Genomic DNA, 230,686 nt, shown 5'->3' on the forward strand with positions numbered 1-230,686 from the left:
CCGTATGCGTCGACGCAAAGCGCACCAGCTTCGCAATACGCTCGCGATTGGCGAAGTCTTCGCCCACGCCTTCCTTCAGCACCTGACCGAATTCCTTCCAGAAGCCGGCGTACTTTTCCTTGTCGGCGTCGTTCTCGGAGTTGGCCAATTCTTCCAGCATGGACAGCGAACGCTTGGTCACGCCTTCGCGGATCGCCTTCACGTCACGGCTTTCCTGCAGGATTTCGCGCGACACGTTGAGCGGCAGATCCGCCGAATCGACCACGCCCTTCACGAAACGCAGATACACGGGCAGCAGTTGCTCCGCGTCGTCCATGATGAACACGCGCTTGACGTACAGCTTCAGGCCGCCACGATGATCGCGGTTGAACAGGTCGAACGGCGCGTGAGCCGGCACGTACAGCAGTTGCGTATATTCGCTGCGGCCTTCTACGCGGTTATGCGTCCACGTGAGCGGGTCCTGATGATCGTGCGAAAGATGCTGGTAGAACTGCTTGTATTGCTCGTCGGTAATGTCGTTCTTCGAGCGGGTCCAGAGCGCGCTGGCCTGATTGACGGTCTCGTCTTCGTCCTTCGTGACCATCTCGCCTTTCTCGGCGTCCCACTCTTCCTTCGCCATCAGGATCGGCAACGCCACGTGATCCGAGTACTTCTGGATGATGGCTTTCAGACGTTGCGCCGACAGCAGATCGTCTTCGTCCGCGCGCAGATGCAGCGTGATGGTCGTGCCACGCGCGGCGCGCTCGATCGTCTCGACCGCGAAATCGCCTTCGCCCGCGCTTTCCCAGCGCACGCCTTCCGACGCCGGCAGACCGGCGCGGCGCGTTTCGACCGTGATTCTGTCAGCGACGATGAAGCCGGAATAGAAGCCCACGCCGAACTGGCCGATCAGCGCGGCATCTTTCTGCTGGTCGCCGGAGAGCTTGCCGAAGAATTCCTTGGTGCCCGAACGCGCGATCGTGCCGAGGTTGGAGACCGCTTCGTCACGGCTCATGCCGATGCCGTTGTCGTCGAGCGTGATGGTGCGCGCGGCTTTGTCGAACGACACACGAATGCGCAGATTCGGATCGTTTTCGTACAGCGCGCTGTTTTCGATGGCTTCGAAGCGCAGCTTGTCGGCCGCGTCGGACGCGTTCGAAATCAGCTCGCGCAGAAAAATTTCCTTGTTGCTGTACAGCGAGTGAATCATCAGGTGCAGAAGCTGTTTCACTTCTGCCTGAAAGCTCATGGTTTCTTGTGCCATGGTCAGACTTCCTCTTTCGTTGCGAATGTATTGCGAATGGGATTCAGGCCGGGCGCGGCACGACTGCGAATCAGCCAGCACGCCCACGCACGCGGCCGGCGAGACCGCGGATCGTCAATTTACATTGGGACGATGCGGCCCGGTTTCAAGAGGCGCGCCGCTCGACGCTGTCCAGATAGCGGCACAGAAAGCTCGCCAGTTCCGGATCGCCGCAATTGGTGATGTTAAAGCGCATCCACGTCGTGGGCGACTGCTGCGGCGAAAACAGGCTGCCCGGCGTCAGCAGAAAACCGTCCTCGTGACCGGCGGCGGCCAGCGCGTCGGCGTCGACGCCGGTGTCGGCCCACAGGAACATGCCGGCGGCGGGCGTCAGGAACAGCTTCATGCCGGTCTTCTCCAGCATCCGCACGGACTTTTCGCGCACGCCGTCCAGACGCGCGCGCAGCCGCTCGACATGCCGCCGGTAGTGACCTTCGGTGAGAATCTTGTAGAGCACGCGCTCGTTCAGTTCAGGGCTGGTCATGCCGACCAGCATCTTCTGGTCGGCTACCGCCGTGGCCACTTCCGGTGCGCAGGCAATGAAGCCGACGCGCAGATTCGGCGCGAGCGTCTTTGAAAAGCTGCCGAGGTAAATCACGCGGCGCAACTGGTCGAGGCTCGCGAGCCGCGTGCCGGGATAGCTCGGCGGGCACAGATCGCCGTAAATATCGTCTTCGACGACGATGAAATCGTAGGCCTCCGCCAGCCGCAGAATACGGAACGCCTGGGCGGCCGTGAGCGAGGTGCCGGTGGGGTTTTGCAGCACCGAGTTGATCACCAGCATTTTCGGGCGCCAGGTTTGCACGAGCGATTCGAGCGCGTCGAGATCGGGCCCGTCGGGCGTATAAGGCATGCCGACCAGCCGCGCGCCCTGCGAAGCGAAGCGTCCGAACATCTGGAACCAGGCCGGGTCGCCCACGATCACCGCGTCACCCGGCTTCACGTAGATGCGCGAAATCAGGTCGATTGCCTGCGTGATGCCGGAGACCATCACGATCTGATCGGGCGCGACGCCAATCTCCAGTTCCTCCAGGCGCGTTTGCAACTGCTGGCGCAGCGGCAGAAAACCCTGCGGCGAGCCGATTCCCAGCATCTGCGCGCCGGATTGCCGGCCGAGCGTACGCAACGCGTTGGTGATGAGGTCGCCGTCGAGCCAGCGCGCCGGCAGATAGCCCAAACCCGGGCTGCGTTCGGGACGCGCGCCAGTATGCAGCATGTTGCGCAGCAGCCAGACCACGTCGATGGTGGCCGGCGCGGGCGCGGCGGCCACGGCCGGATTTGCCTCCACAGGCGCGGCGCCCGCCAGCCGTTCGCGCACATAAAAACCCGAGCCGCGCCGCGATTCGAGAAAGCCTTGCGCCACCAGCCGCTCGTACGCTTCGACCACCGTGAAACGCGACACGCCTTTGTCGAGCGCGAGCTTGCGGATCGACGGCATGCGCATGCCGGGCCGGAACACGCGCTCTTCGATACGCCGCCGCGCCCATTGAACGAGCTGCTCCACCAGCGTCAGCGACGCGGTGTCGTGCGGGGCGGGAATCTGGGCAAGCGTGACTGACATAAGCGGCTCCAACTGTACCGAACAGTATCGAAACGATTGTACCGTTACTGTGCAGGTCGGCGTCGTTACATTTGAGTCATATCCGAGATAAGCAAGGACTGAAAAAGGCGCGGCGGCAAGCGTGGCGCGGCTTGCCGGAGCCAGCACGAAACCGCGCGGCGGCGGGCACGTTGTGCACCGGTCCTCGCCCGCCGGTCCGGCAAACGGTTATGCTTATGGCCCCGGCAGCGCGGCCGCCTGGCGAACACCTGTTTTTCCGGATTCGCACCGGCCGCCGCAGCAACCGTCTTTCCGATCCGCCATGACCGCCCAATCGCTTCGTCTCGATCACCTGGTAGTGTCCGCCCGCACGCTCGACGAGGGCACGCAGTACGTCGCCGACACGCTCGGCGTGGCGCCGGCGGGCGGTGGCGCGCATCCGCTGATGCGCACGCACAACCGTTTGCTGAATTTGTGGGACGGCGTGTACCTGGAGGTCATCGCGATCGATCCACAGGCCGCCGACGTAGCGGACGGCGCAGCCGAAGGCGCAACGCCCCGCGCCCGCCTGTTCGCGCTGGACGACCCGGCCACGCAGGCGCGTCTGGAAAAAGGCCCGTTTCTGTCGCACTGGGTCGCGCGGGTCGAGCGCCCGAAGCGCCTCACGGTCTGGCAAGCGCAGTATCCGCAGCGCATTGCGCCGATCGTGCCGATGACGCGCGGCGAATTGACGTGGGGATTGTCGGTGCCCGAAAACGGTGCCTTCCCCGCGTGGCAAGGTGTTGGCGACGGTGTGCTGCCTTCGCTGATCCAATGGGACTCGGCGCGGCATCCGTCGGCAATGTTGCCGGAAACCGGCATCGCGCTGAAAGCCTTGAAAGCCGCGCATCCGCAAGCGGACATCGTGCAGGCGCAATTGCAGTGGCTGGGCGCGGCGCATCTGATCCAGCTGCAGTCCGCGGAAGACACGCCGGCGCTGGTCGCCGAATTCGAAACACCCGACGGTCTACGGACCCTCAAATAAGCAGCGCGCGCGGGTCGCCGACTCGCGCGATAATCGAAGTTTTGACCTGTTCCAGTGATACCAGCCGAGGAGACCATGGACCAAAGCGACTTGAAAGCCCCTACGTGGCAATTGTCCGAACGCGCACGCAAGCTCACGAGCTCGGCGATTCGCGAGATTCTGAAGGTCACGGAGCGGCCTGAAGTCATTTCGTTCGCGGGCGGCCTGCCCTCGCCGGCCACTTTCCCGGCCGAGCGCATGCGCGAAGCCGCCGACCGCATCCTGCGCGACTCGCCGGCCGCCGCCCTGCAATACAGCGCGACCGAAGGCTATCTGCCGTTGCGCGAATGGATCGCGAAGCGCTATTCCGTCAACGGCGCGACGATTCGCCCGAGCCAGGTGCTCATCACCACCGGTTCGCAGCAGGCGCTCGACCTGCTCGGCAAGGTGCTGGTGTGCCCGGACAGCCCCGTGCTGGTGGAAACGCCGACCTACCTCGGTGCGTTGCAGTCGTTCTCGATGTACGAGCCGAAGTACGTGCAGGTGCCCACCGACGAGCAAGGCCTGATTCCCGAAGCGCTCACGCCCGAACTGACGGCCGGCGCGCGTCTGCTGTACGCACAGCCGAACTTCCAGAATCCGACCGGCCGCCGCCTGCCGCTGGAGCGCCGCCGCAAGCTGGCCGAATTCGCGAAGACCGCGCCGTTCCCGGTGATCGAAGACGATCCGTACGGCGCGCTCGACTACGCGGGCGAGCCGCTGCCCACCATGCTCTCCATGGCGCCGGACCACATCGTCCATCTCGGCTCGTTCTCGAAGGTGCTGGCGCCGGGTCTGCGGGTCGGCTACATCATCGCGCCCGAAGAGTTGATCTTCAAACTGGTGCAGGCCAAGCAGGCCACCGACCTGCACACGCCGAGCTTCACGCAGCGCATCGTCTACGAAGTGATCAAGGACGGCTTCCTCGACACGCACGTGCCGACCATCCGCGAGCTGTATCGCGATCAGTGCGCGGCCATGCTGGCGTCGCTCGAAAGCTATATGCCGGAAGGCGTGAGCTGGAATCGTCCGGAAGGCGGCATGTTCGTGTGGGTCGATCTGCCCGCGCAGATCGACAGCATGAAGCTGCTCGAAGAAGCCGTCGCGCAGAACGTCGCGTTCGTGCCGGGCGGTCCGTTCTTCGCGAACGAAGCGCAGCACAACACGCTGCGTCTGTCGTTCGTCACGGTGCCGCCGGCCCAGATCGACGAAGGCGTGGCGCGCCTCGCGGCGCTGATCCGCGCGAAGATCTGAAGCGGCGGCAGTCGCCGGATCGAGTGGCCGGATGAAGCTGGCGTCACGCCACGTCATCCGGCCAGCCCGTCACCGTATTCCACTACTCAAGCAAGGACACGACATGTCTCAAACCAATGTGTACGACAAGCTGAAGGAACTGGGCATCGAATTGCCGAGCGCGGGTGCGCCGGCAGCGGCCTACGTGATGAGCGCGCAAAGCGGCAACACGGTGTTCCTCTCGGGTCACATCGCGAAGAAAGACGGCAAGGTGTGGGTCGGCAAGCTCGGCGCCACGCTCAGCACGGAAGAAGGCAAGGCCGCGGCCCGTTCGATCGCGATCGACCTGATCGCCACCCTGCACGCGCACGTGGGCGATCTGAACCGCGTCACGCGCATCGTCAAGCTGATGAGCCTCGTGAACTCGACGTTCGAATTCACGGAACAGCATCTGGTCACGAACGGCGCGTCCGAGCTGATCGCCGACGTGTTCGGCGAGCGCGGTAAACATGCGCGTTCGGCGTTCGGCGTGGCGCAGATTCCGCTCGGCGCCTGCGTCGAGATCGAGCTGATCGCCGAAGTCGAGTAAGCGCTGCGCGGGCTTTGCCCGCAAGCCGCATCGACGCGCCGCGAGTGTCCATCACTCGCGGCGCGTTTTGCTTTGTGCAGAGGTAGATCGTTCCCGCATCCCCAGGTAGAATCCGCGCACACACATTCTGCAGGACTCGCCGGAGCGCGCCTGATGTCCGCCAACTTTGTTCGTTTCAAACAGGTCGATGTGTTCACATCGGTACCGTTCAAAGGCAATCCGCTGGCGGTCGTGTTCGACGCCGACGCGCTCGACGCGGATCAGATGCAATCCATCGCGCACTGGACGAATCTCTCCGAAACGATCTTCGTGCTCCCGCCCACCGATCCGGCTGCAGACTATCGCATACGCATTTTCACGACGCACGGCGAGTTGCCGTTTGCCGGGCATCCCACGCTCGGCGCTGCGCACGCGTTGCTTGAGAGCGGCTATCGACCCAAAACGCCTGGCATGCTGGTCCAGCAATGCGGCGTGGGTCTGGTCGAACTGCAAAGTCTTCCCGGCGCCGATGGCTGGGCGTTCGCCGCGCCGCCTGCCCGCATGACCCCGCTACCCGCCGATCGCTATGCGGCATTGGCTACGGCTTTGCGTAGCGACGCCGTAGATTTCAGCGCGCCGCCTTGCGCGGTCGACAACGGTGCGCCATGGCTCGTGGTCCGCGTCGATTCGGCGCAGGACTGTCTCGCCCTCGCCCCCGACGAAGCCGCGCTCGCCGACATCGTCAATTCGATGGAGACGCATGGTCTGGCCGTCTACGGTCCGCATGACGCCGATGGCCCGGCTACGTTCGAGATTCGCTGCCTGATGGTGGGCGGTCGCTTCGGCCTGGGTGAAGACCCCGTGACCGGCAGCGCCAACGCCGCGCTCGCGGGCTTGCTGAGCGCGCAACAACGACGCCCCGGCTCGCACTACACGACACGTCAGGGCACGGCGCTCGGTCGCGCGGGCAATGTGTCGGTGCGCTATGACGACGCAGCTGTTAAAACCTGGATCGGCGGACAGTCGGTGACGATTGTCGACGGCACGTTCAGGATGCCATGAGGGGCACCGACGCGGGTTCACGACATGCAAGGCGCGTCGCGCCGTCCCCGACTGCCGGACACTGCAGCGTTTGCATAACTGTTGCGCATGGCAAGCCGCATACCGCGACCATGCGATGCACGACGCATGGCGCGCCACATGATGGTGTCGAACGAGTACGGCAAAGGCCTGGCAGACCTGAATACCCGACTGCGGGAATACCCGCTGATGGCACGACGATCCGGCATTGCCGGCCGGCGAGCCAGGCACGGATTCCGACGAATCACTCGAAAACGATTGCGTGGCCGCAGCGCCGCGACTGGCCTCGTGGTCTGCGCACCAAGGCGATGCGAGCCGATTGCTGCGCCCGCGTATACCCGATGCATCGACACTTCCTTAATCCAGTGGCATTAAGTAATATCGAATCGTATCCGATGACCGGCGGATGCCTACACACGACACCACGCCCTATTCCCTGCGCAGCAGTTCCGGCACCTTGGTCTCCATGCAGCCATACATGAAATCAGCGCAGTCGATCCTCGCGCAGTTGCAATCGGACAGCGCCGGCGCCCGGGCCGCCCGATGAGTCAGCCGCGTTTTTCCGACCAGCGCGAAGCCAAACCCCGCCGCGATCCCGCTGTGTCGCGCCGGCGCGCCCTGCTCGCCATTCCGGCACTCGGTGTGCTCGTGCTCGTCCTGCTCTGGACCGTGATCTTCGCGCGTCTGTCGGTCGAGAAAGACGCCACCTATCGCGAGGCCATGGCCTCTGCTGCAATCCTCTCCGCGGCGCTCGAACAGCATACGGTCAAGGCTATCCACCAGGTCGACCAGATCACGCGTTTCGTCAAATACGAGTTCGAGAAAACCCCGAATCGCTTCGATCTGGCGAGCACGGTCGAGAAAGGCGTCGTGCAAAGCGAAACACTGGTTCAGGTTTCGCTCATCGACGAACACGGCAAGCTGATTGCCAATACGGCCGAACTCAATCCAAAACACATCGACCTGTCCGACCGCGAACACTTCAAGGTCCACGAACACGAAAACGACGACCAGTTGTTCATCAGCAAGCCGGTGCTCGGCCGCGTCTCGGGCCACTGGACCTTGCAGATGACGCGGCGTCTGAATCATCCGGACGGCTCGTTCGCGGGTGTCGTGGTGGTGTCGGAAGATCCGAGCTATTTCACCAGCGACTTCTACAACAACGCGGCCATCGGCCGTGAAGGCGTGATCGCGGTGATCTCCGATAACGGCACCGTGCTCGCACGCCGCACCGGCAGCGCCGACAGCGTCAACGGCACGTTTTCCGCGAGCGGTTCGTATCCGACCTCCGAACACGTGTCGGGCACCTATGTCGATTCGATCGACAACGTGACGCGCATCGTCTCGTACCGTCATATCGACGGCTATCCGCTCGGCGTGCTGGTCGGCCTCTCGCAAGCCGAAGAATTCGCCGACTACAACCACACGCGCAACGTCTATCTGCTGATGGCCGGCTTCATCTCGCTCGCCATGCTGAGTTTCTTCGCGGTGGCCACGGGCCTGATCGGCAAATTGCTCGGCCGCGAGCGCGAGATGACGCATCTGGTCGAATACGATCTGCTCACCGGCTTGCGCAATCGTTACGCAACCTTGCAGACCCTGCGGCACGATGTTGCGCAGCCGGCCAATCTCGGGCGCCTCGCGATTCTCTTCATCGACCTCGACAACTTCAAGACGGTCAATGACACACTTGGCCACAATGCCGGCGATATCGTGCTGCAAATGACGGCCTCGCGCCTCGCCACCGCGGTCAGCGACGGCGGCGCGTTGAGCCGCATCGGCGGCGACGAGTTCGTCGTGGTGATCAAGGGCGATGATGTCGAGAAGCGCGCCGTGACGATTGCCGAGGCGGCGCTGGAAGCGTTCGCCAAGCCGTTCGAAGTACGCGGCAGTTCGTTCGTGCTGCATGCGAGCATCGGCATCGCGCTCTATTCCGTCGTCAACGAAAGCGAGATCGACCTGCTGAAGAAGGCCGACCTCGCCATGTACAGCGCGAAAGACGCGGGCAAGAACTGCTACCAGTTCTTCTCGCCGCAACTCTCGCATCGCGCCGACCATTTGATGAAATGGGAACAGCAGTTGCGCGTCGCGCTTGCCGAAGGGCAACTGTTCCTCGCCTATCAGCCGAAGATCGATCTGACACGGCGCTGCATTACCGGCTTCGAAGCGCTGGTGCGCTGGAATCATCCGCAACACGGCCTGATTCCGGCCAACGAATTCATTCCGGTTGCCGAGTCCACCGGACTGATCGTGCCGATCGGCGACTTCGTGATCGAAACCGCTTGCCGGCAACTGGCGATCTGGCAGCAGCAAGGTTATGACACACTTTCGCTGGCGGTGAATATTTCCGCGGTGCAGTTCTGGCGCGGCGATCTGTACGAGACGGTCTCGCATGCCATCGAGGAAACCGGCATTTCCGCGCGCCGCCTCGAACTGGAAATCACCGAGACGGCGATGATGGAATATCCCGAACTCGTCTCCGAAAAGATCTTCGCGCTGAAGCGGCTCGGCGTGCGTATCGCGCTCGACGATTTCGGCACCGGCTATTCGTCGCTGTCGTATCTGAACCGCTTCTCGGTCGATACACTGAAGGTCGACCGCTCCTTCATCCAAGCCATTCCGGGCGACCGCAGCGTGTGCGTGATGGTCACGGCCATCGTCAATCTGGCGCGCTCGCTCGGGCTTACCGTAGTGGTGGAAGGCACCGAGACCGAGGAGCAGATTGCGTGGCTCGCCGCGCTCGGTCACATCGAGGCGCAGGGTTTCCTGTTCTCGCGTCCGGTTCCCGTCGACGCCATTCCGGCCCTGCTGGAACGCTTCGGCGTATGCGGCATCGCAGAGCGGCGCACCGAGCAGGTTGCCGCAACCATCACCGGCGTCAATTCGGATCGCTGAGCGGCGCGCCGGGTTGCGGTCGCGCAACCGCTTTGTTTCGAAGCCACCGCGCCGCTACAAAACCGGCTACATTTCACGCTGTACCGCGTGAATGTGCGTGCATGCAGGTGATTGCACGTCAGTCCACGACCCTGCGCGGCACCGGCGACCGGCCGCACCAATCCAATACGACGATGATCCCGGAGGACGGGCGCCTGCTTGCACGGCGCTCGTGACGCCATGCAGACGATCACCAGCCAGAACGCAGCAAGACGAGGAGAACGGGAACGGCTATGGACGCTCTTCCGGGTGGTGTGCGGCCTGTCGGCGCTGTCGTGGGGCGGTCTCGCGCTGATGGCGCAACTCGAAAACCATTACGTCGAACGCGAAGGACGACTCTCGCGCGTCGCGTTTTCCGACCTGATCGCGCTGGCGTGGATGGTGCCCGGTCCGGTGGGATGCAACGTGGCCGTGCAACTCGGGCATGCACTGCGCGGACGTGCCGGCGCGTGGGTGGCCGGCATCGCGAGTGTGCTGCCCTTTTTCGTGCTGATGACGGCCTTCGCGATCTTCTATCGCACGCCGCTCGTGCGCGCCGCCGCTTCGCAAACCCTGCTGAATCACTTCAGCGTGGTACTCGCGACATTGATCGCCATCACCTGGTACAAACAGACGCGCGCGCTGGTGCGCGGCAAGCTCGAATGGTTTGCCACGGTGTTCGGCTGCGTGGCGCTGTTCTATGCACGCAGCCCCGCAGCCTACGTGCTGATGCTCGGCGCCGCGTTCGGCAGCGGCTGGCTCGTGAGCCCGGTGCGCAACGCGCGGATCGTCGTGTCGATCGGACGCAGCGACTGGCAGTTGCTCGCCGGCCTGTGCGTGCTGCTGATGCTGTTCGCGCTGCCCTTGCCGCATCGCTACGAACTGCCGCTTTTGTGGCCGCGCCTCGCGGGCGCCGGCATGACCCTGTTCGGCGGCGGCTTCTCCGCACTGCCGGTGCTCAAGACACTATTCGTGACGCCGGCGGTGGGCGTGTCGGACAACGACTTCACGCTGGCGTTTTCGTTGTCGCCGTTGTCGCCGGGGCCTCTGCTGAATGTCGTGCCGTTCTTCGGCTATCTGGTGGACGGCTGGGTCGGCGCGCTGATCGCGACGCTCGCGCTGTTCGTGCCGTCGGGATGTCTCGTGATACTCGCGCAGCGCCATCTGCACCAGTTGAAAGCCAATCCGCGCTTCGAACACGGCATGCGGATTCTGCGCGCCGTCACCACCGCGTTCCTCGCGGTCGCCGTCTTGCGGATTGCCGCGCGCGTGCCGTTTCAACCGGCGTATCTGCTCACCGCGCTGTTTTCCGGCATGTGCTTCGCGAAGCTCAAGCTGCCGGTGTACGTGGTGTACGGAACGGTAGCCGTGGCCTGCGGACTATGGCTCGTGTACGGGGCGACGCACTAAACCGCGTCGCTTCCCGCTTCATTTCCATTGAGCCAGATTCAGAAGCCGCGCGACAGCACCGCGACACCGATCGTCACGACGCCCAGCACGATATTGACCAGCACCAGGCGCCGGATCGTGCCGACCGCGCGTGCGCCGTCCGGCCACTTTTGCGCCTGCACGGCGCGGCGAATACGCGGAAACACGGCGAAGCGGATGTGCCCGAAGATCAGCATCATGACGATGCCCAGACCCGCCATAGCATGCAACGGCCACGTGGCGTGACCGCCGCCGAATTGCATCAGCAGAAAGCCGCCCGTGAGCAGGATCACCAGCACGGCGGCGGCGACCCAGTTGAAAAAGCGGCTGAACACAGATTCCCACAAGGGCAGCCGCAATTGCGGCGAAAGATCGGCAATGGCCGGGCGCAGGCAGAAATGCGCGAAGATCATCCCACCCACCCACACCGCGACGGCGAGCAGGTGCAGAAAGAGTGCGAGTTCGATAGCTTTGTTCATGTTGTTTTCCTCTCCCGACGACACCACGCCGCTTATGACGAATGATATTTGCAGCGGCTATTGAGCGCATTCGACCACACGTTATACGCGCAGTTCCACACGTTCGCAGTGTCTTGACGATCTTTGTAGTTGTTATTGCGGCAGCAACCGATACGTTGGCGACGCCACACCCCGATTTTCGACGACTCACGACGCGCGCTTCATCTGCGAATGAAGGCGCGCGCCGCGTTGCTGCTTTCCTGCCTGGTGACCGATATCGCGCGGGTAATGCGCTGATATCGCGCCGATATCGCGCGTCGGCGCTGCGCCTTAACCCGCCAGCACCGGACGCATGCTGTCGAGCTTCATCTTGCTCTCCGGCGCACGGCCCTTGCGCGCGCGCTTGCCGACATGCGGCGTGAGCGCGGCGCCGCTCAGTTTCTCTTCGTCCACACGGCCGCCACGACGCGTGCCGATCAGCATGAGACCCGCCTGGTTGATCGAGAGCGCCTGAACCAGTGTTTCGTTTTCGTCGAGCGCCATGAGCGTGACGCCGCGACCGCCACCCGACAACGTCTTCATTTCGTCGAGACCGAACACCAGCAGACGGCCGCCCGACGACAGACACGCGATATGCGTGGCGTCCGGCAGCATCGGCATCGGTGCGAGCGGTGCCGCGCCGGCGTCGATGGTCATGAACGACTTGCCGGCCTTCACGCGGCTCACCATATCGCCGACCTTCGCGACGAAGCCGAAGCCGTTGCTCGACGCGAGCAGCAACGCCTGATCGGCGGACGCCGCGTAGTAATGCATCAGATGGCTGCCCGACTCGAGTTCGATCAGCGAAGTGACCGGCACGCCGTCGCCACGACCGCCCGGCAGCATGGCCACCGCCACCGAATACACGCGGCCGTTGCTGCCCCACGCCACCAGCGTATCCGGCGTGCGGCACTGGAACGCCGCATAGAGACCGTCGCCGGCCTTGAAGGTGAAGCCCGCCGTGTCGAGCCCGTGGCCCTTGAGCGCGCGCACCCAGCCGCGCTGCGACACCACCACCGTCACCGGTTCGTCCACCACGCGTGCTTCGAACGTGGCGCGCTTTTCCTGCTGGATCAGCGTGCGACGCTCGTCGCCGTATTGCTTCGCGTCGCCCTCGATTTCCTTGATGAGCAGACGCTTCATGGCCGACTCGCTGCCGAGCAGTTCTTCAAGCTTGGCCTTCTCGTCGCGCAACTCCGACAGTTCCTTCTCGATCTTGATCTTTTCGAGCCGCGCCAACTGACGCAAGCGAATTTCGAGAATGTCTTCGGCCTGACGGTCGGACAAACCGAATGCCGCCATCAGCGCGACCTTCGGTTCATCGGACTCGCGAATGATGCGGATGACTTCGTCGATATTCAGGAAGACGATCATCCGGCCTTCGAGAATATGGATGCGGTCGTCGACCTTGGTCAGACGATGACGCGTGCGGCGCGTCACGGTGGCGAAGCGGAACGCGATCCACTCGTGCAGGATTTCGCTCAAGCCCTTCTGACGCGGACGACCGTCGCCGCCCACCATCACCATGTTCAGCGACGCGTTCGATTCGAGGCTCGTATGCGCGAGCAGCGTATTGACGAAGTCGGTCTGGTCGATGCGGCTCGACTTCGGTTCGAACACGAGACGCACCGGCGCATCGCGGCCCGATTCGTCGCGCACGGCGTCGAGCAACGCCAGCATGGTCTGCTTGGTCTGCAATTGCTCGGGCGTGAGCGCCTTCTTGCCGAGCTTGATCTTCGGATTGGTCTGCTCTTCGATTTCTTCGAGCACCTTCTGCGCAGCCGTGTTCGGCGGCAGTTCGGTGATGACCAGTTGCCACTGGCCGCGCGCGAGTTCCTCGATCTTCCAGCGCGCCCGGACCTTCAGGCTGCCGCGACCGCTTTCGTAGGCCGCGGAGATTTCGGCGTCGCTCGAAATGATCTGGCCACCGCCCGGGAAATCCGGCCCGGCGATGTGCTGCATCAATTCCGCGTGTTCGATCTTCGGATTGCGGATCATCGCGACGGTCGCGGCCGCGACTTCGCGCAGGTTGTGGGACGGAATTTCCGTCGCCAGACCCACGGCAATGCCCGATGCGCCGTTCAGCAGCACGAACGGCAGACGCGCCGGCAGCAGCCTCGGCTCTTCGGACGAACCGTCGTAGTTCGGCATGAAGTCGACCGTGCCCTGGTCGATCTCTTCGAGCAGCAGCTTGGCGATCGGCGTGAGACGCGCTTCGGTGTATCGCATGGCCGCGGCGCCGTCGCCGTCTCGCGAACCGAAGTTGCCCTGACCGTCGATCAGCGGATAGCGCATCGAAAAATCTTGCGCGAGACGCACGAGCGCGTCGTACGCCGACTGGTCGCCGTGCGGGTGATACTTACCCAGCACGTCGCCGACCACCCGCGCCGACTTGACCGGCTTGGCGTTGTCGGACAGACCCATGTCGTTCATCGCGAACAGGATGCGGCGCTGCACCGGCTTCTGGCCGTCGCACACATCCGGCAGCGCGCGTCCCTTCACCACGCTCACCGCGTAGTCGAGATACGCGCGTTCCGCGTAGTTGCCGAGCGTCAGGAAATCGCCCTCGGGAGGCGGCGGCTCGTTGAAAAGGTCGAGAGTGTTGTCGTCGTCCATCTAGATTCCGTATCCGTGTTTGGCGTGAAGTGTGGTGCGAAAGCGGCGCGCTGCAACGAGCGCGCTCAGATATCCGCTTCGACTTCGTTGCCCTTTTCTTCCAGCCAGCTGCGGCGCGACGCCGCTTCGCCCTTGCCCATCAGCATGGTCATGCGCGCGACCGTGGCGTCGTAGTCGAGTTCGCCGAGCGCGACCGGCGTGAGACGCCGCGTGTCCGGGTTCATCGTGGTGTCCCACAACTGCTCCGCGCTCATTTCGCCGAGACCCTTGAAGCGGCTGATCGACCATTGCGTATCGCGCACGCCGTCCTTGCGCAGCTTGTCGAGGATCGCTTCGAGTTCGCCGTCGTCCAGCGCGTAGAGCTTCTGCGCCGGCTTCTTGCCGCGCGCCGGTGCGTCGACCCGGAACAGCGGCGGACGCGCCACGCACACATGGCCGCGCTCGATCAGTTGCGGAAAGTGCTTGAAGAACAGCGTGAGCAACAGCACCTGAATGTGCGAGCCGTCGACGTCCGCGTCCGACAGGATGCAGATCTTGCCGTAACGCAGATTGGACAGATCCACCTTGTCGTCCGGGCTGTGCGGATCGACGCCGATCGCCACCGAGATGTCGTGCACTTCGTTGTTGGCGAACAGGCGGTCGCGCTCGGTTTCCCACGTGTTCAACACTTTGCCGCGCAACGGCAAGATCGCCTGGTATTCCTTATCGCGGCCCATCTTCGCCGAACCGCCGGCCGAGTCGCCCTCGACGAGGAACAGTTCGTTGCGGCCGATTTCCGTCGACTCGCAATCGGTCAGCTTGCCGGGCAGCACGGCGACGCCCGAACTCTTGCGCTTCTCGACCTTCTGGCCTGCGCGCGTGCGCGCCTGCGCCTGCTTGATGACGAGGTCCGCGAGCTTCTTGCCGTGCTCGACGTGCTGGTTCAGCCACAATTCGAGCGCCGGTCGCGCGAACGACGACACCAGCTTCACCGCGTCGCGGCTATTCAGGCGCTCCTTGATTTGCCCCTGGAACTGCGGATCGAGCACCTTCGCCGACAGCACGAACGAAACGCGCGCGAACACGTCTTCCGCGAGCAGCTTCACGCCCTTGGGCTGCAGATTGTGCAGTTCCACGAAACTCCTCACGGCCTGGAAAAGGCCGTCGCGCAAACCGGATTCGTGCGTGCCGCCCGCGGGTGTCGGAATCAGGTTGACGTAGGACTCGCGCATCAGCGGACCTTCCTCGCTCCAGGCGACGACCCACGCCGCGCCCTCGCCTTCCGCGAAGGTCTCTTCGCTCGCACGCGAGTTTTCGGCGTAGCGCTCACCTTCGAACAGCGGAATCAGCAGATCGCTGCCGTTCATGCCTTCGAGCAGATAGCCGCGCAAACCGTCTTCGTATTTCCAGCTTTGCTGCTCACCGGTTTTCTCGTTGACGAGCGTGACTTCCACGCCCGGCAGCAGCACCGCTTTCGAGCGCAGCAGACGTTGCAATTCGCCGAGCGGCAGGTTCGGCGAGTCGAAATATTTCGGATTGGCCCACGCGGTGACGCGCGTGCCCGACTTCTTTTCGCCCTTGGCCGCGGCGCGCACTTCGAGTTCTTTGGCGACGTCGCCATTGGCGAAACTGAGCGAGGCGACCTTGTTGTCGCGCCAGACGGTGACGTCGAGGCGCGTGGACAGCGCGTTGGTGACCGACACGCCGACGCCGTGCAGGCCGCCCGAGAACGTGTAGGCGCCGCCCGCGGCCTTGTCGAACTTGCCGCCGGCATGCAGGCGCGTGAAAACGATCTCGACGACCGGCACGCCTTCTTCCGGATGCAGGCCGAACGGAATGCCGCGGCCGTCGTCTTCGACCGAGACCGAATGGTCCGCGTGCAGCGTGACCGTGATTTGCCGGCCGTAGCCGCCGAGGGCTTCGTCCGACGCGTTGTCGATGACTTCCTGAATGATGTGCAGCGGATTCTCGGTGCGGGTGTACATGCCGGGTCGTTGCTTGACCGGCTCCAGGCCCTTCAACACCTTGATCGACGCTTCGCTATACGCGGCGTTTGGCTTTTTCGTAGACATGGTTGACTCGGGTCCGTCGGTTCATCGTTGTCCACAGCTCCTGTGGACAGGTCCGTGGACAATGCGTTGAGTTTTCAAAAAAAGCGAAACGAAACAACGGGGTTAGGAGGAGTGCCCGCACGGCGGGCAAACTGTTTTCGACGCCTCGCTTCCCTTTGGCGCGCTCGACGGCGGTTCGATGCCGGCTCGACTATAGCCGCACCGCGCGCTCACCGGTAATGCTGCCGGGGGAAGCCTGTTCGCGGGGTATTTTACTGATTTCGATACAGGCGGCAATTCACGGTGCGCTGGATTAGCCGTTTGGATAAGGGACGGCGCCCTGTTCCGATCAATTTTGAGATCGAAATGGCGCGCGGCGCAAACTCGCCGCGCGCCATGGAGACGGTGAGCGCGACGGCAAAACCCGCCGCGCCCGCATCTTATTTACGCTTGTTTTCCAGCTCGTCCCAGCGTTCCAGCGCGATCAGCAATTCTTCTTCGATCGCGGCGTAGCGGGCGGTCAGGCGCGTGCCTTCCGCGGCGTCTCTGGCAAACACCGACCCGTCTTCGAGTTGCGCGCCGATGGTTTTCTGCTCGGCCTCGAGTTCGGCGATTTTGGCCGGCAATGCTTCGAGTTCGCGCTGGTCCTTGAACGACAGCTTGGCCGCGCGTTGCGGCGCACGGCTCGCGCCGGTGTCTTTCGGCGCCGCTTCCTTGACGGTTTCTTTTTGCGCGTCCTGCGCCATCTGCTGCGAGCGGTCGCGCTGAATCTGCCAGTCGGTGAAGCCGCCCACGTATTCGCGCCACTTGCCGCCGCCTTCCGATGCGATCACCGAGGTCGCGACGTTGTCGAGAAACGCGCGGTCGTGGCTGACCAGCAGGACCGTGCCGTCGTATTCGGTGAGCAGTTCTTCGAGCAGTTCGAGCGTCGGGATGTCGAGGTCGTTGGTCGGTTCGTCGAGCACCAGCACGTTGGCCGGACGGGCGAACAGACGCGCCAGCAGCAGCCGGTTGCGCTCGCCGCCCGAGAGCGACTTGACCGGCGAACGCGCGCGTTCCGGCGCGAACAGGAAGTCGCCGAGATAGCTCATCACGTGCTTCTTCTGGCCATTCACTTCGACCCATTCGCTGCCTGGGCTGATCGTGTCGGCGAGGCTCTTTTCCAGATCGAGTTGCGCGCGCATCTGGTCGAAATACGCGACCTGCAGGTTGGTGCCGACGCGCACCGTGCCTTCGTCCGGCGGCAATTCGCCGAGGATCATCTTCAGCAGCGTGGTTTTGCCCGCGCCGTTCGGACCGACGAAGCCGATCTTGTCGCCGCGCATGACCGTGGCCGTGAAATTGTCGACCACCGTGCGCGAACCATAGCGCTTGGTGACGTCGGTCAGTTCGGCGACAATCTTGCCCGACTTCTCGCCCTGGCCCACGTCGAGTTTGACGTTGCCCTGCACGTTGCGGCGCTCGGCGCGCTCGTTGCGCATTTCCACGAGACGCGCGATCCGGCCGACACTACGCGTGCGGCGCGCTTCCACGCCTTTGCGAATCCACACTTCTTCCTGCGCGAGCAGTTTGTCGAACTTGGCCGCTTCCACCTGTTCGATTTCGAGTTGCTGCGCCTTGCGCGTCTGGTACGCCGAGAAATTGCCCGGATACGACAGCAGACGCCCGCGATCCAATTCGACGATGCGCGTGGCGACGCGATCGAGGAACGCGCGATCGTGGGTGATGAACAGCAGACCCGCGCGCAGCGACACCAGTAGTTCTTCGAGCCAGCGGATGCCGTCGAAATCGAGGTGGTTGGTCGGCTCGTCGAGCAGCAGCACGTCCGGTTGCACGACCAGCGCGCGCGCCAGCGCGACGCGCTTCTGCATCCCGCCCGACAGCGAACCGACACGCGCCTCGCCGTTCAGACCGATCTGCTGGAGCGTGGTGGCCACTCGCGTGCTCCAGTTCCATGCGTCGGAGTGGTCGAGTTCCGATTGCAGCGTGTTCATGCGCGACATCAGGTCGTCGTGCGCCGGGCCTTCGGGCTCGTCGGCAAGCTGGTTGGCGACCGCGTCGTATTCGTCCAGCAACGCGCGGGCGCGCGTCAGGCCGGCGGCGACCGCTTCGAACACCGTGTCGTCCGTATCGAACTCCGGTTCCTGCGGCACGTAGACCGAAGTCAGGCCCTGCTGGCGCGTGATCAGGCCGTCGTCCGGCTTGCTCAGATCGGCGACGATCTTCAGCAGCGACGACTTGCCCGCGCCGTTACGGCCGATCAGCCCGACGCGTTCGCCCGCTTCGAGGGAGAAATCCGCGTGATCGAGCAACGCGACGTGACCGAAAGCCAGTTGGGCTCCGGTAATGGTGTAAAGCGACATGGAGAATTGGAGAAAACAGCGATGAGTCGGAACTGCCCATTGTACCGGGCGCAGCAGCGGGTGCCTGTCTGGCGGAAGAGATAGATCGAATGGCCGGCTTGTCGTCCGTGGGGCCGGGATGCAGCCTGCCCGGCGGACGGTGCTGCGATTGGCAGCGGCGGCAACGGCGGGCCGGATCTTCGGATCGCCGCCGGACGCGTCGCCCGCTTGCTGCGGCGCGTCCGGCGGCGTTCGGCGCTTATTTCACGTGGACGGTGATCGTCTTGCTCATTTCCGGACCATAGGAGCGGTGCATGCCGTCGCCGAATTGCAGCGTCAGCGTATGGTCGCCGGGCGGCAAGGTCAGGTCGGTTTCGGTCTGGCCCTTGCCGAAGTGCAGCGACTTGTCGGTTGCGGGAATGACTTCGCCCTTCGCGAGCGGCTTGCCGTCGATCAACAGATGATGATGGCCCGTGCCATCCGTCATCGTGCCGGCGGGCGCGATTTTCATGCCGTCGACGCCGAATACGACGTGGACCGGATTGCTCACCGTCGCGCCGTCTTTCGGCTCGACGAACGAGACGCTCGCCGCCTGCGCCAGCCCCGACACCGCCAGCGATCCGACCAGCACCACGCCGGCCAACCAGTTGTTCCTGAACATCGTTCTTCTCCTTTTTGGGAAAACGCAAACGTGCGCGGACCGTTGCGCGGCGCGGACGACACCGGCCGACTGAGGCCGATCGTCGCAATGCATGCCGACTCGACCGCGCGGCGGTCCAACAAACTAGCTGCGGATCAGAGCATACACGCTGTCCATGATGATTTCCGCCGCACGAGCCCGCCCAGGGCGCAGTCGCTTTGCGGCGCTGCGACATCGGTAAAAACGGCCCAACTGACAAATTCCGGTAATATTGCGGGTCGCCGCCGTGCCCAAAAAAGGGGCAGACTGAGCGGATCATTGCATCGAACCAAAGAAGAGTACGTCGTGAGCGAAGTAATTGAAGTGACTGAATACAAGAGCTGGGTCTGCCTGATTTGCGGCTGGATCTACAACGAAGAAGAAGGCCTGCCTGAAGAAGGTATCGCCCCGGGCACGCGCTTCGCCGCGATTCCGGACGACTGGCGCTGTCCGCTGTGCGACGTGGGCAAGGCCGAGTTCGCGGTGGTCGAATTCTGATGGCAACGGCTTGAATCGATACGAATCGCGACCAGCGGGCCGTTAGAACGGTCTGGCGGTTTGCGCGGCCCGGCGGAGTGATTTCCGTCGGGCCGTTTGTTTTTTAGGGCGGCGGGCGACCGGTGAAACGCCGCGATTGCATCGACGCCGCGCGCCGCTCGTACGCCTTACCGCGCGCCGCCAACGCTGTTCCCGCGCCCGGCGCGTTTGATATACTCTGCGCTCGCTGGCGATTTTGCACTCGCCCTTTCCTCGCAGACACCGTCCGCAGCAGGATCGACGCGATGATTCTGGTCCTCTCCCTGTAGTTCAATGGATAGAACAAGTGCCTCCTAAGCGCTAGATACAGGTTCGATTCCTGTCAGGGGGACCAATCAGATTTTCGGCCTCGTTCGACGTGCATTTCCCCGCACCGACCCGGCCCATGCATCTCCAAAGACATTGCGTAACCGCCAGCCAACCGCGCTATTGCGCCAGCCGCGTCCCACGAGCGACTCCTTGCGCCTAACCGGTCGTCGCTCACACCCGTAGCGAATCGATCCATCACGGCTTGAACATATCCGGCGAATTCGCCAACATCACACCCAATCTTCAGATCTGAGACTCAATTTGATGGACATTACTTCGGGGAATGTGCGGCCGCATCAGGGCGGCATTCAGGCATTGCGAGCGCTCGCCTGCGCACTGGTGCTGTTCCAGCACGTTACGTTCTTCGTGGCCTACGCGAAGGGCCTCGACTACCACCCCTATCTCCTCATCAATTTCGGGCGGATGGGCGTGAGCCTGTTCTTCGTGATCTCCGGCTTCGTGATGGGCGGATGCCTTCACCAAGGCAAAGCATTTCTGTGGAATCGGGTGGCCCGCATCTTCCCGGCTTTCTGGATCGCGGTGGCGTTGAGCTTCTTCATCCTGCTGAAGGCGGACACGGCCTGGCATCTGGACTGGACGTCGCTTCTCCTGCTGCCCACCACGGCAGTCAATAACTCGTACCGCATTCCTTACTGGACGCTGTGTTACGAGTTCGCGTTTTACTGCGCAACCTACGTCATGATCCTGTGCCGCCTGTCGCGCACGCAAATACTGACCGTTTGCATTGTCTGGTTGCTTGCCATCGTCGTGATAGACGCCTATCGGCCGATCGGCGATATCGACGGCGCGGCATTCGCCATCGTGGCGCAGCCCGGCAAGTGGATTCTGCTGACGCCTTATCCGATTTTCTTCATTGTCGGCCTGTTTGCGTCGGTCGCCGGAACCGCCTGGGCGGCCAGAATCAACCCGCCCTATCTCTTCCTGTTTGCGGTGTGCGTGTGGGGCGTGTCGAACGGCGTGTCGTTTCCGTCGCCGGCGCCGCTCTTCATCATGCAAGCCGTGGCATTTGCCGCGTTCCTGATCGCCATTCAGAACATGCGCTTCGCGCGCCTGATCGAGCGCTTCGGCGACGTCTCGTACGGCGTGTATCTGATCCACATGTCGATCATCGTTGCCATTGTGCAGGCGCTCAAGCCGCACGCCGACCACATCCGGTTCTCGGTGCTGTGGCTGATCCTGATCGTGGCGTCGGTCATTGGGGGTGTCCTGTTCGGCTGGTTCGAATACCGCCTGCATAACCGCGTCTTCAAGCGCATGTTCCGGAAGCGGACCGTCACCGCCTAGCATCGAGCCATGTCGCCCCGCATACCACGCCCCGCCTGTCCTGCACAGCGGGGCGTTTTTTATCCGCGGCACCCTCCCCAAACGAAAAAGCCCAGCACGAGGGCTGGGCAAAGTCACCGCATCGACGGCGACGGAGGATTTCCGATCTTCATTTACGCGGACCCGCTTCCACTTACAGCCGATCCGCCAGATGTCCTCTCAACCGGTGCAAACGCAATCAAAAATTTGCGCTGCCGGCTTCAATCAATGATGGATGTTCACCACCGGCACCGAGTACGAGCTCAGCGTCGACTCGCGGCTGCCCGATTGCGATGAACCGTTGGTTGCGGAACCGTAACCGCTCGATTGAGCGACGCCGTTCTGCGCAGCGACGCGCGCTTCGGCGGCCTGGATGTCGGTCGGGTAGTACGGGTCACGGCCGGCGCCCGGCGTGTACCCGGCTTTTTCGAGTTGAACCAGTTCGGCACGAACCTGAGCGCGCGTCACGGGGCCGTTCGATTGTGCGAACGATGCAACCGGAGCGGCGAGAACGAGTGCAACTGCAACTGCCTTGATGAGCGATTTCATGATAACTACCTCCAGAGATTGTTTTTTCGAAGCTGCGAACCTTGTTGTTTGCAGCCGTTGAATACAGTCTATGAGTCGGTAGCCCTAGGGGAAACCCCTAAAACCTGAAATCAATGTTGTCGCAAAAGAGACAATGCGCGCGGCGTGTCCGGGCACGTCACGTCGACGGTTCTAAAGTTTCCTCAGCGCTCGCCGAAATTCAGGCATGGAAAACGACGACCACCTCCGCCCGGGCCATCCTCTTTACGAAGAAGCGATGGCTCTCGAACTCACCGTACGCACGCTGCGGCACGCACAAGGCAAGAAGAATCCGGAAGACGTGCTCTACGGCTCGGCCGAGTGGGACGTCATCAGCGAAGATTTCGTGCGCGATCTTTATCGCGCGATGGGCGGCAATCCGGACAACTTACCCTGAGCGGATCGGCGTAGAAAGAAACCAGAACGGCAAGGACGATTCACGAAGCCGGCGCGATGTGGCGACGCACTCGCCACCGGCTACACACGACGAGCGCTCGAACGTCGAACGTCGAACGCAATTGATTCGACGTCGAAGCGAAAAGCGTCCCGCGCAAAACGCTCAAGCGGGACGCTTCGGAATATCTAGTCCCTTCACCACCGCCGGACGCGCGACGAAAGCGGCCAGTGCGCGCTGCACGTTGGGGAAGTTCTGGATGCCGACCAGTTCACCCGCTTCGTAGAAACCCACCAGGTTGCGCACCCACGGAAACGTGGCGATATCGGCGATCGAGTAGGCGTCGCCGAGAATCCAGTCGCGGCCTTCGAGTCGCGCTTCCAGCACACCGAGCAGACGCTTCGATTCGGCGACGTAGCGATCGCGAGGCCGCTTGTCTTCGTAATCCTTGCCGGCGAACTTGTTGAAGAATCCGAGCTGTCCGAACATCGGTCCGATGCCGCCCATCTGGAACATCACCCATTGAATCGCTTCGTAGCGGCCCGCGGCATCTTGCGGAATGAACCGGCCGCTCTTGTCCGCGAGATAGAGCAGGATCGCGCCGGACTCGAACAGCGGCAACGGCTTTCCATCGGGGCCATTCGGATCGATGATCGCCGGAATCTTGTTGTTCGGATTCAGCGAGACGAACTCCGGCGACATCTGATCGTTGGTATCGAAACGCACCAGATGCGGCTCGTACGCGAGGCCGGTTTCTTCGAGCATGATCGACACTTTCACGCCGTTCGGAGTGGGCAGCGAATAAAGCTGGATACGATCGGGATGCGCGGCGGGCCACTTCTTCGTGATCGGAAAACTGGAAAGACTCGTCATGTGCGGGTGTGATCCTTGTAGGAGATTCTGCGGATTCTGCCGATCGTGCAATGGGGAAGCCGGCCGAAAAATCGGTCGTCATCGAGCCCGAATAGTGAGGCCCGAAAGCGAGACCGTGAAATATAAACCGGCTCGCCTGAATGCGTGCGGCACCGCTGCATGTCTTGCCGTGTTCGCGCCGGGATACATCGGGTCACGTCAAGCGCGCGACGCTCGCGAATTCACCAAAGGTCTTTCGTCGACGTGCTCGCGCGCAGGTTATATCCCTCGCGCCACAGCGCCGAGCCGACGCTCGTCAGCATGACTTTCTGATTGCCGTCGAGTTGCTCCCAGCTACTCGCGAGCCACGCCGCAAAACTCGCGCACGTGTCCTCCAGATCGACGGGGACTTTGCCCTCGAGGTATTGCCGCTCGAACATCGAAAGAATTTTCTCGGGTGTCATGGCGCGCCTCCTTTTCTTGGAATGCGCCAAGTCTAAAGGCTGCGTCGAAGGCGTGGAACGTCAGCCAAGCGTAATCCGGGTTACTCCTGGGCTGAACGCCAACGTACGCCAAAGCCTGGGCGAAACCCGAGCGAAACTGTCTTCCGCGTAAAAAAGAAAAAGGCGCCAAAGCGCCTTTTTCCATCGAACATAACGACAAGCTCGCGACTTACGGCGCGTTACGCTTGGCATTGTCCTTGGCGTCTTCCTTCGCGTCGCCGTAAGCCTTCTGGACCTTGCCCGCGCCTTGTTGCAGGTCGCCCTTCAGTTCCTTGCCGGGGTTGTTGGTCACCTTGCCGACTGCTTCGTTGACCTTACCCTTGATCTGCTCGCCTACGCCTTTCACCTGGTCTTTATTCATGATCGGCTCCACTGTATTTGAATGCCAGCGCGACATTACGCCAGTACTCCAACTCAGCAACGGGTGTGCCCGATGCGCCGTCCTGCCCGCCGCAGGCACCGCGCGACGGTAAAAATATTTTCAAGAAAACCTAAAGTCCCGCTCCAGCCTGCCGTAAAGGTGCCAAGGAGGAGCCATGGAACGGACACTCATCACGCTTACGGGGTCATCCCACGCGGCATTGATCGACCAGGACATCGCGCACATCGGACGCGTGATGCGGCCTTCTTTACACGGCGACCTCGGCGGTTCGATTCTGCCGGCCAGCTACTGGCGCAAGCGTCTGCACACCTTGCTCGACACCGGCAACCTCTCCCACGCGCAGCTCTGCGCGGTGGACAGCCTGCTGCTCCAGCTCGACGAATTCGTCGCGTCGCCCGATTCGCCCTTCGCGACAGCGGCATCCGCGACGCCCGAACCGGCGTGGGAAGAACTCGCGCCGGCCGCTCAGGCTCAAGCGCAGGCGCAATTCGCCAAGAGCGCCGGCAGCCGCCTCTGACACACCGCTGCACCGCCACCCGCCACATCGCCAGTCCGACGGGCCGAACGTCTGCAACATCCGGCGTGCAGCGCCCGTCCATCTCTCGTGAATAAAAAAAGGCCGCGAACCAGGCGCGGCCTCAACACGTCGCAACGCGGGGAATCGCGTCACGTGAGCAGCCTACACGCTGAACTGTGACACCTGCATTTCGATGCGAAACAGATTTTCGTAGTCGGAAATATTCTGCCCGCGGCTTGCGAAAATAGGGAAAAAGGGACGACCTTAGGTCATAATGTCCGCAAAAATTCCCAGCAAGGACGCCCGTGACCCTCGCCGCACCGCTCGCACTGCTCAAACAGGCGCGCGCCCGCTTCACCCAACGCGAAATCGCCGCGCATGTCGGCAAAGACATCAAGACGGTGCGGCGCTGGGAAAAAGGCGACACGCCCTGCCCGGCCATGCTCGAACCGGCGCTGCGCGATCTGCTTCACAGTAGCGCGCGTGCGGCGTCCGGCGCGACGAATGGCGCCACCCAGTTCCGCTTCGTCGATCTGTTCGCCGGCATCGGCGGGATTCGCATGGGTTTCGAAGCGCACGGCGGCGAATGCGTGTTCACGAGCGAGTGGAACGAGTTTTCCACGCGAACCTATCGCGAGAACTATCCGGCAGGCGCGGATCACGCGCTGATCGGCGATATCGTCTCCTTTCCCGCCGAAGACGTGCCGAGCCACGACGTCCTGCTCGGCGGCTTCCCGTGCCAGCCGTTTTCGATCGCCGGTGTCAGCAAGAAAAACGCGCTGGGACGGCCGCACGGTTTCGAGTGCACGACGCAGGGCACGCTGTTTTTCGACGTGGCGCGCATCATCGCCGCGAAGCGCCCCGCCGCGTTTCTGCTGGAGAACGTGAAGAATCTGCTTTCGCACGACAAAGGCCGCACCTTCGACGTGATTCTGCAAACCCTGCGCGACGAACTCGGCTACGAAGTGCATTACCGCGTGCTCGACGGGCAGCATTTCACGCCGCAGCACCGCGAGCGCATCATCATCGTCGGCTTTCGCGGCAAGACATCGTTCTCGTGGGACGACCTCGTGCTGCCGGAAAACGGTCCGCGCCTCGGTTCGATCCTGCATCGAACGGACGGTAGCGAACCGGTGCTGCCGTGGGACCACGACCGTTTCTTCGACCACGCCAGGCGCTGCGTTCAACCGAAGTACACCCTCACGCCGAACCTCTGGACCTATCTGCAGAACTACGCGGAAAAGCATCGCGCGGCGGGCAACGGTTTCGGCTTCGGCATGGCTTATCCGCAGAGCGTCACGCGCACGCTGTCGGCGCGTTATCACAAGGACGGCTCGGAAATCCTGGTCTATCAAGGCGAGCAACTACGCCCGCGCCGTCTCACGCCGCGCGAATGCGCGCGCCTGATGGGCTTTCCCGACACGTTCCGCATTCCGGTCAGCGACACCCAGGCTTACCGGCAGTTCGGCAACAGCGTGGTGATGCCGGTGATGCGCGAGGTGGCGCGCATCATGCTGCCGCATGTGCAAGCCCTGCTCGCCGAGGAGTCTCCGCGTGGTTCCAGGCAAAAACTTTCGCTATACGCCTGACCGTCGACGCGGCCGACTCCAGAGGGACGCCGCGTAATGGTCGATATCGTCGATAGCGCGACGCGCAGCCGGATGATGTCCGGCATTCGCGGACGCAATACGAAACCGGAAATCCTGATCCGCAGCCTGCTGCATCGTCGCGGCTTTCGCTTCCGTCTCGACGTGCGCGATCTGCCGGGCCGTCCGGACATCGTGCTGCCGCGTTATCGCGCCGCGATACTCGTGCACGGATGTTTCTGGCACGGTCACGATTGCCATCTGTTCAAGTGGCCACAGACACGTCCGGAGTTCTGGCGCGAGAAGATCGGCCGCAATCGCACGAACGACGACAAGGTTCGCGAAGCGCTTCTGGCGACAGGCTGGCGCGTCGGCGTGGTGTGGGAATGCGCGTTGCGCGGCGCCAATCGCGATATCGAAGGTGTCCTGCAACGGCTCGCCGACTGGTTGCACAGCGACGCGCCGAGCTTCGAAGAACGCGGATGACCTCCCGCTTCGACGCTGGCTGCGGAACCTGCTTCAATGCCCGCTGAACGCTCTTTGTATCCTGCGTGACGGGCCAATCCGCGGCGGGCAGCAGTGATACACTCGATTGGCTAACTCGGGCGCGTTGGGCTCATCGCGTTGAACGATGTTCGTATCGTCGCGTAGAAGAATGTCAGGCAAAACGGCGCGTCCCGATCATCCCGAAACGATCCTACAAGGGAGGCACACCATGGCAGATTTCCGTCTCTGGTCCGACGAGTTCCCCACCAACGGCTTCATGCCGAAAGCCCAGGAATACAACGACAAAGCGTTCGGCGTCGACGGCGAAAACATTTCGCCCGCGTTGCAATGGGAAGGAGCACCGCCCGACACGCAGAGTTTCGCTCTCACCGTCCACGATCCCGACGCGCCAACCGGCAGCGGTTTCTGGCATTGGGTCGTGGTGAATATTCCGGCGGACGCCCGCTCGTTGCCGCGCAACGCCGGCAAGCCCGACGGTTCGCTGCTGCCGCAAGGCGCGCTGCAGGTTCGCAACGACTACGGCACGGTCGGCTTCGGCGGTGCGGCGCCGCCGCGCGGCGACAAGGCCCATCGCTACATCTTTCGACTGCACGCCCTGAAGGTGGCGCATCTGCCGATCAACGCGGAAACCACCAACGCGGTCGCGCGCTTCATGACGCATCTGAACGAACTCGACTCGACCACGCATACCGGTTTGTACGAGCTCAAATAACGCATCGGCGCGGCTTCTGCCAGTTGTTGCCGGTCAGCGCAACGAGTCGCGCGCGCGGCTCGCTGCGTGATGCATGACACGTGGCGCTGACCGTAGCACTGGGACGCTCATCTCCAATCACAAGAACGATGCACGCACAATCATCGCGAAACGACGGGACCCACCCGTCGTCCGACACCGGGACACCCACCGTCAGCATGCCGCTCGACCACAACACCGAACAAGGTCTGCCGCTTCCGCAACGTTACTGGGCGATGCTGGTCATCGCCCTCGCGCTGACGCTCGCGGTCCTCGACAGCGCGATCGCCAACGTGGCGCTGCCGACCATCGCCCGCAATCTGCACGCGAGCGCCGCCGGCTCGATCTGGGTCGTCAACGCGTATCAACTCGCCATCACCATTTCGCTGTTGCCGCTCGCCTCGCTCGGCGACCGCATCGGTTATCGGCGCATCTATCTGGCGGGCCTGATCCTGTTCACGGTCGCGTCGTTCGGCTGCGCGCTGTCCGGCTCGCTGACCACGCTCGCACTCGCCCGCGTGGTGCAGGGCTTCGGCGCGGCCGGCATCATGAGCGTCAACACGGCGCTGGTACGCATGATCTATCCGCCCACGCAACTCGGACGCGGCGTGGCGATCAACGCGATGGTCGTGGCGGTGTCATCCGCGGTCGGGCCGACGGTCGCCTCTGCCGTGCTCGCCGTCGCGTCGTGGCCGTGGCTGTTCGCGATCAATGTGCCGATCGGCATCGCGGCGATTGTCGGCGGCTTCAAGGCGCTCCCGCTGAACGCCGGTCACGAATCGCCGTACGACTATCTGAGCGCGGTGATGAACGCGTTCGTGTTCGGCCTGCTGATCTTCGCCGTCGACGGTCTCGGCCACGGCGAGCGGCTCGGCTGGGTCGCGGTGGAAGCGCTCGGCGCCGTCGTGATCGGCTACTTCTTCGTGCGCCGGCAACTCACACGGCCTGCGCCGCTCCTGCCGATCGACCTGCTGCGCATCCCCGTGTTCGCGCTCTCGATCGGCACCTCGGTATGTTCGTTCTGTGCGCAGATGCTGGCGTTCGTGTCGCTGCCATTTCTGTTGCAGGACACCCTGGGGTTGTCGCAGGTCGAAACCGGTTTGCTGATGACGCCGTGGCCCGCGGTCATCATCGTCGCGGCGCCGATTGCCGGCATGCTCTCCGACAAGGTGTCGTCGGGATGGCTCGGCGGCGTGGGGCTCGCCGCCATGACGGTCGGACTGCTGCTGCTCGCCACGCTCGGCGCGCATCCTGAGCCGCTGCAGATTGCCTGGCGCATGGCGCTGTGCGGCGCGGGCTTCGGTATTTTTCAGTCGCCGAACAATCGCACGATGTTGTCCGCCGCGCCGCGCGATCGCAGCGGCGGCGCGAGCGGCATGCTCGGCACCGCGCGCCTGACCGGACAGACACTCGGCGCGGCGCTCGTCGCCTTGATCTTCGGCGTCGCTCCCGTCCACGGGCCGATCGTGGCGCTCTACGTCGCGGCAGGATTCTCGGCGGTGGCCGCCGTGGTCAGCACCATGCGCGTCATGCAGCGCGTGAACGTGCAGGCCGCCTGACGCAACGCCACGCCACGCCGCGAGCGCAGGTCCGCAGCATGAGCGCAAAACGAAGGGCGCGAATCCCGTACCGCGATTCGCGCCCTTCTTCAATGTGCTTCTGCCCTGCCGCTTGCTACTCGTAACTCGTTACTTGCGAGGACGTGATCGGCGCGCGCAATTCGATCTATCGAACCGCGCAACCGCGCTATGACTAGGAAGCCGTCACGTCAGCGAGCTTTACCGCCTTGGCCGTCACCTTCGATGCCGTTGCGACATTGCGCAGATCCGACAGGAACGTATCGCGCCAGACCGACAGATTGTTCTCGCGCATCGGCGCCATCATGTCGGCGTGACGCGCCTGACGTTCGGCGAGCGGCATCGACAACGCGCGCTCCAGTGCTTCGGCCATCTGCGAAAGATCGAACGGATTGACCACCAGCGCACCCGGCAACTGCTCGGCCGCGCCGGCAAATTGCGACAACACCAGCACACCCGGATCCGCCGGGTCCTGCGACGCCACGTATTCCTTCGCCACCAGGTTCATGCCGTCGCGCAACGGCGTGACGTAACCCACTTGCGACTGACGGAACAGCGCCATCAGCAGATTGCGCTCGTACTTGCGATTCAGATACTGGATCGGCGTCCAGTCGAGTTGCGCAAAACGTCCGTTGATACGGCCTGCCTCGCCTTCAAGCGTCTGGCGAATGCGCTGATAGGTGGTGACGTCGGCGCGCGTCGGCGGCGCAATCTGCACCAGCGAAACGCGACCGTGCCAACCCGGTGCGTTCAGCAACAGCCGCTCGAACGCCTGGAAGCGTTCGACCAGACCCTTCGAATAATCCAGACGGTCGACGCTCATGATGAGCTTGCGGCCGCGCATGCCGTCGCGCAGGCTGCGCACCGGCTTGCGGTCCGTGAACTGTTCGGCGGCCTTCGCAATCGCATCCGGATAGATGCCGATCGGATACGCGGCCACTTTCAGGAAGCGGTTGTAGGCGTGCACCATGCCGTCTTCGCTCGACGTACCGTGCTGGCCGCGCTCGATAAAGTCGACGAACGACTGGCGGTCCGCTTCGGTCTGGAAACCGACCACGTCGTAACTGCACATGGCCTTGACGAGTTCTTCGTGCGGCGGAATGGTGCGCAAAACTTCCGGAACCGGAAACGGAATGTGCAGGAAAAAGCCGATCGGATTCTTCACGCCCAGCTCGCGCAGGCATCGCGCGAACGGCAGCAGGTGATAGTCGTGAACCCAGATGATGTCGTCGGGTTTGAGCAGCTCTTTGAGCTGCTTCGCGAGCGTCGCATTCACGCGCTGATAGCCCGCGTATTCCTGGCGGTCATAGCGCGACAGGTCGTTGCGGTAGTGGAAAGTCGGCCACAGCGTCGCGTTCGAAAAGCCGCGATAGTACTGGTCGTAATCGCGCTTGGTGAGACCCACCGTCGCGTACGTCACATTGCCCTGCTTTTCGATCACGGGTGCCGACGGCTCGCTCACCGTTTCGCCGCTCCAGCCGAACCAGACGCCGCCGGTTTCTTTCAGCGCATCCAGCACGCCGATGGCCAGGCCGCCCGCTGCGGGCCGGCCTTCCTGCGTCGGCGCGACACGATTCGATACCACGATCAGTCTGCTCATTGGTGCTCTACCTCAGTCAGTTGTTTCGTTGCATACGGATATGTGCCAAAGAAGTGCATGCAAGTCGCGTGCCGTTTTTCGCATCGTTGGAAATAAAAATGTATGCAAATGTGACGGACGAGCAAATCCACGCGATGGCCCAACATCGCGAAGAAATTTCTTCTGTTTTGTACGATTTAAGCGGAAACCTTCTTACCGAACGGCAGAAGCTCAGGCGTCCTGCTCGGAGCCCAGATCGCGTTGGTATTCCAGCCCTTCCGGCCGTACGCCGCCCTGGTTGTGCTCGCCGTCTGGCGGGGCATCGGGGGCAACCCGGTTCTGCGCGGACGGGTCCGGCGACGCCGGCGGTCCGCTCTTGCCGCCGGGTCGTGAGTCGCGCTTCGAATGGCGCGCGGAACGCCGCAGTGCGGGATGTCTCATGATCGCTGCCTCCAGGGAAGCCGGCCGCCGCGGAAGGCGGCACCAGTACAGTCTAGAAGTCGCGGCGGTAAATTGCCGGTAAAAGCTGCGTCGACTTTGTAACAAGTACATAAATCTACCGCGCCAGTGTGCGGCGCGGCGGCTTGCCCGTGTCAGAGTTGCATCGCTTGCGGCGGACGGGGACTGGCTTGTGGCGCCTGCGACGGTTCTGGCGGCGGATCGCCGATGGGCGGCGCTACTGGTTCGATCGGATTGGGCGTCGGGTCGGGAATGGTGTCGGGCTCACCCGGCGAGGGCGGCGCGGCCGGTGGCGGCGTCATGGGCGGCGGCGAAGGCGGCTCGATCGGCTCGGGACGATGGGCGTGCAGCGGAAGGGGAAGCGCAGGAGCAGCAGCGTATTCCGGCATGTCAGTTTTCCTCGTCTTTGCGTTAGGAGAAACTGAGCAAGGGATGTGCCGTTGGGTGACAGGCGGACTGGGCGAAGCCGGATGAGAAGACGTGGCGCCGCGTCGGCCGTGCTTCGAGACTTGCAGAGGAAAAATCCGGCGCGGCCGACTGACTCCGTCGAGCCGCGCCTTGCAGCGTCAGGCGTCCGCGCCGCGCAGTGCGCGCGCTTCGTCGGCGTCCGCGTCGTCGCGGGCGTCGTTGCCGTATTCGACCAGCCGGTTATACAGCGTCTTCAGGCTGATGCCGAGAATCTCCGCGGCACGTGTCTTCACGCCACCGCATTGTTCGAGCGTGGCCAGAATCAGCTGACGGTCGGCCTCGGCGAGCGAAGTGCCGAACGGAATCGTGATCGCCGTGCCGGCCGCCGGCTTGGACAGCGTGATCTGCAACGGCACGGTTGCCGTGCTGTCCGAGTCGGTGCCCGACATGATGTGCGCGCGCTGAACGTAGTTCTTCAACTCGCGCACGTTGCCCGGCCACGGATACGACATCAGCATTTCCTTCACGGCGGCCGGGAAATGCTTCTTCGTGCTGTGACGTTCGTTGAGTTCGTCGAGGAACGCCTGCGCCAGCAATTCGACGTCTTTGCCGCGATCGCGCAACGGCGGCAGGCTGATCGGGAACACGTTCAAACGGTGATACAGGTCGAGACGCAGTTTGCCTTCCAGCACCGCCTGCTCGGGGTCGCGGTTGGTGGCCGCTATCAGGCGCACGTCGGTTTCGATTTCCTTCGTGGTGCCCACGCGCATGAACATGCCGGTTTCGAGCACACGCAGCAGTTTCACCTGCAACTCGATCGGCATTTCGGTGATTTCGTCGAGGAACAGCGTGCCGCCGTTCGCGCGCTCGAAATACCCCTTGTGTTGACGGTCTGCGCCGGTGAACGAGCCGCGCTCGTGGCCGAACATTTCCGACTCGATCAGGTTCGGCGAGATCGCGCCGCAGTTCACCGCGAGAAACGCGTGCTTGCGACGCAGGCTGAGTTCGTGAAGCGTCTGCGCGGCGACTTCCTTACCCGTGCCGGACTCGCCCACCAGCATGACCGACGCTGCCGTTGGCGCGACTCGGCCGATCTGGTCGTAGACCTCCTGCATGGCCGGCGAATTGCCGAGCATCAGGCCGAAGCGGCCCATGCGGCGCAACTCACCGCGCAAGGTGCCGATTTCCGCCTTCAGATCGCCCGCACGCGGCAAGCGCGACAGGATCGCCTTGACGCGCTGCATGTTGATCGGCTTGACGAGGTAGTCGGTGGCGCCCATTTTGAGCGCGTTGACCGCCGATTCCACGGTGGCGTGACCGGTAATCACGATCACCTCGACGCCCGAGCGCGGATCGAGATCTTCGAAGAGATCCACCCCGCTGCCGTCCGGCAGTTTCAGGTCGGTGAAAACGACATCCGGCATTTGCCGGACCAGCTGGATGCGTGCCTCGCGCAGGTCGCCTGCGGTGGCGGTGGTCAACCCGTCTTCCCCGATGATGGCGGAAAGCGCCTCGCGGGTACTCGCGTCGTCGTCGACAATCAGTACGTGTGGCATCGCGTCTCGAAAGCCCGAAAGCGTGAATAAGGAGACATGCCGAATGACATGCCATAACAAGCCGTAGCCAGTTTTTCCGCCCGGCGGCAGCGCGATTCGCGCCGCGCCATCAACTACTATATGGCAAAAAATACCGAATTTGAGACTTAATTCAATTTCGCAACAATATGCGGAAAAACTGACTGCTTTTTCCTGTCATTGTTGTCGTTTTGCCCATTATACGGTGTTATCGCGATAAATTTGCAACGCATATCCGCCATAGCGCACCGCGTGGCGCCCTATGCGGACATGCGTCGGTGCGCGTTCGGATCAGCTGCGCGGGAACGGCCAGGCACCGCCATTGCCGTTATGATGCGCGGCGCCGTTGGCGCCATTCGAGCCGCTAGTGATGCTGGCCGCCGGGGTGGCGGGTGCGTCGACATTGCCGCCTTCGTTCTCCCAGCGGCTCAGTTCGCGCGCCACCGGCAGGTGGGTCGCACGGTTGCGATGCTGCACGTAGCGCACCGCCAGAAAACCGCCGAGTGCCATCAACGCGCCGAACAGGCCAATTTTGGGTCGTGCCATCGTCAACTCCTTGTAGTCGTGATGCATGTCGTGATCGGGACGCCTGAGGGGACGCCTGAGCGCGCAGCCTCAGCGCGTGCTCAGCACACCCAGCAGAAAACCGACGCTCGCGGCAATGCCGATCGAGCGCCATGGGTTGCGCCGCACGTAGCGCTCGGTGTTCACCGTGGCGGCACGGTAGCGACGCTGCGCATTCTGCTGCGCGTCGCCCAGCGCCGATTGCAAGGTTTCCACATGCGTGCCGAGACGTTCGCGCAGCGCCTCGACGCCTTCGCCGGGCACATTGGACGCGAGCCGCAGCATTTCTTCCGAATCCGTCAGCAGCACGCGCAGATCCTCGACGATTTTCTGCCCGCCTAACGCGAGCTGTTGCGTGGTGTCGGTCATCATTCACTCCTAAGTCTGAGGTCGGCGTACGCGTGCCTTCTGGGTGACCGGCGCTGCGTTCGTGACCGCGCCCGGCGATTCGCAACGGGCGACGGCAAAACGCTCGATCGGCGGCCCAAAAGCGCACGCGTGTCGGTTGAAAGGTGCAATCCACGTACCCGGTAAATCTGCCACTTCACGTTTCGCGGACCATCATTTCAGGCACTTTCGACCGACATCCCGGCGATCTGATGCGCAAGCCGATAGTTCGTTTGGCGTAAGCCTCAGCAAAGTGGTTAAATCGATGTTTGTGAGATAGTGGCCTCGCGGTCTGTCTCTTTCCAGGCCTGCACGCCGCTACACAACATTCATTTGCACAGGATTCCCCGTTTATGGCGTCAATCGATCTGGACTCGCCCACCGTCTCCGCCGGCGGCAATACATCGGCACAGGCGAAGCAGCGCGTCGCGGACGGCATCGCGGGACTGAAATCGTACGGGCTGCTGTACGGCTCGTCGCCGATCATGCTCGATCTGTACGAACAGATCGAACGCGTTGCCGGCACCGACGCCACCGCGCTGATCATCGGTGAATCCGGCACCGGCAAGGAACTGATTGCCCGCACGATTCACGATCAGAGTACCCGCAAGGAAGCACCGTTCGTCGCGGTCAACTGCGGCGCGATCCCCGACGAACTGATCGAAGCCGAACTGTTCGGCCACGAAAAAGGCAGCTTCACCGGAGCGGTTCAGGGCCGCGTCGGCTATTTCGAGCACGCGAACGGCGGCACGCTGTTCCTGGACGAAATCACCGAAATGGCCCCCGTGCGCCAGGTGAAATTGCTGCGGGCGCTGGAAACCGGTACGTTCTTTCGGGTCGGCGGTAACGAACTGATTCGCGGCGACGTGCGTGTGATTGCCGCGACCAACCGCGACCCGGCCGTGGCCGTCAAGGAAAACGGTTTGCGCGAGGATTTGATGTATCGGCTCGCGGTTTTTCCGTTGCGCGCGCCGCCGCTGCGCGAACGCGAAAACGACCGCGAACTGCTCGCCCAACATTTTCTCGCCCTGCTCAATCAGCAGGAAGGCACGAGTAAGAGTTTCAGCAAACGCTCGATCGAAACGCTGCGCACCTGGTCGTGGCCGGGCAATGTGCGTGAATTGAAGAACGCGGTTTATCGCGCCTTTATTCTCGCGGAGAAGACGGTCGAGCTGCCGCATCCGCATCTCGCTTCGCGGGTCAAAAAACCCGTCACGCAAGGTGACGCAATGAGCGTGTGGATCGGCACGCCACTCGCCGACGCGCAGAAGCAGATCATTCTCGGCACGCTCAAATACTGCGGCGGCGACAAGCGGCGCGCAGCGAAAGCACTCGGCGTCAGCCTCAAAACGCTCTATAACCGCCTGAGCGCATACGGCGGCGACGAAGCCGGCGAAGAAGAAGTCGAGCAATAATCCGGCACCGCACGCTCGCGCGATTCAATCAAATCACGGGAGCGTGCTTCGAATAACGGCGCCCTCCGACGCATCGCAATCCCTTCGCACCACCAATCAAAATCGGCTCGGTCAAAACAGAAACCGATTTAGTCCGCACGCTCTTTTGCAATTGCTTGCACTTTCCCACTGCCAATTACAAAACGCATCCTGCAAAATGCGGCTGCGCGCGTAAAGACGCCAGATCGATGTGCTTTTCGTTTACACACTTTGATTTTCGACGTGACGAAAGGTACTTGCAGGAGTAGGGACAGCGAAATGCAAAAAAGTACTGTGTGGGGCGAACGGGTCAATACGGCGACCGAATCGAATATCAAGTCAACGGTCGAAAGCGGCGCACGCCGCGCGGACAAACCGGGACACCGCGGCGTCCTGGCGTTCGTCACGCTGGCCGTCGCGTGCAGCGCGGCATTGAGCGGCTGTAGCTCGCTCTACTCCGAAGGCGCCACGGCCGGCGCCGGTATCGCGGGCGCAGCGCTCGCGGCCAAAGTCACCAGCAACGCAGCCGTCGCAACCGGCATCGGCCTCGGCGCCGTCGCCGCGGCGCGTGCCGGCGTGCAGTATTCCGAGCGCGTGGTCCACACCAATACGCAGGACGGCATCGCGAAGATTGCCGGGCCGCTCGACGTCGGCGCCATCGCGCCGTGGAGCGTCACGCACTCCATGCCGATCGAAGACGACGAACACGGCCGCGTAACCGTCAGCCGCACGATCAGCAGCGGCGCACTCGATTGCAAGGAAATCGTCTTCTCTGTCGACCGTGCCGCGAACAAGAACGTGCCGGCCAGCAGCGCGTTCTACGTGGCGTCAATCTGCCGCGACGGCGACAACTGGAAATGGGCGTCGGCCGAGCCCGCCACCGAACGTTGGGGTGCGCTGCAATGACGGCGCGCCTGTTTTCAAACACGGCTTCGATGGCCGGATCGGCTATCGGCGCGGTGCGCGCCGCGGCCGGCCAACGCGGTGTCGGCTTGCGGCTCGTGCTGGCCGGCGCGCTCGTCGTCGGCGCAAGCCTGATGACAAGCGGCTGCTCGTCGGTCGGCGCCGCGAGCGGCGCGGCAGCCGGCGTCGCCTCGGGTCTGGTCACGTCGAACCCCGCCATCGGCATCGGCGTCGGTATCGCGGTGCAAGCCGCCACCGACGAAGCCGTCGGCCGCTACATGCGCTCCATGCACACCGACCAGCAGGATCTGATCGCCGCGCTCGCGGGCGCGATGCCGGTCGGCGAAACGCGGCCGTGGCAAATCAAGCACACGCTGCCGATCGAGAACGGTCATGGCGAGGTTCGCGTCACGCGCGCATTCGGCTCGGCGCTGGCCTTGTGCAAGGAGTTCGTGTTCTCGGTGCAGGACGGCGACGGCCCGAACGCGCACGAAGCCTGGTACACAGGCAGCGCGTGTCAGCAGGATAAAGGCTGGAAGTGGGCGTCTGCCGAGCCGGCAGTCGAGCGCTGGGGCACGCTGCAATAAGGCGCCCGATAATCAGGCTGTGAATCGGCCCGTGAAGCAGGCTGTCAAGCAGCCTGAAAATGAAAAAAGCGGCAGGGTCTCCCCTGCCGCTTTTTTATCTGGGCAAGCCGGTCGCGATGACCGCGCTCAGGACTCCACGTCTTCCAGACTGAAGATTTCCGTCTGGTCGTTGTACGAGAAGATCTCGCCATAACGGCCCCAGTTGATGACCGCGTCGAGCGTCTCTTCCGCCGCGCTGTCCGACAGAAAGTCTTCCAGTTCCTGCTCGAAACGCACGCGCGGCGCGCGATGTCCCGGACGCTCGTTCAGCACCTTCTTGATTCGCGCCGCGAGCGGCACGTGCTTGAGCAGATGGTCGGCGAACATCAGCTTACGTTCCTGCGTGCCGAATTCCGAGAACACGCGCGCCGGCGGCGTCAGGAAAATGTCGCCTTCGCGCACGTCGGCGAAACCGAGGTGTTGCAGCACTTCGGCAACCGGGAACAGATCGTCCACTTCCAGATGCAGGGAGCGGGCAATTTCCGGCATGTCGGCACGGCCATGGTACGGCGCGGCGGCCAGCGTTTCGATCAGACCGGCCATCAGGTTGGTCGACACGTGCGGCAGCCAGCTGTGCAGCTCCAGCCCCTTCTTGGTCTTCTCGTCGGTCTGACGCGCGGTCATCTTGGCGTAGATTTCGTCGACCAGACGGCGGAACGCCGGATCGAGACGATTACGCGGATGCTTGAACGGCACCTTGATCTCGGCGATCACGCGCCCCGGATTGGACGACAGCACCAGGATCCGGTCGCACATGAACACGGCTTCTTCGATGTTGTGCGTGACGATCAGCACGGCCTTGATCGGCATGCGGCCTTGCGTCCACAGATCGAGCAGGTCGGTACGCAGCGTTTCGGCAGTCAGCACGTCGAGCGCGGAGAACGGCTCGTCCATCAGCAGCAGCGTGGGATCGACCACCAGCGCGCGCGCAAAGCCGACGCGCTGACGCATGCCGCCCGACAACTCGCGCGGATACGCGTTTTCAAAACCGTCCAGACCGATCAGGTCGATCGCGGCCAACGCGCGCGTGCGCCGTTCGCTTGCGCCGACGCCTTGCGCTTCCAGGCCGGCTTCCACGTTCTGCAGCACGGTCAGCCACGGGAACAGCGCGAAGGTCTGGAACACCATCGCGACGCCCTTGGCGGGACCGTTGAGCGGCTTGCCCATATAGGTGACTTCGCCGTCGGTCGGTTCGATCAGACCGGCGATGATGCGCAGCAAGGTCGACTTGCCGGAGCCCGAGCGGCCCAGCAGACCGACGATCTCGCCTTCGCGCAGCGAGAGGTTTGCGTCGTCGAGAACGAGCAGTTCGCCCTGCGACTTGTTGAAACCGCGGCACACGTCCTTGACGCGCAGGATCTCTTCGCCGAGGCGCGGCGGCTTCGGCGGCGTCTGGATCGGCGCGGCGGTCATAGCAGCTTTAGGATTTTGCATCGCGTTTAGCCTTCAAATCTCAAGAAAACGCCGGGCCGCTCCGGGTATGCGCCCTCGGAAACGGGCTCGGAGCGGCGGGTTCGGGGGCGCTCAATCCAGCCGGAGCTTGCCTTCGGCGTAGGCGTACATCGGACGCCACAGCAGACGGTTGAACAAGGTGACGAACAGGGACATCACGGCGATGCCCACGATGATCTTCGGATAGTCGCCCGCCGCCGTGGACTGCGCGATGTAGGCGCCCAGACCGTGCGCGGCCACCTTGGTGTCGCCCCACTGGACGAACTCCGCCACGATGCTCGCATTCCACGCGCCGCCCGACGCGGTGATGGCGCCGGTCACGTAGTACGGGAAAATGCCCGGCAGCATGGCCTGGCGCCACCATTGCCAGCCCGTGATATGGAAGTTCTTGGCGGCCTCGCGGTAGTCGTTCGGATACGAACTCGCGCCCGCAATCACGTTGAACAGGATATACCACTGCGTACCCAGCACGATCAGCGGCGACAGCCAGATGTCCGGGTTCAGGTGAAAGCGCACGATGGCGATCACGAACACCGGGAACAGCAGGTTGGCCGGGAACGCGGCGAGGAACTGCGCGAGCGGCTGGATCTTTTCGGAGAGCGCCGGACGAAGACCGATCAGCACGCCGACCGGCACCCACACCACGGACGCCAGCGCGATCAGCAGCACCACGCGCAGCAGCGTGATGAGCCCGAGCACGAACACATGACCGACTTCTTCGAGCGAGACGCCGGTACGCACGTAGATGAACACGCGGTACACCACGTACACCGTGGCGATCAGCACCAGCGCCGCCCACAGCAGGTCGCCGACGCGCGAACTCTTCTGGTTCTGCGGAATCTGGAAGCGCGGCCCCTGATAGCTCGGCAAGCGGAACGGCACGCGCGCGGCCTTGGCGAACATCCAGCCGAGCGGCACCAGCAGACGGTGAATCAGCCGGGTGCGGCGGATCAGGTCGAGCAGCCAGGACTCCGGCGCGTCGCCGGAACTGGTGTTCTCCATGCGGAACTTGTCGGCCCACGCCACGAGCGGGCGGAACAGGAACTGGTCGTAGGCGAGAATCACGACCGTCATCGCCAGGATGACCCAGCCGATCGCGTGCAGGTTCTTCACCGCGATGGCCTGCGCGAGATACGCGCCGATCCCCGGCAGCGTGATGGTGTTGTTACCCACGGTGATCGCTTCGGATGCCACCACGAAGAACCAGCCGCCGGACATCGACATCATCATGTTCCAGATGAGGCCCGGCATCGAGAACGGCACTTCCAGCTTCCAGAAGCGCTGCCACGACGTCAGATGAAAGCCGCGCGAGACTTCGTCCAGATCGCGCGGCACTGTGCGCAGCGACTGGTAGAAGCTGAAGGTCATGTTCCACGCCTGGCTCGTGAAGATCGCGAAGATCGCCGCGAGTTCGGCGCCGAGCACCCGGCCGGGGAACAGCGCGAGGAAGAACGTGACCGTAAACGAAATGTAGCCGAGCACTGGCACCGACTGCAGGATGTCCAGAATCGGCACGAGCACGAGGCCCGCGCGACGGCTCTTGGCAGCCAACGTGCCGTAGACCAGCGTGAAGATCAGCGAGGCGACCATGGCCAACAGCATGCGCAGAGTGGTGCGCATTGCGTATTCCGGCAGATTGGCCGGGTCTAGCGAGATCGTCTGGGTCTTGAGCGTGGACATCGGCGCCAGCGTCTCGTGAAAGCCGATGGCCGCCATGGCAATCACGCAGATGATCAGCGGAAAGGCGACGAAGTCCCAGCGATTGGGCAGAACCCGCCATGCCGACGCATTGGCGGTGCGCTTCAGGTTGAAGCTGAAATCCATCAGACAGTCTCCCGGTTCATACAGGCATAACAACGCGCAAAGGAGGCCGCGGCTTCGGCACGGCGGTCTGAAGATCGGTCCGGAAAGCGGAAATCATGCATGGCAAAACGCGTGTGCGCGGTAAATCGTTAGCGTTGGAGACACGTGGTCCGGTAGGGACGTGTCGGCGGGCAAGCCGCCCGGACCGATCCGTCGAACCGGACTTCTGTCGCCGCGGGCGCCGCCCGGAGGCCGGCGAGCTTTCCTTGTTTTGGACTAGCGCGACACTACACCATCCTATGTTTCAGGCACAACCTTTAGCGGCAAATAGCGGCCCGGAAACCAACGGCAGACAGCGCTCTGTTCGCATTCGTAGGCGGCCTGTCAGTTTGGGACCTCTGGGCGTCGCGCGGCAGCCACACCCGTGCTGCCCTTCACTTCTGCCGCCGTGTCCCCAACCACCCTGAAAAACCCCTAACACCATTCAGAATCCGCATGCGCTGCCGATAAGAATCCGATGGGCGCAAGGGTTGCACTTCGCATTCCAGCAATAACGGTGGCGCCGGGCTCCGCGACGGTTAAAATCAGGATAGGCACGCTGTTTGACGGCCTGCCCGATACCCTATCCCGGGCCGCAGCGTCGGCGCAGCGCCGAACGTTTCCACAGGGGCACAGCGCCAGGGCGCTGCCACGAATGAGCTAGTTGCATGTCACAGCCAGACGGATCAGAGAGTCGATGAACAGGACAACCTTGCGCCAGATAACCGGTCCGCTCAGCTTCGTGCTGGTCGTGCTGGTTTGCTGGTTCGTGGCCGGCATGGTCGCGGACCGGATGGTACAGCAAGAGCTGGACGCGGCCCTGCGCGCGCAACGGCAGATGTCCACGTCGATCGTCGACAACATGGCCGAGGTGATCGCCAGCGATCTCGCCATGTCTCGCGCCATCCCCGCGACCATGGCCGAAATGGACGTGGTCCAGCACGCGCTGGTGCAATCCCAGAATTATGCCGCGAACGGCGAGGCGACGGAACCCGCCCTGCACGCCGCGTTGATAAAAGATCAGAAGATGACGGCCGTCAGCAACTTCCTGCACGACGCCCAAGGCTTCTCCGGTCTCGACCAGATCTGGCTCGTCAATGCCAACGGCATCTGCGTGGCATCGAGCTTCGCCATCGACACACCGAAGGCCGCCGCGCGCTCGTTTGTCGGCGTGGACATGCGCACGCGCGGTTATCTGACCAGCGCCCTGCTCGGCGCCTTCACCGAGGCCTACGGTGTCGGCCGCGTGAGCGGCGATCCGGGCATCTTCATCGCCGCACCGGTCTACTCGGACGGTCTGCTGGTCGGCGTGGTGGTGGCCAAGGTGGGGATCGCGCGTTTGCGCCACTGGGTTGCGCACGCCGGCACCTTCGTCAGCGACGAAAACGGCGTCATCATCATGGCCCACAACAGCGCGCTCGAAGGCCACGCGCTGCCCAACTCGCGCGTACAGCAGATGAGCGATGCCGAACGCATGGTCATCTACCGTCGCGAGACCTTTCCCGACATGCGCATCCAGATCGATCCGCAGGTGCGCGAGCAGGCGCCGTGGGTGCCGGGTGGGATCGCGCAGCAACTGTTCGGCATGGCCGAGCGGCCCGAGCCTTCGCTTTATCAGGCGCGCGGCGGCCTGAACTCGGGGCTGTCCGCCCATCTGGTCGATCCGCTCGCCTCCTGGCCGGAACTGCTGCGCAATCACAAGCGCGATCATCTGCTGGTGTTTCTGACGCTTGCCGGAACGGTCGCGCTCGCGTGGGTGATCACCGTTTCGTATGTGCGCGAGCGGCGCCATCACCGCGCCACGCGCGATCTCGCCGAACAGCTGCAATCGGCCAATACGCTGCTGTCGGCCGAAGCGCGGCACGACGCGCTGACCGGTGCGTTGTCGCGCCGCTATTTCCTCGACCTGCTGCGCCATGAGATCGAACGCGCGCATGCCGGCAACGAGCCGCTGTGCATGGCGATCGCCGACCTCGACCATTTCAAGCAGATCAACGACCGCTTCGGCCATGCCGCCGGCGACCGCGCGCTCGAACATTTCGTCGACACCTGCCGCGCCGAACTACGCGGCGCCGACGCGATCGGCCGGCTCGGCGGCGAGGAATTCGGCCTGCTGCTGCCGGCCACGAGTCTCGCCGACGGCCGCGAAGTCGTCGAACGTCTGCGGCTGCGTCTGAAAGCGATTCCTTCGCCGAAGCTGCCCGCATCGGTGGGCCTGAGCGTGAGCATCGGCATCACCGAACTCTCGGCGGACGATCTGCCCGAGCGCATCATGAGCCGCGCCGACACCGCCCTCTACGCCGCCAAGAGCGGCGGACGCGATCGCATCGAAGCGCTGCCGCCCGACGACACCGCGCCGCCCGCGCGAACCGTCGCCAACGCCTGGTAGTTGTCCGCCAATCACTGACGCAGCGCAAAACCCACTCGCAGCGACTCCCCGCCAAGCAGGTATGATCGACCTTGAACTCGAGGTTGCCGCTACTGCTTTAACGGGAGATTCGCATGAAGGGAAATTTGGTGATCGTGTGTCGCGATCAGGATGCCGACGCGTTCGACCATCTGCTGGCGGAATATGGCGCATTTCAGACACGCCTGTCGTCCACGGCGTGGTATCTGAAACTGGCCGTCGCGCCGGAATTGATTCAGGAAGAAATACTCGCGCGGCTCGGCAAGTACACCACCCACTATATTTTCGAAGCCGAAACGGTGACGTGGAATACCGTGGATGGTGACGCGGCGAATGCGCTGAACACGCTGTTTTCGGATTAGCCCGGCAACGCGGGCGTCGTGCTTGCGGCGCGCCCGCTGTTGACGGTGCGGCGTGGATGAATCAGGCGGGGCCGGGCATGCGATGCCGGCCCCGCTGCCGTTTCCGGCCTGCCTTGTATTGCGGATCAACGCGGACGAAGCGGCCTGCGGATTCTCACCACACGCTTTCGGACGCCGCCGTGACGCGCGGCACGACCTCGAACGGGAAGCTCATCAGAATGCGCAAGCCACGGCCGTCGTGGTTGCCGAGTTCCCATTCGCCGCCGGCCCGCCGCACCAGCCGTTCGACGATCGCGAGCCCGAGGCCGCTATGACCGTTGCCGCCGCGCGCCGGGTCGAGCCGCACGAACGGCCGGCTTGCGTTGATCAGGTCCTGCGCGGCGATGCCGCTGCCGTTGTCGCGCACCGACAGCGTGTAACCGTGCTGCGTGCGCGCCGTCGCGACGATGATCGGCGGTGCGCCGTAGGCATGCGCGTTGTCCAGCAGGTTCGAGAGAATGCGGTCGAGCGTGGCGGCCGGCAGCAGGAAACCCGGCCCCGCGTTCAACTCTGTTTGCACGGTGGGCGTACCTTGCGCCACCGCGCGGTAGCTGCGCACCACGCGCTCGCATTGCGCGTCGACCTCGACCGCTTCGCTGCGATCGGCACCGTCGTGAGCGAACACCAGGAACTGCTCGACGATGTGCGTCATCGAGTCGACGTCGCGCACGACGCCGTCACGCATCTTCACCTCGTCCATCATTTCGGCGCGCAGGCGCAGCCGCGCCAGCGGCGTTTTCAGATCGTGCGCGACGCCCGCCAGCATCACCGCGCGGTCGTTCTCGGTGCGCGCCACTTCCTGCACCATCTGGTTGAAGCCGTGCGTGAGCTGACGCAATTCGCGCGGCCCGCGCTCCGGCACCGGCGGCACCGGCAATCCGCGGCCGAAGCGCGCCACCGCCTGGGCGAGCGAGCGCAGCGGCTGCTGCAGCGCCCACGCCGCGAACAACGCGGCCATGACGGCGAACGAGAAAATGATGGCGAGCCACAGCACCGTGCGGTCGAGCGAGCGCGGCGTGCGCAGGGGCTGCACCGGCACCACGATCCACGCGCTGTCCGAATTGCCGCGCACCCACAAGGCGGGCGGACGGCCCGGCGGACCGACGCGCACCTGCGTGCCCGAGGGCATGCGATCGCGCACGTCTTCGATGAAGCGCTCCAGCGGCGGCGGCACGTCCGCGTTTTCCGGCGGCACGTCGGGGCTCGCCGGATCGACCAGCCTGACGCGCGACGGCAACGGCTGGTCCGGCGTACGGGCGACGTGCTGGCGCACCGCGTCCACGAGAAACACGGATTCTTCTACGGCATAGCGGGTCTGCAACTGCGTGCGCTCGAGGCGCATGAGCGCGAACCAGGCGAAATGCGACAGCAGCAGCACCGCGACGACCAGTACCGCCAGCCGCCCGAACAGAGAATCAATGGGCCGGCGCATGCTGTTCGCCGTCTGGCACGAACACGTAGCCGCGCCCGCGCACAGTCTGAATGAAGCGCGGTGTGGACGGATCGGTTTCGAGAATGCGGCGCAGGCGCCACACCTGCACGTCGATGCCGCGGTCGGTGCCGTCGTATTCCGGACCGTGCAGCAATTCGAGCAGGCGCTCACGCGTGAGCGTGCGCATGGGGTGATTGACGAAGATCTTCAGGAGCGCGAATTCGCTGCCCGACAGCGTGAGCGGCTTGTCTTCCAGATGCAGCGTGCGCGACTGGAAATCGAGCGTGAAGCGGCCGAAGTTGAACGGCTCGCGCTGCTCGGGCGCCGCCGCCGACGGCAGCGTGCGGCGACGGCGCAGCACCGCCTGCACGCGCGCCAGCAGTTCGCGCGGATTGAACGGCTTGCCGAGGTAGTCGTCGGCACCGAGTTCGAGACCGACGATACGGTCGACATCGTCTGCGCGGGCAGTGAGCATGATGACGGGAATGTCGTCGCCCGACGCGCGCAACTTGCGCAGCGCCGTGAGCCCATCCACGCCCGGCATCATCAGATCGAGCACGATCAGATCGGGACGCTCGCGTTCGAGCCTGCGTTCGAGCGAGCCCGCGTCGTGCAGCACCGACACTTCGATGCCCTGACGGGCCAGATAGTCGCGCAGCAGATCGCGCAATTCGACGTCGTCGTCGACAACCAGTATTTGAGTAGCCATGGATCGAAGTTTAACGCGCAGCAGGATGGGTGTTGGATTTCAGACGGGCCTCAAGGGTTACCGGGTGTTACGGTGAAAGGCGCCCGTAATGGCCCGTAATAGCCGCTTCCGGCCACGTAACACAGCGAAGCGCGCAGTTCTCTACGCTGTGTCTTACCGAATGCAGGCCGCCCTTTCCAGAACCGGTCGCATCGTCGGCTATTCCATTACAAGGAGCCTTATATGTCCACCAAAAAGATGTCGCGCGTTCTCGCCGTTGCCGCCACCGCCCTCGCCATCGGCGCGGGTGCCGCCTATGCCGCACAACCCGCTCCGCACGGCGGCCCCGGCGGCTGGCATGGCCACTTCATGAAGGAACTGAGCCAGCTGCACGATCAGCTCAAGCTGAACGCGGATCAGGAAAAGCAATGGCAGGCCGCGCTCGACACCATGAAGCAGAACCATGAAGCCATGCGCGCCAACCACGAGCAGATGAAGGACCAGTTCAAGGCCGCGCAGCAGCAGCCCATCCTGGACCTGAACGCCATGGCCGCCGCGCATCAGCAGATCGAGCAGAAAGACGCGCAGTTGCGTCAACAAACCTCGGACGCCTGGCTCAAGTTCTACAACGGCCTGAACGACCAGCAGAAAACCACCGTCAGCACGGCGCTGAAGCAGCGTTTTGCGAAAATGGAAGCGCGTCACGAGAAGATGCGTGATCGCTGGCAGCATCACAAGGGCGCGGGCGCGGCTTCGGCGCCGGCTGCCAATCAGTAAGCAGGGTTGCATGAGCGGAAGGCGGCGCACATGGCCGTCCTCCGCCCGTCGACAACCACATAAGGCATCGCGCAAAAAAAAGCGCCACGGAAACCTCCCGTGGCGCTTTTTCTTTTACCGCAATTTCTTTTACCGCTGAATCGAAGCCGTTGCAGCCTCAACCATTCAGCTGTCCGAGATCGAACAGCAGCACTTCGGCCTGCTCGCCGTTTTCGAGCGTCACGGTGTCGGTGTCGCTCAGCTTGGCTGCGTCGCCGGCCTTGAGCGCCTCGCCGTTCACCGTCAGCGCGCCGCGCGCGACGTGCACATACGCCTGGCGTCCTGTCGGCAAAGCGAAGGTGGCCTGCTCGGCGCCGTCGATCAACGCCGCGTAGATCGATGCGTCCGCGTGGATCGTCACGGAGCCGTCGCGGCCATCCGGCGATGCCACCACGCGCAGACGGCCGCGCTTGTCGGCGTCGTCGAAACGCTTTTCTTCGTAGCCCGGCTGATCGCCCGCGCGTTGCGGGATCACCCAGATCTGCAGCAGATGCGCTTCATCGGTTTGCGACGCGTTGAACTCGCTATGCATCACGCCCGTACCGGCGCTCATGCGCTGCACGTCGCCGGGACGGATGGTCGAGCCGTTGCCCATGCTGTCGCGATGCGCGAGCGCGCCTTCGAGCACGTACGTGACGATCTCCATGTCGCGATGACCATGCGTGCCGAAGCCCTGGCCGCCGGCAATGCGGTCCTCGTTGATGACGCGCAGCGGACCGAAGTGGACATGCTGCGGGTCGCGGTAATCGGCAAACGAGAAGCTGTGATACGAGTCGAGCCAGCCGTGGTTGGCGTGGCCGCGCTCGGCGGAACGGCGAATCTCGATCATGGGATGCTCCGGTGAATAATTAGCGATGCCCAGAATGTATGGGCATCGCCCGCGCTAAACAATCGGCATGAGCGCACCGGATCGTTCCATAAATCCGTGCAATCGCCTGACGGGCGTCGCGCACGCGCAACGCCGGACGATCCGCAGAAGCCGTCCGGGCGTCGATCCGGATGCGCGAAGCCAACCCGCACTGGCGCGCCCGTCCTGTTCGGGTAAAATACCGCGCTTTTCGAGATGCATGGGCGCCGAAGGCGCGCCAGCCGCGCCGGCAAAGGCCCGCGCCGGGCTGTCCGCCACCGCCTGCGGGCCGCCGCGGAGTCGCTCCCGCCGCCCGCCGCGCATCGAAAGACGCCACGGGACCCAACCGGATTCCCCACGCGGCGCAACAATTTTGACCGCCTAGAATAGCGACGGCCGGCCACGAGCCGGCGGTCGTCGAGATCGGACTACGCGACGATCAGTTTGACCCTGGAGAAGTATGAAGAAGCTCGCACTGTGCGTAGCGCTCGTCCTGGCGGCCACCGGCGCCATGGCAAAAGAATGGAAAACCGTGCGTATCGGGGTGGACGCCAGCTACCCGCCGTTCGAATCGAAGGCGGCCAGCGGGCAAGTGGTGGGCTTCGACGTCGATCTGACCCGCGCCCTGTGCGCGCGGATGAACGTCAAGTGCGTGTGGGTCGAGCAGGATCTGGACGGGATCATCCCCGCCCTGAAGGGCAAGAAGTTCGACGCGATCGTGTCGTCGCTGACGGTGACCGACAAGCGCCGCGAGCAGATCGACTTCTCCGACAAGCTGTTCGACGCGCCGTCGCGCATGATCGCGAAGGCCGGCTCGCCGCTGCTGCCCACCACCGATTCGCTGAAGGGCAAGCACGTCGGCGTCGAACAGGGCTCGACGCAGGAAGCGTACGCCAAGGCTTACTGGGAGCCCAGGGGCGTAACCGTGGTGTCTTATCAGAATCAGGATCAGGTCTACGCCGACATCGCTTCGGGCCGCCTCGACGCCGCCTTGCAGGACGAAGTGCAGGCCGACGCCGGCTTTCTGAAGACGCCGCGCGGCAAAGGCTTCGGCTGGGCCGGTCCGGAAGTGAAAGACCCGAAGACTTTGGGTGACGGCACGGCCATCGGCCTGCGCAAGAGCGACGCCGATCTGAAGGCGATGTTCAATCAGGCGCTGGCGCAGGTTCATCAGGACGGCACCTTCAGGAAGCTCGAAAAGCAGTACTTCGACTTCGACCTCTATTCGGGGCACTGAGCGCGGCAGCCGTTCACCCGGGCTCGCCCGCATGGGCTTTCTCAGGGCTTCGTAATACAGTCGGTAGCTGGTCGAAAAGAAGATTCAAAACAGTTTCAAAGCAGTTCTAAAGCAGCATCAAAGAGACTCGAAACGCGCGCTGCGAGGCCGGCAACGGTCATGCAGTCATGATTTGCACAGCGGCACGCTGTGCGCCGCAGGTAACGCGAGGCCCGCTTCGCGAGACAGGCGGCGTGCAACGAACCGCGTCTTTCGCGGTGCGTCACGCACGCATCGTCAAGGACCCTCTATGTTCCTTCAAGGCTACGGCCCGCTGCTTCTCAACGGCACCTGGCAAACCGTCAAACTGGCGGTGTTGTCGCTGGCGTTCGCTTTCGTGCTGGGCTTGCTCGGCGCGGCGGCGAAACTGTCCAAGAACCGTCTTTCCTACGGTATCGGCACCGTCTACACGACGCTCGTGCGCGGCGTGCCCGACCTCGTGCTGATGCTGCTGCTGTTCTACAGCATCCAGATCTGGCTGAACAACCTGACCGACCTTCTCGGCTGGGATCAGATCGACATCGATCCGTTCGTGGCCGGCGTCGCGGTGCTCGGCTTCATCTACGGCGCGTACTTCACCGAAACCTTCCGCGGCGCGTTCCTCGCCGTGCCGCGCGGCCAGCTCGAAGCGGGCGCCGCCTACGGCATGACAGGCTGGCAGGTGTTCTCGCGGATCATGTTCCCGCAGATGATGCGCTTCGCCCTGCCCGGCATCGGCAACAACTGGCAGGTGATGGTGAAGGCCACGGCGCTGGTGTCGATCATCGGTCTCGCTGATGTCGTGAAGGCCTCGCAGGACGCCGGCAAAGGCACGTTGCGGTTCTTCTTCTTCACCCTGCTCGCAGGGGCGATCTATCTCGTCATCACCACAGTGTCGAACTTCGTGCTGATGTACCTCGAAAAGCGTTACTCGACCGGCGTGCGAAAGGCGGATCTATGATCGAGATCATTCAGGAATACTGGCGCAACTATCTGTACACGGACGGCTACCGTTTCACCGGTCTCGTCATCACGTTGTGGCTGCTGGTCGTGTCGATCGGGCTCGGCTTCTGCCTGTCCATTCCGCTTGCGGTGGCGCGCGTCTCGAAGAAGAAATGGCTCTCGGGTCTGGTGTGGCTGTATACGTATGTGTTCCGCGGCACGCCGCTCTACGTGCAATTGCTGCTCTGCTACACCGGTCTGTACAGCCTGGAGATCATCCGCAATCACGATCTGACCAACGCGTTCTTCCGCGACGGCATGCACTGCACGCTGCTCGCGTTCACGCTGAATACCTGCGCATACACCACCGAGATTTTCGCCGGCGCCATCAAGGCCACGCCTTACGGTGAAATCGAAGCGGCGCGCGCGTACGGCATGTCGTCGTTCACGCTGTACCGGCGCGTGATTCTGCCGTCGGCGCTGCGCCGCGCGTTGCCGTACTACAGCAACGAAGTGATCCTGATGCTGCACGCCACCACCGTCGCCTTCACCGCGACCGTGCCGGACATCCTCAAGATCGCCCGCGACGTGAACTCCGCGACCTATCAGTCGTTCAATGCGTTCGGTATCGCCGCCCTGCTCTATCTGTGCGTTTCTTTTGCGCTGGTGTGGCTGTTCCGCCGCGCCGAGCGTCGCTGGCTCGCTTATCTGCGGCCGCAAGGCAAATAACCACGGGCCGTCATAACTGTCACGCCCACGCCCGAAGCCTCAAGCAAGGCCGCCAAGGATCACGATGAACACCAAGAAGCAAAAGCTCTTCGTCGACGAGCTTCACAAACAGTACGGCGATAACGAAGTTCTCAAAGGCGTATCGCTCAAAGCCAATGCCGGCGACGTGATCAGCGTGATCGGCTCGTCCGGTTCGGGCAAGAGCACGATGCTCCGCTGCATCAACTTCCTCGAACAGCCGAACTCGGGCCGCATTTTCGTGGACGGCGAGGAAGTGCGTACGCAGATCGGCAAGAACGGCGCGCTGCGCGTGTCGGACACGAAGCAGTTGCAGCGCGTGCGCACCAAACTCTCGATGGTGTTCCAGCACTTCAACCTGTGGGCGCATATGAATGTGCTCGAGAACATCATCGAAGCGCCGATCAACGTACTCGGACTCAAGCGCAAGGAAGCCGAAGAGCGCGCCCGCGAATACCTGGAGAAAGTGGGTCTCGCGCCGCGTCTGGAGAAGCAGTATCCGTCGCATCTGTCGGGCGGCCAGCAGCAACGCGTGGCCATTGCACGGGCGCTCGCCATGCATCCGGACGTGATGCTGTTCGACGAACCCACTTCCGCGCTCGACCCCGAACTGGTGGGCGAAGTGCTGAAGGTCATGCAGACGCTCGCCGAAGAAGGCCGCACGATGATCGTCGTGACGCACGAAATGGCGTTCGCGCGCAACGTCTCGAATCACGTGATGTTCCTGCATCAGGGACGCGTCGAGGAAGAAGGTCATCCGGACGAAGTATTCAGGAACACGAAGAGCGAACGACTCAAGCAGTTCCTCTCGGGCAGCCTCAAATAAAGCATTCACGCAGCCCGCTATCCGGGCTGTAGTCAAAGTAGTATTACAAGGCGCTTTCGAGCGCCTTTTTTGTTTCGCTCACCTGCCTATTCCGGCCATTCTGGCCTCGAAAACCCACTTGCTGGGCGTCTAAACGCTTCGCTTCCGCCTTACTCTGCCGCTTTCAAGGCGTCAATAGTGGCAATCCTTGACGTGGCCCGTCAGGATCCGTGATTCCCTTGTCACATAAGGCTTTCAGCATATTTCGAAGGTGCTGGAACGGGTTGTTGCGCACATTCCTATTGCAATTTGGCGACACCGGTCGAGGCGGGTACTAATTTCTTCTCCCATTGAAGTGTATTTTTGATAAATTAGTAACCAAAGTAGCAAAACAAAGTTCATTAAAAGTAGTTTCACTTCAAAGCACAGAGGAGAACCGGTCGGCGAGGGATCGGCATGGCGACCAGATAGCCTCAAGGCTACACGTCACGGCAGGAGACCCAATCCACCCGCTAATCTCCCTGGTACCACCGATTTCTGTTCGGCGCTGCTGGCGTCCGAACACCATTCGCAGTACTGGGTTTCACTTTTTGACAGGGTATGGAGGAGAAGATGAAGAAAGCTTTGCTCGCCGCTGCGCTGATGTCAGCCGGCGTTGTTGCACACGCCCAAAGCAGCGTGACGTTGTACGGCCGTCTGGATGCCGGTATCGAGTACATGTCGGGCGTTCCGCAAGGCTCGGGTGCAGCTGGTCAGGCAACGGGCAGCACGAGCCGCTGGCGCGCAGAAAGCGGCGACTGGGGCACCAGCCTGTGGGGCATGAAGGGCGTTGAGGACATCGGTGGCGGCAACAAGGTGCTGTTCCAGTTGGAAGGTTCCTTCAACACCATGACCGGTGCAGGCCCTGGTGGCGGCGGTCTCTTCAATCGCTGGGCAACTGTCGGTCTGTCGAACGACCAGTACGGTACGTTCACGATGGGCCGCATGCTCTTCATCTCGAACGGCGACTGGGACTTCGACCCGTTCGGTCAATCCAACTGGTCGTCGGCATCGCTGGTGCGTGGCCGCAACTGGCCGCAATCGAGCAACAACTTCGCGTACCAATCGCCGAAGATCGCCGGCTTTGACTTCTACGGTCAATACGCGCTGTCGAACGCAACGAGCTTCAACGGTAACGGCACGACGCCGCAAGGCCGCGAAGCTGGCGCGCAAGTCACCTACACGAACTCGCTGTTCCAGGTTCGCGGTATGTACGACGAAATCCGCAACCCGGCTAACGGCGGTCTGTACGGCCCGAACGTCGGCGCGGTCAACACGGCTAACGCCGGCGGCGGCGTGTTCGCGGCATCGCGCGAATACTCGGCGTTCGTGAACGTGTTCCTCGGCCAGTTCAAGATTCAGGGTGCCTACCAGGCTATCCGTTCGGCAGGTGCAACGGGCGTTCTGCCGGGCCAGCCGACTACCCTCGATCACGAATGGGGCGGTGTGACGTGGCAAGCAACGCCGGCAGCGGCGCTGATTGCAGCGGTCTACCACGTGAACGGCAACAACGGCGCGGGTAACGCGAACATCTTCACGGTTGGCGGCTCGTACAACCTGTCCAAGCGCACGCTGCTGGACTTCCAGGTTGCACAAACGCGTAACAGCAAGACGGCTAACTACGGCCTGAACGCTAACAACCCGGGTACGGCTACGTCGACGGACAACCCGTTGGTCGGTCATCAACAGACCGGCGTGTACGCAGGTATTCAACACTCGTTCTAATCGAACGGTGGGCGCCGGGAGAAATTCTTCCGGCGCCGCAAGACAAGATCTTCAAGAGAATCTTTTTCACGCTGCTGCGAGAGGCGCGTATCGGTGCGATGTCCGCAAGGGTATCGCACCGTTTTTTATTTCAGCGCACGATATGACTCGTGTTGTCACGCACCGGAGCGGTGCGCGTTGCCTTCATTGGGCCTGACACTCAAGCACTTCAAACAGCCGCTTCGTTTTCCTCGCCGGTACGGATGCGGATCACGCGCTCCACGTCGGCCACGAAAATCTTGCCGTCGCCAATCTTGCCCGTGCGCGCCGCGCCGATGATCGCGTCGATCACCTGGTCGCATTGATTGTCCGCCACCACCACTTCGATTTTGACCTTGGGCAGAAAGTCGACCACGTACTCTGCACCACGATAGAGCTCGGTGTGACCTTTCTGCCGGCCGAAGCCTTTGACTTCGGTAACGGTCAGCCCCGTGAGGCCGACTTCAGCGAGCGCCTCGCGCACTTCGTCGAGTTTGAACGGTTTGATGACTGCGGTGATGCGCTTCATGGCGAACCTCGTCTCGTGATAGGAAGAGTGAAAGGGAATTGGATGATTTTTATTCTACGCCGCGCCGGATGCATTGCGGCAATCCGGCGCGTGCCGATGCTCTGCCGCGAGCGAATGCGCACACTCGCCCGCCCGACGATCACTCCACCGGTTCGGTGTAGCGCGACGTGATCGGATAACGCCAGTCGCGTCCGAACGCGCGATGTGTCACGCGAATGCCGATCGGCGCCTGACGACGTTTGTACTCGTTGATCTTGATGAGGCGCGTGACGCGCTTCACGTCGTCGACCGCGTAGCCCGCCGCGATGATCTCCGCGAGCGAACGGTCTTCTTCCATGTACATGCGCATGATCGCGTCGAGCACATCGTATTCGGGCAGGCTGTCCTGGTCGGTCTGGTTCTCGCGCAACTCGGCCGACGGCGCGCGCGTCAGAATGCGCTCCGGAATCACGTTCGACGTGCCGAACGTGGTGGCCTGATTGCGGTAATGACACAGCTTGTAGACCAGCGTCTTGGCGATGTCTTTAATGACGGCGAAGCCGCCAGCCATGTCGCCGTAAAGCGTGCAGTAACCCACCGCCATTTCGCTCTTGTTGCCGGTGGTCAGCACGATCGAGCCGAACTTGTTCGACAGCGCCATCAGCAAGGTGCCGCGAATGCGCGCCTGGATGTTTTCCTCGGTGGCGTCTTCGGCGCGGCCGGCGAATTCTTCGGCCAGCGAGCCGCGGAACGCGTCGAACATCGGCGCAATCGCGATCTCGTCGTAGCGCACGCCGACCCGGCGCGCCATCTCGGCGGCGTCGGTGGTCGAGATATCCGCCGTGTAGCGCGAGGGCATCATCACCGCGCGCACGCGATCGGCGCCCAGCGCGTCGACCGCCACGGCCAGCACCAGCGCCGAATCCACGCCGCCCGACAAGCCGATCAGGGCGCCGGGGAAACCGTTCTTGTTGATGTAGTCGCGCACGCCCATGACGAGCGCCGCATACACCTGCGCTTCGAGCGACAGCTCGGGCGCGATGGCGCCGCGCAGCGGCTTGCCGTTTTCGAACTCGACGATGGCATTGCCTTCCTCGAACTGCGGCATCTTCGCGAACAGTTCGCCGGTTTCGTCGAGCACGAACGAGCCGCCGTCGAACACCAGTTCGTCCTGGGCACCGACCATGTTCACGTAGACCATCGGCAAACCGGTCTCGCGAATCCGCGCGCGCAGGATGTCGAAACGCACGACTTCCTTGTTCAGATGGTAAGGCGAGCCGTTCGGGATCAGCAGCACCTGAGCGCCCGCGGCCTTCGCCATCTGCGCGGCGCTGGCGTGCCACGCGTCTTCGCAGATCACCACGCCGTACTTCACGCCGTCGAGTTCGAACACGAACGGCTTCGGGTCGGACGCGAAGTAGCGCTTCTCGTCGAACACCTCGGTATTGGGCAGATCCTGCTTGAGATACGTGCCGGTCACTTCGCCGTTCACGATCAGCGAGGCCGCGTTGAAGGTGTCGACCGGAGGCACGCCGCGCTCGATCGGCGCGTTTGCATTACCATGGCCGTGCGCCGCGTTGTACGAAGTGTCGCGCAGCGGATGACCGACGATCACATGCAGGCCGGTGAACGGCTTGAGTTGCGTGGCGAGGTCGGCCAGCGCGGCCGCGCTCGCGGTGTAGAAGGCGGGACGCAGCAGCAGATCTTCGGGCGGGTAGCCCGACAGCGCGAGTTCAGGCGCGATCAGCAGCTTCGCACCATCGTTGTGCGCGGCGCGTGCGGCAGCGACAATCTTCGCAACGTTGCCGGCGAAGTCGCCGACGGTGACATTGATTTGAGCAAGAGCGATTCGGGTCTTCATGGCAGGATCGACAGGCAAGCCAAAACGGCTTACGAGTACCGCGGCTGGATAGCTCGACGGAACGGACAAATCGGATAAACGAACGACGCATCGCTCACTGCGCTGCGCCGCTCATCGGAAACAGTCACACAGATTGAACCAGGAACGCTTTGATTATCGCACGGGCATTCTGGCGTCGCCCTCCGAGGTAGACGCCGCCGAATGGAACGCCCTGCTCGCGCAACAGACCCAGCCCACGCCGTTTTTGCGGCACGAGTTTCTGAGCGCGCTGCACGCGACCCGCTGCGCGGTCGCGGACACCGGCTGGGCGCCGCAATTCGTCACGCTCACGGACCCGCGCACCGGCAAGCTCGCCGCTGCCGCGCCGGTGTACCTGAAAGGACACTCGTACGGCGAATACGTGTTCGATTGGGCCTGGGCCGACGCCTACAAACGCAACGGCCTCGACTACTACCCGAAGCTGCTGTGCGCCGTACCGTTCACGCCCGTGCAGGGCAACCGCCTGCTTTCGGCGGACCCGCACGCGCTCCGGCATCTCTCGGCCACGCTGATGGCGTTCGCCGAGCAGGCCGACGTCTCGTCGCTGCATGTACTGTTTCCGACCGAAACGGAAGCCGAATCGCTCACCGGCATGGGCATGATGCAACGCGAAGGCGTGCAGTTTCACTGGCTCAACGACGGCTATCGCGACTTCGACGACTTCCTCTCCACGCTGGAGCAGAAGAAGCGCAAGAACATTCGCGCGGAACGCCGCAAGGTTCAGGAAGCGGGCGTGACGATGCGCCGGATTCGCGGCGAAGATATCCAGGACGCCGACTGGCGTTTCTTCAGCAAGTGTTATCGGCAGACCTACCGCGAGCATTTTTCGAGTCCGTATCTGAACCTCGATTTCTTCCGCATGATCGGCGCGTCGATGCCGGAAAATCTGCTGCTGGTGATTGCCGAATACGAAGGCAAGCCGATCGCGAGTTCGCTGGTGGTCTATCAGCGCGACGAAAAAACCGGCGGCACCTTGTACGGGCGCTACTGGGGCGCGCTGGAACATGTGCCCTGCCTGCACTTCGAAACCGCCTACTATCAGCCGCTCGAATTCTGCATCGAAGAAAAGCTCGGGACTTTCGAAGGCGGCGCTCAGGGCGAGCACAAGATGGCGCGCGGCTTTCTGCCCACCGTCACGCGTTCGGCGCACTGGCTCGCGCACCCCGCTTTCTCGGATGCCGTCGGCCATTTCCTCGACAACGAAAAGAACAGCATCCACGCTTACGTGGACGAACTGCGCGATCACAATCCGTTCAAAGGCTGAGAGCGCATATCTATGGCGTGGTTCGTCTATCTGCTCGAATGCTCGGATGGCAGCGTCTACACCGGCATTGCCACCGACGTCGCGGCGCGCTTCGAAAAACATCTGAGCGGCGCGGGCGCGCGCTATACGCGTTCGCGCAAACCCGTGCGCGTGCTGGCCTCGTTCGAACTCGCAGACCGTTCGAGCGCGTCGAGCGCGGAGTACTGGGTGAAGCGTTTGCCGGCGTCCGAAAAACGCGCGCTCGCCGCGGGTTTGCGCACGCTCGAGTCGGTGTTGCCGCCGGTTCTCATCGAGCCTGAAGTCGAGCCTGAGATTGACCCTGACGCCGAACCGCACAGCGCTTCTGACGGCACACCGAACGCCGAAGCCGCGACGCTCTAGCCGCGCGCTTCGCGCATACGCTCGGTGAGCAGCCGATGCATCAGCGCGATCTCGCCCACGGCATCCGCCTCCAAGGACGACAACTTCTCCCGCTCCGGAAAATCACGCCGGATGGGCCGCAGATTGCGGTTCAAGGCGGCGTCGATGTCCGTGCTCGCGGCGGCGATCCACGCGGCGAGTTCGTCGTGCATATGACGCCGGTTGGCACTCAGACGCAGCTGCGTCGCGGTGCCCGCCATTTTGCGCAGCAGACTCAGCACAGTAAGCGTCACCGTGTCGATCATCGAGTCTTCGAGTTTCTCGAGACGGATGCGCCCGATCGCTTCTTCCGCGTTGTTGCTGCCGAGACCGGCGGCACGGCGCAACTGCTCCATTTCCTTGCTGCTGCGTACCGAGTGCTCCAACGCGGCGCGCAGATACGCGAGATTGGCCCGCACGGCTTCCGTGAGATACGCGCGGTAGTCGATCTTTTCGCGCGTCGGCCACAGATAGAAAGTGGCGAGTAGCGCGAGGACGCAGCCGAGCACGTTGTTGCCGAGCCGCGTGACGGCGTACGCGAATTCGTTCGCGCCCGGCGTGGCGAAGTCGGCGACGAGCACGAACGTGGGTGTCAGGAACAGCACGAAAAGACTGTAGCTGACCGGCCGCAGCGCCATGGTCGCCACCACCAACGGAAACACCGCAATCGAAATGCCGATGGGTGAATGGATGGCGTAGCCGATGGCCGCCGCCAGCACGCCGCCGACAATGCTGCCCGCCGCGCGTTCGATGCTGCGCGGCCAGGTCGCGCCGATGGACGGCTGCAGAATCAGCAGCGTCGCCATGGTGGCCCAGTAGCCGAACGGCAGACCCAACGCGCGGATCACCAGAAAGCCCGCCGTCGTGGTCACGCCGACGCGCGCCGCGTGACGCAAGCCGACCGACTCCGTCGAGAGATTCGCCTTGAAGGTCGACCACGTGCGCGTCAGGAAATTTTTTGCGCCGATCTGCCAGCTCGTGCTCTGCTCGAAGCCGGGCGCGAAGTCGACCAGTTCGAAGCCGTCGTCGAGTTTCACCGGCTCCATCAGCGCCGGTTCGAGTCGCGCGGCGAGGCGGCGCAGCCGCTGTTGCAACTCGGCCAGACGCGTCCACTGATTGTCGTTGGCGGCGGCGCCGATGCTGCGCAATACGTTGCCGATGCCGATAAGCAGACGCACCGCGCGCCGCGCGCGACGCTCGTCGTCGGGGGCTTTCTCGGCGGCGGCCGAAACCGCGATCAGCCAGGCGAACAGCGCTTCGCTTTCCGTCAGCAGACCGAGCAGCCAGTCGTAGGTTTCGCGGCCGCCCGCTCGCGAGACCGGCACCTTCGCCAGCGTCTTGCGCGCGCGTTCGACGCCGGCGCGGGCATCGGCGCGAAACTTCGCGGCATGCGTCGCCCAGTCGCGATGCGACGCGCGCTGCTCCAGCAGACGGGCGCTGTCGAAAGCGATGTCGGCGAGACGCAGATACGCGGCGCGCAACGCGGCGCGGCTCGTGCCAAAAGGATGGATGCGCCAGATGGTCAGACTCAAGGCCACCGCGAACAGACAGCCGACCAGATAGACGGCGAGAAACGCCACACCCTTCTGAAGATCGTGAATGGGCCGATCGACCATCACCACGCAGGCGGTCGCGGCCAGAATCGTGACCTGCGAAGTGGCCGCGCCCCAGATCCGCCCGAATGCGCCGAGCGTGGTGAAGGCCAGGATGGCGAGCGCCGCGTAAAACGCGCCGACGCCGGAGAGATAGGCGGTCAGGCCGCCGCAGAGCGTGGAGAGCACCGCGAAGCTCATCATCGAAGCGAAGCGGGCGCGGTTCGAGCCGCCAGCGTCGGCGAGACAGGTCCAGAAGGCGCCGATGGCGGCCCACGCAAAGCTCGGATCGTGCAGCACGTTGCCCAACACCAGCATGGCCGTGGACGCGCACGCGGCGCGCAAGCCTTCGGAGAGGCTCGCCTCGCTCGTCGAGAACGAGACCATCCACACCGGACGTTTGCGGTAGATCGTGTTGGCGACGGCGAGCAGCCGGTTCGACAGGCGGTGTGCCGATGGATTGGCCTTGCGATTCAGCATCCGGATAGCGGGCTCCAGCAAACGCACACGAAGGCCATGTCATGGCGCGACGACGCCGACAGGCAGGGAGAACGGCAACCGCTCAACAATAGCAGCGGCACAATAATAAGGGTTAATACCTAAGCCGGGAAATGGCTTCGGTTCATCCGGCTCATGCAATGCGTCTATGCGCCGCCCTCGTACGGTGAAAACATCGCATGGCTATGAGGAGCTTAGGCAATCGAACTCGAGCCGTGCAGGCGCGCCGCAATAAAAAAACCGCGCGGCCTTGTCAGGCTCGCGCGGTTTTTGCGGACGTCTTCGCCCGAGAGCGAAAACTGGCGAAGCGGATTTACTTCTTGAAGTTCGCCACGCCTTCCGTGATTTCCTTGTGAGCGGCTTCGATGCCTGCCCAGCCTTCGACCTTCACCCACTTGCCCTTTTCCAGCGCCTTGTATTGCTCGAAGAAGTGCTTGATCTGGTCTTTCAGGTACGCCGGAACGTCGTCGATCGACTTGAGGTCGGCGGTCATCGGGCAGACCTTGTCGTGCGCGACGGCGACGAGCTTCGCGTCCACGCCCGATTCGTCGGTCATTTGCAGCATGCCGAGTGCACGTGCGCGAACCACGGAGCCTGCCAGCAGCGGAAACGGCGTGATCACCAGCACGTCGACCGGGTCGCCGTCGCCCGACAGCGTTTGCGGAATGTAACCGTAGTTCGCCGGATAGCGCATGCCGGTACCAATGAAACGGTCGACGTGAAGCAGGCCCGTTTCCTTGTCAGCTTCGTACTTCACCGGATCGCTCTGCGCCGGGATTTCGATGATGACGTTGAAATCTTGCGGAAGGTCTTTGCCTGCGGGGACGTGATTGAAGCTCATGAGCGCTCTCTGATCAGGATGGAATTCGGAACACGGCGCGCAGCTTGGGTGCTGCGGCCGGACAGTGCGGAATGCGCCATTATAGCTAATCAGCCGGTGGCATCCCCGATGGTCAGCCATGACGGATCGGCGCGATAATCGTCTGGCGTGTTTCGCTGATGCTGCGGCGATGGCTGAATCTGCGCCTGCCGCTGGTGTGTTCGTTTGTGCCTGCTTGTGCCCTCGTTTGTGAACATCGCGCCGCGGCCCCGCCGTGCGCGACACCTCAAGGAGTCTGCATGGAAGAAGCTCGACACTTCATCAACGGCGAATGGACTGGCGCCTCGGGCGGCGAGACGATCGCCGTGCTCGATCCGTCCGACGGACAGCCGTTCACCCAGCTGGCGCGCGGCACCGCCGCGGATATCGACCACGCCGTGCAGGCCGCCCGCCGCGCCTTCGAAGGCGCGTGGGGCGCGGCGAGCGCCGCCGAACGCGGCCGCGTGCTGTACCGCCTGTCGATGCTGGTCGCCGCGCGTCAGGAAGAACTGGCGCAACTCGAAGCCCGCGACACCGGCAAACCCCTCAAGCAGGCCCGCGCCGACTCCGCCGCGCTGGCCCGCTACTTCGAGTTCTACGCGGGCGCCGCCGACAAACTGCACGGCGAGACCCTGCCCTATCAAAGCGGCTACACCGTCCTGACGATTCGCGAGCCGCATGGCGTGACCGGCCACATCGTGCCGTGGAATTACCCCATGCAGATTTTCGGACGCAGCGTCGGCGCGGCGCTCGCCACCGGCAACGCGTGCGTGGTCAAACCGGCCGAGGACGCCTGCCTGTCCGTGCTGCGCGTCGCCGAACTCGCGGCCGAGGCCGGTTTGCCGGCCGGCGCGCTGAACATCGTCACGGGATTCGGACACGAAGCCGGCGCCGCGCTCGCGCGTCATCCGGGCATCGATCACATCTCGTTCACCGGCTCGCCGGACACCGGCAAACTCGTCGCGCAGATGGCCGCAGAAAACCACGTCCCCGTCACGCTGGAACTCGGCGGCAAGTCGCCGCAAATCGTCTTCGCGGACGCCGATCTCGACGCCGCGCTGCCCGTGCTGGTGTCGGCCATCGTGCAGAACGCCGGACAAACCTGCTCGGCGGGCAGCCGCGTGCTGATCGACCGCGCCATCTACGAACCCTTGCTCGACCGCCTGAGCGGCGCGTTTCACGCGTTGCGGGTCGGGCCGTCGCAGGCCGATCTCGACTGCGGTCCGCTGATCAACGCGAAACAGCAGCGGCGCGTGTGGGACTTTCTCTCCGACGCGCAGCACGACGGCATTCCGATGGCCGCGCAAGGCGAAGTGATTCACGAAGCGCCGGAAAGCGGCTTCTATCAGGCGCCCACCTTGTTGCGCGACGTGCCGCCGAGCCACCGTCTGGCGCGCGACGAAGTGTTCGGCCCGGTACTGGCCGCCATGCCGTTCGCCGACGAAGACGAAGCGCTCGCGCTCGCCAACGGCACGCAATACGGACTGGTGGCCGGCATCTGGACCCGCGACGGCGCGCGTCAGATGCGCCTCGCGCGGCGCGTGCGTTCCGGCCAGGTGTTCATCAACAACTATGGTGCGGGCGGCGGCGTCGAGTTGCCGTTCGGCGGCGTCCGACATTCCGGCCACGGACGCGAAAAAGGTTTCGAAGCGCTGTACGGCTTCACCGTGCTCAAGACCATCGCGATCCGTCACGGCTAGGCCATGCAGTAGCAACGCCCCTCATCCACAACGGACAACGAACAACGGATAACGGAGACAACATGCGGTTGACAGGTAAAACAGCCATCGTCACGGGTGGCGGCTCGGGCTTCGGCGAAGGCATCGCGCGGACCTATGCGCGCGAAGGCGCCAATGTGGTCGTCAACGATCTGAACGGCGCGGCGGCCGAACGCGTGGCGAGCGACATCGCGCTGGCCGGCGGCAAGGCCATCGCGGTGGCGGGCAACGTCGCCGTGCGCGAAGACTGGCAGAAACTGCGCGAAGCCGCGCTCGACGACTTCGGCAGCGTGCAGATCGTCGTCAACAATGCCGGCACCACGCACCGCAACAAGCCCGTGATGGACGTGACCGAAGCCGAGTTCGATCGCGTCTACGCGGTGAACGTCAAAAGCATCTACTGGAGCGTGCAGGAGTTCGTGCCGTATTTCCGCTCGCAGGGCGGCGGCAGCTTCATCAACATTGCGTCGACGGCAGGCGTGCGGCCAAGGCCCGGACTCGTCTGGTACAACGGCAGCAAGGGCGCGGTGATCATCGCGAGTAAATCGCTGGCCGTCGAACTCGGCCCCGACCGCATTCGCGTGAACTGCGTGAATCCGGTGATCGGCGAAACCGCCCTGCTCTCCGAATTCATGGGCGTGGAAGACACCCCGGAAAACCGCCAGCGCTTTCTCGCCGGCATTCCGCTCGGCCGCTTCTCGACGCCGCAGGACATCGCCAACGCCGCGCTGTATCTCGCCTCGGACGAAGCCGAGTTCATCACTGGCGTGTGCCTCGAAGTGGACGGCGGCCGCTGCGTGTAGCGATGTGCGTGGTGAGTGTTTGAGCGGGAGTCGCCTGGGCGCGGCTTCCGCTGAAGTCAGTGTTTTCCCCGGGTATCGATTCGTCATCCAAAGCACCTGACGCGGCTAGAATCGATCGACGGCGGTTCGTCATCCAAAAGAAAGTAACCATCATGCTTGGACGGGGTCGGCGCACACACGCGCGCACTCCGATCGACAGAGGAGACACCATGGCTAGTCCCGCAAATCCGCTCCACCATCCCGGCGCGGGAGCGCCTCCCTCCACCTTCGAAGAGGCGACCTATCGCAAGGTCACCTGGCGGCTCGCGCCGCTGCTGATGCTCTGTTACGTGGTGGCGTATCTCGACCGCGTGAACGTCGGCTTCGCCAAACTTCAGATGACCACCGACCTCGGTCTGAGCGACGCCGTGTACGGCTTCGGCGCGGGGATTTTCTTCGTCGGCTATTTCATCTTCGAAATTCCGAGCAACGTGATTCTGCACAAGGTGGGTGCGCGCGTGTGGATCGCGCGGATCATGGTGTCGTGGGGCATCATTTCGATGGCGACGATGTTCGTCACCACGCCCACCATGTTCTACGTGATGCGCTTCCTGCTCGGTCTCGCCGAAGCGGGCTTCTTCCCCGGCATCATTCTGTATCTCACCTACTGGTATCCGGCGCACCGGCGCGGCCGCATGACCACCTGGTTCATGACGGCGATTGCGCTGTCCGGCGTGGTGGGCGGTCCGATCTCGGGCTACATCCTGAAGACCTTCAACGGCGCAAACGGCTGGCATGGCTGGCAGTGGCTGTTTCTGCTCGAAGGGATTCCTTCGGTGATCGTCGGGATCATGGTGTTCGTGATGCTGGACGACCGCATTTCCAAAGCGAAGTGGCTGACGCGAGAAGAGCAGCAGTTGCTCGAAACGCAGGTCTCCGCCGAGGAAGCCACCAAGCACGACATGCCGATCCGCGAGGTGCTGACGAGCGGCCGCGTGCTGATGCTGAGCCTGACCTACTTTTCGTTCGTGATGGGTTTGTACGGCGTGAGCTTCTGGCTGCCGACCATCATCAAGGCGACCGGCGTGACCGACGCGTTCATGATCGGCATGCTGTCCGCGATTCCGTTCGCGGGCGCCGTGGTGGCGATGGTGTTGGTGTCGCGCAGCGCCGACCGCAAACGCGAGCGACGCTGGCACATCGCCTTGCCGGCGTTCGCGGGCGCGGTGGGGCTGGTGCTGTCCGTCGTGTGGGCGCACAACACGGTGCTGGCGATGGCTTCGTTGACGCTGGCGACGATGGGCATTCTCACGACCCTGCCGCTGTTCTGGAGTTTGCCGACGGCGATTCTGGCGGGGACGGGCGCGGCTGCGGGGATTGCGATGATTAATTCGATTGGCAATCTGGCCGGGTTTTTGAGTCCGTATGCGGTTGGGTGGTTGAAGCAGGCGACGGCGGCGAATGATTCGGGGATGTATATGCTGGCCGCGTTTATGGTGCTGGGTGGGTTGCTGGCGGTTAGTGTGCCGGCGAGGATGGTTAATCGGTGAGGGGGTGGGGCTTAACGGTTGAGGGGTGCTGGGGCCTCTGTTAAGTGCAGTTATCAATTTGCGCCGACTACTGCCGACGGTGTATGGCGGCAGTCGGCCAAGAAGCGTCATTCGTCTACACCGTTTCCCAGAGATTCACGCGTCCGATCCATCCAACATGCAACCACTCAATTCGCTCGGACGAGGGTTGGTTCTTGATAAGTTGCGGCAGATATGATGAACAGATCTACCAGCGGAACATCCGCCGCTCACTTGATTTAGTCGATCAACAGCTGGCTGCGACACGTTCAGACAGGTTCAGCACCTGAACATTTCGTGTATTTATCGCCCACACGAAACCTAAAGGTCGGACACCTCGGAATGGAGGTCTACAGCGCACCTGATGACGGGCCGGCCGTTAAGCCAAGGTGGGCCGGAAGGCAATCGGTCACTATTCGCGTCGCTGTGCACGTTCGTCGCTCAGCATTGCCTGCGTTGGAGAATGTCTTGTGAGCTGAAGCGCGCTGAGCGCCCTTCGTTACAACTCCCGTGATCTTGATATGATGACGAAGTAAAGAGAACAACGGCGTGTTCGCCATTGAACCAACTAACATCGGATACAAAGAAAATGGCGCTGTTCAAAAACGGCCAGTTGCTCCAGCAATCTAGTGACCCGGCTTTTGATGCGAGGCATCATCCCGGGACACCTGCGCCGTACCCAGGCATCTACAAATGCACCTCTTGCGGCGACGAAATCGCGATCGCTGGCGGTCACGTGTTGCCTCCGCAAAACCACAGACAGCACAATCCTTTGCAGGGTCCCATACTCTGGCAACTGCTTGTCTATCCAGTCACAAAAATTTAATATAATTACTATGTTGCGACTTCAGCGGTTGAAAATAGTCGGCTTCAAAGATTCAAAAAAAACTGTTAGCGTTGATTTTTCCCCCGCATCTATATCCGTCATCTATGGAGATAACGGAAGCGGGAAAACTACCTTCCTCAAAGTTATTTCGGCGTTTCTCTCTCAAAACGATTCCGCGCTTGCGGCGTTAGGCGTGCGGGCAATTGAGTGCTCATATATTTACAATGGCGCTACAAGCACTATTACGGTGAAGCGCGCAGAGATAAGCTATGACTGGTCAGAGTTGGTAGGCTCGCCGCTTAAAGACGCCCGGTCTATCTCGCTAGGCGTCGAACGCGGCATAAGTACGCAATCCTTGCGGATCGAGTCCGCTGTGATATACGAGTTCTTCAGGCGATCGCCTCGAACGAGGTATCTTTTCGACAAAGACGCAGAAATTAGTCCTCGAGAATTAGCCGAGGATTTGACAATGCATATACGTAGACGTCAGAACGCGCTGCGCGGGCGCGCCGATGAGATAGACGAAACCCGTGCCCATCAAAATCTCGAAAACATAAAGCTTGAAAATATTGAGAGACTGCTTCTTAGTCACTATCGCAGGGCGAGATACGCCGCCAACTTGAAAATACAAAGCGCGCTGTTCAACACGCTATCTGATGCAATCAATGGTGCCGAATCGCAGGCGTTTAGCGTCCCTTTTGACATCTATCCAAGTATTATAGAATATCGTAGTCGCCTTATCGAAGCATTAACGGACGAAGACGCCACCGAGGGCAATCAGTTCAAGGCGACAATTGTCAAAATTTTGGGCTCACTAACAGAAAGTAATTTTCCGAGTGAAATTGAGAACAAGCCTCTGCTCGGAGCACTTTTTGTCAATATGATCGAAGAGCTTGAAAAAGAAAAATTGGCTCTTGGGGCAATAAATCTGCTGGTTGACACGTTTAACAAATATCTGATCGATAATAAAAAATTAGTCGTTTCGGGGACCGAGATTTATGTCAGCATTGGGGATGCACAGCATTCCATCCATGATCTTTCGAGCGGGGAAAGACACATACTTACTTTTTTGTCATTGGTTCTTTTTCAAGGTCAAGACCGAGACTTCCTGATCATCGATGAACCAGAGATATCGCTCAACATAACGTGGCAAAGGCAATTACTGGAACTATTCGCCAACCTTGTGCCGCGAACGCAGATAATTGTGGCGTCCCATAGCCCGGTTCTATCAAAGCGTCACCCAGAGTTTTTGACGCCCCTTCGCGCATACTCGGAGCCACAACTATGAGCGATGTCATGAAAATGACCATCGACGAAGTGCTAAACGAAGCGATTATGTCATCCACACCCGCAATAATCGTCGAAGGAATTGATGATCTAAAAACATATGTCTCAATTGCGAATCAAGCCTTGGACCGGTTTGAGGTTTACGCAATTGAGACAATTGCCGGGCATACCGGAGGGTGTGACGCTGTTGTTGATGCAATTCGGACCCTTTATGCGCTGAATGATGCAAGCCATCCCGTTGAGAACTTTGTACTTGGAATAATTGACAGGGATACGCGGGAGTACAGGGGGGAGCTTCCTGCTGAGAATGCGATCCTCACTCTAAATTATTATTCCTTAGAGTCTCACTTTGTTTGTGAAGAGGTACTGTCGGCAGCTCTCAGTCAATATGCCCGAGTACATTCGGACGGTCTCGGACCGAATTTCTCGTTAAGCCTGTTCGAAAGCATAGAACATGATATTTTGGACTTGTATTATTTCTCTCTTGAAGCCTTGCAGTGTGCAATAGATGAAAATTACGCGACGGAGTTCAAATATTCATATTCAATAAACAGGCGAAAACAAGAACCAACAAATTCTAATGTTCGCGCAAAGGCGCCACAGCTAGATCAACTTGCTGCTCAGCTTGGTTTGCAGCGCAATCTCGATTCTTTGAAAAAAATTTCGAGCGGAAAATGGTTACTTTTAACTTTTTGTGAAATCATGTATTCGACCCTCGGCGATCTAGCGAATTACTGCGGAAAGTTTGGGTCGGAAAAATGTCAATTTTGTCGCGCAGCGATTACTGGCAAATGCACGTACCGCATGAAGGAAGGGGTAAGCAACAAGACACTTTATTCGACAGCATCTGAGAATTATCATCTGCCATCTTTAGGCTATATCAAACAGCGGATGTCGCAGATTTCTTTGCAGACTGCATCTGTGAATGACCTGTCATCATAGGCGCGTTGCTCGGTGCCAGCGCATTCATGGCACCGGGCATTAACAGCCATGATCTTATCTGCCACTCGGTCGAACCATTTTTAAATTCAACCAATGGTACTGCATGACCGTTTCGCTCCAATACTTGCTTTTGGAGGGACAACGGCTCGATTGGCAGCAACAAGGCGATGTCGGACGTCCGCCACTCCCAACTCCTTAGACACGGTATGCGACTCCGTTGCTACAGGCCGTCTGATTGCCAAAAATTGCAATGCGATCTTCAACGCGCTGACTGTTCGTCCCCACTTCAACGAGTGCGAAATATTTAGCGCCCCAACCTAAATCCAAGATAGACCCCGCCCCCTATAATTACCACGTCGCCGGGAAACACCCAGCGATCAGGTTTGACAGCCTGACGTTCCAACCGCACACCCGCCCAGGCGGGTCGTGCGTCTACTGCTGCACGTCTATATTCTTCAATGGGCGGGCGGTGGTGAGGGAGCCGCGAGGCTCGCCGGAATGTTGGAACGCCGGTCTGTCAACCTCACTACATGCCCGCTCACCCTCCCCAACGAGCCGTGTCCGGACGCCCTTCGAAGTAACAGGGAGATCGCCCCATGCCCACCCCCATCAAAAAACAATCCCCGTCACGTCCGCCAGTCGACGCCCTCCAGTACGAAAAACTCGCCCTCTCCACCTTCCACCTCTGCGACCGGCAGCTATCGCAACTGGACACACTGATCACACTCGCGTCCTCGATAGTTAGATATCCTGCGCTTACACGCGACGAAAGAAAGCATCGTCAAACGCTGCTCGAATTGCTAGTCGACACCGCCGAGCAATATCAGCAGGAACTCGAAGGCGACCGCGAGTTGTTCCAGGTGATCGCACTCGACGCAAAAGGCGTCCCGCACAGCCGCATCACCGCGCGGCATGCAGCGAACCTGCTGGCCGAAGCCGCCCAGCAAGCACAAGCGCCCGCCGAAAAAATCAGCGCCGCGCACTAACCAACTCAACCGAAAAACACCCACCACCGGCAACGAGGCAAAAAAAATGGCCGCAGCAACCGCTGCGGCCATTCACGTCTCTACGACGACGTCGCGCTCACACGATATTCATCGCCAACGCACTCTCACGATAATGCTGGCTCGCCTTGTCGCTATCGCCAAGCTGCTCGTGCAAGCGCGCCAACGCACGATGCGAGCGAATCCTCAGCGTCTCGTTGTCCGCGAGTTTCAACGCGCGTTCGAGGAACGACTGCGCCTTGCCCCACAACTGCTGATGCAGGCACAAGCGGCCCAACGCGAACATCAGGTCCGCATCTTCCGGCCGGTCCTTCTGCCAGCCTTCCGCCTTCTGGATCAGCGGCAACGCGTCGCCGCCCGTGGTGTCCGGATAACGGCGCAGCAGGCGCGCGTCCCAATTCTGCGCGAGCGCTTCCTCGACAATCTTGCGCGCTTCCTGCGGACGATTCAGCGCCACCAGCAATTCGGCGGCGAGGTCGGCGAGACGCGGTGAATGACGCTCAGTGGCCGACAGCGAATTCCACAACTCCAGCAACGCGTCCGCGTTATGACGACGGTCGCGCAACAGGTTTTCCGCCGCCAGTTGACGCAGACGCACCGCCACCGCCGGATGAATCGCCTCGCGCTTTTCCAGCGTCTTGACGAGCTTGAGCACTTCGCCCCAGTTCTTCAATTGCTGCTGCGCGCGCAACATGATCTGCTGCGCGTGAATGCGCCGCGCGCCCTGCGATTGCATTTCGGTCAGCGCCGTGAGCGCGCCATCGGCGTCGCGGCCGTCGGCGCGCATGTCGGCGGTGGCCATCAGACGCGCGTCCTGCCAGTCGGCTTCGTCGATCTTCGCGAGCCATTCGTCGCGGCGCGCATATTCATGCATGCGATGCGCCGCCGTGGCCGCGATCAAACCGGCCGCGCCCTTGTTGTCGCCGTTCGCGAGCGCATCTTTCGCGGCTTTCTCGGCACGCGAAAAACGGCCGGCGTACAGATTGCCGATGGCGTCACGCAGCGCGGCATGCGCCTTCGCCACGCGCGAGCGCGCACGGTAAGCGGCCACACGCTGCGGCATGCGCCAGATGTTGCGCACGATGCGCAGCAGCGCATACAGCAGGATGAACAGCACCACCAGCCCGACGACGAACAGATTCAGCGAAATGTCGACGCGATACGGCGGGTAAATGAGCAGCACCTGCCCCATGTCGAAGCGCCCGACCACCGCCAGCACCACGGCGATGACGAACAGCAGCGCGAGCCATAGAAGTCCCCGGATTGCCATGATTAACCTCGGCTCCGGTATTGATTGACGGCCTGCAGGCTGTTGTTCAGATTCGGCACGTCTACCGCCGCCGAGCCTGCGTCGACTTGCCGGACCAGATCGAGCACGGTCTGCGTTTTCTTCGACGTGTTGTCGAAGTAGCGAGTGAGCGCGGCGTCTGCGGCGTGCAGGTCGGACTTCAGCGTGGTCTGGTTGCGCGAGAGCAGCGCGAGTCGCGCGGACAGCAAACGCATCTTCAGGTTTTCGCGCACGAAATAGCCCTGATCGGGCGTGACGAGCATGGCGTCGGCGTTGTCGATGCGGCGCACCTGCACGAGGCTGGTGAGTTGCTGGCCGATGCCGGCGGTCACTTCATGCCACCACACTTTCCAGCGCGGCTGACCGGTGGCGGCCGCGATCTTTTCCGTGTCCTGCCAGCTGGCGGCCTGCGGCGTGGCGTGCGCAATCGGCGCTTCGCCGGAAAGCGGCAAGGCGTCGATCTGATCGATCGCGTTGTCGAGCTTGATGGCGAGACCCGTCAAATCCGTGGACGGCGCGGCCTTCAGCTTGTCGATATCTTGCGCGATGGCCTTGCGCACGGCGACGACCTGCGAGCTGTCCGACGCGGCGAGCCGCGTGTCGGCGCTTTGCAGCGCAAACAGCGCGAGCTGCGTGTTGCCGGTGAGCTGCAACTGCTGGCTCGCGGCCGACAGCATCTGCCCTACTTCGGCGAGCGTCCAGTCGTCGCGATTGCGGGCGAGGTCGGCGTATTGCTGCTGCAAAGCCTGTTGCGCGGTTTGCGAATCGGCGAGCTTGCCTTCGAGTTGCGCGACCTGCGAATCCGATTGATGCACCGTGGCCAGCGCCTGATCGGTCTTGATGCGCAGTTCGTTGGTCTGCGTGTCGTTGGCCTGCTGGCGTTGCGCGATCTGCTGCTCGGTGCGCTCCACCTTGCGATTGAGCGCATAGCCACCCACGCCCGCCGCGCAGGCGATGATCACGACGACAAACCACAGCAGCGGTCCGCTCGCACTGCGGCGCGCGGGCTGCGCTTCGTAGGGCGTGAAGGGTTGATTCGGCGGCAACGCAGAGGTCGCGGCCGGCTGGGGTGAAGCGTTCGTGGATGCGTTCGTTTCAGTCATGCGTGATTTAGCCGGTGAATGAGCCGGGTTGGACGGTACCGGTTGAACTACGGTCGGAACGGCGGCAAGCAAGGCGCGAGCAATACGGTCGTCGCCTGCGCCGGACACCGTAATGCTATCAAAACCCAATGCCCGCGCGGTCTGCGCGATACGGGGATGCGGCGTGACGAGCGCGGCGTGCTTGAGTTGGCCGATTTCGCCGGCGGTGAGATGTTCGAGCGCCAGTTCGTGCAGATTGCGCACGCCTTCGGAACTGGTCAGCAGCCATGCGTGCGGTTCGCCGGCCAGCAGATCGTGGACGCGCGCCCAGCCGCCGATGGACGGATCGGGCACGAGGCGCCGGTATGCGGCCACGGTCTCGACTTCGGCGCCTGCTTCGCGCAGACGGTCGGCGAGCCATTCGCGGCCGCCGTCGCCGCGCACGATCAGCACGCGCTTGCCTTCCAGCGACGCCGCGCCGAGCGCAGAGTCGATCGCGGCGAACAGGCCTTCGGAATCGAAGCGCGCGGTGTCGTCGTCGGTGGAGGTGGTCGGGCTGATGACCTGATAGGCGGGCGCCGCCACGCCGTGACGCACCAGCGCCTGCACGCTGCCAGGACCGACCACGCCGATCGGCAACGCATGCGGCCAGATCGCGCCGCTCTGCGCGAAGGCGTGATCGATCGCGTTCGGCGACACGAACACGACCAGCGCATAGCGTTCCAGCGAAGCAAGCGCGGCGCGCAACGGCGCTTCGTCGGTGACGGGAGCGATGTCGATCAACGGAAATTCGAACGACTCGACACCGCCGGCCGCGAGACGCGCAATCAATTCTTTCGACTGACCGGCCGGTCGTGTAATCACGACCGTGAACGCCGCGCGTGCGGCGGATGACGATGCGTGGGAGGAAGTGTCGGCCGTCATCACTCGCCGGTCGCCGCGCTGTCGGCGGCGCTTGCGTTCTGGTTCGCTGCCGCGTGACCGCTCGCGGTGCTCAGCGCGCGCACGATGTCCATCGCGCCCTGCTGTTCGAGTTCGCTCGCCACCTGCTCGCCGAGCGCCATCGCGCGTTCGACGTTCGGTGCGGGCGCCGAGGCCTGCGCGCTCAGCACGCGCTGACCGTCCGGCGTGGCGACGATGCCGCGCAGATGCAGCGCGCCGTCGTGCCACATGGCGTATGCCGCCAGCGGGACTTCGCAACTGCCGCCGAGCCTGCGCGACACCATGCGCTCCGCTTCGACGGCCGCCGCCGTGTGTTCGTGGTGCAACGGCGCGAGCCAGGCCGCGAGGTCGGCACGGTCGGCGCGAATCTCGATGCCGAGCGCGCCCTGGCCCGCTGCGGGCAAGCTGTCTTCCGGATCGAGCAGCGCACGGATGCGCTCGCCGAGACCCAGACGCTTCAAACCGGCCGCGGCCAGGATGATTGCCGCGTAATCGCCGCGATCGAGCTTGGACAGACGCGTGTCGAGATTGCCGCGCAACGGCTTCACGACGAGATGCGGATAGCGCGTGCGCAGCATGGCTTCGCGGCGCAGGCTGGAGGTGCCCACCACCGCGCCTTCGGGCAGCGCAGCAAGCGTGGCGTAGTCGTTCGAGACGAACGCGTCACGCGGATCTTCGCGCTCCATGATGGTGGACAGCGCGAAGCCTTCGGGCAATTCCATCGGCACGTCTTTGAGCGAATGCACGGCGAGATCGGCGCGGCCATCGGCCAGCGCGGCTTCCAGTTCCTTGACGAACAGCCCCTTGCCGCCCACCTTCGACAACGTGCGATCGAGAATTTGATCGCCACGTGTCGTCATTCCAAGGATTTTTACGTCACAAGATGGATATAATTTGTGCAGCGCACATCGCACATGCTCCGCCTGCCACATGGCAAGGCGGCTTTCTCGCGACGCAATCACAAGCGTGTGGGGTGGCGTAGAAAACGTCTCGTTGTTCATTAGCTTGCTGATCGAATGACGGGAGGTAATAACAAACAATGTTAGCACGCGCCCCAGCGTCCACAGGCACGCCGGAGCGCCGTGTCAACACGGTATCGATGGAGGAGACGGGCCTCGCGCAGCGCGCGCCTGCCCCATCCCGGTCTGTCCACACGCGGTCGTTCGCGCACCGGGCCCCGGCATGCGGGATGATGCAATGCGGCGCGGCGTTGCCGTGCACGTCCGCGTGCGGCTTCGTGCCACTCTTCCTCCAGCGCCTGAGCGCTTCGCATCGGCGCATACCGTTTCGCGCAGTTCACGTTGCAAATCACGTTGCAGTTCCAGTGCAGTTCCGCAGTAGCAGTTCATCACTCAACAGACCCTGGCTTCCCTGAGGAAACCCATCGTGACGTCTTCCGGATCGGCGCGCCCTGCCCGCCGCAACACTGCATCGCTCAACGCTCAAGCGGCCGACGCCGCTGCGGCGCCCGCCGTCTCTCCCGCTGTCGAGACAGCGGCACCGTCCACGCCGGCCAAACGCACCGGCAAACCGGCCAGCACCGCTCAGGCCGCCAAGGCCGCTAAGTCCGAAAAGGCCGTCAAGGCTTTGGTCGAGGTCAAGCCGGCTGGCAAGCCTGCCAAACAGGACAAGGCATTGAAGGAACCGAAGGCCTCGAAGGTCGCTAAGGTCGCGAAGGCCGAGAAAGCGGCGAAGGCGGACAAGACCGCCGCCGCCCCGCAAACCGCGAAGGCGGCGAAGGCCGCTAAAGACGTGACAAAGGCCGACGTGGCAAAAGCGGACGCCGCAAAGGCGCCGAAGCTGCAAGCGGTGTCGAACGACACCGGCGCATCGGCTACCGCTGCCGCCGCACCGAAGACCAACGGCCGCACGCGCGAAGACAAGGATCACCCGCTGTTCCAGGACATCCGTTATCTGGGACGCCTGCTCGGCGACGTGCTGCGCGAACAGGAAGGCGACGCCGTGTTCGACGTGGTCGAAACGATTCGTCAGACCGCCGTGCGCTTTCGCCGTGAAGACGACAACGCCGCCGCGCAAACGCTCGACAAGAAACTGCGCTCGCTGAGTCCCGAACAAACCGTGAGCGTGGTGCGCGCGTTCAGCTATTTCTCGCATCTCGCGAACATTGCCGAAGACCGCCACCGCAATCGCCGTCACCGCATTCACGCGCTCGCCGGCTCGACTTCGCAACCGGGCACGATCGCGCATTCGCTCGAACGTCTGGTCGAAGCGGGCGCCGCCGCCACGCCCGTGCTGCAGCAGTTCTTCAACGACGCGCTGATCGTGCCGGTACTGACCGCGCATCCCACCGAAGTGCAGCGCAAGAGCATTCTCGACGCGCAGCACGACGTGGCGCGTCTGCTCGCCGAGCGCGACCAGCAATTGACCGACCGCGAGCGCGCCCACAACGAAGCGATGCTGCGTGCGCGCGTCACCTCGCTGTGGCAAACGCGCATGTTGCGCGACTCGCGTCTCTCGGTCGCCGACGAAATCGAAAACGCGCTGTCGTATTACCGCGCGACATTCCTCGAAGAGATCCCCGCGCTCTACGCCGATATCGAAGAAGCGCTCAAGGAGCACGGTCTCGAAGCGCGTCTGCCGCCGTTCTTCCAGATGGGCAGCTGGATCGGCGGCGACCGCGACGGCAATCCGAACGTCACGGCCGAAACGCTCGAAAACGCCATCACCCGCCAGGCGGCGGTGATCTTCGAGCACTATATGGAGCAGGTCCACAAGCTCGGCGCCGAGTTGTCGGTGTCGAACCTGCTGGCGGGCGCGAGCGACGCGCTCAAGGAACTCGCGGACATCTCGCCCGACCAGTCGCCGCACCGCACCGACGAACCGTATCGCCGCGCGTTGATCGGCATGTACACGCGGCTCGCGGCCAGCGCGCGTGTGCGTCTGGGCGAAGGCAGCGTGCCGGTGCGTAGCGCGGGTCGCGGCGCAGCGCCGGTGCGCGCCAAACCGTATGCCGACTCCGCCGAATTCGCGCGCGATCTGCATGTGCTGATCGATTCGCTCGCCGAGCATCATGGCGCGCCGCTGGCTGCGCCGCGTTTGTCGCCGCTCGCGCGCGCCGCCGAAGTGTTCGGCTTCCACCTCGCCAGCATCGACTTGCGCCAGAGTTCGGACATCCACGAAGCAGTGATCGCCGAACTGCTCAAGCGCGCCGGTGTGGAAGACGACTACGCGTCGCTCTCCGAAGAAGACAAGCTCAAGCTGCTGCTCGCCGAACTGGCGCAGCCGCGTCCGCTGCGTCTGCCGTACGTGGAGTATTCCGATCTCGTGAAGAGCGAACTCGGCGTGCTCGAAGAAGCTCGCACGACGCGCGAAAAGTTCGGCGCGCGCGCGGTGCGCAACTACATCATTTCGCACACGGAAACCGTGAGCGATCTGGTGGAAGTGATGCTGCTGCAAAAAGAAACCGGCCTGCTGCGCGGCCGTCTCGGCGACGCCAACGATCCGGCGAAAGCGGGCTTGATGGTGATCCCGCTGTTCGAGACGATCCCCGACTTGCGCAACGCGCCGCACATCATGCGCGACCTGATCGCGCTGCCGGGTGTCGACGCTTTGATCGAGCATCAGGGCAACGAGCAGGAAGTGATGCTCGGCTATTCGGACAGCAATAAAGACGGCGGCTTCCTGACCTCGAACTGGGAGCTGTACCGTGCGGAACTCGCCTTGGTGTCGCTCTTCAACGACCGCGGCATCACCCTGCGCCTGTTCCACGGACGCGGAGGCACCGTGGGCCGCGGCGGCGGTCCGACCTATCAGGCCATCCTGTCGCAGCCGCCGGGCACGGTGGACGGCCAGATCCGTCTGACGGAGCAAGGCGAAGTGATCGCCAGCAAGTTCGGCAACCCGGACATCGGCCGACGCAACCTGGAAACGGTCGTGGCCGCGACGCTCGAAGCGTCGCTGCTGCCGCACGGCATCGCGCCCGCGCAATTGCCGGCGTTCGAGGAAACCATGCAGCAGTTGTCCGATGCGGCCATGGCGTCGTATCGCGCGCTGGTCTACGAAACGCCCGGCTTCAAGGAATATTTCTTCGAGTCCACGCCGATCGCGGAGATTGCCGAACTGAACATCGGCAGCCGTCCGGCCTCGCGCAAATTGCAGGACCCGAAGCAGCGCAAGATCGAAGATCTGCGCGCGATTCCGTGGGGCTTCTCGTGGGGCCAATGCCGTTTGCTGCTCACCGGCTGGTACGGTTTCGGCAGCGCGGTGGCCGCGCATCTGGACAGCGCGCCGTCCGACGCCGAGCGCGCGCGCCGTCTTGCGCTGCTCAAGAAAATGCACAAGACGTGGCCGTTCTTCGCGAACCTGCTGTCGAACATGGACATGGTGCTGGCCAAGACCGATCTGGCCGTGGCCTCGCGCTATGCCGCGCTCGTGTCCGACAAGAAGCTGCGCAAGCACGTGTTCGAGCGGATCGTTGCCGAGTGGGAGCGTACGTCGAAGGTGCTGTCGGAGATCACCGGAAAGAGCGAGCGGCTCGCCGAAAATCCGCTGCTCGCGCGTTCGATCAAGAACCGCTTCCCGTATCTCGATCCGCTGAACCACCTGCAAGTGGAACTGCTCAAGCGTCACCGCGCGGGCGACACCAACGCGCGCGTGCGTCGCGGGATTCATTTGAGCATCAACGGGATTGCGGCGGGTCTGCGCAACACGGGCTAACGTAGCCAGACACACGGCGTAGTCACGCGCAGTGACTTGCCGTGATGTGCAAGAACGGCGGGATGTCGGTATCGGCATCCCGCCGTTTTTCTATTGCACCGCGCTTCATCAGGCCGGCACGCCGGGCGTCCTTTCGGCCGCATCAGCCGTTACAATGGAGCCGGCCGTGTACCAGTACAAGTCAAGCAATTATTCTGGTATCGAAACCTCCCCCTCACTACTACGCTTCACGCCGCCCGACCGGAATGACCACGCCGTCCTCACTCGACCAACCGCCGCCGCTCGACGCCACACCGGCCCGCGCGCTCGGCGACTTCATCCGCGCGCACCGTGAACGGCTCTCGCCGCAAGCGGTCGGCCTGCCGCCCGGCCCGCGCCGCCGCACGCCCGGTCTGCGGCGCGAAGAGGTCGCGCAACTGTGCGGCGTGAGCCCGACCTGGTACACGTGGATCGAACAGGGGCGGCCGGTGTCGGCGTCGGCGGATGCGCTGGCGCGCATTGCCGTCGCGCTGCAACTGTCGCGCGCCGAGCGCGCCTATCTGTTCGAACTGGCCGCCCAGCGCGATCCCGCCGAGCCCGATCCGGCCGCCGCCGACGCGCCCGCCACCCTGCTCGAAACCGTGCAACTAGTGAACGCGCCGGCCTACGTGCTGGACCGGCAGTGGAACGCGCTCGCCTGGAACGGGCGCGCGGCCGATCTGTTCGTCGGCTGGCTGGATGGCACGCACGACCGCAATCTGCTGCGCTATACCTTCACCGAGCCCGCCGGGCGCGAACTGATCGTCGACTGGGAAATCCGCGCGCGGCGTCTCGCCGCCGAATTCCGCGCCGACTCGATCCGTCACCTGAACGACGCGCCCACACGCGCCCTGATCGACTCGCTCACCGCCGCCAGCGACGAGTTCGCGCGCTTCTGGGCCTCGCAGGACGTCGGTGGCCGCGAAGGCGGCCGGCGCGAATTCAACCATCCGCGCGAAGGCCGCGTGGTGTACGACCAGATCACCTTCAAACCCGCGCATCGCGAAGATCTCAAGCTGGTCGTGCTGGTGCGCGAGTAGCCGATCGCGGCGGGTTCGCTGCCCGCCGGTGTTAAAATCGCTGTCTTTCCTTGCCTCGCCGGCGTTGCCCCGCACCACTGCACGCCGCGAATGCCGTCCGCCTTTTCACGCTCAACTGCCCAACACCATGACGTCCCAACTGCACAAAAAAGGCGAAGCCTGGTCGGCTCGCTTCTCGGAGCCGATGTCGGAGCTCGTCAAACGCTACACGTCGTCGGTTTTCTTCGACAAGCGTCTGGCGCTCGTCGATATCGAAGGGTCGCTCGCGCACGCCTCGATGCTGGCCGCGCAGAAGATCATCGCCGCCGACGACCTCGCCGCCATCCAGCGCGGCATGGCGCAGATCAAGGGTGAAATCGAGCGCGGCGAGTTCGAGTGGCAACTCGATCTGGAAGACGTGCACCTGAACATCGAAGCGCGCCTCACGGCCCTGATCGGCGACGCCGGCAAACGCCTGCACACCGGCCGCTCGCGCAACGACCAGGTCGCGACCGACATCCGTCTGTGGCTGCGCGGCGAAATCGACCGGATCGGCGGTTTGCTGAAAGATCTGCGCACGGCGCTGATCGACATCGCCGAACAGAACGCGTCGACCATCATGCCGGGCTTCACGCACCTGCAAGTGGCACAGCCGGTCACGTTCGGTCATCACCTGATGGCTTACGTCGAAATGTTCTCGCGCGACAGCGAACGCATGATCGACTGCCGCAAGCGCGTGAACCGTCTGCCGCTCGGCGCGGCCGCGCTCGCCGGCACCAGCTATCCGATCGACCGCCTCGCCGTGGCGAAAACGCTGGGCTTCGACGGCGTGTGCGCGAATTCGCTCGACGCCGTGTCCGACCGCGACTTCGCGATCGAATTCACGGCAGCGGCAGCGCTCGTCATGACGCACGTGTCGCGCTTCTCGGAAGAACTCGTGTTGTGGATGAGCCCGCGCGTCGGCTTCATCGATCTGGCGGACCGCTTCTGCACCGGCTCGTCGATCATGCCGCAGAAGAAAAACCCGGACGTGCCCGAACTCGCGCGCGGCAAGACCGGTCGCGTGAATGGTCATCTGATCGCCCTGCTCACGCTGATGAAAGGCCAGCCGCTCGCGTACAACAAAGACAATCAGGAAGACAAGGAGCCGCTGTTCGACACCGTGGATACGGTGGCGGACACGCTGCGCATCTTCGCTGAAATGGTCGCCGGTATTTCGGTCAAGCCGGACGCCATGCGCGCAGCGGCGCTGCAGGGTTTCTCCACGGCAACCGATCTCGCCGACTACCTGGTCAAGCGCGGCCTGCCGTTCCGCGACGCGCACGAAGCCGTGGCGCTGGCGGTGCGTGTCTGCGCCGACCGCGGTTGCGATCTGGCGGACCTGACGCTCGACGAAATGCGCGCGGAACTGCCGAACGTCGCGCATCTGATCGGCGAAGACGTGTTCTCGTATCTGACGCTCGAAGGTTCGGTGGCAAGCCGCAATCACGTGGGCGGCACGGCACCCGAACAGGTTCTGCTGGCCATCAAGGCCGCGCGCGAAGCGCTGAAGTAATCCGCGAAAAACGGCACGCGGCACGCGTTTCGTGCCGCAAAGAAAAGGCGAATCCGGTGACGGCTTCGCCTTTTTTCATTCTGCTTTCCGCAAGCTCACAGAAACGCCGCGCAAAAAAAGAAAGCCCGCAAAAAAGCGGGCTAAATGAAAGACTTCCACCGATGCCTCCCGAAAGAGGCGATCCAAGTGTAGGCGCGTTTTCGCCACGAAGAAATCCGCTCATATTTCCGGCTATTACAGGCCGCGCCCGTGTGCCGGAAACGTGACGACAGCGACCCGCACGCGGGGCAACGCCAATTGCATCCTGGCGTAATTTGACTACCATCGAATCACACGATTCGTAGCTTGCTCAAAGACGATGCTCACTTGCGTGCGTCACCTCCGCGGTCTTCGTAGTCTGTCTGGGCGCACGGCTTCAGGCATCAGCGGCGCGTTCGCGCTGGCCGTGATCGTGAGCGGCTGCACCATCACGCCGCCGCCGAGCGCGCTCGTGCCCACACCGCCCGCCGCGGTCAGCAGCGTGACGCTCGACCAGTACCGCAGCGCCGTGGCTAAACGCATCATCGACCGCAATCCGTCGTACGTGCTGCGCGGCACGCCGCAAGCCATGCTGCGCTCGCTGGTGGTGGTGTCGTTCACGGTGGACCGCAACGGGCAGGTGCTGGAGTCGTCGGTGTATCGCACCAATGGCGACGACGAAGCGGAAAGCACCGCGCTCGCCACCCTGCGGCGCGCCTCGCCGCTGCCGCAACCGCCCGGCAAACTGCTCAATGGTCGCGGTCAGCTCGAACTCTTCGAAGACTGGCTGTTCAACGACAACGGCAAGTTCCAGTTGCGCGAGTTCGCCTCGCCGCAAGCGCAAACCATCGACTGACGCTGCCGGCATGCGCCGCGCCGCCTTGCTGCACGGCGCTCCCGCTCGTTATAATTTTCGGATTCCTTCCGCCGGCTTCAACCGGCACGGCTTTCGCCGCCCACGCACCCGTTGGCGTGGCGAATTGCCCGATTGCAGCGCCCGCGCTATCCCCACGCGGCCCCTGCTTGATGCCCGATGCATGACGGTCAGCGTATGACGCCCGACCGGCACCGTTCGCGCGCGTCACGCTCCCACCTGGTTATTCCCCTGGTACAGCCGCTTTCGCGTACGACCGTCGCCGGCCGCCGTTGTAAGCTGTCATGTCGTCGCCCGCGCTGTGCAAGGCCTGCCCGCCTGCCCAGCGCGTGAAGCGCACGAACTTAAACAATGATGCCGCCAGAGCCGGGCGCCCGAAGACGAGGCACGGCACGCGACGGCATCGCGACCCGGAGACCCTGCATGTCCACTTCGCCGATTTCCGCGGCCCAGCCCAACGCGGCCGGGCAAAACAGCAGCGCGCGGATCATCTTCGCGAGCTTCATCGGCACCGCGATCGAGTTCTACGATTTCTACGTCTATGCGACCGCCGCGGCGCTCGTCATCGGACCGGTGTTTTTCCCGCATGGCTCGGCCACGGCGCAAGCGCTGTCGGCGTTCGTCACGTTCGGCATCGCGTTCGTCGCGCGACCGATCGGCTCGTTCCTGTTCGGTCACTTCGGCGACCGGATCGGCCGTAAATCGACGCTGGTCGCCTCGCTGCTGGTGATGGGCCTGTCGACCACGCTGATCGGCTTCGTGCCGGGTTACGACTCGATCGGCAGCCTCGCGCCGATCCTGCTGTGCATCCTGCGCTTCGGCCAGGGTATCGGCCTGGGCGGCGAATGGGGCGGCGCCGCGCTGCTCGCCACGGAGAACGCACCCGCCGGCAAGCGCGGCTGGTTCGGCATGTTCCCGCAACTCGGGCCGTCGATCGGCTTCCTCGCGTCGAACGGCCTGTTCTTCGCGCTGGCGCTGTCCTTGTCCGAAGAGCAGTTCCGCAGCTGGGGCTGGCGCGTGCCGTTTCTCGTCAGCGCGGTGCTGGTCGCGCTCGGCCTGTACGTGCGCCTGAAAATCGCCGAGACGCCCGCATTTCAGGCCGCGATCGAACGCAAGGAACGCGTGAAGGTGCCGATCGCCACGCTGCTTTCGCAACACTGGATTCCGACCGTGCTCGGCGCGCTCGCGATGGTGGTCTGCTACACGCTGTTCTATAACGCCACCACCTTCTCGCTCTCGTACGGCGTCTCGGTGCTGCACATTCCGCGGCCGACGTTCCTCGGCCTGCTGTGCATCGCCGTGGTGTTCATGGCGCTCGCGACGCCGCTGTCGGCGTGGGCCAGCGACCGCTACGGCCGCAAGCCGGTGCTGATCGTCGGCATCATCGCGGCCATTCTGTCGGGCTTCACGATGGCGCCGTTGCTCGGCAGCGGACAAACGCCGCTCGTGCTGCTGTTCCTCGTGATCGAACTGTTCCTGATGGGCGTGACCTTCGCGCCGATGGGCGCCTTGCTGCCGGAACTGTTCCCGACCAACGTGCGCTATACCGGCGCGGGCGTGGCGTACAACCTCGGCGGGATTCTCGGCGCATCGGTTGCGCCGTATATCGCCTCGGTGCTGGCTGCGCACGGCGGCTTGCCGTCGGTCGGCGCGTATGTGTCGATTGCCGCGGCGGTCAGCATGATTGGCGTGCTGTGCATGCGTGAAACCCGCGACGCACGTCTGATGTAACACAGTCCAACGCTTGAGAAGCGCTCGCGTGGATGACGCGGGCGCTTCTCCAGTTTCCTGCGCGGCGACTCCGCTGCGTACGCTTCCCGCCGCGTCGTCTTCCTGAGTAAATTCCCTGCCTTGCGCGTCTTTTTGGCTTGCCTATACTCGACTCAAATAACCCTAAGGCAAGCAGGGAGGCTCTGATGAATGTCCATCTCCACAACGCAGACATCGTGATGATCATCGCGCTAGCGTTGCTATGTTCGCTGCTGCTTGCATTACGCTTTCGCCCGGCGACATGGAAAGGCATCGTGGTCGAAGCGATTGCAGCCAATGCGGCGGCGATTACCGCCGTGGTCGCCTTTGAAATGCTGATTGCATAAAAGCCTGCTTCTCTGCTGATTCAACCAGACCGGCGCACGACCTTTTGCGGGTCCGTGCGCCGCGCCCATTTCCCCCGTTAGCGATAGTAGTAACCGCCGTGGTGGTAGTAGCCGCCACCGCCGTAGTAGTAGCCCGGCGCCGGCGCGACGATACAGCCACCCAGGGCGGTTGCCAGCAACGTGCCTGCGATCAGAGTCAGGATCAAGCGTTTCATTTTGTTCTCCCTTCGAGTCAGATTCATTCGAGCCAAACCCCGAATGACTCGATTGAACACGACGGCGACCCGCGCGGGCGTTGCCAGATGTAAGGGAAAATCACCGAGGTGTTACAGCGTTGCAGGGTGTAACCGCACCGCGCCGTGCGGACCCACAAACGGTTCACATCTGATGAAAACACCGCCTATACTGGTTTGGACGCGTTGCCCAGATGAAGGCCCGGCTAGCGGGCGTTGCGCGGCAGCAAGCGCGCCGGCGGAGCAACCCGACGCGGCAAACAGATGTTCGAAAGAGGCTTGCGTCACGAGACGAACGGCTTGCTTGAGCGAGTAGTTACTCAACGAAAAGCGACAGATTTAACAGGCTTGTAATGCACGGCCGTCGAGCGACGCCGGATGCATTCGCCGGCAACCGGACGGTCGAAACAACGACTCTCCAGCGCATCACCGAACTATCGATCACCGTGATTCCTTTTCGTCCGCTGTTCCCCGACACGGACGATTTTTGGGGGCGTCTCGTGGCAGCGTCTTTCTGATTGGACGGCTGCGCGGTGCGCCTCTTTTCTTTTGCGCCGACGCTCGCGGATCGCGCCGCGCGTAAACGACAAACCGCCCGGCACAGCTGGAAAAAATCCAGCCGTACCGGGCGGCTTTGCCCGAGACTCCAGCGTCCGGCGCTTACGCCAGATGCTCAAGCCACGTCAGGCCAAATCAGGCCAAGATCAAGCCCAGTGACCCGCGACCCAGCGATAGTTCGGGCCGTGTTCGACCCAGTGTCCCGGCACCCAGTGATAGCCGACACGCTCGGCTTGCCAGTGACCGCCAATCCACACATAACGACCATGATCCCAGCGCCAGTGACCGCGATCCCACACGTAGCCGACGCGCGCCGGCGGCACGGCCTCGAAGCGCTCGGCAGGCGGCGCGGACGGTGCAATCACGACGACTTCAGCGGCCGAAGCCGATGCCACGGCGCCAACGCTGGCAGCGATCAGAACGGTGTTGGCAATCAGCAAACGAAAGGTCTTGTTCATGTTTTCTCCCTCTTTGGATAGACACCGCGTACGGCGTTATCCGTTTAATGCGCGAGGGTGCGAATACGCTGACCGTCGGCGTGTAACGACACAGCCTGACTTGCAACAGATTATTTCGTTGCGGGCGCCGACAGAGGAAACGAAGAACAACGCGACGGCGCACACGCGCTTCGCGGAGTCACGTCGGAACGACGACGGACGACACGAAGCGCGCGGCGCGTAGAAGATGCGAGCCGTACGCAAACGGCTGCAACGACAGACCCTGGACGATCAGGCCTGCGGTATTTCGATCTTGACCTCGAGCACTTCGAGATCGTCCTGGCGTTCGAGGCTCACGCGAATATCGTCATCGGAAATCTTCACGTACTTCGAAATCACGGCTACCAGTTCGCGTTGCAACGCAGGCAGATAATCGGCGGGAGCATGACCGCCGGCGCGCTCGTGCGCGATGATCAACTGCAAACGTTCCTTCGCTACCGACGCGGACTTCTTTTTCTCGCCCAGCAAAAACGAAAGAATCGACATGACGTGCGCTCTCCTTACTTGGTGCCGAAGAGGCGCTGCAGCAGGCCTGGCTTCTGGTAATCGGTAAAGCGAAGCGACTTTTGCTCGCCGAGGAAACGCGACACGACATCTTTATAGGCTTCGGCGACGTCGGTGCCGTCCAGGTGCACGGCCGGCAAGCCCTGGTTCGACGCGTGCAGCACCGCTTCCGATTCCGGAATCACGCCGATCAGATCGATGCGCAGAATTTCCTGGATATCGGTCAGCGAGAGCATTTCGCCTTCGCTCACACGCTTCGGGTTGTAGCGCGTGATCAGCAGGTGTTCCTTGATCGGCTCCTTGCCTTCGATCGCGCGCTTGGTCTTCGACGACAGAATGCCGAGGATGCGGTCCGAGTCGCGCACCGACGACACTTCCGGGTTCGTCACGATCAGCGCTTCGTCGGCGAAGTGCATGGCGAGCAGCGCGCCCGATTCGATACCCGCCGGCGAATCGCAGACGATGTATTCGAAGTCCATCGCGATCAGATCGTTGATGATCTTCTCGACGCCTTCCAGCGTGAGCGCGTCTTTGTCGCGCGTTTGCGAGGCCGGCAGGATGAACAGGTTCTCGCACTTCTTGTCTTTGATCAGCGCCTGGTTGAGGTTGGCTTCGCCCTGGATCACGTTGATCAGGTCATACACCACACGGCGCTCGCAGCCCATGATGAGGTCGAGGTTACGCAGGCCGACGTCGAAGTCGATCACGGCGGTCTTGCTGCCCCGCAACGCGAGGGCCGATGCAAAACTCGCGCTCGTGGTCGTCTTGCCCACGCCACCCTTGCCCGAAGTCACCACAATGATTTTTGCCATTACCCTTACCTTGTGTTCGTCAAATTCGTCAATTATGCGCGGCCGCATTAACCGTATTGGCCGTGAGATGCCGCGTGTCCTGTACGTTCAGGACGACGCGCGCCTCACGTCGTTCAGGTGAGCCGCAGCGGTTCGATCATCAGCTTTTCTTCTTCGAGCCAGATCTGCACCGGCTTGCCGAGCACGTCGGCAGGCAGCGGGTTCTCGGTCGTTCGATAGATGCCCGCGATCGAGATGAGTTCCGGCTCGAGACACGTGCAGAAAATGCGCGCGTCGTGATTGCCCTGCACGCCGGCCAATGCCCGGCCGCGCAGCGGCGCGTAAATATGGATGTTGCCTTCCGCGATGACTTCCGCGCCGTAGCTCACCAGACCGAGCACGACGAGATCGCCCTTGGCATAGATGCGCTGACCCGAACGCAACGGCTTGTCGACCACCATGGTTTGCGACGAGGTAGCGAGCCGCACCGGCTCGGGTTCGGGCGCGGCCGTGGTCTGCGCGCCGCCGTCGGTGGACGTGGTCACGTCGGCGAACAGATCGTCGGGCGGCGTGGCCGTGGCGGCGGTGGCGGCCGGCGGCGTAGCGACGGCGTTGGGCGCGCCGGCGCTGTCTTCGTCGGCGGATTTGGCGGCGCCGCGCCGGTCGCGCGCTTCGAGCAGCGGCAGCGCGGATTCAGCGGCCCAGCTCTGGCTCGCATTCGCGACCACGCCAACCGGACGCATGCGCACGCTCTCGAGCAGTTGCGCAATCTCGGCGAGCGGCACGCGTTCGTTCTCGGCGAGACGGCGCACGTCGAGCGCGACGACGTCGTTAGCGAAAAATTCGGGGGTCGCCTCGAAGCGCCGGGTCAGTTCGGCACGCATGGCGTCGAGGTCGGTTGTCTTGACCACGAACAGGAGCGTGTCGACAGAGCCGCTGCGGAGTTCGAAAAAGGGCGATTTCTTGGGCGACATAGCGTTCGGCAAAAAATTTTGCGTATTTTACAGGCGTCACAGCGGGCGGCGAGCTTTTTTGCCGGGATAACGCGCCGCCGCGGCTGATTCTTCAGCCGCGAACGCTGGAGCGACGGGGACGAGGATCGAGCGGCAGGTTGCTGCGCCGCTCGGGAGGTCACTGCTGGAATGCCTGCGAGGTAGTCGGCACGTGACGCACCAGCAGACTTTCGGCCTGCTCGGGCGCACGCACGACCCGCCGGTGTTCGCCGGTCGGACCGAAGCCGAGCGCTTCGTAAAAGCGCATGGCGTTGCGGTTGGCGTCCGCGACCCATGCGTAGATCTCGGTGGCGCCCTCGCCCGCGAGCCAGGCGCTGGCGGTGTCCACCAGCAGTTCGCCGCCCCGCAGATGACGCACGGCCGGCGCCACCCACAGTTCGCCGACGAACGCGCGCGGTTCCGCGCTTTCGTCGAAGTGCGCTTCGATCAGGCCGGCAGGATGGCCTTCGGTGTACAGGATGAAGCTCGTGGCGGTGACGGACGCCGCGTGCGCGGTGGCCGTGGCGTCGAAAGTGGCCGCGTCGGCGGACAAAGCGTCCTCCAGCGTCTCGCCGAAGGCGTATGGCGCCTCCCGCAAAGACGCGGTACGGAGTTCGCGAAAAACAGCGCCCTGATCAGCGGCGATACGGCGAACGGTCAGTGACGGACTCATGCAGACGGAAACCCCTTGAAACCCTAAGGCGTAGCTTTAACCGAACCGGCGCGCGAGTCAAATCCTAATTACAGGATCTGTTCGACGCGCCGCGCCCAAATGAAGAAGCCCGGCGCCATATGCACCCTGGTCGGCACGCGTGCCTCGAACACGACCGGCGTGCGCGAGGCGAACGCGGCGGCGTTCAGGGCGCTTCGTACTCGCCCGTGCCGTCCGGCCAGGGCGTGAGCAGTTCGTAACCGTCGTCGGTCACGGCAATCATGTGTTCCCATTGCGCGGACAGCGAGCGGTCTTTGGTGACCACCGTCCAGCCGTCGCGCAGCACCGTGGTGCCGGCGCGGCCCGCGTTGATCATCGGCTCGATGGTGAAGACCATGCCCGGCTTCAGACGCACGCCCTGCCCCGGCTGCCCGTAATGCAGCACTTGCGGGTCTTCGTGATAGACCTTGCCGATGCCGTGGCCGCAGTAGTCGCGCACGATCGAGAAGCCGTCGCGCTGCGCGACCTTCTGGATCGCATAGCCGACGTCGCCGAGCGTGGCGCCCGGTTTCACTTCGCGGATGCCGGCAAGCATGGCTTCGTACGTGGTGTCGATCAGTTGACGCGCCACCGTGCTCGGCTGGCCGACGCAATACATGCGGCTCGTGTCGCCGAAATAGCCGTCCTTGATGATCGCGACGTCGATGTTGATGATGTCGCCGTCTTTCAGGACTTCAGTGCGATCCGGAATGCCGTGGCACACCACCGAGTTGACCGAGGTGCACACCGTCTTGGGAAATCCCAGATACCCGACATTTGCCGGGATCGTCTTTTGCGTATTGACAATGTAGTCGTTACACAATGCGTCGAGTTGCTCGGTGGTGACACCCGCCTTGACGTGTTCGCCGATCATCGCCAGCACGTCGGCCGCGAGGCGGCCGGAAATGCGCAGCTTGGCGATGTCGTCGGGGGACTTGTAGGTAATGGCCATTGAATTCGGTTGAGTCGGTGTTCGAGGTTGCGCGACGTTGCCAGAGCTCACGCGAGCTTGCCCGTTGGCGCAACCGGTTGCAGGTGATCGATCGGGCAATTGTACAGAGGATCGACGCGAAACCTTCGCGATTCGGGCGATCTTGCGCAACGGGCGAATTTCCGCCCGCTTCTTTGCTCGATGCTGCAAGCGCACATAGAAATCTTTTGTGAGCTTTGCATCTGGCGGCAGGTTCCCTCCGTAAGAGCCGGTGAGGACTCCAACTTCCCGCTGCAACGATCGGTTCTTCCCGGAAGAACGGGGCCTCATTGCGTCCGCGATCGACGTGACGTGCATGGCGTGATCGGTAGTTTGTTCGCGTATGGACGTCGCAAGGTCGTGGCATCGGCAGCAAATTACTGAGGAGCACGGCCATGTCGGAAGCGAGCAATAAATCAGCAGAACTTATTGATGTATTCGATCGTCGCGTCGAGCGGCGTCTGCAACGCAGGCAGTTCTTCCGCAACGCCGGTGGACTCAGTCTCGGCCTCGTCGGCGGCACGCTGATCAGCGCCTGTGGCGGCGGCTCCGGTTCGAGTCTGTCGGCTGCCACCGCGCCGACCGATGCGGAAATTCTCAACTTCGCACTTAATCTGGAGTACCTGGAATCGCAGTTCTACACTTACGCGACGACAGGCGCGGGGCTTGCTGCGAGCATGACAGCAGGCGTCGGCACCATGGGCACGGTGATTCCCGGACAGCAGGTGCCTTTCCAGGACCCGGTCGTCAAAGCCTACGCCAACGAGATCGCCAACGACGAACGCGAGCACGTCAACTTCCTGCGCACCGCGTTGGGCAGCGCGGCGGTGGCGATGCCGTCCATCGATATCGGCGGCACCAATCCGAATGGCGCATTCTCGAATGCGGCACGCGCGGCGGGGCTCGTGCCCGCAGGCACCGCGTTCAATCCCTACGCGGACGACAACAGCTTCCTGCTCGGTGCGTTTATCTTCGAAGACGTCGGCGTAACCGCCTATAAGGGCGCGTCGCCGCTCATCACCAACAAGACCTTTCTCGAAGCCGCCGCCGGCATTCTCGCCGCCGAGGCCTATCACGCAGGGCTGGTACGCACGGTGCTCTACTCCAAAGGCATCAACACCACGAGTCTCGTGTCCGCGGCCAACGCCATTTCGGCCGCGCGCGCGAGTATCGACAACAACGGTCACGACGACCAGGGCATCACCGGCACGAGCGCAGGCACCTCGAACATCGTGCCGCTCGACAGCAACGGTCTCGCCTTCAGCCGTGGCTATGGCAACGTGCTCAACATCGTCTATCTGACGAGTTCGATCGCGACCAAAGGCGGTTTCTTCCCGAACGGTGTGAACGGTACGCTCAACATGAGCGCCTGACGCACCGCATGAAGTACCGTTGAAGCACGCTTTCTGCTGGATGAGCCGCACCGGCAACGGATAACCGCCATCGCCCGAACTGTGCGATCGCGTCGATCCGTTGGCGGCCGTTCAGATGTCTTCGAAAGTTTTGCCAGACCGCCTGACGACGTACAGGAACAGCCATGAACGAAGCGATGAGCCCCGCCGTGCCGTCCACCCTCACCGAGCAGACCTGCTTCGACATGCGCGAGACGCTCGCCGGACGGCGGCGCGGCCTGCGCGCCGTGCTGCCCTTCGCCGGGCCGGCCGTGGTGGCGTCGATCGCGTACATGGACCCCGGCAACTTCGCCACCAACATCCAGGCGGGCGCGGGCTACGGTTATTCGCTGCTGTGGGTGGTGGCGGTGGCGAATCTCGTCGCCATGCTGTTCCAGTCGCTCTCCGCGAAACTCGGGCTCGTGACCGGCCGCAATCTCGCCGAGCTATGCCGCGCGGCGCTGCCGCAGCGCTACGTCTACGTCATGTGGGGCGTCAGCGAAATCGCGGCCATGGCCACGGATCTCGCGGAATTCGTCGGCGGATCGATTGGCGTGTCCCTGCTCACGCATCTGCCCATGATGCCGAGCATGGTCATCACCGCCGTGATTACCTACGGACTGTTGCAGTTCGAAAAACACGGCTTTCGCCCGCTCGAACTCGCGATTGCCGCCTTGATCGGCGTGATCGGGCTGTCGTATCTCGCGGAATTGCTGATTGCTCCGGTGCAATGGGGAGCGGTCGCCAGACACACGTTTTCGCCGGGCATGCCGGATAGCAATGCGCTGACCATTTCCGTCGGCATCATCGGCGCAACAGTCATGCCTCACGTGCTGTTTTTGCACTCGGGCCTGACGCAGAATCGGGTGCGCGCCCGCAACGAAACCGAGCGCGCCAAATTGCTGCGCTTTTCGAACATCGAAGTGGTGGTTGCGCTCAGTGTCGCGGGGCTCATCAACATGGCGATGGTCATCATGGCGGCCGGTGCATTTCATGCGGGTCACGCGGAAATCGCCAGCATCGAAACCGCGTGGCGCACGCTGACGCCGCTACTCGGCAGCGCTGCCGCCGGGCTGTTCCTGGCCGCGCTGATCGCGTCCGGCGTGTCGAGTTCGGTGGTCGGCACGATGGCTGGGCAGATGATCATGCAGGGCTTCGTCGGCTTTCACATTCCGGTCTGGTTGCGCCGGCTGATCACGATGGCGCCGGCTTTCGCGGTGGTGGCGTGCGGCGTCGACGCGACGCGTGCGCTCGTGCTGAGCCAGGTCGTGCTGAGCATCGCCTTGCCCGTGCCGATGATCGCGCTCGTGTGGTTCACCTCGCGCGGCGATCTGATGGGACGCTACCGGAACCGTCGCGCCACCACGCTTGCCGCACTCGCCGGGACCGTCGTGGTGCTGGCGCTGAATCTCGTTCTGCTGCTGCAGATCGCGGGCATGTCGCCGTGGCCGCCGTTTCACGCGGCTTGAGCGACCGCTGCGGGGTTGCCCGGATGCATCCGTTATGACGTCGTGCGCGTACATTGTTCGGACGACACCCTTCGAACGGACACGACTTTCATGCCACGACGCCTGTTCACCCTGACCGCCGCGCTCGCACTCGCCGCCCTCGGCGGCTGCAGCGCGACCGGCGTACTCAACGCAACCGTCTCGCACAAGAGCTTTCAGGCCGAAGACGGCTTCGCGTACGGCAACGCGCAGCGCCAGAAACTCGACGTCTACCTGCCCGCCGCGAGCGCGGCGCCGCTCGGCTCGCACGGCCGCCCGGTGGTCGTGTTCTTCTATGGCGGCAGCTGGCAGAACGGCTCGCGCGCAAGCTATCTGTTCGTCGGCGCGGCGCTCGCTTCGCGCGGCTTCGTCGCCGTGGTGCCGGACTATCGCACATGGCCGGAAACGGCATTTCCCGGTTTCGTCGACGACGCCGCCGCCGCGGTGCGCTGGGCGCGCGATCACGCCGCCGAGTTTGGCGGCGACCCGTCGCGCGTCTTTCTGATGGGACACTCGGCCGGCGCGCATATCGCCATGCTGCTCGCCACCGACGGCCGCTATCTCGCCGCGCAGCACATGAGCAAGCAGGACATCAGCGGCATGATCGGGCTGGCCGGCCCGTACGACTTCCTGCCGCTGCACGACGCGACGCTGGAAGAAATTTTCCCGCCCGCCCTGCGCGCCGCGAGTCAGCCGATCAATTTCGTCACCGGTGACGAGCCGCCGATGTTTCTCGCCGTTGGCCAACGCGACAAGACCGTCGACCCCGGCAATACCGACCGCCTCGCGGCAAAGCTGCGTGCCGTCGGCGACGCGGACGTGGAAGTGAAGCACTATCCGCGCGTCGGACACGCGCTGCTGGTCGGCGCGATTGCGGGACCGTTGCGCGGACTCGCGCCGGTGCTCGACGACGCGAGCGAGTTCATCGTGACGCGCACGAACACGCCAACGCGGCGCAATCTTGCCGATGACGACACGTCCGGCAATTCCGACACATCGGGCAACGTGTTCCAGATGCGCGGCCGGCGTACGAAAGCTGCCGTTGCGCCCGCAACATCGCCCGCGATGTCAACACCGGCATCGGCGGCAAATGCGGATCATCAGGAGCAGAGCAAGCTGGGCAGCAGCGAGTAGCGACACCTCGCACACTAAAGCAAAAACAGTTATTTCGTCATGCCAAGTAATTGTTTGCGCAAAACAGGCGCACGTGTCGACGGATCGAGCCAGATGCCGAAGAAGGCGCGCGCGAATTCGGGATCGTCGAACTCACCGGTCATGCGCTCGCCCGCATAGAAACGCACGCCCTTGCCGGGCAGATTCACCGCGCTCAGCTGGTCGCCGGGACCGACATCGACGAACGCCTGCATCATGTCCGCTCGCCAGCGCTCCAGCGTTTCCTGCGGAATCGGCGCGGCGGCGAGCCGTTTCATCTCGCCGATCCCCACGTCCGTCAGCCGTTCGCGCCGGATGCCGCGAGCGTAGACGATATGCAGGGCGAAGCGCTCGTCGTAATCGACCGGCAGACGTTCGCTCCACATTTGCGCGCGATACAGCCTGAAACCGAGCACGCTGAAGTCGCCTTCGCCGACCAGTTTCGCCGTCTCCACGTCGCCGCGCCAATCGGCAAAGGCCGCGCTCGCCCAGACGAGCAGAACGATGGCGGTCAGCGCGCGCATCTCAGTCGCCTTTGCTCAGCACGAACTGCATGACATCGGTGCGGCCTTCGTCGAAACCCGCTTCACAGTAGGCGAGATAAAGACGCCATGTGCGCACGAAAACTTCGTCGAAGCCTTGTGTGCGGATGGCGTCGAGTCGCTGTTCGAACGCATTACGCCAACGACGCAGTGTCTCGGCGTAATCGCGGCCGAAACTCAGCGACGTATGGGCCGCGAGTCCGCCACGCTGCGCCACGTCGATGAACCGCTGCGGGCTCGGCAGCATGCCGCCCGGAAAAATAAACTCGCGGATGAAATCGCTGGTGGCGCGATAGGCCGCGAAGTGCGGTTCGTCGATCGTGATGGTTTGCACCAGCGCACGCGCTTCCGGCCGCAAACGTTCACGCAGAATATCGAAGTAGTCCGGCCAAAATTTCTCGCCCACGGCTTCGAACATTTCGATCGACACGATGCCGTCGTACTGCCCGGTCAAGGTGCGATAGTCGCGCAGTTCGAGTTGCACGAATTCGCTCAGCCTCGATTCCTGCACGCGAGTCTGCGCGAATTCGAGTTGCGCGAGCGAGATAGTCACGCCGTGCACATGAATGCCCTGACGTGCCGCGTGCATCGCAAAACCGCCCCACCCGCAGCCGATTTCGAGAACGTGCATGCCGGCGCGCAGACCCAGCGTGTCGATGATGCGTTGATACTTCGCGTGCTGCGCGTCTTCGAGCGTCTGCTGAAAATTGCCGTCGAATACCGCGCTCGAGTACGTAAAACTCGGATCGAGCCATTGCGCGTAGAACGCGTTGCCGATGTCGTAATGCGCGTGGATATTGCGCCGGCTGCCGGTGCGCGTGTTCGGCCGCAGTTTGTGACGCAAGCCATACCAGAGTTGCGCGAGCCAGCCGCCATAAACGGTGCGTTGCAGTGCGCGCTCGTTGCGGATCGCCACGCGCAGCAGCGCGGCCAGGTCGGGTGTATCGACCCAGAACGAACGCCATGCGTCCGCGAAACCGATGTCGCCTTTGCGCAGGATCGCGCCGCACGCGCGCCAGTCGCGCAACTCGAGCCGCGCGCCGGGCGCCGCGTGCGGATCGCCGAACACGCGTTGCTGACCGTCGGGCGTAATCAGCACGAGATGGCCCTCCTGAATCCGTTCGAGCAAAGAAAGAAACAGGCGGCCCGATGCGGGCGCGGTCTGGTGCCCGCTCAGGGTTCTCGAAAGCGCCATAGCTGCAACTCCTCAATCGGACGAAATAGGTCTCGCAGCGGCGGACGGCTGGCCGGCTGCGATGGGATCGGTGGACGCGTCGGCGCTGCGAGCCGGTGCGGGATGTTTGCCGTAGAACGGCGCTTTTTTCAGCGCGAGCCGCGCGGCCTGCCAGTGGATTCTCGCCACCACGGCCACGCTCAGTAGCGGCTGACGCAGCAGCGCGGCGAGCGCCGTGGTGCGCGTCATGGGTGTCAGGCGTCCGCCGAGCGCCGTGCGAATCAGCAGGCCCTCGGCGTCTTCGTAATCGATCGCGACGGATGCGCTCGTCGGCGCTTCATTGACGCGAAACGCGTAGCCGCCCTCGACGCGGCAAAACGGCGAGACGTGCAGCACTTTTCGACAGGTCAACGGGGTGTCCCGCGTGATCGGCGCGTGGTTCGGCGCGCTCAGCAGATAGCTGTGGCGATCGCCGAAGGTGTTGCGCACTTCGGCCAGCAGCGCGCGCAGGCGGCCGTCGCGGTCGTGGCAATACCAGAAACTAATCGGGTTGAAGGCGTAGCCGAACACGCGCGGAAAGGCTTGCAGCCAGATTCGTCCGTCCGCTTGCGTGATGCCGGCCGCCGCCAGTTGCGCGCGCATCCAGGCCGCGAGATCGCTGCCGTCGCGTGGACCGTGATCGCGCCGGTAAAGACTCAGCGGACGCCAGCGGTCGACGCCGAACCAGCCGCTGTCGAGCGAATCGAGACGGTCCAGATCGCAACGCACGTAGAACACCGGGTACGTGAAACGATGATGCTTCGGCCGCAGCCGTTCGTGCATCACCTTGCCGTTCAGCAGCCACGCAGGCGGATCGCGATCGGTGTTCGGCGTCACGGGGACGCGCGCCGGATTCATAGCGACGCCCACAACGGCGACGCGCCGAAATCCGCCGCGACGCGCAACGCCGACTTCAGGCCGTCCTCGTGAAAACCGTAGCCGGTCCACGCGCCCGCGAACCACGTGCGGCGTGTGCCCTGAAGCGACGGCAGGCGCTGCTGCGCGTCGATGGCGGCCAGATCGAACAGCGGATGGTCGTAGACGAAGCGGCGCAACTCGGTGCCCGGCGCCGGCTGCGTCACCGGATTCAGCGTGACCACGAGCGGTGTCTTGAACGGCAGCGGCTGCAACTGATTCACGAGATAACTGACGCACACCGGATGCGTGCCGTCGACGCTCCGGCTGCCCAGATAATTCCACGCCGACCAGACCCGCTGACGACGCGGCAGCAGCTTCGTATCCGTATGCAGCACGGCGACGTTCGGTTGATAGCGCACCGCGCTCAGCACGCTGCGCTCGTCGGCATCCGCGTCGACGAGCAGTTTCAGCGTGGTCGGCGCGTGCGTGGCGAGCACGAGCGCGTCGAAGCGTTCGGTGCCGCCGTCCGTCATCACGTCGACGCCCTGCCCGTCGCGACGCACACCGCGCACGGCCGTGCCGATGCGCACGTCGTCGAGCGTGTTCGTAATGCGTCTCACATATTCACGCCCGCCGCCGACCACCGTCTTCCATTGCGGACGGCGATTGACCTGCAGCAGCGCGTGATTCAGGCAGAAGCGCAGGAAGGTCGTGGCCGGGAACGCGAGAATGTCGGCGGTGGCGCTCGACCAGATCGCGGCGGCCATCGGCAGCAGATAGTGCCGCTGGAACGCGCCGCCGTATCCGCCGGCGGTCAGCAATTCACCCATCGACGCGCGCGTCTGCGTGGCAATTTCCAGGTTGCGCTGGGCGCTGCCGTTGAAGCGCACGATGTCGCGCAGCATGCCGATGAAGATCGGCGAGAACACGTTGCGGCGTTGCGCGAACACCGTGTTCAAACTGGTGCCGGCCCATTCGAGGCGGCCTTCGTCGAGCGAAACCGAGAAGGTCATTTCGCTCGGATGCGACTGCACGCCCAACTCCGCGAAAAGCGCGATCAGGTTCGGGTAGGTGCGATCGTTGAAAACGAGAAAGCCGGTATCGACCGGATGCGTATGCCCTTCAAGCGTGACGTCGACCGTGTTGGTATGACCACCCGCGTAACCCGCCGATTCGAACAGCGTGACCTGATGGTTGCGCGACAGCAGATACGCGCTTGCGAGTCCCGAAATGCCGGCGCCGATAACCGCGACCCGCGAGCCGCGCGGAAGCTGGGGTGTCGGTGCGGAATGAGGCATGGGCGCGTCTCCTTGGTCCAGGGCGCGCGCGATGTTTAGTTAGATAGGTTTCGTAGCGAGGTTGCGCGTCCTTGAGTGGATTTACGCAGCGGGAACGGGAATGGATGCAGGGAAGAAAATTTGAAGCAGCGAAGCTGCGTTGCCGGGACCGACGCCAGGCGCAGGAAGGTCACCAATCAGACCGCCGCAACCGAGCATCAAAACACGCGGACAAAAGCAAAACCCCCGCAGAACTTTCGTTTTGCGGGGGTTTTAAATTTGGCGGAAAGGGTGAGATTCGAACTCACGGTACCCCTAAAGGTACACTGGATTTCGAGTCCAGCGCATTCGACCACTCTGCCACCTTTCCGGGTCTTCCGACTCACAGCGATGAAGCTGCTTCGTCAGATCCAAGCGGGTCGTTGCTTGGGAGAGAAAGATTATAGAACAGCTAAATCCGATTTCCAAGCCCCTCACCAAAAAAATTTGAGAGAGACTTGGCAGGAGACAGCCGACGCCAATCAGGCCGCCGGCACTTCCAGACGTTCGACGCCACCCAGATACGGGCGCAGTGCCGCCGGCACCGTGACCGAGCCGTCGGCGTTCTGGAAATTCTCCAGCACGGCGACGAGCGTGCGGCCCACGGCCAGACCCGAACCGTTCAACGTATGAACCAGTTCCGGCTTGCCTTGCGCATTGCGGAAACGCGCCTGCATCCGGCGAGCCTGGAAGGCTTCGGTGTTCGAGCAGCTCGAAATCTCGCGATACGTGTTTTGCGCCGGCACCCACACTTCGAGGTCGTACGTCTTGGTGGCCGAAAAGCCCATGTCGCCGGTACACAGCGTGATCACGCGATACGGCAGTTCGAGCTTCTGCAGGATCGTCTCCGCATGCACGACCATTTGCTCCAGCGCATCGTACGACGTGTCCGGCGCCACGATCTGCACCATTTCGACTTTGTCGAACTGATGCTGACGGATCAGACCGCGTGTGTCGCGGCCATACGAACCGGCTTCCGAACGGAAGCACGGCGAATGCGCCGTCAGCTTGATCGGCAACGTATCCGCTTCGACGATGCTGTCGCGCACCGTGTTCGTGAGCGAAATCTCCGACGTCGAAATCAGATACTGCGTGACCGTGTTTTCATCGCCGCCCTTCTCGACGCGGAACATGTCGTCCGCGAATTTGGGCAACTGGCCCGTGCCGTACAGAATTTCCGGATTCACGATGTACGGCGTGTACACCTCGGTATAGCCGTGGTGCTGCGTGTGCGTGTCGATCATGAACTGCGCGAGCGCACGATGCAGCCGCGCGATCTGGCCGCGCAGCAGCGTGAAGCGCGCGCCCGACAGCTTCGCGCCGGTCTCGAAGTCGAGGCCGAGCGGCGTGCCGACGTCGACGTGATCCTTCACTTCGAATTCGAACTGACGCGGCGTGCCCCAGCGGCGCACTTCCACGTTGCCGCTTTCGTCCTTGCCGGCCGGCACGCTTTCGTGCGGCAGGTTCGGCACGCCGAGCATGAGGTCGGACAAACGCTTCTGGATATCGTCCAGCCTGGCCGCCGACGCCTTCATCTCGTCGCCGATGCCGCCCACTTCGGCCATCAGCGCCGTGGTGTCCTCGCCACGCCCTTTCATGCCGCCGATCTGCTTCGACAGACTGTTGCGCCGCGCCTGCATTTCTTCGGTACGGGTCTGGGTGTCGCGGCGTTCCGCTTCGAGCGCGGTGAATGCCGCCACGTCGAGGGTGTAGCCGCGGTCGGCGAGTCGTTTGGCGACGCCGTCGAGGTCTTTGCGCAGCAGCTGGATGTCGAGCATGGGATGGGGCGGGTGTTCGTTGTATGAAAGTACGATTTTAGCGCACCGGCACGATGCCTCAGCCCTTCTTGGGCTTGTTTTCGTTGCGCCACTGCGCATCGAGCTCGGCCAGCCGCGCCATCTTGTCGCCGATCTTGCCTTCGAGGCCGCGCGGCGTCGGCTCGTACCAGTGCGGATCGCGCATGTTGTCGGGCAGATAGGTCTCGCCGGCGGCGTAGGCATCCGGTTCGTCGTGCGCGTAGCGATACTCGTGGCCGTAGCCGAGTTCCTTCATCAGTTTGGTCGGCGCGTTTCGCAGATGCACCGGCACGCCGCGCGACTGGTCCTTGCCGACGAACCGGCGCGCTTCGTTATACGCGTTGTATCCGGCGTTCGACTTCGGCGCCACCGCCAGATAGATGATGGCCTGCGCCAGCGCCAGTTCGCCCTCGGGCGTGCCGAGCCGCTCGTAGGTTTCGGCGGCGTCGAGGGCGATGCGGGCCGCGCGCGGGTCGGCGAGACCGATGTCTTCCCACGCCATGCGCACGATGCGCCGCGCCAGATAACGCGGATCGGCGCCGCCGTCGAGCATGCGGCAGAACCAGTACAACGCGCCGTCCGGACTGCTGCCGCGCACCGATTTATGCAGCGCGCTGATCTGATCGTAGAATGCGTCGCCGCCTTTGTCGAAGCGGCGCAGATTCTCCGCCAGCGCACTGCCGAGCAGGGCGCCGTCGATCTCCGTGGTCTTTTGCTGCGAGGCCGCGCGCGCCACGATCTCCAGGTTGTTGAGCAGCTTGCGTCCGTCGCCGTCGGCCGAGCCGATCAGGGCGTCGCGCGCTTCGTCGGTAAACTTGAGGCCGCCGAGTTCCTTCTGCGCGCGATCGAGCAATTCGCGCTGCTCGTCGTCGGTGAGACTCTTCAGCACGTACACGGCGGCACGCGAGAGCAACGCGCTATTCACTTCGAACGACGGATTTTCGGTGGTCGCGCCGACGAACACGAATAGCCCCGACTCGACGTGCGGCAAGAACGCATCCTGCTGGCTCTTGTTGAAGCGATGCACTTCGTCGACGAACACCAGCGTCTGATGTCCGTTCGCGCGATGAATCTGCGCGGTCTCGACGGCTTCGCGGATATCCTTCACGCCCGAAAGCACCGCGGACAACGCGATGAACTCGGCATGAAACGCGTCGGCCATGAGCCGCGCGAGCGTGGTCTTGCCGACGCCGGGCGGTCCCCACAGGATCATCGAATGGGCTTCGCCGGATTCGAAAGCGACCCGCAGCGGTTTGTTCGGACCGAGCAGGTGCTTCTGGCCGATCACTTCGTCGATATTGCGGGGCCGCAGGCGTTCGGCGAGCGGAACATTGGCACGGGTTTCTTCAAACATGACGTTTTGGGGATAATCTCGGCTTTTCCGGACGCGGTCCGTTTGAAGGCGGCGTGCTGCCGGTGAGCCGCGCCGCCGCACGAGAACGGAGGCAACGTCCTGCATTATGACAGTGACGGCGCCCGAACATGCCCTGGCCGAATGGCCAACGCGCGTTCATCCGCCGGTTTGGCGGGCAAAATTAGATAACATCGCAACATCAACAGGGACAAGATCAGATGGCACAAGATCCAATCGCCGGCGACGCCGGTTCCACCTACGCACCGCTCACGCCGGTGCCCGACGCGCGTCGCGCGTTCCGCACCGGCGACGCCTTCGCGCTGTGGTTCTCGCTCGGCATCGGATTGCTGGTGGCTCAGGCGGGCGCGCTGCTCGTGCCGGGGCTGTCGCTGCCGCACGCCTTGCTGGCCATCGTCATCGGCAGCGTGATCGGTGTTGTTCTGCTGGCGCTCGCCGGCGTGATCGGCACGGACACGGGCCTCGCCGCCATGTCGTCGCTGCGGCCCACGCTGGGCGTGCGCGGCGCGTCGGTGCCGGCGGTGCTGAACGCCGTGCAACTGGTCGGCTGGGGCTCGTTCGAGGTCATCGTGATGCGCGATTCCGCCGACGCGCTCGCCAAACAGTCCTTCGGCCTTTCCATGCCGCTCATCTGGACGGTGGTCTTCGGCCTGCTCGCCACGCTGCTGGCCATCAGCGGCCCGCTCTCCTTCGTGCGGCGCTTTCTGCGCACGTGGGGCATCTGGCTGCTGCTGGCCGGCGCCGCGTGGCTCACGTGGAATCTGCTCGCCAAACACGATCTCGCTGAACTGATGCGCCGTGCGGGCACGGGTGAGATGTCGTTCGGCGGCGCAATCGATCTGGTGGTCGCCATGCCGCTTTCGTGGCTGCCGCTGATCGCCGACTACACCCGCTTCGGCCGACGCCCCGGCGAAACCTTCCGCGGTACGTTGCTCGGCTACGGCATCGCCAATCTGTGGTTCTACGCGCTGGGCGCGATCTACGGCCTGGCGGCCGGCGGCGGCGACGCCCTGCTGACCGGCGCGCTGGCGCAAGCCGGCGGCGGCCTCGCGCTGCTGCTGATCCTGATCGACGAAGTGGACAACGCATTCGCCGACATCCATTCGGCCGCCGTCTCGACCGGCACGTTCTGGACGCGCGGCAGCGTACCGCTGCTCTCCGCCGCATTCGGCGCGCTGTGCACGCTGATCGCGCTGCTGGTGCCGATGGCGAAGTACCAGAACTTCCTGCTGCTGATCGGCTCGGTATTCGCGCCGCTGTTCGGCGTGGTGCTGGTGGATCACTTCATCGTGCGCAAACGCCGTATCGAAGCCGCCGCGCTCGCGGATCTGCAAGGCCGCTACGCCTTCTCGGGCGGCTGGCATCTGAGCGCGTTCGTCGCGTGGGCGATCGGCATCGCCGCTTACCAGGCCATCAACCAGTGGCTGCCGAATCTCGGCGCGACGTTGCCGGCGCTGGTGATCGGCGCGGTGTGCTACCTGCTGTTCGTGTCGGCGAGAAAGACGGCTTACGCCTGATGCGCTCGATCTCATAGCGTCAGCTGAAAAACGAAAAAGGCCCGCAAACGCGGGCCTTTTCTTCATGCAGCAATGTTTCGCGCGAGCTTAGCGCGTGGCTGCCCGATACTCGACGCCAGGCAACACGCACAGCAATTCGAACGCGAGGTTCGCGCCGAGCAGGGCCGTGGTGCCGAACGGATCGTACGGCGGCGCGACTTCCACGAGATCGCAGCCCACGATGTTCAAGCCGTGCGAGCCACGAATGATTTCCAGCGCTTGCGGCACCGTCAGTCCGGCGATTTCCGGCGTGCCCGTGCCCGGCGCGAATGCCGGATCGATTCCGTCGATGTCGAAGGTGATGTACACCGGGCCGTCGCCCATGCGCTCGCGCACACGTGCCATCAGCGGCACGAGCGACTGGTTCCAGCAGGCTTCGGCCTGCACGACTTCGAAGCCCTGATCGCGGCACCAGTCGAAATCTTCGGCAGCGTAGCCCGTGCCGCGCAGACCGATTTGCACGACGCGATCGCAGTCCAGCAAGCCCTCTTCCACCGCGCGGCGAAACGGCGTGCCGTGCGCGATCTTCTCGCCCATCATCGTGTCGTTGACGTCGGCGTGGGCGTCGACGTGAATCAGCCCGACCTTGCCGTGCTTGCGATGAATCGCGCGCAGGATCGGCAGCGCGATCGTGTGGTCGCCGCCCAGCGTGATCGGCTTGCAATCGTGCTGAAGAATTTCGTCGTACGCGGTTTCGATGCGCTTGATGGAGTCGTGCAGGTTATACGGATTGATGGCGACGTCGCCGAGATCGGCCACGCGCAGCGAATCGAACGGCGCCGCGCGCGTCGCCATGTTGTACGGGCGCAGCAGCACCGACTCGCTGCGGATCTGACGCGGACCAAAACGCGCGCCGGTACGGTTCGACGTGCCGAGGTCGAACGGCACGCCGACGAAGCAGGCGTCGAAACCTTCTGCGGAGCCGACGTTCGGCAGGCGCATCATGGTCGCGATGCCGCCGCTGCGCGGCATGGCGTTACCGGACAGCGGTTGCGGCCGTTCACCGGCGTCGGGGGAAATGAAGGAAGAGGTATTCATCGTGTCTCGGCAATGAAAACGGGCGCTAGCCCAATGGGGTGCAACCGGCTGAGGGCATAGGCAGAAAAACGCGCCTTGCCGGGCGAATCTCGATTCTTGAGCAGTTTGCTGGAAGTTAAAATACGAACCGAATAAACTTAACATCGATCCTCAACGATGTATCCTGCCGCATGTTCTCCCAACTCACCGATCTCGATCTGCGCCTGATCCGCGTTTTCCTCGCCATCGTGGACGCTGGCGGCGTCTCGCCGGCCCAGGCGACGCTGAACGTCGGCCAGTCCACCATCAGCACGCAACTCGCCACGCTGGAGACGCGTCTCGGCTACCGGCTGTGCGAGCGCGGCCGTGGCGGCTTCAGCCTGACCGCGCGCGGCGAGCAGTTCATCGACGCCGCGCGCGCCCTGCTCGCCGCCGTGGACACCTTCGGCATGCAGGCACGCAACGTCGGCCGCAAGCTGGTCGGCACGCTGGATATCGGCATGATCGGGCACACGCCGGTATCGGCCAGCGCGCGCATCAGCGACGCCATCGGCCGGTTTCGCGCGCGCGATCAGTCGGTGCGGTTCTCGATTCTGGTGCGCTCGCCGGGCGAGCTGGAGGAATTGCTGCTGAACGGGCGAATCCAGATCGGCATCGGCTATTTCTGGCATCGCGTGCCGTCGCTCGAATACACGGAAGTGTTTGCCGAAGACCAGTTCGCTTACTGCGCCAAGGGTCATTCGCTGTTTGCGTCGGCGGGCAGCGTGTCGCCGGCCGAGGCCGCGAGCCACGAGTGGGCGTGGCGCAGCTATCCGCTACCCGAAGCCGAAAGCTCGACCACGCCGCAGAACGTCACTGCCGTGGCCGACAACATGGAGGCGGTCGCGATGCTGGTGCTGTCGGGTCATCATCTCGGCTACCTGCCGGGACACTTTGCGGCGCCGTTCGTCAAACAGGGGCTGCTGGCCGCGCTAAACCCCGCGCAGATGCGCTATCGCGTCGCGTTTCATATGGTGACGCGAGCGCGCCAGCACCGCACTGATATCGTCGAGGCGTTTATCGACGACATGAAAGCCGCTCATCCCACGGAAATCATCGAGTCGGACGAGCCGTAAATTTTCAGTGGTCCATGAGCCAAAACGAAAAAAGCCGCGCTTGAAGCGCGGCTTTTTCACGTCGATCTGCAGGAACGATCAACCGTTGATCACGTCCGCGCCTTTAGGCACCGTGAACTTGAACGCGTCTGCCGGCAGCGGCGGGTTCTTCTGGATATTCGAGAACGTCAGCAGCGTGACGTTGCCGAACACGTCGTGCAGTTCCATGGCTTCGAGGTTGCCATCCTTGAAGCCGATGCCCACCCGTTGGAACTGCGTGTCTTTCGCCTTCGGTGTGAGTTCGAGCCAGTCGATACCGGCCTTCACACCGGCGTCGCGCAAGGTGAAGTTCTTGTCCAGATCGTTGCTGCCGAACAGGATGGCCGCGGGACTCGCACCGAGCGCGCCGCCGAGGCTGCGCACCGTGACCTGGTTCAGATCCTTGTCGTACACGTAGAGCTTGTCGCCGTCGGCCTGGAGCAGTTGAGCGTACGGCTTTTCGTATTGCCAGATGAACTTGCCGGGACGCGCGAAGGTGAACGTGCCGCTCGACGTGCCGGTCTTGCTGCCACCGGTGGTGGTCAACGCGCCGCTCGCGGCCTGCGCCTTGCTCGGCGCACGCACTTCCTGCTGCACGAAGGTGCCGCGCGCCGAATGCACCTGCGCGACGAACGCCTTCAATTGCTCGGTGCCGCTCGCGAATGCCTGCGATGCCACCAGCACCGACGCACCGATCGCCACGCCGGCGATGCCATGCGTGAGTTTGCGGGCAAGTGCGCCGAAGCGGCTGGATTTCGCACTCTGTCGAGCGTGCTGCTGCGCGAAAAGCTGCATAGTGTTTTCTCTCCCTTGATTGAATTCGTTTGAGCGGTCGCGGCGGCATGCGTGGCGCCGCGACGCCGCCGGTTATGTCGTCGCTGACGGGCGGCGGCCCGGCGTGTGTCTGATCAGGTTAAGCGCCAAGCCTTAAACGACGCTTAGGACCGTGCACCGCCAACCTGCACGGCCGCGCGCTTATTCCGCTTCGCGTGCCGGCGCGAGAATCTCGCGATTGCCGTTGGACGACATGGCCGACACCACGCCCGAGTTTTCCATCTGCTCGAGCAGACGCGCGGCGCGGTTGTAGCCGATGCGCAAGTGCCGCTGCACCAGCGAGATCGACGCGCGGCGGTTCTTCAGCACCACGTCGACGGCCTGGTCGTACAGCGGGTCGGACTCGCCGTCGGCGGAGCCCGTTCCGCCCGCGCCCGCCGAGCCTTCGTCGCCCTCGCCGGTCACGCCGCCTTCGAGAATGCCCTCGATGTAGTTCGGCTCGCCCTGTTCCTTGAGTTTGTCGACGACGCGATGCACTTCTTCGTCCGAGACGAACGCGCCGTGCACACGCACCGGCAAGCCGCTACCCGGCGGCAGATACAGCATGTCGCCCATACCGAGCAGCGATTCCGCGCCCTGCTGGTCGAGAATCGTGCGCGAGTCGATTTTCGACGACACCTGGAACGCCATGCGCGTCGGGACATTGGCCTTGATCAGGCCGGTAATCACATCCACCGACGGACGCTGCGTGGCCAGAATCAGGTGGATGCCTGCCGCGCGCGCCTTCTGCGCAATGCGCGCGATCAGTTCTTCGACCTTCTTGCCGACCACCATCATCAGGTCGGCCAGTTCGTCGATCACGATCACGATGTTCGGCAGACGCGAGAGCGGTTCCGGATCGTCCGGCGTGAGGCTGAACGGATTCGGCAGCTTTTCTTCGCGCTTGGTGGCTTCGTCGATCTTGTTGTTGTAGCCGGCGAGGTTTCGCACGCCCAGCTTGCTCATCAGCTTGTAGCGGCGCTCCATCTCGGCCACCGCCCAGTTCAGCGCGTGACCGGCCTGGCGCATATCGGTCACGACCGGACACAGCAGATGCGGAATGCCTTCGTAGACGCTCATTTCGAGCATCTTCGGATCGATCAGGATCATGCGGACCTGGTCGGCGCTCGCCTTGTAGAGCAGCGACAGGATCATCGCGTTGATACCGACGGACTTGCCCGAACCGGTCGTACCGGCCACCAGCAGGTGCGGCATTTTTGCGAGGTCGGCGCAAACCGGCTTGCCGCCGATATCCTTGCCGAGGCCCATGGTGAGCGGCGACGCGGCGTCGGCATACACGGCCGAGCCGAGAATCTCCGAGAGACTCACCGTCTGGCGGCGCTGGTTCGGCAACTCCAGCGCCATGAAATTCTTGCCCGGAATGGTTTCGACCACGCGGATCGACACGAGCGACAGCGAGCGCGCCAGGTCTTTCGCCAGACCCACGATCTGGCTGCCCTTCACGCCGGTAGCCGGCTCGATCTCGTAACGCGTGACGACCGGCCCCGGATAGGCGGCGACCACGCTCACCTCGACGCCGAAGTCCTTGAGCTTCTTCTCGATCAGACGCGAAGTGAATTCGAGCGTATCCGCCGAGATGGTTTCCTGCGCGGCCGGCGCTGCGTCGAGCAGCGAAATGGGCGGCAAGGTGGAGTCGCCCGGCAGATCCGTGAACAGCGGCACCTGGCGTTCTTTCTCGACGCGCTCCGATTTGACCGGCGTGACCACCGGCGGCACGATCATGACGGGTTCGTGCTCCTCGATGCGCACGCGGCCCTTCTCGACCTTGCCCTCGCGCTTCACCGCGGCGGCCTCGCCCAGCTTGCGATCTCGGCCGGCCTCACGGCGCAGCTTGGCGAAGGTGACGGCGGAAATGATCGACTCGCCGACCTTCTCCGACACCGACAGCCACGAAAAACGGAAATACAGCGACAGGCCGATGCCGAGCGCAATGAGCAGCGCGAGCGTGCCGCCCGTGAAGCCCAGCGCATGTGACACGCCGCGCGCGACGGCCTCGCCGACCACGCCGCCCGCGCTGCCCGGCAACTGCACTTTCAGCGACCACATGCGCAGCGCTTCGATGCCGCTGCACGCGAGCAGGACCAGCATGAAGGCGAACGCGTCGGCCAGCCAACTGATGTCGCGCGGTGCGTCTTCCTGCGGTTCTTCGTGACGGGTGATGCGCCTGTAGTTCGCGGAGATATGACGGCCGAGCAGCACGATCCACCAGTAGGCGGACAGGCCGAACAGCAGCAGCAGGATGTCCGAGGTGCGCGCGCCGACGCGGCCCGCCCAGTTGGCGATGTGATCGACCTGCGCGGCATGCGTCCAGCTCGGGTCGCGCCGGCTGTAGCTGACGAGCGCCATGAGCAGGAACACGCCTAGCGCCACCTGCAGGATCCAGCGGATTTCAGTGAAGAGGCGCGACATGCGGTGCGGCAATGCCTGCGCGCTCGCGGAATAGGGAGCTTTTGCCATTGATCCTGTTGCGTGTGTGGCCGTATGTTGCACTTTCCCGCCGGAGTCGCGGCCAAAGCCTCGCCCCGCGTGGCTTCGAGCCCGATCCCCTTGGCCGGGAACTTCGATCCGGCCTATTGTAAACGCAGTGTCGGACGGGAGGCTGTAATTGAGGGTAACTTGGCCGATCAACCACACGAAAGGCCGTTTGCGAGCCGCCCACGCCCGTGCCGAGGCTATCGCGGCGATCGGAAAGCTTCATGGAGCAGGCCTGCGCACCGCCCTTTATAATGCTCGACTGATACCCATCTACAGTTTCAGCCAAGTCGCGCGGCCTCGCATGGGCGAGCCGGGCGCCGTATAAGGATTTCGATCATGCCCGCTACTTCCACGAAACACGCCAAGGTTCTGATTCTCGGTTCCGGTCCCGCCGGCTACACGGCGGCTGTCTACGCGGCGCGCGCCAACCTCTCGCCGGTGATGATCACGGGTCTCGCCCAGGGCGGCCAGCTGATGACCACGACCGACGTCGAAAACTGGCCGGCCGACCCGAACGGCGTGCAAGGCCCGGAATTGATGACCCGTTTCCTCGAACACGCCGAGCGTTTCAACACGGAAATCATTTTCGACCACATCCACACGGCCAAGCTGGATGAAAAACCGATCCGCCTGATCGGCGACTCGGGTGAGTACACCTGCGATTCGCTGATCATCTCGACGGGCGCGTCGGCGCAATATCTCGGCCTGCCGTCGGAAGAAGCGTTCATGGGCAAGGGCGTGTCCGCCTGCGCCACCTGCGATGGCTTCTTCTACAAGCAGCAACATGTGGCCGTCGTCGGCGGCGGCAATACCGCAGTCGAGGAAGCCCTCTATCTGTCGGGCATCGCCAAGAAAGTGACGGTGATCCACCGCCGCGACAAGTTCCGCGCCGAACCGATCCTGATCGACCGCCTGCTCGCGAAAGAGAAGGAAGGCGTGGTCGAGATCAAGTGGAACAGCACGCTCGACGAAGTCACCGGCGACCAGTCCGGCGTGACCGGCCTGCGCATCAAGAATACGCAATCCGGCGAAACCACGGACATCGCGCTGCAAGGCCTGTTCGTCGCGATCGGCCACAAGCCGAACACGGACATTTTCGAAGGCCAGCTGGAGATGAAGAACGGCTACATCATCACCCAGGGCGGTCTGAACGGTTTCGCTACCGCCACCAGCGTGCCGGGCGTGTTCGCGGCAGGCGACGTGCAGGATCACGTGTACCGCCAGGCCATCACCAGCGCCGGCACGGGCTGTATGGCCGCACTCGACGCCCAGCGCTATCTGGAAAGCGTCGAAGAGATCGGCGAGCACGTCATGAGCGCCGAAGCCGAGCGTTGATCGTTTGAACTGCCGGGCACGACCCGGCGCAGGCGAGCGGGACGCTAAAATGGCGGCTGGACACGTTCTGGCCGCCCGCTTCAAAAAAGGCCGCGGCAGGCAAGCCGGCGGCCTTTCTTGTTTTGCGGCGGCTCACCAGTTCAGCATCCGGTGCCGCAGCCAGGCGTGTCGCGCAATCGACCTACTTTTCCCGTGTATTGCCATGCCGAAAAACCAGCCCCATCCGAGCGAACCGAAACGCCCGCGCGTCGCGGCGCGCCCCGCGCCCGAAGCCGCATCGCCCGTCGCGGCCAAGCCGAAGCTCGATCCGGCGGCAGGTCTGGCCGGCCTCGGCGCGTTGCGCGACGCCTTGAAGGGCGACGCGCAACGGCGCGAGCGCGAACGTGTCGCGGCTGCGGCGGCCACACGCGAAGCCAGCGCCGACGCCGACCTGTTCCGCCGTGAAATCGGCGCGGTCGCCCCGCTCGCCGTGCCGCCGCGCGCCAGCATCCCGCGCAATCCGCCGCCGCCCTTGCCGGTGCAGACGCGCCTCGACGAAGAAGCGGTCCTGCACGAAGCGATCTCCGACGAGTTCGACCCAGAAGTGCTGCTCGAAACCGACGAAACGCTCTCTTACTGCCGGCCCGGCGTGAGCCAGGAAGTGGTCCGCAAGCTGCGTCGCGGCGACTGGATCGTGCAGGCGCAAATCGATCTGCACGGCATGCGTCGCGAGGAAGCGCGTGAAGCGCTGGCCGAGTTCATCCGCGAATCGGTGAAGCGCGGGCTGCGCTGCCTGCGCGTGATTCACGGCAAGGGTCTGGGTTCGATCGGCAAGGAACCGGTGCTCAAGGGCAAGGTGCGCGCGTGGCTGGTGCAGAAGTCCGAGGTGATTGCGTTCTGCCAGGCGCGTCCGCACGACGGCGGCGCCGGTGCGGTGCTCGTGCTGCTGCAGCCGGGCGCCCTGCCCGCGCATTCCGCGCATTCCGCGCATCCTAAAGTCTGATGGAGTTCCGGTGATCCATCCGAGGCTGACGCTGGCGCTGACCATCATGGAAGCGCTGGCTATTTTTGCGTACGCGCTGTCCGGTTTTATCGAAGCCCGAACCCGCCGGCTCGACGCGGTCGGGACGTTCCTCGTGGCAATCGCCACGGCTTTTGGCGGCGGCACCTTGCGCGACGTCCTGCTCGAACGGCGGCCTTTCTACTGGGTCGAGCATCAGGAATATCTGATCGCGATCTTCGTGATGGCGCTGTTCGCACCGACGCTGCTCAAGATGACGTCGCGAATCATCTCCGAGCGCACGCTGCTCGTTGCCGACGCGGTGGGATTAGGGCTCTTCAGCATCTCCGGCACGTCGATCGCGCACGACGCGCAGATGCCGTGGTTCACCTCGGTGATGATGGGCGTGCTCACCGGCGTATTCGGCGGCGTGATCCGCGACGTGCTGTGCAACGAAGTGCCGCTGATTCTGCGCGACTCGCGGCCGTATGCGACGTGCGCCTTCGTCGGCTGCTGGTTCTACGTGCTGCTCGATTACATGCAGGTCGACACGGTGTATAGCGTGCTGCTCGCCACCGCCTTCATCCTGCTCGCGCGGCTGCTGACTTTCCGCTTCAACGTGCGTCTGCCGCACTAGGCACGTTCGACATCTCCGGCGCGCCGCCCCGGCAGGGACCAGCGCGCCCAACCTTCACGCTTACTTGTTGGTGGCCAGCGCGCCCGCGCTCTTCGAGCCGCCGAACAACGCCGTCAGATAGGCCGAGTTGTTGTTCATCGTGGCCATCAGCGTGTTGAGCGCAGTGAACTGATTCTGATACTGGTTCGTCAGTTGCGTGGCGTAGTTGGCCAGCGTGGATTGCTGCGCGGTGATGCTTTTCAGGTCGGCGGTGAGTGCCGCGTTGCGCGTGTCGATGATGCCGCCGGTGCGCGTGAACTGGGTGATGCTCGTGTTCAGCTTCGCGCCGATCCCGTTGGTCGCGTTGAACAACGTGGCGACCCGTCCTGGGTTGCTCGTCAGCGCCGTACCCAGCACGATTTTATCGACCACCAGCGTCCCGTCCGCCGGATCGCCCTTCAGTGAAATACCGATCGACGCCAGTCCCACCGCCGAACTGCCCGTTCCCACGCCACTGCCGACGATCGTCGCCAGCGCGTTCTTGATCGTCATCAGCGTGGAGTCGCCGAGCAGCACACCCGCGCTTTTCGAGGTCTTGTCGTAGGACGAGAGCGAGTTGATGGTCGTGACCACCGTGTTGTACAGATTGGCGAAGTTGGTGATCGTGGTGTTCTGCGCCGTCGTGTCCGAAGCGACCGTCAGCGTTTGCGTGGTGCCCACCGACGCGCTCGACAGATTCAGCGTGACGCCGGAAATGGCCGTCGTGACCGCGTTGCTCGAACTCGTGGCCGTGATGGCGCCGATGGTGAACTCGGCATCCTGCGCGGGATCGCTCTGCTTCCAGGCCTTGCCGGTATCCGATGAAACGATCGTGGATTCCGCGCCGTTCGTGCCGGGCGTGGACGTCACGCCGAGACTCGACAGACCGGCGTCGTTCTGCACGCCGCTCGTCACGATGTTGATGGTGTTGGCCGCGCCGGTCGTGGTCGAGCGCAGCACGAGGTGCGCGCCGCCGGTGCCGGTCACGATGGTGGCCGACACGCCGGGATTGTTGGCGGCCTTGTTGATGGCGGTGGCAATGCCCGCAAGCGTGTTGTTGCTGTCGTCGATCGTGACGTTCATCGACTTGCCGCCGACCGAGATCGCCAGGTTGCCCGTGCCGAGTTTCGCGCTCGAATCGAATGCCGCCGAAGACAGACTCTGCGACGACGCGATCTGCTTGACGTTGATCGAATAGCCGCCGGCCACCGCTCCCACGCCCGCCGACGCATCGAGGCCCTTGCCGCTCGCCGTGGCGGCGAACGACTGCAAGGCCGAGCCGTCGGCGAGATTCTTGACGGCCGCCTGCAACGCGTTCAGCGCCGAACTCAGCGCGCCGTAAGCCGACAGCGTGGTGTTGTCGCTCGTCTGCTTTTTGTTCAGGGACGCCGCCTGCCCCGCCGTCTTCGCATTCACCAGCGCGGACACCAGCGACGACACGTCCATCGACGAATTGCCGGTCGAACCGCTAATGATGGATTGCGCAGCTTGCTGCAACTGGCTTTGCGCGTTGCTGGTCGCGCTGTTGACGGAAGAGGTGGTGGTGATCGTCGACATGCGTTGGCCCCGTATGGCGAATTGGTCTGGTCTTGTTCTAGCGACGCCCCGGCGTTCTTGCTGTTTTATTGCGCCTATTCGGGAACGTCGGCATCTCTTACAAAGTTTTCAAATGTTACACCATCTTTCTTCAGAACTTTGTGACGTTTTTCTGTAAATCGGTCGACTTGCGCTACCGTCAATCGTCGTGTGAGAAACGACTCTTCAACCCCCTCAGGTGAATACGATGCCCTTGAAGCTCTACGCTCATCCGTTCTCGTCGTACTGTCAGAAAGTCCTCACCGCGTTGTATGAGAACGGCACGCCATTCGAATGGCGACTGCTGTCGCACGACGATCCTCAGGTCATGGCGGAATTCGCCGCGTTGTGGCCAATGAAGCGCTTTCCCGTGCTCGTGGACGGCGAGCGCACGGTCATGGAGGCGAGCACGATCGTCGAATATCTCGGGCTTTATCATCCCGGCACGGTGGCGCTGCTACCCGCCGACCCGCGCGCGGCGCTGGAAGTGCGCAGCATGGATCGCTTCTTCGACAACTACATCTCGACGCCGCAACAGAAGATCATCTACGACAGCATGCGCAAGGAGTCGGAACGCGATCCGATCGCGGTTGCCGAAGCGCGCGCCATGCTCGACACCGCCTACGCGTGGCTCGACGGAAAAATGGCACAGCGCGAATGGGCCGCGGGCGAGCACTTCAGTCTCGCCGACTGCGGCGCCGCACCATTCCTGTTCTACGCCGACTGGACGCATCGCATCGACGCGGCATTCCCGAACGTGATCGCGTATCGCAAGCGGCTGCTGGCGCGTCCTTCGTTCGCCCGCGCGGTGGACGAAGCGCGGCCGTTCCGCTCGTATTTCCCGCTCGGCGCACCAGATCGCGACTGAGCTACGCGACAACAAATTACCGACCCTGTAAACTCCACTTCGACAAACCTTCCGCCCATACCAGACAAGGCAAAACATGGACCGTTTCGAAGCGATGGAGATTTTTACGCGGGTGGTCGATGCGAACAGTTTCTCCAAAGTGTCCGAATCCCTCGACCTGCCGCGCGCCAAAGTCAGCCGCACGATTCAGGCGCTCGAAGAACACGTCGGCGTGCGTTTGCTGAACCGTTCGACTCGCCAGGTGAGCGTGACCGAAGACGGCGCGCTGTTCTACGAGCGCTGCGTGCGCATTCTCGCGGAAGTCGCCGACGCGGAGTCGTCGCTGTCGAACAAGCGCGAGAGCCCGTCCGGCACGATCCGCGTCGATACCTCGGGCACGCTCGCGCGCGCGCTGCTGCTACCCGCGCTCGACGATTTCTATGCGCTGTATCCGGACATCGACGTGCGGCTCGGACTCGCCGACCGCAACATCGACCTGATTCAGGACGGCGTCGATTGCGTGATCCGCATGGGCACGCCTGAAGAATCGAGCCTGGTCGCGCGGCGTATCGGCCACGCGCGCATCGTGACGTGCGCGTCGCCGTCGTATCTGGAGAAATACGGCACGCCCACCACACTCGAAGACCTCGCCGAACATCGCGCGGTCAATTACGTGTCGGCGCGCAGCGGCAAGACCTTCCCGTTCGAATACGAAGTGAACGGCGAGATCGCCAAGGTCACGCTCAAGAGCGTGCTCGCGGTGAACGACGGCAGCGTCTACATCGGCGCGGGCGCGCTCGGCTACGGCATCATCCAGCCTTCGCGCTACATGGTCGCCGATATGATCAAGGAAGGCGCGCTGACGGAAATTCTCACGGACTACACGAGCCCCGGCACGCCGTTGTCGATTCTCTACGCGCATCGCCGCAATCTCAGTTCGCGTCTGCGCGCGTTCACCGAGTGGGTCACGGAACTGGTGCGCAACAATCCGGATCTGCGTCTTCCCGAGGCCTGATATCCCACGCTGAATCCGGCAGCATGCGCCGCAAAAGCAGAAGCCCCATGTGTCTCGCGACGCATGGGGCTTTCTTGCAATGACCGCGCGCCGCTCGATGCGACGCGCGGCGTGGCGCGTTTCGTCAGGCGATCCGTTCTTCGTTCGACGGGTCGAACAGCACGGCCTTGGAGGTGTCGAACAGCAGCGTGGTGTTCGACAACGGCTGCGGGTTGGAGGCCGGGTGCACGCGGCTCACGATACGCTTGCCGTTCACCTGCGCGAACACCAGCGTGTCCGGACCGGTCGGCTCGATCACGTCGACCTTCACTTCGATCGGCTGCAGTTGCGAGTTGTCGCCGTGCGCGCCGCGCGCGTCCGTGATGCGCTCGGGCCGCAAGCCGAGAATCACTTCACGGCCCACGTGCGACTTGACCTTCGACGAATCGAACGGCAGCTTCAGCACGTTGCGCGTCACGCCGGTATCCAGTTCGATGCCCACACCCGAGCCCTGCTCCACCAGCTTGCCCTGGATGAAGTTCATCGGCGGCGCGCCGATGAAGCCGGCCACGAACAGATTCGACGGCGAGTCGTAGATGTCTTGCGGCGCGCCGAACTGCTGCACGACGCCGTCTTTCATCACCGCGATACGGTCGCCGAGCGTCATCGCTTCGATCTGATCGTGCGTCACGTAGACGATGGTCGTGCCGAGGCGTTGGTGCAGCAGCTTGATCTCCGAACGCATCTCGATACGCAGCTTCGCGTCGAGGTTCGAGAGCGGTTCGTCGAACAGGAACATGACCGGATCGCGCGCCAGTGCACGGCCCATTGCCACGCGCTGACGCTGGCCGCCCGACAGTTGACCCGGCTTGCGGTCCAGCAGGTGCGTGATCTGCAGCGTGTTCGACACGCGGTCGACGATCTGCGTCTGCTCCTGCTTCGGCACCTTGCGGATGTTCAGACCGAAGGAGATGTTCTCGCGCACCGTCATGGACGGATACAGCGCGTACGACTGGAACACCATCGCGATATCGCGATCTTTCGGCGACAGGTTGTTCACCGTCTTGCCGTCGATCTGGATCTCGCCCTTGGTTACGGTTTCGAGGCCGGCGATCATGTTGAGCAGCGTCGATTTACCGCAACCCGAGCCGCCGACCAGAATCAGGAACTGGCCGTCTTCGATGTCGATATTGACACCCTTCAGAACCGGCACCCCGTTCGGGTAAGTCTTATACACGTCACGGATGGAAAGGCTTGCCATGCTGTGAATCCTCTTGTCTCTGGTACTGCTTTGATGCACTTGTCGGGTGACGGCGGCGCTATTTCAGGCAAGCGCCGCCGCGCTCGGATTGGTTGGCCAGCGTTTAGCCCTTCACTGCGCCCGCCGTCAGGCCGCGCACGAAATAGCGCCCGGCGATGATGTAGACGAGCAACGTAGGCAGTGCGGCGATGATGGCGCCGGCCATGTCCACGTTGTATTCCTTCACACCGGTCGAGGTGTTCACGAGATTGTTCAGCGCCACCGTGATCGGCATCGAATCGACACCGGAGAACACGATACCGAACAGGAAGTCGTTCCAGATCTGCGTGAATTGCCAGATCAGGCACACCATGAAAATCGGCAGCGAAACCGGCAGCAGGATCTTCGTGAAGATCGTGAAGAAACCCGCACCGTCGATACGCGCGGCCTTCACGAGTTCGGCCGGAATGCTCACGTAGAAGTTGCGGAAGAACATCGTGGTGAAGGCGATACCGTAGATCACGTGCACGACCACGAGGCCGGTGGTGGTGTTCGAGAGGCCAAGGAAGCCTTCGAAGCGCGCCATCGGCAGCAGGATCGCCTGGAACGGAATGAAACAGCCGACCAGGATCATCGTGAAGATCGGGTCCGCGCCGCGAAAGCGCCAGTGCGTGAGCACATAACCGTTGAACGCGCCGATGATCGACGAGATCAGCACGGCCGGAATCACCATGCGCACGGAGTTCATGAAGAACGGTTCCATGCCGTCGCAACGCACGCCGGTACAGGCGCCGCTCCATGCCTTGATCCACGGGTCGATGGTCCAGTGGGTCGGCGGCGTGAGCAGGTTGCCGGTGCGCAGCTGGTCGATGTCCTTGAAGGACGTGGACAGCATCACGTACAGCGGAAACAGGAAGTACAGGGCGAACAGAATCAAGGCCGCATAAATGACGGCACGGCTGATCGTCATCTTAGGCTGCATTGCGCGTGCTCCTCGATTCCAGATACATCAGCGGCACGAGCACGGCGACGACGGTAGCGAGCATCATCATCGACGATGCCGCGCCGACGCCCAGCTGCCCGCGATTGAACGAAAACGTGTACATGAAAATAGCCGGCAGCGACGACGAGGTGCCCGGACCGCCCGCGGTCAACGCGACCACGAGGTCGAAAGTCTTGATCGTGATGTGGCAGAGAATCAGCAGCACGGAGAAGAACACCGGACGCATGCTCGGAATCACGATCTTGCGATAGATGGTGGGCAGATTCGCGCCGTCCATCTGCGCGGCCTTGAAGATTTCGCCGTCCACACCACGCAGACCGGCGAGGAACAGCGCCATCACGAAACCGGTGGACTGCCACACCGCCGCGATCACGACGCAGAAGATCGCCTTGTCGGGGTCGCCGAGCCAGCCGAACGAGAAGCTCGTCCAGCCCCAGTCGTGGAACACTTTCTCGAGACCGACGCTCGGCGTCATGATCCATTGCCACGCCGTACCCGTCACGATGAACGACAGCGCCATCGGATACAGGAACACGGCGCGCAACGCGCCTTCGTTGCGGATCTGCTGGTCGAGCAGAATGGCGAGGAACAGGCCGAGGCCGATGCAGATACCGATGAACGGAATGCCGAACCAGCCGAGGTTGGCAGCCGAAGTCCAGAACACGTCGTTATCGAACAGTTCGCGATAACGGTCGAATCCGACGAATTCATAACGTGGCATGAGTCGCGAATTCGACAGCGACAGATAACCGGTAATGGCAATGAAGCCGTACACGAAGATGAGGCTGATCACGACGCTGGGTGCGAGCACCAGCTTCGGAATCCAGCGATCGGCAAGGGCCGCCATGGGCGACGCGCGGCGGGTGACGGTGGCCGTTTTCCCGTTTCCGCTGATAGAAGCAGTCACTACTCGACTCCTGCTGAAACTGTACCGCCGGGACGCTCACGTCGGATCGACGCAAAGCCGCAACGGCATAGGTGTGGCTCCGTCAAATCCGAAGCCGCCTGCTGCTACACGAACTGCACCAACTGGCGGAACGGCGCGTCCGTCGACCGGACGCGCCGCTTCACCCACGACTGCTTACTTGGTCTTCGCTGCCTTCGCGAGCGCTGCAACCGCGCTCTTCGAATCCTGCTGCGAGTTCATGAACTTCGTGACCACGTCCGAGATCGCGCCGGCTGCTGCATCCGGTTGCGCCATGCCGTGTGCCAGCGACGGCACATAGCCGCCCGACTTGATCGCGACCTGTTCATCCGCGTACGACTTCTTCGCGCAGTCGTCGAACTTGGCCATCGACACGCCCAGGCGAACCGGGATGGAACCCTTGTTCAGGCTGAACTGTTCCTGGAATTCCGGCGTCATGATCGTCTTGGCGAGCGCCAGCTGACCCGGCGTTGCGTTCTTTGCGCCCTTCTGCTGGAAGAACACGAACGAGTCGACGTTGAACGTGTAGGCCTTTTCCGTGCCCGGCACAGCGGCGCAGATGTAGTCCGAGCCCGACTTCTTGCCGGCGTTGGCGAATTCGCCCTTCGCCCAGTCGCCCATGAACTGCATGCCGGCCTTGCCGTTGATGACCATTGCCGTTGCCAGGTTCCAGTCACGGCCCGTGCGGCCCGTGTCGAAGTAACCCTGGATCTTGCGGACCGTGTCGAACACGCCGACCATCTTGTCCGACGTCAGCGTCTTTTCGTCGAGGTCGACCAGCGCCTTCTTGTAGAAGTCCGCGCCTTGCGACAGCACGACGTCTTCCCACAGCGTCAGGTCTTGCCACGGCTGACCGCCCATCGCGATCGGCTGGATGCCCGCGGCCTTCATCTTGTCGGCCACCGCGAAGAATTCAGGCCACGTGGTCGGCGCCTTGCCGCCTGCCTTGTCCAGCGCTGCCTTGTTGATGTACAGCCAGTTCACGCGGTGCACCGAGAACGGCGCTGCCACGTAGTGACCGTCTGCGTGCATGATCTTGTCGATTTCCGGCGGCAGGTTCTTCTTCCAGTCGCCTGCGACGGAGTCGATCGGCACCAGCACGCCTTGCGATGCCCAGTCCTGGATCAGCGGACCCTTGATCTGAGCCGCGCTCGGTGCGTTGCCCGAGATCACCTGCGTCTTGAGTGCCGTCATGGCAGCCGCGCCAGCGCCGCCGGCAACCGCGAAGTCCTTCCACGTGTAACCCTGCTTCGTCATGTCGTCCTTGAGGACGCCGACGGCTTTCGATTCGCCGCCCGAAGTCCACCAGTGCAACACTTCGATCGACTCGGCAGCCTGAACGGCCGAGACGCCACACATCAGACCTGCGGCGCACAGAGCGCCCATGATCGCGCGAAATTTCATTGCTTATCTCCTCCAGACACCTGAACAAAAAACAAATGGCCCCTGATGTCGCCAGGGTGCTGTGGTTGGTTCAAAACAGGCAAAACACTGGGCGATCGAGCACGGTCGGGCGCATGCGCGGGGCATGTGCCGGCGGACCGGGTTTCGGCCGCTGGAAGCTCAAGAGATGAGTGGTTCGGGATGCAACTGACTGTCTCCTCTTTTGATTTTTGCCTGCCCGCGTCGCGCGCGGCAGACTCGAGGTGCCTTGCACGTTAACCCTGACGCCACCCTGGCTTTCCGGCCTTCCGTAAGGGCTGCCGGGTCAGGCTGGCACGTGCGCGAACGCATTGTCCGTTAACATGCAGGGGACGCCTGCCGATTCGGGAAAACGCGCATCTAGCCTCACAGCGCACGCTTTTTTCATCGAATTAGCGCTACCTCTTGATTTGGATTGTAGTTAAACTACAATTCAGTGTCAAAAAATATTTTATCGGACTACGGTCGCCCTTTCCGGTCCTCCCGGCGGCCTCAGGATATCGACGGAGACTCATGCAAACCGATTCAAGCTTCACCTTCGTTCTGTTCGGCGGAACCGGCGATCTGTCGATGCGCAAGATCCTGCCTGCACTGTTTGAAGCACACCGTGCAGGCAACATGCTGGCCGAGAGCGGGAAGATTTTCGCGGTGGCACGGCATGTCGCGGATCGTGACGGCTACCTCGAGTGGGTGAACGAACACGTCAAACCGCACGTGTCGAAGAACGGTCTGGATGAAGCAGCCTGGGCGAGCTTCCTGCAGCGCATCGAGTTCGTGAAGATCGACCTCGGCAACGCCGAAGACTTCGCGCTGCTACGCGACGCCATTAAAGATCTTGCCGGTATCCGCGTGTTCTATCTGGCAACGGGCCCGTCGCTGTTCGTGCCGATCTGCCGCGCGCTCGCGTCGGTCGGCCTGAACGAAAACTCGCGCATCGTGCTGGAAAAGCCGCTCGGCTACGACCTGAAGTCGTCGAATGCGATCAACGACGCGGTCGGCGAAATCTTCGCTGAAGAGCAGATCTATCGCATCGACCACTACCTCGGTAAAGAGCCGGTGCAGAACCTGCTCGCGCTGCGCTTCGGCAATGCGCTGTTCGAACCGCTGTGGCGCCGCGAATGGGTGGAGAGCATCCAGATCACCATCGCGGAAGAACTCGGCGTGGAAGCGCGCGGCGATTTCTACGACAACACCGGCGCCTTGCGCGACATGGTGCAGAACCACCTGCTGCAACTGCTCTCCATCGTGGCGATGGAACCGCCGCATTCGATGGACTCCGATTCCGTACGCGACGAAAAGCTGCGCGTGCTGCGTGCGTTGAAACCGATTGATCCGCGCGACATCGGCAAGGTCGCGGTGCGCGGTCAGTACCATTCGGGCGTGATCCGCGGCAATGCGGTGCCGGCCTATGCAACCGAACCCGGCGTGAAGCCGGATAGCCGCACCGAAACCTTCGTGGCGGTGAAGGTCGAGATCGAAAACTGGCGTTGGGCCGGCGTGCCGTTTTTCCTGCGCACGGGCAAACGTCTCGCCGATCGTGTCGCTGAAATCGTGGTGAATTTCCGCGCGGTGCCGCATTCGGCTTTGGGTGCTTCGGCCCTACGCGCCGGCGCCAACCGTCTCGTGATCCGTTTGCAGCCGAACGAAACCATTCGACTCTACTGTCTCGCCAAGCAGCCCGGCGAAGGCATGAATCTCGCCAGCGTCCACCTCGATCTCGCGTTCGACCAGTTCTTCCGCGAAGGACAGATGGAGGCCTATCAGCGTCTGTTGCTCGACGTGATCAACGGCCGTCTCGCGCTGTTCGTCCGCCGCGACGAGCAGGAAGCGGCATGGCGTTGGGTCGAACCGATCCTGAACGAATGGGCGAGCGTGAACAAGCCGCCCAAGCCGTATGCAGCAGGCACGTGGGGACCGGCGGCGGCGAGCGCGATGCTCGCGCAGCATGGAACCTGCTGGCTCGAAGAAGAGAACTGAAACGCACCGCAGCAACTGAATCGCGGTGTCGTGCTGCGCCCTAACCGGACGCGGCGCGGCGCCGGCAAGACCCACCGACGAACTGAACGGAATGGCGCCGGTAACACGAGGGCGTCTGCAGGTTATCCACCTCGCAGGCCTCGCGTGAGTGCAGCACGGCCCTATTCCGCAGGTCTAACAAGAAAGCAGCACGGAGGAGAAGTGATCGAGCTTCACGCTTTCGACGATCAACGCGCCCAATCCGACGCGTTGGCGAAGGCGGTCGGCGACGCGCTACATGCGTCGCTCGCCGCACAAGCGGCCGCGGCCGCAGCCGGCACGCCTACCCAGGCGGTGCGCCCCGCAATGCTTGCAGTGTCCGGCGGCACCAGTCCGCGTCCGTTCCTGCAGACCTTGTCCTCGCAATCCTTCGACTGGCCGCACATCGCCGTGACGCTGGTCGACGACCGCTGGGTGCCGGAAACGGACAGCGCGAGCAACTCGCAACTCGTGCACGACACGCTGTTGCAGAACGCCGCGCAACACGCCACGTTCTGGCCGCTGGTCGACACGAGCCAATCGCTCGATGCACACGTTGCCGCGCTGAACGCCGACCCGCGCTTTGCCGCGGTGCCGGACGTCGCGATTCTCGGCATGGGCGAAGACGGCCACACGGCCTCCATTTTCGCGGACGCGCCCGAGTGGGATCACGCCATCACCACCGCCGAGCGTTTCGTCGGCGTGCATCCGGGCAACGCGCCGCATGCGCGCGTGAGCTGGTCGCTCTCCGCCCTGAAAGAAGTGAAGCACCTGTATCTGCTGATCGCCGGACCGCGCAAGCTCGACGTGCTCAATGCCGCCGCCGCTTCGCTACAAAAAAATGCCATCTCGCAGTTGGCAAACGACAAGGGAGTGAGACTCGATGTCTACTGGTGTGCAAACTAAGGCAGTTCCGGGCGCCGGCCAGCATGCCGATGGACCGAGACTGCTGGCCGACATCGGCGGCACCAATGCGCGCTTCGCGCTGGAAACCGCGCCGGGCGAAATCGGCTCGGTGCAGGTCTACCCGTGCGCCAGCTATCCGGGTGTCGCCGAGGTCATCAAGAAGTATCTGAAAGACACCAAGATTGGCCGCGTGAATCACGCGGCGATCGCGATTGCGAATCCGGTCGACGGCGACCAGGTGAGCATGACCAATCACGACTGGAGCTTTTCGATCGAAGCCACGCGCCGCGCGCTCGGCTTCGACACGCTGCTGGTGGTGAACGACTTCACCGCGCTCGCCATGGCGCTGCCCGGCCTGACCGACGCGCAGCGCGTGCAGGTGGGCGGCGGCACGCGCCGTCCGAACAGCGTGATCGGCCTGCTCGGTCCGGGCACCGGCATGGGCGTGTCCGGCCTGATTCCCGCCGACGACCGCTGGATCGCGCTCGGCAGCGAAGGCGGCCACGCTACCTTCGCGCCGGCCGACGAGCGCGAAGATATCGTGCTGCAATACGCGCGCAAGAAGTGGTCGCATGTCTCGTTCGAACGCGTGGCGGCCGGCCCCGGCATCGAGGTGATCTATCGCGCGCTCGCGGGCCGCGACAAGAAACGCGTGGCGGCCAACGTCGACACAGTTGAGATCGTCAAGCGCGCGCTGGACGGCGAGCCGCTCGCGGCCGAATCCGTCGACGTGTTCTGCGGCATTCTCGGCACCTTCGCCGGCAACATCGCCGTGACGCTGGGTGCGCTGGGCGGCATTTACATCGGCGGCGGTGTCGTGCCGCGGCTGGGCGAATTCTTTGCGCGTTCGTCGTTCCGCAAGCGTTTCGAGGCGAAAGGCCGTTTCGAAGCGTATCTGCAAAACGTGCCGACCTACGTGATTACCGCCGAATATCCGGCCTTTCTGGGCGTGTCCGCCATTCTCGCGGAGCAGTTGTCCAATCGGGCGGGCGGCAGTTCGTCGGCGGTGTTCGAACGCATTCGCCAGATGCGCGACGCGCTCACACCCGCCGAGCGGCGCGTGGCCGATCTCGCGCTGAACCATCCGCGCTCGATCATCAACGATCCGATCGTCGACATCGCGCGCAAGGCCGACGTGAGCCAGCCGACGGTGATCCGCTTCTGCCGTTCGCTCGGCTGCCAGGGTCTGTCCGATTTCAAGCTGAAGCTCGCCACCGGTCTGACCGGCACGATTCCGGTGAGCCATAGCCAGGTGCATCTGGGCGACACCGCTACGGACTTCGGCGCGAAGGTGCTCGACAACACCGTCTCCGCCATCCTGCAGTTGCGCGAGCATCTGAACTTCGAACACGTGGAGCGCGCTATCGATTTGCTGAACGGCGCGCGACGAATCGAGTTCTACGGCCTCGGCAATTCGAACATCGTGGCGCAGGACGCGCACTACAAGTTCTTCCGCTTCGGCATTCCGACCATCGCTTACGGCGACCTGTACATGCAGGCCGCGTCGGCCGCGCTGCTCGGCAAGGGCGACGTGATCGTGGCGGTGTCGAAGTCGGGACGCGCGCCGGAATTGCTGCGCGTGCTGGACGTCGCCATGCAGGCGGGCGCGAAGGTCATCGCCATCACGTCGAGCAATACGCCGCTGGCCAAACGGGCAACCGTTGCGCTGGAAACCGATCACATCGAGATACGCGAATCGCAGTTGTCGATGATCTCGCGCATCCTGCATCTGGTGATGATCGACATACTTGCCGTGGGCGTGGCGATCCGGCGCGCGGTGCCGAGCGCCGACGTGGCCGAGACGGTCGCCCGCGCGCGTCAGGGCGCCGACGACGACGCGAGCGCCGTACTCGACTGGTTGAGCCACGGCGCGGCGTCTTCAGCGAGGGATTGAGCGCCGGCGTCGGGTGGTCCGCGGCGGCGGCGTTTCTTTGCTGAATGAAACGCGCTGCCGCCGCCAATAAATGCAAACGGCGATAATGGAAGTCCCATCGCCGAACGCACGCTTCCCACCCGATGATCATCCGCCCTCAACTCCAGTGGTTCCGCATGCTGCTTGCGTGGCGAGGCTCCGTCCTTCCGCAACTGCTGCCCCGACTCTTCCTGATCTTCTGCATCGGCATCGTGGCCGTGGCCGCTCACGATCACCTGCTGCCGGTTCCGCTCAATCTCAATACGCCCGCCCCGTTTTCGCTGATCGGCATAGCGCTGGCGGTGTTTCTCGGCTTTCGCAACAACGCCAGCTACGACCGCTGGTGGGAAGCGCGCAAGCTGTGGGGACAACTGCTCAACGACTCGCGCTCGCTCACCCGCCAGGCGCTGACGTTGCAAGTCGGACCATTGCCGAAGGAAGACATCAAGGAGTTCATCGCCGTGCTCGGCGCGCTGCCGCATGCGCTGCGTCACCAGCTTCGCTCGAGCGATCCGCGCTCGGATCTGGCGGCTCGGCTGCCGAAAGCGCAGTTCGACCGCGTCATAGCGTCGCGCTACAAACCGGCCACGCTGATGCTGATGCTCGGCGAATGGGTGCAGCGTCACGCGCAAACGGGCGCAATCGACCCGATGGCGGTGCTCGCCTTCGACCGGAATCTGAATGGTATTTCGGGGGTGATCGGCGGTTGCGAGCGCATCGTGTCGACGCCGCTGCCTTTCGCCTATTCGGTGATGATTCACCGCACGGTGTACTTCTTCTGCGCGGCGCTGCCGTTCGGCCTCGTCGACAGCATCGGCATTTTCACGCCTGTCTTCGCGGTGTTCGTGGCGTACACCTTCATGGCGCACGAGGCGATCGCCTCGCAGATCGAGGAGCCCTTCGGCACCGACGAAAACGATCTCGCGCTCAATACGATGTCGCTGTTTATCGAAGACGCGATGCGCGACCTGCTCGGCGAGCCGGGTCTCGTGTTGCCGAAACCGCAACCCGAAGACTACGTGCTGACCTGAACGGTCAGTCGTTGCAGTCAGTCGTTGCCGACGGTTTCCGACAAACGCTTGAGCGTGGCCACGCGTGCACCGATGATGTCGATGCGGCCACGTTCGTCCACCAACGGCGTGCTGGCATTCAGATACGCGGTCCAGGCTCTCTGGGCGCGCGTGAGTACCGGCCGCGAACGCACCGGCATTTTCGATTGCAGGCGGCGGTAGTAACGGTTCATGTCGAACATCGCATGTTCGCATTGCGCGTCCGCGCTGCAGGCGCGTGCGCGATGCGGTAGATCGCCGCCGGCGCTGACTTTCGCCACCGCGCTGCGTAGTGCCAGCGCTCGGTCGCGCACCGGTTGCAGTTGCATATCGGCTTCGGCGAGCACGTACATCGAACCACGCGTGGTGGCGAATACGGCGCTCAGCAAGGCCTTTTCGGCGTCGCGCGAGGCCTGCCAGCTCGCCTGGCTCTTTTCCCACGGCTTGCGTTGCGCGGGCGGCAGCTTCGTCTGAAGCTGTTGCCACGCGCTGTCCGCCGCGGCTTTCCAGCCGATGCGCGCGTTGTCCATGCATTGCACCTGCCCTGCCGTCGACGACGTGTCGCTGCGCGCGAGACAGGTGCGCATCGACGCGTCGATCGGATCGGCAGCCGCGACCTCGGCGCGCGCCGTGCGCGGCGTCACAGCGGACGCCACACCCAGCACGGCCGCGAGCGCCAGAACCAGCGCGCCTGGCAGGAACCGCCTCGCCCCCATCGTCAGCCGCGCACGCAATCGACGAAGTATTCGATGCGCCCGTTGATGGTTTCGCCGACGAGCCCGTGGATGTCCGTGTGGAAACCCGGGAAACGCTCGTTGAATTCACGCGCGAAACGCAGATAGTTGACGATGGTCTTGTTGAAGCGTTCGCCCGGAATCAGCAGCGGAATGCCCGGCGGGTACGGCGTCAACAGGATCGACGTGACGCGGCCTTCGAGTTCGTCGATAGGTACACGGTCGATCTCGCGGTGCGCGAGCTTGGCGAACGCATCCGAAGGCTTCATGGCCGGCTCCATGCTTGACAGGTACATCTCGGTCGTCAGACGCGCGATGTCGTTGGCGCGATAGACGCTGTGGATCTGCTCGCACAGATCGCGCAGGCCGACGCGCTCGTACATCGGATGGTGCGAGACGAACTCGGGCAACACACGCCACAGCGGCTGGTTGTTGTCGTAGTCGTCCTTGAACTGCTGGAGTTCGGTGACCATCGAGTTCCAGCGGCCCTTGGTGATGCCGATCGTGAACATGATGAAGAACGAATACAGCCCGGTCTTCTCGACGATGATGCCGTGCTCGGCCAGGTACTTCGTGACGATCGCGGCCGGAATGCCGGACTCGCCGAAGCCGCCGTCCATGTCCAGACCCGGCGTGACGATGGTCGCCTTGATCGGGTCGAGCATGTTGAAGCCTTCGGCGAGCGGACCGAAGCCGTGCCATGCGTCGTCCGGGCGCAGCATCCAGTCTTCGCGCGAACCGATGCCTTCTTCGGCGAACTGGTCCGGGCCCCACACCTTGAAGAACCAGTCGTCGCCGTATTCGGCGTCGACCTTGATCATGGCGCGGCGGAAATCGAGCGCTTCCGCGATCGACTCTTCCACCAGCGCCGGACCGCCCGGCGCTTCCATCATGGCCGCGGCGACGTCGCACGAGGCGATGATCGCGTACTGCGGGCTGGTGGACGTGTGCATCAGATACGCTTCGTTGAAGCGGTGCTTGTCGAAGCGGCTGTTCTTCGAGTCCTGCACGACGATTTGCGAAGCCTGCGAAATGCCGGCCAGCAGCTTGTGCGTGGAGTGCGTGGCGAACACCAGCGCGCCGATGCGCGGACGGCCCGCGCCGATCGCGTGCATGTCCTGATAGAACTCGTGGAATTCCGCGTGCGGCAGCCAGGCTTCGTCGAAATGCAGCGTGTCGAGCCAGTCGCCGAGCATTTCCTTGATCATTTCGACGTTGTAGATCACGCCGTCGTACGTGCTTTGCGTGATGGTCAGAATGCGCGGCTTGAGATCCGGATTCTTCGCGAGCGCTTCGCGGGCGAACGGGTTCGCCAGGATCTTCTTCTTGATGTTCTCCGGCTCGAATTCGCTGCGCGGAATCGGGCCGATGATGCCGAAGTTGTTGCGCGTCGGCGTGAGGAACACGGGGATCGCGCCGGTCATGGTGATGGCGTGCAGGATCGACTTGTGGCAGTTGCGGTCCACCAGCACGATGTCGCCCGGCGCAACCGTGCCGTGCCAGACGATCTTGTTCGAGGTCGAGGTGCCGTTGGTCACGAAGAACACGTGGTCGGCGCTGAAAATGCGCGCGGCGTTGCGCTCGGAGGCGGCCACCGGACCAGTGTGGTCGAGCAGTTGGCCGAGTTCGTCGACGGCATTGCAGACGTCGGCGCGCAGCATGTTTTCGCCGAAGAACTGATGGAACATCTGGCCGAGCGGGCTCTTCAAGAACGCCACGCCGCCCGAGTGTCCCGGACAGTGCCACGAGTAGGAACCTTCGTCCGCGTATTGCACCAGTTCCTTGAAGAACGGCGGCGCGAGCGAGTCCAGATACACCTTGGTCTCGCGGATGATGTGGCGCGCGACGAACTCCGGCGTGTCCTCGAACATGTGGATGAAGCCGTGCAGTTCGCGCAGGATGTCGTTCGGCAAGTGGCGCGAGGTGCGCGTTTCGCCGTACAGGAAGATCGGAATGTCGGCGTTGCGGCGGCGCACTTCGGTCACGAACGCGCGCAGCGCGACAATCGCGGCGGCCAGTTCCGGCGTCTCGCCTTCCACCACGACGTTTTCGACGTACGGCAGCAGTTCGTCGTCGTCGATCGACAGGATGAAGCACGAGGCGCGGCTCGACTGCTGCGCGAACGAGGTCAGATCGCCATAGCTCGTCAACCCGAGGACTTCCGCGCCTTCTTTCTCGATTGCTTCGGCCAGAGCGCGGATGCCGGAACCCGAGATGTTCTCGGAGCGGAAATCTTCGTCGATGATGACGACGGGAAAACGAAACTTCATGGGCGATTCTCCAAAAAGAACGACCGCTGCAGTCTATGAATTGCAGCGGTCACCCTGACAAGCTGGTGGGTCAGTACGCTGCGGACGTCACGTCTTGGGCAACGTGACGCCGTGCTGACCTTGATATTTGCCGCCGCGATCCGCGTACGACGTCTCACAAATTTCGTCGCTTTCGAAAAACAGCACCTGGGCGACGCCTTCGTTCGCGTAGATTTTGGCAGGCAAAGGTGTCGTATTCGAGAATTCCAGCGTGACGTGCCCTTCCCATTCCGGCTCGAACGGCGTCACGTTGACGATGATCCCGCAACGCGCATAGGTGGACTTGCCCAGACACACGGTCAGGACGCTGCGCGGGATGCGGAAATACTCAACCGTGCGGGCCAGCGCGAACGAGTTCGGCGGGATGATGCAGACGTCGCCCTTGAAGTCGACAAACGATTTCTCGTCGAAGTTCTTCGGGTCGACAATGGTCGAGTTGATGTTCGTGAAGATCTTGAATTCGTCGGCGCAGCGGATGTCGTAGCCGTAGCTCGACGTGCCGTAGCTGACAATCTTCCGGCCGTCTTCGGAGACGCGAACCTGATCGGGCGCAAACGGCTCGATCATTTTGTGCGACTCGGCCATGCGCCGGATCCACTTGTCGGATTTGATGGTCATAGATGAACGCTGCTCGACGTGAATGACAGAGGTATGACGGGTAACCGCCCGGTGAAAGTTCCGGGCAACGGTCTGGCTTGCTGGCCGCGTGGACCGCAGCGGCCGACTTTCGCCGTGGCAGCGGCCCTGGCCGGGCTTGCCCGACCGGACGCCCCAACGAAAGGCGCTTATTTTACGCGATCAGGAGAATGCTGCTGCGGGTGTCGGGATAAAGACGCGACACGCTGCGCCGAAGCCCACGCACGACGGCGGCAAGGCCGCGTCATTGGCGAATCAGACCGCATGCGAGCGCGGCGCCCGCGCCATGCTGCGGATACGCGTACGGGTCGGTGGCGTCGTGATGCAGGAGAACCGCGCGCTGGAGCACGGAGCGGATGCCGTCGAGCGATACGTCCGGCGCGACGATGAAACCCGTGGCCACGCCGTTGGAGTCGGCGTGAATGTTGCCGAGGTCGCCTTCGACCCGCGCGCCCGCTTTCAGACGCTCGGCCGCCGGCGAGAACACCGGACCGGCGCTGGAGCCGTCGGCGGCGTTGCAGTCGCCGCGCTCGTGAACCTGCAGCGCGTGGTCGCTATTGGGCGGCAGACCTTCGAGGTTATAGGTGACCTGCACGCCGTCGGAGCGCTCGATGAACGTCACGAGGCCGCGCGCCTGGTTGCCCACGGTGGGCAGCAACTGCGCGTCCGCACGCTTTTCCTGTGGTCTCAGGAACGTGCTACAGCCGCATAACAGCAGACTGCTGGCAGTCAGGACGATGAACGCATGCACCGCCTGCCCGTCGATTCGTTTTCCCATGCGATCCTCTTGCCGGCCTGGCGGCCGCCCCTGCGGCCGCCCCTGCGGCCGCCGAGCCGAACTTGTGAAGCCGACATGATACCGCGAGAGACGGCGGATTTTGACGGTCCGGCCCCGCTTTGAAGCATGGCTCAGGTGTTCTGCACGACGATGCTGGGAAACTTCGAGGTCATGTCGCGTGCGCGCTCGGCGATATGGATCGCGACCTTGCGCGCAATCGAGCGATAGATCTCCGCGATGCGCCCTTGCGGATCGGCCACGACCGTGGGTTTGCCCGAGTCGGCCTGCTCGCGGATGGCGATGTCGAGCGGCAGGCTGCCGAGCACGTCGACGCCATACTCCTTGCCCATCCGCTCGCCGCCGCCAGCGCCGAAGATATGCTCTTCGTGGCCGCAATTCGAGCAGATATGCATACCCATGTTCTCGACGATGCCGAGAATCGGAATGCCGACCTTCTCGAACATCTTGAGACCCTTCTTGGCATCGAGCAGGGCGATGTCCTGCGGCGTCGTGACGATCACCGCGCCCGTGACCGGCACGCGCTGCGACAGCGTGAGCTGGATGTCGCCGGTGCCCGGCGGCATGTCGACGATCAGGTAATCGAGGTCTTGCCAGTTGGTCTGCCGCAGCAGCTGTTCCAGCGCGGAGGTCGCCATCGGGCCGCGCCACACCATGGGGTTGTCCTGCTCGATCAGAAAGCCGATCGAGTTGGCCTGCAGACCGTGGCCGGTCATCGGGTTCATGGATTTGTCGTCGGGCGATTCCGGGCGACCTTCGATGCCGAGCATCATCGGCAGCGACGGGCCGTAGATGTCCGCGTCGAGAATGCCGACCGAGGCGCCTTCGCTCGCGAGCGCCAGCGCCAGGTTCACGGCGGTCGTGCTCTTGCCCACGCCGCCCTTGCCCGACGCCACCGCGACGATGTTCTTGACGTTCGGCAGGAGCTTCACGCCGCGCTGCACGGTGTGCGCGGCAATGTTCTGCGACACCTCGACACGTGCATCCACCACGCCCGGCACGGCGCGCAGCGCGTCGGAGAATTGCGTGCGGATGGCCTCGAACTGCCGCTTCGCCGGATAGCCGAGGACGACCTCGACGCTGATCGTGTCACCCTCCACGACCACGTTGCGGATGTTTTTGGCAGCGGCGTACGGCTTGCCGGTGTTGGGGTCAGTGACAGCCGCGAGAGCGGCATCGACCATAGCCCGTTCGATACTCATTGACACTCCGGGGAACACTTTCCACACGGCATGATCGAAATTTCGGCCATGCGTCGGAATTTGAAAGAAATTGTTAGACAGCATTGCGTATTCCAGGCGTGCCGTGCACCCTTCGGGCAGGCGGGACGCTATGGGGTCGCATCGCTGTGGACGTCAGGCATCATTGTAGATGCTGCCGCCGGGCCATGCCGGAAGACCCTGCTTCACAGTCGGACCGGGACTCGAAAAGGCGTAGCATTTTCAACGGTTGCACATCACGGCACTGCATCGGCGTCATGTTCACCCTGTAGATTGATCGCTACCGCCGCTTCACACGCTTCACTCAAGAGGAATCGAAAATGAATGCAAAACTCATGACTCGCCTGGCTGTTTTCGCGGTTGCCGGTTCGCTGCTGGCTGGCTGCGCCTCCCAACAAGGTACTAACACGGCCGTCGGTACAGGCGTGGGCGCCGGCACCGGCGCGGCGCTCGGCGCGATCTTCGGCGGCGGCAAGGGCGCGGCCATCGGCGCGGGCGTCGGCGCGGCGGTCGGCGGCATCACGGGCTACAACTGGCAGGCCATTCACAACAAGCTGTCGGGCGCCACCAAGGGCACGGGCACGCAGATCACCGAACAGCCGGACGGCTCGCTCAAGCTGAACATCCCGAGCTCGGTCACCTTCGACACCAACAGCTACGCGATCAAGCCGTCGTTCGCACCGGTGCTGGACCAGCTCACGCAAACCATGCAGCAGAATCCGGAACTGATCGCACAAGTGATCGGCTACACGGACAGCACGGGCCAGCCGGCGTATAACCAGACGCTGTCGGTCAACCGCGCCGAAAGCGTGACGGGTTATCTGGGCCAGCGCGGCGTCGCGCCGCAACGTCTGTCGGCACAAGGCATGGGCCAGAACCAGCCAGTCGCCGACAACAACACGGAAGCCGGCCGTGCGGCGAACCGTCGCGTGGAAATCTATCTGCGCGCAACGGCTCAGCACGCAACGCAATAAGAACGTCTTCGAGGAACTGGATAAACCGGGCGCCGGGCCTTCCTGGCCGCGCCCGGCGCGCCGTAAAAATCTGACGAAGGAAAATCTCGCACGAGGACAAAAAAAATTTCGAACTCTGCCGAAAATCCGCTGTCTGTCTTTACGGTACGTGGCTGGCGAAGCCGCCGCGTCACCATTCTCCTCTTGTCGTTGTTGCTCCGGGGTTAACAACCCCGGTTTTTTTTTGCGCGCTGCATGTTCAGCTTTGGCCGCTTCATCGGCCGCTCCTTCTGCCGCAACGCCGCCCCGCTCCTTCCAGCTTCTCCCGTCGTCTTCCGCCCATCCGGCTGGCTCCGCGCCGTGCGCCTGCCCTGCTAGAATCAACCTTTCGTCCCACCGCAGGCTCCCACCATCCTTATGTCAGCACCCGCAACCGATCTCGCCACCGGCGCGCCGTCAGGCCGTCGCCAGATTCTCGTCACGTCGGCCCTTCCGTATGCGAACGGGCAAATCCATATCGGCCATCTGGTCGAATATATCCAGACGGACATCTGGGTCCGGACGTTGCGAATGCACGGTCACGAGGTCTACTACGTGGGCGCCGACGACACGCACGGCACGCCGGTCATGCTGCGCGCGGAAAAGGAAGGTCTCACGCCGAAGCAGCTGATCGACCGCGTCTGGCAGGAACACAAGCGCGATTTCGACAGCTTCGGGATTTCGTTCGACAATTACTACTCGACCGATTCCGAGGAAAACCGCGTCCTGAGCGAGTCGATCTATCTGGCGCTGAAAGAGGCCGGTCTGATCGAAGCGCGCGATATCGAACAGGCGTACGACCCGGTCAAGGAAATGTTCCTGCCGGATCGCTTCATCAAGGGCGAATGTCCGAAGTGCGGCGCGAAAGACCAGTACGGCGACAGCTGCGAAGTATGCGGTTCGACTTACCAGCCGACCGACCTGGTCAACCCGTACTCGGTCGTCTCGGGTGCCACGCCTATTCGCAAGACGTCCACGCATTACTTCTTCCGCCTGTCGGATCCGCGTTGCGAGAACTTCCTGCGCGAGTGGGTGAGCGGTCTCGCCCAGCCGGAAGCGACCAACAAGATGCGCGAGTGGCTCGGCAACGCAGGCGAAGCCAAGCTCGCCGACTGGGACATCTCGCGCGACGCGCCCTATTTCGGCTTCGAAATTCCGGGCGCCCCTGGCAAGTACTTCTACGTCTGGCTGGATGCGCCGATCGGCTATTACGCGAGCTTCAAGAATCTCGCGGAAAAGCGCGGCATCGACTTCGACGCGTGGATTCGCAAAGGGTCGACCGCCGAGCAGTACCACTTCATCGGCAAAGACATCCTGTATTTCCACACGTTGTTCTGGCCGGCCACGCTCGAATTTTCGGGCCATCGCACGCCGACCAACGTGTTCGCGCATGGCTTCCTCACGGTAGACGGCGCGAAGATGTCGAAGTCGCGCGGCACGTTCATCACCGCGCAAAGCGTGATCGAAACCGGCCTGAACCCGGAATGGCTGCGCTACTACTTCGCGGCCAAGCTGAACAGCACGATGGAAGACCTCGACCTGAACCTCGACGACTTCCAGGCGCGCGTGAACAGCGATCTGGTCGGCAAGTACGTGAATATCGCGAGCCGCGCCGCCGGCTTCCTGATCAAGCGTTTCGACGGCCGTGTGCAGGACAGCGCCATGCAGCATCCGCTGCTCGCCACGCTGCGCGCCGCCGTGCCGCAAATCGCCGCGAACTACGAGGCGCGCGAGTACAACCGCGCGCTGCGTCAGACCATGGAACTGGCCGACGCGGTCAACGCTTACGTCGACACGGCCAAGCCGTGGGATCAGGCGAAAGATCCGGCCAATGCCGTCGCGCTGCACGAAACCTGCAGCGTGAGCGTCGAAGCGTTCCGCTTGCTGTCGCTGGCGCTGAAGCCCGTGCTGCCGAAGCTGGCCGAATCGGTCGAAGCTTTCCTCGGTATCGAGCCGCTCGTGTGGGCCGACGCCGCCGTGCCGCTCAGCTCGTCGCGACCGATCAACGCGTACAAGCATCTGATGACGCGCGTCGATCCGAAGCAGATCGAGGCGCTGCTCGCCGCCAATCGCGATTCGCTGCAAGCTACGCCGGACGCCGCCGCGCCGGCCGACGCCAAGGCCAAATCGAAAGCCGCGGCCAAGGCGGCGAAGGAAGAAGAAGCGCCCGGCATCATCTCGATCGACGACTTCGCAAAAGTCGATCTGCGTATCGCGAAGATCGTCGACTGCAAGGCGGTAGAAGGCTCGGACAAATTGCTGCAACTGACGCTCGACGTCGGCGAAGAAAAAACCCGCAACGTGTTTTCCGGCATCAAGTCGGCGTACCAGCCGGAACAGCTCATCGGCAAACTCACGGTGATGGTTGCCAATCTCGCGCCGCGCAAGATGAAGTTCGGCTTGTCCGAAGGCATGGTGCTCGCCGCTTCGGCCACGGACGAAAAGGCGGAACCGGGCCTCTACGTGCTCGAACCGGACAGCGGCGCAAAGCCGGGCATGCGCGTAAAGTAAAACGCACGCCGCTCGCCGCTGCAAAGCTCGCGAGGCTCGCGAGGCTCGGGTAACAAGCAAACAAAAACGGCACGCCTTCAAAGCGTGCCGTTTTTGCATTCGGTTGCCGGATCGTTCAAGGCCACGCCATCGCGAGCCCTGGCAACCCAAGCCAAGTCAACGCAAGGCGAACCCCCCGTCATTGTCCCCAGCGGATCCGGTCGAAGCGCCGCGTGTAGAGCAGATCGATACCGTCGAAGGTGCCGCCATACGCCGCCACCGACCAGTATCGCGTCAGGTTGACGGTCGCCTTGATCGCGTTGCTCGCCGATTGCAGACCCTGCTCGTAGCCGATCACGAGCCATTCGTTGATCGCCTTCGACACCATCACCACCTGCGGATCGGTCAGCCCGACTTCGCTTCGTCCAATCGAAAACTCGTCGAGTCCGAAAGTCTGCGCGATCCGTTTGCCGCTGGCGCTGCCGAGTAGCGCCAGCGCCGTTGTCATGGTGCTCTGCTGCCCGAGGTTGTTACCCTGATCCGTGCCGTGACCGAACAGCAGCCACGAGAGCTTTTCGTTGTCCGGCACGTTCGGCTCGGAAACCAGCTTGGCCACCGGAAACTGAACCGTGCCCGTGACCTGCACGCCCGCTTCCACCTGCTGGTTGCGGCGCATCGCCAGGATGTTGATGCCCGGATTCGCCACCGGTCCGTTGAACGTGAAGAAGCCGTTTTCGATGCCCAGCTTGCGGCCGAACGCGGTGTACGTGGAGCCCGGCGTGACGCGCACGTTGCCGACCGCGCGCAGCGGCAGGTTCGGCGCGCTCATCGCGGTGATGGTGCCGGCCAGGCCGAGGTCCGCGCCTTGTCCGCGAAAACGGAAGCTGTTGCCGAGACTGATGTCGATGTTGGCGCGCGGCGCGAACGGACCGATCGGCTTGTTGGTGCCGGCCACCGCGGGCGGCGGACGCTCGCCCGCCACCGTGCCGTCGGGACGCACGATCACCACGTCGTCGCCGAGTTTCGGCGCGGACTGCTCGGGCAAGTCGAACAACGCATGGTCGACCACGAATTTGCCGTTGATCGCCATGCCGCCTTGCGCCCCCGCGTTGGCGACGGTCGCGCTGCCCGACAGCGACAGGTTGCGATCGGGCGCGGCGAACAGTTCCAGCTTGTCCGCGACGATGCTCGCATTCAGGTCCGGCTCGTCGCCGTCCAGACGCACCCGGCCCGTCGCGCGCAACGTGCCGCTCGCGCCGTGAAATTCCACTTGCTGGAAGTCCACCAGATTGTGCGACAACGCAATGCGCACCACGCCGTCTTTCAACTGGACGCCCTGATCGACCATCGTTGCGGAGAGGCCGTCACCGAGTAGCGAGCCGGTCAGATTGGGCTTCGCCACGGTGCCGCCGAGCGCCAGCTTGAGCGCCAGATGGCCGTCGAGCAGATAGCTCGGCCCGAACAGGCCGCCCGTCGTTTTGAGCGACGGCACGTTCGCATTCACATTGCCCGTGAGCGCGCTTTCCTCGCCGACGGTCAGAAAGCCGTCGCGCATCACGAGGTTGGTGTGCGCGTCGGCGTCGATCACACCGATGCGGCTTGCCTGCGCATGCACGGTGGCGTTGAGCCGGTTGCCGCCGCTGAACTCGGCGCGCGCGGTGATATCGCTGATGCCCAACGAAGCGAGACCGCGGCCGATTTCCACGGTGACATCGCCGGTACGCCGCTTCAACTGGATATGTCCCTTCGCCGTGCTGCCGAGCGAAAAGTCCCAGTCGCCGTCGAACACCAGGTCGGTCTTGACGGCCGGTTGCGGGCCGGTAATCTCGCGCCGCAAATCCTGCAGACGCGCGACGGAAATGTCGGTCAGCGTGCCGGCGGACTGGATGCGCCCATGGTCGAACGCAAACGACTTCAGGCTCAGCACCGCGCCTTCGAGCGTCAGACGTGTCGAGCCGAGCGTGAGACGGTCCGGCCCGGTGCTCACGGTGAGCGGCGACTCCATGTTCAGCGACGGCAGGCCACGGTTTTGCAGACGGGTCACGGTGCCGTCCCAGTGAGTGCCGTCCCGTGCTTCCGTCAGCTTGCCGTTCGCAGCGAGTGTCAGGTCGAGCGGACGGTCCTGCAGCTTGCCGGTGGCCGCGGCCTCCAGCGTATGGTTGGCGCGCGTGCCGGACAGATGCGCCGTGAGCGTAGTCAGATCGACGCCGCCCGCGCTGAGGTTGCGCGCGTCGGTGGTGAACACCAGCGCGCCGTTCGCGCCGTCGCGCAGTTCGGCGTGGCCCTCCGCGTGGCCGATCCGGTTGCTGTTGAACACGACGCTGTCCGCCTTGTAGTTCAGCACCACGTTCGGATGAGCGAACGAGCCGGTGACATCGCCGTCCGCCGCGACGAGGCCTGCAAGTCCGAAGCCGAGACGCTCCAGCTGCGGCGCATCGACGCGAAAACGCAGACGGTCGCCGCGGCCGCCGAAGCTGCCCTGCAGATCGACCTCGTTGCCCGCGACCGACAGATTCGCCCGGCTCGGCAAGATGCGCGAGCCGGCCAGCTGCACGGTGCCCGCGCCGGTCAGCGGCAGGCCGTCGTAGACACTCGGCCCAAGCTTGAATTCGGCTTTGGTCGTGAACACCGGACCGAGCACGCCGGCGGCCGTCAGGGTGCCGTTCACGCGCGCTTCGATCTTGCGGGCCGGCGTCGCCTTCGTCTTGCCGGCCGCTGCCGGACGGGGCGTCTTGAGCTGCGCCACTTCGCTATCGACCGCCGCCTTCGTGGTGTTCTTGACCACCGCCGCGGCCTTGTCGCCCGGCGCGGCGCTTTTTGCTCCTGCGGTGCTGCCCGCCACGGCCGTCGAACGCGACGGCGTTTTGCCGGCGGCGGCTTCTTTTTTCGCCGAGGCCGCCGGCACACGCGACTGCATCTGCGAAGCCAGTGTCAACGGATCGAAGTCGGTGAGCTGCGCCTTCAGGTTGTACGTGGAGTTGCCATCGTGCTTGAGTGCGCCGGACAGATCGATGCGGCCCTTGCCCGATGTGATGCGCACGTCGTTGAAACTCAGACGCGCCGGGTCGAACGTCACCTTGCCTTGCGCGCGCAACGCGGCCTTCGGATCGGCGAGGTCGAGCGTAATGCTCTGCACGTCGTCGTTCAGACGGATGCCGATCGGGCCGGAAAGCTGCGTGGGCCGCACGCTCGCCTGCAGCACGTTCAGGTCGAGGTCGGCAACCTGTAGATCGAACTGGCCGTGCTTGCCGGTCAACGCCCCGCCGCCGGTGAGCGTCGCGTTCTTCACGATCCGCACCTTCAGGTTCGAGATGCGCTGCGCCTTGGCGTCGAGCCGCACGTCGGTTTGCGCGTCGATCACCGGCAGCAGATTCTGGTCGATGGCGCCGGGTTTGGCGTTCACGATCGACACATGTCCCGCGACCGCGAAATCCGCCGCGCTCTTCGTGGCGGTTTTGCCGGCCGATGCGGCGGCGGCCGGATTGGCCGGCGTCGCGGCGACCGGCGCCAGGTCCGCGCGCACCGACAGGTCCGCGAGCGGCGCGCCGGGCGCGAAGGCCTGAGGGTTGATGTGATCGAAGGTCAGCGTGGCGCGTTGCAGGGGCACGTCGCCGAACGGCGTGGCTTCCACCTGCGCGTGACCGGCGAGCTTCATGCCGCTCGCATCGAGTTCGGCGATCAGATGCTCCAGCGAGCCGGTCAGATGACCGCCCACCTGCACCGCTTCGTCGTTGACCTTGCCCGAGTAGCCGACGTCGCCGGTCAGCGGAAACGGCTGCACGCCGTCGAGCTTCGCCGCCGCCGTGACCGCGCCGAACGGTGTGTCCAGACGCTCGATCGCGGCTTCGTGATGACGCCCGTCGCTGCGGCCGTGGAACATGAAGCGCGAAAACTCGGTGGTGGAACTGCCCTGGCGCAACAGCAGTTTGTCGACCTGGACATCGCGGATGTCGAGTTGCAGCGGCAGGCGCAAGTCTTTTGGCAAAGTGAGCGGTCCGCTGCTGCTCGACGAAGACGAGCCGACACGCGCGTCGATCGTGCCGACATGCAGATAGTCGACCGCGAATCGCCACGGCTCGCGCGACAGCGCCCAGCGGCCGGCCACGCTGTCGACCTGAATATCGGTGCCGCTGCCGTCGAGGCTGCGCCAGCGCACCTGCCGCAACTCCACGCCGGTGGCGAGCGTGCCGCGCTCCAGCGTGCCGGTGAGCTTGCCGCCGAGCAGCTTGACCGCCGCCTGCCATGCGTACGCCGTGCCGCGCTCGGTCGTCAATGCGCCGTAGACCAGACCGAGCACCAGTGCCGCCAGCAACACCAGCACGACCACCAGCCACGCGAGCGTCTTCAGCAACGCCCGGCCGACACGACGCTTGCCCGGCGGTGTAGCGGAAGGCGGCTGCTCACCCGGCGGCTGGCCGCCCGGTGGCTGCGTGGGAGGTTGGACCGGCGGTTGGCCGGATACGTCCGTGGTCATGCGTCGATCATGTAAAAGCGGGTGTCCATCAGAAAGCGATGCCCAGGGTCAGATACGGCCGCCAGCTATTGTTGCGGATGCCATAGGCAATATCGACGTTGACCGGCCCGACCGGGCTGCGCCAGCGCGCACCGACGCCGACGCCGGGGAAGAACTCCTTTTCGCCCCAGGTGTCGGTGGCGGTGCCGATATCGAAGAACGCGGCCGCGCCCCAGTCGTGGTTGAACCAGTGTTGATATTCGGCCGCCGCCGTGACGAGATACTTGGTGGGCAGCACCGAGCCGTCGACGTCGTTACCGATGCTCTGATAGCCGTAGCCGCGCACCGAGTTCGAGCCGCCCGCGCGGAACAGCAGCGAAGCCGGCACGCCGCTCGAACTGCCGCTCGTGAACACGCCGCCGAGTTCGGCGCGCAGCAGCACGAGGTCTTCCTTGCCGATCGGCAGATACTGCTGGCCGCGCGCGTAGCCGCGAATAAAGGTCTGGTCGGTCAGCAGACCCTTCACCGCGAAGCCCGCCTCGACGTGAATCAGGTTGCCCTTGCGCGGAAACAATGGGTCGTCGGTATCGCGGCGGGTCCATGACCACGACGGCACCAGCGCGCGGCTGGTGGTCGGCGCACTGGCGTTCTGATCGAGCCGGTCCTGGTAGTAGAGGATCGAATAGTTGTAGTCGATGAATTGCGACGTGCGCGCTCGCTGCACGCCCGCTCGGATACTGTAGATGCGCGTGTCGGAAACGTCGGTGGTGGTGTAGGACGCGAGCACGCTATTGGTCCACGCGCGCGGTCCCGGCGGCATGGACAAGGTCACCTGACCGTATTGCTGGATCTGGTCGACGCGACCCTCGACGGTGAACGGCCACGCCTTGCCGAACGTGTTGAGATACGAATACGAGCCCTGTACCAGCGGACCGTTGTCCGTGGAATAGCCCACCCCGCCGCGAATGCTGTTGTACGGATATTCCGACACCTTCACGTGCACCGGCGTATTGACCGGCTTGTCGGGATCGCTGTCCGTGTCGATGGCGACGCTTGCGTAGTACGGCGTGTTCTGCAATTGCCGCTGCAATTCGGTGATGCGCTGCACGTCGTAGATATCGCCGGGCGAAATCGGATTGACATTGTCGACGATCTGTTCCGGGTAGCGCCGTGTGCCGGACACGTCGAGCTTGCCCATCGTGAAGGTCGGACCGCTGTCGTACGAGACCGTCAGTTTCGCCTCGTGCGTGCGCGGATCGACGCGGGCTTCGGAGTGGTAAATCTTCGCGCCGAGATAGCGGCGCGACTGCAGCGCCTTGAGCGAGGCGTTCTTCGCGTCGTCCCAGTCGCCCTGCGAAAACGGCTCGCCCTCGTGCAGCGAAAACGCGAAGCGCGCGGCATTTTCCTGCGCCGGGTCTTCGGTTAGCACCGGACCGCGAAACGACAATGAAATCGAACTGATGGTGGTTTGCGGACCGGGGTCGACGCTGACCGTGACTTGCCGGGTATCGTCGACTGTTTTGACGTCGGTTCGCACGACCGGAGAAAAATAGCCCTGCGTGGCGGCGAGATCGCGCACCTGCTGCGGCGTGGCGGTGATCAGAAACTCGAACTGGTCGCCGCTGATATCCGGACGCTTCGCGAAACGGGCAATATCCAGATGCGCTTCAAGCAGCTTGCGCAGCGAGCGCGGCGACGCCTCGATGTCGACCTTGTAGCTGGCGGCGGGTTTGGCCGCGTAAGCGTTCGCGGCGGCCAGCGTCAGCGAGACCATGCACATGGCCAGCCACGCGTGCAGCCAGCGCCGCAAGCACCGGACGGGCGCCGCGCGCATGGCGCGGCCACGCCCTGCACCGGCATTGCCGCGTCGCACTCGCGGCTTTTCGATCGCGCACCCCGCCAAACAGGACCTCCGGCCACGGTTGATGAATTCTTTCGCTCGGGCGCGCCGGGGCGGCCGAAGCTCGCTATTTGACCACATCGGCGCGACCAGGCGGACCTTGCAGACCAACGCCGACTGCCGGCCCGCACGGGCGCCTTTCTTCTCTCATGCATGGCAACTGAAAGACAGGCATCCGACGCCACGCGCCCGCCTTTGACGCGCTGCCGGGGCGCGGGTTCCAGCCGATTTCGCCGCACCTCGACAAAGCCTGTCGCCGTTTTTAGACCGGACGCGGCGCATGCGGTAAAATTATGGAATAGCGGCGAGGCCACGCGGAATTCCAGCCGGAATTCCCCGGCCGGCGCCAGTTCCCACACCACGGACGTCGAGCCATGTATCAATCGGACATCACCCAGTTCCTGAACCAGCTCAAGCAACAGAAGCCCAATCTGGAAGCCGAGCAACGCCGCGGCCGCGCGCTGCTGTGGGACAAACAGCCGATCGATCTCGAAGAGCGCGCCGAGCAGAAAGCCTCGCGCGTCGAGCAAACGCCTTACTCGTACTATCAGAACTTCTAAGCGCGTGAGTCACGCCGACGAGGCACAGGGCGCGACCCCGGCGCCTGCCGACGCAGCGCTCGCCGCGCCCACTACCGATTCGACGCCCGATACCGTCGACGGCATCGCGTTCGCGCGTCTGTATGGCGAGCCGCTTTTCAAGCTGCCCACCGACCTCTACATTCCGCCGGACGCGCTCGAAGTTTTCCTCGAAACCTTCGAAGGTCCGCTGGACCTGTTGCTGTACCTGATCCGCAAGCAGAACTTCAACGTGCTCGATATTCCGATGGCGGACGTCACGGTGCAGTATCTGGGTTACGTCGACCAGTTGCGCCAGACCAATCTCGAACTCGCCTCCGAATATCTGCTGATGGCCGCGATGCTGATCGAGATCAAGTCGCGCATGCTGTTGCCGGTCAAGAAAGCCGACAGCGGCGAAGAGGCCGAAGACCCGCGCGCGGAACTGGTGCGCCGCCTGCTCGAGTACGAGCAGATGAAGCTCGCCGCGCAGCGTATCGACCAGTTGCCGCAACTCGGCCGCGACTTCCTGCGCGCCGAGGTCTACATCGAGCAGAGCATCACGCCGCGCTTTCCCGACGTGAACAGCGAAGACCTGCGCTCCGCGTGGGCCGATGTGATCAAGCGCGCGAAGCTGGTGCAGCATCACAAGATTTCGCGCGAAGAACTGTCGGTGCGCGAGCACATGAGCACGATCCTGCGGCAACTGCAGAACGCGCGCTTCATGGAGTTCTCCGACCTCTTCGACACGAGCAAGGGCGTACCGGTCGTGGTGGTGAATTTCATCGCCATGCTGGAGTTGTGCCGCGAATCGCTGGTCGAGATCACCCAGGCCGAACCGTTCGCGCCCATCTACGTGCGGCTCGCCTACCTGCCGGCCTGATGGCGTACCAGTGCGCCGGCGTCGTGGCACCATGCGGCCGCAGTGCGAACGCAAGCCGGGCAGCAAACCAGGCCCCGCATGTTCCAGACATGGTGCATGCGCCTCGTTTCGGTGCGCCGCCCGCTCAAATCCACTACAATCCCGCGCTTCGAACCTGTCATCATCAGTGAGGCGACGGGCCGCGCAAATGCCTGACTATTTGCGCCAACCGGGTCTCGCGCGGCGCAAGGAAATCCCAGTCCAATCATGAAAGTCATCAGCTCGATCCATGAATTGCGCGACCAGTTGCGTGGCCAGAATCGCACCGCCTTCGTGCCGACCATGGGCAACCTGCACGAAGGCCATCTTTCGCTGATGCGTCTCGCGCGTCAGCACGGCGATCCGGTGGTGGCCAGCATCTTCGTGAACCGCCTGCAATTCGGCCCGAACGAAGACTTCGACAAATATCCGCGCACGATGGAAGCCGACATCGAGAAGCTGCAGAAAGAAGGCGTCTACGTGCTGTTCGCGCCCACGGAACGCGACCTGTACCCGGAACCGCAGGAATATCGCGTTCATCCGCCGCACGATCTCGGCGACATTCTCGAAGGCGAGTTCCGCCCCGGCTTCTTTCAGGGCGTGTGCACGGTGGTGATGAAGCTGATGTCCTGCGTGCAGCCGCGCGTTGCCGTGTTCGGCAAGAAGGACTATCAGCAGTTGATGATCGTGCGCCGCATGTGTCATCAGTTCGCGTTGCCCACCGACATCATCGCCGCCGAAACCGTGCGTGACGCCGACGGCCTCGCCCTCAGCTCGCGCAACCGCTATCTGCAGGCGGCCGAGCGCGCCGAAGCGCCGGTCCTCGCGGCCGAACTGAATCGCGTGCGCGAAGCCGTGCTCGGCGGCGAACGCGATTTCGCAAAACTCGAACAGGCCGCGATGGCGGCGCTCGCCGCGCGCGGCTGGCAGCCCGACTACATCGCCGTGCGCAAGCGCTCGAACCTGCTGCCGCCGGGCGCGCAGGATGCGAACGCGGAACTGGTCGTGCTGGCCGCGGCCAAGCTCGGCGCCACCCGCCTCATCGACAACCTCGAAATCTGACGTCCCGACAGTTCACGCCAGGACGCCGCACGGCATTAGAAGCACAAGGAATGGGTCATGCAACGCAATATGTTGAAGTCGAAGATTCACCGCGTCGCGGTGACGCACTGCGAACTGCACTACGAAGGTTCATGCGCGATCGACGAAGATCTGCTGGAAGCCGCGAACATTGTCGAAAATGAGCGGATCGACATCTGGAATATCAACAACGGCGAGCGTTTCTCCACCTACGCCATCAAGGGCGAACGCGGCAGCGGCATGATTTCGCTGAACGGTTCGGCCGCGCGCCGCGCGCAACTGGGCGACCTGGTGATCATCGCGGCGTTTGCGGTGGTGGACGAGGCGGAACTGAAGGCAGGCTGGAAGCCCGATCTGGTCTTCGTGGACGACAACAACAAAATCAAGGGCAGCCGCGATCACGTTCCGACGCAGAACTGGACCTGAGATCACCGCGCCTCTCCGGCGCCGATCTGACCTGCCCGCGGCGGGCGGCCTCGCCGCCTGCCTGCTTCACGCTTTCTTGCTGTTCTTCGCGCTGGCCCATTCGATAATCGGCTGCCACTGCTCCAGATCTTTCTCCACCCGGCTTTTCGCCACGTCCCACAGCGTCAGTCCGTGCGCCGCGACCTGTACGTAATTCTGCGTATCGCGCAGGAAACCCAGCACCGGCAGCTTCAGACTTTCCACGAAACGGTGCAGTTGCTCCGCCGAACGCGTGCGTGAATCCACTCGCATGCCCACCACGCCGACCTCGATCGCCCCTTTGCGCACCGCTTTTTCCTTGGCCAGACGCTCCAGAAAGTCTTGCGTAGCGAGAATATCGAACATGGACGGCTGCAGTGGGACGATCACCTTGTCGGCGAGATCCAGCGCGATATTGAGGCGATTGCCGTGCAAACCCGCCGGCGTGTCGATGACCGCGTGCTCCAGACCTTTCGGCGGCTTGACGGGCGTTTCGGGGTCGACTTCCCACGTTTCGATGGGCGGCAAGGTGTCGGGCCGAAGCGCCAGCCACGCGTGGGCGGACTGCTGCTTGTCCAGGTCGGCCAGCGCGACCCATTCGCCGGATGCCGCGAAATAGCCCGCCAGATTGGTCGACAGCGTGCTTTTGCCCACGCCGCCCTTCGGATTCGCCACCACGATTACCGTCATGAATTCTCCCGGGAAGAAGGCTGGCGCTGCCAGCCGGTTTGCCGCGATACGCTCGCGACCTGCGCGGACGGCGCCCGATCCGTGCCGGTTTCGGCGCCGCCTGCCGGTCCAGCCGTTGATAATATCGACAAATGCAGCAGGGCCGAAGCCCCCGAACGGCTAATGGCCTTTGCCGATCCCCGATTTTTCGACCAAGGACCCGATTCTGATGAGCAAACTTCGCGAGGAATACACCGTCGAGCGCCTGCACGAACGCCAGCAGGGCACCCTGCCCGGCCTGCTGGGCGTGCGTGTGCTGGAACTGGAGCAAGGCGTTCTGGTGGCCGAATTGACGGTGCGCAAAGAATTGCTGGCGCCCAACGGTTTTTTGCATGCCGCCACCGTGATCGGCCTCGCGGACACCGCCTGCGGCTATGCCTGCCTCGCCCATCTGCCGGAAACGGCACGCAATTTCACCACCGTCGAACTGAAGAGCAATTTCCTCGGCACCGCCACCGAAGGCACGATCCGCACGGTCGCCAAAGGCGTGCATCTGGGCCGCAGCACGCAGGTTTGGGACGCTACCGTGACCGATCCGAACGGCAAGACCATGGCGCTGTTCCGCTGCACGCAGATCGTCCTGTACTGAGCCGCGGCGGCCTGAACGCACGCCGTCAGCCGATCGCGGCAAACAGCTTGTGCAGATCGAGATGGGCCGCCAGCGTATCCGCCAGCCGGTCCAGCGACGCCTCGCGCAACGCCGGGTAGTCGATCGCCTCGGCGTCGCTCAGGCCGGCCCACGCGAGCAGCGCCGAACAGGCGGCGGGCGTATCGAACAGGCCGTGCACGTATGTGGCGAGAATCTGGCCGTCGGCGGAGCGCGCGCCGTCGGGATGCGCTGCGTTTTGCCCGGCTGCCGGATCCACGTCGCTCAGATGCAGCGCGGCGGCGTCGAGCGCCGGGCCTTCGGTCACGCCCATGTGAATCTCGTAGCCGGCCACGTCGGGCGAACCCGGCAACGCGAGATGGCCGCGCACGTTCTTCAGGGTCTTCTCGCGCGTCAGCACGGTCGAGTAATCGAGCCAGCCGAGTCCCGCGCTGGCGCCCGGCGCGCCTTCCACGCCGTGCGGGTCGGCCACCTCACGCCCGAGCATCTGCATGCCGCCGCAAATGCCGATCACGCGGCCGCCGTAGCGCAAATGACGTTGCAGGACCGCGTCCCAACCCTGCTCGCGCAGAAACGCCAGATCGCCGCGCACGTTCTTCGAACCGGGCAGGACGATCAGATCCGCGGCCGGCGGCGGCGTGCCGCTGCGCACGTAATGGAAATCGACTTGCGGATGCGCGCGCAGCGCATCGAAATCCGTGTGATTGCTGATGTGCGGCAACACCGGCACGACCACGCGCAACATGCGCTTCGCGTCGCCGGCGTGCGCCGCGCGCAATTCCGGCGGCAGCATGTCTTCGGCGTCGAGCGTGAGTCCGTGCAGATAAGGCACGACGCCGAGCACCGGCTTGCCGGTCCTGGCTTCGAGCCAGTCGAGCCCCGGCTTGAGCAGACCGATATCGCCGCGGAACCGGTTGATGATGAAGCCGCGCACCCGCGCCTGCTCGCTCGCCGACAAACAGGCCAGCGTGCCGGTCAGGTGCGCGAACACGCCGCCCCGATCGATATCGGCGACCAGCACGACGGGACAATCCACCGCTTCCGCGAAACCCATGTTGGCGATGTCGCGATCACGCAGATTGATCTCGGCGGGACTGCCCGCGCCTTCCACGAAGATCGTCTCGTAAGCCGCTTGCAGACGCGCATACGATTGCAGCACGGCTTCGAAGGCGACAGGCTTGTAGTCGTGATAAGCGCGCGCGTCGAGATTCATGCGCGCCTTGCCGTGGATGATGACCTGTGCGCCGCGGTCGCTGGTCGGCTTGAGCAGCACCGGGTTCAGATCGGTGTGCGCGGCAATGCCCGCCGCCACCGCCTGCAAAGCCTGCGCGCGGCCGATCTCGCCGCCGTCGACGGTCACCGCGCTGTTGAGCGCCATGTTCTGCGGCTTGAACGGCGCAACCCGAACGCCGGCACGACGCGCGAGCCGGCACAAGCCAGCGACCAGCGTGCTTTTGCCCGCGTCGGAGGTGGTGCCCTGGATCATCAGCGTGCCGCGCGGCACAGGTAAAGCGTCTTGCGGAGTCGAAGTGTTGGTCACGGAAGGCCGAGGGGTTTAAGCGCAACGCCGCATTATCCCATCGCGCCCGCGCGCGCTGCACGCCGGTACAATCACGCGATGATTTCCCGCGACCTCACTTTCGTTCTCGGCGGCGCCCGCTCGGGCAAGAGTCTGCACGCCGAGCAACTGGCGAATCAGAGCGCCCTGCCCGTCACTTACATCGCCACCGCGCGTCTCGCGAACGACGCCGAATTCAGCGAGCGCATCGCGCATCATCGCGCGCGCCGTCCGGCGCACTGGGGGCTGGTCGAGGCGCCCGTCGATCTCGCCGGCGCGCTCGAACAGAACGACGCGCCCGGACACTGTCTCCTGATCGACTGCCTGACCTTGTGGCTGGCCAATCTGCTGTGTCCGGCCGAAGGCGAGCCGCTGCCGGCCGACCAATACCAGGCGCGGCTCGACGCGTTCGAAACGGCACTCGCCAGCGCCCGGAGCAGGATCATCGTCGTGAGCAATGAAATCGGTCTGGGCGTGGTGCCGCTCGGCGCCGCCACGCGTCTTTACGTCGACGAACTCGGCCGGCTCAACCAGCGCATCGCGGCGTTGAGCACCCGCGCCACGATGATGGTCGCGGGCCTGCCGCTCGCGCTGAAAACCGCAGGCGCCGCGTGATGCTCTCGCTCCCTCTGCTCGTTACGCTCGCCACCGCCGGAGTCGCCGTCGACCGCTGGCTGGGCGAGCCGCGCACCGCGCATCCGCTGGTCGGCTTCGGCAAATGGGCGCTGCGCCTCGAAAAGCGCTACAACACGGGCCGCCGTCTGCGTCTGAAAGGACTGCTCGCGTGGGGGCTGGCCGTCCTGCCGCCCGTCCTGTTCGCGTGGCTGCTGGTGTCGATCCTGCCGTTCTACTGGGCGTGCGCCGTGCACGTCATGCTGCTGTGGTTCGCGCTCGGCGCGCGCAGTCTGCACGAACACATCGCGCCGATCGCGCAGGCGCTCGTGCAGCGCGACCTCGCCCAGGCGCGCACGCTCACCGCGCGCATCGTTTCGCGCGAGACCGCCGACGCCGACGAAGGCGCACTCTCGCGCGCCGCCGTGGAATCCGCGCTCGAAAACGGCAACGACGCGATCTTCGGCGCGCTGTTCTGGTTCGCGATCGCGGGCGGTCCCGGCGCACTCGGCTTTCGTCTGGCCAATACGCTCGACGCCATGTGGGGCTACCGCACGCAGCGCTATCTGCGTTTCGGCTGGGCCGCCGCGCGTCTGGACGACGTGCTCAACTGGATTCCGGCCCGCCTCACCGCGATGAGCTACGCGCTGCTCGGCGACACGCGCACCGCGCTGCGCTGCTGGCGCGAGCAGGCGCCGCGCTGGGACAGCCCGAACGCGGGACCGGTGATGTCGTCGGGCGCGGGCAGTCTGAATGTGTTGATCGGCGGACCGGCCGTCTATCACGGCACGCTCGAACATCGGCCGACGCTCGGCTTCGGTCACTCCGCGAAAGCCGCGCACGTGACGGCGGCGTTGGCGCTGGTCGAGCGCACGGTGATTCTCTGGCTGGCGGTGTTGATCGTGCTGGCGCTGCTGAGCGTGCCCTTCAATGTCTGACCATCCGTTCTCGCGTGACGAAGCGCAGTCCGGCGCCGTGGTCCACGGCGGCAACCTTCACGAAGCGGCGTCGCGTTACGGTATTCCGTACGGGGAGTGGCTCGATCTTTCCACCGGCATCAATCCGCACGGCTATCCGGTGCCGCCGGTTCCCGCCGATGCGTGGCGCCGGCTGCCCGACGAGGGCGACGGATTCGCCGCGTGCGCCGCGCGCTACTACGGCGCGCCAGACGTCGCGCACGTGCTGCCGGTAGCCGGCAGCCAGGCGGCGATTCGCGTCTTGCCCGCGCTGTTGCCGCGTGCCACCGTCGGCATCGCGCCGCTCACCTACAGCGAATATGCGCCTGCTTTCGAACGGGCCGGACATCGCGTCGTGCCGCTCGACATTCGTTGCGATGAATTGCCGGACGCGATCACTCACGTGGCCGTGGTGAATCCAAATAATCCGACCGCCGAGCACGTCAGCGCCGACACGCTGTTGCAATGGCACGCACAGTTGAGCGCGCGCGGCGGCAGTCTGCTGGTGGACGAAGCTTTCGCCGACGCGCTGCCCGGTGGCTCGCTCGCGGCTCACACGCATCGCGCGGGTCTGATCGTGCTGCGTTCGCCGGGCAAATTTTTTGGCCTGGCCGGTGTGCGGGCGGGCTTTGTCCTCGCCGCGCCCTCGCTGCTCGACTCATTGCGTCAAATGCTCGGCGCGTGGACCGTGAGCGGCCCCGCGCGTCACGCCGTCAAAGCCGCATTGGACGACACCGCATGGCAAGCGGACATGCGCTTGCGTCTCGACAGCGACAGCGCCCGCCTCGTCGGCTTGCTCAATGCGCACGGTCTGGTCACGCACAGCACCCCGCTCTTCGCCTGGACCCGCGACGCTCGCGCGCCGGCGCTTCACGATGCGCTGGCACGCCACGCCATCTGGACGCGACTGTTCGCGGCGTCCGGCAGCGTCCGCTTCGGCCTGCCCGCGAGTGAAGCGGAATGGACGCGCTTCGAAACGAGCCTGAACCTTTGCATGAACCATTCGCTGTGAATCTGACAACCCGACTCGCGCGCTGGGTGTACGCAGCCGCGCTGACCGCCGGCATGACGAGCCTCGCCCACGCCGCCATCACGGTCACCGACGACACCGGCGCGACCGTCACGCTCGCCGCGCCGGCTCAACGCGTCATCAGCCTCGCGCCGCACGTCACCGAATTGCTGTACGCGGCGGGCGGCGCCACGAAAATGGTCGGCGCCGTCAGCTATAGCGACTATCCGCCGGAAGCAAAACAGTTGCCGCGCGTGGGCGACAACAAGGCGCTGGACCTCGAACGCATCGTCGCGCTGAAGCCCGATCTGATCGTGGTATGGCGGCACGGCAATGCGCAGCGCCAGCTCGACCGTCTGCGCGAACTGCACGTGCCGCTGTTTTTCAGCGAGCCGCGGCGTCTCGACGACGTCGCCGTTTCGTTGACGAAACTCGGCGCGTTGCTCGGCACTTCCGCCACCGCCGACGCCGCCGCGACGCGTTATCGGCGGGACATCGCGGCCTTGCGCGCGCAGTATGCGAGCCGGCCGCCGGTCAGCGTGTTTTATCAGGTGTGGGATCAACCGCTGATGACGCTCAACGGCGAACATATGCTCAGCGACGTGATCGCGCTGTGCGGCGGACGCAACGTCTTCGCGTCGCTCGAACCGCTCGTGCCCACCGTCTCCACGGAAGCCGTGCTGGCGGCGAACCCCGAAGCCATCGTGACCGCCGCGCAAGGCGCGACGAAATCCGATACGGGTTTGCCGCAACTCGGCATGTGGCGCGCGTGGCCCGCTCTGAAGGCGGTCGCGAACGACAACCTGTTCGCGATCGACGGCGATCTGATCAATCGTCCCGCGCCGCGTCTCGCAGAAGGCGCGAAGCTGCTGTGCGAAGACCTCGAGGCCGCGCGTTCGCACAGGAAGCGCGGCGAGTGACACGCACGAGTGACGTCATGACACGCTGTTGCGTTCACGGCCGTATTCACCGCGCGCGCTCAGCTCAGGCATTCCATCTGACCAGCGACCACTGAGCGTTGTCTTCACTGCGGCGCAGCCAGACGATGCCCGCCATATCGATCGACCATCGCAGGCAGCGTTCGAGCGACACCTCCAGCGCGAGCGATCCGATCACGCGCATCACGCCCGCGTGCGTCACCACATAAGCCGGCGCCAGTTCGCGCGTCTGCGCAAATGCATCGAACCAGGTCCGCACACGTTCGACGAACTGCGCCACGCTCTCGCCGCCATGCGCACGCGCATGCTCGAAATTGGCGGCCCATTCGTCCAGTTGCGTACGGTCGATCTCGTCCCAGCGCTGCTGTTCCCAGTCGCCGAAATCCATTTCCTTCAGGCTGGCGTCCTGACTGACCGTGCAGCCGAAATTGTTCGCGAGGGCAACGGCGAAACTCGCGCAGCGCGTCAGCGGACTCGAGATCGCGACGCGCGGCGGCGGCACCTGCAAGGTGGCAAGTTTCAAAGCCAGTTTGCTTGCGCTCGCTTCCACGTCTTCCGCGAGCGCCACGTCGCTATTTCCGTAACACACGCCGGCGTCCAGCGCGACGGCAGGATGGCGAATCAGGACGATATCCATGCGAGCCCCACCATGTAGATGCTCAATTCAAAAATCTGTTGTGCGAAGCCGAGGCAGTCGCCGGTATAACCGCCAATGCGTCTGACGAAATAGCGGCCTGCGGCATAACGCAATACCATCAGCACAGCTAACGCCGTGCCCGCGAAGCGCCAGTCGGGCGACGCGAATCCATTCGGCCACAGCAGCCACGGCAATCCGGAGACGAGCGTGCAAACGAATGCGCGATTGCCCAGACGTTGAGCGACCGGCCGCGCCTTGCCTTCGGCGCGCACGTAGTCGAGCGTGACCAGATAGCTGATTGCTGCAGTACGACTCGCGGCATGCGCGGCAATCATCAGCGCCGCCGCGCGCGTGGGCGGCAACGCGGCGAGCATTTGCCATTTCAACGCAAGTGCGATTACGAGCGCAATAGCGCCGAACGCGCCGATGCGCGAGTCATGCATGATACGAAGCACATCTTCGCGCGTATAGGCGCCACCGAACGCATCGACGCAATCGGCGAGACCATCTTCGTGAAACGCTCCGGTGACGAGCAACGACGCCGCCATCGACAGCAACACCGCCACGCCCGCGGGAAACACATGCAAGGCCGCGAGATAAACGAGCGCGCTCAATCCGCCGATCAATAAACCGACGAGCGGAAAATAGCGCGCCGCCGCGTTCAGATAATGCGGTTCGAAGCCGACCCAGCGCGGCACCGGCACGCGCGTGAAATAGCCGAGCGCCGTGAAGAAATAGCGCAGTTCAGCAAGCGGATTCATGAATGGGCCGGGCGTGGGTTTCGGTATGAAGTTTCAGGCATCGCGATTCGCGACACCGGCCGATTCGAAGCTCGCCATCTCGTTGACGAACGCGGTGGCCGCGCGCAACAAGGGTACGGCGAGCGCCGCGCCGGTGCCTTCGCCGAGACGCATGTCGAGCGAGAGCAGCGGCAATGCGCCGAAGTAATCGAGCATGCGCCGATGCCCCGCTTCGTTCGACGCATGCGCGAACACACAGTAGTCGCGCACACTCGGCGCATAGGCGTCGGCCACCAGCAGTGCCGACGTGGCGATGAATCCGTCGACGAGAATCGTCATGCGCGCCTGCGCCGCGGCGAGATACGCGCCCGCCATCATGGCGATCTCGAAACCGCCGAACGTGGCGAGCGCATCGATGGCGTCGACCGTTTCAGGATGACGCGCGAGCGCCGACGCCAGCACGTTGCGTTTGTGCGCGAGTCCGGCGTTGTCGAGTCCGGTGCCGCGCCCCACGCATTCGTCGATCGGCACGCTGCACAGACGGCTCATCAGACACGCCGCCGCCGACGTATTGGCAATGCCCATTTCGCCGAAGCCGATCACGTTGGTGCCGAGCGCAGCGTGATGCTGCACGCGAGCGGCGCCCGCGCGCATCGCGGCCAAGGCTTCCTCGCGCGTCATGGCGGGTTCGTGCGCGAAGTTGCGCGTGCCGGCCGCGACCGGAATGTCGACGAGACCTGCGGTGGACGGCAAGGGCGTTGCAATGCCCGCGTTCACCACTTCGAGTTCGATGCCCGCGACGCGGCTCAATGCGTTGATCGCTGCGCCGCCGGCCAGAAAGTTGGCGACCATTTGCGCGGTGACGGCTTGCGGATAAGGACTCACGCCTTCGTTGGCAATGCCGTGGTCGCCGGCGAACACGATCATCGCCGGACGTGTCACGGCGGGACGCGTGCTGCGCTGGATCAGACCCATCTGTCGAGCCAGCGTTTCGAGCCGGCCGAGACTGCCGGGCGGCTTGGTCTTCGTATCGATGATGTGTTGCAGTTCGGCGCGCATGGACTGATCGAGCGGCTCGACTTCGGGCAATCCCGGCAAACGTGGCAGTGAAGTCATAAGGGGTCTGCGTAAAAAGAGTAAGTTGAGCTGACGGCGGACGACTAACGGTGCGGCGCGGGAATCAGCGCCTCGTGTTCGCCGTCGCGAATCAGGATCAATGGATAGCCGAATGCGCGGCTCGTGAGCGTGGGCGTCAGTACGTCGTGAACCGGGCCGGCATACGCGCCGCCTTCGCCGTCGAGCAGCAACGCGTGCGTGGCGAAGCGGCGCGCGAGATTCAGATCGTGACAGGAAAACAGCACCGTGCGCGCGGCTTGCTGCGTCCAGGCGACCAGCGCGTCGAGGCAGTCAATCTGATGATGCAGATCGAGATGCGAGAGCGGCTCGTCGAGCAGGAGCAACGAAGCGTCCTGACACATCACGCCGGCCAGCGCAACACGTTGACGTTCGCCGCCCGAGAGCGACAGCACGTCACGCGAGGCCAGAGCGGCGAGGCCGAGCAGATCCAGTGCGGCCTGCGCCGCGTCGCGATCCGCTTCGCGTTCCCAGCCCCAACCGTTCAGGTGCGGAAAGCGATTGAGTGTCACGATGTCGAGCACGCTCGCGCTAAATGCATCGTGCGCGCTTTGCGGCATCAACGCGCGGCGCCGTGCGAGCGGCAGCGCGGGCCAGTCGGCGAGACGCGTGCCGTCGAGTTCGACGTGTCCCGCCGACGGCGTGGAGAGTCCGGCGAGCGTCGAGATTAGCGTAGTCTTGCCCGCGCCGTTCGGACCCGCGATGCACCAGACTTCGCCCGCGTAAAAGGTGTGCGTGAAGGCGTCGAGCAAGGTCCGCGCGCCGGCGCGCAAGCTCAGACGCTGGACGCTCAGCGAAGCATCGGAAGCGGGACGCAATGCGGTCGATGCCTTCATGAGCGCCGCCTGCGCAGCAGCATCCACAAAAACACCGGCACGCCGACAATCGACGTAATGACGCCGACCGGCAGCTGCGCCGGCGCGATCACCGTGCGCGCGATCAGATCGGCGCCCATCACGGCCGCGCCGCCGCCGAGCGCGGCGGCCGGCAGCAGCATGCGCTGATCGTTGCCGAACGCGAGCCGCAGCATGTGCGGCACGACGAGACCGACGAAGCCGATCGTGCCCGCCGTGGTCACCGCCGCCGCCGCCGCGAGCGACGCCACCAGATACACGCGCAAACGCAGCGGCATCACCGCGACGCCGAGCGCCTGCGCGGCAGCATCGCCGCGCAGCAGCACGTTCAGTTGCGGCGCGCACGGCACGATGGCCACCAGCACCACGACGAGCGCTGCGAGCGCCGTCCAGGGCAACGCGCCGCCGTTCAGATCGCCGGTCAGCCAGAACAGCATGCCGCGCAAACGGCTATCGGGTGCGAGATTGAGCAGCAAGGTGATGAGCGCGCCCCAACCGGCGGCAATGACCGCGCCGGTCAGCAGCAAACGGGGCGACGTGTCCTGCGGTTCGCCGCGCCACAACTCGCGGCGCGCAAGACCGAGCACCAGCAGAATGGAAACGAAGGCGCCGGCGAACGCGCTGGCGTCGACGATCCACCAGGCGCAGCCCGCGATCATGGCGATCAACGCGAAGGTGGCCGCGCCGCCCGAGACGCCGAGCACATACGGTTCGGCCAGCGGATTGCGCAGCAGCACCTGGAGCAATGCGCCGGCCAACGCGAGCAAGGCGCCGCACGCGAAACCCGCTAATGCACGCGGCAAACGCAGATTGCGCACGATTTCAGCGGCGAGGTCCGAGGTGCCGTGTTGCGAAGGCAGCAACGCCGCGAGCACGCGCGACGGCGCGAGCGGCACACTGCCCAGCGCGAGCGACGCCATCAGCAACGCGAGCGCGATCACGCCGAGCGCGAGCCAGATCGTGGCCGCGCGTTTCGCGCTCATCGCGCGCAACGATGCGCCCGGCGAAACCGCCGGAACCGAAGCGCGGTTCAAGCGCGCGCCCTCAGCGGACGGCATGCGTTACTGCTGCTGCCAGCCGACCGTGACATAGGCACCGCGTCGCGGCGAGTTATACGAGTAGGCCGTTTCATAGTCCTTATTCAACAGGTTCTGGATTTGCGCCGTCACGTACCACGCTTTCGTGAAGTTGTAGCGCGCCGACAGATTCACGACACCGTATCCGCCCAGCTTGCCGCTGCTGTCTTCACGCGGTCCACTCACGATCCACTCGCCGCCGACGCGCCATCCGGCCAGGCTGCGATTCACCGCCAGCGATCCGAAACGCCGCGCGCGGCGCACGAGGTCGACGTCGTTGTCGAGATCGACCGGATTCTGCAGCGTGAGCGACGCGCGCACGTCCGTCTTACCGACGTGACCGCTCCACGATCCTTCGAGCCCCTGCACCTTCGCATGCCCGACGTTCTCGGCGACGTAGATGCCGGGCGTCACCTGCTGGTAGTCGATCAGATTCGAGTAGCGTGTCTGGAAAGCACTCAGCCGCATCACGCCCAACGCATTCGACGCGTACTGCAATGCTGCTTCGACCGAATGACTGCGCTCGGGCTGGATCGATGGATTGCCGCTGAACGGATAGTACAGATCGTCGAAGCTCGGCGCGCGGAACGAATCCGAATAGCTTGCGGTTGCCTTCCAGTGATTCGTGATGTCGAAACCGTAGCCGAGATAGTAACTGTTCGCTCCGCCGAAATCGGAATACTGATCGCGCCGAACGTTGGCCTGAATCTGGTTGCGTCCGAAGCGTCCCGTGTAGCCGACAAAGCCGGAATCCACGTGACGGTCTGGCGCGGCGAACGTGTCCGAGTCGAGCGTCTGATCGAGATGCTCGTAGCCCACCTGCAGTTTCTGCTGCGCGGCGAGCGCGAAATCGTTCTGCCATGTGTACTGGCGATTGTCGGTATCGAAGCGGCCGTTGTAGACGCCGTTGGTGTTCGACACGCTGCGATCGTCGCCTTCGGAGACGATGAAGTGCGTGGTCCACCAGTCGGTGAGCTTGCCGTTTGCGAACGCCGACACCTGGCGCACCTTGCTGGACAGATTGTTCAGATCGGTCGGCACGCCATACGCGTTGTCGTAGCTGTTGTTGCCGTTCGACTGGAAATACGTGACGCCTGCATCCCACTTCTCGCTGAACTTGTGACGCAGCGATGCACTGATGCTCTCGTTCAGATAGCCGTTCGCATTCGGATTCGCGCCCGGCGCTTCACGCGGATTCAGCGAGGAAAAGCCATCGTCTTTCGAGCGCGCGAGCGAGATGCTGAAGGTCGTGTTGCCGTCTTTGTCCAGCGCGCCGTTCACGCCCGCCTGCTGCGTTTGCGTGTGATAGCTGCCGTAGCCGAGCGAGAAATTGAAGCGCGGCGGATGATCGCCGCCGTCTTTCGTGAAGACCTGCACCACGCCGCCGATCGCGCCCGACCCGTATAACGCCGACACGTTGCCGTTGACCACTTCGACGTGATCGACCTGATCGAGCGGAATCTGCGCGAGTTGCGACGAACCGAGACTCACCGAATCGACACGTACGCCGTCGATCAGCACGAGCGACTGAGTCGACGACGCGCCGCGCAGAAACAGGCTGGTCGTGGAACCGGGACCACCCGTGCGGGATATCTGCGCGCCCGGTGCGAGTTGCAGCAGACCCGGCAGATCGGTAGCGGTGGTGTCGGCGATATCCTGCTGGTCGAACAGCGTGGTCTGTGGAATGGCGTCGGCAAGCGGTTGCGGACCGCGTTCAGCGGTGACCACGAGCGGCGACAGTACGACGGATGACTCAGCGACGGAAGACGCAGCGACCGACGCGGCCGCCGGTGCAGCGTCCGCTGCGGAAGACGACGGCGTAGCGGACGCATCAAGCGCGGCGGCCTGCGCATGCACGACGAGCGGCGTGCTCGCAAACGCGAGCATCGCCGCACGAGCGATGGGGGACAACATGGAGTGGTATTCCTGTGGATAGCGTGCGCGGCCCGCTTCCCCGCAGGCCGATGCGTAACGAGGCGCCCGCACTTTAACGTTTGCGCGGTGACGACACTCTCCCTCTGGCCGGTATCCGGGCTGGCGACACATCGATCCCGCCTTCCCACGCGTGACGCGCAGTGGCACACTCGCACGTTCAGCTTCGAACATGCGGTTGGAATCGACCTGCATGTGATGCGGTCGCTTACCGTTGCGGGGGCAGCGCAGGTTGGCGCGTTCGGCAGAAATGAACGGCGCGCCCTGCTTCCCGTTTAACTGCGCACACTATGAAAAGCGCGCGCGGGCACCAGAGAACGATCAGTTTATGAGCGCCCTCCCGACCCGTCAAGAATCGTCAAAACGTGTTCGTGCTGTTCTGTAAAACGCAGGTTATTGTCCGATGCATGAGTGGTTTTTCATCGTAAGGTCCATAAAATGCCTGCATAAAGCGATGTTGTTACGTCTCGAAACGAGACAATAGTCGGAACCTGCGATATTCCGCGCTAAAATGCGATGTCTTTAGAGGACGCAGCACATGCTCACCGAACTCGAATCACTTTCACAGAATATCGGCAAGCTGATCGCGATCAGCCAGCGGCACAACGAAGCGCGTCTCGCGCTCGAAGAGCAGCTTGCGCAATCGCGCGCCGAGGCCGAAGCCACGCGCACCGAACTCGCGTTGTTGCGCGAGGAGCGCGATGCGCTGCAAGCGGAACGCGACGCCCTGTCGGCAAAAATCGACGACGCCCAGGTGCGCCTGAATGCGATCATCGAGAAGCTGCCGCGCGCTCGCGCGCACAACGAGCCGGACAACCAGCTCGATCTGCTCGAGCCCGCGCAGCAGGAGCTCGCGCACGAGGTCAATGCCGATAGCGAAGCCACCCGCCACGGAGAAAATGCATGACCACCAAGCAGATCGAAGTATCGATTCTGGGCGTACCGTACCGGCTCGCCTGCTCGCCGGAAACCGAAGGCGCGCTGCTTGAAGCAGTGGCTCGCGTCGACGCGGAAATGTCGAAGATCCGTAACAACAGCAACGTGCGCGGCACGGATCGCATTGCTGTCATGGCTGCGCTGTCGCTGGCATCGGAACTGCTTAAGCTTCAATCGAGCGTGCGGCACGGAGAAGCATTTCCCGCTGAGGAAATCCGGCGTACAATGCATCAAATGAACGAACAACTGGGTACTGTGATTCAGCAGTACAGCATGCAGTAAGCGGTCTGCACTGAGTACCTAAACAGTTTCAAGCAACCTGTCCTGAGACAGGTTGCGAATTCAAGTGAGGTGCGTGAGCGAAGTCTCGGGCAAACGTTTGAGTTCAACAGGTCAAGCTTCCCTGCCTGGTTCGCCAAGGTCATATATTCCTTGAACCAATGCCATGTGCACGGTTGCGGAAATTTGTAGCACGGGTGTGCGCGTCACTCTGTCTGATGTACCCGAAGTGCTGCTAACTGCGACCAATTCTGAACCCCCGGTTCAGGATGCCGGCCTAGCGGCTAAGGCGGGGACCTTATTCAAAACGGCATCGGACTTCGGTTCGGTGCCGTTTTTCTTTTGGTGCTGCGTTCGGTGCTGCGTTCAGGTACCGCGTTCGGTGCTACGTTCAGGCGCCGCGTTTTTTCTGCGTTCTTTTGCTGTCGGGTTTTTAGCGTTGCGTTTTCAGGGACCTTCGCGGGAACATCAACCTCTCCACGTTCTATTCGATTCATGCGCTACTGGCTAATGAAGTCCGAACCGGACGAAGCAAGCATCGACCATCTCGCCCATGCACCGCACCGCACGTTGCCATGGACCGGCGTGCGCAACTATCAGGCGCGCAACTTCATGCGCGACGTGATGCAGGTCGGCGACGGCGTACTCTTCTATCATTCGAGTTGCCCCGAACCGGGCATCGCGGGTCTCGCCGAGGTGTCGTCCACCGCGTATCCGGACCCCACACAATTCGACAAGAAGAGTCCGTACTACGATCCGAAGTCGTCGCAGGAAACACCGCGCTGGCTGCTCGTCGACGTCGTATTCAAAAAGAAAATTCCGCTGATTCCGCTCACCGCTCTGCGTGAGCATGAAGAACTGAAGGACATGCGCGTGCTGGCCAAAGGCAACCGCCTGTCCATCACGCCGGTGACCGAAGCCGAATGGCGCTTTATCACGAAGCAGCTTGTCTGAGATCGAGGTAAGCGTCGAATCCGGGAACCAAGCGAAGGTTACAAGCGCCTAACGGACTCGCAAACGGGACTTGCAAGCGCCGTGCCATTGCGCGGCGCATGTCCTGTTCGTGCGCAACCGTTCAAGCAAAGGGTCCAACAATGAAAAACAACACCGCTCGTGCACTGGCGCTCGCTCTCGCGTGCGCTGCACCCGCCGCGCTCGCGCTGACGCCGGTCATGGCTCGCGCGCAAACCGTCACGCAGTATCAGCCTGCCGGCGTGCTGTCGCTGAATGCGCAGGCGAGCGCCGAGGTGCCGCAGGACGTGGTCGACATCACGCTGTTCTACGAGCAGGAAGCGAGCGATCCGTCGGCACTCACGTCCACGCTCAATCAGCGCGCAGACGCCGCGCTGCAAAAAGCCAAGGGCGTGAGCGGCGTCACGGCGCGCACCGGTTCGTTCTCGATCTATCCGTCCACGGATCGCGACGGCCGCATTTCCGCGTGGCGCGGCCGTACCGAGATCGTGCTGGAATCGCACGACTTCGCTGCGGCATCGAAGCTCGCCGGACAGATGGCATCGATCATGCAGGTCGGTAACGTGCAATTCTCGCTGTCGCCGGAAGCGCAACGCGCGGCCGAGCAGAAGCTCACCGGCGAAGCCATCAAATCGTTCCGCGACCAGGCGGCTTCGTCGGCGCAGGCGTTCGGTTACAGCAGCTATTCCATCCGCGAGGTAAACGTGGGCCACAACGGCGTCATGCCGCGTCCCATGATGATGATGAGCGCGCGCGCCATGGGCGCCGACGCAAAAGCCGCGCCGGTACCGCTCGAAGGCGGGACATCCACGGTCACCGTCAACGTGTCCGGCTCGGTGCAGATGAAGTAATCAGCGGAATCGAGCGGGACTACGCGCAAAAAAAACGCCACGGCATGCCGTGGCGTTTTTGCGTTTGTTGTACCGACGTGCGGTATGTCGTTCAGTTCACGCCCACGGCCTGCGCCGGTTCACGACGCGCGCGCCGATACGACCAGACCAGCATACCGATGCCCGCGAGAATCATCGGCAGCGAGAGCCATTGCCCCATCGAAAGACCCATGGCGAGCAAGCCGAGGAAGTCGTCGGGTTCGCGCGCGAATTCCACCGTGAAGCGCGCGAGGCCGTAGCCGATCAGGAAGACCGCGGAAATCGCGCCCATCGGCTTCGGTTTGCGCGAGAAGAAGAACAGCACGAAGAACAGCGCGACGCCTTCGAGCGCGATCTCGTACAACTCCGACGGATGACGCGGCAGCATGTGATATTGCGCGAACACTTCGTTCAGATGCCATTGCGCGGCAAGATCGGGATGCTTGCTGAGCCACACCGCGTCGTCCGGTGCGGCGCCCGGAAACAGCATCGCCCACGGCGCTGTCGGGTCGGTCACGCGGCCCCACAGTTCGCCGTTGATGAAGTTGCCGAGGCGCCCTGCCGCGAGCCCGGTCGGCACCATCGGCGCGACGAAATCGGTCACTTGCAGCCACGAGCGTTTGCGTTGATAGGCGAACAGCACCATCGCGAGCGTCACGCCGAGGAAGCCGCCGTGAAACGACATGCCGCCTTCCCACACCTTGAAGATGTCGAGCGGATGCGCGAAGTAAAAACTCGCCTTGTAGAACAGCACGTAGCCGAGGCGGCCGCCGAGAATCGTACCGAGCACGCCGTAGAACAGCATGTCGTCGATGTCCTTGGCGGTCCAGCCTTGCGCCGCGACATACGGCAAACGCAGGCGCAGACGGCCGACGACGATCGCCGCGATGAACGCGACGAGATACATCAGTCCATACCAGCGCACAGCGAGCGGCCCCAGATGAATGGCAATGGGGTCGAAATTCGGGTGAATGAGCATCGTGTTGTTATGGGCAGTTCAGGTTCAGAAGCGAAGACTTGCTTGCAGGTTAATGTGCGGTGCAGCGGTATGCGCGACGTAACGAAGCAAACCGGCGCGAGTGACGCGGCGACACTAGCCGCGCGCCCCCGCCGTTTGCGCTTCGACCGTGGCCGCATGCGCACGTGCGATGTCGATAAAGCCCGCCAGCACCGGACTCACCTCCGCCGTGCGCCAGACGAGCCCGGTTTCGATTGCCGGCACCGATTCCCGCAACGGACGATACACCACACCGGTGCGGCGCAGATTACGCAGCGATTGCGGCACCAGTGCGACACCCATGCCGGCGGACACGAGGCTCACGATCGTTTGCATCTGGATCGCCTCCTGTCCGACGCGGGGCGCGACACCCGCCACGCCGTAGCAATCCATAATGATGTCATAAAAGCCCGGCGCCAAACGTCTTGGGAAGATCACGAGCGGTTCGTCGGCGACTTCGCGCAGGCTGATCGGCGCATCGAGCCACTCGGGCAGCGCGCTGTCCGGCGCCGTCCCGCGGGCTTGCGCGCTGCCCTCGATGCGCGCCGCCATGTCGGTCGACATCGCGATCACCAGCGGCTCGCGAGCAAGCGGCAGCCACGATAGCTGGGTCAGGTGACGCGACGGCAGCGGCGCGATCACGAGGCCGGCGTCGATGCGCCCGGCAACGAGTTCGTCCACCTGGACGTCGCTGGTGGCCTCGGTCAGTTCGAGGCGCACCCGTGGGTAGCGCGCGCCGAAGTCGCGCAGCAGCAGCGGCAGCAGGCCGTAGTCCGCCGTGGACACGAAAGCGAGCGGCAGCACGCCCGCCTCGCCGCGCGCGAGACTTTGCGCCAGCGGCCGCAAACCTTCCGCCGCGGCCAGCAATCTTTGCACTTCCGGCAGCAGGTCGGCCCCCACGGGCGTCAGTTCGACCGAGCGCTTGGTGCGCGCGAACAGTTCGACTCCCAGCGTTTCTTCGAGCGCGCGGATGGCCTGCGAGAGCGGCGGCTGCGTCATGGACAGGCGCGCGGCGGCCCGCCCGAAGTGCTTTTCTTCGGCGACGGTGACGAAATAGCGCAACTGGCGCAGGTCGGGCGTGACGGGCAGCATGATTAATACATTTTACGACCTAATCGAGCCTGAATAATATATTGGACACGCGTTTGGCAAAACTGCATCCTTGCGCGACGCGCCCGACCTACACTGGACTGATGCAACCGGCGGCCCGTCGCCGGCCGTCCAGGACAGCACCCGCAAACCGCCCGATACTGACGTACCCAGGCACGGCTCAAAACAAAACAGACTGGAGTTCCCCATGGCATACAACCGTCGTTCGAAGAACATTACGCAGGGCGTGGCGCGCTCGCCGAACCGCTCGATGTACTACGCGCTCGGCTATGAAAAAGCCGACTTCGACAAGCCGATGATCGGCATCGCCAACGGCCACTCGACCATCACGCCCTGCAACGCCGGTCTGCAGCGTCTGGCCGACGCAGCCGTCGCCGCCGTCAAGGCGTCGGACGCGAATCCGCAGATTTTCGGCACGCCGACCATTTCGGACGGCATGTCGATGGGCACCGAAGGCATGAAGTACTCGCTGGTGTCGCGCGAAGTGATCGCCGACTGCGTCGAGACCTGCGTGCAAGGTCAGTGGATGGACGGCGTGATCGTGATCGGCGGCTGCGACAAGAACATGCCGGGCGGCATGATCGGCATGCTGCGCACCAACGTGCCGAGCATCTACGTCTATGGCGGCACGATCCGTCCGGGTAACTGGAAAGGCGTCGATCTGACCATCGTGTCGTCGTTCGAAGCGGTGGGCGAATTCACGGCCGGCCGGATGTCGCAGGAAGATTTCGAAGGGGTCGAGAAGAACGCATGCCCGTCCACGGGCTCGTGCGGCGGCATGTACACCGCCAACACCATGAGCTCGTCGTTCGAAGCGCTGGGCATGTCGCTGTTTTACTCGTCGACGATGGCCAATCCGGATCAGGAGAAGGTCGACTCGGCGGCCGAATCGGCGCGCGTGCTGGTCGAAGCGGTCAAGAAGGATCTGAAGCCGCGCGACATCGTCACGCGCAAGTCGATCGAAAACGCCGTGGCCGTGTTGATGGCCACCGGCGGCTCGACCAACGCCGTGCTGCACTTTCTCGCCATCGCGCACGCGGCCGAAGTGGAGTGGACCATCGAAGACTTCGAGCGCATGCGCAAGAAAGTGCCGGTGATCTGCAACCTGAAGCCGTCGGGCCAGTTCGTGGCGACCGACCTGCACAAGGCCGGCGGCATTCCGCAAGTCATGAAGATCCTGCTCGACGCGGGCATGCTGCACGGCGATTGCATCACCATCACCGGCAAGACGATCGCGGAAGAACTGAAGGACGTGCCGAGCAAGCCGCGCGCGGACCAGCAGGTGATTTTCCCGATCGACAAGGCGCTGTACAAGGAAGGCCACCTGGCCATCCTGAAGGGCAATCTGGCGGAAGACGGCGCGGTGGCCAAGATCACCGGCCTGAAGAACCCGGTGATCACCGGGCCTGCCCGCGTATTCGACGACGAGCAAAGCGCGCTCGAAGCGATTCTCGCCGACCGGATCACCGCCGGCGACGTCGTGGTGCTGCGCTATCTCGGACCGAAGGGCGGTCCGGGCATGCCGGAAATGCTCGCGCCGACGTCTGCGATCATCGGCAAGGGGCTCGGCGAAAGCGTCGGCCTCATCACCGATGGCCGCTTCTCCGGCGGCACGTGGGGCATGGTGGTGGGTCACGTCGCGCCGGAAGCCTTCGCGGGCGGCACGATCGCGCTCGTGCACGAAGGCGACTCGATCACCATCGACGCACACCAGCTGCTGCTGCAACTGAATGTCGACGATGCCGAGTTGCAACGCCGACGCGCCGCGTGGCAACAGCCGAAGCCGCGCTACACGCGTGGCGTGCTGGCCAAGTATTCGGCGCTGGCGCTGCCGGCGAACAAGGGCGCGGTGTCGGGCTGAACGCGGACCGGGTGTTGTGCGTCGTGCGTCGGATTGATCGAACCTGATCGAGCCGGCGCGAGGCGCGTCGAACTACGTAAAAGCGCTAAGGGGCGTACGGGAAACCGTGCGCCCCTTTCCTTTTATAATGCGTGCACCACGAGTCGGGCATTCGAACCGACGGAGACCATAATGAAATCAATGTCGTACGCAGCGCGTGTTGCGATGGCTGTGCTCGGCGCCGCGATGTGCGCCGGCAGCCCCGCCGCGCATGCCGAAGCGGCGGCCGGCCTCGCGCTCGCCCAGCAGCAGAATTGTATGAGTTGTCATTCGGTCACGCGCCCGTTCATGGGACCGGCGCTGCATGACGTCGCAGCAAAATATGCCGCGCGCGAAGATGCCGCCACCTATCTCAAGCACAAGATTCTGGATGGCAGCACGGGCATCTGGGGCATGGTGCCAATGCCCGCCAACACCCAACTCACGCCCGACCAGGCGAGCGCGCTGGCAAGCTGGATCCTGACGCTCAAGTAACGGTCCGGGCAACGCCCAAATGCGCGGATACGCCGATAGCGCCGCGTGTGTCGCGGCGTCAGGCTGTCTCGCTCAATGACCCGCGCGGCGCGCGATCTCTTCCGCCACCGCTTCCCGCACCCATCCGGTCATTTCCGTTTCCAACGCCAGCGCCACTTCACGCGTGATCTGGTTCACGAGCCACGCCGAGTGCTCCTGCAAGGCTTCGCGACAGCGTGCCTCTACGATGCCGCGCCCTTCCCCGGTCAGAAACCCGGCAAAGCGGCCACGCAGACGTTCGGCGATGACATCGGCGTCGAGGTCGGCATGCGCGTGCGCCTGCGCTTCGTATTCGATATCCGGCGGCACGATGGCGCCCGCTTCGGGCGGCGCGGCCGGCTCGGCGCGATCGAACACGCCGGCGGACGTCGCCAGCTCCGCGTGCTGGACCTGCTCGTGCGCATGGCGCGGCTCGGCGTGAGCATGTGGGCGAGCGCGTTTCTTCGCATGACCGTGCTCGCCGGCGTGAGCCGGTGGCGTATGGGCAGGTGTGGAAGGGGAGACGGTCTCGACCTGGGCGGGCAAGGGCTCCGCCGCGAGAAACGGCTCCGGCGACTGCGACGGTGCGGGCGCGAAAACCGGTTCTGTCGATTCCGCCAATGGGCCGGCGCCGTGTACCGGCGCGGCGTCCGAGTCGCCCGGCTGGGCGGGTTGACGCGCCTGCGCGGCGTTGCCCGGTACGAGAATCTCGTGCAGGACCGGGATCGAGTTGTCGTGGGGATCGGACACGTGCACTCTCCGTGTTTGAGTCGAAGCAGGACAGGCAGAACGGGCGCGGACTGCCCCGACAGGGTGGAACGTAAGACGAAGCGCGGCGCGGCCTCGCGCGCCAAAAGCGTCAGCCGCCCTGCTTGTAGTTGTTCAAAGCATAGCCGCGATCGCGATAGAAGCGATAGCGTTCGCGACCCGCCGCGAGTTCCTCGTGTGCGTTACCGACCACTTCGAGCAATCTTTCGAAGCGCGCGAATTGCGCCGGCACGCTCGCGCCGAGGTTGAGCAGCACCTGATAATGCGGTACGTCGTCGAGCTTCGAGGCCAGCACGATCGGCGTTTGCGCGGCGAGCGGCGTGCCCGCCATGCAATGCGGCACGAAATCGAGCGGTGAAAAGGTCCACAGCTGTTCGTCGAAGACCCGCAAGCGCTCGGGTTCCGCCAGCACGATAGTGGGCTGGCCCGCCTGATACGCCTTGCGGATCAGGCGGCACGCATACAGCAGCGAATCGCCGACGTTCGAGTGAAAATCGATTCTCGTCATCGGCGATCCTGGCTCACAGCCGCTTTACTGCAATGCGTCATTATGCGCCGCGGCCGTCAGCGGCCCTATCGATCAAGAACTGCGCGAGCAGCGGCACCGGACGACCGGTCGCGCCCTTCGCCGCGCCGCTCTTCCAGGCCGTACCGGCGATGTCCAGATGCGCCCACGGGTACGCTTCGGTGAAACGCGACAGGAAGCACGCCGCCGTCACGCTGCCCGCCGGACGGCCGCCGATGTTGGCGAGGTCGGCGAAATTCGACTTGAGCTGATCCTGATACTCGTCGTCGAGCGGCATGCGCCATGCCGGATCGGACGCTTCGCGCGAGGCGTCGAGCAACTCGCCCGCGAGCGCGTCGTCTTTCGAAAACAGGCCGCTGTTGTGATGACCGAGCGCGATGATGCAAGCGCCCGTTAGCGTGGCGATGTCGATCACGGCGGCCGGCTTGAAGCGCTCGGCGTAGGTGAGCGCGTCGCACAGGATCAGACGGCCTTCGGCGTCCGTGTTCAGCACTTCGATCGTGAGGCCCTTCATGCTGGTCACGATGTCGCCCGGCTTGGTGGCCGTAGCCGACGGCATGTTTTCGACCGCCGGAATGATGCCGACCACGTTGATCTTCAGGCCCATTTCCGCGACCGCGCGCAACGTGCCCAGCACCGAACCGGCACCGCACATGTCGTACTTCATCTCGTCCATGCCCTCGCCCGGCTTGAGCGAGATGCCGCCGGTGTCGAACGTCACGCCCTTGCCGACCAGCACGACCGGAGCCGCCTTCGCCGCGCCGCCCTGATACTGCAGCACGATGAATTGCGCAGGCTCGACCGAACCGGCCGTGACCGACAGGAACGAACCCATCTTGAGCGCTTCGCATTGCTTCTCGCCGAGCACTTCGACCTTCAGCTTCCAGTCTTTGGCGAGTTTCTTGGCGGTGGTGGCGAGGTAAGTGGGCGTGCAGACGTTGCTCGGCAGATTGCCGAGGTCGCGCGTCAGATCCATGCCGTTGGCCAGCGCGGCGCCCTGCTTCGCAGCCAGCTTGGCGGCCTTCTCGTCGCCGGTGTTGACGCTGAAGACGATGCGCTTCAACGCGCGCGCCGAGGTGTCCGGCTTGCTCTTCATCTGCGTAAACTTGTAGGTCAGCTCGCGCAGGGCGAGGATCGCGGCGCGCACGCCCCAATCGGCCGAGCGGTCCTGAACCGGCAATTGCGCGAGCGTGAAGGTGACCTGCACGACCTTGGTGGGAAGCAGCGCGCGCCACGCGGCGCGCACGGCGTCGCCATAGGCTTTCTGGCTGAAAGCGTCCTGCTTGCCGAGGCCGACCAGCAGCACGCGCGAAGCGCCGATACCGGAGACTTCGTGCAGGAACAGCGTCGTGCCGGCCTTGCCGTCCATGTCGCCGGCCTTGATGATGCGGGTCAGCAGGCCACGCGTTGCCTCGTCGATCTCAAGCGCGGCGCCCGAAAGCGTTTGCGACTCGAAGACACCGATTACGATGCAGTCCGATTTCCCGGTCAGGAAACCGTTTGACGAGCCTTTGGTCCAATCACAGGCTTTTATGCTAAAGTCCATCGCGCTTGTCCTCGGATAAAATCTGGGCTTAGGATGAAAGCCGCAATTATCCGCTATTTTTCCCGCGGCGGCTGCACCGGAGGCGTGACGGGATCCAATCCGCGCGCCACCGAGAGCGCCCCCTCTCATCATCAATAATGATCTTCGAACGCTCCCTCCAGCGCGAGCTCGCGTATACGGCTGGTGCCGTGTTCATGGTTCTCCTCACGCTCGTGCTGACGACGATGATGATCCGTATCGTCGGCTTCGCGGCCTCGGGCGAGATCGACCCGCGCGATGTGCTGGTCCTGATCGGGCTGACCGTGATCGGCTACCTCGCCATCATGCTTGTCGCGACCCTCTTCGTGTCGATCCTGTTCGTCCTGACCCGCTGGTACAAAGACTCCGAGATGGTCGTGTGGCTGGCCTCGGGTGTCAGTTTGACCCGCTTCATCAAGCCGATCGGTATTTTCGCCACGCCCATCATCATCCTGATCATGTTCTTCGTGTTCGTCGGCTGGCCGTGGTCGAACCAGCAGAGCAAGCTGATCCGCGCGCGCTTCCAGCAGCGTGACGAGGTCTCGCTGCTCGCGCCGGGCCAGTTCCGCGAATCGGCCACGAGCCATCGCGTGTTCTTCATCGAGAAGATGTCGCCCGATCAGGGGCACGTCGAAAACGTGTTCGTGACCAGCACCGAAAACGGCAAGGTCAACGTCGTGGTGTCGAAGAACGGTCATACGGAAACGCACAAGAACGGGGACCGCTTCGTCGTGCTCGAAAACGGCCGTCGCTATGACGGCGAGCCGGGTCATCCCGATTTCCGCATCATGGAATTCGAACGCTATGGTGTGAAGATCCAGAGCCAGCCGGTGGTCAACACCCCCACCACCACCGGTACGCCCACGCTCACTCTGCTGCGCAATCCCACGCGCGACAACCTCGCGGAATTCGCGTGGCGCGCCGGCTTGCCGCTCATCGCGCTTAACCTGATGCTGCTCGCCATTCCGCTTGCGCACCAGAATCCGCGCCGCAGCCGCACCATCAATCTCGTGATGGCCGTTCTGATCTATCTGACGTACTCGAATCTGCTGAACGTGGTGCAGTCGTGGATCGAGCAGGGCAAGATGTCGTTCGGCGTTGGACTCGTGGGCCTGCACATCGTCGTGGCCGTGATCGTCGCGTTTATTTTCTGGCTACGCGTGCGCAACCGGCCGCTCTTTACGCGAGCCACTTTCAGCCGTTCGCAGGGAGCCTGATCGATGCGCATCTATGAAAAGTATTTTGCGCGTCAGGTCTACCTCACGTTCGTCTTCATTCTGTTCGCGTTTTCGGGCCTGTTCTTTTTCTTCGACCTGATCAACGAACTGAATTCCGTCGGACACGGCGGCTACAAGTTCCAGTACGCGGTGCTGCGCGTCGCGTTGCAAACGCCGTCGCGTTTCTACGAAATCATCCCGGTCGCCGCGCTGATCAGCGCGATCTACGTGTTCGCGCAGATGGCCGCGAACTCCGAGTACACGATTTTCCGCGTGTCCGGTCTCGCCACGAATCAGGCGCTGCGCTCGCTGCTGAAGATCGGCATTCCGCTGGTGTTCCTCACGTATCTGATCGGCGAAGTGGTCGGTCCGTACACCGATCAACTCTCCGAACGCGTGCGGCTCGAAGCGCTGGGGTCGTCGGTGTCGAGCAACTTCGAATCGGGCGTGTGGGTGAAAGACACGCTCACCGCGCGCGCGGACGGCGAGCAGGTCACGCGCTTCGTGAACGTCGGCGAACTGAAGCCGGACGCCACCATCAGTAACGTGCGGATTTACGAGTTCGATTCGAAGTTCCGGTTGGCGAACGTGCGCATCGCGAAGAGCGGCAAGTATCAGCCGCCGGGCCACTGGCAACTCACCGGTGTCACCGACACGCAGCTGATCGACGTGCCGCCGCCTCCGGGCACGCCCGCCGACGCGCTCGATCCGGTGTATCGCGCAAAGCAGGTCACCTTGCCCGAGTATTCGCTGCGCTCCGAACTGACGCCGCAGATTCTGTCGGTGCTGCTGGTGTCGCCGGACCGGATGTCGATGTTCAATCTGTTCCGCTACATCCAGCATCTGACCGAGAATCATCAGGACACGCAGCGCTATGAAATCGCGCTATGGCGCAAGCTGCTCTACCCGTTCGCGGTGTTCGTGATGCTGGTGCTGTCGCTGCCGTTCGCGTATCTGCACACGCGCGCGGGTGTGGTCGGCGTGAAGGTCTTTGGCGGCATCATGCTGGGCATGAGCTTCCAGTTGTTCAACACCTTGTTCTCACACATCGGCACGCTGAACACGTGGCCCGCGCCCTTGACCGCAGCTACACCTGGTCTCGTGTATCTGGTGCTGGGACTGGTCGGACTGAAGTGGGTCGATCGCCATTAGGAGCCTCGTGATGGCTGCGCATGGGATGGTGCTATTCGGACACGGCGCACGCGATGTGCGCTGGCGCGAGCCCTTCGAGCGGCTCGCCGACAAGCTGCGGGTCGCCCGCAGTTCCGATCCCGACGCCGGGCCGGTCGAACTGGCATTCCTGGAACTGATGGAGCCGGATTTGCCGACGGCCATTGCGCGCCTGGTCGCCGACGGCTGTTCTCTCGTTACGGTCGTGCCGGTGTTTTTTGGCCAGGGTGGTCATATCCGGCGCGATCTGCCCGCTGTCGTGGAGCGGTGTCGGGAGACGTTTCCTGCTGTTGAGATTCGGTGTGCCGTAGCGGTTGGCGAAGATGACGGCGTGCTTGATGCGGTGGTTTTTTATTGCCTTCGGCAGGGTTGATGTTTTGCCTGCGCCGCGGTTTTATCTGCTGTTTGCCTACGGTGGCGGTGCTTATTTTCTTATCGGTTTATTAGTGTTGCCCCTGTGCGGGGCGGCACTTACTTTCTTTGCCGCGGCAAAGAAAGGTAAGCAAAGAAAGCCGCTTTGAACCGCCAATGCTATTCGTTATCGGTGGCGCTTCTCTGCGGCGGTGGCCCCGGAGCGTCCGACGCGTCGCGCGCTCCGCGTGAGTGACAAGGCCGTCATCAGTTCCGGCGGCGCTTCGCGCGCCGAGCGGCACATAAAGGGAAACCGAAGGTTTCCGTTGAGCGTTTCGCCGAGGCGAAGCCGATGGCTGGCACAGCGAAAAACGAAGTGAGTGGTTTGGTGAAGTACCGCTCCGGCGCGCGCAGCGTCGCCGGAACGGATGACTGCTGTACCACTACGAATAACGATCCACGGTCGGCCCTATCGGCTGCCACTCCGCGTGGTTATGAGAGGTGCCCGCTTAGGGTTAGCGGTGTGAGCGGCTTTCTTTGCTTAGCTTTCTTTGCCGCGGCAAAGAAAGTAAGTGCCGCCCCGCACAGGGGCAACACCAATAAACCACTAAGAACAGAAACGAAACGCAGCCGCCGTAGGCAAACAACAAAAAAACCAGCCCACCGGCTCCAAACTAAGCCGCCACTAAAACCCGCTCCAAAACCCCCTGCCGGACGGCAAAAGCCTCCCCGATCATCAGCAGGCTCGGCTGCGAAGCATCCACCCACCGCTGCGCGTCGCCCGCGGCGAGTTCATCGAGTGTCAGTGTGAGGATCCGCTCCCGCTCGGTGCTGCACGCTTCGACGATCGCCACCGGCGTAGAAGCCGAACGCCCGGCGTCGATCAACTGCTGCGCGATCTCCACGCCGCTATCGCGTCCCATGTAAAACACGAGCGAATCCGCGTTCACCTGCTCGCGAATTTCGTCTGAGCCCGGCGCACGGCTGAAGGTGGCCAACGCCACGCTGCGCGATACGCCGCGCAAAGTCAGAGACCGCTTGAGCGATGCCGCGCTCGCCAACGCGGCGGTAATGCCCGGCACGACTTCGTATTCGATGCCGGCGGCTTCCAGCGCGCGCATCTCTTCGTCGGCACGGCCGAACAGCATCGGGTCGCCGCCCTTCAGACGCACCACCACGCCATGCTCCAGAGCGGCATCGACGATCTGCTTGTTGATGAACTGCTGCGCGGTCGACAACTGCCCGCAACGCTTGCCGACAGCAATCCGCCGCGCGTGAGCGGGCGCGTAGTCGAGCATCGCGGGCTCGACCAGCGCATCGTGCAGCACGACGTCGGCCGACGCCAGCAGCCGCGCGCCGCGAACCGTGATGAGGTCCGCAGCACCTGGTCCTGCGCCGATCAGATATACCTTACCCATTTGCATCAACCTGTTTGCAGCCCATTTGCAGCCCGATCACCATCCTGGTCGGGCAAGCGCGCCGCCTTGCGCGGCGGCGCCCCTGTCCGCTTACGCCGAAAACGCCCGGATCATGCCGGCCGCGACGGTGTGGTGCGTGGCTTCGTCGATCAGCACGAATGCGCCCGTACCCGGATGCGTATCGTAGACGTCGCACACCAGCGGCTTTTGCAGCGTCAACGCAACGCGGCCGATGTCGTTCATCGCGAGTTCCTTGCGATCGGTCGCTTGCGACAGCGTGTGCACGTCGAGCACTTCCTTGATCGCACCGATGCGCGCGAACACCGTGTTGGTGGTCTGCTTCAACAGATACTTGCGTTGCGTGGACAGCGGCGTGTCGTCGAACCAGCACAGGTCGGCTTCGAGTTTCTTCGCCGGTTCCGGCGCCGCTTCGCGCAGCACGAAGGTGTCGCCGCGCGACACGTCCACGTCTTCCGTCAAACGGATCGTGACGGTCTGGCCGGCAAACGCGCGGTCGACTGCCGCCGTGCCGCCCACCACCGGCGCAATGATCTCGGCCACCGTCGCTTCGCGGTTCGCGGGCAGCACGGTGATCGTGTCGCCCACTTTCACTTCACCCGCTTCGACACGGCCCATGTAGCCGCGGAAATCGTCGGCCTGGCTGCCGTCCTGACGCGCAACCCACTGCACCGGGAAACGCAGCGCCTGACCCGTCGGAATGTCCACCGGCAGCGCTTCGAGCAAATCGAGCAGCGGCTCGCCCGCATACCACGGCATGCTCTCGCTGGCCGTCACGATGTTGTCGCCCTTCAGCGCCGACACCGGCACGAAGCGCACGTCTTCCAGACCGAGCTGACGCGCGAGTTCGACATACGCATCGCGGATTTCGTTGAAGCGCGTCTCGCTATAGTCGACCAGATCCATCTTGTTGATCGCGACGATGGCGTGCTGCAGACCAAGCAGCTTGACCAGCGCGCTATGACGCTTGGTTTGCGGCAGCAGTTGCGCGACGCCGTCGACGAAGGTGACGCGCGTGGCGTCGACCAGGATGATCGCCGCGTGCGCGGTCGATGCGCCCGTGACCATGTTGCGCGTGTACTGCTCGTGGCCCGGCGTATCGGCAATGATGAACTTGCGCTTGGCGGTGGCGAAGTAGCGGTACGCGACGTCGATGGTGATGCCTTGCTCACGCTCGGCTTCGAGGCCGTCGGTCAGCAGCGAGAGATCGATTTCGTCGCCCACGGTGCGCTTGTTCTTCGCGCGCGAAAGCGCCGACAACTGGTCGCTCAGCACGGCCTTGCTGTCGTACAGCAGGCGGCCGATCAACGTGCTCTTGCCGTCGTCCACGCTACCTGCGGTGATGAAACGCAACACGCCGAGGTCTTCCGGTTGATGAATACTCATGATTGTCTTGCCCAGTTCGTGTGCTTAGAAATAACCCTGCTTCTTGCGCTGTTCCATCGCGGCTTCGGAGACCTGATCGTCCATCCGGGTCGCGCCGCGCTCCGTGATTTCGGTCACGGCCGTCTCGGCGATGATCTTCTCGAGATCGTCCGCGTCGCTTTCCACCGGGCACGTGCAGCTGATGTCGCCGACGGTGCGAAAACGCACGAGCGCGGTTTCGCTGGTTTCGCCTTCACGCATCGGCGTGAGCGGCGTGACTGGCACGAGCAGGCCGTTACGGCGCACGATTTCGCGTTGATGCGCGTAATAGATCGACGGCAGTTCGAGCTGTTCGCGAGCGATGTATTGCCACACGTCGAGTTCGGTCCAGTTCGAAATCGGGAACACGCGCAGATGTTCGCCGTTGTGCAGACGCGCGTTGTACAGGCTCCACAGTTCCGGGCGTTGCGCCTTCGGGTCCCACTGGCCGAACTCGTCGCGGAACGAGAAGATGCGTTCTTTCGCACGGGCTTTTTCTTCGTCGCGGCGCGCACCGCCGATCAACGCGGTGTACTCGTGCTCGGCAATCGTTTCGAGCAGGGTCACGGCTTGCGCGGCGTTACGCGAGTCCGTCTCGCGACGCAGGCGCACCGTACCGCGCTTGATCGACTCTTCCACGTGACCCACCACCAGCTCGGCGCCGATCTCTTTCGCGCGGCGATCGCGGAAGTCGATCACTTCGTCGTAGTTGTGGCCGGTGTCGATGTGAACGAGCGGGAACGGCAGCACGGTCTTGCGATTGGCGCCGATGCCGAACGCCTTCAACGCGAGGTGCAGCACCACGACCGAGTCCTTGCCGCCCGAAAACAGCAGCGCGGGCTTGCTGCATTCGGCGACCAGTTCGCGCAGGATGTGAATCGACTCGGCTTCGAGCCAATCGAGATGATCCATCCGGTTCGCCGTGTTGGCGAGCGGTGCATTGACAGTGGAATCGAGCGTGGTGCTCATGTTTGGGTCCTTCGTTGGTTCGCGCCGCGAGCGGTTGTCCGCGGCGCAAAGTATTCAAGTCGGTATATGCGGCGTCCGGTCCCTAAAGCAAGCAACCGGACTGCCGGAATTGCTTCAGGCCGAAGCGCTTTCGCCTTTGGCGCTGAACGGAATCGGCGTAATGGTGGCGACGTGCAGTCCGCATTCCTTCGTATCGCGCGACTCCCACCACCAGCGCCCTGCCCGGCTGTCTTCACCGGGACGGATCGCTCGCGTGCAGGGTTCGCAGCCGATGCTCGGATAACCGCGAGCATGCAGCGGATTGACCGGCACATCGAATGCCTTCAGGTAGTCCCACACTTCGGCTTCGGTCCAGTCCGTCAGCGGATTGAACTTGGCGATATTGCGCGCCGCGTCGTGCTCTTCCGCATGCAGTTCGGCACGGGTGACCGATTGCTCGCGGCGTTGGCCCGTCACCCAGGCGCTGACATTCGACAACGCGCGGTTCAGCGGTTCGACCTTGCGGATTTCGCAGCAGCGCTTGCGCAGATCGACGCTTTCATAGAACGCGTTCGCACCGTGCGCGCCGACATACTCTTCGACCGCGGCCGCTTGCGGATGAAACTGTTCGATGTCGTAGCCGTAGCGTTCCTTCACGCGATCGAGCATGCCGAGCGTTTCCGCGTGCAGACGTCCCGTGTTCAGCGAGAAGATGCCGATCTTCACGCCGCGCGAAAGGATCGCGTGGGTGAGCAGCATGTCTTCGGCAGCGAGGCTGCTGGCAAGCTTCACGTGTTCGTGGCGCGCGGCGATCGAATCGAGCAGCGCATCGAGGCGCTCGACCTTCGCGGCGAGTTCCGGCGTGAGCGATGGAGGATGGCTCATACCGATACCTTCGGCAGATCGCCCGACTCGCGGCGGCGGAAGAACGGCAGCGAATTCACCGCGCCCTGATAGTTGAAGCTGAACTCGTCGAACGCCTTCAGTGCGTCGTCGAAATCCTTGTCGGCGCGCAGCGCATAGGCGTCGAAACCGCAACGGAACATGAACGCCAGCTGATCGCGCAGCACGTCGCCGATTGCGCGCAACTCGCCCTTGTAGCCATAGCGTTCGCGCAGCAGGCGGCCGATGCTGTAGCCGCGGCCGTCGCGGAATACCGGGAAGTCCACGCCGATCAGCGCGAGCTTGTCGAAGTCCGCCACGATGTCCGCGGGTTCGCTGTCCGGCGCGAGCCACACGCCGATTTCAGCGGCGCTGCGCGAAGCGCTCAGCGCGTCGCGCGACGCTTGCCACAACGCGAGCGGCACGATGACCTTGCCGGCCGGCAGATCGTTCACCGCCGGCAGCGTGCCGTCTTCGGCGGGGCGCACCACCGTCCAGTCGTCGTTGACGATCGCGCGATTCTTGATGATAGAAGCCATCTGTTCGATATCCTTTTCGCGGTTACGCGTGAGCCGGTTGACGCGAGGCGTACACACGTTCCTTGAACGGAGCCATGCCGATGCGGTTGTACGTTTCGATGAAACGCTCGCCTTCGTGGCGGTTCTCCACGAACGTATCGATCACCTTGCTCATCACGTCCGGCATTTCTTCCGCCGAGAACGACGGGCCGATCACGCGGCCGAGGTTCGCGCCGTTCACGCCCGTGCCCTGCTCGCCGCCGAGCGTCACCTGATACCACTCCGAGCCGTCCTTATCGACGCCCAGAATGCCGATGTTGCCGACGTGGTGGTGACCGCAGGCGTTGATGCAGCCCGAGATATTCAGCGACACGTCGCCGAGGTCGTACACGTAGTCCAGATCGTTGAAACGTTCCTGGATGGCGAGCGCGATCGGAATCGACTTCGCATTCGCGAGCGAGCAGAAGTCGCCGCCGGGGCAGGCGATGATGTCGGTCAGCAAGCCGATGTTCGGCGTCGCAAAACCTTGCGCCTTGGCTTTTTCCCACAGCGCGAACAGGTCGCGCTTCTTCACGTTGGCGAGAATCAGGTTCTGTTCGTGCGAGACGCGAATTTCGCCGAGCGAGTACTCGTCGGCCCAGTCGGCGACGGCTTCCATCTGCGCATCGGTGGCGTCGCCCGGCGCGATGGTGGTCGGCTTCAGCGAAAGCGTGACCGCGGCATAGCCCGAGACCTTGTGCGGACGCACGTTACGCTCGACCCACCGGGCGAACGCACGGTTTTCCAGCAGATGCTTTTCGAACGACGTGTCGGTGTCCGGCAGCTTGTCGTACACCGGCGGCTGGAAGTATTGCGACACGCGATCCACTTCCGTCTGCGTGAGCGTCGACGGACCGTCTTTCAGGTGCTGCCATTCTTCTTCGACCTGCGCCGAGAATTTCTCCGGGCTCAGCGCCTTCACGAGAATCTTGATGCGCGCCTTGTACATGTTGTCGCGGCGGCCGTAGCGGTTGTACACGCGCAGCACGGCTTCGCAGTAGGTCAGCAGATGTTGCCAGGGCAGGTCGCGGCGAATGATCGCGCCGATGATCGGCGTGCGGCCCATGCCGCCGCCGGCCAGAATGTCGGCCACCAGTTCGCCCTGCTCGTTTTTCCTCAGATACACGCCCATGTCGTGGATCTGCACGGCAGCGCGGTCTTCTTTCGAGCCCGACACGGCGATCTTGAACTTGCGCGGCAGCCACGCGAATTCCGGGTGGAAGGTCGACCACTGGCGCAGGATTTCCGCCCAGGGACGCGGGTCCACCATTTCGTCGGGCGCGACGCCCGCGAACTGGTCGGCGGTGATGTTGCGGATGCAGTTGCCCGAGGTCTGAATGCCGTGCATCTGCACGGCAGCGAGCTTGCGCAGGATTTCCGGCGTTTCTTCGAGCTGGATCCAGTTGTACTGGATGTTCGAGCGCGTCGAGAAGTGGCCGTATCCGCGGTCGTGTTCGCGCGCGATCTGCGCGAGCACGCGCATCTGGTCGCTGCGCAGATTGCCGTAAGGAATCGCGATGCGATGCATGTAGGCGTGGCGCTGCAGGTACAGGCCATTCTGCAGACGCAGCGGACGAAACTCCTCTTCGCTCAATTCGCCCGACAAGCGGCGGCGAACCTGGTCGGCGTACTGCTCGACCCGTTCATCGACGATGGTCTGGTCGTACTGATCGTATTGGTACATTCGGGGACCCCACAATTTGCGTAAAACACGGCGATCCGGTTTCGCCGCGCCCTGGATTCTGATGTTTGTCACCGTTTGCCCATGAACGTTTAGACCCATCGCTCATTTGCTTATGACAAATACAGATATCCATATTGAAAAAGATGGACAGATCGTAATAAACTCGCCTTATATTTCAAACGACTAAAAAATTCTTTTGATATGCGGAGAGGTTATATATGAACCTGCATCAATTCCGCTTCGTCCGCGAGGCTGTGCGGCAGAATTTCAACCTCACTGAAGCGGCTAAAGCCCTGTATACGAGCCAGCCGGGCGTCTCCAAGGCGATCATCGAGCTGGAAGACGAGCTGGGCGTGGAAATCTTCACGCGCCACGGCAAGCGGGTGCGTTCGCTGACCGAGCCGGGACGCATCATATTGCAGTCGGTGGAGAAAATCCTGCAGGAAGTCGAAAGCCTGAAGCGTGTCGGTAAAGATTACGCCGCACAGGATCAGGGCAATCTGGTGATCGCTGCAACGCACACCCAGGCCCGCTACTCACTTCCGGCCGCTATCGCCGAATTCAAGAAGCGCTTCCCGAAAGTTCACCTCTCGATCCTGCAAGGCAGCCCGACCCAGGTGGCCGAAATGGTCATCCACGACCAGGCCGACCTCGCCATCGCCACCGAAGCCATTGCCAACTACAAGGAGCTGGTTTCGCTGCCGTGCTTCCAGTGGCATCACGTGGCGGTGATGCAACCGGATCATCCTTTGCTCGACCGAAAACTTTTGTCGCTGGATGATCTGACCCAGTATCCGCTCATCACGTACGACAACGCCTTCGCCGGCCGCACCAAGATCAACGAAGCGTTCCGCCTGCGCGGCCTGCATCCGGACATCGTGCTCGAAGCGATCGACGCCGACGTGATCAAGACGTACGTGGAACTGGGCCTGGGCGTCGGCATCATGGCGGACATCGCGTTCAACGCCGAACGCGACCGTCATCTGCGCGCCATGCCGGTCGGCCATCTGTTCGGCAGCAATGTGACGCGGGTCGCGCTCAAACAGGGCGCGTATCTGCGCAGCTATGTGTATACGCTCGTCGAGCTGCTGTCGCCGAGCATGAACCGCAAGCTGATCGAACAGGCGCTCAAGGGCGAACACGAAACCTACGAACTTTGATATCACCGCTACCTGCTTTCCCCGCTACGGAGACCCCTCGATGAAGATGAAGCAGAACAAGAACAAGGTCCGCGGCTTCGCCGCTATCGCCTTCGCCGGCGTTTTGGGTTTTGGCGCGCTCACGCTCGCCACCGCTGCTCAGGCCGACATCAAGGTCGGCATCGACCTGTCGAGCACCGGCCCGGCCGCCGTGATCGGCATCACCAGCAAGAACGCCATGCTGATGTGGCCGTCCACGATTGCCGGCCAGAAAGCCGACTACATCTTTCTCGACGACGCCTCCGATCCGGGCGCAGCCGTGCGCAACATCCGCAAGCTCATCAACGAAGACCACGTCGACGTGATCGTCGGCCCGAACATCACGCCGGCCGCCATGGCCGCGCTCGATCCGGTCGCGGAAAGCCAGACGCCGATGATCACCCTGATCGGCTCGGCGAGCGTGGTGGAACCGCAGGAAGGCAAAAAGGTGTGGGCCTACAAGATGGCGCAGACCGATAGCGCGATGGCCGACGTCATGACGCGCTACATGTCGAACCACAACGTGAAAACGGTCGGGTTCATCGGTTTCGCGGACGGCTACGGCGAAAGCTGGCTCAACGAGTTCAGCAAGTTCGCGGCCTTGCGCCATATCCAGCTGGTCGCGACGGAACGTTACAACCGCACCGACGCCAGCGTGACCGGCCAGATCCTCAAGCTGATGGCGGCCAGGCCCGACGCGATCCTGATCGCCGGCGCCGGTACGCCGACCGTGCTGCCGCAACGCACGCTGATCGAGCGCGGCTTCAAAGGCCCGATCTATCAGACGCACGGCATCGCAACGCCGGAGTTCATCAAGCTCGGCGGCAAGGACGTGGAAGGCACGCTGTTCCCGACGCAACCGGTGGTGGTCGCGCACACCTTGCCGGCCGATCATCCGGCCAAGAAAGCGGCGCTCGCCTTCACCGACCAGTACGAAGCGAAGTACGGCGCGGGCAGCGTCACGCAATTCGCGGGCGACGCCGCCGGCGTGTTTCCGCGCCTGCAGGACGCCGTGGCTCGTGCTCTGAAAACCGCGCAGCCCGGCACGCCGGCGTTCCGCGTCGCCCTGCGCGACGAGCTCGAACATGCGCATGAACTGGTCGTGCCGAACGGCGTGGTCAACACCAGCGCGAAAGATCACGTCGGGCTGGATCAGCGCGCGAGCGTGATGGGCATCATCAGGAATGGCAAGTTTGTTTATCTGAGCCAGTAAGCGGGTGAGCCGCGCGCACGCTGCGTGTACCATGCTGACGGCCGGCTTGCGGTGATCGCGGGCTCAGGCTGATTCGCCGATTCCGTGTGGAGGCGGCGCGCGCGACCCTCGGGTCCGGGCGTCGCCTCCGTTAGTCCGTGAAGTCCGTCAGACCGCGCATGCAGACAACCAGAAAACGCCTATTCATCGCCGCCGCCGTGGCCGTCGTGATCCTCGCCATCGCGATCGGCCAGGCTATTCGCAAACGCAGCGCACCGGCTGTTGCGGTCGACACGGCCTCTTCCGTCGTCGAATTCGCTCCTGAAGACCTCACCACCGTGAGCCGCCGCACGCTCTCCGAAACGCTGCCGCTGACCGGCTCGCTGCGCGCCGTCACGCAAGCCGCCGTCAAATCGAAAGTAGCGGGCTCCGCGCTCGACGTGATGGTGCGCGAAGGCGATTCCGTCAAGACCGGGCAGATCCTCGCCAAGATCGACGCCCGCGACTACGTGGCGCGCGCCGAACAAAGCCGCGGCCAGATGGCGGCCATGGCCGGTCAGCTCGAGATTGCCCGCCAGACGCTCGAAAACAACCGCGTGCTGGTCGAGAAAGGCTTCATTTCGAAAAACGCGTTCGACACCGCGCAAAACCAGTACGCCATTGCCCGCGCGAATCTCGACGCGGCGCGCGCGGCGCTCGCGTCGTCAAGCTTGTCTTTGGACGATACCGTGGTGCGCTCGCCGCTCGACGGACAGATCGCCTCGCGTTCGGTCGAACCGGGCGAGAAAGTCGCCGTCGATACCAAGCTGTTCGACGTGGTCGATCTGCGCACGCTCGAACTCGAAGCGCCGGTGCCGGTCGGCGAGATCGGCCGCGTGCGGATCGGTCAACCGGTGCAGATCGCGTTCGACGGCATCGACACGCCGGTGCAAGGCGCGATTACCCGCATCAATCCGGCTGCGCAGGCCGGCTCGCGCTCGATCATGGTCTACGTGCAGGTCGCCAATCCGTCGGCCACGCTGCGGGTCGGCATGTTCGGTACCGGCACGATTTCGGTCGGCGGACGGCAGAACGTGCTGGTGGTGCCGGCCGCCGCCGTGCGCGCCGACGGCACGCGCCGCAGCGTCTATGCCGTGATCGGCGACAAACTGGTCGAGCAGACGGTGCAAACCGGCGCGACCGGCGACGCCGACGGCGCCACCTGGACCGAGATCGTCGGTGGTCCGCTCACGGCCGGCCAGCGCATCGTGAAAAACAATCTCGGCTCGCTGCGCATCGGCAGCACGGTGCGCGTCGTGCAGCCGGCGTCGGCCGCGGTGGCAACGCCGGGCGCGAGCAGCGCGGCAAGCGCCGCACGCTGAGCGGAGACCGACCTCATGTGGTTCACCCGCATCAGCATCGGCAACCCGGTGCTCGCCACGATGATGATGATGGCGTTTCTCGTCATCGGACTGTTTTCGTATCAACGGCTGAAGGTCGACCAGTTTCCCGACATCACCTTCCCGATCGTGGTCGTGCAAACGGCCTATCCGGGCGCGTCGCCGGAATCGGTCGAATCCGACGTCACGCGCAAGATCGAGGAAGCGGTCAATACGATCAGCGGGATCGACGAAATCACCTCGCGTTCGTACGACGCGCAGTCCGTCGTGATCGTGCAGTTCGATCTCGCCGTGGACGCCGTGCAGGCCGCGCAGGACGTGCGCGACAAGATCGCGCTGATTCGCCCCGATCTGCGCGACGGGGTGAAAGACCCGCGCGTTTTGCGCTACGACCCGGCCGACATGCCGATCGTGACAGTCGCCGTCTCCAACGCGCCGGGCGCCAATCTGTCGACGCGCGACCTCACCACCGTCGCGGATCAGATCGTGCGCAAGCGGCTGGAAATGGTGCGCGGTGTCGGGTCGGTGTCGCTGGTGGGCGGCGTGAAACGCCAGGTGCAGATCGACGTCGACCCAAGCCGCCTGCAGGCGCTGTCGATCGGCGTCGACCAGGTGATCCGCGCGGTGCAGAACGAGAATCAGGAGATTCCGGCGGGTCCGCTGACGTCGAGTTCGATCGAGCAGACGGTGCAGGTCAAAGGCCGCTTCGAGAAGCCGGACGACTTCAAGCGCATCATCGTTGCGCGGCGCGGCGCGCAGTCGGCGATTCCCACCGCCAGTTCGAGCACGCAGCCGGTCACGCTCGATCAGGTGGCCGACGTGGTGGACGGCCAGCAGGAACCCGACAGCATGGCGCTGCTCAACGGTCAGCGCGCACTGTTCCTTTCCGTGATCAAGGCGCAAGGCGAGAACACCGTCGACGTCGCCCACGGCATTCGGGACGAGGTTGCGCGTTTGCAGCCGCAATTGCCGCCCGGCGTGCGCCTGAGTATCACCGACGATTCCTCGATCAACATCGAGGACAGCGTCAACGAAGTGAAGCGCACGCTGATCGAAGGCGCCTTGCTGACGGTGCTGATCGTGTTCCTGTTCCTCGGTTCGTGGCGCAGCACGGTCATTACCGGCCTCACCTTGCCGATCGCATTGATCGGCACGTTCGCCGTAATGTACGCGTGCGGCTTCACAATCAACGTCATCACGCTGATGGCCTTGTCGCTATGTGTCGGCCTGTTGATCGACGATGCCATCGTGGTGCGCGAAAACATCGTGCGCCACGTGCAGCTCGGCGCCGATCATCACACCGCCGCGCTCGACGGCACGAAGGAAATCGCGCTAGCCGTGCTCGCGACCACCTTCTCGATCGTGGCCGTGTTTTTGCCGGTGGGTTTCATGGGCGGTATCATCGGCCGCTTCTTCCATCAGTTCGGCATCACCGTCGCGGCCGCCGTGCTGATCTCCATGTTCGTGTCGTTCACACTCGATCCGATGCTGTCGTCGATCTGGCCGGACCCCGACCTGCACGACGCCGACACCGGCCGCAAAGGCTATCGCTACGGGCGCATCATCCAGCGCTCGCTGCATCTGTTCGACCGGCAGATCGACAACCTCACGACGTTCTATCAGCGCCTGCTCGGCTGGTCGCTCGAACATCGCGCCATCACGCTCGTCGTCGCCGCGGCGACGTTTTTCGGCAGCCTGTTTCTCGTGCCCTTCGTCGGCACCGAGTTCGTGCCGAGCGCGGACTTCTCGCAAACGCAGATCGGCCTGAATACGCCGGTCGGCACCTCGCTCGAAGCCACCTCCGAAAAAGTGAAGCAGGTCGAGGCGATACTCGCCACCTATCCCGAAGTGCGCTTCACCTATGCGACCGTCAATTCGGGCAACACGCAAGGCAAGAATACGGCGCTCATCACCGTGCGCCTGAAAGACCGGCGCGACCGTTCGCGCGGCATGCTCGAACTGAACCAGGTGTTTCGCGCGCGGCTCGCCTCGGTGGCGGGCGTGACGATCACCGAGATCGGCGTACCCGACGGCGCGGGCAGCACGAAGGCCATCCAGTTGAGTTTGCAGGGCGACAACATCGACGAATTGCGGCGTCTTTCGGAAGCGGCGCAAGCGCGCATCGCGAAGATTCCGGGCGTGGTGGATCTCGATTCGAGCCTGAAAGCCGACAAGCCGATCGTCGCGATCAACGTGAAGCGCGAACTGGCCTCCGACCTCGGCGTAGGTGTCGCCGACATCGGCACGGCGCTGCGGCCGCTGCTGTCGGGCGACGCCATCAGCACGTGGCGTGCGCCGGACGACCAGGACTACGACGTCAGCGTGCGTCTGCCGCGCGCGCAGCGTCAGGACGTCGACGACCTCGACCGGCTGATGATCGCCACCAATCGCACCGACGCCAACGGCGCGCCGGTGCTGGTGCCGCTGCGCCAGGTCGCGGACATCGTGAAGACCACAGGACCCGACGTGCTGAACCGGCGCGACCTGCAACGCGAGGTCATGCTGTCGACCAACGTGAACGGCCGCTCGCCCGGCGAGGTCGCCTCGGACATCGCGAAGACGCTCGACGCGATGCATCTGCCGGCGGGCTACCACTACCGCTTCGAAGGCTCGACCAAGAGCATGAACGAGTCGTTCGTGTTCGCGGTGCAGGCTTTGGCGCTGGCCGTGATCTTCATTTACATGATTCTGGCGTCGCAGTTCGCGAGCTTCGCGCAGCCGCTCGCGATCATGGCGTCGCTGCCGCTGACGCTGATCGGCGTGCTGATCGCCTTGCTGCTGTTCGGCAGCACACTGAACATGTTCTCGATCATCGGCTTCGTGATGCTGATGGGGCTCGTCACGAAAAACGCGATTCTGCTGGTGGATTTTGCCAACCAGGCGCGCCGCGGCACGTTGCTCGACGCCTCCGGCAAAGGCCGCGTGATGGAGCGTCGCGAGGCGCTGCTCGAAGCCGCGCGAGTGCGTCTGCGACCCATCCTGATGACCACTCTGGCGATGATCTTCGGCATGCTGCCGCTTGCCGCAGCGCTCGGCGAAGGCGGCGAGCAGCGCGGCCCGCTCGGGCAAACGGTGATCGGCGGCGTGATTACGTCGTCTATTCTTACTCTGGTGGTGGTGCCGGTGGTGTATACGGTGCTGGAGGATTGGGCGGGGTGGGTGCGGCGGAGATTTTCCTGACCGCGTCAGACGCTGACAGCGCCCCGAAGAAACTCGTTGCGAAAAGCCAGCAAGGTCTGCTCGATGTCGTCTACAACGACGTCGAACATTTGCGCGGCCGCGCGAATCAGGATGTCGCGCCTAAGCAGATCGTACGTGGCGTGATCGGAGAGGATTGCCGACACTGCTGCCAACGTGGCCGGCCGCGCCATCTGCCGCGATTCGCGGCCGAGCAGCGCCGGGCTGGCCAGACTCACGTTGAACTCGTATTGCTGCAGAAGGTCTGCGCCCTCTTCCCAGATGCGCTGCGTATTGCCGGCATCGTAGTAGTGGCGAAGAATCAGAATCAGGTCGGACGCATCGCTGTTTTTCGTCGCGCGCCGGTCGCGCTACGCCAGAATTTTTAGCAGCGCCAGCGACGGCAGGCTGACGACCGGCACGGTGAGATTCAGATCGAGTTCGATGCCGACCGAAGTCTCGATGGCTTCGCGAAACCCGAGCACGTTCATCACGATCTCGCCGCGAGGCGGCCAGGCGACCGCGCCTGCGGGGTCTTCCAGTTCTCCGAACGGAACCAGATCGAGGGCGACCCGATGGCCCGCTCGCGGATCGTCGAACACCAGGGTCTGCTGCGCGCCCACGCGCTCCCTGAACAAACCCGTTTGCTCGATGTCGGCAATCAGGTCGCCATAGGCATTCCAGCTGACCGCACAAACCGCTACGTCGACGTCGCGCGTGGCGCGATCCGCCTTGATGCCGTGCACGTGCCAGAGCAGCAAATCGCGGGCAGTGGCGCCGGCAACGACGAACTTCACGCCGAGCCGATGCGCGGCGTCGCGTACATGTGCAAGCAGCGCGGTGATAGCGGGATGAACGGGCCGCTCGTCGGAAACCTTAAGGTTGATCGAGGTACTGCTCATAGACTTGCCTCGCGACGGAGAGATTACGGCTGTCGCCGGAGGCGATGAGGTCCGCGTAGACAAGCAACGGATGAACGAGGGACTGACCGCCGAAGTCCAGCCCGTTATTTTCGAGCGTCGCTGGCCAGAAAGATTCGAGAATCTCCACACTTCCTTGCAAATCCGGCCGCAGCCTGGCGCTCAGCATGAACTGATTCCCTGGCGGTGCACGCATGTAGAGCGTGACGTTCGCGGCCTTCAACTCCTGAGTGAGGATATCGGCCGCCGACTCGCCGCCGAGTCGGGCGTCAAACTTCGAAAAATCGAAGTCGCGCCACCAGTCAGGTGCTGCGCCGGCGAAACGGCGCGCGCCCAGTTTGGGTCGCAGGCGCGTCTGATAATGATTGCTCCATTCAGCGACGAATCTCTGCCAATCGACGAAAACGCGCTCGCCGTCTGCCTTCAAAGCAAGAAGCCCTCGCAACCGCAGATCGTCGATCACCTGGTTCACCGTGCTCAATGCGACGCCCGAACGCTGAGCGATGGCCCGGTACGGCTGCGAGACGAGACCGGGTTGCGTCGCAATCGCGAACATGACCTGCAAGCCTTTGCGCGAAAAGGCGCGGCCGGTTTCGGGCTTGGGCGTGTGCTGCGGTTTGGGCCGGCCACTGATCATGACCATCCCTTCCGGCTCGCTCAGAAAAGCATTGCCCGCCGTATCCAGAAACGGCACGTTCTGCCCGATCAGATGGCTGGCGAGGTCCGCGTCGATATAAGACGCGACCAGCATGGAAAGACGCCGCGAAGATTTGCGTTTTTTTGCGGACGAAGTCGAAACCGGAGGCAGTACACCAGCGATATCGGCTGAGCCCGGCCGCGTGAAGACGCGCACGGGCATTTCGAATTTGCGCCCGCGAAGGTCGAATTCGATCGCCATCCCTGCGCCAGGCGCCCGTTCCCGGACGGGTTTCGCTTCATAGATACGCGTTGAACGCCCGAAAGCGCCGCACGCGTCTTCGAGAATCTGCGATTCATGAAACGAACTGGCTGGGCGCGGCATGGGTCACTCGTGTACGGTTTTTTATTAACGTACCATAAAATCGTACACGGCTCTAAAATCGTACAAAGAGATCGGTTCGGACACGGCTACTCGTCGCGCACCGAACGGCTGCGCGGCCTTTTGCTGGTAAAGTGCCTACCTCCGATCCGCTGCAGTCCCCCACCATGCGCACCACCCGAGCCATCCACGCCGTCGAACGGTTGAAAACCCGCAGCGGCAATCCGCAATTCGCCGCGATCAGCCTGTCCGGCGGCCTGTTCTATCTCGTCGACAAATCGGGCGGTTCCGACAAAAAAGTCTCCGATCCGCTCGCGCTCGACGACTTCGTCAAGTTCGTCGACGGCTACGGCCCGCCAAAACCGCGCAAGGCCAGCAAGCTCGATATCGCGTTCGAAGAGCAGATCCGGAAGAGCAAGGGCAGCTAGGCGCCGACGTCGCGCCACTCGCCATTCGCCGCGCTGCTCGCCAGCACGGCTTCGATGAAACGCAGACCGGCTACGCCGTCGTCCACCGTGGTCAACAGCAGGCTTTCGGCAGGCAATGCGCGGCCGGCATCCAGCGCCTCGATCTGCAATGCCGCGTCGCTGTAAAGCTGCGCGAACGCTTCGAGATAACCCTCGGGATGCCCAGGCGGTACACGTGTCGCGTGCGCGGCAACGGCGCTTTTCACGCGGCCACGCGTCAGCCGTTCGGCCTCGCCGCCGAGCGGCGTGAACCACAATTCGTTCGGGTTCTCCTGGTCGAAACTCAAGCCGCCTTTCGTTCCATACACCCGCAAACGCAGCGCGTTTTCCGCGCCGCTCGCCACCTGGCTGGCCCACAGCATCCCGCGTGCGCCATTGGCATAACGCAGCATGGCCTGCACGTGATCGTCGATGCGACGTCCCGCCACGAACGTATGCAATTCCGCCGACAGCGACGCCGGCGTCATGCCCGTCACGAAGGCGGCGAGATGATAGGCATGCGTGCCGATATCGCCGAGGCAACCCGCAGGGCCGGCCAGCGCGGGATCGGTGCGCCAACCCGCCTGCTTGTTCGTGCCGCTCGACTCCACCGGTTCGGCGAGCCAGTCCTGCGCATATTCGACCTGCACCACGTGAATCTCGCCGAGCTTTCCCGCTTCGACCAGTTCTCTTGCATGACGCACGAGCGGATAGCCGGAGTACGTGTGCGTCAGCGCGAATAGCCGGTTCTTTGCGCGCGCGAGCCCGGCGAGGGCTTCGCCTTCCGCCAGCGAAACCGCCAGCGGTTTGTCGCATATCACGTGGATGCCAGCATCGAGAAAAGCGGTTGCCACCGGCGCATGCAGATGATTCGGCGTGACGATCGCGACGGCGTCGATGCCATCGTCACGCGCGGCTTCGGCACGCGCCATCTCGCGCCAGTCGGCGTAGCTGCGCGCAATACCGGCCTCGATAGCGCTCGCCTGGGCGCGTTGCGCATCGGAAGACAACGCGCCCGCCACCAGTTCGAAGCGATCGTCGATGCGCGCCGCGAGCCGATGCACCGCGCCGATGAACGCGCCCTGCCCACCGCCTACCATGCCTAGCCTGAGTCTTCGTTGCGGCATCGCTTTCTCCTTATGGCGAGCAACCTACAGGCCGAGCACGCGCTTCAATTGCGCGGCGTCCACGCCGCTGCCGGCGAAGTCGTCGAAAGCGTGGTCGGCGACACGAATGATGTGGCGGCGAATGAAATCCGCGCCTTCACGCGCACCGTCCTGCGGATGCTTGAGCGCGCATTCCCATTCGAGCACGGCCCAGCCGGGAAAATCGTATTGCGCCATCTTCGAGAAGATCGCGCCGAAATCGATCTGTCCATCGCCGAGCGAACGGAAACGCCCGGCACGTTCGACCCAACCGCTGTAGCCGCCATACACGCCCTGCCTGCCGTTCGGCCGGAACTCGGCGTCTTTCACATGGAACGCCTTGATGCGTTCGTGATAGATGTCGATGAAGGCGAGGTAATCGAGTTGCTGGAGCACGAAGTGGCTCGGGTCATACAGAATGTTGGCGCGCGGGTGCTGCTTCACGGCGTCGAGAAAACGTTCGAACGTCACGCCGTCGTGCAGGTCTTCGCCGGGATGCAACTCGTAGCACACGTCCACGCCGGCTTCGTCGAAGGCATCGAGAATCGGAGTCCAGCGGCGCGCGAGTTCGTCGAACGCGGCCTCGACGAGACCAGCCGGGCGCTGCGGCCACGGGTACAGATACGGCCACGCCAGCGCGCCGGAAAACGTCACGTGCGCAATCAGGCCGAGACGCTGCGATGCCTTCGCCGCGAGCTTCACCTGCGCAATCGCCCATTCGGTGCGCGCCGCCGGATTGCCGCGCACCTGCGGCGCGGCGAAGCCGTCGAACAGTGCGTCGTAAGCCGGATGCACGGCCACCAGTTGGCCTTGCAGATGAGTCGAGAGTTCGGTGATCGTCACGCCCGCGTCGTCGACAATCTGGCGCAGATCGTCGCAATACGCGTCGCTCGTTGCGGCCTGTTCGAGGTCGATCAGCCGCGCATCGCACGGCACCTGAATGCCCTTGAATCCCAGACTCGCGGCCCAGCCGGCCAGATGCGCGAGATCGTCGAACGGCACCTCGTCGCCCATGAACTGGGCGAGAAAGATGGCCGGCCCCTGAATGGTTTTCATCGTACGGCTCCTTCGGGCGGCGGCACGTCCGCGTAGTTGCTCATCCGGCGAAAAGCTTTGCCGCGAGCGCGCCGCGTCTGCCCATCTGTCCGGCCGGAACGCAACCGGAATGTGATCGGAACGCAATCAGAACGGCGAGTCCGGGAAATAGAACTGCTGCGCGTTTTCCTTCGTGATCAGCACCGACGGAATGATCGTCGTGGCAGGCAGCTTGTCGCCCTTCAGACGCGCCTCGGCGGTGAGCTTGATGGCGTCGTAGATGAATTTCGGCGAGTACGAGACGTCGGCCTTGATCATCGGCGCGCCGTCCATCACGTTCTTCACCATGCCCTTGGAACCGGCGCCGCCGAACACGATCTTGATGTCGGTGCGCTTTGCCTGATCGATCGCCTTGATGACGCCCACGGCCATGTCGTCGTCGGCAGCCCACACGGCGTCGATATGCTTGAAGCGCGTGAGGTAATCCTGCATGACCTTGAAGGCGTCGTCACGATTCCAGTTCGCGTACTTGGCGTCCAGAATCTTCATCTCCGGATAGTTCTTGATCACGTTCGAGAAGGCCGTGTAACGCTCGTTGTCGAGCGTGGTCGGAATGCCGCGCAGCGCCACGATGTTGCCCTTGCCGCCCAACTCCTTCGCGATGTATTCGGCCGGCAGTTTGCCGAATGCGGTGTTGTCGCCCGCCACGTACGCGTCCTGCGCGCTGGTATCGGTCAGGCCGCGATCCACCACGGTCACGTACACGCCTTTCTTCTTCACCTGCGCGACCGGCTGCGTGAGCGAAGCCGATTCGAACGGGAAGATCACGAGCGCGTTGATCTTGTTCACCGTCACCAGATCCTGCAACTGGTTGGCCTGTTCGGGCGCGCCCGCCGCGGTTTTCACGATCACTTTCAGATCGGGATGCGCTTTCTCCAGATCGCTTTTTGCCTTGTTCGCCCACCAGACGATGCCGCCCGTGAAGCCGTGATCGGCCGTCGGAATCGCGACGCCCAGCGTGACTTTCTCATCGGCGCGCGCCACTCCTGCGCCCGCCGTGCCCAATATTCCCAACGCCAGCATGCCGGCGCCGACCGCTCGAATGACCTGCTTCATGGTTGTGTCTCCTATGTCGACCGGTTTGAGCGTCGTAGCGACGGCGCCGGTCCCATGTCAGATGATTGTTGACTGCTTGCCGCCTACTTCAGCACCTGCCTGCCACCACTACCGTCGTCCGCGCTGCACGAACGCGACGAAGATAATCACCACGCCCTGCACCGCCGCGTTCAGATACACGCTGATGATGCTGGTCAGATTCAGAATGTTTGCGATCACCGACAGCAGGATCGCGCCGATCACGGTGCCGATCACGCGACCTTCGCCGCCCTTGAGCGCCGTGCCGCCCACCACCACCGACGCGATCGCTTCGAGTTCCCAGAGAAGCCCGGTGGTCGGCGTGGCCGAGCCGAGACGCGGCACGTACAGCACCGTCGCCACCCCGACGCAGATGCCCAGCAGCACATACGTCACGATCTTCACGGTATCGACGCGGATCGCGGCGTAGCGCGCCACCTGTTCGTTCGAGCCGATGGCCTGCACGTGACGGCCGAACGCGGTGCGATTCAGGATCAGTGCGCCGCCGGCGGCCACCACGAGAAACACCCAGATCGGCACCGGCACGCCGAACAGGCTCGCGTAGTAGACCGGTCCGTAGAGATCGGACAGCGAGTTGTCGAGCGTGAGCGCGCCGCCGTCCGCGAGCCAGGTCAGCACCGCGCGGAAAATGCCGAGCGTGCCGAGCGTCACGATGAAAGGCTCGATGCGCCCTTTGGTGATCAGCAGGCCGTGCGCGCAGCCGAACAACGCGCCGAGCACCAGCGCGAAGACGATGCCGAGCGTGAGAATCAGCAGAGGCGCGAACGTGTGTCCGCCGACGCCCGCCGCGAGTCCGTTCATCAGCCAGATCATGCTGCCCGCGATTAGCGCCGCCATCGAACCGACCGACAGATCGATACCGCCGGAAATGATCACGAAGGTCATGCCGACCGCGATGATGCCGATGAACGAAGTGCGCGTGAGCACGTTCATCATGTTGTCGACGGTGGCGAAATCGCGATTGAGCAAGGTGCCGACCACGCACAGCGCGATCAGGCCGACGAGCGGTCCGAGCGCATAGAGACGATGCGCGAAACGCAGCGCGCGGCCGGATTGGACGGCTTCAGTGGGTGCCGGTCGCATGAGCGATCAACTCCTCTTCGGTCAACTGGTCGAGCGTGAGCGTGGCTTGCAGGCGTCCCGCGCGCATCACGGCAACGCGGTGGCACAAGCCGATCAGTTCGATCAGTTCGGATGAAATGACGATCACCGCGCGGCCCTGCGCGGCGAGACGATGGATCAGAAAATAGATGTCGCGTTTTGCGCCGACATCGACGCCGCGCGTGGGTTCGTCGAGCACGATCACGTTCGGGTCGGGTTGCAGGAATTTGGCGAGCGCGAGCTTCTGCTGGTTGCCGCCGGACAGCATGCGCGCGCGGCTCGACAGGTCGCCCGTGCGAATGCCGAAATCGCTCACGGCTTTAGTCAGCGCGGCGCGTCCGGCTTTCAGGTCGAGCAGCGGATGCGCGTAGCGTTCGAGCGTCATCAGCGTGACGTTATCCTGCAAGCTCATGTTCACGTGCAGACCCTTGCCCTTGCGGTCTTCGCTCAGATACGTGAGGCCGTGGCGCATGGCCTCGCGCGGGCTTTTCAGATCGACCTGGCGCCCGGCGATGTCAATGCGGCCCGCGGTGCGTTTGCGCAAACCGATGATCGCCTCGAACGCTTCGGTTCGTCCCGCGCCCACGAGCCCCGCGAAACCCAGCACCTCGCCCGCGCGCACGTCGAAACTCAGGTCGTCCACCCAATCGGGCACCGCGAGGCTGGCCACCTGCAACGCAATGGGCGCGTCGGCGGACACCGTGATCTTCTCGGGGAACATATCGGACACATCGCGCCCGACCATCAGATTGGCCATCTGCTGACGCGCGAGTCCCGCCGTTTCGCTGCGCGCGACGAAACGGCCGTCGCGCATCACGATCACTTCGTCGGTGATGCGTTCGACCTCGTCGAGCTTGTGCGAGATGTAGACGATGGTCACGCCATCGGCCTTGAGCCGGGTCATCAGCGCGAACAAACGCTCGGTTTCGGACGGCGTGAGCGTCGCGGTCGGTTCGTCCATGATGAGAAGACGCGCCCGACGCGACAGCGCCTTGGCAATTTCCACCATCTGCTTTTCCGCGACGATCAACTCGCGCACTTTGGTACCCGGCGCCTTGTCGAGCCCGACCTGCGCGAGATAGCGGGCGGCGTCGGCGCGCATCGCGGCATCGTCGACGAACCAGCCGCGTTTCTTTTCGTGGCCGAGATACATGTTCTGCGCGATCGTCAGATGCTCGGCGAGATTGAACTCCTGGTGAATCAGCACGATGCCCTGCGCTTCGGCGTCGCGCGAACCGATGAATTGCTGCTCGCGGCCGTCGATCAGCACGCTGCCGGAACTTGCCGTCTCGTAGCCGGCGAGAATTTTCATCAAGGTCGATTTGCCCGCACCGTTCTCGCCGAGCAAACCGTAAATGCGTCCCGGCGCCATGTCGAAACTCACGCCATGCAGCACGCGCACCGGGCCGAAGTCTTTGCGGATATCGTCGAAACGGACGGCGAGGCTCATGGCTCAGGCGCTCCTGCGTATCACGAGACGATGCGGCAGCAGCACGCCCGGCACGTTCGCGAGCGGATTGGCGAGCCGCTCCAGCAAAAGACGCGCGGCGCTCTCGCCGAGTTCGCGCATGGGTTGCGCGATGGTGGTGAGCGGCGGATCGATCTGTCTTGCCAGCGAGATGTCGTCGAAGCCGACCACCGCGATATCGTCCGGCACGCGCTTGCCGACGCTGCGCAAACCGTGGATCACGCCGATTGCGAGCGTGTCCGACACCGCGAAGATCGCGCTCGGCGCATCGCTTTGCTGCGCGAGCACGGCAGCAGCAGAGGCACCGGCTTCGTAGTCGAGGCTGTTCAGATTCATGCGCCAGCGTTCGTCCGGCGTAATGCCCGCTTCGCTCAAGGCGTCGAGATAGCCTTGCTGACGCTGCCGCGCGTACAGGTAGTCGACGTCCGAGTTGATCAGGCCGATGCGGCGATGTCCGCGCGCGAGCAGGTGGCGCACGGCGTCGCCGGCCGCGCGGTAGTTGTCGATGCCCACATACGGCACGCCCATTGCCGGATCGAATTCGCAGCACGCCACCCACGGCAGCGCACCGGAGGCTTCGCCGAGCGCCTGCTGGATGGTGGCCGGATCGAGACAGATGGCGCCGTCGGCGCGGCGGCGGCGCAGCAGATCGAAATAGCTGCGCTCGCGGCCGGGGTCCGCGCCCGTGTCGCAGAGCAACATGAAATAGCCGTGCTGACTCGCCACGCTGTCGATGCCGCGCACGATTTCCGCGTAGAACGGATTGCCGACATCCGGAACCATGGTTAGCAGCAGACGGCTTTCGGCGGTGCGCAGGTTGCGCGCGAGTTCGTTGACGCGATAGCCGCTGGCGTCGACGGCGGCCAGCACCTTGTCGCGCGTGGCGGGCCGCACGTTCTCGTGGCCGTTGAGCACGCGCGACACCGTTGCCACGGAAACGCCCGCCTGCTCCGCCACCCCGGCGATCGACAGGCCTTCGACAGCACGCGCCGCCTTCGACGGCGCGCCGGACAACGCTTTGGGCAACGATCGGGACAAGTCGGCCTGCCTGCAAAATGTAATCGATTACATTTTTGCGCGATAAAGGCGCGAATCGCAAGCCCGGATCGCTAGGGATAAACACGGGGGCGGCTGCCCGCGTCGGCGTGGATCGACACCGCCATTTGGTACAATCCCGAGGTTACTCTGCCGTGGCCCGCCTTCCCTCAGCCGACTCCAACCGTGCTGCGTGGGCGCCGGTCGATGGCATAGCCGGCGGCACATATTCGATAGACCCGCCGCCAAACTCGCCAAACCACACTGCCGAATCCACCATGAACATCGAGCAAGCGCGTTTCAACATGATCGAACAGCAGATCCGCCCCTGGGAAGTGCTCGACCAGGACGTGCTGAATCTGCTCTCGATCGTCAAGCGTGAAAACTTCGTCCCCACGACCTACCGCGATATGGCCTTCGTCGACTTCGAAGTGCCGCTGCCGGGTGGCCAGCATATGCTGGCGCCGCGTGTCGAAGCACGCGTGCTGCAGGAACTGGCGGTGAAGAAGCACGAAAGCGTGCTCGAAATCGGCGCCGGCTCGGGCTACATGGCCGCGCTTCTGGCGCATCGCGCGCAGCACGTGCTGACCGTGGACATTGAACCGGAACTGGCGGAACTGGCGCGCAACAACCTGATCGCCAACGGCGTGCTGAACGCTGAAGTCGCCACCGGCGACGCCTCGCGCGGCTGGGCAGGCGCAGCGCCTTACGACGTGATCTGCGTCTCGGGCGGTCTGCCGGTGCTGCCGCAGGAAATCCTCGAACACCTGAAAGTGGGCGGACGTCTGGCCGCTTTCGTCGGCACCGCGCCGGTCATGAAAGCGCAGATCATCACGCGTATCGACGAAAAGCAGTACCGCATTGCCGACGTGTTCGAGACGTATGTCGAACCGCTGCTGAACGCGGTGCAGCCGTCGCGCTTCAAGTTCTGATTCAGCTCCCGATTCACGCTCGCCGCTGTCGCGCCATTATTTGAACTGGATGTCCCGCTGATGCAAAACCTGTCCGCTCCCGCGCTCGCCGAATGGCTCGCCGATCAATCGCGTCCCGCGCCCGTGCTGCTCGACGTGCGTGAACCATGGGAAATCCAGACGGCCGCGATTGCCGGCGCCATCTCGATCCCGATGCGCGAGATTCCCGCGCGCAGCGAAGAACTCGACGACGACGCGCAGATCGTGTGCGTGTGCCATCACGGCGCGCGCAGCGCTCAGGTCGCGATGTTCCTCGAATCGCGCGGCCACACCAACGTCTTCAATCTGCAAGGCGGGATCGACGCGTGGTCGCGTCAGGTCGACCCGACCGTTCCCACCTACTGACCGCACGGTCACGATGACACGCCAGCGTGTGCCGGTCCGTTCGGCCGCTCTGGCGCTATGTCATGGGTTGTCTCACTCGCCGCGCCGTTCGTCGCATCACACGTTTCTTCGTCGCCTCGCGGCTGTGTTCGCGGCGGCAGCAGGCACACTCGCCGCGCTGAATCCGCTGACCGCGTCCGCGGTCGGACTCTCCCAACTCTACGACGAAGCGCTCTCGAACGACGCGCAATTGCAAAGCGCGCGCGCCTCGCTCGCGGCCAACAGCGAAGAGTTGCCTTTAGCGCGTGCAAAACTGTTGCCGCAAGTATCGGCCTCGTTGAGCGCCAATCGCCAGAACACCGATTTCGGCGGCGGCTTCCCGGCGTCGAACGGTAATAGCAACGGCTACGTCGTCTCGCTCACGCAACCGCTGATTCATGTCGACAGCTGGTACGGCTACGCGCAAGGCAAACTGGCGGTGGAATCCGCGCAGGCTTCGTTCGCTCAGGCGCGCCAGGATCTGATCGTGCGGCTCGGGCAAGCTTACTTCGACGCGCTTGGCGCACAGGACAACCTGGCGATCGTGCAGTCGCAGAAGGCGTCGATCGCGCAGCAGCTCGAGTCGGCGAAACGGTCTTTCGAAGTGGGCAATACCACGGTCACGGACACCAACGAAGCGCAGGCCAAATACGACCAGGCGGTCTCGCAGGAGATCGCGGCGCAAAACGATCTGGCCGTGAAGCTGGCGGCGTTGCAGCAGATCGTCGGGCATCCGGTCGAACACGTCGACGGTCTCGCCGCCGGCGCGCCGCTGCCGCCGCCCGTGCCCGCCGATATCAACCAGTGGGTCGACGCGGCGAGCGACGGCAGCTATCAGGTCGTGCTCAAGCAGATCGCTCTCGACAACGCGCAACGCGAGACCTCGAAAGCCAAGGCCGGCCATCTGCCCACCGTCGACCTCGTGGCGAGCCGCTCGCGCAGCAGCCTCGGTGCGGCAGGTGCGGGCAACTTCGGCGGCAATTTCGGCGGCGGCTTCGGCAGCGGCGCGAATACCGCCACGCCCGGCACGCCGGCACTGGCCGCCGAACTCGGCAACCTCGGTTCGTCGTACACCAACAATACGATCGGCGTGCAGGTCACCATTCCGATCTTCGCGGGCGGCGCCACGCAAAGCCGCGTGCGTCAAACGCTCGCGCTCGAAGATCAGGCTTCCGCCGATCTCGACACCGCGCGGCGCAACGCAGCGCTGTCGGCACGCCAGGCGTTTCTCGGCGTGGTGAGCGGTCTCGCTCAGGTTCGCGCGCTGCAAACCGCGGAGCGCTCGGCGAACACGTCGCTCGAATCCAACCTGCTCGGCTACCAGGTCGGCGTACGGATCAATATCGACGTGCTCAACGCGCAGGACCAGCTGTTTTCCGCGCGACGCGATCTCGCGAAAGCGCGCTACGACACGCTCGTCAATAGCCTGAAGCTGAAGGCGTCCACCGCGAGTCTCACGGACGAAGACGTGCTGCAGTTGAGCGCCCTGCTCTCGCCTGTCGACGACGGTTCCCTGACCGCTTTGCCGCACGCGCCCAGCGTGCCGCATCCCGGCGTCGCGGCCAAAGGCGCGGCCGGCAAACTCGGACGGCGTGGCATGCCCAATCCGGCCACGCCGCAGTGATCGTGGTGCGATAAGCGTGCTGGGTTAAGCGCGCTGCATTAGCCGCGAATACGCACGGCTCTCGTCTTAACGCACGACTACAAAGTTAAGAATGCAATGGGATAGATCAACACGCAGCGCGCTTTGCGCCCCCATTAGGCTGGGTCTCGACGCTGGCTCGGAAATTTCGCACCGTTTGCACAGCACCTGAAAGGCAACATGCTCCGATCAGTTTTTCGGAGCCGTGCCATGAGATTTTTGACAATTGCCGTGATAGCGGCGAGCTTCGTGCCGCTCGCCTCGCACGCAACTTTGGGTAGCGCGCCGAGCGCCGCCGCCCCTGCCGCCTCCGCTTCTTCGTTTTCCAGTTCCTCTTCCACTTCTTCGTCCATGTTGCGTGCCGCGCCGCAGTCGCCCGCCGGCGGTACATCGGCAACCTCGGCGCCCTACAGCGTGACCGAGTCGCGCGACGTCAACGGCGTGACGATCCGCGAATACGTGTTGCCCGGAAACGTGGTGTTTGCCGTCACGTGGGTCGGGCCGATCCGCCCGGACATGACCGTCCTGCTCGGCCGCTACTTTCCCCATTACGTCGACGCCCAGAAGAAGCAGGCGCGCAACGCAAGCGCGTCGAGCGGCGCAAGCCAGGACTTCCGTGTCGAGTCGGGCGGCCGTTTAGGGCATTTCTTCGGCACTGCATACCTTCCCAAACTCGTGCCCGCCGGTGTCGTGCCAGGCGATTTGCAATGACGCGCGACAGCATTCACCGGAACACCCCCATGAATCAATTGAAACACGCGCTGTGGATCGCCATAGCCGGCGCAGCATTCGCGCTGTCCGCCTGCGGCGGCGGAAACAGCAGTCAGGGCAGCAATACGGTCGGCTGGAATGCCACCCCGGATTGGATCACACCGCCGGGGTCGGGAACGTCGGGCGGCGGCCAGACGAACAACGGTCAGGCGGCGCCCGGCGCGAACACGGTGCCGATCAGCGTCGACACGTCGGCAGGCGGCATCAACCGGGCCTACGTGACGATCAAGCTTTGCGTGCCGGGCGCGGTAAGCGACGCGCAGTGCGCAACGGTCGATCACGTCATTCTCGACACGGGCTCGACCGGCCTGCGCATTTCCGCGCGCGCGATTCCCGCCTTGGCGCCGATGCTGCTCACTCAGGCCGGCGCCAGCGACGATAAAGACGGTTCCTCGCCGATCGAAGAATGTCTGCCGTTCGTGTCGGGCTTCACGTGGGGGTCAATCAAACGTGCCGACGTCACGATCGGCCCCAAGACGGCCAGCAATATTCCGATTCAGGTGGTGTCCGACGGCGCGTTCGCGGTGCCGTCCGAATGCGTTGCGCACAACGGTACCGATCTCGGCGACCGCGACCTGCTGCCCGGCAACGGCATTCTCGGCATCGACAATTTCACCGCCGACTCGGCCGACGCGCTCACGAGCGCCACGCCGCCCCTGTACTACTACTGCACGTCGCAAACGAACTGCGTCGCTACACGCATGACGGCCAGCAAGGAAGTACGCAACCCGGTTACCGCGTTTGCTTCGGATAACAACGGCACGGTCATTCGCCTGCCTGCGGTACCGGCCGGCGGACAGGCGAGCGTCACGGGGCAACTGGTTTTCGGCGTCAGCACACAGTCGAACAACATGTTGCCGTCCACCGCAAAAATTCTGACGCTGGATAAATACGGCAACTTCACCACGCAGTACAAAGGGCGGGTGTACAACTGGAGCGCCATCGACAGCGGTACGCCGACCTACGCGTTTCCTGACGATTCAATTCCAACTGCCGATGGGTTTTATACGCCCAGCAATCCCATCTCACTGATGGCAAGCATGGAATCGACGAACGGAACGGGCTCACCGATCAGCATGACGTTCAACGTGGCCAATGCCATCAGTTTGCTGGCGAACAACTTCGCCGCTTACGACAGCCTCGGCGAGAACTACTCGAACAGCAAGAACGCCATGTTCCTGTGGGGACTGCCCTTCTTCTACGGCCGCGATGTCTATACGGTGATCGGCAACGTCAAGATCGGCAATCAGACCGGACCGTTCACCGCGTTCTGATGACGGCAATCAAACGAGGCGGAGGCGGCATACCGCGCCGCCTCGCTTTCCATGACTTGCGATTTTCCAGTTCGGTGGAGTTCGGTGGAATACAGGTCGCTGTTTCCTACGTTCACCTCAGAGATTTCCAATCCTCTCATTAACGGCCCGCGGGCAACATGCTCCGATCTATTCTGGAGTCATTTGATGAGATTCACACACATCGCGCTGGCCGCCGCAACGCTGCTGCCGCTCGCCGCCCATGCGGCATTGGGCGGCGCACCCGGCACGGGCCCTGCCGCGTCGCAAACCTGGCTGCGTGCTCTGCCGCCGGCGCAGACATCCGCCGTGTCCACGCCGTACACCATGCGCGAGGTGCAAGGCAGTGACGGCGTCACGGTCCACGAATACGTGCTGCGCAATAACGTCGTGTTCGCGGTCACCTGGCAAGGCCCTGTGCGCCCCGATATGAGCGTGCTGCTCGGCAGCTATCTTCCCAACTTCGTCTCGGCGGGTCAGGCTCGCGCACGCGGCACCGGTCCGATGGTCGAGCACACCGGCGAATTTCACGTCGAGTCCGCCGGTCATCCCGGTCATTTCTTCGGCAAGGCCTACGTACCGCGCCTCGTCCCCGTCAACGTCCATATCGACGAACTGCAGTGAGGCGGCGCAACGCTTGCCGGAATAAATCGAACATGACGAATTTAAACAAATCATTTTGTCTCGCGCTCCTGACCGCCAGCGCGACGCTGACAGGCTGCGGCGGTGGCGGCAGCAACGACAGCACCGATACGAACGCGTCGCAGGAGAAGTCCAATCCGGTGGTCGTCGCGCCCGTGCCGACTACGCCGCCGCGAGTGCCGGCTAGTCCGACGCCCACGCCGGCCCCAACTCCGGCCCCAACGCCGACTCCGACGCCAACTTCTACGGGTACGGGTGTGGTCACGGGTGCGTCAACACCGACGCCCACTCCAACTCCAACTCCAACACCGACACCAACGCCGACGCCAACACCAACGCCCACACCAACTCCAACGCCGACGCCCACCCCAACACCCACCCCCACCCCAACCCCCGACGTCAACACCGTCCCCATCACCGTCGAGCGTTGGACCGGCAACTTCGCCAACGTCGCCTACGCGACTGTGACGCTGTGCTTCCCTGGCGCGCAAGGCAGCAATCAATGCGCGACGATCGATCACATGCAGGTCGACACGGGCTCCGTCGGTGTTCGGGTGCTGGCGAGCGCGCTGGGCTCGGCTCTCGCGGGTCGCTTGCCGGCGCAATCGGGCGCCACCAACGACCCCACCGGCAACGCGCCGATCGCCGAGTGCGCGGTCTTCGGCTCGGGTTACACGTGGGGGCCGATCAAGCGGGCCGACGTGACGATCGGCGGCAAAACCGCCGGCAATCTGCCCGTGCAGGTGATCGCGGACGGCGCCTACGCCACGCCATCGGACTGCATGTCGCGCGGCGTCAACAACCTCGGCAACGTGACACCGCTCGGCGCCAACGGCGTGCTCGGCATCGGCCCGGCCACGCGCGACTATCCGGCCGCGGCGCAAACGGTGCTCCCGGCGGCGTACTACTACTGCACGTCGCCCACGTCGTGCACGAACACGCGTGTCCCGCTCGACACGCAAGTCATGAATCCGGTCTCGAACTTCACCTCGGACAACAACGGCACGATCATCCGTCTGCCGGCCTTGCCCGCGGGCGGCCAGTTGACCGCCACCGGCGAGCTCGTGTTCGGCATCGGCACGCAATCGAACAACGCCCTGCCGTCGAACGCCAACATTTTGGCGCTCGACCAGAACGGCTATCTGCAAACCAGGTACAACGGCCGAACCTATACGAGCGCCATCGACAGCGGCTCCAACGCGAACTATCTGATCGACAGCACCATCCCGTCGGTGGGCAGCTGGTTCACGCCGGTCACCACGCTCAACCTCTCCGCCACGCTGACAGGTTCGGGCAAAGGCGCCACGCCCATCAACATTTCGTTTCCGCTCAACAACGGCTGGAACCTGCAGGCAAGCAACTACGCCGCCTACGACAGTCTCGGGTCGCCGATTTCCAGCATGTTCCTGTGGGGACTGCCGTTCTTCTACGGCCGCAACGTCTACACGGCGCTCAGCAACGTGACCATCGGCAATCAGTCCGGACCGTTCATCGCTTTCTGACCTCGGCGTTCCAAACCGCGGCACTACAAAGAAAAGGCCGGCGCACCCATGCGCCGGCCTTTTCGTTTTTCCAAGCCGCGCTTTCCGGCCACGCGCAGCAAGACTCGCGCAACTCCGCTATTCCGTTTCCTTCAGCACCTGCGCCACGGTCGTGAAAATCTCGTCGATCTGCGCTTCTTCGACGATCAGCGGCGGCGAGAACGCCAGAATATCGCCGGTGTATCGCAGCAATACGCCCTTCTGGTAGCAGCGCACAAACACGTCGTAAGCACGCGCGCCCGGTGCGCCGTCACGCGGCTTCAGTTCCACGCCGCCCACCAGCCCCAGATTGCGCACGTCGATCACATGTCGCTCGCCGCGCAGCTTGTGAATCGCATTCTCGAAGACAGGCGCCATCTTCGCCGCACGCTCGAACAACTGCTCGCGCTCGTAGAGATCGATGGTCGCGCAAGCAGCCGCGGCTGCAATCGGGTGTCCCGAGTACGTGTAGCCGTGAAACAGTTCGATTCCGCCGGGCGCGCCGTTCACGATCGAATCGTGGATCGCGCCGCTCGCCGCCACGGCGCCCATCGGCGCGGCCGCGTTGTTGGTGCCCTTTGCCATGGTCAGCAGATCGGGCGTGACGCCGAAATACTGCGCCGCGAATGGTGCGCCGAGGCGTCCCCAGCCGGTGATCACTTCGTCGAAGATCAACAGAATGCCGTGCCGGTCGCAAATCTCGCGCAGCCGCTGCAAGTAGCCTTGCGGCGGAATCAGCACGCCGGTCGAGCCCGCCACCGGTTCGACGATCACCGCGGCAATCGTCGAGGCGTCGTGCAAGGTGACGAGCCGCTCCAGTTCGTCGGCGAGATGCGCGCCCCACGCGGGTTGTCCTTTGGAAAACGCAGCCTCCTTGATGTTCAGCGTGTGCGGCAGATGATCGACCGCAGGCAGCAACCCGCCGGAAAACGCCTTGCGGTTCGGCGCAATCCCGCCGACGGAAATCCCGCCGAAGCCCACGCCGTGATAACCGCGCTCGCGTCCGATAAACCGCGTGCGCTGACCTTCGCCCCGCGAGCGGTAATACGCCAGCGCGATCTTGAGCGCCGTATCGACCGCCTCCGATCCCGAGTTGACGAAGAAGATGTGCTTGAGATCGCCCGGCGTATGCCGCGCGATTTTCGTCGCGGCTTCGAATGCTTTCGGGTGGCCCATCTGGAATGTCGGCGCGAAGTCCATTTCGGCGGCTTGCGCCTGCACCGCGGCGACGATCTCGTCGCGGCAATGGCCGGCGTTGACGCACCACAGTCCGGCCGTGCCGTCGAGAATGCGGCGGCCGTCGTGCGACGTGTAGTACATCCCCTTCGCGCTCGCGAGCAGCCGCGGCGCGCTCTTGAACTGCCGGTTGGCGGTGAAGGGCATCCAGAACGCGGACATATCCGGTGGTTCGACGCTGGCGCGCTCGTTCATCTCGTGTCTCCTCGCGTGAGTGGTCTTCCAGTGTAGGCAGAGCGCGGCCCATGCACAAAGGCGCAGCGGTCATGCACCGCCGAAGCCCGCTGGCGGATAGGCGCGCTTCGTTGCAGCGCGACACGCACCTGAACGAGGCGGCGCCCACGTTCCTGCACCAATTCTGCGCCACATTGCGCATAAGCGCGTGGCACCACTTCCGCGTCACAGCACGCAAGACGCGGACTACGCGTCGAAATTACCGCATGGCACATGCCTTGCAGTACACAAGCGGCAAGTCATGCGGGATAAGCCCTGCTGGCTGATATCGACGCCCATAAACAGTCACCATCAATGGCAAGGGGAAACACATGAAACGTCGTAGTCTGTTGAAGTTCGGCTCCATGTCGGGCGCACTGGCGCTGGCTGGTCAGGTTCCGTTCGCGCAGGCGCAGTCCGGCAGCGGTCCGATCAAGGTGGGTGTACTGCATTCGCTGTCGGGAACGATGGCTATTTCCGAGACGTCCCTCAAAGACACCGCGTTGATGACCATTGCGGACATCAACAAGAACGGTGGCGTCATGGGCCGTCAATTGCAGCCGGTGGTGGTGGACCCGGCTTCGAACTGGCCGCTGTTCGCGGAAAAGGCGCGTCAGCTGATCACGCAGGAAAAGTGCGCCGTGGTGTTCGGCTGCTGGACGTCGGTGTCGCGCAAGTCGGTGCTGCCGGTGTTCGAGGAACTGAACGGCCTGCTGTTCTATCCGGTGCAGTACGAAGGTGAAGAAATGTCGCGCAACGTGTTCTACACGGGCGCAGCGCCGAATCAGCAGGCGATTCCGGCAACCGAATATCTGATGAGCGCGGAAGGCGGCGGCGCCAAGCGCTTCTTCCTGCTGGGCACCGACTATGTGTACCCCCGCACGACCAACAAGATTCTGCGCGCGTTCCTCAAGTCGAAAGGCGTGCAGGAAGCCGACATCCAGGAAGTCTATACGCCGTTCGGCCACAGCGACTACCAGACCATCGTCGCGAACATCAAGACTTTCTCGCAAGGCGGCAAGACCGCGGTGATCTCGACCGTCAACGGCGACTCGAACGTGCCGTTCTACAAGGAACTCGGCAACCAGGGCCTGAAAGCGTCCGACGTGCCGGTGGTGGCGTTCTCCGTGGGCGAAGAAGAACTGCGCGGTATCGATACGAAGCCGCTGGTCGGCAACCTCGCGGCATGGAACTACTTCATGTCGCTGCGCAATCCGGCCAACGAGAAGTTCAAGAAGCAATGGGCCGCATGGGTGAAGGACAACAACCTGCCGGGCGGCACCAAGCGCGTGACGAACGACCCGATGGAAGCGACCTTCGTCGGCATCCACATGTGGAAGCAGGCGGTCGAGAAAGCGAAGAGCACGGACGTCGACAAGGTGCGCGTGGCGATGGTCGGCCAGCAGTTCGCCGCGCCGTCGGGCTTCACGCTCGAGATGGACGGCAATCACCACCTGCACAAGCCGGTGATGATCGGTGAAGTGCGCGCCGACGGTCAGTTCAACGTGGTGTGGCGCACCAAGACCGCAATCCGCGCGCAGCCGTGGAGCCCGTTCATCGCAGGCAACGCGGGCAAGCCGGACGTCGTGAGTTCGATCCCCGCGTTCCTGAAGCGCTCGCGTTCGCGCATCGTCTGACGCTGCACGCCGGGCGAAGCCGCAGCAACGCCTGCGGCTTCTTCCCCATGACGCAGCGCGGGACAAGGCATCTCGACGGCTGCCTCGTCCCGCCGCTGCGCCGCCTCGCCGGTTTTTCTTCAAAGGCCATCATGGCGTTTTCCATTCCGAAACTCGCACAGCGCATTGCCGGTCTCGCGCTCACGGTCGCGATGAGCGCGCCGCTCGCCGCCTTTGCGCTCTCCCCGGCCGATGTCGCTCCGCTCGCCGGCGACGACTTCGACGCGAAGTCCGCCGCCATCGACAAGCTGATCGCCAATCACGACAAGGAATCGCTCGCGGTGCTCAAGGCGCTCTCCGAAGACAGCGCGCTCGCCACCGATTCCGGCGCCGTCCTGCTGCAGGATGGCGACACCACGAAGGACGCCGTCACCGGCAAGACCGTCGCCGCCGGCGACGCGCAGCCGGTCACGCTGAACAATCTGTTGCGCTCGAAAGTCGCGGGCGCGCTCTCGGGTCTGCAACTCGATTCGCCCGACCTCGCCACGCGCACCGCCGCAGTCGCCGCGCTGCTGCAGAATCCCGATCCGTCGATCAAGCCGCTGGTGGACGCGGCGCGCGCCAAAGAAAGCGATCCCACGCTGAAAAAGCGCCTCGACACGCTGTGGGCGATGACCGCCCTGCATGACCCGGACGCCACGAAGCGGCTCGAAGCCGTGCAGCTGGTTGCCGCGCGCCACGATCTCGACATGAACGAACTGCTGCGCCCGATCGTCGCGAAAAAGCCGGACGGCACCTTCAACGAGCCCGACGACCGCGTGCGCGCCGCCGCGCAAAGCGGCATCGACGAACTCGATTCGATCCAGCGCCGCAGCCAGATCGCGGGCACGCTGTTCGCCGGTCTCTCGCTCGGCAGCGTACTGTTGCTCGCGGCGCTCGGTCTCGCGATCACTTACGGCCTGATCGGCGTCATCAACATGGCGCACGGCGAATTCCTGATGATCGGCGCCTATGCCACCTACGTCGTGCAAAACCTGTTTCAGCGCTTCGCTCCCGGCGCGTTCGACTGGTATCCGCTTCTCGCCGTGCCGGCCTCGTTCGCGGCGGCCGGAATCGTCGGCATCGTGCTCGAACGTCTGGTGCTCAAGCATCTCTATGGCCGTCCGCTCGAGACGCTGCTGACCACCTTCGGCGTCAGCCTGATCCTGATTCAGGCGACCCGCATGCTGTTCGGCGCGCAGAACGTGCAGGTGGTGAATCCGTCGTGGATGAGCGGCGGCGTGACCGTGCTGCCGAATCTGATCCTGCCGTACAACCGCCTCGCAATTCTCGCGTTCTCGCTGATCGTCGTCGGCATCGCGTGGGCCGTGCTCACGCGGACACGGCTCGGTCTGTTCGTGCGCGCAGTCACGCAAAACCGTCGTATGGCGGCCTGCGTCGGCGTAAAAACCGCGCGTGTCGACTCGTACGCGTTCGCATTCGGCGCGGGCATCGCCGGGCTCGGCGGCTGCGCGCTCTCGCAGATCGGCAACGTCGGACCGGATCTCGGCCAGAGCTACATCATCGATTCGTTCATGGCCGTCGTGCTCGGCGGCGTCGGCCAGCTCGCCGGCACGGTGATCGGCGGCTTCGGCCTCGGACTGGTCAGCAAGGCCATCGAGCCGTTCTGGGGCGCGGTGCTCGCGAAGATCGCCGTGCTCGTGCTGATCGTGCTGTTCATCCAGAAGCGTCCGCAGGGCATGTTCGCCCTCAAGGGCCGCAGCGCGGAGGCATGACATGACATCTGCGACTTCACCGGCTCACGTCGGCTCGAACGCCGGCCACGCAGCGGGACGCGAGGCGGCCTCCGGCTTCGCGCTCGGACTGCCGCCGCGGCCCGCGCTGCTCTCGCGCCGCGCGTGGCTCGCGCTGATCGCGCTCATCATCGTGTTCGGACTCGGCGTGCCGTTCGCCACGCTGGTCGTGCCGGAGACGAGCGCGCTGCACCTGTCCGCCTACGCGATGACGATCACCGGCAAGTTCATGTGCTACGCGATCGCCGCGCTCGCACTAGACCTGGTGTGGGGCTACTGCGGCATCCTGAGCCTCGGCCATGCGCTGTTCTTTGCGCTGGGCGGCTACGCGATCGGCATGTATCTGATGCGCGCGATCGGCCACGACGGCAAATACGGCAGCGACCTGCCCGACTTCATGGTGTTTCTCGACTGGCATCAGTTGCCGTGGTACTGGGAAGGCACGCAGCATCTCGGCTATGCCCTGCTGCTGGTGGTTCTCTTACCGGCGGTGGTGGCGTGGGTATTCGGCTTCTTCACGTTCCGTTCGCGGGTGAAGGGCGTGTATCTGTCGATCATCACGCAAGCCATGACGTTCGCCGCAATGCTGCTGTTCTATCGCAACGAAACGGGCTTCGGCGGCAACAACGGGTTCACCGACTTCAAGCGCATCGGCGGCTTTCCGATCACGCATCCGGGCACGCGCACCGCCCTGCTGCTCATCACGTTCGCCGTCCTGATCCTCGCCTTCCTCGGCGCACGGGCCATCGTGACGTCGAAACTCGGCCGCGTGGTGACTGCCGTGCGCGACGGCGAGACGCGTCTGATGTTCCTCGGCTACAGCCCGCTCGCGTACAAGCTGTTCGTGTGGACCGTGTCGGCGGTTCTGTGCGGCATCGCCGGCGCGTTGTACGTGCCGCAGGTCGGCATCATCAATCCGGGCGAGATGTCGCCGGGCAACTCGATCGAAATGGCGATCTGGGTGGCGGTGGGCGGACGCGGCACGCTGATCGGGCCGATCATCGGCGCCTTCGCCGTGAACGGCGCGAAGAGCTTCTTTACCGCGAATTTCCCTGAATACTGGCTGTTCTTCCTTGGCCTGATCTTCGTGCTGGTTCCGCTGTTGCTGCCCAACGGCATCATGGGACTGATCGAACTCGTGACGCGCAAGAGGAACCGTTCATGAACGAAAACCCGATGGTCCCTGATCTTGCGTTACCGGAAGAACCCGCCGAGACCTCGCTGAGCGGCGTGGCCAGCATGGGGCACGCGGTCGTTCCCGGCGAAATCGATATCTCGCACGGCACGATCCTGTATCTCGAAGACGTGACCGTGAGCTTCGACGGTTTTCGGGCACTGAACGCGCTGACCTTGTCGATCGACGCCGGCGAATTGCGCTGCATCATCGGACCGAACGGCGCGGGCAAGACGACGATGATGGACGTCATCACGGGCAAGACCGAGCCGGATTCGGGCAAGGTGTATCTGGGCCAGTCGATCGACCTGACGCGCATGAACGAGCCATCGATTGCGCGTGCGGGCATCGGTCGCAAGTTCCAGAAGCCGACCGTTTTCGAGCAGCATCCCGTGTGGGAAAACCTCGAACTCGCCATGAAAGCCGACAAGGGCTGGTGGGCGTCGCTGCGAGCGCGGCTCGACCGCGAGGCGCAGGCACGGATCGAAGAAACCCTGGCGTTGATCGGACTCGAGAGCGAAGCGCGTCGACTCGCGGGCGAGTTGTCCCATGGACAGAAGCAGCGCCTGGAAATCGGCATGTTGCTGATGCAGCAACCGGCGCTGTTATTGCTCGACGAACCCGCCGCCGGCATGACCGACGACGAGACCATGCAGTTGGCGGAATTGCTGAATCATCTACGCGGAACGTGCTCGATGATGGTGGTCGAGCACGACATGGAGTTCGTGGCGGCGTTGTCCGGCGATACCGGGAAAGTGACGGTGATGGCCGAAGGGCGCGTGCTGGCGCACGGGACGTTGGATGAAGTTAAGAGGGATGAGACTGTTATTGAGTCTTATCTCGGGAGGTAGGGGTCCCTGCGGGGATGTTGCTGGTTTTTTGGTGTTGGTGGTTTTTTTGTGTGCCTGTGGCGGCGGTGTTTCTTATGTTTATGGTTTATTAGTGTTGCCCCTGTGCGGGGCGGCACTTACTTTCTTTGCTGCGGCAAAGAAAGATAAGCAAAGAAAGCCGCTCACACCGCTAATGCTATTCGTTATCGGTGGCGCTTCTTTGCGGCGGTGGCCCCGGAGCGTCCGGCGTGTCGCGCACTCCGCGTGAGTGACAAGGCCGTCATCAGTTCCGGCGGCGCTTCGCGCGCCGAGCGGCATGCAGGGGAAACCGAAGGTTTGCATTGAGCTTTTCGCCGAGGCGAAGCCGACGGCATCGCTAACGAAAAGCGAAGTGAATGGTTGAATGAAGTACCGCTCCGGCGCGCGAAGCGTCGCCGGAACGGATGACTGCTGTACCACTACGAACGACGATCCACGGTCGGCCCTATCGGCTGCCACTCCGTGTGGTTATGAGAAGTGCCCGCTTAGGGTTAGCGGTGTGAGCGGCTTTCTTTTGCCTACTTTTCTTTGCCGCTGCAAAGAAAAGTAGGTGCCGCCCCGCACAGGGGCAACGCTAATAGACCATTAACGCAAAGAAAGAACAACGCAGCAGGCAAACAGCAAAAAACCGCCGCCGCAGGCACCAACAACAGGACAATTTCAAATGCTAGAAGTAGAAAACCTGAACCAGTACTACGGCGGCAGCCACATCCTCCGCGATGTCAAACTCACCGTGCCGGATGGCAAACTCACCGTCCTGCTCGGCCGTAACGGCGTCGGCAAAACGACGCTGCTCCGCTGCCTGATGGGCGTGGTGCAAACGAAAAGCGGCTCGATCGCCTGGCGCGGCACGCCGATCACCAAACTGCCGACCTACTCGCGCGTCGAACACGGGCTCGCCTACGTGCCGCAAGGCCGCGATATCTTTCCCCGGCTCACGGTCGAAGAAAACCTGCTGGTGGGCGCGGCCAGCAAGAAAGCGCCCAAGAAAATCCCCGACCGTATCTACGAACTGTTCCCGGTTCTGAAGGACATGCGCGCACGTCGCGGCGGCGACCTTTCCGGCGGTCAACAACAGCAGCTCGCCATCGGTCGCGCGCTGATGAGCGATCCGCAATTGCTTATCCTCGACGAACCGACCGAAGGCATTCAGCCGTCCATCATTCAGGACATCGGCCGCACGCTGCGTCAACTGGTCGAGGAAATGGGCATGACGGTGCTGCTGGTCGAGCAGTATTACGACTTCGCGAAGGAAATCGCCGATCGCTACTGGGTCATGAGCCGCGGCGAAATCGTCGCGGGCGGCGAAGGCGCGAACATGGACACCGACGGCGTGCGTGCACTCATCGCCGTCTAAGCGCCCCGCCCATACATACGCTCACCAAACACTCACGACAGACGCCGGCACGGCAAACCCGCGTGCTATTCTCGCCGCATCCCGAGGCAACGCCCGACGGCGTTGCCTCATCGCGCAGGCACGCTACGCTTCATTGAACTGATCCGCATGTCGCTTCACGAAAATCACGTCACGCTGGCTACCGCTCGATCCGAGGCAGAAGCGGCGCCCCACACCACCGCGCATTCGCAATGGCGCGCCCGTCTCGAACTCGGCTTCGTGGAAGAGCGCGGACGCACGACGCTCAAACATCGGCGGCATGAAGGGCCGTTGCGCATCCAGCGGCCGCTCTATCCGGAAGGTCCCGCGCTTTGTCATGCGGTGATCGTGCATCCGCCGGGCGGCATCGCGGGCGGCGACCGGCTCGAAATCGACGTGACGTTCGGCGAGCGCGCCCACGCAGTCATCACCACGCCGGGCGCAACCAAGTGGTACAAGTCCAATGGACGCGAGGCGCGTCAGTCTATCGAGGTCAAGGTCGGCGCACACGCGAAGCTCGACTGGCTGCCGCAGAACAACATCGTCTTCGACCACGCGAACGCGCATCTGCAATTCACGCTGACCCTTGCCGAAGGCGCGACGGCAATCGGCTGGGACGCGACGCAACTCGGCCGTCAGGCGGCCGGCGAGCGCTGGTCGGAGGGACGACTCGGCGCGGTGTCGCGCATCGTGGGAGCGAACGGCGACCTGCTGTGGCTCGAACGCGCGAGCCTCACCGCCGGCGACCCATTGCGCGACGCCGCGCAAGGTCTCGCAGGCTTCCCTGCTTACGGCACGCTTTGGGCCGTCGGCCCGGCATGCGACGACGCGCTCGCCGAAGCGCTCACCGCCAGACTGCCGTTCGACGAATCGATCCGCGCCGCCGCTTCGTGCGTCACGCAAGGTGTGTTGATCGTACGAGCCGTATCGCGTTCGATGGAAACGCTGCAACGCGCGCTGACGCAACGCTGGCTCGAACTGCGGCCGCTCGTGCATGGCGTCGATGCGGTGCCGCTGCGGATCTGGTCGACCTGAACACGTGCGTGGTGGTGCAGCCTGCTGCGTGACGTGCTACGTAACAATGCCGCATGATGTTCGCCATCACGCGCCGCGTCGATGCTCCGTGATGCCGCCGGGTCCATCGCGCGAGCGCGTTTTTGCGAGCCACTAACGCGCCGTCGCCGCTCTCGCAGATCGATCCGTCATCACGCGCAACGCCTCACATCAACATCTCCGCAAGCGCCGTCACGCACCACGATAAGGCACCACGACGCGCCAGCCAGGTGCATGACCGCGTGAACCACCCCGCCGGCCAGCGATGCACCGGCATGGCACATACCTTGCATAAATATTTACAACGATGTTGCCGCGTCCTGACGGCAACCGACCGTCTCATTCTTCTCGCGACCACCGCTCACATAACATGACCCGATCCACTCTTCGCCCCGCGCGTCGCGCCTGGCTCGCCGCACTGCTGCTCTCGCCCGTCCTCGCCATTCATGTGCCCGCCGCTCACGCAGACACACTCGACAACATTGCCAAGGCCGGCGTGCTGAAAGTCGCCGTCCCGGAAGACTATCCGCCGTTCGGCTCGGTCGGCGCCGACATGAAGCCGCAGGGCTACGACATCGACACCGCGGCGCTGCTCGCGAAGTCGATGAACGTGAAACTCGAACTCGTGCCGGTCAACAGCGCGAACCGCATTCCGTATCTGCAGACCGGCAAGGTCGATCTGGTGATCTCGTCGCTCGGCAAGACGCCGGAGCGCGAAAAGGTGATCGACTTCTCGACCGCGTATGCGCCGTACTACCAGGGCGTGTTCGGCCCGGCCGACATCAAGGTGAGCGGGCCCGCAGACCTGACCGGCAAGACGGTCGGCGCGACGCGCGGCGCGCTGGAAGAAATCGGCCTCACGCAAATGGCGCCGAACGCCACCATCAAGCGCTTCGAAGACAACAACGCCACCATCGCCGCGTTCCTCTCGGGCCAGGTCCAACTGATCGCCGCCGGCAACATCGTCGCCGCCGCGATTCTCGCGAAGAACCCGCCGCGCCGCCCGGAACCGAAGTTCGTCATCAAGAATTCGCCGTGCTTCGTCGGCATGAACAAGAACGAACCGCGCCTGCAGCAGAAGGTCGATGCCGCAATCGCGGCAGCCAAGCAGGACGGCACCTTGAACACGATGTCGAAGAAGTGGTTCGGCGCGCCGCTGCCCGCCGATCTGTAAGCGCTTCGTTAGCGGAAATTGATACCGTGGCTGGCTTATCCGGCATTGCACTTGTCGTGGACGCATCCCGTGCGTAGCATGCGATCGCGGTCATGACACGCAGCGCCTATCATTGTCGCAGCCGGTCGTATTCCGACCGGTGCGCGATGACGAATCCATCCGACACATCCATTCGACGCATCTACCGACGAAGCTGACTCGATGAAGCTCACTCCCCGCGAGAAGGACAAGCTGCTGATCTTCACCGCCGCGCTACTCGCCGAACGGCGCCGCGCCCGCGGTCTCAAACTCAACTATCCCGAAGCCATTGCATTCATCACCGCCGCGCTGATGGAAGCCGCGCGCGACGGCAAGACCGTCGCCGAGGTGATGCATTACGGCACGACGCTGCTCACGCGCGACGACGTGATGGAAGGCGTGCCGGAGATGATCCCCGACATTCAGGTCGAGGCCACTTTTCCGGACGGCACCAAGCTCGTCACCGTTCATCACCCGATTCCCTGATCACCAGTCACTCATCACGCAAGGCAGGCCACATGATTCCCGGCGAACTCCTCACCGACGACGGCGAACACGAGCTCAACGCGGGACGCGCCACCGTGACGGTGACCGTGTCCAATACCGGCGACCGGCCGGTGCAGATCGGCTCGCACTACCACTTTTACGAAGTGAACGAGGCGCTCTCGTTCGATCGCGAAACCGCGCGCGGTTTCCGGCTGAACATCGCGGCCGGCACCGCCGTGCGCTTCGAGCCCGGCCAGGAGCGCACTGTCGAACTGGTCGAACTGGCGGGCGATCGCGTCGTCTACGGCTTTAACGGCAAGGTGATGGGCAAGCTCTGATGCGCGACGCGCGCACGCCTGCCACGCCCCCTGTGCTCATTTCCGGACCCACACCATGACATTACGCATTGGCCGCCGCGCATACGCGGAAATGTTCGGCCCCACCACCGGCGACCGCGTACGCCTCGCCGACACCGACCTGCTGATCGAAGTCGAGCGCGACTTCACGACCTACGGCGAAGAAGTGAAGTTCGGCGGCGGCAAGGTGATTCGCGACGGCATGGGCCAGTCGCAACGGGTTCACGCCGACGTCGTCGATACCGTGGTCACGAACGCGGTGATTCTCGACCACTGGGGCATCGTCAAGGCGGATATCGGCATCAAGGACGGCCGCATCCATTCGATCGGCAAGGCGGGCAATCCGGACATCCAGCCGAACGTGACGATCGCGATCGGCGCGTCGACGGAAGTGATCGCCGGCGAAGGGCTGATCGTGACGGCGGGCGGCATCGACACGCACATCCACTTCATCAGCCCGCAGCAGATCGAAGAGGCGCTGGCGAGCGGGGTGACCACCATGCTCGGCGGCGGCACGGGTCCGGCAACGGGCACCAACGCGACCACCTGCACGCCCGGTCCGTGGCATCTCGAACGCATGCTGCAGGCCGCCGACGGCTATCCGATGAATCTCGGCTTTCTCGGTAAAGGCAACGTGAGCCAGCCGCAACCGGCGCTGGAGCAGATCGCGGCCGGCGCCATCGGCCTGAAACTCCACGAAGACTGGGGCACGACACCCGCCGCCATCGACAACTGCCTCTCCGTCGCCGACGACACCGATACCCAGGTCGCCATCCACACGGATACGCTCAACGAAGCGGGTTTCGTCGAAGCCACCGTGGCCGCGTTCAAGGGCCGCACGATCCACACATACCACACGGAAGGCGCGGGCGGCGGCCACGCGCCGGACATCATCAAGGTGTGCGGCGAAGCCAACGTGCTGCCCTCCTCGACCAATCCGACGCGCCCGTACACCGTCAACACGCTCGAAGAGCATCTCGACATGCTGATGGTGTGCCACCACCTCGACCCGTCGATCGCGGAAGACATCGCCTTCGCCGAGTCGCGCATCCGCCGCGAGACCATCGCCGCCGAAGACATCCTGCACGACCTCGGCGCGCTGTCGATGCTGTCGTCGGACTCGCAGGCCATGGGACGCGTGGGCGAAGTGATCATCCGCACCTGGCAGACCGCGCACAAGATGAAAGTGCAACGCGGCGCGCTGCCGGAAGACACCGCGCGGCACGACAACTTCCGCGCCAAACGTTACGTGGCGAAGTACACCATCAACCCGGCGATCACGCACGGCATCGCGCACGAAGTCGGTTCGATCGAACCGGGCAAATGGGCCGACCTCGTGTTCTGGGAACCGGCGTTCTTCGGCATCAAGCCGTCTCTGATCCTCAAGGGCGGCATGATCGCCATGGCGCAGATGGGCGACCCGAACGCGTCGATTCCGACGCCGCAGCCGGTGCACTATCGCGAGATGTTCGCGACGCGCGGCGGTGCGTTGGGGCGCACGTCGCTGACCTTCGTGTCGCAGATGGCCGCCGATGCGGACGTCGCCGGTCGCTACGGGTTGGCAAAACGCATCGTGGCCGTGAAGAACTGCCGCAACATCAGCAAGGCCGACATGATCCACAATGCGTGGCGTCCCGCCATCAGCGTCGATCCGGAAACCTATCAGGTGATCGCCGACGGCCAGTTGCTGACCTGCGAGCCGGCCACGGTACTGCCGATGGCGCAACGCTACTTCCTGTTCTAAGCCATGCGCACTCTCGACAAACTCATTGCGCCGCATCTGAAGCTGGCGCCCGTGCTGGTGAAGCGCGCGCCTACCCTGACACTCGCTTTCGACGAACGCCGCAAGAGCCGCCTCGCCGCCACGCTGGATAACGGCGAAGAAGTCGCCCTGCTGCTGCCGCGCGGCACGGTACTGCGCGACGGCGACGTTCTGGTCGCCGACGACGGTGGCCTGGTACGCGTGGTGGCCGCCGCCGAAGCCGTGCTCGTGGTGCGCGCCAAAGACACGCTCACGCTGACGCGCGCCGCTTATCACCTCGGCAACCGTCACACGCCGGTCGAAGTCGGCACGGACTATCTGAAGCTCGAATACGATCCCGTGCTCGCCGATATGCTCAAGCGCATCGGCGCCACCGTCGACCAGGTGTCGATGCCGTTCCAGCCGGAGTCCGGCGCATACGGCGGCGGTCACAAGCACGGTCACGACGAGAGCTTCGCGGAAGACTACGCGCTGGCGCAGCAGGTGTTCGGCGAGCATCACGGCCACGACCATTCGCACGACCACGCTCACGACCATGGCCATGAAGACGGTCATGTGCACGACGAATCGTGCGGTCACGCGCATCATCACCATCATGCGCATCGCTGAACTGACGGCGCTGCTGCACCTCGCGTCGCCCGCGCTGCCGATCGGCGCCTTCAGCTATTCGCAGGGCCTCGAAGCGGCCATCGAAGCGCAACTGATCACCGACGCCGATTCCGCGCGCGCCTGGATCGCCAGCGGTCTGACCGACGTGCTCGCGCACGGCGAGTTGCCGTTTCTCGCGCATCAGATGGAGCGTTGGCGCGCGCATGACATCGACGGCCTGAAGCTGGCGAACAGCGAGTTTCTGGCGAGCCGCGAGTCGGCGGAACTCCGGCGCGAAACCGAACAGATGGGCTGGTCGCTGCGTCAGTTGTGCGCGTCACTGGAATGGGGCGACGTCGAGCGACGCGCAACGCTGGCTGCGATGACGCCGCTCGCGCAGCCCACCGCGTTCGCCTTCGCCGCCTACGCGCACGACGCCGCCACCGACGCCGCTCTGGCCGCCTACGCCTTCAGCTGGGTCGAAAATCAGGCGGCCGCAGCGCTGAAGGCCGTGCCGTTGGGACAAGTCGCGGGACAGCGCATCATCGTCGCGCTGCGCGAGCCGATCGAGGCCGCCGTCACGCGCGCATTGGCCACCGCGCCTGAAAACATCAACACCTTCGCGCCGCAACTCGGCATTTTGTCGGCGCGTCACGAGTCGCAATATTCACGGCTCTTTCGCTCATAAGAAGATCTACCATGAACGCACCTCATCAAGCCGCTCACTCGTCCGTCCGCACGAAAAAACTGCCGCCGCTGCGCGTGGGCGTCGGCGGACCGGTCGGTTCCGGCAAGACCACGCTGCTCGAAATGCTGTGCAAGGCGATGCGCGAGCAATACGACCTCGTCGCGATCACGAACGATATCTACACGAAAGAAGACCAGCGCCTGCTGACGGTGGCGGGCGCATTGCCGGCCGAGCGCATCATGGGCGTGGAAACCGGCGGCTGTCCGCACACGGCGATTCGCGAAGACGCGTCGATCAACCTCGAAGCCGTCGACCGCATGCTCACGCGCTTTCCCGACGCCGATATCGTCTTCATCGAATCGGGCGGCGACAATCTCGCGGCAACATTCAGCCCGGAACTGTCGGACCTCACGATTTACGTGATCGACGTGGCCGGCGGCGAAAAGATTCCGCGCAAGGGCGGCCCCGGCATTACCAAGTCCGATCTGCTGGTGATCAACAAGACCGACCTCGCGCCGATGGTCGGCGCGAACCTGGACGTGATGGCTTCCGACGCGCAGAAAATGCGCGGCGAGCGCCCCTTCGTGATGACGAATCTGAAGGCGCTCGACGGCCTGGACGTGGTGGTGAAATTTATCGAGAAGAAGGGGTTGTTGAAGGTTTGAGGCGAAGATCGGGGCGCCTCGACGCCCCTCACCTTCACTCCGGCAACAACGCCGTCAACACATCCACCGTTCTCGCCGTCGCGCCGCGATGCCGCGCGGCGAACGCCGACGCCGCGCCGCCCATGGCGAGCCGGCGCGCCTTGTCGTTGAACAGGTCGCGCAGTGCCCGCGCCAGATCGGCCGGGTCTTGCACCTGCACGGCGGCGCCGGCGGCAACGGCGTCGGCCGTGGCTTGCGTGAAATTGAATACGTGCGGGCCGATCAGCACCGGCACACCCACCGCGCAGGCCTCGATCAGATTCTGGCCGCCGAGCGGCAGCAAACTTCCGCCGATGAACGCCAGGTCCGACGCCGCGTAATACGCGCCGAGTTCGCCCATCGAGTCGCCGAGCAGCACCTTCACCTGCGCCGACAACGCCGGCACGCCGCCTACGGCACCGCTTGCTCCACTCGCGCTATTCGCACTCCCCGCACCTATCGCCGCCGACGCGAGCTTCGCATCCGGCGCCCAGGCGGAGCGACGCTCGATGCGCAAGCCGTTCTTCTCGACCAGCGCCGCCACTTCGTTAAAACGCTGCGGATGACGCGGCACGAGGATCAGCAAGGCATCGTCGATGCCGAGCGCGGCGAATGCCTGCAGCACGAGTTCTTCTTCGCCTTCGCGCGTGCTCGCCGCGACCCACACCGGCCGCGTGCCGATCGCCGCGCGCCAGGCATGGCCGCGCGCCGCCAGTTCCGGCGGCGTGCTCATGTCGAACTTGAGATTGCCGAGCACGGCAACGTTGCGCGCGCCGAGCGCCGTCAGACGCTCGGCATCCGAAGGGCTCTGCGCCAGCACGCGCTCGAAGCCGCCGAACACGCCCCGGGTTGCATTGCCGAACTTCGCGGCACGTTTGTACGAACGCGCCGACATGCGCGCGTTGGTCAGCACGAGCGGCACGTCCGCGCGACGGCATTCGTCGATCAGCGTCGGCCACACTTCGGTTTCCATTACCAGACCCAGCGACGGCCGCCACGCGCGCAAAAAGCGGCGCACGGCGTGCGGCATGTCGTACGGCAGATAGCTGCGCAACACGCGGTCGCCGAAAATCTGCTCGCCGGTGGCACGGCCGCTCGGCGTCATGTGCGTGAGCAGAATGCGCGCGTCGGGCCGCGCTTTCATCAGTGCGTCGATCAGCGGCTGCGCGGCGCGCGTCTCGCCGACCGACACGGCATGCACCCAGATCAACGGCCCGTTGTCTTCCGGCAAACGGCCGCGCGAGTAGCCGAAGCGCTCGCCGATATGTTCGCGATAACCGCGCTCCTTGCGCGAGCGGATCAGCAGACGCAGAACGGCGAGCGGCGCGACGATCCACCAGAGCGCGTTATAGATCGCCCTCAGCATCGGCACTCCGCACACGTCGGAACGGAGCTGGCCGTGACAGAAGCAACGGGAACAAGGCGAGTTGCAAGGACAGCGGCGCTCAAACCAGCGCCCTGCCCTTCAGGCGTTCGAGAATGCCGAGCGGCGCGCATTCGGGCTGCGCCATCGCCTTGACCGGCAGGAAGAAGGTCTGCTCCAGCATGAACTGGCCGGACATGACCGCGTGCGAAGTCTGGTCGGAAAAACACACCCACACGCTGCCCGGCGGAAACGGCATGGTCTCCTGCGGGCTTGCCTTCTGATAGTCCAGATCGGCCTTCATGCCGTCGTGCAGATTCAGCATCAGGTGGTCGTATTCGCTGCGCGGCGACTTGGTGACGTGCAGCAGATTGAGCAGCCACGCCGAGCCCGGCATCTGCGGCTTGATACGCGGCAGGAAGCGTTTGGCCATGTCTTCGAAGGGCTCGCCCACGCGCCAGACGCGCGGCGCACCATGCGGATTGACGTTGGTGAACACGCGCAGGATGCGTTCGCCGTAATTCGGACGCGACGGAAACGCGTCCACGTGCAGACGGCTATCGTCCTTGCGCCACGACGTCTGGCGCGTTTCCACCTGATGCAGACGCAGGCTCGTCGGTGCAACCCGCAATTTGCCGTTGTATTCGGGAAAGAGCCCGTCGACCAGCGTACGCGCGTTGGCCTGATAGCGCGCGATCAAGGCGCGCACGGCCGACTGCGTGACGGCGTCGCCGGCTACGCCGTGCAGCGCGCCGCCGTTCGGCTCGAGACTGATGTTCTTGCGATTCGGATCGGCGAGCGCCGGATCGAGCAGCGCCTGTTCGCCGCCTTCGATCGCGAAACGAAGGTTGGGGAAATACAGCACCTTGCCGCGTTCCACGCCGGCCAGCAGCGTCTCGCGCGGCACGGACAGATTGCGCGCATGCCAGTCGGCGCTCGCTACTTCGATGATCTGGGTTTCGTTCATGGTCGCCCTTGAGAACGGATGGAGCGTAAGGCGAGGCGCCCGCCGCGTTACAGCAGGCCGAAGCCGGCCAGCGCGGACTTCACTTCCTGCAACGTGGGCGGCTTGCCGGCCGTACCGAGGTTGACGACGTTCGGCGACCAGTAACCGCCGGTGCGCCACGCGGTGGCGAAATTGTACAACTCGACGGTCGGCCGCTTCAGCGCCGCCGCGATGTGGACTAGACCTGTGTCAACACCGACCGTCGCGGCCGCGCCTTCGATCAGTCCGACCACGGCCGGCAGCGACAATCTGGGCGGCACGATGGCTGCCGCGCCGAACTCCTTCGCGAGCCGTTCGCTGGTGGCGCGCTCTTCCTCGCTGCCCCACGGCAGCACGATCGACGCCCCGCGCCGCACCAGCGACTGGCCGAGTTCGATCCAGGCCGTGTCGGGCCACTGCTTGTCGGCCCGCGAGGTGGCGTGTACGAACACGACATACGGCACCGGCAGATTCAGATTGGCTTGCGACAAGGCCAGCGCCGCGCGGCCCGTGTCGAGCCCGAAATCGATGTCGTCGGTGGGTTGCGGCTGCGGGTCGTCCAGTGCCGCGGCGACCAGCTGCCGCGTGCGCTCGACCACGTGCGTACGCGGCTCGATCGGCACGCGCTTGTCGTAGAAGAAACGTACCGGCCACTCGAAGCCGGCGCCGTCGGTACGATTGGCGAGGCCGACCACCGGCCCGCGCGCCATGCTCGCGACCCACGCGGTCTTGATGAGCCCCTGGCAGTCGATCACGAGGTCGTATTTTTCGGCGGCGAGCGCGCGGCGGAACGCGCCGATCTCGCGCCAGTTGTCGACGGACAGCAGACGCTTGCGCCAGCGCCGCAGCGACACGGGAATCGCGCGATTGACGCCGTTCACGAGTTCCACCAGACCGACGAAGCTCTCTTCGACGAGCCAGTCGATCTGCGCCTCGGGATGGCGGCGTTTGATATCCGCGATCACCGGCATGTTGTGAACGACGTCGCCCAACGACGACACCCTCACGATCAATATCTTTTGCACGCTCAAGAGTGGGAAACCGGCTATCCGGTCCGAAGATGCGTTGAGAGAGCCTCGAACCCGCCGCTATGCGTCAATGCGTCAGGCTCCCGACTGGGTGAACAAAGCGCATCACGCGACGTTTGCTCACGAGGACGGCAATTTTAGCGCGCAATAGCCAACGAGCATGAAAAAACGCGGCGCGGTAAGTAAAACCCGCGCCGCGTTCGCCGGCGGCCGCGATTCGAAGCGAACCGCGCCGCCGCCCGGACATTCAGAACGGCAGTTTCGCGTCGGCCTTCTCCGCGAGAATCACGCGGCGGAAGTCTTCCTGAATGCGTTTGAGCGCTTCGTCGCTATCGGCTTCGAAACGCATGACCACGACCGGCGTGGTGTTCGACGAGCGAGCCAGACCGAAGCCGTCCGGATACTCGACACGCAAGCCGTCGATCTTCACGACGTCGTCCGCGCCCGTGAACTTTGCGTTCTGCTGCAAACGCGCGATCAGTTCGAAGTTTTCGCCTTCTTCGAGCTTCAGTTGCAGTTCCGGCGTGGAGTTCGAGTTCGGCAGCGAGTTCAGCAGCTTGCTCGGGTCTTCCACACGCGTGAGGATTTCCAGCAGGCGCGCGCCGGTGTACAGACCGTCGTCGAAACCGTACCAGCGGTCTTTGAAGAACACGTGGCCGCTCATTTCGCCGGCGAGCGGAGCGCCGGTTTCGCGCAGCTTGGCCTTGACGAGCGAGTGGCCGGTTTTCCACATCAGCGGCTCGCCGCCCTTTTCCTTCACCCATTTGGCGAGATTGCGCGTGCACTTCACGTCGTAAATGATCTGCGCGCCCTTGTTGCGCGAGAGCACTTCTTCGGCGAACAGCATCAGCTGGCGATCCGGATAGATGATCTGGCCGTCTTTGGTGACGACACCGAGACGGTCGCCGTCGCCGTCGAAAGCGAAGCCGATTTCCGCGTCGGTTTCCTTCAGCGCGCGAATCACGTCCTGAAGGTTTTCCGGGTGCGCCGGGTCCGGGTGATGGTTCGGGAAGTTGCCGTCGATTTCCGTGAACAGTTCGACCAGTTCGCAGCCGAGCTTCTTGAAGAGCTTCGGTGCGAGACCGCCGGCCACGCCGTTGCCGGTATCGACCACGATCTTCATCGGACGCGCGAGCTTGATGTCGCTCGTGATGCGATCCAGATATGCGTCCGCGATGTCGTATTCGGTGTAGGTGCCGCTGCCGTCCGAGAAGTTTTCGTCGACGATGCGTTGATGCAGCGCGAGGATCTGCTCGCCGTAAATGGCCGCGCCGCGCAGGACCATCTTGAAGCCGTTGTAGTCGGGCGGATTGTGGCTGCCCGTCACGACGATGCACGAATCGATGCGGCGCTCGCCGCCTTCGAGTTGCAGCGGCACGCTGGCCGCGAAGTAGCCGACCGGCGTCGGCACCATGCCGACATTCACGACATCGACACCGGCCGCACGCAGACCGTCCGACAGCGCCTGGATCAACTCGGGACCCGACAGACGCCCGTCACGTGCCACCACGACGGCGTCGCCGCCTTGCGCACGCACTTCGCTGCCGAAAGCGCGACCGATCGAACGCGCTGCGTCGGCGTCGAGCGTCTTGCCGATCACACCGCGAATGTCATACGCCTTGAAAATAGATTTGGAGATCATATTGGCTCACTTGCGTGCAATGGAAAATTTTGACCGGCGCATCGATGAGACATCGGTAAAACACGCCGACTAACAGAGCGATGCACCCTTGCCGGAAGCGATCCGGTTCCAACTTATAATTGCGCTTTTCGGACCCGCCTTATTACGCCATTCTAATGCTTAGACGCCCTCCTTTTGTAAAGTTGCCGCGCCGGCCATGGCCGCGCCTGTCGGCCGGGTGGGCGAACGCGTACGGCGCGACCCGGTTGCAATCCGCGCGCCCGCTCCGGCGAGCAGCCGACGGATGCTGACGCTCAAACGTTTCGCCAATCCCGACGTCGCGCGCGCCTTCACCAACATCGTCTGGCTCGGGCTGGAACGGCTCACGCAGATCGGCGTGGCGATCGTCATCAGCGGCGTGCTGGCGCGCTACTTCGGGCCGGACGTGTTCGGCAAATGGCAATACGCCAATACGTTGCTGCTGGTACTCTCGCCCATCACCTGGGTGTGCGGCGCGGAAATCCTGGTGCCCACCATCGTCAACCGTTCGCCCGCGCAACTCGGCACGGTGCTCGGCAGCGCCTTCGCGCTGCGCTTCTCGGTTTCCGTCGGCGCGCTGCTGCTGACCTGGCTCGGTATTGCCCTGCATTTCTTCGACCCGCTGGTCGGCGCGATGCTCGCCGGGCTCGCCGTCACCATGCTGTTTCGCGAGCCATTCGTGGGCGTGATCAACGCGTGGCTGCAAAGCATGACGTACAGCAAGCCGCAACTGCTCACCAGCATGGGCACGGCCGTCCTGAAGGCCGCGTTCGTCTATCTGCTGGTGCGCGCCGCCGCCACGCCCGCGCGTTTCGGCTGGCTGTGGGCGGCCGAGTCGGCGCTCATCGGTACAGTACTGCTCGTCTATTACATCCGCAGGCATGGCGGCACGCTCGGCTGGCGCCTCGACCGTTCGCTTTTCAGACACTTCGCGACGGCCGGCACGGTGTTCTGGCTCGGCCTGATCTGTATGTATCTGTTCCTGAAACTCGACCGTCTGATGCTGGAGCGAGCCATCTCGTTCGCCGATCTCGGCCGCTATTCCGCAGCCCAGCAACTGAACGAAAACTGGATCACGCTCGCCCTGATGCTCGCGCAAACCATCGCGCCGGCTTTCGTCTATCGTGTGCAGGACGCCGCGCATCTGCGCCGCAACATGTGGCGTCTCACCGCCATGACGGCCGCGCTGATGGTGAGCGGCGCGATCGTGCTCGACCTGCTCGCCGGCTTCATCATTCGCCGCGTGTTCGGGCCGGACTTCGAAGGCGCGATCGGGATTTTCCGCTGGGCGGTCTGGCTTTCCGTGCCCGCCGGCATCGAAGCGATCGGCAACCTCGTCGTGCTCAAATATCAGGCCAAATTCGTCCTGCTGTCCAAGTGGCTGCTGGCGCTCGCCGTGGCGTTCGCCGTGAATCTGCTGACGATCAAACGCCTCGGCGCCTATGGCGCGCTCGTGGGCCTCGCCGCCGGCTATCTCGCCGCCGCCTCGGTTAATCTTTATTACATCCGTTTCAAATTGCGCTCATGACGAATTCATCCGCCGCCGCGCAACCTCGTCTCGACGACGTCGCCGTGCTGATGCCGGCATACAACGGCCAGGCCGACGTCGATCTTACGCTGGCGTCGTTCAGCGAACGTGCGCTAGTACACGTACTGATCGTCGATGACGGCAGCACACCGGCGATTGTCGCGCCGACGCTGCCCAACATGAAAATCGACGTGTTACGCATGCCGCAGAACGGCGGCATCGAGCGCGCGTTGCAGACGGGCATCGACGCGCTCGCCCAGCGCGGATTTCGCTATGCCGCCCGCATCGATGCGGGCGACCGCAGCGCGCCCGAGCGGCTCGCCAGGCAGCGCGAGTTCATGGAACTGCATCCTCGCGTGGCCGGCCTCGGCATGTGGACGCAAGTGGTGACGCGCGAAGGCAAGCCGCTCTTCATGCTCACGCCGCCCGCGGAGCCGAAGCAGATTCGCCGGATGCGCTTTTTCCGTTCATGCCTCGCGCATCCTTCGATGATGTTGCGCATCGACGCCGTGCGCGCCGTGGGCAACTATCGCGCCGACTATCCGTCCGCCGAAGACCTCGATCTGTTTGTGCGCCTGATGGAGCAATACGACTGCGCGAACCTGCCGGAACTCGGTCTCTACTACGAGCTGAACGAAGGCGGCATCAGCGCGACGAAACGGCGCCGCCAGGTCGGCTCGACGCTGCGCCTGCAACTGCGTTATTTCGACCTGACCAATTTCTACGACTGGCTCGGTCTCGCCAAGAATCTGCTGCATCTGGTGACGCCGTATCGCGCGTTGCAGCGGCTCAAACGCACCGTGCTCGCGCCCCGCGCGAGCCAGTAACTACTCATCGTCATTCACCGCCGAGCCCGCTCCCGCATGAAGCCTGCTTTCAAGTCGACACCCGCGCTGCGCATTACACTCGTCTGTAACACCGCCTGGGCAATCTATACCTACCGGCATGGCCTGATCCGCACGCTGGTCGCGCGCGGGGTGGACGTCACCGTGCTGGCGCCGCGCGATCGCACCTTCGAGTTGCTGACCGCGATGGGCTGCCGCTGCATCGAGTTGCCGGTGGCGTCGAAGAGCACCAGTCCGCGTGACGATCTGGGCACGCTCTGGTCGCTGTATCGTCTGTATCGGAGCATTCGCCCGCATGTGGTGTTTCACTACACCATCAAGCCGAATATCTACGGCTCGATTGCGGCGAAGCTGGCGGGTGTACAGTCGGTGGCCGTCACGACGGGGCTCGGCTATGTGTTCATCCAGCACAGCCGCGCCGCGCAGGTCGCGAAAAAGCTTTACCGCTTTGCCTTCCGTTTTCCGCGCGAAGTGTGGTTTCTCAATCGCGACGACAAGGCCGCTTTCGTCGACCAGAATCTGCTCGTGCATCCCGAACGCGCGCGGTTGCTGCACGGTGAAGGCGTCGATCTCGAACAGTTCGCCTTCACGCCGATGCCCGAGCGCACCGAGTTCAAGTTCGTGCTGATCGGACGGCTGCTGTGGGACAAGGGCGTGGGCGAATACGTCGAGGCCGCGCGCCGCGTGCTCGAACGTTATCCGCATGCGCGGTTCCAGTTGCTCGGCCCGGTCGGCGTGGATAATCCGAGTGCCATCACGCGAGAAGAAGTCGCGGCATGGGAAAAGGAAGGCATCATCGAGTATCTTGGAGAGGCGCACGACGTGCGTCCTCTGATCGCCGATGCGGATTGCATCGTGCTGCCGTCCTATCGCGAAGGCGTGCCGCGCACCTTGATGGAAGCGTCGGCAATGGGACGCCCGATCGTCGCCACCGACGTGCCGGGCTGCCGCGAGGTCGTGGCGGACGGTGTGAATGGATTGCTGTGCGAGGTACGCAACGCGGATAGTCTTGCGCAGAAGCTCGCACAGATGCTCGACATGAGCGGCGCGGAGCGTCGCGCCATGGCAGAACGCGGCCGGCAGAAAGTCGCGCAGGAATTCGACGAACGGGTCGTCGTCGAAACATATAAAGACCTGGTGCAAAAAATGACGGGCGTTTTACTTTAAGGGAGCAACAGCATGACCACGAAGGGCACGATTCTGGTAACGGGCGGTGCAGGGTTCATCGGCTCGCACACATGTGTCGAGTTGCTCAATGGCGGCTTCGACGTCGTGGTAATCGACAATCTCGTGAACAGCAACCGCGAATCGCTGCGGCGCGTCGAGCGGATCACGGGCAAGTCCGTGAGTTTCTACGAAGCCGACGCGCGCGACGAAGCAGCGCTCAACCGTATTTTCGACGCACACCCGATCAGCGCCGCGATCCATTTCGCCGCGCTCAAGGCGGTGGGCGAATCGGTTGCCAAGCCGATCGAGTACTACAGCAACAACGTCGGCAGCCTGCTGACACTGCTCGGCGTCATGCGCGAGCGCAACGTCAAGCAGTTCGTGTTCAGTTCGTCGGCCACCGTGTATGGCGTGCCGAAAAGCTCGCCGATCGACGAGTCGTTCCCGCTCTCGGCCACCAACCCGTATGGCCAGTCCAAACTCATCGCCGAGCAGATTCTGCGCGATCTGGAAATCGCCGATCCGTCGTGGCGCATCGCCACGCTGCGCTATTTCAATCCGGTCGGCGCGCATGAGAGCGGCCTGATCGGCGAAGACCCGGCCGGCATTCCGAACAACCTGATGCCGTACGTCGCGCAAGTGGCGGTCGGCAAGCTGGAAAAGCTGCGTGTGTTCGGCGGCGACTACGACACGCCGGACGGCACCGGTGTGCGCGACTACATCCACGTGGTCGATCTGGCGCGCGGTCACCTGGCCGCGCTCGATGCGCTGGTCAAGCGCGACGCGAGCTTCGTGGTGAATCTCGGCACGGGCCAGGGCTATAGCGTGATCGACGTGGTGAAGGCGTTCGAGAAAGCGGCCGGACGCCCGGTGCCTTACGAGGTCGTGGCGCGCAGGCCCGGTGACGTGGCGTCGTGTTTCGCCGATCCGGCTGCGGCGTTGGCGCTGCTGGGCTGGCGCGCGGAGTTCGGCATCGAGCGTATGTGCGCGGATCACTGGCGCTGGCAATCGACGAATCCGCAAGGGTTCAAGTAATTCGAACCGGCCGTCGACGATGACGGCCGGCGGCGGAATCTTCCAGACAGTCGAACTGGAGATTTCGCCGCCGATAGAACCGTGAGTTTTACGCCACCTGGAACACCGCTACGGCGTCGCGCAATGCGACCGCATGTTCTTCCAGCGACTTCGCCGCCGCCGCGGCTTCTTCCACCAGCGCCGCGTTGTGCTGCGTCACTTCGTCGATCTGCGACACCGCCTTGTTCACCTGCTCGATGCCGTCGCTCTGCTCGTGCGCGGACGCCTCGATCTCGTTCATCACGCCCGTTACGCGCTGCACCGCGCTCATCGCTTCGTGAATCGTCTTCTGCGCGTCGGAGACGAGCGAGGCGCCCTGCTCCACCTTCGCGGCCGAATCGCCGATCAGTTCCTTGATTTCCTTCGCGGCCGCGCCAGAACGCTGCGCGAGGCTGCGCACTTCCGATGCGACGACCGCGAAACCACGACCCTGCTCGCCCGCGCCGGCCGCTTCCACCGCCGCGTTCAACGCCGCGTTCAACGCGAGAATGTTGGTCTGAAACGCGATGCCTTCGATCATGCCGATGATCTCCGCGACCTTGCGCGACGATTCCGTGATGCCGTCCATCGTTTCCGTCACGCGCGAGACCACGGCGCCGCCGCGCGTCACCGTCTCCAGCGCGCCCTGCGCCAGACGGTTGGCCTGCTTCGCGTTGTCCGCGTTCTGCTTCACCGTTGCCGAGAGTTGCTCCATGCTGGCGGCGGTCTGCTGCAACGCCGCCGCCTGCTGCTCCGTGCGCGACGAAAGGTCTGCGTTGCCCGACGCGATTTCGTTCGCGCCCTGCGTGATGGCCGTCGTGCTGCCGCGCACCTTCGCCACCGTTTCGACGAGACCGTCACGCATATGCGTCAGCGCCTTCAACAGTTGTCCCATTTCATTGCGCGATTTGACCTTGATCGCCACGGTCAGATCGCCGGACGCCATGCGCTCGAAATGCTTGACGGTCGCGTTGACCGGCTTGATGAGCGCCGCCGACAACCCGATCCGCGCCACCACGCCGATCACGATTGCAATCGCGCCGATCGCGGCGAACAACATCGTCGCGAGACGGAAGCGCTGCGTGCCGGTTTCCGCCTGTTGATGCTGATTGGCAATCTGCACCTGTTCGAGCGCGTCGATGGACTTCGAATAGGCTGCGTAAAAACCGTTCGCGGTTTCGCCCTGGATATTGCGGAAGGTGTTGAAATCGAAATCGGTGAGCGCCTTGAACTCGGGTTCGATGGCTTTATCGACCAGTGCCGTGCGCGCCTGCTCGACCGACAGCGCCAGCTTCTTTTCTTCTTCGCTGGCGAACGGACCGGCCATGTAGCTCGCGAAGTCCTTGCTCGACGCCACCAGCACTTTGTGCGCGGCCGGCAGCAGGTCGTCGGTCTGCTTGCCGACGCTGAAGAGCGTCTGATACGTCCCGAGCGCCAGTTGCACCTGCAGCAGCTTTTCCGAGCTTGCCTTCAGGTGCGAGAGCGCCACCGACGTACGCTGCGTTTCGTCGAGGCTGCTGTTCGCCAACTTGAGCGCGCCGTAGCCGACACCGATCACGGTCAGCAGAAAAGCGACGAAAACGCTGATGACCAGCGTCAGGCCGCCACGAATGGTGATGTTGTTTAGCATTGGGTCTCCGGAACGTCGTCTCGTGCGGCGGCGAAAGCGATGCAAAGTCGGCGTGTCTGATTTTTCATGACCGACTTACACTTCGCCGCATCCAGGTTAACGACCTTCCGCCGACCGCGTTGCATAGGTGAAATCCATGACAGACGGGGGTTTTCAGGCGATGATGGACTCACTATCTGGGACGTTGCCATCGGCGTGGAGAATCGCCGCTTTTCCGGGCGTCGGACGTTTCGTTTGTATAATTCGGCGTCTTCGCTCAGGCCCACTTTCATGCTTAGTTTTGCGCTCGGCTTTCTCGTTTCACTGCTGATCACGCTGTTGATCGTGCGCTATGCGCATCTGCATGAAAAATTCTCCACCGACACCGATCTCGCCGGCGTGCAGAAATTCCACGCCCGGCCAGTGCCGCGCATCGGCGGGGCCGGGATTCTGGTCGGCCTGGTGGTCTCCGCGGTGCAACTGCATCATGCGTATCCGGCGGTGTCCGGCGGCATTCTCGGGCTGATCGCCTGCGGCATGCCGGCATTCGGCTCGGGCCTCGTGGAAGACCTGACCAAGCGCGTATCCCCGCTCGCGCGGCTGGTCTGCACGATGGCGGCTGCGGCGCTCGCTTACTTCCTGCTGAATATTGCCGTCACGCGTATCAGCGTGCCGCCGCTGGACTTCCTGCTCTCGTACGCGATCATCTCCTGCGCGGTCACCGTGCTGGCGGTAGCGGCGCTTGCCAACGCGATCAATATCATCGACGGCTTCAACGGCCTTGCGTCGATGGTGGCGTTCATGATGTTCGCGTCGCTCGCCTATGTCGCGTTCCAGGTGTCGGATCCTGTCGTGCTGTCGGCGTCGTTCATGATGATGGGCGCGGTGCTCGGCTTCTTCATCTGGAATTTCCCGGCGGGCCTGATTTTTCTCGGCGACGGCGGTGCATATTTCATCGGCTTCATGCTGGCCGAACTGTCGATCATGCTCGTGATGCGCAATCGCGACGTGTCGGCGTGGTATCCGGTTCTGCTGTTCATGTATCCGATCTTCGAGACGTGTTTCTCGATTTACCGGAAGAAGTTCATTCGCGGGATGTCACCCGGCATTCCCGATGGCGTGCATCTGCACATGCTGGTTTATAAGCGGCTGATGCGCTGGGCAGTGGGCAATCGTACGGCGCGCGAACTGACGCGGCGCAATTCGCTCACTTCGCCTTATTTGTGGCTGCTTTGTTTGATTGCGGTCGTGCCGGCGACGTTGTTCTGGCGACATACGTTGCATCTGTTCTGTTTTGTGGTGGTGTTCGCGGCGACTTATGTTTGGCTTTATGTGAGTATTGTGAGGTTCAAGTCGCCGAGGTGGATGGTGGTGAGGAAGGGGCGGGAATAGCGCACCAGGCGCGCTACGGAGACTCACTGTGCACAGTGCGTGCACGATCGTGCCTTGCAGACACCGCGAATCGGGACTAGTCTAGGCCACCAGGACATGCCAGCAAACGCCGCCAGCCTTCAATAAAAAAACGAGTATCGAACTGCCGGGAATGGTCCGTGCGTGCGTGTTTCGTTTTGCACGCAGCCTACCAAAGGAGACACTGGTGAGGACGGAAGCTCGAACGATCCCCGACACAGAGGCGGCGAAGCGCAGTGGAATACAGGCTTTGCGTGCCATCGCGTGCATGCTCGTCATTCTGTACCATGTCACGTATTACGCGTGCATCACCAAAGACGTCGATTTCCGTAATTTCGTGATCGTCGATACGGGCCGTATTGGTGTCTTCATCTTTTTCGTCATCTCCGGCTTCGTGATGGGCCGATGCTTCGGCGAAGGCAAACGCTTTCTCTTGAATCGCATCCTGCGAATCTATCCGCCCTACTGGATCGCGCTCGGCGTGTCATTCGCGTTGCTGCGGAGTTTCGAGCCCCAGTGGCATATCGACCTCGCGTCATGGCTGCTGCTGCCGTCGCTCGAACACAATAACTCCGTCCATATTCCCTACTGGACGTTGTGCTACGAAATCGCCTTCTATTGCATCACGTACGTGATGATCCTGGTCCGCCTCACGCGTGGACAGGCGGCCTGCGCCTGCCTCGTGTGGATCGCGGCCATCGGTGTATTCGAAGCGTACCGCGAGCCGCTTCATCTCGGACATGCTAGCGTGGTGGCGCTGACCCTGTCTCCGGGACCGTGGATACTGCTGTCGCCCATGTCGATCTTCTTTGCGATGGGACTGTTCGTCTCGCTCGCCGACACCAAAATTTTCGACCGCGTACCGGCAACCTATCTCGCGCTCTTTTCTGTCGTGATGGTGGCAATCGGGTCGATGGCAACATCGCCGTTCGCAGTAGCCGGATTGATTCCGCTTGCCGTCGGCTATAGCGGCTTTTTACTCGCCATCCAGCGCGTCCGGTTTCCCACTCTGGTTTCGCGGCTCGGCGACTTTTCTTATGGAACGTATCTCGTCCATATCTCGATTGTCTGGGCGCTCGTCCATCTCTTCGATCCTCATTCGAAAGAGGTGCGGCTATCGGTCATCTGGATCGCGATGATGGCCGCCTCGACTTGCGGCGGGCTCCTGTTCGGCTGGTTCGAATACGCGCTGCACAACCGCTTCGTGAAACAGTTATTCAGACGCAGATCGAAGCCGGCGAGAAATTCGGTCGCGACGTAGCTAACACCGCCGGCAAGGCGGCGTGTTCATCGGCAAAGGCGTGCTTTCGGTATGCGGCCTTCGTTCACAGCGACTCGATCAGACTCAATCGGTTTCGCCATGAAGAAGGCACAGGCCCGCGGGGAATTCAGGAAGCGCGCGGCACGGCCACGGCGGCGACGCTATGGAGCGCGGGAGCAGTAGCCGGCTGGTATTCAGGCACCCAACGCCGCAGATCGCGCCTCACTTCCTGATCGCTCGGCACGCGATGCTGCATGAGCCAGGGCAACAACTCATCCAGCAGGTTATCGGCCGTTTCACGCGCTTGCGCGATTCGCAGCTTGGGATGCGGCGTTCGCGTCGTGGCTTCGTCGTCGGCGAGCAGTTCTTCGTAGAGCTTTTCGCCCGGCCGCAAACCAGTGAAGACGATCCGGATCTGCTCTTCGGTGAAACCGTAGAGGCGAATCAGGTCTCGCGCGAGATCGACGATTTTCACCGGCTCGCCCATGTCGAGAATGAAAATCTCGCCGCCGTGACCCATGCTGGACGCCTGCAACACGAGTTGCGACGCTTCCGGAATAGTCATGAAGAAGCGCGTGATTTCCGGATGCGTGACCGTGACCGGACCGCCGCGCGCGATCTGCTGCTGGAACTTCGGAATGACACTGCCGGCGCTGCCCAGCACGTTGCCGAACCGGACGGTTTCAAACTGTGTCCGCGAGCTGGTTTGCTGTAGAGCCTGGCAAGCCATTTCCGCGAGCCGCTTGCTCGCGCCCATGACGTTGGTCGGATTCACCGCCTTGTCCGTGGAAATCAGCACGAAGTGTTTGACGTCGTGACGTATCGCGGCGCGCGCGACGCGGTAGGTCCCGAGCACGTTGTTGCGCACGGCCTGCCACGCATTGAGTTCTTCCATCAATGGCACGTGCTTGTACGCCGCGGCATGGAACACGATGTGCGGCGTATAGCGGGACATGACCTGATCGAGCAGCAACGAGTCTTTTGCGTCGCCGATGACCGAAATCACCGACAGGCTCGGAAACCGGTCGTGCAGTTCTTCGACCAGCCGGTACATCGCGTATTCGGAAAGATCGAAGGCGATGAGCTGCGCCGGTTCGAAGCGAAGAATCTGCCGGCACAACTCCGAGCCGATCGACCCGCCCGCACCGGTGACCATGACCACGCGGCTGCGCAGCAAGGCCTCGACGTGCGGCATGTCGATCTTGACGGGTTCGCGCCCGAGCAGGTCTTCGAGGTCGATCTGACGCACGCGCGACAGAAACGCCTCGCCTTGCGTCAGCGTGGTCAGCGCAGGCAGGACCATGGCGCGCACGCCGGCGCGTACGCACAGCGTGGCGACGCGCCGTTGCGCATCGACCGAGGCCGAGGGTATGGCGATGATGGCGTGCTCGACCTTCATGTCCGCCGCCCACTGCTGCAGGTCGCTAATGGGTCCCCAAACCTTGTAGCCGTACATCTCGCGGCCGTGCTTGGAGGGATCGTCGTCCAGCAAGCCGACCAGCCGCCATTCGCTGGAGCGCGACAGTTCGCGCGCGAGATTGGCGCCCGCGTTGCCCGCGCCCAGCACGACAACCGGCTTGCCTTGACCGACGAGGCCGCCGTACAGATAGAACTCTTTGGACGCGCGATAGAGCGCGCGCGAGCCGCCCATGGCAAGGAACAGCAGCAGCGGCGAAACAGCCAGTACCGAACGCGGAATGATGGGGAATGGCTGAACCATTACCGCCGCCATCATCGTCGTGAAGGCACCGGCCATCACCGCCTTGGCGATGCGCATCAGGTCGGGCAGGCTGGCGAATACCCACATGCCGCGGTACAGACCGAACATGCGGAACATCAGGCCGTAGACAGGAAGGACCCATACGAGCGTGCGCACGGCGCCTGCCCAGAATTCGACCGGCACGTAGCCATTGAACCGGATAAGGTAGGCAGCGAGCCAGGCACCCGCGACCGCACACAGGTCGAAGAGGAACGCGCTAAACGATAGCAATGAGGCTTTGTGTCGAAACATCGGCGTCACACCTCAGGTTGTTCAGAGCGCGCTGTAATAAAGCGGCGCCAGTGAGAATCGATACTTATGCCAATCAATACCAGCACGATCACCCACGCCACCACGCTACACCATTGAAGTAGCGGGGGCCAGTCAAGCGCTAAAACAGCAAGTATTATGCCCGCAAGCATGACCGCGTACCAGAGGGTTGCCGTGCGCAGATGCCCTAATCCGTACTGGACCATGCGCTGGTAGTAATGCTCGCGGTGAGCTTGCCAGACTTTCTCGCCGCGCAGCAAGCGCCGTAGAAGCGTGACCGAAGCGTCGCCGATGAACGGAGAAAACACGAGCGCCGGAAACCAGATTGGCCACACCTGCTCGCTCCATCCCCAGTAGCCCAATGCACCGGCAAGATAGCCGAGCGGGATCGAACCCGCGTCGCCCAGAAAAATACGCGCGGGATGAAAGTTGAAGATCAGAAATCCCACCGCCGATCCCGCCACCGCTGCCGATACGACACTCAGGCCGGCGGAAGGGTGTGCGCTGAGCGCCGCGCCGATCGCATAAGCGGCAAACCCGAATAGCGCCATGCCGCCGGCGAGACCGTCGGCGCCGTCCATGAAGTTGTACAGATTGACGAGCCACAGCATGAGAAAGCCGATCACGACGAGCGCCCACCACGGAGCCTGCGCCATGTGGGCAACGATCAGCACCGCGACCGCGAGCAAATGCGCACCGAAGCGTACACGCGCCGTCATGCCACGGCGATCGTCGATCTGCGACACGGCCGCGAGGAAGGCCGCGCCCGCCGCCGGCAGCCACAACGTGGGCGCCGCGAGGAGCGTCGCGACCACGACGACCGGCACGATCGCCCATCCGCCGACGCGCGGAACAGGCCGGTTATGCAACGAGCGCGCGTTGGGAATGTCGACGGCGAGACGCCACGCGAGCCCGGTTTTCATCAGGAGTTGAAGAATCGAGGCGCAGACGAGCGCCGCCAGCAACGCGATGGCAGCGGCAAACAGCCAGAACGGTTGGCTCGATAGACCAGCAAGGGATGTCGATATCATAGTGGGGACCCTTGGCCGTCAGGCGATACAGCAAGACAGTATTTTCTTCATTGATCTATACGTTTTTACGCAGTCTTCATCGTGTCGTGCCGCGAGCGATACCACTCGACTGTCGCGGCCAGTCCTGCGTCAAGCGAAACCGGCGCCCGCCAGTCCAGCAGGTCGTGGATATGCGAGCAATCCAGTTGAAGGCTTCTCGTTAGACGCTCGACCTGCGGCGAACGTCCGGTCAGACGTCCGGCGAGTTCGAGCAGGCCAACCGGTACGCGCACGAGCCGCGCCGGACGGCCGAGATGCCGGGCGAGCATTTGCGCCATCTGCGGGACCGTGGGATCGTCGCCGTCGCTGACATGAAAGACGTTGCCCGGCGCACGCGGATGAATCGCGCACAGCGCGGTGGCATCGACGAGATTGTCGATAAAACAGAGACTGCGGCGAGCGCTCACGGCGCCGACCGGCAACGGGACACCCTTCGCGATGGCGTCCAGCAGACGCAGAAAATTGGCCCGGACGTGCGGGCCGTAGACCAGCGGCGGTCGCACGATCACGATCTCGAGTCCGGTCCGCGCGCCGAATTCGAGCAGCGCGATTTCAGCCTCCGCTTTAGAGACGCCGTACGCATCTTCAGGCTCACGGGCATCGGTTTCGCTCAACGGACGGCCCGGGTCGGTTTCAGCCAGCGCCTTCACGCTGCTCATAAAAACCAGCCGCTCGACGCCGGCCCGTTGCGCCGCCTGGGCAACCTGCAAAGTCCCGTCGACATTGGTCAGCCGGAACGCGGCAAGCGGATCGGCCACAGTGTCGTTCAGCAGATGAACCCGTGCAGCCAGATGGACTACCGTGCGGCAGCCCCGAAACGCCTCGATCAACGGCATCAGCGCATCGGCGTCGGCAAATTCCGGGACTGCGATCCGGAACAGATCGGCGCCGTTTTCCGCGTCACCCGACGCCCGCACGACGGCATTGACGCTCACGCCCTGGCGCAGCAAGGCGCGGCTCAGCGCCTTTCCAACGAAGCCATTCGCGCCGGTCACGGCAACCCGGTTCGTGATGTGCGGGGCCGGCGACGTCATAGCCATTTCCATCCGAAACGGTTGAAGAACCGGCACGCCGACGTGACGAAAAGCTTGACGTGCTGCATGCCCTTTCTCGACGCGCCGCCGCCATGATGAAGAATGCGGACCTGCGGCACGTACGCGACTCGCGCCACGTCATGCGCGCGGAGGCTGAGATCGTAGTCTTCGAAGTAGAGAAAGTAGCGGTCGTCGAAACCGCCGAGCTGGGCGAGCACGTCGGTTCGGAACAGCATGAAACAGCCGCTGATGATCGGCGGGTCCCACACCACGTTGCTGGCGTCCAGTTGATCGCGCATTTCGTAGTGCGCCAGACGTCTGGCGAACGGCTTGCGCAAAGACGAAGGCAGAAAGCCTCGCACGAACAGATCGAGGACCGTTGGAAAGCGCCGGCAGAGATACTGCTGATGCCCGTCGACGCCGCCAATCCATGGCGCGAGCAAACCGGTTTCCTGAGATTGCTCGAGGAATGCCAGCGCGCGGACGAGCGAGTCCCGCTGGAGTTCGACGTCGGGATTGAGCACGAGGTGATAGCGGCTCTGCGCGGCGGCAATCGCAAGATTGTGGCCGCCGCCATAACCGACATTCCCTTGTCCTGAAATCACGTTGCACTGGATGCCGGCCGCCCGAAGCGGCGCGAAGAAAGTATCCATCGCCGGTGCGCCGCCGTTGTCCACGATCGTCAATCCGACCGGACGTGCGGAGCCGTCGGCCAACGCTTCGCAAGCAGCCTGCAGACTGGCGAGCGTCGACGCGAGCAGCCGTTCGTCCGGGTGGTAAACAACGATCGAAACGGACAGATCGTTGCGTTGATGATCGAGACCAGTTGAGTTCATGAAAAAGCTTGAGCCGCGCAGCGCTCCCGCATTGGGCAATGGGGATAAAACGCCTTGGATTCCAGGTTAAATGTCAGGTTATGTGGACCAGCCGCCGAGCAGTTGCCCGTTGCGCGGGCGCGCCCAACGACTGCGCAATTCCAGCGTGTAGACCGGAGCCTGCGGCTTGCGCGAAAAAACCCGGATCTCCACGGTTTGGCCCGCGAATTCCGCCGGCATGTCGACTGGAAAACGGTAAAGAGCAAAACGCTCTTCCGTGTCGAATTCGATATTCCGATGGCTCACGATATCGCCGCGCAGCGACGCGATTTCGAGGCCCAGATTCATGCCCGGCAAACGCACCGGTGAATGGATCGCGATGTCGAAATAGCGCGGCGCGGTTGTGGGCACGACGACGCGATAAGCGGCGAACGGCACATCGGACAGGCTTCGGCCAATTACCACGCGTGACGCGCCGCCCATGCCGGCGGCCATCCGCGCGAGCTGTTCGGGTAGCGCCGCGCTGACGTCGTCATTACCGGCCAGCCAGTTGGCTGCGCGCGTCAATCGCCGGCTGCGTTGCGTTGCGACCTCGTGCGCATTTGCGGTGGCGTCGGCAAAGTAC

At 63.5% G+C, this 230,686-nt stretch carries 200 protein-coding genes, 2 tRNA genes, 1 other RNA gene and 1 riboswitch (2 of these 204 only partly in view); of the genes, 106 read left to right on the top strand and 97 right to left on the bottom strand.

The window, feature by feature from the left end; genetic code table 11:
* On the bottom strand, positions 1-1,243 hold the 5' portion of the coding sequence (htpG, locus tag P3T18_RS06395; protein WP_429299098.1) for a molecular chaperone HtpG. It extends 656 nt beyond the left edge of the window; the window shows 1,243 of its 1,899 coding nt (coding positions 1-1,243); it begins with the start codon at positions 1,241-1,243; its stop codon lies beyond the left edge, outside the window.
* 145 nt (positions 1,244-1,388) lie between these two features.
* Entirely contained in the window at positions 1,389-2,843 is a 1,455-nt protein-coding gene (locus P3T18_RS06400; RefSeq protein ID WP_429299099.1) for a PLP-dependent aminotransferase family protein, read from the bottom strand.
* 301 nt (positions 2,844-3,144) lie between these two features.
* On the opposite strand from P3T18_RS06400, the gene P3T18_RS06405 reads away from it, so the two are divergent.
* The 6 genes from P3T18_RS06405 (at position 3,145) to P3T18_RS06430 (ending at position 11,068) form a co-directional block, all read left to right on the top strand.
* Positions 3,145-3,846 (top strand): VOC family protein, encoded by a 702-nt coding sequence (locus tag P3T18_RS06405; protein ID WP_429299100.1) that lies wholly within the window; start codon positions 3,145-3,147, stop codon positions 3,844-3,846.
* A 75-nt stretch (positions 3,847-3,921) separates the two neighbouring features.
* On the top strand, positions 3,922-5,118 hold the full coding sequence (locus P3T18_RS06410; protein ID WP_429299101.1) for a PLP-dependent aminotransferase family protein: 1,197 nt from the start codon (positions 3,922-3,924) through the stop codon (positions 5,116-5,118).
* A 103-nt stretch (positions 5,119-5,221) separates the two neighbouring features.
* The gene (locus P3T18_RS06415) at positions 5,222-5,686 is read left to right on the top strand and encodes a RidA family protein (RefSeq protein ID WP_429299102.1); all 465 of its coding nucleotides are present in this window, start codon (positions 5,222-5,224) and stop codon (positions 5,684-5,686) included.
* A 153-nt stretch (positions 5,687-5,839) separates the two neighbouring features.
* The gene (locus P3T18_RS06420; protein WP_429299103.1) at positions 5,840-6,727 is read left to right on the top strand and encodes a PhzF family phenazine biosynthesis protein; all 888 of its coding nucleotides are present in this window, start codon (positions 5,840-5,842) and stop codon (positions 6,725-6,727) included.
* A 561-nt stretch (positions 6,728-7,288) separates the two neighbouring features.
* A complete protein-coding gene (locus tag P3T18_RS06425) occupies positions 7,289-9,640 on the top strand; it encodes a bifunctional diguanylate cyclase/phosphodiesterase (RefSeq protein WP_429299104.1) in 2,352 nt (783 codons plus the stop codon).
* A gap of 219 nt (positions 9,641-9,859) precedes the next feature.
* Positions 9,860-11,068 (top strand): chromate transporter, encoded by a 1,209-nt coding sequence (locus tag P3T18_RS06430; protein ID WP_429299105.1) that lies wholly within the window; start codon positions 9,860-9,862, stop codon positions 11,066-11,068.
* A 38-nt stretch (positions 11,069-11,106) separates the two neighbouring features.
* Here P3T18_RS06430 and P3T18_RS06435 read toward each other — a convergent pair whose 3' ends face one another.
* The 5 genes from P3T18_RS06435 to P3T18_RS06455 all read right to left on the bottom strand — a co-directional run bounded on the left by P3T18_RS06435 (position 11,107) and on the right by P3T18_RS06455 (position 19,232).
* On the bottom strand, positions 11,107-11,565 hold the full coding sequence (locus P3T18_RS06435) for a CopD family protein (protein ID WP_429299106.1): 459 nt from the start codon (positions 11,563-11,565) through the stop codon (positions 11,107-11,109).
* A 309-nt stretch (positions 11,566-11,874) separates the two neighbouring features.
* On the bottom strand, positions 11,875-14,199 hold the full coding sequence (gene parC / locus P3T18_RS06440; protein WP_429299107.1) for a DNA topoisomerase IV subunit A: 2,325 nt from the start codon (positions 14,197-14,199) through the stop codon (positions 11,875-11,877).
* Between the two features lie 65 nt (positions 14,200-14,264).
* Complete coding sequence (locus tag P3T18_RS06445) at positions 14,265-16,250, bottom strand: DNA topoisomerase IV subunit B (RefSeq protein ID WP_429299108.1); 1,986 nt, start codon at positions 16,248-16,250, stop codon at positions 14,265-14,267.
* Between the two features lie 419 nt (positions 16,251-16,669).
* The gene (locus tag P3T18_RS06450) at positions 16,670-18,592 is read right to left on the bottom strand and encodes an ATP-binding cassette domain-containing protein (RefSeq protein WP_429299109.1); all 1,923 of its coding nucleotides are present in this window, start codon (positions 18,590-18,592) and stop codon (positions 16,670-16,672) included.
* A gap of 238 nt (positions 18,593-18,830) precedes the next feature.
* Positions 18,831-19,232, bottom strand: a complete 402-nt coding sequence (locus P3T18_RS06455) for a DUF4399 domain-containing protein (protein WP_429299110.1) — start codon at positions 19,230-19,232, stop codon at positions 18,831-18,833.
* Between the two features lie 324 nt (positions 19,233-19,556).
* On the opposite strand from P3T18_RS06455, the gene P3T18_RS06460 reads away from it, so the two are divergent.
* The 3 genes from P3T18_RS06460 (at position 19,557) to P3T18_RS06470 (ending at position 21,401) form a co-directional block, all read left to right on the top strand.
* Positions 19,557-19,748 carry a rubredoxin gene (locus tag P3T18_RS06460; protein WP_074285028.1) on the top strand — a complete coding sequence of 64 codons (192 nt, stop codon included), beginning with the start codon at positions 19,557-19,559 and terminating at the stop codon, positions 19,746-19,748.
* Positions 19,749-20,046: 298 nt separating this feature from the next.
* A tRNA-Arg gene (locus P3T18_RS06465) sits at positions 20,047-20,121 on the top strand.
* A gap of 239 nt (positions 20,122-20,360) precedes the next feature.
* Positions 20,361-21,401, top strand: a complete 1,041-nt coding sequence (locus tag P3T18_RS06470; protein WP_429299111.1) for an acyltransferase family protein — start codon at positions 20,361-20,363, stop codon at positions 21,399-21,401.
* 243 nt (positions 21,402-21,644) lie between these two features.
* Here the strand turns inward: P3T18_RS06470 and P3T18_RS06475 are convergent, their stop codons facing one another.
* The gene (locus P3T18_RS06475) at positions 21,645-21,968 is read right to left on the bottom strand and encodes a DUF4148 domain-containing protein (protein WP_429299112.1); all 324 of its coding nucleotides are present in this window, start codon (positions 21,966-21,968) and stop codon (positions 21,645-21,647) included.
* Between the two features lie 256 nt (positions 21,969-22,224).
* Here P3T18_RS06475 and P3T18_RS06480 point away from each other — a divergent pair, with 256 nt between their 5' ends.
* The gene (locus P3T18_RS06480) at positions 22,225-22,383 is read left to right on the top strand and encodes a hypothetical protein (RefSeq protein WP_429299113.1); all 159 of its coding nucleotides are present in this window, start codon (positions 22,225-22,227) and stop codon (positions 22,381-22,383) included.
* Positions 22,384-22,545: 162 nt separating this feature from the next.
* On the opposite strand, the gene P3T18_RS06485 is transcribed toward P3T18_RS06480, so the two are convergent.
* The 3 genes from P3T18_RS06485 to P3T18_RS06495 form a co-directional block, all read right to left on the bottom strand.
* Positions 22,546-23,253: a glutathione binding-like protein gene (locus tag P3T18_RS06485; RefSeq protein WP_429299114.1), complete on the bottom strand. Its 708-nt coding sequence runs from the start codon at positions 23,251-23,253 to the stop codon at positions 22,546-22,548.
* A 221-nt stretch (positions 23,254-23,474) separates the two neighbouring features.
* A complete protein-coding gene (locus tag P3T18_RS06490; RefSeq protein ID WP_429299115.1) occupies positions 23,475-23,696 on the bottom strand; it encodes a hypothetical protein in 222 nt (73 codons plus the stop codon).
* 208 nt (positions 23,697-23,904) lie between these two features.
* Complete coding sequence (locus P3T18_RS06495) at positions 23,905-24,096, bottom strand: CsbD family protein (RefSeq protein ID WP_111930648.1); 192 nt, start codon at positions 24,094-24,096, stop codon at positions 23,905-23,907.
* Between the two features lie 175 nt (positions 24,097-24,271).
* On the opposite strand from P3T18_RS06495, the gene P3T18_RS06500 reads away from it, so the two are divergent.
* The 5 genes from P3T18_RS06500 to P3T18_RS06520 all read left to right on the top strand — a co-directional run bounded on the left by P3T18_RS06500 (position 24,272) and on the right by P3T18_RS06520 (position 29,016).
* Positions 24,272-24,634: a hypothetical protein gene (locus tag P3T18_RS06500; protein WP_429299116.1), complete on the top strand. Its 363-nt coding sequence runs from the start codon at positions 24,272-24,274 to the stop codon at positions 24,632-24,634.
* A 305-nt stretch (positions 24,635-24,939) separates the two neighbouring features.
* The gene (gene dcm / locus P3T18_RS06505) at positions 24,940-26,223 is read left to right on the top strand and encodes a DNA (cytosine-5-)-methyltransferase (RefSeq protein ID WP_429299117.1); all 1,284 of its coding nucleotides are present in this window, start codon (positions 24,940-24,942) and stop codon (positions 26,221-26,223) included.
* Positions 26,224-26,259: 36 nt separating this feature from the next.
* Positions 26,260-26,706 (top strand): very short patch repair endonuclease, encoded by a 447-nt coding sequence (locus P3T18_RS06510; RefSeq protein ID WP_429299118.1) that lies wholly within the window; start codon positions 26,260-26,262, stop codon positions 26,704-26,706.
* A gap of 229 nt (positions 26,707-26,935) precedes the next feature.
* Entirely contained in the window at positions 26,936-27,439 is a 504-nt protein-coding gene (locus P3T18_RS06515) for a YbhB/YbcL family Raf kinase inhibitor-like protein (protein WP_429299119.1), read from the top strand.
* A gap of 128 nt (positions 27,440-27,567) precedes the next feature.
* Positions 27,568-29,016, top strand: a complete 1,449-nt coding sequence (locus tag P3T18_RS06520) for an MFS transporter (protein WP_429299120.1) — start codon at positions 27,568-27,570, stop codon at positions 29,014-29,016.
* A gap of 193 nt (positions 29,017-29,209) precedes the next feature.
* On the opposite strand, the gene otsA is transcribed toward P3T18_RS06520, so the two are convergent.
* The 6 genes from otsA to P3T18_RS06550 form a co-directional block, all read right to left on the bottom strand.
* Positions 29,210-30,634, bottom strand: coding sequence for an alpha,alpha-trehalose-phosphate synthase (UDP-forming) (otsA, locus tag P3T18_RS06525; RefSeq protein WP_429299121.1), 1,425 nt, complete (start codon positions 30,632-30,634; stop codon positions 29,210-29,212).
* A 210-nt stretch (positions 30,635-30,844) separates the two neighbouring features.
* Positions 30,845-31,054 carry a hypothetical protein gene (locus P3T18_RS06530; protein WP_429299122.1) on the bottom strand — a complete coding sequence of 70 codons (210 nt, stop codon included), beginning with the start codon at positions 31,052-31,054 and terminating at the stop codon, positions 30,845-30,847.
* 152 nt (positions 31,055-31,206) lie between these two features.
* The gene (locus tag P3T18_RS06535; protein WP_429299123.1) at positions 31,207-31,461 is read right to left on the bottom strand and encodes a hypothetical protein; all 255 of its coding nucleotides are present in this window, start codon (positions 31,459-31,461) and stop codon (positions 31,207-31,209) included.
* A 177-nt stretch (positions 31,462-31,638) separates the two neighbouring features.
* Positions 31,639-33,036, bottom strand: coding sequence for a sigma-54-dependent transcriptional regulator (locus P3T18_RS06540; RefSeq protein WP_429299124.1), 1,398 nt, complete (start codon positions 33,034-33,036; stop codon positions 31,639-31,641).
* 309 nt (positions 33,037-33,345) lie between these two features.
* Positions 33,346-33,600: a hypothetical protein gene (locus tag P3T18_RS06545; RefSeq protein WP_429299125.1), complete on the bottom strand. Its 255-nt coding sequence runs from the start codon at positions 33,598-33,600 to the stop codon at positions 33,346-33,348.
* Positions 33,601-33,669: 69 nt separating this feature from the next.
* Positions 33,670-33,987, bottom strand: coding sequence for a DUF883 family protein (locus tag P3T18_RS06550; protein ID WP_429300054.1), 318 nt, complete (start codon positions 33,985-33,987; stop codon positions 33,670-33,672).
* 371 nt (positions 33,988-34,358) lie between these two features.
* Here P3T18_RS06550 and P3T18_RS06555 point away from each other — a divergent pair, with 371 nt between their 5' ends.
* The 3 genes from P3T18_RS06555 (at position 34,359) to P3T18_RS06565 (ending at position 36,928) form a co-directional block, all read left to right on the top strand.
* A complete protein-coding gene (locus P3T18_RS06555; RefSeq protein ID WP_429299126.1) occupies positions 34,359-35,420 on the top strand; it encodes a sigma-54 interaction domain-containing protein in 1,062 nt (353 codons plus the stop codon).
* Between the two features lie 297 nt (positions 35,421-35,717).
* Positions 35,718-36,344 carry a hypothetical protein gene (locus P3T18_RS06560; RefSeq protein WP_429299127.1) on the top strand — a complete coding sequence of 209 codons (627 nt, stop codon included), beginning with the start codon at positions 35,718-35,720 and terminating at the stop codon, positions 36,342-36,344.
* Between the two features lie 29 nt (positions 36,345-36,373).
* The gene (locus P3T18_RS06565) at positions 36,374-36,928 is read left to right on the top strand and encodes a hypothetical protein (RefSeq protein WP_429300055.1); all 555 of its coding nucleotides are present in this window, start codon (positions 36,374-36,376) and stop codon (positions 36,926-36,928) included.
* 126 nt (positions 36,929-37,054) lie between these two features.
* Here P3T18_RS06565 and P3T18_RS06570 read toward each other — a convergent pair whose 3' ends face one another.
* Both P3T18_RS06570 and P3T18_RS06575 read right to left on the bottom strand, forming a co-directional pair.
* Positions 37,055-38,401: an AAA-associated domain-containing protein gene (locus tag P3T18_RS06570; RefSeq protein ID WP_429299128.1), complete on the bottom strand. Its 1,347-nt coding sequence runs from the start codon at positions 38,399-38,401 to the stop codon at positions 37,055-37,057.
* 90 nt (positions 38,402-38,491) lie between these two features.
* Entirely contained in the window at positions 38,492-40,243 is a 1,752-nt protein-coding gene (locus P3T18_RS06575; protein ID WP_429299129.1) for an ABC transporter permease, read from the bottom strand.
* 715 nt (positions 40,244-40,958) lie between these two features.
* On the opposite strand from P3T18_RS06575, the gene P3T18_RS06580 reads away from it, so the two are divergent.
* The gene (locus tag P3T18_RS06580; RefSeq protein ID WP_429299130.1) at positions 40,959-42,650 is read left to right on the top strand and encodes a sensor domain-containing diguanylate cyclase; all 1,692 of its coding nucleotides are present in this window, start codon (positions 40,959-40,961) and stop codon (positions 42,648-42,650) included.
* Between the two features lie 113 nt (positions 42,651-42,763).
* Positions 42,764-43,030, top strand: a complete 267-nt coding sequence (locus tag P3T18_RS06585; protein ID WP_429299131.1) for a hypothetical protein — start codon at positions 42,764-42,766, stop codon at positions 43,028-43,030.
* Positions 43,031-43,184: 154 nt separating this feature from the next.
* Here P3T18_RS06585 and P3T18_RS06590 read toward each other — a convergent pair whose 3' ends face one another.
* On the bottom strand, positions 43,185-44,501 hold the full coding sequence (locus P3T18_RS06590) for an ATP-binding protein (RefSeq protein WP_429299132.1): 1,317 nt from the start codon (positions 44,499-44,501) through the stop codon (positions 43,185-43,187).
* On the bottom strand, positions 44,485-45,210 hold the full coding sequence (locus P3T18_RS06595) for a response regulator (protein WP_012432166.1): 726 nt from the start codon (positions 45,208-45,210) through the stop codon (positions 44,485-44,487). Before P3T18_RS06595 ends, P3T18_RS06590 begins: the two co-directional genes overlap by 17 nt.
* Positions 45,211-45,432: 222 nt before the next feature.
* Here P3T18_RS06595 and P3T18_RS06600 point away from each other — a divergent pair, with 222 nt between their 5' ends.
* Positions 45,433-45,966, top strand: coding sequence for a periplasmic heavy metal sensor (locus P3T18_RS06600; RefSeq protein ID WP_429299133.1), 534 nt, complete (start codon positions 45,433-45,435; stop codon positions 45,964-45,966).
* 157 nt (positions 45,967-46,123) lie between these two features.
* Here the strand turns inward: P3T18_RS06600 and P3T18_RS06605 are convergent, their stop codons facing one another.
* Complete coding sequence (locus tag P3T18_RS06605) at positions 46,124-46,834, bottom strand: pirin family protein (RefSeq protein WP_429299134.1); 711 nt, start codon at positions 46,832-46,834, stop codon at positions 46,124-46,126.
* 478 nt (positions 46,835-47,312) lie between these two features.
* On the opposite strand from P3T18_RS06605, the gene P3T18_RS06610 reads away from it, so the two are divergent.
* The 5 genes from P3T18_RS06610 (at position 47,313) to P3T18_RS06630 (ending at position 52,365) form a co-directional block, all read left to right on the top strand.
* Entirely contained in the window at positions 47,313-48,089 is a 777-nt protein-coding gene (locus P3T18_RS06610) for an ABC transporter substrate-binding protein (RefSeq protein ID WP_429299135.1), read from the top strand.
* A gap of 289 nt (positions 48,090-48,378) precedes the next feature.
* Entirely contained in the window at positions 48,379-49,068 is a 690-nt protein-coding gene (locus P3T18_RS06615) for an ABC transporter permease (RefSeq protein ID WP_429299136.1), read from the top strand.
* Entirely contained in the window at positions 49,065-49,778 is a 714-nt protein-coding gene (locus tag P3T18_RS06620; RefSeq protein WP_429299137.1) for an ABC transporter permease, read from the top strand. Before P3T18_RS06615 ends, P3T18_RS06620 begins: the two co-directional genes overlap by 4 nt.
* A gap of 64 nt (positions 49,779-49,842) precedes the next feature.
* Positions 49,843-50,622: an ABC transporter ATP-binding protein gene (locus tag P3T18_RS06625; protein ID WP_429299138.1), complete on the top strand. Its 780-nt coding sequence runs from the start codon at positions 49,843-49,845 to the stop codon at positions 50,620-50,622.
* Between the two features lie 591 nt (positions 50,623-51,213).
* On the top strand, positions 51,214-52,365 hold the full coding sequence (locus P3T18_RS06630) for a porin (protein WP_429299139.1): 1,152 nt from the start codon (positions 51,214-51,216) through the stop codon (positions 52,363-52,365).
* A gap of 208 nt (positions 52,366-52,573) precedes the next feature.
* Here P3T18_RS06630 and glnK read toward each other — a convergent pair whose 3' ends face one another.
* Together glnK and P3T18_RS06640 are read right to left on the bottom strand one after the other, a co-directional pair.
* Positions 52,574-52,912, bottom strand: coding sequence for a P-II family nitrogen regulator (glnK, locus tag P3T18_RS06635; protein ID WP_006048444.1), 339 nt, complete (start codon positions 52,910-52,912; stop codon positions 52,574-52,576).
* A 139-nt stretch (positions 52,913-53,051) separates the two neighbouring features.
* Positions 53,052-54,752, bottom strand: a complete 1,701-nt coding sequence (locus tag P3T18_RS06640; protein ID WP_429299140.1) for an NAD+ synthase — start codon at positions 54,750-54,752, stop codon at positions 53,052-53,054.
* Positions 54,753-54,885: 133 nt separating this feature from the next.
* On the opposite strand from P3T18_RS06640, the gene P3T18_RS06645 reads away from it, so the two are divergent.
* Entirely contained in the window at positions 54,886-56,055 is a 1,170-nt protein-coding gene (locus P3T18_RS06645; protein ID WP_429299141.1) for a GNAT family N-acetyltransferase, read from the top strand.
* Between the two features lie 12 nt (positions 56,056-56,067).
* Positions 56,068-56,436 carry a GIY-YIG nuclease family protein gene (locus tag P3T18_RS06650; protein WP_429299142.1) on the top strand — a complete coding sequence of 123 codons (369 nt, stop codon included), beginning with the start codon at positions 56,068-56,070 and terminating at the stop codon, positions 56,434-56,436.
* Here the strand turns inward: P3T18_RS06650 and P3T18_RS06655 are convergent.
* Both P3T18_RS06655 and ppa read right to left on the bottom strand, forming a co-directional pair.
* Positions 56,433-58,526, bottom strand: a complete 2,094-nt coding sequence (locus P3T18_RS06655; protein ID WP_429299143.1) for an FUSC family protein — start codon at positions 58,524-58,526, stop codon at positions 56,433-56,435. The two genes, P3T18_RS06650 and P3T18_RS06655, sit on opposite strands and share 4 nt — an antisense overlap.
* Positions 58,527-58,857: 331 nt before the next feature.
* Positions 58,858-59,385, bottom strand: coding sequence for an inorganic diphosphatase (gene ppa, locus P3T18_RS06660; RefSeq protein WP_325045585.1), 528 nt, complete (start codon positions 59,383-59,385; stop codon positions 58,858-58,860).
* 278 nt (positions 59,386-59,663) lie between these two features.
* Between ppa and P3T18_RS06665 the strand changes: the two genes are divergently transcribed.
* The 6 genes from P3T18_RS06665 (at position 59,664) to P3T18_RS06690 (ending at position 67,512) form a co-directional block, all read left to right on the top strand.
* Positions 59,664-61,103 carry an aldehyde dehydrogenase family protein gene (locus P3T18_RS06665; protein ID WP_429299144.1) on the top strand — a complete coding sequence of 480 codons (1,440 nt, stop codon included), beginning with the start codon at positions 59,664-59,666 and terminating at the stop codon, positions 61,101-61,103.
* Positions 61,104-61,165: 62 nt separating this feature from the next.
* Positions 61,166-61,924, top strand: a complete 759-nt coding sequence (locus P3T18_RS06670) for an SDR family oxidoreductase (protein WP_429299145.1) — start codon at positions 61,166-61,168, stop codon at positions 61,922-61,924.
* Between the two features lie 209 nt (positions 61,925-62,133).
* Entirely contained in the window at positions 62,134-63,453 is a 1,320-nt protein-coding gene (locus tag P3T18_RS06675) for an MFS transporter (RefSeq protein WP_429299146.1), read from the top strand.
* 818 nt (positions 63,454-64,271) lie between these two features.
* The gene (locus P3T18_RS06680) at positions 64,272-65,585 is read left to right on the top strand and encodes an AAA family ATPase (RefSeq protein ID WP_429299147.1); all 1,314 of its coding nucleotides are present in this window, start codon (positions 64,272-64,274) and stop codon (positions 65,583-65,585) included.
* A gap of 8 nt (positions 65,586-65,593) precedes the next feature.
* Positions 65,594-66,526, top strand: coding sequence for a hypothetical protein (locus tag P3T18_RS06685; protein WP_429299148.1), 933 nt, complete (start codon positions 65,594-65,596; stop codon positions 66,524-66,526).
* A 596-nt stretch (positions 66,527-67,122) separates the two neighbouring features.
* A complete protein-coding gene (locus tag P3T18_RS06690) occupies positions 67,123-67,512 on the top strand; it encodes a hypothetical protein (protein ID WP_429299149.1) in 390 nt (129 codons plus the stop codon).
* A 97-nt stretch (positions 67,513-67,609) separates the two neighbouring features.
* On the opposite strand, the gene P3T18_RS06695 is transcribed toward P3T18_RS06690, so the two are convergent.
* Genes P3T18_RS06695 through hemC form a run of 3 tightly spaced genes read right to left on the bottom strand, consistent with a single transcriptional unit; the run spans position 67,610 to position 71,843 of the window.
* Positions 67,610-68,800 carry a heme biosynthesis protein HemY gene (locus P3T18_RS06695; RefSeq protein WP_429299150.1) on the bottom strand — a complete coding sequence of 397 codons (1,191 nt, stop codon included), beginning with the start codon at positions 68,798-68,800 and terminating at the stop codon, positions 67,610-67,612.
* A 2-nt stretch (positions 68,801-68,802) separates the two neighbouring features.
* Positions 68,803-70,824, bottom strand: a complete 2,022-nt coding sequence (gene hemDX / locus P3T18_RS06700; protein WP_429299151.1) for a fused uroporphyrinogen-III synthase HemD/membrane protein HemX — start codon at positions 70,822-70,824, stop codon at positions 68,803-68,805.
* Complete coding sequence (gene hemC / locus P3T18_RS06705) at positions 70,824-71,843, bottom strand: hydroxymethylbilane synthase (RefSeq protein WP_429299152.1); 1,020 nt, start codon at positions 71,841-71,843, stop codon at positions 70,824-70,826. The genes hemDX and hemC overlap by 1 nt, the downstream gene beginning before the upstream one ends.
* A gap of 385 nt (positions 71,844-72,228) precedes the next feature.
* Here hemC and ppc point away from each other — a divergent pair, with 385 nt between their 5' ends.
* From ppc to P3T18_RS06735, 6 genes are all read left to right on the top strand, one after another.
* Entirely contained in the window at positions 72,229-75,519 is a 3,291-nt protein-coding gene (gene ppc, locus P3T18_RS06710) for a phosphoenolpyruvate carboxylase (protein WP_429299153.1), read from the top strand.
* 245 nt (positions 75,520-75,764) lie between these two features.
* Entirely contained in the window at positions 75,765-76,577 is an 813-nt protein-coding gene (locus tag P3T18_RS06715) for a helix-turn-helix transcriptional regulator (RefSeq protein WP_429299154.1), read from the top strand.
* Between the two features lie 127 nt (positions 76,578-76,704).
* Positions 76,705-78,111, top strand: a complete 1,407-nt coding sequence (gene argH / locus P3T18_RS06720) for an argininosuccinate lyase (RefSeq protein WP_429299155.1) — start codon at positions 76,705-76,707, stop codon at positions 78,109-78,111.
* Between the two features lie 358 nt (positions 78,112-78,469).
* Positions 78,470-78,985 (top strand): energy transducer TonB family protein, encoded by a 516-nt coding sequence (locus tag P3T18_RS06725; RefSeq protein WP_429299156.1) that lies wholly within the window; start codon positions 78,470-78,472, stop codon positions 78,983-78,985.
* A gap of 441 nt (positions 78,986-79,426) precedes the next feature.
* Positions 79,427-80,734 carry an MFS transporter gene (locus P3T18_RS06730; RefSeq protein WP_429299157.1) on the top strand — a complete coding sequence of 436 codons (1,308 nt, stop codon included), beginning with the start codon at positions 79,427-79,429 and terminating at the stop codon, positions 80,732-80,734.
* Between the two features lie 185 nt (positions 80,735-80,919).
* Positions 80,920-81,099 carry a hypothetical protein gene (locus P3T18_RS06735; RefSeq protein ID WP_429299158.1) on the top strand — a complete coding sequence of 60 codons (180 nt, stop codon included), beginning with the start codon at positions 80,920-80,922 and terminating at the stop codon, positions 81,097-81,099.
* A gap of 77 nt (positions 81,100-81,176) precedes the next feature.
* Here the strand turns inward: P3T18_RS06735 and P3T18_RS06740 are convergent, their stop codons facing one another.
* From P3T18_RS06740 to map, 7 genes are all read right to left on the bottom strand, one after another.
* Positions 81,177-81,314, bottom strand: coding sequence for a hypothetical protein (locus P3T18_RS06740; protein WP_167363299.1), 138 nt, complete (start codon positions 81,312-81,314; stop codon positions 81,177-81,179).
* Positions 81,315-82,036: 722 nt separating this feature from the next.
* Positions 82,037-82,348, bottom strand: coding sequence for a YXWGXW repeat-containing protein (locus P3T18_RS06745; protein WP_429299159.1), 312 nt, complete (start codon positions 82,346-82,348; stop codon positions 82,037-82,039).
* Positions 82,349-82,618: 270 nt separating this feature from the next.
* A complete protein-coding gene (gene minE, locus P3T18_RS06750) occupies positions 82,619-82,873 on the bottom strand; it encodes a cell division topological specificity factor MinE (protein ID WP_008922443.1) in 255 nt (84 codons plus the stop codon).
* 14 nt (positions 82,874-82,887) lie between these two features.
* Complete coding sequence (gene minD / locus P3T18_RS06755; protein ID WP_144111639.1) at positions 82,888-83,703, bottom strand: septum site-determining protein MinD; 816 nt, start codon at positions 83,701-83,703, stop codon at positions 82,888-82,890.
* 113 nt (positions 83,704-83,816) lie between these two features.
* A complete protein-coding gene (gene minC / locus P3T18_RS06760; RefSeq protein WP_429299160.1) occupies positions 83,817-84,656 on the bottom strand; it encodes a septum site-determining protein MinC in 840 nt (279 codons plus the stop codon).
* Positions 84,657-84,813: 157 nt separating this feature from the next.
* Positions 84,814-85,347: a GNAT family N-acetyltransferase gene (locus P3T18_RS06765; RefSeq protein WP_429299161.1), complete on the bottom strand. Its 534-nt coding sequence runs from the start codon at positions 85,345-85,347 to the stop codon at positions 84,814-84,816.
* Between the two features lie 184 nt (positions 85,348-85,531).
* On the bottom strand, positions 85,532-86,317 hold the full coding sequence (gene map / locus P3T18_RS06770; RefSeq protein WP_429299162.1) for a type I methionyl aminopeptidase: 786 nt from the start codon (positions 86,315-86,317) through the stop codon (positions 85,532-85,534).
* Between the two features lie 413 nt (positions 86,318-86,730).
* Here map and P3T18_RS06775 point away from each other — a divergent pair, with 413 nt between their 5' ends.
* From P3T18_RS06775 to P3T18_RS06785, 3 genes are all read left to right on the top strand, one after another.
* Positions 86,731-87,708: a ferritin-like domain-containing protein gene (locus P3T18_RS06775; protein WP_429299163.1), complete on the top strand. Its 978-nt coding sequence runs from the start codon at positions 86,731-86,733 to the stop codon at positions 87,706-87,708.
* A 176-nt stretch (positions 87,709-87,884) separates the two neighbouring features.
* Positions 87,885-89,195 carry an Nramp family divalent metal transporter gene (locus P3T18_RS06780; RefSeq protein WP_429300056.1) on the top strand — a complete coding sequence of 437 codons (1,311 nt, stop codon included), beginning with the start codon at positions 87,885-87,887 and terminating at the stop codon, positions 89,193-89,195.
* A gap of 90 nt (positions 89,196-89,285) precedes the next feature.
* Positions 89,286-90,347 carry an alpha/beta hydrolase gene (locus P3T18_RS06785; protein WP_429299164.1) on the top strand — a complete coding sequence of 354 codons (1,062 nt, stop codon included), beginning with the start codon at positions 89,286-89,288 and terminating at the stop codon, positions 90,345-90,347.
* A gap of 29 nt (positions 90,348-90,376) precedes the next feature.
* On the opposite strand, the gene P3T18_RS06790 is transcribed toward P3T18_RS06785, so the two are convergent.
* The 7 genes from P3T18_RS06790 to P3T18_RS06820 all read right to left on the bottom strand — a co-directional run bounded on the left by P3T18_RS06790 (position 90,377) and on the right by P3T18_RS06820 (position 97,444).
* A complete protein-coding gene (locus P3T18_RS06790) occupies positions 90,377-90,889 on the bottom strand; it encodes a chalcone isomerase family protein (RefSeq protein WP_429299165.1) in 513 nt (170 codons plus the stop codon).
* A gap of 1 nt (position 90,890) precedes the next feature.
* Positions 90,891-92,102, bottom strand: coding sequence for a class I SAM-dependent methyltransferase (locus P3T18_RS06795; protein WP_429299166.1), 1,212 nt, complete (start codon positions 92,100-92,102; stop codon positions 90,891-90,893).
* A gap of 12 nt (positions 92,103-92,114) precedes the next feature.
* Positions 92,115-92,978 (bottom strand): DUF1365 domain-containing protein, encoded by an 864-nt coding sequence (locus P3T18_RS06800; RefSeq protein WP_429299167.1) that lies wholly within the window; start codon positions 92,976-92,978, stop codon positions 92,115-92,117.
* Positions 92,975-94,276, bottom strand: a complete 1,302-nt coding sequence (locus P3T18_RS06805) for an NAD(P)/FAD-dependent oxidoreductase (RefSeq protein WP_429299168.1) — start codon at positions 94,274-94,276, stop codon at positions 92,975-92,977. The genes P3T18_RS06800 and P3T18_RS06805 overlap by 4 nt, the downstream gene beginning before the upstream one ends.
* A gap of 259 nt (positions 94,277-94,535) precedes the next feature.
* Positions 94,536-94,625 (bottom strand) — tRNA-Ser (locus tag P3T18_RS06810).
* A 151-nt stretch (positions 94,626-94,776) separates the two neighbouring features.
* A complete protein-coding gene (serS, locus tag P3T18_RS06815; RefSeq protein ID WP_429299169.1) occupies positions 94,777-96,072 on the bottom strand; it encodes a serine--tRNA ligase in 1,296 nt (431 codons plus the stop codon).
* A gap of 58 nt (positions 96,073-96,130) precedes the next feature.
* On the bottom strand, positions 96,131-97,444 hold the full coding sequence (locus tag P3T18_RS06820) for a replication-associated recombination protein A (protein ID WP_429299170.1): 1,314 nt from the start codon (positions 97,442-97,444) through the stop codon (positions 96,131-96,133).
* A gap of 218 nt (positions 97,445-97,662) precedes the next feature.
* Here P3T18_RS06820 and cytX point away from each other — a divergent pair, with 218 nt between their 5' ends.
* Positions 97,663-98,979: a putative hydroxymethylpyrimidine transporter CytX gene (gene cytX, locus P3T18_RS06825; RefSeq protein WP_429299171.1), complete on the top strand. Its 1,317-nt coding sequence runs from the start codon at positions 97,663-97,665 to the stop codon at positions 98,977-98,979.
* Between the two features lie 87 nt (positions 98,980-99,066).
* Here the strand turns inward: cytX and speB are convergent, their stop codons facing one another.
* Positions 99,067-100,056, bottom strand: coding sequence for an agmatinase (gene speB, locus P3T18_RS06830; protein ID WP_429299172.1), 990 nt, complete (start codon positions 100,054-100,056; stop codon positions 99,067-99,069).
* 170 nt (positions 100,057-100,226) lie between these two features.
* On the opposite strand from speB, the gene P3T18_RS06835 reads away from it, so the two are divergent.
* Positions 100,227-101,150: a LysR family transcriptional regulator gene (locus P3T18_RS06835; protein WP_429299173.1), complete on the top strand. Its 924-nt coding sequence runs from the start codon at positions 100,227-100,229 to the stop codon at positions 101,148-101,150.
* A gap of 78 nt (positions 101,151-101,228) precedes the next feature.
* Here P3T18_RS06835 and lolA read toward each other — a convergent pair whose 3' ends face one another.
* Both lolA and P3T18_RS06845 read right to left on the bottom strand, forming a co-directional pair.
* Positions 101,229-101,963 carry an outer membrane lipoprotein chaperone LolA gene (gene lolA / locus P3T18_RS06840; RefSeq protein ID WP_429299174.1) on the bottom strand — a complete coding sequence of 245 codons (735 nt, stop codon included), beginning with the start codon at positions 101,961-101,963 and terminating at the stop codon, positions 101,229-101,231.
* A 180-nt stretch (positions 101,964-102,143) separates the two neighbouring features.
* Positions 102,144-104,459 (bottom strand): DNA translocase FtsK, encoded by a 2,316-nt coding sequence (locus P3T18_RS06845; RefSeq protein ID WP_429299175.1) that lies wholly within the window; start codon positions 104,457-104,459, stop codon positions 102,144-102,146.
* Between the two features lie 354 nt (positions 104,460-104,813).
* On the opposite strand from P3T18_RS06845, the gene trxB reads away from it, so the two are divergent.
* The 3 genes from trxB to P3T18_RS06860 all read left to right on the top strand — a co-directional run bounded on the left by trxB (position 104,814) and on the right by P3T18_RS06860 (position 107,428).
* Positions 104,814-105,812, top strand: a complete 999-nt coding sequence (gene trxB / locus P3T18_RS06850) for a thioredoxin-disulfide reductase (RefSeq protein WP_429299176.1) — start codon at positions 104,814-104,816, stop codon at positions 105,810-105,812.
* Positions 105,813-106,014: 202 nt separating this feature from the next.
* The gene (locus tag P3T18_RS06855) at positions 106,015-106,794 is read left to right on the top strand and encodes a Smr/MutS family protein (RefSeq protein ID WP_429299177.1); all 780 of its coding nucleotides are present in this window, start codon (positions 106,015-106,017) and stop codon (positions 106,792-106,794) included.
* Between the two features lie 13 nt (positions 106,795-106,807).
* Positions 106,808-107,428 (top strand): trimeric intracellular cation channel family protein, encoded by a 621-nt coding sequence (locus P3T18_RS06860; RefSeq protein WP_429300057.1) that lies wholly within the window; start codon positions 106,808-106,810, stop codon positions 107,426-107,428.
* 60 nt (positions 107,429-107,488) lie between these two features.
* On the opposite strand, the gene fliD is transcribed toward P3T18_RS06860, so the two are convergent.
* A complete protein-coding gene (gene fliD, locus P3T18_RS06865; RefSeq protein WP_429299178.1) occupies positions 107,489-109,003 on the bottom strand; it encodes a flagellar filament capping protein FliD in 1,515 nt (504 codons plus the stop codon).
* A gap of 226 nt (positions 109,004-109,229) precedes the next feature.
* Here fliD and P3T18_RS06870 point away from each other — a divergent pair, with 226 nt between their 5' ends.
* A complete protein-coding gene (locus tag P3T18_RS06870; protein WP_429299179.1) occupies positions 109,230-109,889 on the top strand; it encodes a glutathione S-transferase family protein in 660 nt (219 codons plus the stop codon).
* 76 nt (positions 109,890-109,965) lie between these two features.
* Positions 109,966-110,883, top strand: coding sequence for a LysR family transcriptional regulator (locus tag P3T18_RS06875; protein ID WP_429299180.1), 918 nt, complete (start codon positions 109,966-109,968; stop codon positions 110,881-110,883).
* Positions 110,884-111,007: 124 nt separating this feature from the next.
* On the opposite strand, the gene P3T18_RS06880 is transcribed toward P3T18_RS06875, so the two are convergent.
* The 4 genes from P3T18_RS06880 to P3T18_RS06895 all read right to left on the bottom strand — a co-directional run bounded on the left by P3T18_RS06880 (position 111,008) and on the right by P3T18_RS06895 (position 115,434).
* The gene (locus P3T18_RS06880; protein WP_429299181.1) at positions 111,008-112,123 is read right to left on the bottom strand and encodes an ABC transporter ATP-binding protein; all 1,116 of its coding nucleotides are present in this window, start codon (positions 112,121-112,123) and stop codon (positions 111,008-111,010) included.
* Between the two features lie 103 nt (positions 112,124-112,226).
* A complete protein-coding gene (locus P3T18_RS06885; protein ID WP_429299182.1) occupies positions 112,227-113,084 on the bottom strand; it encodes a carbohydrate ABC transporter permease in 858 nt (285 codons plus the stop codon).
* A complete protein-coding gene (locus P3T18_RS06890; protein ID WP_429299183.1) occupies positions 113,074-114,012 on the bottom strand; it encodes a carbohydrate ABC transporter permease in 939 nt (312 codons plus the stop codon). The genes P3T18_RS06885 and P3T18_RS06890 overlap by 11 nt, the downstream gene beginning before the upstream one ends.
* Positions 114,013-114,186: 174 nt before the next feature.
* The gene (locus P3T18_RS06895) at positions 114,187-115,434 is read right to left on the bottom strand and encodes an ABC transporter substrate-binding protein (protein ID WP_429299184.1); all 1,248 of its coding nucleotides are present in this window, start codon (positions 115,432-115,434) and stop codon (positions 114,187-114,189) included.
* Positions 115,435-115,965: 531 nt separating this feature from the next.
* On the opposite strand from P3T18_RS06895, the gene zwf reads away from it, so the two are divergent.
* From zwf to P3T18_RS06915, 4 genes are all read left to right on the top strand, one after another.
* Positions 115,966-117,429: a glucose-6-phosphate dehydrogenase gene (zwf, locus tag P3T18_RS06900; RefSeq protein ID WP_429299185.1), complete on the top strand. Its 1,464-nt coding sequence runs from the start codon at positions 115,966-115,968 to the stop codon at positions 117,427-117,429.
* A 201-nt stretch (positions 117,430-117,630) separates the two neighbouring features.
* Entirely contained in the window at positions 117,631-118,353 is a 723-nt protein-coding gene (gene pgl / locus P3T18_RS06905) for a 6-phosphogluconolactonase (protein ID WP_429299186.1), read from the top strand.
* On the top strand, positions 118,331-120,247 hold the full coding sequence (locus P3T18_RS06910; protein WP_429299187.1) for a bifunctional transcriptional regulator/glucokinase: 1,917 nt from the start codon (positions 118,331-118,333) through the stop codon (positions 120,245-120,247). The genes pgl and P3T18_RS06910 overlap by 23 nt, the downstream gene beginning before the upstream one ends.
* 122 nt (positions 120,248-120,369) lie before the next feature.
* A complete protein-coding gene (locus P3T18_RS06915) occupies positions 120,370-121,296 on the top strand; it encodes a bestrophin family protein (protein WP_429299188.1) in 927 nt (308 codons plus the stop codon).
* Between the two features lie 17 nt (positions 121,297-121,313).
* On the opposite strand, the gene P3T18_RS06920 is transcribed toward P3T18_RS06915, so the two are convergent.
* The 5 genes from P3T18_RS06920 to apbC form a co-directional block, all read right to left on the bottom strand.
* Complete coding sequence (locus P3T18_RS06920) at positions 121,314-122,030, bottom strand: lysozyme inhibitor LprI family protein (protein WP_429299189.1); 717 nt, start codon at positions 122,028-122,030, stop codon at positions 121,314-121,316.
* Between the two features lie 2 nt (positions 122,031-122,032).
* Positions 122,033-124,318, bottom strand: coding sequence for an Orn/Lys/Arg decarboxylase N-terminal domain-containing protein (locus tag P3T18_RS06925; RefSeq protein WP_429299190.1), 2,286 nt, complete (start codon positions 124,316-124,318; stop codon positions 122,033-122,035).
* 87 nt (positions 124,319-124,405) lie between these two features.
* Positions 124,406-124,975, bottom strand: a complete 570-nt coding sequence (gene dcd / locus P3T18_RS06930) for a dCTP deaminase (protein WP_008924193.1) — start codon at positions 124,973-124,975, stop codon at positions 124,406-124,408.
* 262 nt (positions 124,976-125,237) lie between these two features.
* Positions 125,238-125,771, bottom strand: a complete 534-nt coding sequence (locus P3T18_RS06935; RefSeq protein ID WP_429299191.1) for a superoxide dismutase family protein — start codon at positions 125,769-125,771, stop codon at positions 125,238-125,240.
* A 131-nt stretch (positions 125,772-125,902) separates the two neighbouring features.
* Complete coding sequence (gene apbC / locus P3T18_RS06940) at positions 125,903-126,991, bottom strand: iron-sulfur cluster carrier protein ApbC (protein ID WP_429299192.1); 1,089 nt, start codon at positions 126,989-126,991, stop codon at positions 125,903-125,905.
* 338 nt (positions 126,992-127,329) lie between these two features.
* Here apbC and P3T18_RS06945 point away from each other — a divergent pair, with 338 nt between their 5' ends.
* Both P3T18_RS06945 and metG read left to right on the top strand, forming a co-directional pair.
* Entirely contained in the window at positions 127,330-127,983 is a 654-nt protein-coding gene (locus P3T18_RS06945) for an OmpA family protein (RefSeq protein ID WP_429299193.1), read from the top strand.
* A 396-nt stretch (positions 127,984-128,379) separates the two neighbouring features.
* Positions 128,380-130,512: a methionine--tRNA ligase gene (gene metG / locus P3T18_RS06950; protein ID WP_429299194.1), complete on the top strand. Its 2,133-nt coding sequence runs from the start codon at positions 128,380-128,382 to the stop codon at positions 130,510-130,512.
* A gap of 178 nt (positions 130,513-130,690) precedes the next feature.
* Here the strand turns inward: metG and P3T18_RS06955 are convergent, their stop codons facing one another.
* Complete coding sequence (locus P3T18_RS06955) at positions 130,691-134,965, bottom strand: translocation/assembly module TamB domain-containing protein (protein ID WP_429299195.1); 4,275 nt, start codon at positions 134,963-134,965, stop codon at positions 130,691-130,693.
* A gap of 28 nt (positions 134,966-134,993) precedes the next feature.
* Positions 134,994-136,847 (bottom strand): autotransporter assembly complex protein TamA, encoded by a 1,854-nt coding sequence (locus P3T18_RS06960; protein ID WP_429299196.1) that lies wholly within the window; start codon positions 136,845-136,847, stop codon positions 134,994-134,996.
* A 371-nt stretch (positions 136,848-137,218) separates the two neighbouring features.
* Between P3T18_RS06960 and P3T18_RS06965 the strand changes: the two genes are divergently transcribed.
* From P3T18_RS06965 to panD, 4 genes are all read left to right on the top strand, one after another.
* Complete coding sequence (locus P3T18_RS06965; RefSeq protein WP_007175923.1) at positions 137,219-137,404, top strand: DUF3460 family protein; 186 nt, start codon at positions 137,219-137,221, stop codon at positions 137,402-137,404.
* A gap of 4 nt (positions 137,405-137,408) precedes the next feature.
* Positions 137,409-138,284, top strand: coding sequence for a segregation and condensation protein A (locus P3T18_RS06970; RefSeq protein WP_429299197.1), 876 nt, complete (start codon positions 137,409-137,411; stop codon positions 138,282-138,284).
* A 246-nt stretch (positions 138,285-138,530) separates the two neighbouring features.
* Positions 138,531-139,364 (top strand): pantoate--beta-alanine ligase, encoded by an 834-nt coding sequence (gene panC / locus P3T18_RS06975; protein WP_429299198.1) that lies wholly within the window; start codon positions 138,531-138,533, stop codon positions 139,362-139,364.
* A 57-nt stretch (positions 139,365-139,421) separates the two neighbouring features.
* Entirely contained in the window at positions 139,422-139,808 is a 387-nt protein-coding gene (panD, locus tag P3T18_RS06980; RefSeq protein WP_012432059.1) for an aspartate 1-decarboxylase, read from the top strand.
* Between the two features lie 66 nt (positions 139,809-139,874).
* Here the strand turns inward: panD and P3T18_RS06985 are convergent, their stop codons facing one another.
* The gene (locus tag P3T18_RS06985) at positions 139,875-140,516 is read right to left on the bottom strand and encodes a ParA family protein (protein ID WP_429299199.1); all 642 of its coding nucleotides are present in this window, start codon (positions 140,514-140,516) and stop codon (positions 139,875-139,877) included.
* Between the two features lie 208 nt (positions 140,517-140,724).
* On the opposite strand from P3T18_RS06985, the gene P3T18_RS06990 reads away from it, so the two are divergent.
* Positions 140,725-141,144 (top strand): PaaI family thioesterase, encoded by a 420-nt coding sequence (locus P3T18_RS06990; RefSeq protein WP_429299200.1) that lies wholly within the window; start codon positions 140,725-140,727, stop codon positions 141,142-141,144.
* Between the two features lie 25 nt (positions 141,145-141,169).
* Here the strand turns inward: P3T18_RS06990 and P3T18_RS06995 are convergent, their stop codons facing one another.
* Positions 141,170-142,648 carry a cobyric acid synthase gene (locus P3T18_RS06995; protein ID WP_429300058.1) on the bottom strand — a complete coding sequence of 493 codons (1,479 nt, stop codon included), beginning with the start codon at positions 142,646-142,648 and terminating at the stop codon, positions 141,170-141,172.
* Between the two features lie 132 nt (positions 142,649-142,780).
* Here P3T18_RS06995 and cobU point away from each other — a divergent pair, with 132 nt between their 5' ends.
* Genes cobU through P3T18_RS07015 form a run of 4 tightly spaced genes read left to right on the top strand, consistent with a single transcriptional unit; the run spans position 142,781 to position 146,217 of the window.
* Positions 142,781-143,335 carry a bifunctional adenosylcobinamide kinase/adenosylcobinamide-phosphate guanylyltransferase gene (gene cobU / locus P3T18_RS07000; protein ID WP_429299201.1) on the top strand — a complete coding sequence of 185 codons (555 nt, stop codon included), beginning with the start codon at positions 142,781-142,783 and terminating at the stop codon, positions 143,333-143,335.
* On the top strand, positions 143,335-144,270 hold the full coding sequence (cbiB, locus tag P3T18_RS07005; RefSeq protein WP_429299202.1) for an adenosylcobinamide-phosphate synthase CbiB: 936 nt from the start codon (positions 143,335-143,337) through the stop codon (positions 144,268-144,270). Before cobU ends, cbiB begins: the two co-directional genes overlap by 1 nt.
* Complete coding sequence (cobD, locus tag P3T18_RS07010; protein WP_429299203.1) at positions 144,263-145,300, top strand: threonine-phosphate decarboxylase CobD; 1,038 nt, start codon at positions 144,263-144,265, stop codon at positions 145,298-145,300. The genes cbiB and cobD overlap by 8 nt, the downstream gene beginning before the upstream one ends.
* A 53-nt stretch (positions 145,301-145,353) precedes the next feature.
* Positions 145,354-146,217 (top strand): cobalamin-binding protein, encoded by an 864-nt coding sequence (locus P3T18_RS07015; RefSeq protein ID WP_429300059.1) that lies wholly within the window; start codon positions 145,354-145,356, stop codon positions 146,215-146,217.
* Positions 146,218-146,281: 64 nt separating this feature from the next.
* Here P3T18_RS07015 and cobC read toward each other — a convergent pair whose 3' ends face one another.
* From cobC to P3T18_RS07045, 6 genes are read right to left on the bottom strand one after another with little or no spacing between them, the layout of a single operon-like run.
* Positions 146,282-146,872: an alpha-ribazole phosphatase gene (gene cobC, locus P3T18_RS07020; RefSeq protein WP_429299204.1), complete on the bottom strand. Its 591-nt coding sequence runs from the start codon at positions 146,870-146,872 to the stop codon at positions 146,282-146,284.
* Positions 146,857-147,633 (bottom strand): adenosylcobinamide-GDP ribazoletransferase, encoded by a 777-nt coding sequence (locus tag P3T18_RS07025; protein WP_429299205.1) that lies wholly within the window; start codon positions 147,631-147,633, stop codon positions 146,857-146,859. Before P3T18_RS07025 ends, cobC begins: the two co-directional genes overlap by 16 nt.
* Before the next feature lie 33 nt (positions 147,634-147,666).
* Positions 147,667-148,728: a nicotinate-nucleotide--dimethylbenzimidazole phosphoribosyltransferase gene (gene cobT / locus P3T18_RS07030; RefSeq protein WP_429299206.1), complete on the bottom strand. Its 1,062-nt coding sequence runs from the start codon at positions 148,726-148,728 to the stop codon at positions 147,667-147,669.
* 44 nt (positions 148,729-148,772) lie between these two features.
* The gene (locus P3T18_RS07035; RefSeq protein ID WP_429299207.1) at positions 148,773-149,582 is read right to left on the bottom strand and encodes an ABC transporter ATP-binding protein; all 810 of its coding nucleotides are present in this window, start codon (positions 149,580-149,582) and stop codon (positions 148,773-148,775) included.
* Positions 149,579-150,658 carry a FecCD family ABC transporter permease gene (locus tag P3T18_RS07040; RefSeq protein WP_429299208.1) on the bottom strand — a complete coding sequence of 360 codons (1,080 nt, stop codon included), beginning with the start codon at positions 150,656-150,658 and terminating at the stop codon, positions 149,579-149,581. The genes P3T18_RS07035 and P3T18_RS07040 overlap by 4 nt, the downstream gene beginning before the upstream one ends.
* A 3-nt stretch (positions 150,659-150,661) precedes the next feature.
* Positions 150,662-152,590: a TonB-dependent receptor domain-containing protein gene (locus P3T18_RS07045; protein ID WP_429299209.1), complete on the bottom strand. Its 1,929-nt coding sequence runs from the start codon at positions 152,588-152,590 to the stop codon at positions 150,662-150,664.
* Between the two features lie 89 nt (positions 152,591-152,679).
* Positions 152,680-152,938, bottom strand: a riboswitch (cobalamin riboswitch).
* Between the two features lie 208 nt (positions 152,939-153,146).
* Between P3T18_RS07045 and P3T18_RS07050 the strand changes: the two genes are divergently transcribed.
* From P3T18_RS07050 to P3T18_RS07070, 5 genes are all read left to right on the top strand, one after another.
* A complete protein-coding gene (locus P3T18_RS07050; RefSeq protein ID WP_429299210.1) occupies positions 153,147-153,515 on the top strand; it encodes an ATPase in 369 nt (122 codons plus the stop codon).
* Positions 153,512-153,826 (top strand): cell division protein ZapA, encoded by a 315-nt coding sequence (locus tag P3T18_RS07055; RefSeq protein ID WP_007175941.1) that lies wholly within the window; start codon positions 153,512-153,514, stop codon positions 153,824-153,826. Before P3T18_RS07050 ends, P3T18_RS07055 begins: the two co-directional genes overlap by 4 nt.
* A 115-nt stretch (positions 153,827-153,941) precedes the next feature.
* Positions 153,942-154,123, top strand: a non-coding RNA gene (ssrS, locus tag P3T18_RS07060) — 6S RNA.
* Positions 154,124-154,318: 195 nt separating this feature from the next.
* Positions 154,319-154,777: an EVE domain-containing protein gene (locus tag P3T18_RS07065; RefSeq protein WP_429299211.1), complete on the top strand. Its 459-nt coding sequence runs from the start codon at positions 154,319-154,321 to the stop codon at positions 154,775-154,777.
* Positions 154,778-154,917: 140 nt separating this feature from the next.
* Entirely contained in the window at positions 154,918-155,646 is a 729-nt protein-coding gene (locus tag P3T18_RS07070) for an SIMPL domain-containing protein (RefSeq protein WP_429299212.1), read from the top strand.
* A 91-nt stretch (positions 155,647-155,737) separates the two neighbouring features.
* Here the strand turns inward: P3T18_RS07070 and lgt are convergent, their stop codons facing one another.
* Together lgt and P3T18_RS07080 are read right to left on the bottom strand one after the other, a co-directional pair.
* Complete coding sequence (gene lgt, locus P3T18_RS07075; protein WP_429299213.1) at positions 155,738-156,643, bottom strand: prolipoprotein diacylglyceryl transferase; 906 nt, start codon at positions 156,641-156,643, stop codon at positions 155,738-155,740.
* Between the two features lie 114 nt (positions 156,644-156,757).
* Complete coding sequence (locus tag P3T18_RS07080) at positions 156,758-157,753, bottom strand: LysR family transcriptional regulator (RefSeq protein WP_429299214.1); 996 nt, start codon at positions 157,751-157,753, stop codon at positions 156,758-156,760.
* 205 nt (positions 157,754-157,958) lie between these two features.
* Here P3T18_RS07080 and ilvD point away from each other — a divergent pair, with 205 nt between their 5' ends.
* The gene (gene ilvD / locus P3T18_RS07085; RefSeq protein WP_429299215.1) at positions 157,959-159,632 is read left to right on the top strand and encodes a dihydroxy-acid dehydratase; all 1,674 of its coding nucleotides are present in this window, start codon (positions 157,959-157,961) and stop codon (positions 159,630-159,632) included.
* Positions 159,633-159,803: 171 nt separating this feature from the next.
* Positions 159,804-160,145, top strand: coding sequence for a c-type cytochrome (locus P3T18_RS07090; RefSeq protein WP_429299216.1), 342 nt, complete (start codon positions 159,804-159,806; stop codon positions 160,143-160,145).
* A gap of 72 nt (positions 160,146-160,217) precedes the next feature.
* On the opposite strand, the gene P3T18_RS07095 is transcribed toward P3T18_RS07090, so the two are convergent.
* The 3 genes from P3T18_RS07095 to P3T18_RS07105 form a co-directional block, all read right to left on the bottom strand.
* Positions 160,218-160,913 (bottom strand): DUF2486 family protein, encoded by a 696-nt coding sequence (locus tag P3T18_RS07095; protein ID WP_429299217.1) that lies wholly within the window; start codon positions 160,911-160,913, stop codon positions 160,218-160,220.
* 109 nt (positions 160,914-161,022) lie between these two features.
* Positions 161,023-161,439, bottom strand: a complete 417-nt coding sequence (locus tag P3T18_RS07100; protein ID WP_429299218.1) for a DNA polymerase III subunit chi — start codon at positions 161,437-161,439, stop codon at positions 161,023-161,025.
* Between the two features lie 40 nt (positions 161,440-161,479).
* Positions 161,480-163,003: a leucyl aminopeptidase gene (locus tag P3T18_RS07105; RefSeq protein WP_429299219.1), complete on the bottom strand. Its 1,524-nt coding sequence runs from the start codon at positions 163,001-163,003 to the stop codon at positions 161,480-161,482.
* Positions 163,004-163,140: 137 nt separating this feature from the next.
* On the opposite strand from P3T18_RS07105, the gene lptF reads away from it, so the two are divergent.
* From lptF to P3T18_RS07120, 3 genes are read left to right on the top strand one after another with little or no spacing between them, the layout of a single operon-like run.
* Positions 163,141-164,238: an LPS export ABC transporter permease LptF gene (gene lptF / locus P3T18_RS07110; RefSeq protein WP_429299220.1), complete on the top strand. Its 1,098-nt coding sequence runs from the start codon at positions 163,141-163,143 to the stop codon at positions 164,236-164,238.
* A gap of 3 nt (positions 164,239-164,241) precedes the next feature.
* Positions 164,242-165,390, top strand: a complete 1,149-nt coding sequence (lptG, locus tag P3T18_RS07115; protein ID WP_429299221.1) for an LPS export ABC transporter permease LptG — start codon at positions 164,242-164,244, stop codon at positions 165,388-165,390.
* 10 nt (positions 165,391-165,400) lie between these two features.
* Positions 165,401-165,781, top strand: coding sequence for a sirohydrochlorin chelatase (locus tag P3T18_RS07120; protein WP_429300060.1), 381 nt, complete (start codon positions 165,401-165,403; stop codon positions 165,779-165,781).
* A 652-nt stretch (positions 165,782-166,433) separates the two neighbouring features.
* Here the strand turns inward: P3T18_RS07120 and cobA are convergent.
* From cobA to P3T18_RS07150, 6 genes are all read right to left on the bottom strand, one after another.
* Positions 166,434-167,177 (bottom strand): uroporphyrinogen-III C-methyltransferase, encoded by a 744-nt coding sequence (cobA, locus tag P3T18_RS07125; RefSeq protein WP_429299222.1) that lies wholly within the window; start codon positions 167,175-167,177, stop codon positions 166,434-166,436.
* A 90-nt stretch (positions 167,178-167,267) separates the two neighbouring features.
* Positions 167,268-168,584, bottom strand: coding sequence for a sulfate adenylyltransferase subunit 1 (locus P3T18_RS07130; RefSeq protein WP_429300061.1), 1,317 nt, complete (start codon positions 168,582-168,584; stop codon positions 167,268-167,270).
* A gap of 21 nt (positions 168,585-168,605) precedes the next feature.
* Positions 168,606-169,568: a sulfate adenylyltransferase subunit CysD gene (gene cysD, locus P3T18_RS07135; RefSeq protein ID WP_429299223.1), complete on the bottom strand. Its 963-nt coding sequence runs from the start codon at positions 169,566-169,568 to the stop codon at positions 168,606-168,608.
* Between the two features lie 114 nt (positions 169,569-169,682).
* A complete protein-coding gene (locus tag P3T18_RS07140) occupies positions 169,683-170,432 on the bottom strand; it encodes a phosphoadenylyl-sulfate reductase (protein WP_429299224.1) in 750 nt (249 codons plus the stop codon).
* Positions 170,429-170,968 carry a DUF934 domain-containing protein gene (locus tag P3T18_RS07145; protein ID WP_429299225.1) on the bottom strand — a complete coding sequence of 180 codons (540 nt, stop codon included), beginning with the start codon at positions 170,966-170,968 and terminating at the stop codon, positions 170,429-170,431. Before P3T18_RS07145 ends, P3T18_RS07140 begins: the two co-directional genes overlap by 4 nt.
* Positions 170,969-170,990: 22 nt before the next feature.
* Positions 170,991-172,670, bottom strand: coding sequence for a nitrite/sulfite reductase (locus tag P3T18_RS07150; protein WP_429299226.1), 1,680 nt, complete (start codon positions 172,668-172,670; stop codon positions 170,991-170,993).
* Between the two features lie 218 nt (positions 172,671-172,888).
* On the opposite strand from P3T18_RS07150, the gene P3T18_RS07155 reads away from it, so the two are divergent.
* The 4 genes from P3T18_RS07155 (at position 172,889) to P3T18_RS07170 (ending at position 179,599) form a co-directional block, all read left to right on the top strand.
* Complete coding sequence (locus tag P3T18_RS07155; protein ID WP_429299227.1) at positions 172,889-173,830, top strand: CysB family HTH-type transcriptional regulator; 942 nt, start codon at positions 172,889-172,891, stop codon at positions 173,828-173,830.
* Between the two features lie 46 nt (positions 173,831-173,876).
* Entirely contained in the window at positions 173,877-175,061 is a 1,185-nt protein-coding gene (locus P3T18_RS07160) for an ABC transporter substrate-binding protein (RefSeq protein ID WP_429300062.1), read from the top strand.
* A gap of 158 nt (positions 175,062-175,219) precedes the next feature.
* The gene (locus tag P3T18_RS07165; protein WP_429299228.1) at positions 175,220-176,401 is read left to right on the top strand and encodes an efflux RND transporter periplasmic adaptor subunit; all 1,182 of its coding nucleotides are present in this window, start codon (positions 175,220-175,222) and stop codon (positions 176,399-176,401) included.
* Between the two features lie 15 nt (positions 176,402-176,416).
* Entirely contained in the window at positions 176,417-179,599 is a 3,183-nt protein-coding gene (locus P3T18_RS07170; protein WP_429299229.1) for an efflux RND transporter permease subunit, read from the top strand.
* 5 nt (positions 179,600-179,604) lie between these two features.
* Here P3T18_RS07170 and P3T18_RS07175 read toward each other — a convergent pair whose 3' ends face one another.
* The 3 genes from P3T18_RS07175 to P3T18_RS07185 all read right to left on the bottom strand — a co-directional run bounded on the left by P3T18_RS07175 (position 179,605) and on the right by P3T18_RS07185 (position 181,267).
* The gene (locus P3T18_RS07175; RefSeq protein ID WP_429299230.1) at positions 179,605-179,835 is read right to left on the bottom strand and encodes a hypothetical protein; all 231 of its coding nucleotides are present in this window, start codon (positions 179,833-179,835) and stop codon (positions 179,605-179,607) included.
* Positions 179,836-179,967: 132 nt separating this feature from the next.
* A complete protein-coding gene (locus P3T18_RS07180) occupies positions 179,968-180,498 on the bottom strand; it encodes a nucleotidyl transferase AbiEii/AbiGii toxin family protein (RefSeq protein WP_429299231.1) in 531 nt (176 codons plus the stop codon).
* Positions 180,473-181,267 carry a type IV toxin-antitoxin system AbiEi family antitoxin gene (locus P3T18_RS07185; RefSeq protein ID WP_429299232.1) on the bottom strand — a complete coding sequence of 265 codons (795 nt, stop codon included), beginning with the start codon at positions 181,265-181,267 and terminating at the stop codon, positions 180,473-180,475. The genes P3T18_RS07180 and P3T18_RS07185 overlap by 26 nt, the downstream gene beginning before the upstream one ends.
* A 434-nt stretch (positions 181,268-181,701) precedes the next feature.
* On the opposite strand from P3T18_RS07185, the gene P3T18_RS07190 reads away from it, so the two are divergent.
* Positions 181,702-181,962: a hypothetical protein gene (locus P3T18_RS07190; protein ID WP_429299233.1), complete on the top strand. Its 261-nt coding sequence runs from the start codon at positions 181,702-181,704 to the stop codon at positions 181,960-181,962.
* Here P3T18_RS07190 and P3T18_RS07195 read toward each other — a convergent pair.
* The 6 genes from P3T18_RS07195 to P3T18_RS07220 all read right to left on the bottom strand — a co-directional run bounded on the left by P3T18_RS07195 (position 181,959) and on the right by P3T18_RS07220 (position 188,922).
* Positions 181,959-183,107 carry a Gfo/Idh/MocA family protein gene (locus P3T18_RS07195; RefSeq protein WP_429299234.1) on the bottom strand — a complete coding sequence of 383 codons (1,149 nt, stop codon included), beginning with the start codon at positions 183,105-183,107 and terminating at the stop codon, positions 181,959-181,961. The genes P3T18_RS07190 and P3T18_RS07195 overlap by 4 nt on opposite strands.
* Positions 183,108-183,131: 24 nt before the next feature.
* Positions 183,132-184,181 (bottom strand): sugar phosphate isomerase/epimerase family protein, encoded by a 1,050-nt coding sequence (locus P3T18_RS07200; RefSeq protein ID WP_429299235.1) that lies wholly within the window; start codon positions 184,179-184,181, stop codon positions 183,132-183,134.
* A 126-nt stretch (positions 184,182-184,307) separates the two neighbouring features.
* On the bottom strand, positions 184,308-185,276 hold the full coding sequence (locus tag P3T18_RS07205) for a substrate-binding domain-containing protein (RefSeq protein WP_429299236.1): 969 nt from the start codon (positions 185,274-185,276) through the stop codon (positions 184,308-184,310).
* Positions 185,277-185,384: 108 nt separating this feature from the next.
* A complete protein-coding gene (locus P3T18_RS07210; RefSeq protein ID WP_429299237.1) occupies positions 185,385-186,398 on the bottom strand; it encodes an ABC transporter permease in 1,014 nt (337 codons plus the stop codon).
* Positions 186,379-187,866 carry a sugar ABC transporter ATP-binding protein gene (locus P3T18_RS07215; protein ID WP_429299238.1) on the bottom strand — a complete coding sequence of 496 codons (1,488 nt, stop codon included), beginning with the start codon at positions 187,864-187,866 and terminating at the stop codon, positions 186,379-186,381. The genes P3T18_RS07210 and P3T18_RS07215 overlap by 20 nt, the downstream gene beginning before the upstream one ends.
* Positions 187,867-187,869: 3 nt before the next feature.
* The gene (locus P3T18_RS07220) at positions 187,870-188,922 is read right to left on the bottom strand and encodes a LacI family DNA-binding transcriptional regulator (RefSeq protein ID WP_429299239.1); all 1,053 of its coding nucleotides are present in this window, start codon (positions 188,920-188,922) and stop codon (positions 187,870-187,872) included.
* Positions 188,923-189,197: 275 nt separating this feature from the next.
* Between P3T18_RS07220 and P3T18_RS07225 the strand changes: the two genes are divergently transcribed.
* From P3T18_RS07225 to P3T18_RS07255, 7 genes are all read left to right on the top strand, one after another.
* On the top strand, positions 189,198-189,851 hold the full coding sequence (locus P3T18_RS07225) for a protein-L-isoaspartate O-methyltransferase family protein (RefSeq protein ID WP_429299240.1): 654 nt from the start codon (positions 189,198-189,200) through the stop codon (positions 189,849-189,851).
* A gap of 60 nt (positions 189,852-189,911) precedes the next feature.
* Positions 189,912-190,235: a rhodanese-like domain-containing protein gene (locus tag P3T18_RS07230; RefSeq protein WP_429299241.1), complete on the top strand. Its 324-nt coding sequence runs from the start codon at positions 189,912-189,914 to the stop codon at positions 190,233-190,235.
* A gap of 13 nt (positions 190,236-190,248) precedes the next feature.
* Positions 190,249-191,877, top strand: coding sequence for a TolC family outer membrane protein (locus P3T18_RS07235; protein ID WP_429299242.1), 1,629 nt, complete (start codon positions 190,249-190,251; stop codon positions 191,875-191,877).
* Between the two features lie 228 nt (positions 191,878-192,105).
* Positions 192,106-192,606: a DUF2844 domain-containing protein gene (locus P3T18_RS07240; protein ID WP_429299243.1), complete on the top strand. Its 501-nt coding sequence runs from the start codon at positions 192,106-192,108 to the stop codon at positions 192,604-192,606.
* Between the two features lie 29 nt (positions 192,607-192,635).
* Positions 192,636-193,940 (top strand): DUF3443 family protein, encoded by a 1,305-nt coding sequence (locus tag P3T18_RS07245; RefSeq protein WP_429299244.1) that lies wholly within the window; start codon positions 192,636-192,638, stop codon positions 193,938-193,940.
* Between the two features lie 186 nt (positions 193,941-194,126).
* Entirely contained in the window at positions 194,127-194,582 is a 456-nt protein-coding gene (locus tag P3T18_RS07250) for a DUF2844 domain-containing protein (RefSeq protein WP_429299245.1), read from the top strand.
* 32 nt (positions 194,583-194,614) lie between these two features.
* Positions 194,615-196,102, top strand: coding sequence for a DUF3443 domain-containing protein (locus P3T18_RS07255; protein WP_429299246.1), 1,488 nt, complete (start codon positions 194,615-194,617; stop codon positions 196,100-196,102).
* Positions 196,103-196,219: 117 nt separating this feature from the next.
* Here the strand turns inward: P3T18_RS07255 and P3T18_RS07260 are convergent, their stop codons facing one another.
* The gene (locus tag P3T18_RS07260; protein WP_429299247.1) at positions 196,220-197,551 is read right to left on the bottom strand and encodes an aspartate aminotransferase family protein; all 1,332 of its coding nucleotides are present in this window, start codon (positions 197,549-197,551) and stop codon (positions 196,220-196,222) included.
* A 350-nt stretch (positions 197,552-197,901) separates the two neighbouring features.
* Between P3T18_RS07260 and urtA the strand changes: the two genes are divergently transcribed.
* The 13 genes from urtA (at position 197,902) to ureG (ending at position 211,186) form a co-directional block, all read left to right on the top strand.
* Positions 197,902-199,206 (top strand): urea ABC transporter substrate-binding protein, encoded by a 1,305-nt coding sequence (gene urtA, locus P3T18_RS07265; RefSeq protein ID WP_429299248.1) that lies wholly within the window; start codon positions 197,902-197,904, stop codon positions 199,204-199,206.
* A gap of 131 nt (positions 199,207-199,337) precedes the next feature.
* The gene (gene urtB / locus P3T18_RS07270) at positions 199,338-200,960 is read left to right on the top strand and encodes an urea ABC transporter permease subunit UrtB (RefSeq protein ID WP_429300063.1); all 1,623 of its coding nucleotides are present in this window, start codon (positions 199,338-199,340) and stop codon (positions 200,958-200,960) included.
* 1 nt (position 200,961) lies between these two features.
* The gene (gene urtC, locus P3T18_RS07275; RefSeq protein WP_429299249.1) at positions 200,962-202,143 is read left to right on the top strand and encodes an urea ABC transporter permease subunit UrtC; all 1,182 of its coding nucleotides are present in this window, start codon (positions 200,962-200,964) and stop codon (positions 202,141-202,143) included.
* Complete coding sequence (gene urtD / locus P3T18_RS07280) at positions 202,140-203,003, top strand: urea ABC transporter ATP-binding protein UrtD (protein ID WP_429299250.1); 864 nt, start codon at positions 202,140-202,142, stop codon at positions 203,001-203,003. The genes urtC and urtD overlap by 4 nt, the downstream gene beginning before the upstream one ends.
* A 682-nt stretch (positions 203,004-203,685) precedes the next feature.
* Positions 203,686-204,378 (top strand): urea ABC transporter ATP-binding subunit UrtE, encoded by a 693-nt coding sequence (urtE, locus tag P3T18_RS07285; RefSeq protein ID WP_429299251.1) that lies wholly within the window; start codon positions 203,686-203,688, stop codon positions 204,376-204,378.
* A gap of 147 nt (positions 204,379-204,525) precedes the next feature.
* On the top strand, positions 204,526-205,431 hold the full coding sequence (locus P3T18_RS07290; RefSeq protein WP_429299252.1) for an urease accessory protein UreD: 906 nt from the start codon (positions 204,526-204,528) through the stop codon (positions 205,429-205,431).
* Between the two features lie 388 nt (positions 205,432-205,819).
* A complete protein-coding gene (locus tag P3T18_RS07295; RefSeq protein WP_429299253.1) occupies positions 205,820-206,623 on the top strand; it encodes a transporter substrate-binding domain-containing protein in 804 nt (267 codons plus the stop codon).
* A gap of 201 nt (positions 206,624-206,824) precedes the next feature.
* A complete protein-coding gene (gene ureA / locus P3T18_RS07300; protein WP_011487082.1) occupies positions 206,825-207,127 on the top strand; it encodes an urease subunit gamma in 303 nt (100 codons plus the stop codon).
* A gap of 32 nt (positions 207,128-207,159) precedes the next feature.
* The gene (locus P3T18_RS07305; protein WP_429299254.1) at positions 207,160-207,465 is read left to right on the top strand and encodes an urease subunit beta; all 306 of its coding nucleotides are present in this window, start codon (positions 207,160-207,162) and stop codon (positions 207,463-207,465) included.
* Positions 207,466-207,520: 55 nt separating this feature from the next.
* Entirely contained in the window at positions 207,521-209,227 is a 1,707-nt protein-coding gene (ureC, locus tag P3T18_RS07310) for an urease subunit alpha (RefSeq protein WP_429299255.1), read from the top strand.
* A 3-nt stretch (positions 209,228-209,230) separates the two neighbouring features.
* A complete protein-coding gene (ureE, locus tag P3T18_RS07315) occupies positions 209,231-209,854 on the top strand; it encodes an urease accessory protein UreE (protein ID WP_429299256.1) in 624 nt (207 codons plus the stop codon).
* Positions 209,841-210,521, top strand: coding sequence for an urease accessory protein UreF (locus tag P3T18_RS07320; protein WP_429300064.1), 681 nt, complete (start codon positions 209,841-209,843; stop codon positions 210,519-210,521). The genes ureE and P3T18_RS07320 overlap by 14 nt, the downstream gene beginning before the upstream one ends.
* Positions 210,522-210,532: 11 nt before the next feature.
* The gene (gene ureG, locus P3T18_RS07325) at positions 210,533-211,186 is read left to right on the top strand and encodes an urease accessory protein UreG (RefSeq protein ID WP_429299257.1); all 654 of its coding nucleotides are present in this window, start codon (positions 210,533-210,535) and stop codon (positions 211,184-211,186) included.
* A 34-nt stretch (positions 211,187-211,220) separates the two neighbouring features.
* Here the strand turns inward: ureG and waaA are convergent, their stop codons facing one another.
* The 4 genes from waaA to P3T18_RS07345 all read right to left on the bottom strand — a co-directional run bounded on the left by waaA (position 211,221) and on the right by P3T18_RS07345 (position 216,222).
* On the bottom strand, positions 211,221-212,570 hold the full coding sequence (gene waaA, locus P3T18_RS07330) for a lipid IV(A) 3-deoxy-D-manno-octulosonic acid transferase (RefSeq protein WP_429299258.1): 1,350 nt from the start codon (positions 212,568-212,570) through the stop codon (positions 211,221-211,223).
* A 79-nt stretch (positions 212,571-212,649) separates the two neighbouring features.
* Positions 212,650-213,534 carry a Kdo hydroxylase family protein gene (locus P3T18_RS07335; RefSeq protein WP_429299259.1) on the bottom strand — a complete coding sequence of 295 codons (885 nt, stop codon included), beginning with the start codon at positions 213,532-213,534 and terminating at the stop codon, positions 212,650-212,652.
* Between the two features lie 47 nt (positions 213,535-213,581).
* The gene (gene waaC, locus P3T18_RS07340; RefSeq protein ID WP_429299260.1) at positions 213,582-214,583 is read right to left on the bottom strand and encodes a lipopolysaccharide heptosyltransferase I; all 1,002 of its coding nucleotides are present in this window, start codon (positions 214,581-214,583) and stop codon (positions 213,582-213,584) included.
* A gap of 244 nt (positions 214,584-214,827) precedes the next feature.
* Complete coding sequence (locus P3T18_RS07345) at positions 214,828-216,222, bottom strand: phosphomannomutase/phosphoglucomutase (RefSeq protein WP_429299261.1); 1,395 nt, start codon at positions 216,220-216,222, stop codon at positions 214,828-214,830.
* 283 nt (positions 216,223-216,505) lie between these two features.
* Here P3T18_RS07345 and P3T18_RS07350 point away from each other — a divergent pair, with 283 nt between their 5' ends.
* Genes P3T18_RS07350 through galE form a run of 4 tightly spaced genes read left to right on the top strand, consistent with a single transcriptional unit; the run spans position 216,506 to position 220,815 of the window.
* Positions 216,506-217,768 (top strand): oligosaccharide flippase family protein, encoded by a 1,263-nt coding sequence (locus tag P3T18_RS07350; protein ID WP_429300065.1) that lies wholly within the window; start codon positions 216,506-216,508, stop codon positions 217,766-217,768.
* Positions 217,765-218,595: a glycosyltransferase gene (locus tag P3T18_RS07355; RefSeq protein WP_429299262.1), complete on the top strand. Its 831-nt coding sequence runs from the start codon at positions 217,765-217,767 to the stop codon at positions 218,593-218,595. The genes P3T18_RS07350 and P3T18_RS07355 overlap by 4 nt, the downstream gene beginning before the upstream one ends.
* Before the next feature lie 36 nt (positions 218,596-218,631).
* Positions 218,632-219,780 (top strand): glycosyltransferase family 4 protein, encoded by a 1,149-nt coding sequence (locus tag P3T18_RS07360; protein WP_429299263.1) that lies wholly within the window; start codon positions 218,632-218,634, stop codon positions 219,778-219,780.
* Between the two features lie 12 nt (positions 219,781-219,792).
* The gene (gene galE, locus P3T18_RS07365; protein WP_429299264.1) at positions 219,793-220,815 is read left to right on the top strand and encodes a UDP-glucose 4-epimerase GalE; all 1,023 of its coding nucleotides are present in this window, start codon (positions 219,793-219,795) and stop codon (positions 220,813-220,815) included.
* Positions 220,816-220,903: 88 nt separating this feature from the next.
* Here galE and P3T18_RS07370 read toward each other — a convergent pair whose 3' ends face one another.
* The gene (locus P3T18_RS07370; RefSeq protein WP_429299265.1) at positions 220,904-222,463 is read right to left on the bottom strand and encodes a methyl-accepting chemotaxis protein; all 1,560 of its coding nucleotides are present in this window, start codon (positions 222,461-222,463) and stop codon (positions 220,904-220,906) included.
* A 270-nt stretch (positions 222,464-222,733) separates the two neighbouring features.
* On the opposite strand from P3T18_RS07370, the gene P3T18_RS07375 reads away from it, so the two are divergent.
* Together P3T18_RS07375 and P3T18_RS07380 are read left to right on the top strand one after the other, a co-directional pair.
* Complete coding sequence (locus P3T18_RS07375) at positions 222,734-223,834, top strand: MraY family glycosyltransferase (protein WP_429299266.1); 1,101 nt, start codon at positions 222,734-222,736, stop codon at positions 223,832-223,834.
* Between the two features lie 151 nt (positions 223,835-223,985).
* Positions 223,986-225,113 carry an acyltransferase family protein gene (locus P3T18_RS07380; protein WP_429299267.1) on the top strand — a complete coding sequence of 376 codons (1,128 nt, stop codon included), beginning with the start codon at positions 223,986-223,988 and terminating at the stop codon, positions 225,111-225,113.
* 127 nt (positions 225,114-225,240) lie between these two features.
* Here the strand turns inward: P3T18_RS07380 and P3T18_RS07385 are convergent, their stop codons facing one another.
* The 5 genes from P3T18_RS07385 to P3T18_RS07405 all read right to left on the bottom strand — a co-directional run.
* A complete protein-coding gene (locus P3T18_RS07385) occupies positions 225,241-227,124 on the bottom strand; it encodes a polysaccharide biosynthesis protein (protein ID WP_429299268.1) in 1,884 nt (627 codons plus the stop codon).
* Positions 227,125-227,129: 5 nt separating this feature from the next.
* Positions 227,130-228,173 (bottom strand): MraY family glycosyltransferase, encoded by a 1,044-nt coding sequence (locus P3T18_RS07390; protein WP_429299269.1) that lies wholly within the window; start codon positions 228,171-228,173, stop codon positions 227,130-227,132.
* 65 nt (positions 228,174-228,238) lie between these two features.
* The gene (locus tag P3T18_RS07395; protein WP_429299270.1) at positions 228,239-229,246 is read right to left on the bottom strand and encodes a UDP-glucose 4-epimerase family protein; all 1,008 of its coding nucleotides are present in this window, start codon (positions 229,244-229,246) and stop codon (positions 228,239-228,241) included.
* Positions 229,243-230,082, bottom strand: a complete 840-nt coding sequence (locus P3T18_RS07400) for a glycosyltransferase (RefSeq protein WP_429299271.1) — start codon at positions 230,080-230,082, stop codon at positions 229,243-229,245. Before P3T18_RS07400 ends, P3T18_RS07395 begins: the two co-directional genes overlap by 4 nt.
* A gap of 78 nt (positions 230,083-230,160) precedes the next feature.
* On the bottom strand, positions 230,161-230,686 hold the final stretch of the coding sequence (locus P3T18_RS07405; protein ID WP_429299272.1) for a class I SAM-dependent methyltransferase. The gene runs 857 nt beyond the window's last position; only the last 526 of its 1,383 coding nucleotides appear in the window; its start codon lies beyond the right edge, outside the window; the stop codon is at positions 230,161-230,163.

Origin of the sequence: Paraburkholderia sp. GAS199, assembly GCF_050436585.1 — a bacterium.
Lineage (GTDB): Bacteria > Pseudomonadota > Gammaproteobacteria > Burkholderiales > Burkholderiaceae > Paraburkholderia.

Bases quoted from the DNA above. Each gene is read 5' to 3' on its own strand.
- P3T18_RS06400 (WP_429299099.1), bottom strand. From the start codon at position 2,843: ATGTCAGTCACGCTTGCCCAGATTCCCGCCCCGCACGACACCGCGTCG.
- P3T18_RS06405 (WP_429299100.1), top strand. From the start codon at position 3,145: ATGACCGCCCAATCGCTTCGTCTCGATCACCTGGTAGTGTCCGCCCGC.
- P3T18_RS06410 (WP_429299101.1), top strand. From the start codon at position 3,922: ATGGACCAAAGCGACTTGAAAGCCCCTACGTGGCAATTGTCCGAACGC.
- P3T18_RS06415 (WP_429299102.1), top strand. From the start codon at position 5,222: ATGTCTCAAACCAATGTGTACGACAAGCTGAAGGAACTGGGCATCGAA.
- P3T18_RS06420 (WP_429299103.1), top strand. From the start codon at position 5,840: ATGTCCGCCAACTTTGTTCGTTTCAAACAGGTCGATGTGTTCACATCG.
- P3T18_RS06425 (WP_429299104.1), top strand. From the start codon at position 7,289: ATGAGTCAGCCGCGTTTTTCCGACCAGCGCGAAGCCAAACCCCGCCGC.
- P3T18_RS06430 (WP_429299105.1), top strand. From the start codon at position 9,860: ATGCAGACGATCACCAGCCAGAACGCAGCAAGACGAGGAGAACGGGAA.
- P3T18_RS06435 (WP_429299106.1), bottom strand. From the start codon at position 11,565: ATGAACAAAGCTATCGAACTCGCACTCTTTCTGCACCTGCTCGCCGTC.
- parC (WP_429299107.1), bottom strand. From the start codon at position 14,199: ATGGACGACGACAACACTCTCGACCTTTTCAACGAGCCGCCGCCTCCC.
- P3T18_RS06445 (WP_429299108.1), bottom strand. From the start codon at position 16,250: ATGTCTACGAAAAAGCCAAACGCCGCGTATAGCGAAGCGTCGATCAAG.
- P3T18_RS06450 (WP_429299109.1), bottom strand. From the start codon at position 18,592: ATGTCGCTTTACACCATTACCGGAGCCCAACTGGCTTTCGGTCACGTC.
- P3T18_RS06455 (WP_429299110.1), bottom strand. From the start codon at position 19,232: ATGTTCAGGAACAACTGGTTGGCCGGCGTGGTGCTGGTCGGATCGCTG.
- P3T18_RS06470 (WP_429299111.1), top strand. From the start codon at position 20,361: ATGGACATTACTTCGGGGAATGTGCGGCCGCATCAGGGCGGCATTCAG.
- P3T18_RS06475 (WP_429299112.1), bottom strand. From the start codon at position 21,968: ATGAAATCGCTCATCAAGGCAGTTGCAGTTGCACTCGTTCTCGCCGCT.
- P3T18_RS06480 (WP_429299113.1), top strand. From the start codon at position 22,225: ATGGCTCTCGAACTCACCGTACGCACGCTGCGGCACGCACAAGGCAAG.
- P3T18_RS06485 (WP_429299114.1), bottom strand. From the start codon at position 23,253: ATGACGAGTCTTTCCAGTTTTCCGATCACGAAGAAGTGGCCCGCCGCG.
- P3T18_RS06490 (WP_429299115.1), bottom strand. From the start codon at position 23,696: ATGACACCCGAGAAAATTCTTTCGATGTTCGAGCGGCAATACCTCGAG.
- P3T18_RS06495 (WP_111930648.1), bottom strand. From the start codon at position 24,096: ATGAATAAAGACCAGGTGAAAGGCGTAGGCGAGCAGATCAAGGGTAAG.
- P3T18_RS06500 (WP_429299116.1), top strand. From the start codon at position 24,272: ATGGAACGGACACTCATCACGCTTACGGGGTCATCCCACGCGGCATTG.
- P3T18_RS06510 (WP_429299118.1), top strand. From the start codon at position 26,260: ATGGTCGATATCGTCGATAGCGCGACGCGCAGCCGGATGATGTCCGGC.
- P3T18_RS06515 (WP_429299119.1), top strand. From the start codon at position 26,936: ATGGCAGATTTCCGTCTCTGGTCCGACGAGTTCCCCACCAACGGCTTC.
- P3T18_RS06520 (WP_429299120.1), top strand. From the start codon at position 27,568: ATGCACGCACAATCATCGCGAAACGACGGGACCCACCCGTCGTCCGAC.
- otsA (WP_429299121.1), bottom strand. From the start codon at position 30,634: ATGAGCAGACTGATCGTGGTATCGAATCGTGTCGCGCCGACGCAGGAA.
- P3T18_RS06530 (WP_429299122.1), bottom strand. From the start codon at position 31,054: ATGAGACATCCCGCACTGCGGCGTTCCGCGCGCCATTCGAAGCGCGAC.
- P3T18_RS06535 (WP_429299123.1), bottom strand. From the start codon at position 31,461: ATGCCGGAATACGCTGCTGCTCCTGCGCTTCCCCTTCCGCTGCACGCC.
- P3T18_RS06540 (WP_429299124.1), bottom strand. From the start codon at position 33,036: ATGCCACACGTACTGATTGTCGACGACGACGCGAGTACCCGCGAGGCG.
- P3T18_RS06545 (WP_429299125.1), bottom strand. From the start codon at position 33,600: ATGGCACGACCCAAAATTGGCCTGTTCGGCGCGTTGATGGCACTCGGC.
- P3T18_RS06550 (WP_429300054.1), bottom strand. From the start codon at position 33,987: ATGACCGACACCACGCAACAGCTCGCGTTAGGCGGGCAGAAAATCGTC.
- P3T18_RS06555 (WP_429299126.1), top strand. From the start codon at position 34,359: ATGGCGTCAATCGATCTGGACTCGCCCACCGTCTCCGCCGGCGGCAAT.
- P3T18_RS06560 (WP_429299127.1), top strand. From the start codon at position 35,718: ATGCAAAAAAGTACTGTGTGGGGCGAACGGGTCAATACGGCGACCGAA.
- P3T18_RS06565 (WP_429300055.1), top strand. From the start codon at position 36,374: ATGGCCGGATCGGCTATCGGCGCGGTGCGCGCCGCGGCCGGCCAACGC.
- P3T18_RS06570 (WP_429299128.1), bottom strand. From the start codon at position 38,401: ATGCAAAATCCTAAAGCTGCTATGACCGCCGCGCCGATCCAGACGCCG.
- P3T18_RS06575 (WP_429299129.1), bottom strand. From the start codon at position 40,243: ATGGATTTCAGCTTCAACCTGAAGCGCACCGCCAATGCGTCGGCATGG.
- P3T18_RS06580 (WP_429299130.1), top strand. From the start codon at position 40,959: ATGAACAGGACAACCTTGCGCCAGATAACCGGTCCGCTCAGCTTCGTG.
- P3T18_RS06585 (WP_429299131.1), top strand. From the start codon at position 42,764: ATGAAGGGAAATTTGGTGATCGTGTGTCGCGATCAGGATGCCGACGCG.
- P3T18_RS06590 (WP_429299132.1), bottom strand. From the start codon at position 44,501: ATGCGCCGGCCCATTGATTCTCTGTTCGGGCGGCTGGCGGTACTGGTC.
- P3T18_RS06595 (WP_012432166.1), bottom strand. From the start codon at position 45,210: ATGGCTACTCAAATACTGGTTGTCGACGACGACGTCGAATTGCGCGAT.
- P3T18_RS06600 (WP_429299133.1), top strand. From the start codon at position 45,433: ATGTCCACCAAAAAGATGTCGCGCGTTCTCGCCGTTGCCGCCACCGCC.
- P3T18_RS06605 (WP_429299134.1), bottom strand. From the start codon at position 46,834: ATGATCGAGATTCGCCGTTCCGCCGAGCGCGGCCACGCCAACCACGGC.
- P3T18_RS06610 (WP_429299135.1), top strand. From the start codon at position 47,313: ATGAAGAAGCTCGCACTGTGCGTAGCGCTCGTCCTGGCGGCCACCGGC.
- P3T18_RS06615 (WP_429299136.1), top strand. From the start codon at position 48,379: ATGTTCCTTCAAGGCTACGGCCCGCTGCTTCTCAACGGCACCTGGCAA.
- P3T18_RS06620 (WP_429299137.1), top strand. From the start codon at position 49,065: ATGATCGAGATCATTCAGGAATACTGGCGCAACTATCTGTACACGGAC.
- P3T18_RS06625 (WP_429299138.1), top strand. From the start codon at position 49,843: ATGAACACCAAGAAGCAAAAGCTCTTCGTCGACGAGCTTCACAAACAG.
- P3T18_RS06630 (WP_429299139.1), top strand. From the start codon at position 51,214: ATGAAGAAAGCTTTGCTCGCCGCTGCGCTGATGTCAGCCGGCGTTGTT.
- glnK (WP_006048444.1), bottom strand. From the start codon at position 52,912: ATGAAGCGCATCACCGCAGTCATCAAACCGTTCAAACTCGACGAAGTG.
- P3T18_RS06640 (WP_429299140.1), bottom strand. From the start codon at position 54,752: ATGAAGACCCGAATCGCTCTTGCTCAAATCAATGTCACCGTCGGCGAC.
- P3T18_RS06650 (WP_429299142.1), top strand. From the start codon at position 56,068: ATGGCGTGGTTCGTCTATCTGCTCGAATGCTCGGATGGCAGCGTCTAC.
- P3T18_RS06655 (WP_429299143.1), bottom strand. From the start codon at position 58,526: ATGCTGAATCGCAAGGCCAATCCATCGGCACACCGCCTGTCGAACCGG.
- ppa (WP_325045585.1), bottom strand. From the start codon at position 59,385: ATGAGCTTCAATCACGTCCCCGCAGGCAAAGACCTTCCGCAAGATTTC.
- P3T18_RS06665 (WP_429299144.1), top strand. From the start codon at position 59,664: ATGGAAGAAGCTCGACACTTCATCAACGGCGAATGGACTGGCGCCTCG.
- P3T18_RS06670 (WP_429299145.1), top strand. From the start codon at position 61,166: ATGCGGTTGACAGGTAAAACAGCCATCGTCACGGGTGGCGGCTCGGGC.
- P3T18_RS06675 (WP_429299146.1), top strand. From the start codon at position 62,134: ATGGCTAGTCCCGCAAATCCGCTCCACCATCCCGGCGCGGGAGCGCCT.
- P3T18_RS06685 (WP_429299148.1), top strand. From the start codon at position 65,594: ATGAAAATGACCATCGACGAAGTGCTAAACGAAGCGATTATGTCATCC.
- P3T18_RS06690 (WP_429299149.1), top strand. From the start codon at position 67,123: ATGCCCACCCCCATCAAAAAACAATCCCCGTCACGTCCGCCAGTCGAC.
- P3T18_RS06695 (WP_429299150.1), bottom strand. From the start codon at position 68,800: ATGGCAATCCGGGGACTTCTATGGCTCGCGCTGCTGTTCGTCATCGCC.
- hemDX (WP_429299151.1), bottom strand. From the start codon at position 70,824: ATGACGGCCGACACTTCCTCCCACGCATCGTCATCCGCCGCACGCGCG.
- hemC (WP_429299152.1), bottom strand. From the start codon at position 71,843: ATGAACAACGAGACGTTTTCTACGCCACCCCACACGCTTGTGATTGCG.
- P3T18_RS06715 (WP_429299154.1), top strand. From the start codon at position 75,765: ATGACCACGCCGTCCTCACTCGACCAACCGCCGCCGCTCGACGCCACA.
- argH (WP_429299155.1), top strand. From the start codon at position 76,705: ATGACGTCCCAACTGCACAAAAAAGGCGAAGCCTGGTCGGCTCGCTTC.
- P3T18_RS06725 (WP_429299156.1), top strand. From the start codon at position 78,470: ATGCTCACTTGCGTGCGTCACCTCCGCGGTCTTCGTAGTCTGTCTGGG.
- P3T18_RS06730 (WP_429299157.1), top strand. From the start codon at position 79,427: ATGTCCACTTCGCCGATTTCCGCGGCCCAGCCCAACGCGGCCGGGCAA.
- P3T18_RS06735 (WP_429299158.1), top strand. From the start codon at position 80,920: ATGAATGTCCATCTCCACAACGCAGACATCGTGATGATCATCGCGCTA.
- P3T18_RS06740 (WP_167363299.1), bottom strand. From the start codon at position 81,314: ATGAAACGCTTGATCCTGACTCTGATCGCAGGCACGTTGCTGGCAACC.
- P3T18_RS06745 (WP_429299159.1), bottom strand. From the start codon at position 82,348: ATGAACAAGACCTTTCGTTTGCTGATTGCCAACACCGTTCTGATCGCT.
- minE (WP_008922443.1), bottom strand. From the start codon at position 82,873: ATGTCGATTCTTTCGTTTTTGCTGGGCGAGAAAAAGAAGTCCGCGTCG.
- minD (WP_144111639.1), bottom strand. From the start codon at position 83,703: ATGGCAAAAATCATTGTGGTGACTTCGGGCAAGGGTGGCGTGGGCAAG.
- minC (WP_429299160.1), bottom strand. From the start codon at position 84,656: ATGTCGCCCAAGAAATCGCCCTTTTTCGAACTCCGCAGCGGCTCTGTC.
- P3T18_RS06765 (WP_429299161.1), bottom strand. From the start codon at position 85,347: ATGAGTCCGTCACTGACCGTTCGCCGTATCGCCGCTGATCAGGGCGCT.
- map (WP_429299162.1), bottom strand. From the start codon at position 86,317: ATGGCCATTACCTACAAGTCCCCCGACGACATCGCCAAGCTGCGCATT.
- P3T18_RS06775 (WP_429299163.1), top strand. From the start codon at position 86,731: ATGTCGGAAGCGAGCAATAAATCAGCAGAACTTATTGATGTATTCGAT.
- P3T18_RS06780 (WP_429300056.1), top strand. From the start codon at position 87,885: ATGAGCCCCGCCGTGCCGTCCACCCTCACCGAGCAGACCTGCTTCGAC.
- P3T18_RS06785 (WP_429299164.1), top strand. From the start codon at position 89,286: ATGCCACGACGCCTGTTCACCCTGACCGCCGCGCTCGCACTCGCCGCC.
- P3T18_RS06790 (WP_429299165.1), bottom strand. From the start codon at position 90,889: ATGCGCGCGCTGACCGCCATCGTTCTGCTCGTCTGGGCGAGCGCGGCC.
- P3T18_RS06795 (WP_429299166.1), bottom strand. From the start codon at position 92,102: ATGGCGCTTTCGAGAACCCTGAGCGGGCACCAGACCGCGCCCGCATCG.
- P3T18_RS06800 (WP_429299167.1), bottom strand. From the start codon at position 92,978: ATGAATCCGGCGCGCGTCCCCGTGACGCCGAACACCGATCGCGATCCG.
- P3T18_RS06805 (WP_429299168.1), bottom strand. From the start codon at position 94,276: ATGCCTCATTCCGCACCGACACCCCAGCTTCCGCGCGGCTCGCGGGTC.
- serS (WP_429299169.1), bottom strand. From the start codon at position 96,072: ATGCTCGACATCCAGCTGCTGCGCAAAGACCTCGACGGCGTCGCCAAA.
- P3T18_RS06820 (WP_429299170.1), bottom strand. From the start codon at position 97,444: ATGTTTGAAGAAACCCGTGCCAATGTTCCGCTCGCCGAACGCCTGCGG.
- cytX (WP_429299171.1), top strand. From the start codon at position 97,663: ATGGCACAAGATCCAATCGCCGGCGACGCCGGTTCCACCTACGCACCG.
- speB (WP_429299172.1), bottom strand. From the start codon at position 100,056: ATGAATACCTCTTCCTTCATTTCCCCCGACGCCGGTGAACGGCCGCAA.
- P3T18_RS06835 (WP_429299173.1), top strand. From the start codon at position 100,227: ATGTTCTCCCAACTCACCGATCTCGATCTGCGCCTGATCCGCGTTTTC.
- lolA (WP_429299174.1), bottom strand. From the start codon at position 101,963: ATGCAGCTTTTCGCGCAGCAGCACGCTCGACAGAGTGCGAAATCCAGC.
- P3T18_RS06845 (WP_429299175.1), bottom strand. From the start codon at position 104,459: ATGGCAAAAGCTCCCTATTCCGCGAGCGCGCAGGCATTGCCGCACCGC.
- trxB (WP_429299176.1), top strand. From the start codon at position 104,814: ATGCCCGCTACTTCCACGAAACACGCCAAGGTTCTGATTCTCGGTTCC.
- P3T18_RS06855 (WP_429299177.1), top strand. From the start codon at position 106,015: ATGCCGAAAAACCAGCCCCATCCGAGCGAACCGAAACGCCCGCGCGTC.
- fliD (WP_429299178.1), bottom strand. From the start codon at position 109,003: ATGTCGACGATCACCACCACCTCTTCCGTCAACAGCGCGACCAGCAAC.
- P3T18_RS06870 (WP_429299179.1), top strand. From the start codon at position 109,230: ATGCCCTTGAAGCTCTACGCTCATCCGTTCTCGTCGTACTGTCAGAAA.
- P3T18_RS06875 (WP_429299180.1), top strand. From the start codon at position 109,966: ATGGACCGTTTCGAAGCGATGGAGATTTTTACGCGGGTGGTCGATGCG.
- P3T18_RS06880 (WP_429299181.1), bottom strand. From the start codon at position 112,123: ATGGCAAGCCTTTCCATCCGTGACGTGTATAAGACTTACCCGAACGGG.
- P3T18_RS06885 (WP_429299182.1), bottom strand. From the start codon at position 113,084: ATGCAGCCTAAGATGACGATCAGCCGTGCCGTCATTTATGCGGCCTTG.
- P3T18_RS06895 (WP_429299184.1), bottom strand. From the start codon at position 115,434: ATGAAATTTCGCGCGATCATGGGCGCTCTGTGCGCCGCAGGTCTGATG.
- zwf (WP_429299185.1), top strand. From the start codon at position 115,966: ATGCAAACCGATTCAAGCTTCACCTTCGTTCTGTTCGGCGGAACCGGC.
- P3T18_RS06910 (WP_429299187.1), top strand. From the start codon at position 118,331: ATGTCTACTGGTGTGCAAACTAAGGCAGTTCCGGGCGCCGGCCAGCAT.
- P3T18_RS06915 (WP_429299188.1), top strand. From the start codon at position 120,370: ATGATCATCCGCCCTCAACTCCAGTGGTTCCGCATGCTGCTTGCGTGG.
- P3T18_RS06920 (WP_429299189.1), bottom strand. From the start codon at position 122,030: ATGGGGGCGAGGCGGTTCCTGCCAGGCGCGCTGGTTCTGGCGCTCGCG.
- P3T18_RS06925 (WP_429299190.1), bottom strand. From the start codon at position 124,318: ATGAAGTTTCGTTTTCCCGTCGTCATCATCGACGAAGATTTCCGCTCC.
- dcd (WP_008924193.1), bottom strand. From the start codon at position 124,975: ATGACCATCAAATCCGACAAGTGGATCCGGCGCATGGCCGAGTCGCAC.
- P3T18_RS06935 (WP_429299191.1), bottom strand. From the start codon at position 125,771: ATGGGAAAACGAATCGACGGGCAGGCGGTGCATGCGTTCATCGTCCTG.
- apbC (WP_429299192.1), bottom strand. From the start codon at position 126,991: ATGAGTATCGAACGGGCTATGGTCGATGCCGCTCTCGCGGCTGTCACT.
- P3T18_RS06945 (WP_429299193.1), top strand. From the start codon at position 127,330: ATGAATGCAAAACTCATGACTCGCCTGGCTGTTTTCGCGGTTGCCGGT.
- metG (WP_429299194.1), top strand. From the start codon at position 128,380: ATGTCAGCACCCGCAACCGATCTCGCCACCGGCGCGCCGTCAGGCCGT.
- P3T18_RS06955 (WP_429299195.1), bottom strand. From the start codon at position 134,965: ATGACCACGGACGTATCCGGCCAACCGCCGGTCCAACCTCCCACGCAG.
- P3T18_RS06965 (WP_007175923.1), top strand. From the start codon at position 137,219: ATGTATCAATCGGACATCACCCAGTTCCTGAACCAGCTCAAGCAACAG.
- panC (WP_429299198.1), top strand. From the start codon at position 138,531: ATGAAAGTCATCAGCTCGATCCATGAATTGCGCGACCAGTTGCGTGGC.
- panD (WP_012432059.1), top strand. From the start codon at position 139,422: ATGCAACGCAATATGTTGAAGTCGAAGATTCACCGCGTCGCGGTGACG.
- P3T18_RS06985 (WP_429299199.1), bottom strand. From the start codon at position 140,516: ATGACGGTAATCGTGGTGGCGAATCCGAAGGGCGGCGTGGGCAAAAGC.
- P3T18_RS06990 (WP_429299200.1), top strand. From the start codon at position 140,725: ATGAGCAAACTTCGCGAGGAATACACCGTCGAGCGCCTGCACGAACGC.
- P3T18_RS06995 (WP_429300058.1), bottom strand. From the start codon at position 142,648: ATGATCCAGGGCACCACCTCCGACGCGGGCAAAAGCACGCTGGTCGCT.
- cobU (WP_429299201.1), top strand. From the start codon at position 142,781: ATGATTTCCCGCGACCTCACTTTCGTTCTCGGCGGCGCCCGCTCGGGC.
- cbiB (WP_429299202.1), top strand. From the start codon at position 143,335: ATGCTCTCGCTCCCTCTGCTCGTTACGCTCGCCACCGCCGGAGTCGCC.
- cobD (WP_429299203.1), top strand. From the start codon at position 144,263: ATGTCTGACCATCCGTTCTCGCGTGACGAAGCGCAGTCCGGCGCCGTG.
- P3T18_RS07015 (WP_429300059.1), top strand. From the start codon at position 145,354: ATGACGAGCCTCGCCCACGCCGCCATCACGGTCACCGACGACACCGGC.
- cobC (WP_429299204.1), bottom strand. From the start codon at position 146,872: ATGGATATCGTCCTGATTCGCCATCCTGCCGTCGCGCTGGACGCCGGC.
- P3T18_RS07025 (WP_429299205.1), bottom strand. From the start codon at position 147,633: ATGAATCCGCTTGCTGAACTGCGCTATTTCTTCACGGCGCTCGGCTAT.
- cobT (WP_429299206.1), bottom strand. From the start codon at position 148,728: ATGACTTCACTGCCACGTTTGCCGGGATTGCCCGAAGTCGAGCCGCTC.
- P3T18_RS07035 (WP_429299207.1), bottom strand. From the start codon at position 149,582: ATGAAGGCATCGACCGCATTGCGTCCCGCTTCCGATGCTTCGCTGAGC.
- P3T18_RS07040 (WP_429299208.1), bottom strand. From the start codon at position 150,658: ATGCCGTCCGCTGAGGGCGCGCGCTTGAACCGCGCTTCGGTTCCGGCG.
- P3T18_RS07045 (WP_429299209.1), bottom strand. From the start codon at position 152,590: ATGTTGTCCCCCATCGCTCGTGCGGCGATGCTCGCGTTTGCGAGCACG.
- P3T18_RS07050 (WP_429299210.1), top strand. From the start codon at position 153,147: ATGCTCACCGAACTCGAATCACTTTCACAGAATATCGGCAAGCTGATC.
- P3T18_RS07055 (WP_007175941.1), top strand. From the start codon at position 153,512: ATGACCACCAAGCAGATCGAAGTATCGATTCTGGGCGTACCGTACCGG.
- P3T18_RS07065 (WP_429299211.1), top strand. From the start codon at position 154,319: ATGCGCTACTGGCTAATGAAGTCCGAACCGGACGAAGCAAGCATCGAC.
- P3T18_RS07070 (WP_429299212.1), top strand. From the start codon at position 154,918: ATGAAAAACAACACCGCTCGTGCACTGGCGCTCGCTCTCGCGTGCGCT.
- lgt (WP_429299213.1), bottom strand. From the start codon at position 156,643: ATGCTCATTCACCCGAATTTCGACCCCATTGCCATTCATCTGGGGCCG.
- P3T18_RS07080 (WP_429299214.1), bottom strand. From the start codon at position 157,753: ATGCTGCCCGTCACGCCCGACCTGCGCCAGTTGCGCTATTTCGTCACC.
- ilvD (WP_429299215.1), top strand. From the start codon at position 157,959: ATGGCATACAACCGTCGTTCGAAGAACATTACGCAGGGCGTGGCGCGC.
- P3T18_RS07090 (WP_429299216.1), top strand. From the start codon at position 159,804: ATGAAATCAATGTCGTACGCAGCGCGTGTTGCGATGGCTGTGCTCGGC.
- P3T18_RS07100 (WP_429299218.1), bottom strand. From the start codon at position 161,439: ATGACGAGAATCGATTTTCACTCGAACGTCGGCGATTCGCTGCTGTAT.
- P3T18_RS07105 (WP_429299219.1), bottom strand. From the start codon at position 163,003: ATGGACTTTAGCATAAAAGCCTGTGATTGGACCAAAGGCTCGTCAAAC.
- lptF (WP_429299220.1), top strand. From the start codon at position 163,141: ATGATCTTCGAACGCTCCCTCCAGCGCGAGCTCGCGTATACGGCTGGT.
- lptG (WP_429299221.1), top strand. From the start codon at position 164,242: ATGCGCATCTATGAAAAGTATTTTGCGCGTCAGGTCTACCTCACGTTC.
- P3T18_RS07120 (WP_429300060.1), top strand. From the start codon at position 165,401: ATGGCTGCGCATGGGATGGTGCTATTCGGACACGGCGCACGCGATGTG.
- cobA (WP_429299222.1), bottom strand. From the start codon at position 167,177: ATGGGTAAGGTATATCTGATCGGCGCAGGACCAGGTGCTGCGGACCTC.
- cysD (WP_429299223.1), bottom strand. From the start codon at position 169,568: ATGAGCACCACGCTCGATTCCACTGTCAATGCACCGCTCGCCAACACG.
- P3T18_RS07140 (WP_429299224.1), bottom strand. From the start codon at position 170,432: ATGAGCCATCCTCCATCGCTCACGCCGGAACTCGCCGCGAAGGTCGAG.
- P3T18_RS07145 (WP_429299225.1), bottom strand. From the start codon at position 170,968: ATGGCTTCTATCATCAAGAATCGCGCGATCGTCAACGACGACTGGACG.
- P3T18_RS07150 (WP_429299226.1), bottom strand. From the start codon at position 172,670: ATGTACCAATACGATCAGTACGACCAGACCATCGTCGATGAACGGGTC.
- P3T18_RS07155 (WP_429299227.1), top strand. From the start codon at position 172,889: ATGAACCTGCATCAATTCCGCTTCGTCCGCGAGGCTGTGCGGCAGAAT.
- P3T18_RS07160 (WP_429300062.1), top strand. From the start codon at position 173,877: ATGAAGCAGAACAAGAACAAGGTCCGCGGCTTCGCCGCTATCGCCTTC.
- P3T18_RS07165 (WP_429299228.1), top strand. From the start codon at position 175,220: ATGCAGACAACCAGAAAACGCCTATTCATCGCCGCCGCCGTGGCCGTC.
- P3T18_RS07170 (WP_429299229.1), top strand. From the start codon at position 176,417: ATGTGGTTCACCCGCATCAGCATCGGCAACCCGGTGCTCGCCACGATG.
- P3T18_RS07180 (WP_429299231.1), bottom strand. From the start codon at position 180,498: ATGAGCAGTACCTCGATCAACCTTAAGGTTTCCGACGAGCGGCCCGTT.
- P3T18_RS07185 (WP_429299232.1), bottom strand. From the start codon at position 181,267: ATGCTGGTCGCGTCTTATATCGACGCGGACCTCGCCAGCCATCTGATC.
- P3T18_RS07190 (WP_429299233.1), top strand. From the start codon at position 181,702: ATGCGCACCACCCGAGCCATCCACGCCGTCGAACGGTTGAAAACCCGC.
- P3T18_RS07195 (WP_429299234.1), bottom strand. From the start codon at position 183,107: ATGCCGCAACGAAGACTCAGGCTAGGCATGGTAGGCGGTGGGCAGGGC.
- P3T18_RS07200 (WP_429299235.1), bottom strand. From the start codon at position 184,181: ATGAAAACCATTCAGGGGCCGGCCATCTTTCTCGCCCAGTTCATGGGC.
- P3T18_RS07205 (WP_429299236.1), bottom strand. From the start codon at position 185,276: ATGAAGCAGGTCATTCGAGCGGTCGGCGCCGGCATGCTGGCGTTGGGA.
- P3T18_RS07210 (WP_429299237.1), bottom strand. From the start codon at position 186,398: ATGCGACCGGCACCCACTGAAGCCGTCCAATCCGGCCGCGCGCTGCGT.
- P3T18_RS07215 (WP_429299238.1), bottom strand. From the start codon at position 187,866: ATGAGCCTCGCCGTCCGTTTCGACGATATCCGCAAAGACTTCGGCCCG.
- P3T18_RS07225 (WP_429299240.1), top strand. From the start codon at position 189,198: ATGAACATCGAGCAAGCGCGTTTCAACATGATCGAACAGCAGATCCGC.
- P3T18_RS07230 (WP_429299241.1), top strand. From the start codon at position 189,912: ATGCAAAACCTGTCCGCTCCCGCGCTCGCCGAATGGCTCGCCGATCAA.
- P3T18_RS07235 (WP_429299242.1), top strand. From the start codon at position 190,249: ATGACACGCCAGCGTGTGCCGGTCCGTTCGGCCGCTCTGGCGCTATGT.
- P3T18_RS07240 (WP_429299243.1), top strand. From the start codon at position 192,106: ATGAGATTTTTGACAATTGCCGTGATAGCGGCGAGCTTCGTGCCGCTC.
- P3T18_RS07245 (WP_429299244.1), top strand. From the start codon at position 192,636: ATGAATCAATTGAAACACGCGCTGTGGATCGCCATAGCCGGCGCAGCA.
- P3T18_RS07250 (WP_429299245.1), top strand. From the start codon at position 194,127: ATGAGATTCACACACATCGCGCTGGCCGCCGCAACGCTGCTGCCGCTC.
- P3T18_RS07255 (WP_429299246.1), top strand. From the start codon at position 194,615: ATGACGAATTTAAACAAATCATTTTGTCTCGCGCTCCTGACCGCCAGC.
- P3T18_RS07260 (WP_429299247.1), bottom strand. From the start codon at position 197,551: ATGAACGAGCGCGCCAGCGTCGAACCACCGGATATGTCCGCGTTCTGG.
- urtA (WP_429299248.1), top strand. From the start codon at position 197,902: ATGAAACGTCGTAGTCTGTTGAAGTTCGGCTCCATGTCGGGCGCACTG.
- urtB (WP_429300063.1), top strand. From the start codon at position 199,338: ATGGCGTTTTCCATTCCGAAACTCGCACAGCGCATTGCCGGTCTCGCG.
- urtC (WP_429299249.1), top strand. From the start codon at position 200,962: ATGACATCTGCGACTTCACCGGCTCACGTCGGCTCGAACGCCGGCCAC.
- urtD (WP_429299250.1), top strand. From the start codon at position 202,140: ATGAACGAAAACCCGATGGTCCCTGATCTTGCGTTACCGGAAGAACCC.
- urtE (WP_429299251.1), top strand. From the start codon at position 203,686: ATGCTAGAAGTAGAAAACCTGAACCAGTACTACGGCGGCAGCCACATC.
- P3T18_RS07290 (WP_429299252.1), top strand. From the start codon at position 204,526: ATGTCGCTTCACGAAAATCACGTCACGCTGGCTACCGCTCGATCCGAG.
- P3T18_RS07295 (WP_429299253.1), top strand. From the start codon at position 205,820: ATGACCCGATCCACTCTTCGCCCCGCGCGTCGCGCCTGGCTCGCCGCA.
- ureA (WP_011487082.1), top strand. From the start codon at position 206,825: ATGAAGCTCACTCCCCGCGAGAAGGACAAGCTGCTGATCTTCACCGCC.
- P3T18_RS07305 (WP_429299254.1), top strand. From the start codon at position 207,160: ATGATTCCCGGCGAACTCCTCACCGACGACGGCGAACACGAGCTCAAC.
- ureC (WP_429299255.1), top strand. From the start codon at position 207,521: ATGACATTACGCATTGGCCGCCGCGCATACGCGGAAATGTTCGGCCCC.
- ureE (WP_429299256.1), top strand. From the start codon at position 209,231: ATGCGCACTCTCGACAAACTCATTGCGCCGCATCTGAAGCTGGCGCCC.
- P3T18_RS07320 (WP_429300064.1), top strand. From the start codon at position 209,841: ATGCGCATCGCTGAACTGACGGCGCTGCTGCACCTCGCGTCGCCCGCG.
- ureG (WP_429299257.1), top strand. From the start codon at position 210,533: ATGAACGCACCTCATCAAGCCGCTCACTCGTCCGTCCGCACGAAAAAA.
- waaA (WP_429299258.1), bottom strand. From the start codon at position 212,570: ATGCTGAGGGCGATCTATAACGCGCTCTGGTGGATCGTCGCGCCGCTC.
- P3T18_RS07335 (WP_429299259.1), bottom strand. From the start codon at position 213,534: ATGAACGAAACCCAGATCATCGAAGTAGCGAGCGCCGACTGGCATGCG.
- P3T18_RS07345 (WP_429299261.1), bottom strand. From the start codon at position 216,222: ATGATCTCCAAATCTATTTTCAAGGCGTATGACATTCGCGGTGTGATC.
- P3T18_RS07350 (WP_429300065.1), top strand. From the start codon at position 216,506: ATGCTGACGCTCAAACGTTTCGCCAATCCCGACGTCGCGCGCGCCTTC.
- P3T18_RS07355 (WP_429299262.1), top strand. From the start codon at position 217,765: ATGACGAATTCATCCGCCGCCGCGCAACCTCGTCTCGACGACGTCGCC.
- P3T18_RS07360 (WP_429299263.1), top strand. From the start codon at position 218,632: ATGAAGCCTGCTTTCAAGTCGACACCCGCGCTGCGCATTACACTCGTC.
- galE (WP_429299264.1), top strand. From the start codon at position 219,793: ATGACCACGAAGGGCACGATTCTGGTAACGGGCGGTGCAGGGTTCATC.
- P3T18_RS07370 (WP_429299265.1), bottom strand. From the start codon at position 222,463: ATGCTAAACAACATCACCATTCGTGGCGGCCTGACGCTGGTCATCAGC.
- P3T18_RS07375 (WP_429299266.1), top strand. From the start codon at position 222,734: ATGCTTAGTTTTGCGCTCGGCTTTCTCGTTTCACTGCTGATCACGCTG.
- P3T18_RS07380 (WP_429299267.1), top strand. From the start codon at position 223,986: ATGGTCCGTGCGTGCGTGTTTCGTTTTGCACGCAGCCTACCAAAGGAG.
- P3T18_RS07385 (WP_429299268.1), bottom strand. From the start codon at position 227,124: ATGTTTCGACACAAAGCCTCATTGCTATCGTTTAGCGCGTTCCTCTTC.
- P3T18_RS07390 (WP_429299269.1), bottom strand. From the start codon at position 228,173: ATGATATCGACATCCCTTGCTGGTCTATCGAGCCAACCGTTCTGGCTG.
- P3T18_RS07395 (WP_429299270.1), bottom strand. From the start codon at position 229,246: ATGACGTCGCCGGCCCCGCACATCACGAACCGGGTTGCCGTGACCGGC.
- P3T18_RS07400 (WP_429299271.1), bottom strand. From the start codon at position 230,082: ATGAACTCAACTGGTCTCGATCATCAACGCAACGATCTGTCCGTTTCG.